This is a genomic window from Nitrospina gracilis Nb-211, from assembly GCF_021845525.1.
GTDB classification, from domain to species: domain Bacteria; phylum Nitrospinota; class Nitrospinia; order Nitrospinales; family Nitrospinaceae; genus Nitrospina; species Nitrospina gracilis_A.
Genome location: NZ_JAKJKD010000001.1, coordinates 2,528,161 through 2,758,016, shown reverse-complemented (window position 1 = coordinate 2,758,016; position 229,856 = coordinate 2,528,161). Strand labels below are relative to the sequence as shown.

Here is a 229,856-nt window from a genome sequence, read left to right as displayed (position 1 = left end):
GTTTCAGATCGACCAGGAACGGCAGAAGGTGTGGCATGATCCACAATCCGCTCACCGTCATGGCGGCCAGACCGATGAGAAGCGGCTGTATGCGTTGCCCTTTCGGAAAGTGCGAGATCAGCCGGTACACCGCAAGCAGCCCGATCAGGAACAGCGCGTTGACGGCGTACACCAGGTTATCGCAGATCAGCATCACGAAAAGCGACAGGGTCAGCCAGATGAAATTCGCCATGAGACCGCGTCGTTCGTAAGACCAGATCAGGTACAGCGAGACCAGCATCATCAACCACAGGTTGACGCCGCCGACGGAGGTGAGCCCCCACATGGTGAATCCCGAAAGCAGAAATGTTACCGAGGCGAAAAACGCCCACTTGCGGTTGTGAAATTCTTCCTGGAACAGCAGGTAGGAAACCACGCCGGTCAGGTAGAACGCGAAGAACTGGTAAAGGGTGAATGCGAAAAACAGGTGGGACTCAGGCACCAGAAACAGCGGCCAGCGCAAGGGGTTGAGTTCCGGGAACAGGGCGTAGAGCGTGGTGCTCATGCCACCGGAGAGGTATGGGTTCCACAGGTCCAGCGTGCCGTCGAGCAGGTTGCGTTTTGCCTGGATCATCATCGGCAGGTTGAGATGGATGCCGTCGAACCCGCCGGCAAAGATATGCCCGAACAGGAAAAACGGGGAAAAGCAGAACGCCGCGATGATCAGGTGCAGAAAGAAATAAAAATCGTTGCCGCGGCGATCCAGCTCGGCCGTCCAGCGGGACAGGAAGGGAATGGATGCGTTGTCTTTGGGATCCAACGGGTCTCCATCAGAAACGTGAATGCGTGAACATCCTTTCTACTGTAATGGATTGCCGGCGGGGTTTCAGCTTAAAACTGGAACGCCCCATGCAGTCTGCCGGAAGTGGACGGCGTCTTCACAAACGTGGTAAACAGGTGTCACGTACACCTTCCGCCCGGGATCGCAGTGTCCGGGCGGTGCGCATTTCCTTTGTTACGAAAGCGGAAGCCTTATGTCGGATTGGTATGTATACCTGGTGCGGGTGCGGAACGGGAGCCTTTACACGGGCGTGACCCGGGATGTGGAACGCCGCCTGTCTGAGCACGAGGCCGGGGGGCCGCGCGGCGCCAAGTTCTTTCGCGGCAAGGGTCCGCTGGAACTGGTGTTTCAGGAGAGCGTGGGAGAGCGCTCACAGGCGCTCCGTGCCGAGGCGGCCATCAAAAAACTGCGCAAGGCGGAAAAGGAAAAGCTGGTTCGGGGCGAGGTAGCGTTGCACGCCCTGCTGGCGTCGCCCGACCCGCGGATCGAGAACAAATGATCCATATAGAACCCGCCGCATAGGAGTCACTCGCGTTCCTCGTGAGCGGACTTCTGATGATGTTGTGTTTCGGCGCCTGCTGAGCGGGCCTCGCAACGCGTTATTTTTTGTTCCAGCGACAACAACGGGATTTGAAGAGATCCCGGCCCGAGTGCGGCTCAGGGGCCGGTGCGCCGTTTGTAAATGGAGATGCCGAACCCTTCCTGCGTGAACGGCGGCGGCCCGATCTGTTGCACCCGTTCAAACTCGGTTTGCACCCACTGGTTCAGCGCCGTGCCGTAATTTTTCCCGAAGAAGGGGAAACCGAAATGCGAATGGTCCGCATGCACCAGCGCGACGTAGTCCGGTAGCGATTGTTTCAACCGCGCCAGCATGGCCAGCTCTCTATCAAGCAGAATGGCCAACGGGTTGAAGGCGGTGTCGCGTGTCGGGAAGCGGCGTTTCAACTGGTAGTTGAGCATCATGGCATCCGGCAGGGTCAACAGTGTGTCGGTGGGTTTCATGCGGGCATCAAGCCACTCCATCGCATATTGCAAAACCAGGCCGCGGGTGATGAAGTGGCCGGTGTGGTCCTTCCCCCGCGGGGTGTAATCGTAAATCATGTCCGGTCCCCGGCCTACAGGAAATGTTTTGTGGGCGTAGTGGCTGGACGAAAGATGCACGAACACACCGATGGTGAACAGAAATGCGGCGTAGATCACCGGTTGCAGTAAGGAGCGGGCAGGCGGAGCCGGGTCCACGCGCGGCAACCAGCACCCGAATACGAGGACGATCATGGCCAGCGTGGCGGGCAGGGCCAATGCGAAACCGATGTGGTGCATCTTCAAATTCAAAATCACCTTGAGCGTCATCGCCAGCGCAAACCCCATCAGCACCCAGAACGGCAGGTGGGTCAAAACAAAATGCCTGCGGTTCTCACTCTTAAAAAACCGGGCGGCACCCAGAGCGAAAATGACGATAAGGGCAAGCGGAAAGGATCGGGTGATCTCCAGCCAGGGGATGAGAGGATAGAGGGCCCACAGGCCGGCCAGAGTGGTGACGACGGCGGCGATCTGGAATGTCCGAATCCGGTTTTCCGGCAATGTGAAGGCCCGGTTGATTCTGTGCAGGGTGTACCCCACAATCAAAAAAGCGGACAGATGCACTCCCATGGCGGCAAGCGATTCGCCTAAAGAAGAGGTGCCCAGGATGGAGGAATAAAAGGCGATTTTTTTCACTCCGGGATGAAACACGCGGGCGTAGGGAGAAAGCAGAGATTGCACCGCGTCGCCCAACGGCATCTGCACAGCGAAATACAAAAGAAAACATGCGAAAGGGATGACCCAACCCACTGCGATAAGCATTCCGTTTCGCAGACAACGCCCGCATTCGATGGACTTCGCGTAATGCCATGCCACCAGTCCGAACATGAGGGACGCCGACAACGCAACGAACACCTCCACTTTGGTGAGGAACGCGAGTCCCCACACCAACCCGATGGCCAACCAGGTTTGCGGACGCAATCGGTCCATGTCCCACACAAACAGGTACAGCGCCGCGAAACTCAGCATAACCCCATAGGTGAGGTCGTACACGTAAGGCGTGACGAAGTTCAGCCCCGCCCAGCCCCGGTGGCAGGCGAAGGCGAACGCCCCGACAAACGTGATCTGACCCAGCCGCGCGGCGGGCGCCGGGGCGAGGTGTTTCAGAAATGCGTTCAGCAGGATGGCGGTCAGGACGATCAGAATGAGGTTGAACACCGCGAGGTACACGATGCCGGGGCCGAACAGATAAAAGAGGAGCGCATGCACGTAGGCGGCAAGCGGGCCGTGGAAGTCATCGACGTCCCGGTACAACACCGCACCTTCCGACAGCACCCAGGGCAGGTATGCCTGTTGACCGAAGTCGATGATCGGGTCGGCCCACCTCTGCCAGCTCACCACCGTCAAATAAATAAAAACGAGGAGGGTCAGGCCGGGGCCCGGAAAAAACCATAACAAGATTTTGCGGATACGTGGGGTCATTCCAGCCTGAAGGTTGTGGCCTAAGGATCGAAGCAGGAACGGTGCGGGGGTGGCCGCCTCTTTTGATGATAACGGCTATTCCGGGAATTGTCTTTTAATTATTGGAGCGCCGGGGAGCCGCTCCGCAGAGATGGGCCAGCCGTATCAGGGGAATGACATCATCCCGGAAGGTAAGGGAGGAACTTAGAAATTGGTTTTCTGGTGCATCTTGTAATAAAACTTCTCGAGGTCTTTCACCGACAGCATGCCGACGACCTTGCCGTTGTCGGTGACGGCGAGGTGACGGATGACCTTTTCTTCCATCAGCATAGTGGCGCGCCCGACCGTCTCCTTGCGGTCGATGGTGATAATGGGCGAGCTCATCAGGTCGCCGACTTTCACTTTGTGCGGGTCGGCCTGGCCTCCCATGGTCAGGTGCATCCAGTCGGTTTTGGTGAAGATGCCCTTGAATTCCCCGTCGATCTGAATGAGCAGGGCGCTCACCTTGTTCTGATACATCTTGTCCACCGCATCGAAGGCGGTGGTCTCCGGCCCCGTGAAGAACAGGGTCTTGCTCATCTGGTCGCCTACGGTGTTTCCGGTGGTCATGCCGACTCCTTTTGAAAGACGATGGTTGGTGTTTGAGCCACAGGTGCTGGGAGTTGTTCCCCCATGAAGTGGCGCGCCTGGGGCGATTCGAACGCCCGACCTACGGATTAGAAGTCCGTTGCTCTATCCAGCTGAGCTACAGGCGCTTGCGGGGTATCCGTCGGGCTGTATTGTAGCACAAAATCCCGAAAGGTCCGTCCGGTGCGGCCGGCCCGCTTTCCTCAGGGTTGCGGGTCCACGCCGGCGCGTTGATGGAGGTGATCCATTCAAATATGGCGGACCAACGTCCCGGTTCCAATCGGTGGCCCGCAATGGACGGCTCCTCTCAAAAAAAATCCCCCGCCGGGTTTCGGCAGGGGATTGGGTGGGGGCTGATTTGTAATGCGGGATCAATGTCCATGCTCGTTGCCGGTATGGGCGTGACCGTGATCCAGCTCTTCCTTCGTAGCCTCGCGCACTTCCAGAATCTCGATGGAGAAATGCAGGGTCTCGCCGGCGAGCGGATGGTTGGCGTCGATCTTCACCTGCTCGTCGCCTACGGAGAGGACGGTGAAGATCTGCTGTTTTTCACCCATGTCGGCGGTGAACTGCATGCCGGGCTGGATGTCCACGTCCGGGGGGAAATGCTTGCGCTCGATCTCCATCACCAGGCTGGGGTTGACGCTTCCGTAGGCATCCTCCGGTTGCACGGTGATGTCTTTCTTATCGCCGGAGTTCAAGCCTTCGAGGCCGGTTTCCAGCCCGGGGATGATCTGCCCTTTGCCGTGCAGGTACACCAGAGGCTGGTCCGCCCCGGCTTGATCCAGTTCGGCGCCTTCCTTGTTTTTCAAAGAGTAGCTGAGTGTGACGACAGAATCCTTCTTAATCATAATTTACCTCTGGGATTTGTTATGAACCCGGTCCGCAAAGATTTGGTTTTGGACAGATACGCAAAACGCCCCGGCACGGCGATTCCTTTTGGGATCATGCACGGGAACTGGAAAAAGGAGTGCGGGGAATGAAAAGCGACCTGACGGTAAACTCTGCCTTTATATGCGGAGTCTCCTACGGTTCGTAGTTGAAATTAAATGGGCTCCTGCTAAGTGATTTGGCAATGACGGTCATGCGGGAGACTTCCATTTTATAGGTTGCGGCCGAATCGACCTGTCTCTTACCACCATACCGGAAATTTCTCAGATTTCAAGGTCGGTGCCGGGAGCGCCGGGCAAGGCGTGCGTTTTCAAAACGCTGGGAAAAAAGAATTGCCGCGCCCCCGGGTGGGGTTCGGCTACAACCGGCGGTGGAAAGGGGAGGTCCGTCCTGCGCAGATAAAAAAAGCCGGGACGCCAAAGCGCCCCGGCTCTGTTCAGCAACGGCAGGAAAACGATTACTCGTGTTTTTCCTTGTCGTCCTCGTCGTCTTCATCGTCGTCGTCGTCTTTCTGGACGTCATCAGACAGAACCAGAACGCTGCCCTGGTCGAGAGCTTTGGATGCGAAGGCGAATGCGGTGGAAGACAGAGACAACAGCATGGAAATGAGGGTGATCAAAAACAGCAAAGCGATTTTTTTCATTTCAAAAGAATCCTTAATGTTTAAAAGGGTTGATACCATTGGTTGATTCATTCCTGGAAGGTGTGTTTATCCTAGGCGACCGTGTGGATAAACCTCCATGCTCTCCTCAAAAGTTGATATTCAGGACAGACCAACTTGGCGCCGGAAGCATCGGTTACTCCCCACGGCCCATACGCCCGGGTCTATAGGCGAGCGCGGCGGGAATGCACTTCCGGCGTAAACCCAGCAATCCGACTTCAGCACGCTCAACGGCGGCCGGGGTCGGATTGAAAACCTGTGTTGCTTAAAGGAAACCTGTAGCGAAAAGTGACTGTTCCAGCTTGTCGGTGACGGCAAAGTCGGTCATGTCTTCCCGGGGTAGGAAGCACGCAGGGTGAGGAGACCCGTCGTAAAGCAAAAAAGAATGAAGAACGCAGTGCGCGAACATCTTGTGTAAGGAACAGTTTCCAAGGAGTCAATTTGACTCTATTAGACGGTATTCCCAATCAAAATCAAACAAAAAAATGCGCGTTTTTTAAAAAAAACGGCTGAGCCAGCTAAAATCAAAGGCATTGAAATTAAAGGCGTTATTTTTCTATGGCGACCGCGGGGGTGCGGGTAGGCCGGGCGGATTTTTTGGAGAGCGGTTTTAGAACGGCAGTTTGAAGTCTTTCAGCAGATCGCCCGCCGGACCCGGCAGTTTGGGAAGCAGGGCTTTCTGCGTGACTTCACCCAGCAAGTTCTGCAAGGACGATTCGCGGGAATCGAGAAGCTGGCGCAGGTCCACGAGATTGGCCAACGCGCCGGAGGAATCTTTCAACGGGCCCTGGGTTTTTTCCAGAATGGCGGCGTTCAGTTTGCCTTCGAATTCTTTGACCTTGTCATCGAACACGCCCCGGATGGCCCGGTTCAGCGTGCGGTCGAGATCGGATTCGACTTTCACCGCGTAATCATTCACCGTTCCGGATACGAGGAAGTTGAGATAAAACTTGCTGACCGAGTTGAGGGTCTTCTGCATGATATCCGCCAACTCGCCGCTCTCGGACTGCGTCCATTTCATGTTCATGTCACGCGTCTGCACGTGAATGTTTCCGGTCAGCGCATCCTCGCTCACAATGTTGAACGTGCTTTCGATGTCGGCGCCGCCTTGTTCCACCTTCACCGCTTTGCCGGTTTCAAATCCGGTCAGCTTCAATCCCCCGATGCGCGTCTTCAATGTGTCGCGACCGGTGGAGCCGGTGCGGTCCACCGTGAGGTCGAGATTGAGGCGGTCGAACTTTGCGTTGTTGCCGGCATCGAATTTCACGACCATCGGTTTTCCATGGATCTTCTGATTGTCGGAGAGGTCTTTCAGGTCGCCTGAAACCTGCTGACCGAAAAGCGTGATGGACAGTCTGCCGTGGCGCACCAGGAAGTCCGGCGTGGGTTTCGGTTTCAGAAACTCGATGGTCAGCCCCTTGCCGCGTTCCGGTGTTTCCGGTTCCGGCGTCACGGGTTCTTTTTTCTTCTTAAGGTAGGGTTTGGCTTTTTCGTAATAGCGGCGTGCCGTGTTGAGGTGGTCTTTCAACGGACCCGCCACCAGCGCCCCCACCATGCCGGTGCCGCCCTTGAGATCCAGCGAATACTTGCTCTTCAACCGTGCGAGATCTTTTTGCGGCAGGTCCTTGAGGTCCCGCACCATCGCCTTGGCTTTTTCCGTCTCCGCCTTCAGTTCCGATTTCAGATTTTTGATTTCATCGACGCGGCCCTCGATGTCACCCCGCAGGTTTTGGATGTCCGCGGTGATGGCTTGGATGTCTGCTGGACCGGAAATCTTTTTGGCGCGTTGCTTGATACCGTCGATCTTCTGTTTGATCTCCTCGATGGCGTCTTTGCCGTATCGGGTTTGAATGCGGTCTTCCCATTTGGTCTTGGTCGCATCGACGTCGCTTTTCACCTGCTGAATGCGTTCCAATGTTTCCAGCTTTTCGTTTTGCAGGATTTCCTTCGGCGATTTGAACTGCATGCCTTTCAGGACGTCGAGGCCGCCAAATCCCAGCGAGGAACCGCTGTCACCTTCTTCTTTCGGTTCTTCCTTTTTCTTCGCCGGTTTCTTGACCGGGAGCGCCGGGGTTTTGCGTTTGGTGTTGAAGGCGATGCCGTCCGCCGTCAGTTCGTCGATGATCAGTTTTTTGGAGAAGGCCTGGTTGAGGTCGAAGTTGAAGACGAAGTTGCCGACTTCGACGATGTTTTCATCGAGCTTCTCCGCGTTGGCGATTTCGATGCCGCGGATTTCGATGGAATGATCCAGCAGGGACGTTTTCACCGACCCCACATCCACCTGCGCGCCCAGCGCCTGCGAGCCCTGCTTTTCGATAGTGCTTTCGATCAGGCTGTCGAGAAACAACAGGAGGAACCCCGCGATCAGCCCCACCACGACCACGAATGGGATCAGTCCCCACCAGCGGATCAGGCCCGCCTTGCCGTTCATAGGGCCATCTCCACGGCGTCGGGAATTTTAAGGAACTTGAGGAACGGGATGCGGTCGATCAGTGCGTTGAACGCCAGCCGGTATTTGACGATGAGTTTGTTGAGCACAAAGATCAGGGGCAGGCCCAGACCGAGAGAAACCACCAGGCTTCCCATGACGATGGTGTTGTTGAGGTTGCCAAGCAGGAAGATGGGGCAACTGAAAAACTGCGTCCAGAATCCGTGCAGGCCTTCCGCGGTCAACAGGGCATAACCGATTTGGTGAAACAGGGGGTCGAGGAGAAACGCAAACAGCGTGCACCCGGCGAGGCTCAACAGAAACATGCCGAAATTGACGTTGAGAAAAAAAGCAAGAAGCAGGACGACCAGGTTGTGCAGGCTGAGAAGCGGGGTGAGGCCCGCCACCGCGCCCAGCACCAGCGCCACGCTGATCTGCCAGGGGCGTTGGTTGGAGTTGAGCGCTTTCAGGATTTTAATAATCCGGCTGAACACGTGCCCCCTCCCTCGTTGATGAAACCGGACGGTTCATTTTGAAAAATCTGAACACGGAATCAGTGTAACACAACCGCATGGGGTTCAAAGTTCCATTTTTGTCAGCAATTGACTTTCTTCCCGCCATTCTTTAAATGCGCGGGTTCCGGCTTCGCAAAAGCAATCACCGTGTCTCCCGGTGCCGGTTCTGCGGCAAAGTTTTCGGATCCGAACGCCAGTTTCCCTTTCCCCGTAAGCAGGATCAGGTAATACGGCGATTGCAGTTTGGCGACGAACGCATCAAAAGTATGTTCCTCGGTCAACTTCGATTTTTGAAAGGTCCAGCCCTGGTAATAGCAGCTCATCAACACTTCGAAGCGGGCCTCGTCGTCAAACGCGATGCGGCCCAGGTGGGCGCTGTGCACACCTTTATCTTCGTCTACTTTTTTTGCATGGAAAGGCAATTGGTACACCCGGTCGCGGCCGAAATGATGGATGAACGCGTTGCAGACGAGCGCGTTGTAGGCGTCGTTTTCGGATGCGGCCAGCAGGTAGCCCATCTCCGCCAGGTCCATATTCTGCTCGCTGGTTTCGGAGAGGATTTCGCCGTAGTGGACCGGCAGGCCGCGCAGGCGCGCGTCTTTCAGGCGGTGCCAAGCGCCGTCCACCAGAACGACCGGCAAATCCAGTTCGCGCAACACCGACGCCAGCTCCGTGGTCCACGGATTGGCGCCGACGATCACCACGCCCTCCTGTTTGTCGGAAGACAATTCGAGCCTGCGTGCCAGCCATTCCAGCGACAGCCCGTGCAGGACGACGGTGAACACGATGACGCCGAACACCAGCGGCAGAAGGGACACCGCATCGTCGTAACCCCGTTCGATGAGGCGCGGCGCAAACAACCCGGCGACGGACGCGGCGACGATGCCGCGCGGCGCGATCCATCCCAGCAATAAGGTCTCATTCCATTTCAACCCCGCGCCCAGCGTGCCCAGCCCCACCGCCAGCGGCCGCACTAGAAACAGGATGGAGAGAATGAATCCCAACGCCCGCCAGTCCAGGTTGGCAAAATGTTTTGCTTCCAATTCCGCCGTGAGCAGGATGAACACCGTCGCCACCAGGAGCGTGGTGATGTTTTCCTTGAACCTGCGCAGTTCATAGAAGATGAGCATGCGGATGTTGCCCATGGTGATGCCGAGCACCGTCACCGCCAGCAGGCCCATTTCCTCCGCCAGCAGGTTGGCGATGCCGAACAGCGAGATCACCATGCACAGCACCATGGGGATTTTCAGAAACTCCGGTACGTGGCCTTTCTCGAAGGCGAACTTGAGGAACAGCCCCCCCGCGATGCCCAGGGCGATCGACCCGGCAATGGCCAGCCCGAAATGCGCAAGGATGGACTGCGTGGTCTGCGCGGCGTCGTGGGTGAGGATCTCCGCTACCAGCACGGCGAGCAGGACGCCGATGGGATCGTTGATGATGCCTTCCCATTTGAGCACCGATGCGGTGCGCGGCGACAGCTTGGCGTGGCGCACCAGGGGCAGGATGACCGTCGGGCCCGTCACCACCAGGATCGCCGACAGCAGAACCGACACCGGCACCGACAACCCCGCCACCCAGTGACAGGCGGCGAAGCCGAATCCCCACGACAAGGGCAGGCCGAGCAGGATGATTTGTTTCACCGCGCGGCCGGATTGGCGCAGTTCGTGGAAGCGCAGGTTCAGTCCGCCTTCGAACAGGATGATGGCGATGGCGAGCTTGATGAGTGCCTGCAGAAGCGGGCCGAAGTCTTCCGACGGGTCCACCCATCCCCACGCCGGACCGATCAGCACCCCCGCCGCGAAAAACAGCACGATGGACGGGATACGGATGCGCCATGCCAGCCAGTGCAGGCTGATGCCCAGGATGATGACGCCGACCAGTTTTTGCAGGGTGAAATCCAACTGTGGAGTCCTGTGTGCAGGGGATTCTAGGGGCCTTTATGAACTCATTATTGTAAAGCAATCCCTGTAGAAAGAAACACGATCCTTTGGAGCGCAGTTAGGTAAAGGAAAAATAAGAGAGGGCGGAAACAGTGGGTGGCTGAAAACCGGTCAGGGCCCGCGTAAGGGGACCTCAGCGCGGGCCCTTGCCTATGTGTGGCCACGGGGAACGGACGGTCCGTGGTCAACGCTTATGTGTGACCGCTGTGACCACGGTGCAGCGGGCAGGTGTTGAGATTGAAAATGGCATACAGCGGGCACCATCCGAAAGCTCCGGTCAGGATGGGAACGAATGCGATCACACCCAGCGTGATGCCCCAAGGCCCTCCCGTCACCCAGCCTGCGGCGAGCAGGGCGATGCCAACCGCCACACGTACCCAGCGATCCTTACGACCTACGTTTGCCGTCATCATGACAACCTCCTTTCAGTCCGGTCTTGCTTCCTGCGGAGGCATTCCTGCCTCCATTATTAAGATGATGCCGGGACCCGCCGGGGGCCACTTTTTTAGCGGGGTGAGGGCGGGATTCGAGGCGGCGGGGGAGGTTGCGAGCGGCTATCGGGAAGCACCGCTCCCGCGCCTCAAAAAGTAAAATCGGGGGTGCGAATCTGGTCATTGGCCGGACGGGGGATGGTGTACAATGGCCCGGAATTAAAAGCGACCAACCAGGGATGGTTCATTGGCCACACGCGTTCCTAAAATCGATTCGTTCGACCTGAAGCCCCAACGCAAACTGGCGGGAAAATACGAGGTGCTTTCCAAACTGGGGGCCGGTTGGGAAGGCGAGGTGTACAAGGTGAACGAGATCAGCACCGGCATTGAACGGGCGGCGAAGCTGTTTTTTCCGCAGCGCAACGTGCGCAACAAGGCGGCGCGGGTGTATGCGCGCAAACTGCACAAACTGCGCCGGTGTTCCATCCTCATCCAGTATCACACCAAGGAAATCATCACCTACCGGCGCACTGCGATCACCGCGCTGATCTCGGATTACGTCGAGGGCATCCTGCTCTCGGAGTTCTTGAAGAAGATGCCCGGAAAGCGCCTGCCGCCGTACCAGGCCACGCACCTGCTCTACGCGCTGGCCAAGGGCATCGAGGAAATCCACCTGCTCAACGAGTACCACGGCGATCTGCACAGCGACAATATCATCGTCAACAAATTCGGCCTGAGCTTCGAGATCAAACTGCTCGACCTGTACAATTCCACCGACGCCAAGCTGGCCAACATGCGCGATGATATTTGCAGTCTGGTGCAGATCTATCACGAGTGCATGGGTGGGCGGAAGCATTACCGCAAACTGCCGCAGACGGTGAAGGACATCTGTTGCGGGCTCAAGCGGTCGTTGATCCTGAAAAAATTTCGCACCGTCTCCCAACTGCGGGAACACCTGGAACTTTTGGAATGGGAGTACGATTGGTGAGGTGGAGCGGTTGGATGTGGCTGGGCGCGTGGTTGGTGTTGAACCTGTGGGCGGAACCGGCTCACGCTCAGCGTCAGGAATTCGATCCGGAAAAAGCTCGGCAGGAATGCGCCAGCGGCGTCACCATCTACTGCCTCGCTCTCGGCATGGAAGCGGAGCGGGCGGGTGACCGCGAACTGGCTCTCGATTATTACCGCATCGCGTGCACCAGCCATCCGACACCCGGCCACCTGCGCGCCTGCACGCCCCTGCTTTATCTTTCCCGACAGATGGACCAGCTGGAAGAAGAGGCGCGGCCACTGCAAAAACGCTGTCAGGATGGGGACAAACAAACCTGCTTTTACCTCGGCAAGGAGTACCTCAAGATCGGCGAACTGAATCGGGGAAGCGACCTGCTTCTGCCGCTTTGCCGCGAGGAGTACCTGCCCTCCGATCCCAATGATTACGGCGCGTGTTACCACATGGCGCGCGGTTACGAACGGGCCCAGCATTACGGACGGGCACAGGAGTTGTTCGACCTGGACTGCAAACGCAACCCCGCCAAGGCGAGGGGCAGTTGCGAAGCGCTGTTGCGCATGGCGTACGTCCGTCAGGAAAGCGAAAAGGTTGCATGGAGCCAGGTGCAGGAATTTCAGTGGCTGGAAATCGCGCTCGGCGTGCTGGCGGTGATGCCGATAGTGGGAACGTGGTTGTGGTACCGCAATAAACCATGGGCGTGGCGGTGCCTGCGGGCGGGACCCGTCATCGCCGGAATCTGCCTGGTGCTGTGGGAGCTCGCACCGAAGGAAAGCGACCTGCCGCCCGCGGACCGCATCGTGAGCGTGCTTTCGTTTCTCGCGGTGGTGGGCCTCGCCGCGATGGCGCACCAGAAATTGCAGGACGCGCAGGAGACTTCGCCCCCGCTCCCGCCCCCGCCAGGCACGTCATCCCCCGGTCCGCAGGGTTGATACGTTACGTTCCTTCAAGAACCTTGGACAAAAAAAAGCCCGGCCTTCAACAGGCCGGGCTCGTTGTCCGGTAATGCGTAAAAAGCGGATTACTGGATGCTGACCAGCTTGATGTCGAAGATCAGAGTTTTGCCTGCCAGCATGTGGTTGGCGTCCAGCGTGGCCATGTCGCCCTGAATGTCCTTTACGGTGACAATGTTGCCCTGACCGTCCATCAATTGTGCGCCGGACGTCACCTGCGGCGGCAGTTTGCTTGTTTCGATCTGGAAAACCAGCTTGTCGTCGTACGGGCCATAGGCTTCGTCCGGCGACATGGTGACGGTCTTGGATTCGCCCACCTTCATGCCCATCACGGCCTTGTTCATGCCGGAAATGATCTGTTGGGTGCCGACGGTGAACTTCAGCGGTTCGCGGCCTTCCGATTTGTCAAACACCGTATCGTCCTGCAGTTTTCCGGTGTAATGGATCTCGATCACATCGCCTTCCTTCACCGTGCGGTCGCCCGCCCATACCGGGGACGTCACGAGCAACAGGGCCGCGAGCCCGAGAAACCATACAGACCGAAACATACTTGCCTTTTTCATAAGTCACCTGATTTAAAGAGTGAGGGTTGACAGTTCGGGGTGCCACCATCCGAATCTGCGCCTTGAAAGCGAAGACCACGCGGAGCCATGCTTTCCAGTAATAGAAATGATCAACCAACAAAAAAATAACGGGGAAACAAGGAAGTGAAGGAGAGAGCCTGTCTCCAAGACCGCCTGCGCGGTTTCCCAGAATGAAGTCGTCTATGCGGTATAGGTAGGGGCGTGGCCATGCTGGATGGTTTCGGGTGCGTTTGCGAGGTGCCCTACCGGATGTAGCAATGAATCCAATCTATTAAGATTACTTTGACAGCAATGGTACTCGATTTCAAGCGAATTTCCGGCGGCAGGACAGCGCTTTTTATTCAGGCAAATCGGTAAGCCGCCGGTATTGCCAACATTTAAGCCGCTGTTGTGATATCAGGTTTGCGGCGGATCTTCCATGTGTTTTTCCAGTTCCGGCTGGTGCGGGAAATCTGCCAGCGGACCCAGAAGGTCGCGGTCGCGGGTGAACGTTGGCGGGCTCTGGATGTACAGCGACAACAGGTCGGCCAGCGACATCAGGGACTGGATGTGCGTGCGTTCGTACCCGTGCGAGGCATCGAGGCCGAAACAGAGGAGGGCGGTGCGGATGTCGTTGCCCGCTTCCATTGCCGCCGCCGCATCGCTCCGGTAATGGTTGAACACGTCGCGTGCGTGCTCGATTTTGTGAGTGCGGCAGAGGTCGATGAGTTTTGAGGTCAGGTGGCGGTCGAAGGGGCCGCTGGAGTCCTGCATGGAGATGGTGACGCCGAACTCGCTGGTGTTTTGCCCCGGCGCGAGGGTGCCGTTGTCCACGGAGACCAGCTCCGCTACATCGCCGTGAAGCACGTGCGAGGCGCCGACGCCGACTTCCTCCGAGATGGTGAACAGCAGGTGGCAGTCGAGTTCCAGGGGCACCTTGGCTTCGACGATGGCCTTCGCCGCGGTGAGGATGGCGGCGACGCCCGCCTTGTCGTCCAGGTGGCGGGAGACGATGTAACCGTTGTCGGTGAACTCGGGGTCGGGGTCGATGGCGATGAAGTCGCCGACATTGAACCCGGCTTCCTCCAGGTCCTGGCGTGAATTGCTCTCCATGTCCACGCGTACTTCCAGGTTGGACCAGGCCGTCGGCTGGGTGTCGATCTCTTCGTTGTAAGTGTGGCCGGACGCCTTGAGCGGCAGAATCGTGCCGCGGTACGAGCGGTCGTCTTCCATATATACCGTCACCCGCGCGCCCTCGGCGAAGCGTGGCGACCAGGTGCCGACGGGCACGACTTCAATCCGTCCGTTGGCGCGCAGGTTTTTCACCATGGCGCCCAGCGTGTCCAAGTGGGCGACGATGGCGCGGTCGGGACTCTGCACTTTGCCAGGCATGTTGGCGCGGATGGCGCCGCGGCGCGTCAGCTCAAAGGGAATGCCGAGTTTCTTCAGTTCGTGGCACATGACGTGCACGATGGTGTCGGTCAGTCCCGTGGGGCTGGGGATTTCCAGCAGGCGGAACAGCGTGCGCATGAGGTAACTTTGGTCCAGGTTGAGACGCTTCATATATTCAATTTCTTTCGGTCAGGAAAAGGTTGTGGGATGGGCCGGCCCCTCGTGCGTGTCGATGCGGGTTTGTGGAAACAGCAGGTCGATGAATCGTTCTGCCGTGGGCTGGGGTTCGTGGTTGGCCAATCCCGGTCGTTCGTTGGCTTCAATGATTTTGAACTGCTCGCCGTTCACCGTGGGCACCATGAAATCGAAACCGACCACGGGGATGTGGATCGCTTTGGCCGCGGCCACAGCGGCTTCGGCCAGTTTCGGGTTCAGGTCGGCGGTGACGTCGAAAATGGTGCCGCCGGTGTGCAGGTTCGCCGTCTTGCGCACGGGAATCACGGTGCCGGATTCAGGAACGGAGTCGAAGGCGTACCCCGCATCGCGGATGCATTGCTCCGTCTCCGCGTCCAGCGGAATCTTCGCCTCCCCTCCGGTGGCGGCGGCGCGCCTTCGGCTCTGCTTCATGGTGAGCTGTTTGACGGTGGAACGCCCGTCACCGATGACCTGCGCGGGATGGCGCACGGCGGCGGCCACGACTTCGAAGTTGATGACGATGATGCGCAGGTCGATGCCTTCTACGAATTCCTCCAGCAGAACGTGGTCGGAGACCCGTTGGGCTTTGTCGATGGCGGCTTTGAGTTCCGCTTCGTCGGCGGGCTTGATGGTGATGCCCGCACCCTGCTCGCCGTCGGCGGGTTTCACCACAATGTCGCCGTGCCGGTTTAAAAACTCGCGGTTCTTCTTTGCGCTCCCAGCAGGGATCTGGTCCGGCGTGGGCAGGCCCTGGCGGTTCAGGAACCGGCGTGTCACCGCCTTGTCCGCACACAGGCTCATGGCGATGGAGCTGGTCAGCTCGCTCAGCGACTCGCGGCAGATGAGGGTGCGCCCGCCGAAGGTGAGCGAAAAGTACCCCGCTTTTTCGTCGAGGACATGGACGCCGATGCCCCGCCGCCTGGCTTCGTTGATGATGATGCGCGCGTACGGGTTGAGGTTGCTCTCCGGCAACGAACCGATGAACAGTTTTTCGTTGATCGGGTTTTTCTTTTTGATGAAGAACAGGCGCGCGACTTCGAACCCCAGTTTTTCATACAGGGCCATGGCCTGCTCGTTGTCGTGGATCACCGACAGGTCCATGAAGCTCCGCCCGCATTGCCGAAAGTATTCGGCCACGTTGCGCACCAGCGCTTCGCCGATGCCGGGATGCTCGGCGTGCGGGTCCACGGCCAGCGACCACAGGCTGGAGCCGTTGTTGGGATCGCCGAACGCTTCCGTGTGGTCCACGCCCTGCACCATCGCCAATATTTTCCCGGAGCGGTTGTCCTCCACCACGCGGAAGACCAGGTGCGGCGAGTCTTTGTGCTTCATGGCGAAACTCACCGGAATCTGCACCATGTTGTGCGCTTTGTAAATGCGGTTGGCTTCCTGGATGTCGCGCCGCGTTTGAATGGGCCGGACGGTGAAGCCGCGGGGTGGAAGACCGGCTTCTTCGTAATTGCTGAGCCAGAGGCGCAGGGTGTGCGACGGGTCGAGAAACAGCTCCTGCGGGGCCAGCGACAATGCCACCTGCGGGTCGTGGATGTAGAGGGCGATGTCGCGTTTGCCCTTCCTCTCCTGGCAGATGCTGTGGACCAGTTCGTGGCTGTCGGTGAAGGTGTTGGCGAAAACCAGACGCCCCCACCCGCAATCGAACGCAACATTGCGCGGGGCTTCTGCTTCCGAAACCTTCTTGTGGACGTCCCGAAACTCGCTGATGGGAATGAAACGCCGCGGAGTTTTTTCCGAGGTTTTCATCATAGATGAGGAAAACGTTCCTTTATGTATTATAACGCACCTGCCTTACTCATTTCTGGTGAATCTGCAACCACATCTCCAACAGGGCCATCTGCCACAGTTTTGATCCCTGGAGCGGGGTGATGTGCGCCTCAGGGTTTTCAAACAGCCTGTCGAGATACGGTTTCTTGAACAGGGCGCGTTGCTGTGCCGCGGGTTGGGCAAACACGTCGCGCACGAAGTCGAGGTACTCGCCCTGAATGTACTTGAGTGCGGGCACGGGAAAATAGCCCTTCGGCCGGTCGATGACTTTGTGCGGCAAAACATCGCGCCCCACGTCTTTCAGGATGCCTTTGCCTTCGTCTTTGATTTTCAGCGCCGGAGGAATGCGGGCCGCCAACTCCACCAGTTCATGATCGAGAAACGGCACGCGGGCTTCCAGCCCCCACGCCATGGTCATGTTGTCCACGCGCTTGACGGGGTCGTCCACCAGCATCACCGTGGTGTCCAGCCACAGCGCCTTGTCGGTGCCGCAGGCGGCGTCGGTGGCGCCGAAGCGTTTTTGCAGAAAGGCCGTGCTGTGGTCCTCCGTCACGTACTTGTGGTGAACGGCGGTGCCGTACTCCTCGTGCGAGCGGTCGAAAAACAGTTTCGAGTAATCGGCGGCCGGGTCCTTGCTTTCCAACAGCGGTGGATACCAGAAATAACCGCCGAACACTTCATCCGCGCCCTGGCCGCTCTGCACGACCTTCAGGCTTTTGGCCACCTCGCGCGACAACAGGAAGAAGCCGATGTTGTCGTGGCTGACCATCGGCTCCGACATCGCTTCCACGCAGTGCAGAAGGTTCGGTAACACTTCATCCGTTTGAACGAAAATCTTGTGATGGTCGGTGGCAAAGGTGTCGGCAATGAGGTCCGAGTATTCGAACTCGTCGCCCAGCTCACCCCCTGCGGCTTCAAACCCAACGGAGAACGTATTGAGTCCGCTTTGCCCCAGCTCGCTGAGCAGGGCAACGATGAGGCTCGAGTCGAGCCCGCCGGACAGCAACACCCCCACAGGCACATCCGCCACCAGGCGGCGGCGCACGGCCGTTGTGAGCGCCTGCATCACGCGTTCCTTCCATTCGACCTCGTCGCAGGCTTCATCTTCCCTGGTGCGTGCGTAGGAAAGCGACCAGTAGGGTTCGATCTTCTGTGCACCGCCGGGAGTGATTTCCATCAAGTGCCCCGGCGGCAGTTTGCGCACGCCTTGAAAAATGGTGTGGGGCGGCGGCACCACGGCATGAAAGGTCATGTAGTGGTGAAGCGCGATGGGATCGATGGAGGTGTCCACCTGGCCGCCCGCCACCAGTGCGGGAAGACTGGAGGCAAACCGGAAGCGTCCGCCCGAACTTGTGAAGTAAAGCGGCTTGATGCCGAGCCGGTCGCGGCCGAGAAGCATTCGGCCGCTGTCGCGTTCCCAAAGGGCGAACGCGAACATGCCGTGAAACCGCTTGACGCAGTCCTTGCCCCATGCGTGATACGCCTTCAACAACACCTCGGTGTCGCCGTGGGAGAAAAAGGAATACCCCTTATCCTGAAGCTCTTTTCGAAGTTCCTTGTAGTTGTACAGAATGCCGTTGTACACGACGACGAGGCCGAGCGCGGAATCGATCATCGGCTGGTGCGACGCTTCCGACAGGTCGATGATTTTCAGGCGTCGATGCGCGAACGCCACATTGCGCTGTGAAAAGTTTCCACTGCCATCCGGACCCCGCGGCGCCAGGGCGTCTGCCATCGCCGCCACCGCACGGGTGTCGGGAAGCGCCCCGTCGGTCCGGTACTCACCACAAATGCCGCACATGCACAACTCCCGTTTTGACAAGAAATGAAATGGAACCTCCGACGGCTGTAATGAAATGAAACTCCCTGGAGGAGCCGCCCAAACATGCGGATGCGACCGATGGGTTCGGCCCGATCCACGGCGATTTCATGGGTAAAACAGCCGGTTCCATTGAGAAATAAGTCCAATGAACCGATGACTCGTTAATTTTGGCTTTCTATTATGCCTCACCCTATGGATAATAAAAACTGAATAAACTTGAAGGTATGTATCATGAAATTTGAATGTATTGAAAATGACTTTAAAATAAAGGGTTTCGAGCATGCGCGAACTGCCCAACTTCCGGCACCTTTACCATTTCTGGACGATTGCGCAGGAGGGATCGATCAAGAAAGCCAGCGAAAAACTGAATGTCAGCCCTTCCGGCATGAGCACGCAGCTGAAGGAGGTTGAATCGTTTTTCGGCAAAAAACTGTTCGAACGCCGGGTGCGCCGGCTGGAATTGAACGAGGCGGGGAAAATGGTGGCCGATTACTGCACGACCATCTTCCGCCAGTGCGATGAAATGATCGAGTCCGTTCGCCAGGCCCGGCCGCGCAAGCGCCAGCACATCCGGGTCGGCGCGCTGCCTTCGCTGTCGTCCATCAACGTGCACGAATTTTCTCTTCCACTCTGGAAAGAACGGGACATTTCGTTGAGTGTGATCGAAGGATCGCTGGATGAATTGATGTACCAGCTGAACAACGGCGGATTGGAGATTGTGCTTAGCGACCGCAACGTCGAACCGCGGGAGAAAAACGTGGTGAGTTACCGTTTGAAGCCGCAGAAGATCATTGCCGTGGGTGCAGAGAAATTCGCCTGGGCTAGAAAGCGGTTTCCGCGCTCACTGGGCGCTGTGCCCCTCATGCATCTCACGGGCAAGAGCCAGTTGCGGGTGGAGGTGGACCGGTACCTCGCGCGGCACGAAATCCGCCCGCAAAGCGTGGGCGAGGCGGACGACATTGCCTTCTTGCGTCTTGGCGCGGAGCGCGGCCTGTGCGTGGCGATCCTGCCGCAGAACAGCGTGCAGGATTCCATTCAGAAAAAGCGTCTGGTCAAGCTGGGCGAACTGAAAAACGTCACCTCTGAAATGTGGGCGCTGGTGCGGCGCGACACCAGTCGCCTTCCCATCATCAAAAACACCCTCTATCGGTTCCAGAACCGGGGATGACCGCATGGTTTCGGAACACGCTCCTGCGGCGGAGGCGGGAAGCGTGACTCTTGCTGTGAAAATGCACCTTCACCCCCGCAAAACGGACCCGCTCGATCCCCGGCCAGGCTTCACGATTTCGTTGCGGTCCGGCGATGGGATGCCCATATTGATTGCATAGGAGTGGGGACACGGTTTTCGCACACCACCTGCTGGCGCTCTCCCTCGCTGATTGCTGTTTTGGTCCGTCTCGTCCTGATTGCGCAAACGCCTTCCCCCTTTCTTCCCAATCACACGCTCAGGGAGGTCATCCCATGAGATCGAGATTACTGACAGGCATCTTTGTATTGGCGGGTTGCCTTGGGTTATGGCTGGAAACCGGACCGGCGGCGGAACCGGAGATGGCACAAACCAATAAAGGTGTCCGCGCTCACATTGCGGTGGATTATATTTATTCGGTCATTGAGGCGGGACGGACAGCGTATTCCAGATTCATTGTGGATCGGTTCAGCCAGGACGGCACGTTGAAAGTGACGGAAAACTGGAAAGAAGAAAAAGGACTGTTGCTACCCGCGCAGTTTTTAAAGCTTTCATCCAATGAGACCAACGCGAAGGGCATTGGAATGCGGTACCGGTTGAGCAGTGTGTGGCCGTTGAATCCTGAAAACATGCCCAAATCGGAAACCGAAAAGTCCGGCTTGCTGGAGGTCATCCGCAATCCCGGCAAACCCTTTACCTGGATCGTGCAGAAAAACGGATTGTGGTATTACCAGGCCATTTATCCGGACAAGGCGGTTTCTCAAACCTGTGTGGAATGCCACAACCAGCACCCGGCCAGTCCGAAGCGCGATTTCAAAATAGGGGATGTGATGGGTGGCATTGTGATCGACCTGCCGCTGGGAAGCCGGTTTCAGAAGAAACCGGATGAAAGCATTGCCATCCCACCCGAAGTGGTGGCGGACTACGTGCATGCGGTTTTGGAATCGGACAGAACGGTTTATGCTAACCACGTCGTCCAGCATTTGGAAGACGGCAACATCTTGCAAGCCAGTGCGGCCGTTCAATCGGAACATAAATTGATGTTGCCCGCCCAGTTCCTCAAAAAGGTTTCAGAAATTGCGGCGCGAAGAAACACAGGCGTGGAAATGAATCTCCTCAGTCTGTGGCCGATCAATCCACAAAATGGCCCGAGCAATGAATTCGAGCGCGACGCCCTGGAATGGGTGACCATTCACCCCATACGGCCTTTTATCCGCTGGACCCGGGCGGGGAATGTGAGTTACTTCAGCGCGGTGTATCCGGATCACGCGATCTCCGCGGCATGCGTCGAATGTCACAATCAGCATCCCAACAGTCCCCGTCATGATTTCAAACTGAACGATGTGATGGGCGGATTGCGAGTGAGCTTTCCAATAGAATGAAATGAGGTCCGAAAATAAAAAACCCACCGGGAATACCCGGTGGGTTTTTTTGCAGAAACCGATCGGCACACCTGTTACTGCGGTGTGCTCAGATGGGTCTGCAACACGGGGGAGTTGAGGATCAACTGGTTGCCCCGCGCAAGTTCCTTCGCCTGTTCAAACCTCAATGTCGCCTCGCGATGCCGATCCAGCTTATCCAGCGTGATGGCTTCGTTGTAAAGCAGAATGCCATTGCCTGGGGCCAGCTGGGTCGCCATCTCAAAATGGTCCAAGGCGTCCCGAAAGCTCCGGCTCAAAAAGGCGTCGATTCCCTTTTCGTTGTGCAAGCGAATGTCTTCGGGGACTTCGCCGAACTTATTGGAAGGAAGCGGCAACGGCCCTTCCCCCGGCTTGAACCAGTATGGGGAGTTCTCCGTGTTGATCTGATGCGGATCCTCTCCCGCAGTGACCATCATGGGAACTCCCAGTAACAGCATGGCTATTAAAGAAAATCCGAGGATTTTGGAAAACAGTCTCATTAAAACCTCCTTTTCTTGTGAGCGCCCCGGATTTCAAGAACCGGAGCGCTCAACAGTTTGGAAGCACATCACTGGCATTCATGTGCTTCCAAAGATGCCTGCAAGTTTTGGCCTCTTTCTACTGGAGATGCAGAAGGCGGCGGCGAAGATTTAAAAAACGATTTGCAAATTAAGTCACAATTGCCGAAATGTGCTTAAAAAATAATAAGTCTGAATGGGCATGTGTATAAGTGGACTGATAGTGTGAGTTAAGGGGTGGCGAAATACTGCCGGGAAGGCAAGAGGCAGTGAACAAAAAAAGTAGATGGGACGGTGGTTGCGGGGTGATTCAATAATCAATTTCAATTAGCGACCATCATCATTACAGCGTTGATTTCATCAGGGCGCTTTTCCGGTGGGGTTGCGGGAGGCGTGCGTGCGTTCCCGAATTCTGGAAGCCTCCTTCACCAAAGCCGAAAACAGCTTTTGCTGGCGATGCAGTTGAGGCAGGTATTCCGGGTGCCATTGCACACCGATGCAAAACGGCTGGTCCTCAACCTCGATGGCCTGCACGATGCCGTTGTGGCTCTCCCTCGCAACGATCCTGATTCCCCGGCCAAGCCGGTCGATCGCCTGGTGGTGCAGGGAATTCACTTTTGCCGTGGTCGTTTGCAGTACAGCGGCAAGGTGGCTGTCTTCGACGATGTCGATTTCTTTTTTCGGAAGCAGGGTCCACACATGGGGTTTGTCCACATAAAAATTGCGGATGTCGCTGTGCAGAGTTCCTCCCAGTGTCGTGTTCAGGATTTGAGTGCCGCGGCAAATGCCGAGAAGCGGCAGGTCGCGGTCCAGTGCGGCGTGGATGAGGTCCTTCTCCATCCGGTCGCGGTCGGGATCGGGGCTGGCGACGGCGGCGGCGGTGAACCAGCGGAACAGAAAAATGAGCGGCGCGAGAATGAAGTCGCGCCAGCGCAGACCGCGTTCCTTTTTCAACTCGCCCGGTTGCGGCATGTCTTCGATGGGAAGGGGATCGGTTTTGTCCGGCGCCACATCCGCGCCGCCGCCGATGATCAGTCCGTCCAGCCGGTCGGTGGTGACGGGTTTCTGCGTGTGGATGCGCTGAGCTTTGGCGCCGGCACGCCATAAAGCCAGTTTCGTGAACACCCAGGCCGCCGTGCCGCCCTGCGTCGGTCCTGTCACTCCAATCACGGGTTTGCGTTGCATGGGATCCACCTCCTGAGGAAATGGTTCTTTAAAGACAACGTTCCAATGCCGCGACATGCTGGTAGATTCCCATTTTATGGCAGAACAGTGGAGGGTGGCAACCGGTCGCGTTGAAAGAAATCGCTTCCTCATAATATGGGGGAAGTTGGGGAAGGAGGGCGGTCGGGACGAAAAACCGAGCGAATGTGGAAACGAAAGGGGATTATGCGGTTTTGTCCGCCCAGTTTTGGATCAGTCGATGAATCTGCGCCACGCCGTCCGTCAGCGCCGCCGGACCGGGTTGCAGAATGTTGGCGGATTTGATTTCGTAAACGTGTTCCCTCTGCACCGCGGGGATGGCATCCCATCCCGGCCGTTCCTTCAATTTCTCCGGACGGAACCGTTTGCCGCACCAGGAGCCGATGATGATATCCGGCGCGCGGCGAATGACTTCTTCGGGATCGTGGATGGTGCGTTGGGAAGCGAAGGAACAGGCGGCAAGTTCCGGGAAACAGTCTTCACCCCCGGCGATGGAAATCAGTTCCGACACCCAGCCGATGCCGGAAATCAACGGATCGTTCCATTCTTCGAAATACACGCGCGGGCGGCGGGGAAGTTGGGCGGCGGATTGTTCGATCGCGTCCAGCCCGTTTTTCAGTTCGACCATCAACGTTTCGGCTTTAGCGGCCTCGCCGATCATCGCCCCCAGCATGCGAACCATGTCGAAAATACCGGCGACGGTGCGCTGATTGAACACGTGCACCGGAATCCCCGCACGCACCAGTTGGGTGACGATGTCCGCCTGCAGATTGGAAAAACCCAGCACCAGGTCCGGCTTCAGGTCGAGGATTTTGTCGATTCTGGCGTTGAGGAAAGCCGACACCTTCGGTTTTTCTTTGCGCGCCTGCGATGGGCGCACGGTGTAACCGGAGATGCCGACGATGCGGTCCTGCTCCCCGATGCAGTACAGGGTTTCGGTGGTCTCTTCGGTCAGGCAAATGATGCGCCGAGGCGTTCTGTGCAAATCAACGTTCATGATTCGGTCTCATGTGTTTTAAAGGTTTTGTTTTTCTTTTGAGGACACTCCGGCCTGCTCGAATGTGGCCATCTCGTTATACACCTTCACCGCCGCTTCGATGGCGTTCATCGCCAGCACCGCCCCCGTGCCTTCCCCCAGGCGCATTCTGAAGTCGAGCAGGGGTTCCAGTCCCAGCAACTCGAATCCCGCGCGGCACCCCGGTTCCGTGGAGCTGTGGGACGCGAACAGGTAATCGCCAACGGCGGGGTTGAGCCGATGCGCGATGACCGCACCGGCAATGGAAATCACCCCATCCAGAATCACAGGAAGGTGGTTTGCGGCGGCGCCGATGCAGAACCCGGCAATGCCCGCGATCTCGAATCCGCCCACCCCGGCCAGCACGTCCACCGCATCGGCGGGATCGGGCCGGTTACTGCGAAGCGCGTCTTCGATGACCGTGATTTTATGCTTTAGTGCATTGTCGTCGATGCCGGTGCCATGGCCGGTGGTTGCGGCGGGGGGCCGCCCGCTCAGTGCCGAAAGGATCGCCGCGCTGGGGGTGGTGTTGCCGATGCCCATGTCGCCGGTGCCGAGGAGATCGAACCCATCCCGCTTTGCCTGCACCGCCAACTCGACGCCGACCATCAAAGCGCGCTCGGCCTGGCCGCGTGTCATGGCCGGGCCGCGGCGAATGTTGCCGGTGCCCTTTCCGATCTTTCTGGAAACCAGATGGAGGCCGGGCGCAAAGTCGTGGTTCACGCCCATGTCGATCACCGTCACCTCCGCGCCGCCGTGCCGCGCCAGTACATTGATGGCCGCGCCGCCGTTCAGAAAGTTGTGGACCATCTGTGCAGTCACTTCCTGCGGGTATGCGCTGACGCCTTCCGCCACCACGCCGTGGTCGGCGGCAAACAGAAACACACCGCGTTTTTGAATGCGGGGTTGATTCTCTGGATGCATCGCCGCCAGGCGGGCGGCAATTTCTTCCAGCTTCCCCAGGCTGCCCTGCGGTTTGGTCAACGAGTCCAGATGCGTCTGCGCCTTTTGAATGCATTCGTGCGATACCGGCGTGACGGCGTTCAGTGTTTCGGTCAGAATATTTACGGGTTGTGTCGTCAAAACTCGATGCCTTTCTGCGCCGGAATCCTTTGCTCCTTGAAAGGATGCTTGACGCACTTCATTTCCGTTACCAGGTCTGCCAACTCGATCAGCGCCTGCGGGGCGTTGCGTCCCGTGCAGATAACGTGCACCGACTCCGGCTTGTTGCGAAGGGTGTCCAGCACCAGGTCTTCATCCAGAAACCGGTAGCTCAGCACGTAATTGATCTCGTCGAGGATGACAACGGAGTAATCGCCGCTCAGGATTTTGGGTTTGACGGTCTCCCACGCGTTGCGCGCGGTTTGCCGGTCCTGCTCGGGATTGTTCGTATCCCAGGTGAAGCCGTCGCCCATCGCCGTGTATTCGATCAGGGGTTCCAATTGGCTGAACATCTTCCGTTCGCCCGCCTTCCATTGCCCCTTCATGAACTGGAGGATGAACACGTTCATTTTGTTTCCGGCGGCGCGCAGGGCCAATCCGAAGGCCGCCGTGGATTTGCCTTTGCCCTCCCCGGTGTGGACGATGATCAATCCCTTGCGTTTTCGAGGGTCGGAGGCGGCGCGTTTTTTCATGGGATGGTTCTCCTCTTGTTTTTGAAAGGAAGGATGCAATGGTTTAAAAAATACTCCCACCAGCCCGGGGACCCAGCCCAGTGAATATGAGAATACAAAGCAAACGCATTTTTGTTCCGGTAACCGTCGTGGACCCGTTGCCCGGTGTCGGCGTTGTGATGGACCATCAACGGCGATTCGTTGTTTTCCTCAAACGAAGAAAAATGAAACTCATGACCCCTGAGAATCAAGGTCGCGTCCGGCGGCGCCCCGGTTTTAAATTCCAGGGCGCGGTAGCCGAGGGTCAGTTTCCTGACGTTGAACGTGGTGGAAAAATCGAACACCCCGGACATGGGATGCGGGGTGCCCTCGCCGTCGATGAGCGTTTTGCCCAACAACATCAACCCGCCGCACTCTCCCGCGACGGGACCTCCGGCGGCGGCAAACTTGTTGAGGGATTGCAACAGTCCGGTGTTTTGGCTCAACCGCTCCGCATGCAGTTCGGGATAGCCTCCCGGCAGGTAAACCCAATCCACACCGTCAGGAAGCGTGGGGCATTCCAACGGTGAAAAGTATTGGACGATCCCGCCGGAGTTTTCAATCAGGTCAAGCGTGTCCTGGTAGATAAAATGAAAAGCCGCATCCTTGGCGACGGCTACGGAGTAGGGTTCGGCCGCATCCGGGTTCAGTTTACTATGAGAGATTGCGGCGGGCCTCGGCTTGCAAGGCCGCTCCGGAAGCGCGTCCAGCAACGCGGCAATATCCAGATGCTCTTCCAGATAAGCCGCCCATTGTTCGTAAATATCCTCCTTCTGTTCACCGGCCAGGTGCAGGCCCAGGTGGCGGCTCGGCATCTTCAAGGTTTCCTTTACGGGAAGGTGACCGATGAACCGCGCCGGGGTGGCGTGTTCGATGGCGTCTTTTAAAATCTTTGCGTGGCCGGGAGAGTTCACCCGGTTGGCGATCACGCCAAACACGTTCACCCGCTCGTCGAACTCCATGTACCCCTTCACCAGCGCGGCGGCGGAGCGCGCCAGCATGGAGCCGTCGATGACCAGCAGTGCGGGCACATCCAGCAAATGCGCGACTTCCGCTGTCGATCCAGCCGCCTTCGTGGCGTGCGCGCCGTCATGCAACCCCATCACTCCCTCGATCACAAAGCGGTCGCCGGGTTCCACGATCCGGTCAAACAGGTTGCGGACGTATTCGGCCCCGCCCATCCAGGAGTCGAGATTGTAACTGGGGTTTCCCGATGCACGGGTGTGGTGACCCGGATCGATGTAATCCGGCCCCACCTTGAAGGGCTTCACGTTGCATCCGCGGTTGCGGAAACAACGCATGAGCCCCATGGAGATGGACGACTTGCCCACCGAGGTGTGCGTGCCCGCGATGAGGACGCCACGGGCGTTCTGGTCTGAGTTTGGCATGTTGTCCTTTTCCATGGGTTCGTGCTTTTTCGGATAAGGTGACAATAAAGGAAACGAATTAAAAGTTGTACACGAATCCCGCGTAGCCGGAAATACCTGCCGTCCCGAATCCGGGGATCTCCTCGTAATTTTCGTCAAACAGGTTTTCTCCGCGCACCGTCAGTTTCCAGCGTTCGTTAACGGTATAGTCCATCGCCGCGCGCACGACGATGTAGGGATCGGTCCCCGTTGCGCCGTCCAGGGTTTTGCTTTTGTGCGTGACGCCGATGAGCGAGTGCAGGCGGTTGCGCCACCAGTGGTGGATGTTGACGTGGAACTTGTGTTCGGCACGGCGGCGCAGTTGCGTGCGCGTGGCGGTATCGAACGCCTGGTTCCAGGTGTAATTGGCAGACACCTCAAAGTCCCAGGGCAGGCGGACGGTCAGGGTGTTTTCCAATCCGCGCGATGTGGCTCTGGCCACGTTCTCCGGCCGAAAGGTGGCGAGGCTGAACTGGATCAGGTTTTCAAACCGCGCGTCGAAGAAAACGGAACTGAACGTGATATTGCCATCAAGAAACGTCTGGTCGATTCCGACCTCCCAACTGGTATTTTCTTCCGGCTGCAGATTGGGGTTGGAAAATCCGGGAAAGAACAGGTCGTTGATCGTCGGCGCGCGAAACCCGGTGCCGTAAGCGCCGCGAATACGGGTGCCGGTCTGTTTGAAGCGGTACGCGGCTTCAAATTTGTACGTGGTGACATCGTCGAAGGAATCGTTGACATCGTGACGAAAGCCGGCGGTGATGACGACGGTGTCCTCGTAATCGAAGATGCCCTGCATGTAGGCGCTTTTGTTGTCCAGCTTGCGGTCCATGCCGTTGGCAATGTTCTCCCCCGCGCGCACCTGGTACTCGCCGCCGACCAGAACGTTGTAATAATCGCCCAGGGTGAAGTTGTTTTGCAGATCCAGCGTGCTCGTGCGGCTGATGATGGTGGAATCGCCCGAAGGCTGGTTGCGGGACTTCACCTGATCGTATGCAAAATTGGGATTGAGGCGGATTTGCCAGAAAGGCAGGACCTTGTAGGACACGGGAGCGGCAAGGTAGTATGAATCCTGGGACGTGTATGGCGGACCATCCACCTGGCCGACGCCAAACACGAAGCTGTCGAAATCGATGCGCGCGTCGATGTACTGCCCGATAAAATCGGCGCGGCCGCGTTTTTCGGCGAAGTCGAGCCCCGTCCTGAGGGAAAACGAATTGTTGTTGTAACCGTCCTTCTCCGTGTTGCCGTTTCGCTCGTTGGCGGAGGAAAATCCTTCGGCGTCGGTGCGGGAGGCGGTGAAGGCGTAATCGAATTCATCGAATGCGCCCTGAGTGCTGAATGTTTCTTTGAACGTGGCGTAGCTCCCGCCTTCAAACGAGAACCGGTGGGAGGGAGCGCCGGTTCCTTTGCGGGTGACAATGTTGATGACGCCGCCCACCGCATCGCCGCCCCACAGGGTGCTTTGCGGACCGCGCAGGATCTCGATGCGCTCCACGTTGTCGGACTGAATGTGTGCGAAGTTATAACTGCCCAGCGTGTTGGAGTTCACCTGAACGCCGTCGATCAAAACGAGGGTGGAAGACGAACCTCCACCGCGCATGAAGATGGTGGTGCTGGAGCCCAGCGTGCCGTTCTGCAGAACATCCAGTCCCAGTTCTTCTCTCAGCATGTCCTCGACGTTGATGTATTTTTTTTCTTCAATGTCCTGGCGGGTGATCACCGTGGCGGAGGTCGGCCGTTTCTTCAGTTCCAGAACATCGCGTGCCGCATTGACGGTGATGGGTTCCATGACTTCCGCCTTTTCGGTTTCGGCGTACAAAGCGGGGCCGTTGAGTGAAATTAAAAACAGATTGCAAACCACGAACATAAGTAAACGGATAGACATCTTCTTACCTTTCTCTCGAAGGACGAAGGCATTTCTCGGCCAGATATCCTGACTCAGGGTGTAAAACCGCCGCGCCTTCCCATCCCGATGGACAGTGGCATTTTGCGGCGTCTTCTCCCATTACAGTTGCGGGACAGTGCCGGATTCACACCGGGCTTCCCTGGCAAAGAAATTGGTTGAAGGGGATATGAAATTTAATTACGAAACCAAGAGTTTGTTATTGATACGTCTCCTTATGGAATTGAAAACATGACATCCCAGATGATGCGGACGGAAACAAACGCAACGAGGGCGAACCCCGATGCGGCGAACAGCAGACGATGTGTGCGGACGATGTCTTCCGGCTCCAGTTCCCTGTTTGCCCGGCCCAGCGCGGGTTTTTCGATCCACACTCCCTGGTAAAACTGCCCTCCGCCCAACCGCACGCCCAGCGCCCCGGCGGAGGCGGCTTCCGGGATGCCTGCATTCGGACTCAAATGGTTTTGTCCGTCTTGCCGCATTGTGATCCAGGCGCCGCCTGCGCTTTGGCCCGTCACCCATGCCGCCAGCACCAGCAACAGGCCCCCGATGCGGGCGGGAATCCAATTCGCCGCATCGTCCAGCCTTGCCGAAGCCCAGCCGAACTGCCGGTACTTTTCGTTGCGGTAACCGAACATCGAGTCCAGCGTGTTGATGCACTTGTAGGCCAGGGCCAGCGGCGCCCCGCCGATGCAGGCATAGAACAAGGGAGCGACCACACCATCCACCGTGTTCTCGGCGACGGTTTCCACGGTGGCCCGGATGATTTCCTTTTCATCCAGGCGGGTGGCGTCGCGACCGACAATACAACTCAGGCTTTCCCGCGCGGCGCGCAGGTTGTTATCTTTCAAATGAACCAGCACCGGCCGACTTTCGTCATAAAGACCGCGTATGGACAACGTGGTGTAAATCAAAACCGTCTCCAGGCACCAGTGCAAAGCAGGATGAAAACCTTCAGCGATGTCCAGCGCCAGCCAAACCAATCCAAACGTGCCCGCGACCAGAACGATGACGGTGGCCACCCCCGCCCGTTCCGGAGTGGCGAATGTGCGCCGGGTGGCGGTTTCCAAAGCCGTTGCGGCTGTTCCCATCCAGCGCACCGGGTGCGGCCATGATTTGGGATCGCCCAGCAACAGGTCGAGCACAAACGCCGCAAACAGCATCGACGAAAACCCCCACATCAAGGCTCACTTTCCCGCAGCTCCTCCAGACACTCGTTGAGCCTGGCCACAAGCATTCGGTTTTCCTGCGGCAGGCGCACGGAGGCACGGAAGTAACTGGCATCGAGTCCTTCAAAGTTGGCGCAGTTTCTAATCAGAATGCCTTTTTCCAGCAGGCGGTAGTACAGCTTGAGCGCCAGGGGTTCTGTCGCGTGAACCAGCCGGAATAAAATGAAATTCGCATGCGAAGGGAAAGCCTCCACCCCGGGCAGGGCGGAGAGCGCTTCAAATAAGTCCCGTGTTTGCTCGCGAATGAACTTGCGCGCCTTTTCGGCGAAAGCCCGGTCCCCCACCGCGGCCACTCCCGCCGCCTGCGCCAGACCGTTCACCGACCAGGGCGGCTGAAATTCGGACAAGCGGCGCGCCTGATTCGGAGGCATGACCGCAAAGCCCAACCGCAATCCGGGCAGTCCGTAGAACTTTGTCATGGAACGAATGCAGATCAAATGCGGATGGCGGACGTATTCCGGCAAAATCGATACTTCCGGTTCGCAGAAATCGATGAACGACTCATCCACGATTAACAGAATACGTTTTTCCTCGCAGACACGGGCAAGGCGGACGAAAGCATCGCGGGGACACAATTGCCCCGCCGGCGAGTTGGGATGGCCCAGCACCACCGCGCCGATGGAAGGGTTTGTGTCGATGCAGGTCAGCAGGTCTTCCGCCGACGGGGTGAAGTGCGTTTCCCCTTTACACACCAGTGTGTGTACGGGAATCCCGTGCACGCGGAACGCTTTTTTGAATTCGGAAAAAAAGGGCTCGACGATCAGCACGTCCCGCCCATGCGGTATCAGGTGCGGAAGCAGGTGGATCAATTCCGTTGCGCCGTTTCCCACCATCAATTGTGATTCGGAAACGCTCAGCGTTTCACCCAGCGCCCGCTTGAAATCCGCGGCCGAGACATCCGGGTAACGATGCACTTGTGCCAAGGCCCCTCCAATCGCTTCGCACACCCGCTCGGAAGGGCCCCAGGGATGGATGCTGGTGCTGAAATCGAGCCAAGGGCCGTCGTGACGATGATTTTTCCAGAATGGGGGCAGGGCACCTCCGTGTTCGGGGAGGAAGTAGGTCACTGGATTGGACCGCGCACAGGTGCCTGCGTCCGCCGGTTCCTTCCTGCGGGAAAAACCGGAATGGCTGAAGTGATGGTTCATGGCCGCTTCTCCACCGTTCGCCCCCAGTGGTTGAAAAAAACCACTTCCTCCAGAGGAATGCGTTTCGCCCATCCCTCTTCTTCCAGCATGGGCTTCGCATAGTCGGCGGCAGGATACCCCAGGCACAGGTAAGCCACGGGCTCGACCGATGCCGGCAATGCGAAGTCCGCTTTCAATTGATCCATGGACAGAATGCTCACCCAGCCGACGCCCACCCCTTCCGCGCGGGCGGCGAGCCACAGGTTCTGCACCGCACAGCAGGTACTGAACAGATCCGTTTCGAGCACTGTGTTGCGTCCAAGGACATGGGGTCCGCCCCGTTTGCGGTCGCAGGTGACAAGCACATTGACCGGCGCTTCACGAATGCCTTCCAGTTTGAGTGAGGAATACAATTCCCGCTTTGCACCGGAATAATTGTCTGCCGCCTCGCCGTTGGCATGGGTGAAATTCTGAAACACCTTCTCCCTGATCGCCGGATCGTCGATAACAAGAAAATTCCACGGCTGGCTGAATCCCACGGAACCCGCATGATGCGCGGCGCGCAAAATGCGTTTCAATGTGTGTGCGGGAACCGGGTCGGTTCGAAAATGCCGCACGTCGCGCCGTTCGAAGATGGCCTTGTACAACCCCGCCTTGTCCTCGGCCGAAAAAGGATTCTTGAATCCCATTCCGTTCCCGGACGGGGAGCTTTCTTTGCGGTTGGATTTCAGGATCGTGGGGATGCCGGACACGGTGTGTCTGACTTCATCGAAGCGGGCGGCGATACGCTGGTTGGCCTCCCCCGCAAGGTCGCGGAACTCGCGTCCCAAAGCGGTGTCCGGCACGATGCCCGCACCGACTTCATTGGTGATGACGAGGACGGTGCCATCGAATCGTTGACAAGCGTCCAGCAATTCATCGACGCGCCTGAGGATGTCCTCGCGCGGGCGGGATTCCAGGATCAGGTTGCTCAGCCACAAGGTGATGCAGTCCAGCACCACCAGCGAACCGGGAGCGCAGGCGCCGCTCTTTAAAATCGACCCAGGGTTCAACGGCTCTTCATGCGTGGTCCAGCCGGGACCGCGTTCCTGTTTGTGCCGGGCGATGCGTTCCTCCATCTCTTCGTCCAGAGCCTGCGCGGTGGCGAGAAACACTTTGGGGCCGGTGTGCCGTGCGGCGAGTTCCAGCGCATGTCGGCTTTTGCCGCTTCGGCAGCCGCCGGTGATAAGGATGGTTTGGTTCATGGGGATATGGCCTTTCCTAAGATGAATCCTCCAGAGGAGACGGAAACGTGGTGGAACGCCGCTCCGGCAACCAGGATGGCGGTTTCCACCAGTTCCGAAAGCGCGCCGAAGGTGTCGCCGGTCATGCCGCCGATACGGCGATAAAAATAAATCAATACCAGTGTGGTGACGACAGCGAAAACCAAAACCGAAGCCACACCGATGCGAACATCGAACACAAACGGCAAGCCGAGAAAGAGCGCGCATCCCATAAACGCTGGTGTTTTGGAGGATGCGTAAAGCGGCGCGCCCATGCCCGCACCGCCGCGTGCGTCCGGCATCGTGGTCAGCGCAATCACCTGCGCCGAGCGGGCGAGAGTGGGAGCGGTCACCAGCCACAACCACGTCATCGGACCGGACAAGCCGTGCAGTGCGCCGATCTTGAGTGCGAGACACAGCACCAGCGTCACCGCACCCATCACCCCGATGCGCGGATCTTTCATGATGGCCAGTGCTTCCTTGCGCGGCCGGTGCGAGAACAGGCCGTCGGCGCTGTCGGCCAAACCGTCCAGGTGCAATGCGCCTGTGATCCCCGCCAGGAAAGCGACGTCCACGACCGCGCGCAGAAATGGGGGGAACAGCCAGGAAGCAATCACGTCCACGGCAACGAGCATTCCGCCCAACAGCAGTCCGACCACCGGGAAATAGAGCACCATGCGTGCGTCGAAAGCGCGGCGCATCGGACCGGGCAGGATGGACAGAAACGACAGGGCGGAGAAAAAGGCGTTCATCGCGAACGTTCCTCCGTTGTGCGCCAAAAATTTATTTTGAAAAATGAAAACGCGGGGTGACGCAATCTGATGCGCGCCGGACGCGCGGGGGGAGGGCCTCCCCAAGCGGGGCGGATGGAATACAAATGGGATGCAATGCAACAAGCTTCCACCGGAAATCCTTGCTTCCAGTGAGAAGTCGGGCAAAAAAAAATCCCAGCCTAAAAAGGATGGGATAGTCGATCTACCCTCAACCTCTCAGTCCACGAAGAGTTTGAAAACCGTTCGTTCAACAAGGTCTTCTGGCTTCCGGATCGATCTACTTGCCTCCCCCTTCCCATTCTCAGGAACAGTGGTGTGGGAGGGTTTCGTCCCCGGTTACAGCGGCGGGCCCGCGACGGATTCGCACCGTCTTCCCTTTTTTGAACAAATCATTGATTCGAATGTGGACTCATAAATATCAGATCACCGTTTTTTGTCAAACAAAATCACTGGGGCCTCGCAGGTGGTGGATTGAAACGCCGCGATTCAGTGGGGAAAGTTGTCTCCCCGAATGAAATGCACGAAAGCGAACCGGCGTCCATGAGGAACCAAGGTCATTCAAAAGAAGGAGGCTGGATGGAGGTGGGAAAAACAATTCTATTCCGATAAAAAATTTGTATAAGTTCGGGATTGTTTAATAAATTTTATGTTTATTCAAAAAAAATAATTGCGGATCTTACGTATGCAATGACATTAGATTCAATGAATTTGAGTTATAAGGCCCGTTTTTTTGCTTTTTATGCAGATTTCAGGATGTTGACGCGGGCTGGTGTATGGAGTATCTTTAGCTTGCCTCAAATCGAAAAGCCGAACCAAGCCTCACTACCTCTTTCAGCAGATCTGGCGAACCTTGATCCGGTCGTGAACTGGTTCCCTGCAATGAACATATTGGAGGACAGGCTATGATCCCAGCGACGGGTAAAAATAGCACGGCCCCTTCGCGCCCTCCCGCCCCCCCTTCGATGACTTACGATCCGTTGGATGAAATCGGTCTCATCGGGCAATCCCGCGAGTTCCAGCATGTCCGCGACCTGATTCAGAAACTGTCGCAGTTCGACGCGCCGCTTCTTGTTCTCGGAGAGACCGGAACCGGCAAGGAAAAAGCCGCGCGTGCCATTCATTACCTCGGCGCGCGGCAGAATTATCCCTTCATCCCCGTCAACTGCGGTGCGCTTCCCGACACGCTGGTGGAGAACGAGTTGTTCGGCCACGCTTCGGGTGCGTTCACCGACGCCAAAGGCGAACAGCCGGGGCTCATCGCGCAGGCCGAGGGCGGCACGTTGTTTCTGGATGAAGTGGACACGTTGTCGCCGCGCGCGCAGGTGACCTTGCTGAGGTTTCTGCAGGATCAACATTACCGTCCTCTAGGCGGCAAGGAATTTCTCCGCGCCGACGTGCGGGTGATGGCGGCGAGCAACCGTGACCTGCATGCGCTGGTGGAACAGGGCGTGTTCCGGCAGGACCTGTTGTTCCGGCTCGACATCCTCGATCTGGTCCTCCCCCCCTTGCGCCAGCGCGAACACGACATCGAAACGCTGAGCCGTCATTTTCTCGAATGCTACCGCACCCGTTACAACCTGCCGTTGCGCAGTCTGCATCCCGAGACGCTGGAATGGATGCGGACCTACCCCTGGCCGGGCAACATCCGCGAGTTGGAAAACTTTCTGCATCGCGCCTTCCTGCTTGCGGACGGCGACCAGATTCGCGTTTCGCCATTCTCGCGGGGTGCGAAGGGCAGCCAGCCCGATGCTCAGGCCCAGCCACCGCGCCCCATTACCGAGGTGCCGTTTTCGCAGGCGAAGGCGCAGGCGATCGAGGAATTCGAAGTGCGGTATCTGAGCGAACTGATCTATGAAACCGGCGGCAACATCACCGAAGCCGCCCGCCGTTCCGGAAAGGAACGCCGCTCGCTCGCCCGCCTGCTCAAAAAACACAGTATCGACCGCACCCGGTTCTGATTCATTCCGCTACCTTGAACTCCGTTAAAAAACGTCTCCTTATATGAGGAGGCCGTTTCATCATTTCCTGTTCTTCTTAAATCGCGCATGGGGGGTGGGTTGTTTACGCCCCACCCGGCGCCATGTGCCGAATCGCTGACAACCATTTGCAAACCCGCCGGTTATCTGGATTTTGCGCCTTTTGAGGTGGGGCAAAAACAGCCCATCGGAATCATTCCGAATGCGCGCAAACTCCATTGAAATCAACCTCTCACCTCGGTTGCGATCTGTGGCACAGGCTTTGCTGTCTGACTTCCGTTGTCAACTTTGGAAGCCTGGTGTGGATCCATACTCTGCAAACGAACTTTCGAGGATCATCCTGGATATTCAGGGTTATTTGGAGAAACATCCGCGCGCCTCGGACACGCCGGAGGGCGTGATGCACTGGCTGGCGCGGCAACGGTACGAAAACATGCTGGAGCTGGTCGGGCAGGCCCTCGATCGGTTGGTCCAGGAAGGTGTGATGGAAAAAAGAAAAATGCCGGACGGCAGGTGGGTTTACAGCCTGGGGCACGAGGGCCCGAGACCGGCGAAGTGAAGAACCGGTGCGGGCCGGCTTTCCGTGTCCGCAGCATTTCGTTTTCAGCGCAAGGAGCGGTTTATTATGCCTACATATCTGCACCCCGGTGTTTATGTTGAGGAAATTCCCAGCGGGTCCCGTCCTATAGAAGGCGTGTCCACGTCCAACGCGGCGTTCGTCGGTGCCGCCTATCGCGGCCCGGTGGGCAAGGCGGAGCTGGTTCACAGCTTCGACGAGTTCAAGGAAATCTACGGCGGTATCGAGAAAAAAGCCGTAGGCGATGCGCTGGGCGAGCAGGAAAACGCCATGGTGCTCGCGGTGCGTTCCTTTTATATGAACGGCGGCAAGAACGCCTACATCTGCCGCCTTGCGAAAAGCGGCACATCGGTGGCCGCGTTCAAGGATGTGGCGGGCGAACACAGCGGCGGCAACGTGTTGAAGATCAAAGCCAGCTCCGTCGGCGCCTGGGGCAACAACCTGTATATACGCATCCTCAAGCCGGACGTCGATCAGGCCGGAGTTGATATTGAAGTGGGGCATCACGATGCCGACGGCAAGTTCGTGACGGACGAGGAGTTCACCAATGTCACGCTGAACTCGCAGGACGACGATTACGTCCTCACCCGCATCAACGATGTGTCCGGACTGATCAACGTGAGCCTGCTCACCGCCGCCGACCCGGAACACGTCAGCAACCAGTACGAGAAAGCCACGTTGACTGGCGGGCAAATGGATACGGGCGCGAACTTCTTCAACACCAGCGTCGCCGATACCATGTCGATGCGCATCGACATCGACCGCCGTGGCCCGAAGCTGATCACCATTAAGAAAGCGGACCTGGAAGCGGAAGGCGACTGGAACAGCAACAACGAAAAAGAAGGCAAGGTGGTCGCCGCGCATGTGCAGAAGGCGGTGCGCGATCTCGGCGGTTACACGGGCTACCTCGACTTCACCTGCGAGTACAAGGATGTTGGCGGTCTATCCAAGTTCGTGCTCACTTCCGGCATGGACGCGGATTTCTCTTCCGTTCAGGTGTTGGACGGCGACGAGTCGGCGAACGACCTGGCCCGATTCCTGCGGCTGGACTCGGCGCAGAAAGCCACCCACACCGGCGGTGCGGTGGCGGCGGGAACGAACGTCCGCACCCAGTTTCAAACCGAGATGGTGCTGACCATGAACCTGGACGGCAAGGGCGAGACACAGATCACCATCAAGAAAGAAGACATCGCCTTCACCGACAACGACGTTTCCAACCGGGTGAAGATCGCCGCGGCCATTCAGACCGCCGTGCAACAGCACCAGCCGAAGATCCCTTCTTTCGCCGAATTCACCTGCGAATACGACGATACCGCTCGCAAGTTCACTTTTACCTCGGGAAGCAGTGCGTCGCGGACGTCGTCGATCGTCATCAACGGGGCGAACCCCGCGGGCAATACCAACTTCGCCTCGCTCCTCAAACTCACGACCAGCCCGGTCACGTTTTCCGGCCGGATCATGCAGGATGGAACGTGGAAGGTGATTCCGAAGGCCGCGTCCGGCGTCGGCAACAACGGCGAGCAGTTGACGAGCGGCAGTGCCGAAGCGCCGGAAGCGCCGGACTACGGATCGTTCTTCACCAGCGTCCTGCGCAAGGTGCGCGATGTCAGTATCCTCCTGCTTCCCGGCATGCACTGGAACAGGGAACTGGGCAACATGAAGATCAGTCACGCGCTCGCGCATTGTGAAAACACGAAGAGCCGCGTGCTCATCATCGATCCGCCAAAGGATGTGGAGTTGGAACAGGGCGCTCAGGTGCAGGCGCTGGGCCTGCCCACGTCCACCTATTCGGTTCTCTATTACCCGTGGGTGGAGGTGCCCAACCCGCTTTACAACGCCGACACCGCGCCCAACGAACCGAAGACGCTGAAGACCGGCCCGGGTGGGTTCGCCGCCGGCATGTGGTCGAAGATCGACGGCACGCGCGGGGTGTGGAAAGCGCCCGCCGGCACCGAGGCCCAGCTCATCGGCCTGGCCGGGTTGCAGTACCAGGTGGAAGATGGAGAGCAGGATCAGTTGAATCCGCTCGGCGTCAACTGTTTCCGCAGACAGCCGGGTTACGGCAACGTCATCTGGGGAAGCCGCACCCTGTCCACCAAGGCGAATCCCGAATGGCGTTACGTTCCGGTGCGCCGCACGGCCATTTATATCGAGCAGAGCATTTACAACGGCATCCAGTGGGCGGTGTTTGAACCGAACGACGAACCGCTGTGGTCGTCGCTTCGCGGCAACATCGGCGATTTCATGAACGGCATGTTCCGCAGTGGTGCGTTTCAGGGAACGAAGGCCTCGGACGCGTATTTTGTCCGTTGCGGAAAGGGCGACACCATGACGCAGGGCGACATCGACCGCGGTCAGGTGATCGTGCTTGTCGGGTTTGCGCCGCTGAAGCCGGCGGAATTCGTCATCGTTCGCATTCAGCAGAAAGTTCAACAATAACCCCGTAAGAGGAGGCGCTGACTATGGCAGCACCGATGTTCCCCGTCAACGCGCACCGGCACGACCCGTACCGCACGTTCAAGTTCCGCGTCATCATCGACGGCAAGCCCGTTGCGGGCATGCGCAAAATGACGGCTTTGAAAAAGAAAACCGAACCCGTGAAATGGCGCACGGCAGGCGACCCGTCGCACGAGCGCATCATGCCCGGCGGCACGAGTTACGAGCCGATCACGCTGGAGCAGGGCCTGACGCACGACCCGGTGTTCGAGGAGTGGGCGAACCTCGTCAACAACATCGAAGGCGACTCCGCCATGTCGCTCAAGAACTTCCGCAAGGAAGTCATCATCAGTCTGCTCAACCTGCAAGGCCAGGTTGCCATCAATTATGTTCTGCATCGTGCGTGGGTGTCGGATTACCAGGCCATGCCGGACCTCGACGCGGGAAGCATGAATGCCGTCGGCATTCAAAGCATCACGCTTCAGCACGAGGGCTGGGAGCGGGATACTGCTGTGAACGAGCCGGCGGAGTCGTGAGGAGGGCGGTATGGCTTTGCCCGGCGGCGTGTGGAACGGAAAAACTCTGGATCGCGGCTTCCGATTCCGCGACGTGACGGGTGCATTGGAGCTGGAGCTCGAGGAAGCGGTCCGGCAGGAACGGTCCGCTCCTGACCGGGTCACGCATGTCCTTGCGCTGGCGTTGCAATCGGTGGGAGGGCGCAAAGTGGACACTCAGTCGGTGCGGAATTTGAGCGTGGCGGACCGTCAGTTTCTCATGCGCCGTCTCGCGTGTCATCTGAATGCGGAGCGGGAGTGGCACTCGGCGCTCTGTCCTTCCTGCAAGGCGGTGTTCGATGTACGCCTGCGTCCTTCGGAATTGCCGATCAAACCCGCCGGAGACAGTTTTCCATTCGTCACCGTGCCCACGCGGTACGGTCGCCTCCGCTTTCGCGTTCCCAATGGCGCCGACCAGGAGTGCATCGCCGCCCTCGATGACGAAACGCGGGCCGTGCCCGTTCTCCTGCAACGCTTGCTGGTGGAAGACGAAAGCAATGCGGCGGCATTGGAATTTTCGGAAGATGACGCGGCCGCGATTGAGTTGGCCATCGAGTCGGTCGCGCCGGAACTGGTGGTGTGGGTGCCGACCGAATGCCCGGAATGCAAAACCGAAACGCGCGTGGAGATCAATCCCTACGCCCACCTGCAAAGCGGCCGCAACAGCTTGTTGCGTGAGGTGCACCGGCTGGCCAGCGCGTACCACTGGAGCGAGCGGGATATTCTGCAGATGCCGCGCGACCGCCGCCATCGTTACCTGACGCTGGTGGAGGAAGCCCGCGGCATGATGCATTGAGAAGTGGGTTGAGGAACAAACTCGGGGATCAGTTCGGATACGACGATGGGTTACTTTTCTGAAATCATACGCGACAGCCGCCCGGCCCATAAGCCGATCGGCGTGCGTCCGCAAACCATGCCGATGGCGGAAGCTCCGCCACCGTTGGCGGCAGGGGAAGGTCAGGACGCTTCCGTCCGTCCGCCTGCCTCGAACGCGGTTGATGGGACCCATGCGCTGGATGCACGGGAGATTGCGGTTGCCCCCGAATCTTCCGGCGATGAGTCCATCGGCTCACCTGCGGCGGAACCGGAAGTCAGCGAAACCATTCGCGATGTGAGCGCGGGCGATGTCGAGTTCACTGTGGAACCGGACACCCTGCAGAATCCCGCCGCACCGGTGCGGCACAGCCCCGGATACCCTCATGAGCAGGGACCTGCGCCCGTTTTCGATCCTCCTTTTCGATCCCAGGAAGAAGCGCAGTCTTCATCGGCGCCTGTTTTTCCCGGCGCAATCGATGAGAAACCTTTGCAAGCCGATGCTTCCTCCGTTCCCACAGTGCCGAACGAAGAGTCTTCATTCGCAAGGCAGGGCCGGCCGGAATCCATCGGGGAACCCGCCGTTCCTTACCGGGGTGAAGACGGCCGGAACGATAACGACGCATCCTTTCCTGTATCCACGCCGGGTTCCAAGGCCGTTTCCGAGGTGAGTGAGATCGTCGAAGGAGATAAGGACCCCGCTCCGCCGTATCCATACAAGGAAGCCCCCACCGGGGAGGTGGAAGCGGAGGGAGACCATGAACCGGTTCCGCAACAGTCCAAAGTGAAGGCAACCCGGAGCGTAGAAGAGAAGCCGGTACGCGAACAAAAACCGCATGTGCCGGAAGCGCCTGCTTACAATTATGAGCAACCGATGCACCCTGCGGAATCGTTGACGTCTCCACCCGCCCGCACGGAACCGGTGCGCGTGCCCGAAACCAACATCCATATCGGTCAGATCGATATCGTCGTGCAGGCCCCGCAAAAACCGGCAAAGCCGCAACCCCCTGCTTCCTCCAACAACTGGACGAGCCGTCTGTACTTGAGGAGGGTGTGATTCATGGAAGTACCGTCTTCATTGTCCGTTCTGTGCAAGTCGGTTCTGGATTTCGTGAGCGCCGGGTTGAAGGACCTCGACGACAACGTCGAGGTGGTGATGGGCGCGCCGGCGGAAGCGATGAAGGGAGATAAAAACCGCGTGAATCTGTTCTTTCATCGGTTCGAGCCTTCCGGTTTCCAAAGCGATCTGCAACCGGACGAGCCGTGGTGGATTCGTCTGCACTGCCTGGTCACCGCGTTCGGCGTCACGGAATCGAACGTGAACGGCGATGGCGTCTCCGCCGGAGAATTCGAACTGCGCCTCATCGGTCACGTCATGCGCCTGTTTCACGAAACGCCGGTGTTGGAGACGGTCAATGTGAACGGCGAGTCGGTGCGCCTGCAAACCATTTATCATCCCTTGACCAACGAAGACCTCAACCACGTGTGGGCGACGCAGAGCGAAGTCAGCCTGCGCCCGACCATCGGCTACGAAATGGCGCTCGGTCCCATCGTGCCTTCCAAGCGAAGCCCGGGAAAACAGATGACCGGCGACTTCCGAACCGTGGTCACACCGGGTCTCGGCGGCGCGGGCGGGGTGGCGTCCGCGCCCGGTTCCATCTCGTGGGGTGCGCGTGGTGGAGAAGTGGACACGGCGCGCCTCGACTGGGCGCCGCGCTTGTGTTTTGTGCTTGGCGAGGAAACGCAACCGCGTTGCGTCGAGAGTCTCGGTTTCGAAGCCGACAGCGATGCACTCAAAAACTTCACGCCCAGCATCTGGGTGGCGGGCGATATCGCGGAAACGGTTTCGTTGCGGTGGGAGGTGTGGGACCCCGCTTCCGGCTGGCGGTCCAAAGGCGCTTCAAAAGATGTGCAACCGGTAACGACGGGGATCGACCCCGACAACCCGCCGGATGTGGGCGACCTCGCCGCGTTCGCCCTGCCGTTCGATCCGGAGGGCGGGCCGGTCGATGATCCGCCTGAGTTTTCACCGAAGGTGCGCGGGCAGGCGGCGGTGTATGCGGAGCGGCAGTACACGCGTCCGTCCGACGGTGCCGTGCTCACGGTGCGCAGTCAGCCGCTTCTTATCAGCATTCATGAAGCCGCGAGTTGATGTGATGGAAACGCAAACGGATTACATGGAAAACGCAATCGACGTCGCGACCCTCGCCGACGAATGGGAACGCATCGAGCTTTTGGTGCAGGGATTGAAATCATCCAGGCAGGGGCAGGATTTCAGCGGCGCGTTGCTCGACCGTTTGACCGCACTCAGTGCGCGCGTGCACGCGGGCCGCGCGGCGAATCCCTACTGGAAGCGGCTGGGCGCATTGGCATTGACCGAACTCGATCACGATGTGCTCGCCTGCGTGGTTGCGGCGGAGATGCATCCGCGCCTCGGTTGGCAGTACCTGGAACTGCAACCGGGGGTGTCGCAACCGTATCCCACGCCCGCCTTGCTTCACGAACTGCTGGTTCTCGATCACGATGAAATCCCGATGTTTCACATGGCGTTGAGCGTGGATGGAGTCCTGCGGCGGGAAGGTTTGATCCGCATCGAGGGCGACGATCCGTATTCGCCGATCAAGCCTGCGCCGGGCCTCACCTCGAAACTTCTCGGTTTGCAACTGCCGCCGCCTCCGCCGCCGGGTGCGATTGCCGTGCGTCAGCAGGCGACGTGGACCGATCTGGTTCTGCCCGCCAACCAGGTCACACACCTGCGCGAGTTCCTGTTGTGGTTGCGCCACCGCGAAACGGTGGAGGGGCAATGGGGCGGGCGCATGGGCGGCGGTCCGGTGGCCTTGTTCTCCGGTCCGTCGGGCACGGGCAAAACGCTGGCGGCCTCGGTCATCGCGCACGAACTCGGTTGGCCCTTGTACCGCATCGATCTCGGCAAACTGGTGAGCAAGTACATTGGCGAGACGGAAAAGAACCTGAATCAGTTGTTCGATGCGGCGCACGGCCGCCCCATGGTGTTGCAGTTCGATGAGGCGGACAGCCTGTTCGGCAAACGTGGCGAGGTGAAAGACGCACGCGATCGTTACGCCAACATGGAGGTGAGCCATCTCCTGGCGCGCATCGAGGAACATCGCGGACCGTGCATCCTGACCACCAATCTCCACGAGCATCTGGACACCGCGTTCGTGCGGCGTTTTCACGTAGTCATCGGTTTCCCGCGCCCGGACAAGGAGGCGCGCGTGCAGTTGTGGAAACGATTGCTGCCACCGCGCGCGCCGAGGCATGACGACGTCGATCCGCAATTCCTCGGCCAGGCGGTGAACCTGACCGGGGGCGGCATTAGAAACGCCGCATTGTATGCCGCGTGCCTGGCGGCGGAAGAGGGAGGAGCGATCGAACTCCGTCACGTTGCGTTGGGTGTGTGGCGAGAGATGGCGAAAGATGCCTCACCGCGGTCGCGCGCCGACCTCGGTGCCCTCGCACACCATTTGCCGGAGGCGGGTTCGGTGTTGACGGCTTCGTTGAAAGGCAACGGCAATGGCAACGGCCATGGAGGCGGTGCATGAAGACACCGGTGAAACACAACATCGTCATCGGGCAGATGCGGCTTTCGCTTCCACCCGGATACGAAAACCGCGCACAGGGCTTGGCGCGACGCGTGGTGGATCGGTTGTCCACGTATGTGTGGGAACGGCCGATCCATGTGGAGCGGGTGGCGGTGCCGCCGCTACAAACCGTTCCGGGAGAAAGTGAAGCGGCGCTTGCAGTGCGCATCGCCGATGCGGTGTACCGCCAACTGCGGTGAATTTTGAATTGAGTGCGTTCATTTAAGGAGTCGTCATGTACAACGTCACACGGGGCATCCTGGTGGAATACGCGCTGAGCGTTCCGCCTTTGACGCTGGTGTTCGATTTCAACCCGGAATCGTTGTCGCGCACGCGCGCGGTCACGTTGAAGGAACAGACTGCCCCGGGCACCGCGGGTGGATACGATTTCGCCACGCCCATGGAAACGCCGCGGGTGTCGCAGGGCGTGGAGGTGAAGGCGGAGGAGTTTTCCATCGACATTCTGCTCGACGCCACCGATCGCATGAACGACGACGAACCGATTGCAAAGGCGTACGGCATCGCACCGGAACTCGACACCCTGCGCACCATGGTGGAACCGAAAGCACAGGGGCCCGGCGGCCTGCAGGTGCTGGCCAGCCTGGGGCACGGTGGCGGGCGCGCGTTTCAACGCAACACCAGCGCGTCGGTCCTGCTGTTCATCTGGGGCACACATGTCCTGCCTGTGTTTCTGACCAGCGTCAAGGTCGATGAAAAAGCGCACCTGCCGAACCTCGTTCCGTATCGCGCGCAGGCAACGTTGAGTTTTCAGGTCATCGAGGGCAACAACCCGTTTTACGAAGCGGAGAAGGTGCGGCAGGTGATCGGGGCGGGACTCAACACCGCGCGCACCGTGTCGTCCGCCATTGGAGGATTGTTCTGATGTTCCTCAAGAACTCACGCTACCTGAAGTCGAAGCCGTTTGTTGCCGATGAAACCGGCCAGCCGGTATTTAAGGGATACCGTCCCCGCGCCATCGGTTCCGTTCCCGGTGTCATCGAACACGTGATTCAGGAGGGCGATCGGCTGGATTTGCTGGCGCGGCATTATTACAACGACGACCGTCTCTGGCACCGCATCGTCGATGCCAATCCGGAAGTGCTGTTTCCGCAGGACCTCTCCGGCGACATCGGTAAGGGACGCGTCATCCTCATTCCCCGTGCGAGGGAGTGACGCATGTTGCTCGACTGGTTGCAACAGGATTTTCGAAGTCCGGCGGAATGCATAGTCAAGGTGGGCGAGGGCCGAACGCCCATTGAAGACCTGTATCCGTTTCTGAAAGAAGTGGTGGTGGAGACGAGCCGCGACAAACCTTTCGTCGCCACGCTCACTTTCGACACGCGCCGCGATGAATTCGGCAAATGGGTGGTGCAGGACTCGCCCGAAATCTTTCCCTGGCAACGCATCTGGATCGAGGTGGCTTTCGGCGAGCATGAGGAGGAAGTCATGCGCGGTTACATTCGCGAGGTCAAGGCCGATTATCCGGAAGACGCGGCGACGACCACCGTCAAGCTGGAATGCCAGGACGATTCCATCTTCCTCGACCGCACGCAGGTGCGCAAGGAATGGGGTGCGGAACAACCCACGGCGGATGGATTGATCCTGGGGGAAATCGTACGCGGTTATCCGGGCCTCGCCATGCACATGGAAAGCGCGATGGGGCTCGACGGCCTGGTGGTATTGCAGAACAAGACGGATGCGGGATTCCTGCGTGACCGCGCGGAGGCCAACGGCTATGAGTTGATCTTCGAGAAGGGCGAGGTGTACTTCGGTCCCATGCGGCTGGAGGCCGACCCGCAAAAAACGGTGATGGTGTATGCGGGCGCCGACACACACTGTTACCGGTTCTCCATTCAGGACGATGGGCACAAGCCGGACATGGTGGCGTTCGACAAGGCGGCGGAAAACAGCGACCAGACCGAACGCGAGGTGGTGGAACCGGATCTGTCTCTGCTGGGCCTGGAACCGGCGCGCAGTGTCGGGCAGGGGCCGGACTTCGTCTGGGTGATGGAAGGGCAGGGCGGCAAAACGCCTGAGGAAATGCGCACCCTGGCCCAGCGCAAGACCAACGAGCGTTCGATGAAGGTTTCCGCCGAAGGCGAACTTGACGGCAGTCTGTATGGACGCGTCCTGCGCGTCGGCCACCCGGTGGGCATCGACGGCGTCGGCGAAAAGTACAATGGCACCTATTACGTGGACACGGTGCGGCACGTGTTCAATCGTGAAGGCTATCGGCAGGCATTCACGCTGATGCGCAATGCCTACGGCGACAACCTGGAATCCAGCGTGGACACCCTGCTGGGCGTGCTGTGATCTGAAGAGGAAACCGGAACATGGAACAAACCCTGGTCGATCTCACCAAGCAGATCCAGAACAAGTACTACGGCAAGTACCGCGGGTTTGTGAACGACAACAATGATCCGGACAAGCGCGGCCGCCTGCGTCTCACCGTGCCTTCAGCCCTGGGCGAAGCGGTCACCGGCTGGGCGTTGCCGTGTCTGCCGTTCGGCGGATTGCAGAACCAGGGTTGGTTCGCGGTGCCGGAGGTGGGTGCGCAGGTGTGGGTGGAGTTTGAGGAAGGCGAACTGTCGAATCCCATCTGGACGGGAACCTTCTGGCAACAGCCGGAGCACATTCCGGAAGAAGCGGCGGAACCGTCGGAGCCGACCACGCGCGTGTTCAAAACGCCGTCGGGTCACGTCCTGCAATTCGATGATGAGGAAGGGGAAGAACGCTTCCGCCTGTTTCATCCCAGCGAAGCGGAATGGATCATCGATCCGCAGGGATCGATCACGTTCACCGATGCGGCACAGAACGTCATCACTCTTGATGCGGAAAACAACAGTATGAAACTGGAGGATGCGAACGGCAACACACTCACCATGGACAGCAGTGGCACCGTGGTGGAGGACGCCAACGGCAACAAGATCGAGATGGCCGCATCCGGCATCACCGTCGAAGGCCAGCAGGTGGTGGTGAAGGGCACGCAGGTGATGCTGGGCGGGCAGGGCGGCGAGCCGTTGATCAAGGGGCAGACATTTCTTTCGCTGTTTGCGACGCACATTCATCCCACCGGAGTGGGGCCTTCGGGGCCGCCCATTCCGCAGGGAGAGATGAGTTCATTGACCACCACCAGCACCACGACGTGAGGCGAGCATGGGATTTCTGGGCGACACACCTTATATGAAGTTTCCTTTCCGCGTCGGCGAATCCGGCGTGGCAGTCAGTGATCGCATCCGCCACGTGCGCGAACAGGTGGAGCAGGTGTTGTACACCGACCCCGGCGAACGCGTGTTCCGGCCGGAGTTCGGTGCGGGACTGCGCGCGCTTGTCTTTGAGCCGAACAATTCCGCCTTGCGCGAGCTCAGTCGCAAGCGGCTCACGCATTCGTTGACGGAAGCATTGCGCGGCGAGGTCGATCCGCGCAGTCTCAATATCGAAGTGCAACCGCGTAACGGCGTGGACAGCGAACTGGTCATCGTCATCAGCTACACGCTGACGGCGGTGCGGCATGAAGAACAACAGGAATTCGAAGTCAGCTTTTAGGACCGGACATGGCAGACACCCCTCAATCGGAACTGAAATTTGAAAAAGGATGCCCGGACTGCGCCCGGCGCGAGGCGGACCTCCCGGACCCGTTGCCGCCGCTGGGCGACGACTTCGACTGGGCGGTGCGCGATTACGACGGTTTCCGCATGTTCATGATGGAGGAGCTGGCGGCGCGGTTTCCGGATCGCTCGCGCTGGACTCCCGCGGACATGGAGGTGGTGATCGTCGAAGTGCTCGCGGCCATGCTCGATCAGTTGTCCGACAGCCTCGACCGCATCACGCTCGAAGGTTATCTTGAGACGGCGCGCAGGCCGGAGTCGGTGCGCCGCCTGCTGAAACTCATCGGTTACGACGCGGTGGCATTGGCTTGGGACAAACTCGACCCGCAGGACACCACCGGCATGACGCCGGAGGAAATCGAACTCGCCAAGACGCGAAGTCTGGAGAGAAGCTGGCGCGAACGGCCGCAGTTGATGGAATGGGCCCGGCAGGTGGGCCCACCTTCCCTCCACACCCAGCACCGCATGGTCACGCTGGAGGACTACGCGGTGCGGCTGGAAGCGCATCCGCTGGTTCTCCGCGCACACGCGTGGGCTCAGTGGGGCGGTTCGTGGAACGTGGTGTACGTCGCCGTCATCGGCTGGGACAACCGGCAACTCGACGATTCCATCAGCGATCTGTTATATGGTCCGCCGGGAGAAGAGCTGTTCACCGACCTCGGCCGTGAGGTGCAGCGCTTCCACACTCAACGCACGCGCGACGGCCTGCCGGAGGAAGCAGCGGTGGACATCACCCTGCGCACCTTGTTGCACCGTTTTATCGATGCCTACCGCATGGCCGGGCAGGAAGTGATTTTGCAGGACATCCAGCCCATTGGCATCAGCATGGCGCTATCCATCACCGTGCGCCCGGAATTTTTTCAGTCGGAGGTGCGCCGCGCCGTTTTGCAGGCGTTGGGCCGTGGACCGCAGGGATTTTTCCGTCCTGGCCGGTTGAGCTTCGGGGAAGACCTGCATGCAAGCGACATCGTGCAGGCGGTGATGCAGGTGGAGGGCGTGGAGAACGTTTGTCTCAATCGGTTCAAGCGCGTGGGCGGGGGCTTTCCGGATCAATCCACTTCCGGTCACATCATCCTGTCCGGATTGCAGATCGCCGTGTGCGACAACGATCCCGCGCATCCCGAACGCGGGTATCACACGCTCAAGCTGTATGGAGGGCGTAAAGGATGAGTGCACGTTACGATCTCACACGCTGGAACCGCGCGGGTCTCAGTCGTTTCCGATACGTGGATGGCAACGCCATCACGTTTCTCGAAACCCTGCGCGAGCAGTTGTGGCAATGCTTTCGCGATCCTGCGGGGGAAAAGGACCGGTGGCCGGACCTCAACCGGCAAACCATTCCGCAGGAAGGGCAGGAGGACGAGTACCGCTGGGACCTCTTGCCGCGCCGCCAACCCATCGCCGGCAATGAAAACTCCGTAGATCGGCAGGCGCGTATCATTCGCCAGTATCGCGAACAGCGCCCGGATTACGGATGGGAAATCACGCGCGCGCTGGCCAGGTCGATTCACGTGTTGACGGAGCATGTCGACGCCTACGCCAACGAAGGGTATTTGCAAACGGCAACACAGTGGGAGAACGTGCGGCGGCTGGTCAATCTCTTGGACTACCATCCCGCACCGCCCGCCTCCGCGCAGACGATGCTGATCCTGCTGGCAAAAGAAGGCAAAGGCGGTGTCGTGCCCGCCGGGTTTCAAGTCAAGAATCAGCCAACGGAAACCAATCCGATGGTGATCTTCGAAAACGCGGAAGAGCTGGAGATCGATTCCGCTCTGAATGCGATGAAGTTGAAGAACTGGGACGTTTCCATCGACACCTTTCGCGATCTCGGCACCACCGGCGTGGCGCGCCTCTCCGACCGGCGTGCGGATGTGGTGCAGGGCATGGGACCAACGTATTACAACGAACTCAAAGCGCGTGCGTACCCACCTGCTGAATTCCCCGATCCCGATCTCAACAACGAACAGTATCCCCTGACGCTGGAGAGACTGGCGCAAATGGAAGTGGACAACGATGAAATCCGTTTCCGCGAATTCATCACCAAGGCGCGCATGCTGACTCAGTTTGAACTGGATGCGGAAATGTGGTCGGCTTTGCTGAACCGGACTCTGCTCGATCTGGTCAGTGCAAAAGAATCGGATCTGACCGAGCAGTCGGATCAATCGAAGTATGCGGTGGCGGCATTGCGAGAGTCCCTGCGGCGTGTGCAGATTGCGCTCGATGAGCCGGTGTTCGCAACGCTCACCTTATCGGAACTGGGCGGCGCGGGGCTGGCCGCCGCCGAACCGGTGGCGGTGTGGGTTGCGGACAAAACGCAGAACGTGGAGGCGGGCCAGTGGGCGTTGATGGTGTCCACCTCCCAGCCGTTTTACGCCGCAGTGGTGCGCATCGATTCTGTCGATGAGGCCACGCGCACGGTCGAACTGCAACCGGTGGCGGACCAGAAGGACTGGCGCGACTGGGTGATCGCGGAGACGGTACTTCACATCCGGCCAAAGTTCCGCCGTGTTGCGTGGTTGAACGGACCCGGTGTCCTGCGTCTCGGTTCGGGGCACGGTCTTGCCATGGACAATGTGGTGGCGTGGGAAGCGGGAGATGAGTGGTGGTTTGCCAAGGTGCTGGAGGCCGATGCGCAGTCGGTGCGCCTGTCGGGAGATATCTTTCCAGTTGAGGGGACCGAGGTGTATCACGCCGTGTCGATCCAGCGCGACGGCGAGCTTCTTTTTCCGGTGAATCACCGTATTGTGCTTTACATCGATGCCAATGGAAAATATCGTCCGCTCCAATACGCACTCGATCTCTTGAATAAAAACTGGTCCGATATGCTGGTGGAATCCGAAGAGGGGGAACAGTATTACGAGTTGCCGTTTTCCTGGATGAACGAACTGTTCGTGGTGATGGATTCCGCCTCTCCCGCGGGTACGGTCGAAGCCGTGCCTGCGGGAGAGTTTGCGTTCAATGGCGCGGGCGACGATTTTGAAATCGGCGACTGGCTGATTGGCGAGTACGCCGGGACCGGCAGTGGTCCGCGCTTTTATCCGATGCAGGTATTGCAGAAAGAGGATGCGGTCGGCCACTTCACCTTGCGTCTCGCGCCGGCGCATCATTCCGGCCTCACGTTCCCGGCGCAGGCTCCGTTGCGCGCGGTGCGGGGACCGTTCCGCGACGTCATTCTTCCGACCGGCTACGGCCCCAATCCCAACCCCGTCTCCGGAGCCACCCTGCGTCTCGATGCGCGTACCACGAACGCGTTTCCCGAACTGCTGGTCAAGGGACGGCGGGTGATGCTGAAGATGGACCAGGGTGAAAACAAAGATCCCGTACTGCATGCGGCCACGGTGTTGAAGACGGATCCCGTTCTCTACGAACTCACTCTCGATCCGCCCGTTGATGCCGCGTCGGGATTCACCGTCGGGCACACCGAAGTGCACGGCAACGTCGGTGTGTGGTCGCACGGCGAGACCAAACCAGAACGCGTTCTGGGAAGCGGCAACGCGACGGTCACGCATCAGCAGTTTGAGTTGAAAGTGACCGACGTCACCTTTGTGCCGGATGCAACACATCCCTTCGGCGTACGCGCCGACGTGGAAGTCAAGGTGGGCAACCAGGTCTGGCTACAGCAGGCAACGCTCACGGCCTCTCGTCCCGAAGACCCGCATTACAGCGTGCGCGCCACCGAGGATGGCCATTTGCTGATTGTGTTCGGAGACGGCATCAAGGGACGCCGCCTGCCCACGGGCACCAACAACGTGCGCATCCGGTTTCGTCAGGGCACGGGATTGGGCGGCAACCAGGCGGCGGGATCGGTGGTGAAACCGGTCAAACCGCACCCGGCGTTGAAACAGGTTCAGCAACCGCTCCCGGCGAGTGGCGGTAACGAGCGCGAGAGCATCGAGTCGCTCCGCACCAACGCGCCGTCGAGCGTGTTGACATTGGAGCGTGCGGTGTCGGAAACCGATTTCTCGCATCTCGCCATGCGTCACAGCAGTGTGTGGCAGGCGCGCGCGTGGTTCCGCACCACGGGCTACCGCAGGCAGGAAAACGTGGAAGTCGTGGTGGTGCCCGCCAACGGAATCCGCTCGCCACAGGTGGAACGGGATATTGCGGAGTTCATCAAGTCGCACACTCTGCCTGGCGTGCGCATCGCGTTGCGTCACTTTGAGCCGGTATTGTTTCCGCTGACGGTCACCCTGCGCGTCAAGACCGAGCAGTTTGATAAGGATCAGGTCATGAAGTCGGTGCGAAGTGCACTGGAACAGGCGCTGACTCTGAAACGCCGGCGTCTCGGCGAACCTCTCTACCGGAGCGCGGTGTTCCAGGTCGTGGAAGCAGTGGAAGGGGTGGAGAACTCGACGGTTGAACTGGGTGATCCGGTTTATGCCGAGAATGCGACGAATGCGGTACGGCAGGTGGCGCGCGCGGTCGATGGATCGATCCGCGTCATCCGTCCCGCCTTCAACCAGGTCCTGCATATGGAAGAGGCGAGCACCCTGTTGACCCTGCGTGTGGAGGAATATCTGGTATGACCACGACGACCCGAAAAGAAAATGGAAAGCGGCTGTTCGATCTGCTGCCTGCGGTGTACCGCACCAACGACAACAGCGACCACAACCTGAATCAGGGCCGACGCGACCGGTACAACGGCGACCTTGGATTGTATCTCGACGCCTGCGGTGAACTGCTGGACCAGGTGCAACACACGCTGGAGCAACGGTTGGCGGATCTGTTTCCCGACAACCCGCTGGAAGCCGATCGGTTGGCATGCCAGGAATGGTTGCTTCCTTACTTTGCGAAACTGCTCGACGTGCGCCTGGTGTCGCCGCACGCGCGCGGCCAGCGCGAGGAAGTGGCGAATGCCGTGAGCTGGCGTCAACGCAAAGGCACCTTGCGGGTGGCCGAATTGTTGGCGGAAGCGGTCGGGCAGATGGAAGTCGAACTGCAGGAAGGCTGGAAACGCGTCGCCACCACGCCGCGCGTCGACAAACCGTGCCTGCGGGCCGCGGCTCTTGGTTACAGTAGCGCTTTGGACGAGACGCGTTACCAGAAGTTTCCGCAGGTCGCCAGTCGTCATCCCGCATTGCCCGCGGTGACGGTGGACTTCCGCCATCCGTCCGGCGCCAGGCAGACCGAAGCGCACAACCCCGCCGCACGGGTGAGCCGGTTCGGCGGTCAGTCGGTGCCGTGGCGTGCGGTCAGCCTGCACGGCGCGCCGTGTCGTGCCGACTCTTATGAGGACGTGTCGCGGCGCACGGTGGACATGCGGTCGCCCGACTGGAAACGCGGCCATTACCACCCCAAGCGCATGCTGTTTTACTATCCGCCTCCCGCGGGGTTTTTCGATGCGCCGGTGCATGCCTTCAAATGGGCGGACCACGCAGACTTTCTGGAGGTCATCGAATTTTATGAAGGCGGCAACAAGGTCATCGAGTTCACACGGAAAGAGGTGGAGGGCGTCGATGCGGATGTGTGGCAGGTGGAGGATGCGGTGACGTTGACCGAGCCTGCGGTGTACCGCTTTGCTGATCTCCAGTTTCTCGATGCCCTCACCATCGAAAACGGATTTCTCGAAATGGAGCGCTGTACGGTGAAGTCCCTGACGGGAAAACGGGAAGACCTGGAAAACCCCGTCCTCACCATGCGCGACAGCTTGTTGGAAAATGTCACCGCGAACAAGGGGCTGGTGCGGTTGGAATACACCACGGTGTTGAAGACGGCGACGGTTGGAAAACTTCAGGCCAGCGACTGCATTTTTATGGGACCCGTACAGTTTGCGTTGCCCGTGGCCTCCATCCCCGGCAAGCACTGCATCCGGTTCAGCCGGTTGCAACCGGGACAGGCGGTGAACGGTGTGACCGAATTCAAAAACACGCGCGACAGGGTGCACCTGTTTTCCAGCGTTTATGGCGAACGTGGTTGCGGCGTGTTGCATCCCGCCACGTCCGACGCGGTCACCGCAGGCGCCGAAGAAGGCGGCGAGATGGGCGCGTATCATCATCAATTTCTGGTCCGGCAGAGGCAGGCCATGCTGGATAAATTACAGGATTACATTCCGGTCGGCATGCAGGCGGCGTTGATCCCCGATCCGCGCCTGCTTGTGGTGCCCCCCGGCGACACCAACGGAGACGAGATCGAATCATGAAGACCCAGATTTCCAGAAACTCACGCGTGCCTTCGAACCGGTATTCCGGGGTGTATCAACAGCAGGGCCGCATGCTCACCGATGCCGACTGGAACGAGTTGAGCGATCTGGTGAAAGAGCGCCTGCACCAGGCGTTGACCGACGTGCTGGGCAGTGGCGTGCCGAAAGACCGCGGCATGATCGCACTCAAAAACCAGGACCGGGAGGTGGATGTCCTGCGCTGGGGGCAGGTGTATGTGGACGGCATCCCCGCCGAGGTGCGCCCGCGCGTGGAGGAAGATGAGGCCCCGCCGCAGTCGTTCGAGTTCGACAAGCAGGCTGACCTGCCGCCTGGAAACAACGACGCATTGATCGCTCCGCCCGCCATTGGCGAGCACTGGTTGTATGTGGACGTGTGGGACCGGACGGTCACGTCGCTGGAAGACGACCAACTGCGCGATCCCGCACTGCAGGGTGCGGATACCTGCACGCGCACGCAGACCATGGCGCAGGTCAAGTGGGCGGACAGCGCCGAGGATATCGACGCTCTTCCGGAAAAAGGCAACGCACCGTTGTCTCTCACCCTGCGGCAGGGCCGGACGGAGCCCGATCCGTGCGATCCCTGCGCGGAGGAAGTCAACCTCGATATGGAAATCGGCAACTACCTGTTCCGGGTCGAAGTGCACGATGCGGAATACAACAATGCCGGACGGTTGTTGAAGTTGACGCTCAAGTGGTCCAGTGAAAACGGGGCGGAGCAGTACGAAGTGCAGGAAACCGATACCGATTATCCCCCCGGGTTTCTTGATTACGGGAAATGGACGTACGAATTTTTCAGCGGCGCCGATGCGCTGTTCGCGAGCGAAAAACACCTCGGCGTGTTTCTGCAACGCAACGCTGATTATCCGTTGCGCGGACCGCTGGTGCACGGCAACGCCCCCGAAGGTGAGGAAGACCCGTTTTCGCTGATCCGCCGCTGGGACGGTTACTGCACGTTGAGCCGCGCCAACCCGGCACAGAACTGGACGGTGGAAGGCGCCGACCGCATTTCCCCGCTGTCTACCGCAAGCGGAGCGGATGCGCCCGGCCACGTCGATGTGGACGACATATTGCTGATCGTACTCAGCGCGCTCGACCTGGAGGTGGCTCTGCGCGTGAAGGACGAAGGCGGCATCGAGCGCGATGCCGTGTTCGTGCCCGGCGATTACTGGTATGCGCCGGTGCGGGAGCGGGTGCACACCGCGGGGGATGTCATCCTTCCGGAGCGGGAGCCGGAGGGCATCCGGCATCATTATCTGAAGCTGGCGAAAATCGTTGATGGCGATGTGGTGACCGATGATACGGTGTGGAACGGGCCCGGTCCGGATGGAGAGCATCCGCGCAAGTTTCCATTCCCGCGCCTGTCCGAACTCGATGCGCAGGACGTCGGTTACACGCCCGCGTGCGACCACACGGAGGGCACGCCGGATCTGAAATCGTTCCTGCAAGGCAAGTTGGGTGCGGACTGGCCGGGATTGAACGGCCGCGAAGCCTCGGTGCGCGATGTGCTCGATGCGTTGCTGTGCGAAATGAACGCGGCGCATCTGCCACTCGATGTGGACGATACCGAAAATTGCCTGCTCACGCGTGATGAAAGCCTGGAGACGGTGCAACAGGCTCTCAATCGTCTGTGTGAGCGCATTCGTGATCTCACAGCGGAGGACATCGCTTTCACCCTGCCGGAATGCACCGAACCCAGCCTCAAGACCTGCCTGGAAGACTTGATCGAACCCAAGTGGAAGCCGGAGAATCCGGGCGAGCCCACGGATGTGGCGAAAGTGCTGGAGACGTTGCTTTGCCAGCTCAATGCGCGGCACCTGCCGATGGACCCCACCGATGATCAGTTGTGTCATGAGTTGAAGGAAGACAAAACGGTGCAGGATGCGTTGAACACCCTCTGCCTCATGCGGCGTCAGGGATGCGTCACCCTGTCGCTCGATCCCGCCGATGGCGACATTGCGCAGTTGATCGAAACGCAGATTCAAAACGACACCGCCATCACCGACGTGCATTTGTGCCTGCGCACCGGGGAGTTCCGCATTACCAGACCGATTCTGTTCAAGAACAAGGGACACGTCAAGATCAGTGGCGCAGGCAAGGGAACGCGCCTCACCCTCGGCCAGGGAGAAAAGGTGTTTGAGTTTGAAGGATGCAAGAGTGTGGTCGTTGAGGACGTGAATCTGGAAAGCGAAAAGCTGTCCACGGGATTCCACGGCCGCAACGGCTTGTTGCACGCGTTGAACTGCGGTCCGGTGCAGGCGGAACGCGTTTCCTTCAGAACCGCCGCCGGTGTGCGTACCAAGGCGACCTGCGTCACCGTACGTATGAATGATTCCGCAACCGCAACGCAAATGAAAAATGCCCGCGCGCGCATTCGTGAATGCGAGCTCAATGTGGGGCACCTGCAACAGGGCATTCTGCTGGTAAATATGAAGCGGGCCACGGTCGAGGACAATGTCCTGCGCGTAACACCGAAACCGGCAAACCTCACTTTCGATATTCTCGTGAACAACAAGGCCCGGCGGAACAAGCTGGTGAATCGCCTGATCTCGAATTTCCAGATCGACAAGACCGGCGTGACCGGAACCACAAAAGGCGACGAAAAAACATTTCATATTACAAAAGGCGACACGACTTATAAGGTCACCATGAAGTCTCCGGTTCCAGAGAGACAGTGGACCGCCTACTTTAAGGACAACCCGCCTGCGGATGCGGATATGAAGGATGAGTCTGCATTCATGGCGTACATGGAAAAACAGGTCAATGATGTGGTGGACAACCCGCAGAAACTGCCCGCTTACGAATCGCAATCTAGCCGGATGAAGTCAATATTCAACGCGCGGGGCACGCTGGATTTGTATAACAGCGATGCGATGAAAGCCGCGCGGCGCAGCATGCTGGCCGGCGATACCAAGGTGGAGGTGGTTGAGTCCAAGGAAACCACCTCCCACCAGGTGACGCTGAAAGTGGGAAACCTGCAGGTGCGTTTTGAATCCGAATTACCGGCGGACGTCTGGAAGCGGATGGTGCAGGACATTCCAACCGCACAGAAAACAGAATCGAAACTGGAAGGGGCGTTGCGCGCACAGGCGGAGAAACTGATCGTCGATGCCGTTTATCGGGACAAATTCGCGGAGGTGAAGGCATGGTGGGACCGATTGCGCACGGAGAAAAATCCCTCCGTTGCAATGCAGGGCATCGTCTGCGCCGGTCATCAGGCAGAGGAAGTGCGCATTCACAACAATTCGCTGGAAGGGGTCAACGAAGGCATCCACGTCGGCACCAGCGCCAACCAGAAGAACCCGAACCGGGTTTATCACAGCGGCACCGTTTTCATTTCCGGAAACGTCATGAGCCTGCGCCGTCCGGTGGAGCAGGCCGTGGGCATTTCCGGTATTTTCGTCGGCAACTGCCGTCACCTGACGGTCGAGAACAACCGCATCAAGATCTCCACGTTCAAGAAAACGAAATCGCAACCCTTCCACCACAATTGGGGCATTCTGATCCACGGCTACCTGGGGCGCATGGTGATGGTACGCCAGAACCGCACTCAGCATTGCCGAACGGGTGTTGGCGTGTTCGCCCTGCCGCAATCCGAGTCGGGCAACATGTGGGTGGCCGAGTACAACCTGGCCGAAGGCGCGAGCAGCGTGGTCAGCGCACCGGACTTTATCAGGTCGAACAATATTTCTTGAATGACGGACATGGTTTGCTATAATTTGTTTTGCCACATTGATATCTCGGTGGGTCATCCGGAATTAATGATAAGAGAACCGGCGATCCGGGGTTCGAGTCCCCAGTGGCGAATTAGGACAATATTGGAAGCGGGGCTATGGAAGGCCCGCTTCTTTTTTTTGTCCTGCGTTCGGTCCGTCTCCGGACCTCCTTCCTACCTGCTCAGGCATTCCCTCGTTCGTTGTTGTTATCACGCGTTTTTTGCAGCCCTTCCGTCTTCTTTTGAAGGAGGCGCGTGATGGAAACGGCGAAGGCTCCGGTCCGCAAAAAAACGGCCACTTCTTCCTCGAAAAAAAACGCTTCCATTGAGTACCATCCCGCGGCGGCGGTGCAGAAAAAAAGCCTGCGCCGCGCCATGAAAGGCGAGGCCGGGGGCAACGCCGTTCCCGTCGGCCCCACATCGGATAAGTATGAACGGGAAGCCGACCGGGTGGCCGATTCCGTTATGCGCATGCCCGACCCGGCGGTGCGTTCCATGAACGCAACCGTGGAATCCCCTTCCCAGATACAACGCAATGAAGCCGCTCCCGCGTCCAGTGAAGAAAAGAAGGAAGAACCGCAACCGGAAGAGGAAAAGAAAAACCCCGAAGTTTTAAAGAAGAGCCTTCTCCAGCGTGCCGTGACGGAAGACACTTCCAACCCTGAAGAAAAACCGGAAGAGAAGGAGACGGAAGAAACCGAAGCCCGGATTCAAAGGCAGGAAGCGGAAGGAGCGGGGGCGCAGGAGGAAGGCCCGGCGGAAGGTGCAGGCACTGAAGGCGAGATCGATCAACAGGAAACGGAAGCCAAAGGCGAAGGTGAAGAACCGGTCAGCGAGGAAGAACCGGAAGCCTGGCCGGAGCCGGAACCGGGCGAAATCGAGTCGGTCGAAAAAGTTCAGCGCAAGAGTAGCGGTGGCGGAGTGACGCACGTGGCCGATCCGGGCGTCAACGCCCGCATTCAATCGCCGAACGGCGGACGGCCTTTGTCTTCCGGGTTGCGATCATTTGTCGAGCCGCGCCTCAATCAGGATTTTTCCAACGTCCGTGTGCACGATTCACAACAGGACCGGGAAGACTCCACATCCCTGCAGGCGCGCGCATTCACCTACGGCAACCACATCTGGGTGGGCAAAAACGAAAGCGCCGACGACCGCCGATTGATGACGCACGAACTGGTGCATGTGGTGCAACAGGGGGGTGGCGTGAAACGCAAACCGGCACCCGAAATTTCCAAAGCGCCGAAGCGCGTGCAGGGGGGCTGGTGGGACGATCTCAAATCCGCCGGCAGGGCGATTGTCGAAGCGGTGGCGGACCCCGCCGAAGCTCTGCGCAAGGCCAAGGACGCATTGCTCAGCAAGGCGTCGGAGTTCGTGCAGAAGGTGCCGGGATTCAAACTGCTCACCGTCATCCTCGGCAAAAACCCCATCACCGACAAAACGGTGGAGCGCAACGCCAACAACCTGATCGAAGGATTTCTGGAATTCGTGCCCGGCGGCACGAAGATGTTCCAGAACCTGAAGGAATCCGGCGCCCTGCAAAAATCTTATGACTGGTTGAAGGCGCAGTTGGCAAAACTCAACCTCGGCTGGTCCGTCATCAAGGGACTGTTCCGCGAGGCATGGGACGCCGTCAGCCTGTCCGACATCGCCAATCCTTTCGGAATATTCGATAAATTAAAACGAATCTTCATGCCGCCTTTGATCCGCATCAAAAATTTTGCGGTGGCGGTCGGCGAGAAGATCATCGAATTCGTTTTTGAAGGAGCCATGAAGCTGGCCGGGCCGCTGGCGCAGAAGGTCATCGGTGTCTTCAAACAGGGCAAGGACGTTTTCTCCACCATCATCAACGATCCCGTGCAGTTCCTCAAGAACCTGCTTTCGTCGGTGAAAGGTGGTTTCGGCCAGTTCAAAGACAATATTGTCGAGCATCTCAAGAAGGGATTGTTCGGCTGGCTGTTCGGTGCGTTGGAAGGCGCGGGCCTGACCCTGCCCAAGAAGTTCGATCTCAAGGGCATCCTGTCCATCACTCTGCAGGTGCTGGGACTGACGTACGCGCGCGTCCGCACCAAGCTGGTGAAGGTGATCGGCGAGAAGCGGGTGGCCTTCATCGAAAAAGCGGTCGAGGTGGTGAAGATTCTCGTCACCGAAGGCCTCGCGGGTGTATGGAAAAGACTGCTGGGCTGGATCGGATCGTTGAAGGAAATGGTCATCGCCCAGATCCGCAACTGGGTCATCACGCAGATAGTGAAGGCCGCGGTGAAAAAGCTGGTCACTCTGTTCAATCCCGTCGGTGCCATCATCCAGGCCATCCTCACCACTTATGATGTGATCGTGTTTTTCATTGAGCGCATCAAGCAGATCATCGCCGTAGTGGAATCGATCTTCCAGTCTATCGGCAAAATAGCCCGCGGCCAGTTGAGCGAGGCGAAAAACTTTGTCGAGCAGACGTTGAGCCGCACCGTGCCGGTGGTGATCAGTTTCCTCGCCAGCTTTGCCGGGCTGGGCGGCATCTCGAAAAAAATCAAAGCCATCATCAAGTCCATCCAGAAGAAAGTGGACAAGGCCATCGACAAGCTCATCAACTTCATCGTGGGCAAAGCCAAGGCTCTGTTCGGCAAGGCCAAGGCTGTGGCGGGAAAAGTCAAACAGTGGTGGAGCGAGCGCAAAACCTTCACCGTCGGCAAGAAACAGCACTCCCTGTTTTTCGAAGGTGCCGACATCATGGTGAAGAGCGAAAAGAAGTCTCTGGGCAAGTTTCTCAAGGACGCGAAAACCCGGTTGGGACAGTTGCAGGCCGGGCAGAAGGGGGCGGACAAGGACGACCTCGGCCGTCTGTCGACAATCTATGGCAAGGCCGACCTGTTGTATGCGCAGTTGAAAAGCGCACGCGACAAAACAATGAGCGATGCGCGCAAAGGCAAGGGAGACGCCCCCACCAAGGATGAGGAAAAGAAATATGGGGAATTGCGGGACGCTGTGGCCGCGCTCATGGCGACTTTGAGCAGTGAAGGGGGCTCCACTGCCGAAGCGACGAAGGTGACGTACGGCGGACTGGAACACGGTCAACTGGGAATAAGCGCCACCGCCAATCCGCTCAGCATCAAAGGGGAAGCGGGAAGCGAACCCACTTCGGCGGTCAACACGGACATCTGGAACGCGGTCAGCCAGCGCAAGGAAAGCGGCCGCAGTTTTTACATCCGCGGACACCTGTTGAACGCACGCCTGCACGGACCGGGCGACAATAAAAAGAACATCACTCCGATTACGGAGACCGCCAACAAACAGCACTCCAGCCAGGCCGAGGAAAAAGTGAAGGACGTGGTGTGGAACCGCAAAGGCAGCAAGGGCAAGGATGAGAATCCCGGCGGTGTGGCGGTGTATTATAAAGTGGCGGCGGTGTACGACGGCGGCAACAAATCCACCGCTGACAAATTGATCAAGCAGGTGGACACGACCGACAAATACGACTCGCAGGCCGGGCGTGATACGGCCAAACACATTCTGGAAAACGAGAAGAAATTGCCCACCGCCCTCAAGGTGGAGGCTCACCGCCTGGACGATAAGAAAACTCCGATCCCGGTCATCCCCAGCATATCTACCAAAATGCCCGACGCCCTGCCAGGTGTGGAGGGTGCGCGTCCTACGCCGGTGAACCTGAGCACCGACGATGCCGCAACCATCCATGCCAACACGGGCATCGGCATGGCCAAAGCCACACTGATTGCGGAATCGCGCGCCGCCGACGGGTATCTGTGGTGGGAATCCAAATCCGCCGCCGAGGGAGGCGCAACGGATGGAAAGCACACCGCCATCGAATCGGTTCCCGGTATCGGTTCCAAGACCATCGAAAAACTCAAAGGCATGCCGTGGGTCAAACTGCGAAAATAAAATATTCATCGGCGGCATAAGGATTCGGGACGTCTCCGCGCTGGAGACAGCCTGAAGATTGTGCCATCCGTCCTCATTGACCCAAGTTCCTTCCCGGCAGATTCCCTGAAAAAGCGCGATTTACGAAATGAAGTTTGACGTGCGGAGCCATCACGCAGGGCCTATATTGAAAAGTGCAGGCTGGAGGCTTTGCGTATGGACCGGTATGAAGAGCAAATCACCCGGTACGTCACCGGGCTGAGTTATGAGCGCCTGTCGGACCACGCCATCTCCTGTGCCAAGGAGCGCTGGCTGGACAGCCTGGCCACCGCGTGGGCGGCGTATGATGCGCCCCCTGCCATCGGCATGCGCCGGTTCGCCACCTCGGCCACCGCCGCCCCCGGCGCGACGGTGATGGGCACGGCGCATAAAGCACCGATGGATTACGCCGCGTTGTATCTGGCGACGCTCATCCGCGCGCTTGATTGGAACGACACCTACCTCAACCGCGAACCCGCCCATCCCAGTGACAACCTGGGGGCTGTTCTTGCGGTAGCCGAAGCGGAAGGCCGCACCGGGCGCGACCTCCTTCTCGCCACCATCCTTGCTTACGAACTGCATTGCCGTTTGTGCGATGCGGCGGCACTCCGCAAAAAGGGATGGGACCATGTCACTTACGGGTCGATCTCCTCCACCGCCGCGGCGGCGAAACTGTTGGGCCTGTCCGCCGAGCAGACGCGCGACGCCCTCGCCATCGCCATCACCACCGGCAATTACCTCCGGCAGACGCGCATTGGCACCATCTCGCAATGGAAAGCCGCGGCGTTTGCGCAGGCGTCGCAGAACGGCGTGCGCGCCGCGTTGTATGTGAAGCACGGACTCACCGGACCCAGCGATATTTTTACGGGCAAGCACGGCTTCATCAACCAGATCACGCAGGGTGAGTTTGACCTGGCTTTGAAATTTGGCGGCGAGGATCGGGAAGAGTTCAAGATCGTGGACACATACATCAAGTATTTCCCGGCGGAGTACCATTCGCAAAGCGCCATCTGGGCGGCGCTCGAGTTGCGCGAGGACATCGGCGCGGAGCGGATTGCCGGCATCGAACGCATTCATGTCGAGACCAGCTTTCATTCGTACGAGATCATTGGCAAGGAACCGGAGAAGTGGACGCCGAAAACCAAGGAGACCGCCGACCACAGTCTGCCGTACATCGTGGCGGTGGCGCTGATGGATGGCGACATCACGCTCGAGCAATTCGATCCCACGCATCTGGGTGACGCGGCGCTTCAATCCCTGGTGCAGAAGGTGACGGTTGCGGAGAACAAGCATTACACGGAGATGTATGGCAAGTCGTTTCCGAACAAAGTCACGGTCACCATGCAGGATGGCACGGTGTTCGAACAGGAAGTGCTCGATCCGAAAGGCCACCCGAACAACCCGCTCAAGCCGAAGGAACTGGAGAAAAAATTCCGCGCCGCGGCGGGACCGTGGCTGAGTGTCGACCAGCAGGACCGGGTGGTAGAGATGGTGTGGCGGATGGACGAGTTGGAAAGTCCGGCACCGTTGATGCAAGCCATGGTGTTGCCATGAAACCCCGTGCCTCGTTTCGCGATCTTCTCGCCGGTTCCCAAAAGCCGGTGGTCCTGCCCGGCGTCTACAACGCCTTCACGGCGAAACAGGCGGCGGCAATGAACTTTTCCGGACTCTACCTTTCCGGAGCGGCGCTTTCCAACAGCCTGGGGGTGCCGGACAACGGCACGCTCGGACTCGACGAATTTGCCTGGCTCGGGCGGTGGATTGTGCAGGCCGTCGACCTGCCCGTGTTGTGCGACGCGGATACGGGGTTTGAGGATATCGAGGTGACGATCCGGCGCTACATCGAAACCGGGTTTGCGGGCATTCAGATCGAGGACCAGGTCTTTCCCAAACGGTGCGGTCACCTCCAGGGAAAGGAAGTGGTTCCCGCTGAAGAAATGGTGTCCAGGTTGAAGCAGGCTGTGGCGGTGCGCAACGCGATGGCTCCCGACTTCCTGATCGTGGCGCGCACGGATGCCCGTGGCGCGGACAATGTGGATGTTGGCGGTCAACTTGACGAATGCATCGACCGGGGCAACCGTTACCGGGAAGCGGGAGCCGATGTGATCTTTCCCGAGGCGTTGAAGGATGAAAATGAATTTGCCCGCGTCCGAAAGGAAGTGGCGGGACCGCTTCTCGCCAACATGACGGAGTTCGGTCAGACGCCGCTGATGGGAGCGCGTGAGTTCTCCCGGCTGGGCTACGACTTTGTCATTTTTCCGGTGTCGCTGTTCCGTTTTCATGCCGGATGCACCAAGAGATTTTTCTCGACCTTATCCAAAGAGGGCAGTCAGGAAAGCCGGCTGTCTGAAATGATGAACCGGAAGGAAATAAATGGAATCTTGAACTATGAGCCCTAATACCGAAGTGCTGAATACCGTGGACAACGGATTGGACGGGGTTCCGGTCTGTACCTCCGACATTTCCCTCACCACGGTCGATAAGGACGGCAACCCCATCCTCCTTTACCGGGGGTACAGCATTTACGATCTCATCCAGGGGCCGTTCGAGGAGACCGTGCACCTGATCCTTCATGGAACCCTGCCGAATGGCAAGGAGTTGAATGCGTTCAAGGAGGAATTGAGCCGCCATGCGAAATTGGATGAGCCTATCCTGAGTCATCTCCGGTCTTATCCGGAAAACGTGCACATGATGGACCTGCTGATGACGTCGCTTTCTTTCGCGCGCATGTGGGATGCCGATTACACCAATTCGTTGTGGCAGACGCCGAAGATGGACGAGGAACTCGCCCGCCTGCTTTTGAACGCAGGTGTGCGTCTCGGCGCAAAGATCCCTGCGCTCATGACCGCGGGCTGGCGCATCCGCAAAGGCATGAAACCCATCGAGCCGGACCCACGGTTGCCGTTTGCCGGCAACATCCTGCATATGCTGGACATCCAACCGGAGCCGGAACTGGTGGACGCGCTCAACACCATTTTGATTTTGTACCTCGACCACACCATCAACTGCTCGACGTTCGCGGCGCTGGTGGTGGAGTCGTCGATGACCGATCCGTACACGCCGCTCATCGCCGCGGGCGCGCCGCTCAAGGGAGTACGCCACGGCGGGGCCAACGAACTGGCGGCGATGATGTTCGAGGAGATCGGCACGCCCGACCGCGCACAATCCTACATCATGAATAAATTGAACAACGGCGAGTTGGTGTTCGGTTTTGGCCACCGCCTGCCGCATTACAAGCACAAAAAGGAATCGCGGGTCACCATTGCGGAACGCATCGGCCGCCCCCTGGCACAAAAAAAGGGAATGGGTCATTTGTTTGAGATCTACGACATCATCGGCCGTGTCATGCTGAAGGAAAAAGATCGCGCTCCCAATGCGGATCTGCCCATCTGCATTCTGCTCAAACTCCTGGGCATTCCCCGGGAACTGAACACACCGATTTTCCAGGCCAGCCGCCATTTCGGATGGCTGGCCAACATTCTCCGGCAACGCAGGGCGAAGGGGCCGCTGTTTCGCCCTACGCAGGAATACACGGGACCCGACATCGACGCGATGCGGACGTATGTGCCGCTGGAAAAGCGGTGACGCCTTTGTTTTGCTATCAACAGGACCGGTGCTATGCCACTGCCACGTCATAAGATCCGCGGATTCCTCGGCGTCAAAAGCAACGACGGACACGACGCGCCGCTGTTGATCGTCGCCGATGCTCTGAAAAAAGCGGGAATCGAAGTCATCCTTGGCGGTTACGACCTCACGGTGGACAAGTTTGTCCACGCGATCGTGCAGGAAGGCGTGCAGTTTGCGGGAATCAGTTCTTACAACGGAGGACACATTCCCTTTTTCCGCGCTGTACGTGATCGTTTGCAGGCAATGGGGCACCCGCACATCCATCTCATTGGAGGCGGCGGCGCGACGTTCCTCGATCGCGACATCCGCCTGCTGGAAAAAGAAAAAGGCATCGATAAAATTTTTGGAACGGGGGAAGGCACAAAAAGCGTCGCGTACGTCCAGGCGAATTACGGATTTTCCACCGTTCCCGAGCGACTGGACGATCTGCCAAAACGCGCCCAAGGGGGAGAAATTCCCGCCATCGCCCAGCTTTTGAATGTGGCGGAAGAAAAAGCGTGGCTGGAGACACTGGTCGAAACGGCATCGCGGTCCGGAAACGGAGAAGACGCGATTGTGGAGACGGAGGTTGCCGACTGGCAGGAACGCATCCGTTATTTCGGCGATTGTTTGGAGTCATTGAACGGCTCCGAAGCCGGAAGACTCGTGGTCGGTATTGCCGGCCGGGGCGGTTCTGGAAAAAGCACGTTGCTCGACGAATTGCTCCTGCGTTGGTTTCAGGACAAGCGCCATGACGAACGCAAGGCGGCGGTGATCGCCATCGATCCCTCTTCCAAAAGTTCGGGTGGCGCGCTGTTGGCCGACCGCATTGCGTACATGTACGCCACCGACAAGAACTGGGTGGATACCGGCCGCGTCTTCATTCGCAGTGTGGCGTCGCGGGGATACGGCGAGGGGCTGGCGCGGGCGTTGCCGGACATGATCCGCGTTTTCCGGGCCGGCGGCTACGATGTGTTTGTCGAGACCTACGGCATCGGTCAACCGGATGCGGGCATCGCGGACCTGGTGGACAAGGCGGTGCTGGTGACCACGCCGGACCTGGGCGGTCCGTACCAGTTGATGAAGGAAGAGATGCTCAACCGGCCGGATGTGCTGGTCGTGCTGAACAAAAGCGAATTGCCCGGCGCCCGGCGTGCGCACAGCCTGCTCCGTTCGCGTGTTCCGGAACGCAACCTGTTTCTGACCACCGCCACCGAGCACCGCAATCCGGGCGTTGATGAACTGTACCGGGCACTGATGGAATCTCATGAACGATAGCCTTCTCTCCAGGATCGTCTCGGCCAACGAGGCATACCAGCAACGCGTTGAGGATTCCGTGCGCCGCGCGAAGTCGGATCCGGAATACCAGCAGGAGTTGCTGAAACTTTGGAACGACAAAGCCGAACGCATTCAAAAACGCGCCCTGCCCACGGGCGCCGCCATTCCCCTCGTCGCGCTTCCGCAGATCGATCATCCGGCGCAGATCGCGCGTTACCAGGGCGAGTGGGGGTTCCCCGGTGAGTTCCCATTTGGCCTGTCGATCTACCCGCAGGCGTTTTTGATTGTGGAGGGAAAGCGCGGCCACGAGGAGCCGACCCGCCTGTTCGCCGGGCTGGGATCGCCGGAGATGACCAACGAACGCTTTCATTATATTGTCAGCGGCCAGCAGTCGAAACGCCTGAGCACCGCCTTCGATACCAACACCCTGCTGGGGCGAAGCGCCGACGATCCGGATTATTTTTACGACATTGGCGAGGGTGGGGTGTCGGTTTCCACCTACGAAGATGTGAAAATGCTGTATCAGGGATTTTTCAAGGACGAGGTCAGCATTTCCATGACCATCAACGGCCCTTCGTTGTGGATGACGGCGGCGCGGTTGAAAGCGGCGCAGGAAGCAGGGCAGGATTTGAAACAGGTGCGCGGCACGTCGCAGACCGATCCCTGTAAGGAGGATGACGCGCAGAACGAGTTGTTGTTCCCCTTGGACAAGTCCATCCGCCTCGCGATGGATATGTTCGAATGGTGTTTGGAGAACGCTCCGTCCTATTACCCGATCAATGTCAGTGGGTATCACATCGAGCAGAAAGGAGCGACGCCGATCCAGCAGGCGGCCTTCACGCTGGCGAATGGTTTCGTGTATGTGGAGGAGGCGTTGAGGCGGGGCCTCGACATCAACCGGGTTGCGCGGCGCCTGCCCTTCTTCTTTACCTCCGGTCCCGACTTCGAATACATTGCGTTGCTCAGTGCGGCGCGGCGGTGCTGGGCCGTGGCCATGCGGGATGTGTATGGGGCAAGCGACCCCGCCGCGCAGAAGCTCAAAGCCCACATTCAAACTTCCGGACGCAGTCTCCACGAACGGGAATACCTGAACAACATCACCCGCACCGCGTTGGAATTGTTTTACGCGTTGTTGAATTATCCGCAGGCCCTGCACAGCAACTCCTATGACGAGCCGTTCACCATCCCCACGGAGCAAAGCGTGCGCATCGCCTCCGACGCGCAGGCGATCCTTTTGGAAGAGATGGGTGGGTTCAAGGACATGATGGCGTTTTTGAGCGACAGTTCCGGCCGCTTTCAGGCGTACCACACGGTGCTGGACGGCGTCCTTGAATATTTCCGCCGCATCGCTGATCTGGGCGGCATTTTAGAGGCAAAGGCAGAGGGCTTCTTTCGCGATGAAATCGCACAGTCATCCGCGCGTTATGAGGAGCAGGTGGAAACCGGCCGGCGGCGGGTGGTTGCGGTCAACTGTTACCCGCGGCGGGAGACGGAGAGACCGAGCGTGGCGCGCACGGAAATCTCAGACGCCTTGAAGCGGGAACGCGCGCAGGATGTGAAACGGTTCAAGCAGAACCGCAATGCCCTGCGTGTGCGGGACAGCCTGCGCCGCCTGAAAGAAACCGCGGATAAGCGAGGAAACGTGTTCGCCGTCACCTTGGACATCGTGAAAGAAATCACGCTGGATGAGTGGACCCGTGCTTTGCAGGAAGTGTACGGGCTGTACCGCCGCAAACTTTGAGAACAGATCAAATCACTCGTTCGATGCCGAGCGCCACCGCTTCGCCGCCGCCCAGGCAGATGGCGGCCACACCTTTTTTCAAGTTGCGGGCCTGAAGCGCATACAGCAGAGTCACCAGCAGGCGGGCACCGGAGGCGCCGATGGGATGTCCCAGCGCCACCGCCCCACCGTTCACGTTCAACTTTTCCCGGTCCAGGTGCAGGGCTTCGCAGACTGCCAGCATGGCGACGGAAAACGCTTCGTTGATCTCGAAAAGATCGATGTCTTCGATGCGGGCGGGCCACTCCTTCAACAGCCGGGCGATGGCCTCGACGGGCGCGACGGGGAAATGATGCGGGTCTGTGGAGAATGTCGATTGACCCATGATGCGCGCCAGGGGTTTCAACGTGTCGTCCTCGCGCCCGATGACGAGCGCCGCCGCGCCATCGTTGATCTTCGATGCGTTGCCGGCGGTGATGCACCCCGCATCCTTGACAAACGCGGGCGGCAGATTGGGCAGGCGTTCCAGATCGTTGGCGAAGGGCTGTTCGTCCTTATCGATGATCACGGTTTCATTTTTGCGCTCAATGGGGATGCCGACGATTTCGTGGGAAAACCGGCAGTTTTCCTGAGCTTCCCGTGCGCGGCGGTAACTTTCCAAAGCATAATCGTCCTGCGCCTTGCGGCTGTATCGCTGCGAAAGCGCTTCCGCGATCTCGCCCATGTGGCATTGGCCGAAGCTGTCCCAAAGACCGTCCAGAATGAGGCTGTCTAAAATCTGCATGTGTCCCAGTCGGTAGCCCTGCCGGGAATTGGGAAGCAGATGCGGGGCCAGGCTCATGTTCTCCATACCACCCGCGACGATGAAGTCGGCGCGTCCCAGGCGGATGGCATCGTCAGCCAGCATGACCGCTTTCAACCCCGAACCGCACACCTTGTTCACAGTGAGCGCAGCCACTCGTGGAGGCAGGCCGCCACGGATTGCCGCCTGCCGTGCCGGGGCCTGGCCGAGCCCGGCCGAAACCACGTTGCCCATAATGACCTCACCGATTTTGTCCGGCGACACGCCACTGCGGGCCACGGCTTCCCGGATCGCCGCCGCGCCCAGTTGGGGTGCGGGGATGCGGCTCAAAGCGCCGCCGATTTTCCCGATCGGCGTTCGCGCCGCGCCATAAATGCAGGTAGTGATCGGTTTCATGATTCCTCACTTTCCGTTCGCATGGAAAGCGGGCCCGTCGGGATGTCATCCCGAAGTGTCAAAGGCTGCCGCCGCCCGTTTTTCCGTCCACGCCTCGGTGCTTTTCAGCGGCGCGGCGGAGAAGGTTTGAAGCATTCGCTGGTATTTATCCCGCCACCATTCCTCAGCCTGCTCGGTATGAATTTCCTTCACCAGTTCATAGCCGCTGGCCTTGTACGGGTAGGCCGCCGCCTCGCAGGCAGTCTCATAATTTTTTTCGTTCAGCAACGGGATGAGTGACAGCATGCGCCGCCGGTACACGCCAATGGCTTTTTGCTCGTGTTTCCTCATGTCGCTGAACATGTAGAACGGGTCCAGCTTCGTTCCACGCAAAAACTTGAAGTACCGAAGCAGTTTCAACGCCCAGGGGGGGAACTCCCACTTGCCATCCTGCTCGAAACGCTCGCGGATGTAGTTCCAGTCGCGGAGAAGAGGAATCTGCTCGAGGATGGGCGGCCTCAGCAGAAAGCGGATTTTTTCGATCTCCCCTGCGGCGTACATGCGGGTGATGCGGTCCATCTCTTCCGGGCGGGTCAACAAGTCCGCCACCCGGTACTCGTCCTTGTACGCCATCATTTGATAGAGGTGGTCCGCGACGGCCTGGGTGAAGCGCAGTTTCCGGTCGGGGAAGCATGCCGCATCGAAGCGGTAAATCTCTTCGACAAAGTCCACGAACTGTTGTGCATAATTTCCGTTTTGGAACCGGAACAGTTCGTACACCTCGCGTGCGAATTTGGGACGATGGATCGCTTCAAACGGAAACTTCCGCGCGAGAGCCTCAAAACGGGCCCGGTCCCAGAAGGGAAGGTTTTGCTTGAACCCGCGGATCCGTTCTTCGAAAGTCTGCGGTTTGGGAAATGCCAGCGACCGTACCTTTTCCGGATTGAGGGCGTACAAGCGGCCGAAACGGAATGCCAGTACATTGATTTCCACTTCCACGTTGTTTTTACGGATGCCTTCCTCGATGCTTTCGGGATCGTCCACCGGAAAGTCTTCAATGCTTTGAAAGGCCACTCCCAGCAGAAACAGGTTGGTGGGTTTGTGGTCCATGAACAGGGATTCCACGATGTCCGTTGCATTCACGTAGATATTCCGCTCCGCATCGGTGAACGAATCAATGATACCGCGGAGGGATTCCAGCGAAGGGAATTCCGCCTTGCCGACAATCATCGGCATGGTCGGCACCTTGGCGGTATTGATGATGGCGCGGGTTTTGTCCGGTGATGCCGCTCTCAGGTTTTCCGGATTGACCGCACCGATCAGGTCCGAGCAGATATACAGGTCCGCGCCGCCCGCCTCGATTTTGAAGCCTTCGCGCAAGTCGTACCCTGCAGATGCGATCTTCAGGTTATTGCGTACCTCCCCGCCCTTCTGCGACAGTCCCGTATCGTCTTCCTTGACGATGTTCTTGCCTTCTGTGGTGGCGGCGCGGGCGAGGATCTCGTAGGCGGTCATGAGTCCCCAGCCGCCGATGCCGACCGAGAACACTTCGTACACCTTGCTGGAAGCGGGCCGGCGCAACGGTTTTGGCAAATCACGAACATGCGCCTGCAGGCTTTCCAGGTCCGGCGTCTTGAAGGGCGTGCCGGTACGCGTGTACACCTTGACGTATGACGGACAATCCCCTTTGGTGCAGGCCATGTCCTGGATACAGGAGAACTGGTGGATCTTGATCTTGGGGCCGAATTCCGTTTTGGTTTTCCACACGGAACTGCATTTCGCTTCGACGCCACAATCGCCACAGTCCTCGCACACCTCCGGATTGACGTGGACCCGGTAACGCGGCGCCAGTTCTTCATTTCTGCGCCGCTCGCGGATTTTCTCGATACCGCATTTCTGCACGTACCAGATCACGCTCAGCCCCGGCTTTTTCGAAAACTCCTCTTTGACGCGCAGGGTCTCCGATTTCGGGTACACCTCGATGCCGTAGCGTTTTTTGAAATGCCGGAACTCTCCCGGGTCTTCCGCTACCACGGCGATGTGCTCGATGCCTTCGCGCTGGATGTTGACGATGGCGGTTTCCGGATCGTCCTGGCCGACAGGCCTTTGGCCGCCGGTCATGGCGACAACACTGTTGTCAACGTAAAGCAGAGTCTGGTTGGTGTCGTCGATGCCGTAATGCTCTTTCAGATGCTGGATGGCGTCGCGGATGAAATTGATGTTGAGCCGTGACGAATGGAAATAAGTTCCGTCGCCGCATCCCTGGTCGGCATGCATGCGGTAACTGAACGCCGACGCGCCCATCCACAGCAATCCCTCGCTTTCCATCGGGCCCACCACCACTGAGCGGTTGCTGGCCAACGAGTCGATGATCGACATGGTCGAGCAACCAATGCCGATGCCCATCAGGTGCTTGGGTGTGATTTCAATGGTGACGGGGTTGCCGTCGAGATCATGCGAGTGCACCGTGGTCGCGTCCACCGTGCCTTCCCGCAGGTGGTGCCCGGCGATTTCCAGCGCCGTGCGGTGCTGGCATCCGGAGCAGTAAGCGGGAGGACGCTTGATCTGGATCGGCAGGCTGAGTTCCGCATAACGCCGGCGCTCGTTCAAAATCACTTCCAGGTTGCGGTCGCGGAACGCGGGTTTCCGTGCCAGGCGCGGCCCCAGGATCTGCGCGATCCGGTCGGAATCCAGGTTGCCGTTCGCCGGGAACAGCGTCACCCCGTTTTCGTCCTGCTTGCCGACGATGACGGGACGCGTTGAGTCGTTGAACAGCGCGTTCTTGATGTGCGATTCGTAAAATGGACGCTTTTCTTCGATGATGATCAGTTCTTTCTTACCGCGGGCGAACTCGCGGAGCGAGGCCATGTCCGCGGGCCAGGTGATGAGCGGCTTGAAGATTTCGACTTCCTTGTCGTAGATGTTCAGTTCCTTGAGCGCGCCGAGCAGGTCGTAATAGCTTTTGCCCGTGGCGACGATGCCGAAGTCCGATTTCAATTCGCGGTTGTGCCATTGGTCGAGGCCGAAGATGCGTGAGATCTCCGCGACCATGGGCAGTTTGGAATACAGCAGTTCGGATTCGTTGACCAATACGCTGGGGGGCAATAATACGGGGCTGAAATGCCGCGCGTAGTCTTTATTCTTCTCCAGAAAATCGAGAAACTTTTCGGCCAGCTCAAGATCCTCATTCGGGTTCAGCAGAAACTCCTGCGATCCGTCGCAGACGTAGGTTTCCAGCTTCAGGTTGATGGCCAAGCCCGACAGCATCGACACCAGCATGATGCGCTTGCCGGTTTCCAGAATTTCACGCACGTTGCCGGGATAGGCGGTGGGGATGTGGTTGGCGTAATGAATGAAATCGGTCTGGTGCGGCGTGGTGCTGCTTTTGCTCGTGTGGTCGTCGCCGCTGATGAAGTATGCGGCGCAGAATTTGTCGATGCCCGCCATCTGCATGTGATCCTGCACGTCGGCGATGCGGCGCACACCGGGTCCCTTGCCGTACCAGGCGCCGATGACGCCATCGACCTTGGACGGGCCGAACAGGCGATGAATCTGACTGCCCCACATCATGTTGGCGCCGGCTTCCTCGTTGCCACCGGGAACATGCAGGATGTGCCACTGCTTGAGCAGGGAATAGACCTTGCGCAGGTTGATGTCGAGCCCGCCCAATGGACTGCCTTCGTAACCGGAGATGAAATAAGCGAACCGTTTCTCCGGATAGATGGTCTGGACCAGGCGCAGGTTGTCGAAGTTCAGCCGCACCAAAGCCTGGATGCCGGTCAGGTGAAGCGGACCCTCCGTGGTCAGGTAGCGTTCTTCTTCCAGCGAAAGCTGTTTGCGTGGCGTTCGACGGATGCGGGCCGCTTCGCGCACGGGTTCAAAAGATTTGCCCTTGTTTCCAGACTTGGAACGAATCCTCATAATCATCTCCCTTGAGGTCCTGAAGCAGGACTCCCGGTTGGTCCCCACCGACGAGGCGTCTCACCTGCAACTGCCAGGAGGCCAATCCCAACGCGGTGGTTTCCCGGTGGATTTCCCATTCCCCTCAAAGAACATTGAAATGCAAAACGCATTCACCATTAAAGTTAGGCCGTGGCAAAGCGATTCGCCAACCTTTTTACCGTCCCGCAAGGCTTGTAATAGCGGTGTTTAAGCAAATATTGGTAAAGAGAAATTTCAACCTGAATGAGAACCGGTTCCCGTTCATCCCGGGGAAATGCTGTTTCACGTTTGTCCGGGATGCTTCCAAAAACCCTGAGGGTTCCGTTCGGTAAGCGGTTCCGGGTTTGGGCGATGCGAAGGTTGTGGTGCCGCCCGCCTGAAAGGGAATTATGGGCGTGCAGTTTCGTTGAAAACTTTCAGGACCGGCACCATATTACTTAAAGAATGTATGGAGGTACGACCATGGCCGGATCATTACAACGCAACGTGGTGCTTGTCTCCGGCGGCAAGGTGGATCACTTCGCCAAAGCCAACCCGGATTTGATGTTTTATGAAATGACCATGCAGGCGGTGCGGGAGGCCGTGACCGACCTCGGCCTCAAGCCGAAAGAGTTCCGCTCCCTGCTCAAGGAGCGCGGCGGGGTGATCATCAGCCATTTTGCCGATCACTTTGCCGGCCAGTTGCTGGGTGAGGCGTTGACGCGCGACTACCTTGGCCTCAACCCGGTGGAGGCGTACCGCGTGGTGGGCGGCGGCGCCACCGGGGGACTGGGTGTGCAGGCGGCAATTGAAAAGGTGGCTTCCGGCCGGGCCGACATCGTGCTCGCCGTCGGCTACGAAAAAATGTCGGAAGTGGATACGTTTCAGGGAAACGAGTTCATCGCGCTGGCGTCGGACACGGTGACGGATTTCCCCAACGGCGGATTTTACCCCCTTTACTACGCGGCGATGGCGCAGGCCTACCTCGATACCTTCGTCGGCAAAACCGTCTCGGCGAAAGACCTGCGCGCGGCGTTTTCCAAAATCGCGGTGATGATGCGCAACAACGCGCAGTACAATCGCCGGGCCCAGACATCGCACGAAAATCCATACGCCACCGCCTCGACCAGAGGCTTCATCACCATTGACCAGGTAGAGCAGTCGGGCATCGTTGCCACCCCCTCCTATCGGTTGGATTGCTGTTTGATGACGGACGGCGCATCGGCCGTCATCGTGGCGACGGAGGAGCTGGCGAAAGAGTTCACCGACAAACCGGTTCGGGTGACGGGGCTGGGAAACGGCACCGACTGCATGCGCACCGGGGAGCGGCCGCGCCTGAAGGGTGGATTGATAAAGGAAAACCTGCTTCTCCCGCACGAAGAAAACGATCCGGAACGCGTCGCTTATTACGAGTCACTGGTGTACCCGGGACTGCATTCGTTCCGCGCCGGGCGCTGGGCGGCGAAGAAGGCGTACGAGATGGCGGGTATCCGCACCGATCCGTTGGAATACTTCGACTTGATCGAAATCCACGATGCCTTCGTCATCTCCGTCGTGCAGACGATGGAAGACCTGGGCATGGTGCCGTATGGCCATGCCTGCCACTTGTTCAACGAACTGCCGCTCACCGATGGCAGGGTCCCGATCAACCCGAAGATCGGCGGTGAACGCGGGCTTTATGTGAACCCGTCGGGCGGGTTGATCGGGCAGATGCACGGCGTCGGTGCCACCGGCAACGTGCAGGCGGTGGATGTGCTCTGGCAGATGCAGGGAAAAATAAAAGAAAAATACGGACACGCGGAGGCACAGGTGCCGGACGTGAAGCGCGCGTTGTTTCACAGTCACGCGGGAACGGGAAGCGATATCACGGTGACGACCGTGGAGAAAGGGTGGTGAGCGATGCCGGTCAACGATTCGTATCTGGATCCCAAAGACCGGGCATACAACCCGGCGAAGACCGAAGTGGTGATGGTGCGGCGGCAGGTGTTCATCGATTACAAAAAAACCTACGGCGGCATTTCGCCGTACATCAACGGCATCATGGGCGGGACGCGGGCGCGCCTCTTGTTCACCTTCTGTGAAAACGCGGAGGGCCACGATTTCGGCAAGGTACTGCGTTTCCAGGTGCCGCGCGTCGATTGCCCGGAATGTTACGGACGCACGGAATGGGCGGCGCTTCCCGGCGAGACGCGGTTTTTTATCGATACGCTGTCCACGGCAGTGGAACTGGCAGGCATCTCGTTCAAGGACCGCCTGCCGGTGACGGTGGCGTGGGTGCGCGCCCACCTGCCGGATCAAGAGTTCACCGAGCTCGACACACTGGTGGCGGGCATGGTGGAGAGCGAGGATTACAAAAAGCTGAAACGCGACGACGAACTGCGTCCGGTGTTCCGCGACGATCCCATCGCCAATTTCAGCGACGTCATGTGGGTGCGCGCGGGCACGCCCCGGAAAGCGTTCCCGGAAGGTTACGTCGCCAGCAAGCACTATCCGGTTTGAAGATGAAGGGGCAAAACGATGATTCCAAAAATCGTGGGCGTTGTGGGAGCGGGGCAGATGGGAAGCGGCATCGCTCAGGTGCTGGCGGAGGCCGGCCTGGGCGTTCTCCTTTACGATGCCGCGCCCAGGCAAATTCAGAAAGGAATCGAAACCATCCGCCGCAGGCTGGAAAAGGCGGTGGCTTCGAATGAAATCCCGAAGGGACAGATGCAGAGCACGGTGGACCGGGTGATTGGGGTCAAGGGGCTCAAGGAGTTCTGCGACGCGGAGTTCATCATCGAGGCGGTGGTGGAAGACGAGGGCGAAAAGAAAATCCTGTTCGAGGGACTGGGAGACATCGCCTCGCCCTCCACCATTCTGGCGTCGAACACGTCGTCCATTCCCATCACCGAGTTGGCGGCGGTGGCGCGCCATCCGGAAAAGGTAATCGGGTTTCATTTCATGAACCCGCCGTTTCTCATGCCCGGGTTGGAGATCGTGCGCGGCCTGTTGACTTCCGATGCCACGTTCGTCGCGGCTCATGAACTGGCCAGGCACTTGGGCAGGCAGGTGGTGGTGTCGAAAGACCGCGCGGGGTTTGTGGTCAACCGCATGCTGATGCCGATGATCAACGAAGCCGTGATGCTCGTGGGCGAGGGCACGGCGTCGATCGAAGATATAGACCGCGGAGGGGTGGCCTGTCTCAACCATCCGATGGGGCCTTTGGCCCTGTCGGATACCATCGGCAACGACACGACGCATCACATTCTATCGGTGATGCAGAAGGAGCACGGCGAGCGGTTTCGTCCGGCGCCGTTGCTCACGAGGTTGGTGGAGGCAGGGATGTTCGGCAGAAAATCGTCTGCCGGATTTTATGAATGGCAGGGCAACCTGATCCAGCGCGTCAACCCGAGAGTGCTGGAATTCAAAAACGCGGGGTGAACCATGAGCTACGCCGTCAGCGCGCAGAAAGACCTCTTGACCATGATGTATGGGGACGAGACGCATATTGAGATGCTCGACGCCTTCGCCAAGCTGGTGGAGGAACGCGTGCTTCCGGCGGAGATGGCGACGGAAGTGGCGCGCGCCGCCAATCCATTGCACGAGTTTCGTTCGCAACTGCTGGCCGAGGACACGCTCGATAAAAACGCGGTGGAGGCGGTGTACGAAAAAGCCCGATCGAAACGCAAGGTGCCGGACAACGTGTTCCAGCAGATCGTGGAATCCGGCCTCACCGCCATGCCATTTGCCGAGGAGCTCGGCGGACTCGGCCTGCCGTTTCCCTTGTTCATCGCATTCCTGGAAACGCTCGGCAAGGCGTCGCCCAGCATCGGCGTGCGCTATGCCATCTCCAACACGGTAGCGGAGGGTTTGAAGTTCAACTACCACGCGGGACGCTTGTCCGATTACGGCCGGAGCATCCTGGAAGCGCTGGTCTCCGGCGAGCATCTGGCGGCGTTCTGCCTGACCGAGGCGTCGGCGTCGGGCTCCAACATCATGCAGGAGATGGCGACGCGCGCGGTGCTGAACGGCGGCGGCAGTGAATACACGCTGACCGGCAACAAGTTCTGGATCACCAACGCCGAGTCGGCGACGGTGTTCGGCGTGTTCGCACGCACGTCGAAGGACCCGCGCCACGGCGTAAGCCTGTTTATGGTCGAGCGTGCGCAGGAAGGGTGCCGCACGGGACAGGTGTTCGAGAAGTATGTGGTGGAAAATTCCTCGTTCGGCGAGATCGTTTTCAATGAAGTGAAACTGCCGCCGGACCACATGGTCGGGCAGGAAGGCTTCGGCATGGACTACGCCATGCGCATGCTCAACTCCGGCCGCATCACCATCGCCGCCCTGGCGACGGGCCTGGCGCAACGCGTGTTCGAGGAATACCTGGAGGTGGCGATCGAAGGCAAGAAGACTGCCGGGCGGCACTTGATCGAGTACGACCGCACCAAGGCGAAAGTGGCCGAGCTTTCGACGGAAATCAACGCGGCGCGCGACATGACCTACCGCGCGGCGTGGATGAAGGATCAGTACGACAAGAATTCCAACGATGGCGACTTGCTTGCACGTTACGTCATCGCCGCCAACAGCGCCAAGCTGAAAGCGGCGGCGGTGGCGCAGAAGGCGTGCACTTACCTCATCCAGATCTGGGGGGCGAGTTCGGTGGTCAAGGAAAACCGGGCGATGAAGCATTACCTCGACTCGTGGTTGTATTACTTCGGCGAGGCGGTGCCGGAAGTTTTGGAAAACACGCTGTCGCGCATGGAAGTGAAACGCTATAAAGTAAAAAAAGGATTACAGGATTGATATGAGCGCACATGTGGAATCGATGACAATGAAAACCAAACCGCTGGAGATACAACTGCGCACGTTCGGCATGGCGGCGGAAGACAGGCAGTTGGCGGAGATCGCACGGCAGGTGGAGTCGGTGAGTGCGGGCGACATCGTTCTGTTTCCCGAGTACGCCGCGTACACGGCGGAAGGATCGGACATCGCCTACGACGCGTTTTGCCGTTGGGCGCGGGAGAAACAGGCCACCCTCATCACCACGCTCAACCGCGCGGCGGACGACTTGCCTTATAGTGAGGCGGGCGAGCGCGCGAACACGCTGTTTGTGTTTTCCGCCAATGGCAAGGTGAGCGCACCGCAGGCGAAGGTGACGACTCAGTCGTTCGAGATGCGGTGGATGGATGAGAAATCGCCGATCATCAACGTCAAACCGTACACGCACCTCAACCGCGTGGTATTGCGTCACGAAGGGCAGGCGTATTCGGCGCTGTTTCTCATCTGCTCCGATTTGTACCTGCTGAAACTGTTCCCGCCGGAGGAATTGCGGGCGGACCTGCTGTTCTGTCCGGCGAACTTCGGCAACGGTGCGGAGGGCGTCGCGGGGCGGCTCATCGAAACCTGTGTTGAGCGCGGCGTGTTCGGTCAGGCGTTTTATACCAACTGTTACCAGAAGCCGAAGAGCCGGCACGTTCCGCTGACCGTGGCGGTGATGCAAAACTACCGGCAGGCGGATGGCGCTGTGGCGAGGATGGCGACCGCCGACCTGGTGCGGCAGGTCGATGCGTCGTGTCATTTGTACCATGACGACAGCCATCCCAATTTCCTGAGCATGCTGGAGCTGACCCGCCAGGGTGGTTTCGCCGTGCCGCATTCGCGCAGTGTGGAGTCCGGCCTCACCGTGTACTCCGGCATCTACGACCGCGTCATCGAGGTTTAAGTGCGCATCAAAATAAAAAGGGATCGCGGCGTGTTGCCGTGATCCCTTTTCGTTTCTGGTCGGGGCGAGAGGATTTGAACCTCCGACCCTCTGCTCCCAAAGCAGATGCGCTGCCAGGCTGCGCTACGCCCCGTTAAATGTCATGTAACGGTTTCGCATCCGATGATTCAACCGGTGGCGTGGTCATGCCGCCGCGCGGTCTTCCGGACTCAGCCGCCGTGGTGCAGGCCGCCGATCTTCTTGCGCTGGTCGTCGGTCAATACCTGAAGCAGAGCGATCTTGGCGTCGATCATCAACTGGATCGAGGCCGCCTTCACCGTCTTCATGCGCTCGCCGACGTTGCGGATGGCGCTTTCGTCGAACTCACCGCTGTGCACCAGTTTCTCCAGTTCCATGTGCGCGATGCGGTGCTCGGCATGCAGTTGCACACTTTTCTTCTGGTACTCAAACTGCTTGTCGCTGATGGTTTTCAACTGATCCTCAGTGAGTCCCAGCGGTTTGGCGAATTTCAGGAGATGCGAGAACGGATCGCGGTCGCCGTGGTGTCCGCCGCCATGACCGTAACTGCCATGACCTTTTTTATAACCGTGGCCATACCCTTTCGATCCGTGGCTGTAGCCCTCGCCGTGTTCGTAGCCCTTGCCACTGCCCTCTTCCTTGCCATGGTGGCCGGAGTAACCCGATCCATGCGGAGAGGTGCCATGCGGCGAGCCGTGGGTGTAGCCGTGCGGCGATTTCATTTGACCTTCGGTATTACTGCCTTCTTCCGGGCTGGCCGCGGCCAGGGTGACCGTCCCGGTCAGCAACAGGGGCAAGGCGAATCCGTAAACGAGAACGCGGGGAATGGATGAAACGAAATGGCGCATGGGGTACTCCTTTCTCACTCACTTATGAGGCAGTCTGGACTGGGTCCGGAAAGATGGAACCAAATTGGCACGCCCGGCAGGATTCGAACCTGCGACCTACGGATTCGAAGTTAATAACTTATTTTCTAAATAGGAGTTTTTAAACTTATTACAAACCTCAATTTTTACTGTGTTTCAAACTGTGTTATAAAACGGTTACTTTTTCACAACCCGTTCCTTTCTTATGAAACCAAAAATTCCTGTAATTAACAATGGAACGAATCCGTTTTAGAGACGGCAATGTATATCTCTATAAACGGGAGAATAGTCGAAGATGGCAGGCACGAATTAAGCTTAAAAATGGTAAATGGAAAAGAATCTCGACCAAACAAGCCAACCTAAAAGACGCCTCCGAAATAGCATGTAATTTACACGATGAATATCGTGTGCTTCAAAAGCATAATGTTGTTCTAGAATCCCGCCGATTTGTAGATGCTGCCAGAATCTCCATCAAGGAGATGGAGCAAGAATTACAAGCTGGCTATGGAAAGAAAAGTTACTTGGATTATATTCAAGCAATAAATCGCTATTTCATCCCCTATTTCGGAAATACCCTGATCGCAAATATAGATTTTACTGCCATAAAGAAATTTGATTTGTGGCGAAATGAACAAGTCAAGCGCCGGCTTAAGCATTCAACGCTCAACAACCATAATTCGGCATTAAAGAGAGTATTCAATGTAGCCGTCGATAGAGGTTGGATCAACGCTTATCAGGTCCCTGAATTGAGGAACAAAGGCGAGCGTAGTCAAAGGCGACCAAATTTTAGTTGGGATGAAATTAAGAAACTTTGTCGGTTTATGAGGGAATGGGCAAAAGAGGGCCGAACTGAAAAATCTAACATGATGCGGGAATTATTGCAGGATTATGTATTGATCTTGATTCAGACTGGAATGAGGCATGGTACAGAGACCGCTAGTCTGAAATGGAAGCATATAGAGGAGTTCAGTCATAATGGGACGGCCTTTTTGAGATTCTGGGTGAATGGGAAGACGGGAAAACGTGAGCTGATAGCCAAACACAACGTTAGGAGATATTTAAAGCGGATAAAAAAGAGATTTGGCAAGGTTTCAGGTGAAGAAAATGTCTTTCGACTTAGCAATGGAGAAAGTACCAAATGCCTTGACGGAACTTTTAATATTTTAATGAAAGAATCTGGGTTGATGTTTGATAGGCATGGCAACAGAAGAACTTTGTATAGTCTCAGACATACCTATGCAACTTTTCAGATTTTAAAGGGTATCGATTTGCACAGGTTGGCGAGAAATATGGGAACCAGTATTGGAATGTTAGAGGCCCATTATAGTCATTTAACCCCTACAATGGCGGCAAAGGATTTGGCGGGTAGGTGAGTGGCACATGTGCAGGAGGGCGCATCATAGTTTGAAAACCTACCCTGTGAACCCCATGCGATCTTTCCATCGGTTCCAATTTATTGTTTGGTCATCAAAGTTAATTAGTTTAAGAATGGCATCGCATAACAGGGTTTCGCATTTAATATCATAATCGGTTAATTTGTATAATTCAGCAGGCTCCGTTTTTGTTGCCCTTTTTGCCCATTCGTACTTCCCGTTATGAAAGAGTGCATTTCTTAACCCCGTAAAAATTTCCATTTCTCTTAAGGTGGTCAAAAATCCAAAATTCTTTAAAAAACGATTTATAACCTGAGCGGTTGGTCGGCTGTAGTCATTTTCGTTCTTCCTGGCAACAAGCTCGAGCCCAGAAAAAGACAAATAATATGTTATGTCTATAATTGGTTTAGGCAGTTTGTAAATTGTAACGTTTCTATATAAGGCCTCTCGAAAACCAGTATTTTGGCAAAAAGATTCATCTGTCAATTTCAAAAACAAGGTATGTAATAATTTTCTTGTAGAATCCGGATTGAAAGTATCGTTTAAAATTAAAGAGTTCCCGTGGTTTCGTTTATGAAATATGGGTATTGAATTTGGGTAGTCCTTTTTGGTTTGGTTTCTCAAATCAAGGATAATTAACTGTTGTTGTATGAATGTCAAGGAGCCTTCCAAGTGGAAAAAATGATCTGGAGTCGCTGGCACATTGGCTTTTCCAATGCCAGTTAAATGGAGGTTGTTTGTGTCAATTGCAAGTTTATCAATCTCCAATTTGTTTTTATAGATAGGGCTTAATGAAAACCAACGAGTTTCTATGGGTTTGGTAAAGTTGAACCCATAAATTCCAAAAAATTTTGCCATAGTAAGTTCTTTATATAATCCTAATTAGAAATTTAGGGCTTCAATTTACTCCGAACCAGGGCAACCTAATACTTTTTGCGACTGCCATCTCATATTGGCCTTGAAGTGTATAAATCTCGGCAGTTGGATCATTTGGATCAAATGGTTTAAACCTTGCATCACCCTGACATAAAAAGGAAGACAGGGCAAATCTATAGATTAGAGGGGCAACGATAGTAAATGCTTTATGCTGTATATTATTAAAAGGATATATTTGTTCCCAATCAAATGGATTTCCGTGTAAAAAATTACTTCTAGCCTTGTGTAACTCAAAATAAAGGAATTGTATGGCGGTTAAATCAACTTGCCCACTTGAGTATTTACGTTCATTAAGTTCTGGTTTTAAATAATTCAAGTTGCCTATTAACCTAATAACCTTCCATTTATCCACGTCTTCATCTCCGCCTGGATGAACCAGTGTTTCAAAAGCACTTCCCCATAAAGCTATCTGTGTCGCCAAATCAAAAAGAGAGACTCCATTGCGTACTGGCATTGAGCAGGCTTGAAAGGCGATTTGCAAAGAACGAAATAAAGCATGATAATTCCAATTATTGAAGTTTCCGGTAAAAAAAATTTCCTCCCATAACGTTAATAGACCACTTAGTAGATAATCGTCTAATCTATCTAGAAAAAACTCTGGAAGTCCTGGGGATATATGGCCATTAAAATCATCTAAGTCCTCAATGCATTGTAGAGCTGGCGTGGAAGTAACCAGATTTCCACCTTTATCTAAAATGGAAGGGTGGATAATGAAGTTGTCGCTATAAAAAATACCTAGATGGTGAGGAAGTCTTATTCTTGTCTGAATATGAAACAGGATAGAGCTGATCGCGATTATGTTTCTAAAAGTTATAATTGCTTCCCATTCATTATCAATCCTTGTGGTATCCAAGTTTTTTAAAATAACCGATACATCTCTTTTTCTTTTAAAGTCGTCATGAAAATTGAGAATGAAATTTCCCCAAATTGGAAATTGCTCAACAATACCCTTTACTCGCTGATCTGAAGTTGGAGCTAACGAAAAATACTGTGTATCAAATGAACGGGTAAGCTTTAAGTTGTGCAGGACAGCAACAATTTCCCAATTAGTAGCCATCGGATCTTCCAAGAAAAATGGGTTTTATTTGCAGGAAATGCAAGAAAGTGGGTCTAATTTTCGGAATAAAAAAAATGCAAGCCATGAAAATGATATTGGGGAAAAAATCAGAAGTGATGATTTTATCTAAAGGAAGGCTAAACGGGAAGAAAAGTCTACAGATGGGATAAAAATAACTTAAATTGGGAACAAGCAGGAAAAGAAATGCTGGAATGAAAACATATCAAATTGTTTTATTAAAAACCCTCGTTAAACCTTTTATGGTAGGACCTCGTCTTTAGCCGAAAACCTAAAATAAATTCTTTGGTTAATTTCCGCAATAAACCAGAACGAGTTAATTCCTGATTTTGAGATATTTGATCTAGTTGTTCTATTAAATGTACCGGTAATCGAAATGCGACTAACCTTTTATTAGTTACCATTTAAATCCTTTAGTTGATACGTTTCGAGAATTAGAAGATAAAAAATCTTACAATACTAGTGGCCTTCGGCCACATCCTTCGGATGTCCCAGGATATTAATTATTGGTTAGAAGGTAATAGACAAACAATCTTTAATGGAAGAACTTAAGAACAAATAGAAAGAATGTATTGTTTTTGTTCGGTTATAGAATTACCTAAATTAAACACAGTTATTCTAATGCCGTCCCAAAGTACGGCTTTTAAAGCGATATAATCTCAGCAAAAATATCAGTCATAATATAATTGGCTGCGTTGCAACCACCAAAACTACCGTCTCTTGCTGAACTCTGTCGAAATCACGAAATTCTCAAGATTTTCTTCATTCCAAATGTCCTTCACCGAGTAGGACGCGGCTTTTTGCTTATCCTTTACTTCCTTCAATAACTGAAGGTTTAAATCCCCACTAGGTATCAGTCTTTCCCAATACATTGGTGCAAAAAGCTTAAAATCCTCCCAGCGGTCTTCGGGTAACTTTACCAAAGCATGATAATGAAACTGCCCGGTTTTGCCGCCGATTTCCTGAAACGCGATGAAAAATGTTCTGTTTTCGCGTTTGTGTTTATAGAAATATCTGCCAAATAATTTCCGATCTAGTTTTTTGTGCCAACGGTCTAATTGCCGTCGTCCAGCACCTGCACCAGTCTCTCGGTTGAAGTTAAAGGTCAGGAAATAATCAAATTTAAGGCCCTCCAACATGGCCACTAAATCCGGCTTCAGCTGTCCGTAACTGATGTGGTTCATCCCATCCTCGTTTCTACCCGTCCTGTAAAACAGGTTTATACGTATTTATATTTATAAAATGGGTCCATTCAAGGCTGGGGTGAAACCACACAGTTAACGGAAATTGGCGTAAATGCCAATTACACATGGAGTTATCAACAATGGAGGTTATATTATACGTTCATTTAAATCAGAAATCAAGGGAAAAATGACAATAACTCCTTTAAAATTAATATGTTAAGAAATTATTAAAAAATGTCAAAAACATGTTAAAATTAATAAAAAAACATATTTTTATTTAAATCAGGAAAGTTACAAGTTGATTGAAGCGGTTTGGGTTTTTAAGTCTGTAGATTTCATGATTTCCATGGAAATTAACAGGTTTATTGGAGGTTGATTAATGGCGAAACAAGGACGAGCGAGAGTACTCAGTGAGCATGAATTTCGACGTGTGGTCAGAAACCAAAAAGGCGAAAAACATGGTTTCCGCAATATTGCCCTGCTTCATTTTTCGTTCTACCTAGGGTTAAGAGCTAAAGAGATGGCGAGTTTAAAAATCGTGGATGTGATGGACGACGAGGGCAGGTTGAAAGAGGAGATTGTGTTGCGTAAACACATGACCAAAGGGGAAAAGGTGCGTACGGTTTATCTAACCAATACCAAGGTTAAGAAAGCTTTAAAGGTCTACTTGGATCACCGGCGGAAGGTGGAAAAGACATTATTCCCGAACAGTCATCTATTTCGAAGTCAGATTTCGGGAAAATTTTCACCGAATACCATGCAAATGCTATTTTCAAATATGTATGAGAGTGTCGGGATTTATGGTGCATCCAGTCATAGCGGCCGGAGGAGCTTTGCGACACGGTTGTTGGAACAAGGTGTTGGTATTAAGTCAGTACAAACGCTTTTAGGTCATTCCAGTATCACCACTACTTCCATCTATGCTGAGGACAATCCGCGTCTGCTGGCGAATATTTCGAAGAATTTGAAGATATAAGGGCAAAAAAAATGGCACATGACCGAAGCCATGTGCCGAATTTCAGTTTTAGCTTTACGAATTTAATTTTTCAAAAAGCTCCTCTGGTGAATACCTTTGGAGAAGCTCTTGATTTTGCTTTTTTAGTTCCTTTTCTTTTTGCTCCTTTAGCTTTCGCTCCAAAGAGGTCGGCTCAAGTCGTGTTCCATTCATACCCTTAAGAGATTTTTCGATCTTAGATTGAATCTCTGAAAGATCGGCTCGATCCGGGTCGACAAAAATGATTAGAAACTTTTCATTTTCAGGAAGGTTCTTGCTTTTTCCTTTAATAACCCCTTGCTCAGCGTCCCGAAAATCTAATATCTCTTTGCGCTGAACAGTTGGTTTTAAAAGACCTTGAGTTTTTGCCTTGTCAAACTCCTCATTCGATAAGGTACTGATCGCATGAAGAGTCGCATATGAACCTGGTAAAATCTCAATGTGGTCCGGATTTAAAATTCGATTATCTTTACCCACTTTTAAAAGCTTGTAAGCAATGGTGCGGGAAAATGGTAAACGATTACTTATTAAATCCTTCCACTGATCTTTGGTTAAAGCGTTTTCTGCTTCAGACAACAACCTGGCAACTTTTAAAATACCTCCAACAGATTTACGCCAATTTTCAGTGATCTGTCCGATGAAGTCTTGAGGTGTTTGAGTTGAAGTGTTTTTCTGACCTTCCTGCTTAATTGTTGATTGCATTTTAATACCCTACATTAAAGTTTAAAGTTTTCGGCTTTTGCCTTTAATGCAGATGCCCGTTCTATAGCCATTTTTACGTCATTTCTGGCCAAGATTTTAGGCTCACGTGCAACCATTTATTTCATAATATATAGTCTGCAACTGCCCGCTTGGACAGCATGCTTATTATATCAAATTTGCGCAAAATAGTGAGGACTTTTTGATTAAAAAATTGTCCTAAAGCCTTGTATTATAAATGTTAATGAAATGTGAATGGCGAATAGAAAAACAGTATGGGCACTACATAAGGGACAGGATAAAGCCTGCCATTTTGGGCTGGTTAAATGAGAAAACGATGGGTGATTTTGTAATTGAGGCCGACGAATTGGACCCGGAAACCATGATGAGGACGATAACCGTGGTCTTTACGAATCAGGTGGATGCAGAGCGGTTCCGAAAGCTTCAAATCCCTGTGGATTTGTATAGGGAAAAATTCAAAAATTCAGGGGCGAGAATGGGGATAAGGCGGGATGATTGGAAATGATTTGGATTCCTTGGATGAAGAGTGGCACATATGCAGGATTTGGTGGGGAAAAAAGTGAATGATGGAGAATCTAAATTGGTGGATGCGTGAAAAACTTAAAAATACGAACATATATTAATTAAATAATTGACTTTATTTAATTTTCTAAAAATTTCTTGTTTCCAAGAAAGGTATGATATATGGTTGCCATGTAATATTACTTATGTAACGTAGCTTAGGTGTTATATGGCAATTGGTGAATCTGGACGTATTGTTATCGAAATTAGCCCGGACCTCAAAAAAAGACTTTATGCCACTCTGGCATTGGAGCAAAAAACCCTAAAGGAATGGTTTATCTTAAAAGCAGAGCAATACATAAAAGATCAAATACAACCTAGTTTATTCCAAGACGAAAAAGAATTGTAATAACATTGCTCAAAGACAATTATGAATTTTATTGAAAATGAAAGTGCTCAAAAGCTTCGCGGCGGGTACTTTACCCCGTTAGATATAGCTATTTTTGTATCAGAATGGGTTAAGGAAATAAGCCCTAAAAACATTTTAGAGCCTAGTTGCGGTGACGGTGTTTTCTTTGAAGCGTTTTCAAAAGTAATGCCTCTAGATAAATTAAATATTACAGGTTTCGAGCTTTATAAAGAGGATGCTTTTAAAGCGAGGCGGCGATTAAAAGGACCTTCAAAATTTAATATAAAAGTGCATGCCGAGGATTATTTAGGATGGGCAATAAAGCAAATTTTAAGCCCTCGTTTATCTTTTGATGCGGTTGTGGGCAACCCACCTTTTATTCGGTACCAATATTTACCCGAGGAATTTCAAGATAAAGCCGAGAAAATTTTCAAAATATTAAAGTTACCTTTCACAAAGCACACAAATGCTTGGGTCCCTTTTGTTTTATCGTCCGTGGAATTATTACGGCCAGGGGGACGCTTAGCAATGGTTTTGCCCGCTGAGATAATTCATATAATGCATGCGCAGTCGTTAAGAAGCTATTTAGGTTCTACTTGTAGTCGTTTGTTATTAATTGATCCAGAAGAGATTTGGTTTGAAAATACATTGCAGGGGGCAGTTATTCTTTTGGCTGAAAAAAAAGTAAAGTCAACTGATTATGGTTATGGTTTAGGAATTTCAAAAGTTAGTGGGAAAGGATTTCTAAAAACCGATCCTTGTAATTTATTTAATAAGGCACCCAGAATAAATGGCAGGACTATTTTAGAAAAATGGACGGGTGCATTGCTTACAAATTCGGAAAGGCACCTTTTTCAGCAAATTATTGAATTGCCTGAGATATATAAGTTTAAAGATCTCGCAGATGTTGATGTTGGGATTGTTACAGGCGCAAACAAGTTTTTTTTGGTAAATGATGAAACTGTAAGGAAATATAATCTTTTAAACTGGGCCTATCCAATGTTTGGAAGGAGTGACCATTGTGACGGGGTTATATATGATAAAAAGCAACACGAACACAATTCTCGCCTAAACATTCCAAATAATTTCATTTGGTTAAGAGAGGAGAAGAGCAAATTCGATAAGAATGTTAATTCATACATAGAGCTTGGAGAGAAAGAAAACCTGCCAAGTCGATACAAATGCCGTATAAGAAATCCGTGGTATACAGTTCCGTCGGTATATTCAACTAAAGTTGCTATGCTTAAGCGCGCGCACGATTACCATCGTTTAATATTAAATAAATTAGAAGCTTTTACAACCGATACAGCTTATAGAATAAAAACAAAATCCTGTGAGCCAACTAAAATTGTATATTGTTATGTTAATTGTTTGACAGCATTGAGTGCTGAGTTGGAAGGAAGACATTATGGTGGTGGGGTTTTGGAACTTGTGCCGTCAGAAATTGAAAAGCTAATAATACCTTACCCAAAAAAAATTAGGCCCAAGGTTCGAGAGCTTGATGGTTTAGTTAGAAACCTTAATTCTGTTGAGCTTTTAGAAAAGCAAAGCAATGTGGTTTTATCTTCTTTGGGATTAACAAGAAATGATCAACATCAGCTCCTAACGGCTTGGTTACGCTTAAAGAATAGAAGGCAACGTGCAAAAGGTTAATCAATTTCAATTAAAAAATGTTCGGGGTCGCTTTGGCTTGCATAAAGAAAGAGATACCGCCCCAACAAATCGTGTTTTGCCACGTACTTCAAAATAGGTCCCCAATTAATGTGGGTCATGAAGTTTTTCTGTTTATAGGTTGCAGAACTTTTATCTGTGTTATGGGAAAGCATAAGATTAAAAATTCCGTAATTGACATTTTTAATAATTAATTCAAAATTTGCCCTAGCCCTTTCCCATTTCGATCCTTCTTTCTCTATGCGCCAATTCAAATTTGCAAAAACTTCTTCCCTGAAATAATGCCGATGATCTACGCCTTCCAATTTTCCTTTTTTTAAACCCATAGAACCCGTTGAATGAGTCTTTGTGCTTTTAGGGATATTAATATCTCTCCTGGTTAATTCTCCACTTTCCCAAACAAGATTATATTCAGAATTCAGTGTGTCGGTTTTTTGGGGGGATGCTGGTTTCTTTTTTTTGCTTGTTTGTGAAGTTGGCCTAATTTTGGGGCGTGGTTTTGAATGGAGCTTCATTGGAGAAAGTTGATCTCGTTCTCCCTTTCCGCCCGAATTGGTTTTTCGAGGAATAATTTTAGTTTTTTCATCTACTAATCTTCCTTGATTAAGTAATTCTTTAGTTTGTTTTCTGTTTTTAATTTCAAAAATATGATTGGGGAATTTTTTATTTAAATTTGAGAATATATCTGTTGCTTCATGAAGAAATTTTTTATCGGAAGATTGATTTAAGTTCAAGTCAATTAATGTGCTGACCTCGATATTATTATATATTCCTCCAAAAGTTAAATTTGCGCTTCCAATTATTATTTTGGCATTCAAATCGGAGTAGGCTAAGTAAACTTTCGGATGAAATATTTGAGTCCTAGATGCTGTATCAACAGCGAATAATTGTACGCCAATATCCAAAAGTCTATTGATAGCTTGAACGGAAGTTATTTCATTTCTAATTCCAAAGTAAATTTTAGTTATTTTTGAGAGAGGTTTGATATTTTTTTCTAATTCCATCAAACCTTCTTCACGAACGAATGCAACACTAAAAATAATTTCCTTTGGCTTGTTTAAACTTAAAATTTGTTTAACAGCCTCAGCATGGTTTGAGGGAGTTAAAGCTTGAAATAGAAAATTTAGGTTTGCCATATCGTTTTTGTTTTTTTCGGCCTTACTTTTGGAATTAGGGTGCTAAGAACAATTTAGGTAAAGATGAACTTTGTCCCATATGAGCTTAACTTGTCAATTAAGCTCCCTTACTTCGCGGGTTCTTGAAGAAAGAATAATATGCCACCCATTGGCACATGTGCAGGAATTATAGCCAAAATTTGCTAAGCACTTCAATCAAATGAAGAACCCAGAATGTGTTATGGGTGTGTTATGGAACGGGAGAAGTAAAAAAGGGATCACGGTTATTGCCGTGATCCCTTTTCGTTTCTGGTCGGGGCGAGAGGATTTGAACCTCCGACCCTCTGCTCCCAAAGCAGATGCGCTGCCAGGCTGCGCTACGCCCCGTTGAATGTTCTGAAACGGTGTTGCGTCCAATCGATGCAACCGGCCGCGCGGTTAAATTGGTACGCGGCCTTGTGCGTCAACCGCCGTGGTGCAGGCCGCCGATCTTCTTGCGCTGGTCGTCGGTCAATACCTGAAGCAGAGCGATCTTGGCGTCGATCATCAACTGGATCGAGGCCGCCTTCACCGTCTTCATGCGCTCGCCGACGTTGCGGATGGCGCTTTCGTCGAACTCACCGCTGTGCACCAGTTTCTCCAGTTCCATGTGCGCGATGCGGTGCTCGGCATGCAGTTGCACACTTTTCTTCTGGTACTCAAACTGCTTGTCGCTGATGGTTTTCAACTGATCCTCAGTGAGTCCCAGCGGTTTGGCGAATTTCAGGAGATGCGAGAACGGATCGCGGTCGCCGTGGTGTCCGCCGCCATGACCGTAACTGCCATGACCTTTTTTATAACCGTGGCCATACCCTTTCGATCCGTGGCTGTAGCCCTCGCCGTGTTCGTAGCCCTTGCCACTGCCCTCTTCCTTGCCATGGTGGCCGGAGTAACCCGATCCATGCGGAGAGGTGCCATGCGGCGAGCCGTGGGTGTAGCCGTGCGGCGATTTCATTTGACCTTCAGTATTACTGCCTTCTTCCGGGCTGGCCGCGGCCAGGGTGACCGTCCCGGTCAGCAACAGGGGCAAGGCGAATCCGTAAACGAGAACGCGGGGAATGGATGAAACGAAATGGCGCATGGGGTACTCCTTTCTCACTCACTTATGAGGCAGTCTGGACTGGGTCCGGAAAGATGGAACCAAATTGGCACGCCCGGCAGGATTCGAACCTGCGACCTACGGATTCGAAGTCCGGTACTCTATCCAGCTGAGCTACGGGCGCAGAAAAAAATGGGGTGAGCGACGGGATTTGAACCCGCGACCACTGGAGCCACAATCCAGTGCTCTACCAGCTGAGCTACGCCCACCATGATGTCTATTGTAGGGTATTATATAAAAATAAGGAGTGCAGTTTAAACCATTCATTCCGCCGGTACAAGCAAATATTCCCGGCCAACTGCTTGAAAACGGGGGCCTACAGTCGGTCGGGCGGCATCCCACACCGGTGCGGGGGCGTTCTCACTTGATGACGCGCAAATGCGAGCGGTCGCGCTTCGGCTTGGGATCCGTTTCCTTGTCCTTTTCGGCGGATTTCGCGGCGGCGCGGGTTTGCGGCTGAATGGTGGTTTTCCGCGTGGGGTCCGGCTTTTTCGCCTTGGTCATCTCCTCCATCAGGTCGATATCCTGCGGAATGCTTTCCTCCCACACCTGGCCTTCGTTGGTTTGCGGATCGTACATGGCCCAAACCGCGGTGAAGGGGATGATGCATTTGTACGGGCGGCCGCCGAACGACAGGGTGGCGTAAATGCCGTTTTCATCGGCTTCGATGGGACGGCGGAACCCCAGGTTGAGCACCAGGTTCAGCATGGGGTTGTGCTTGTGCTGTTTGGGCACGTCCACATCCGGCTGGCGCGCGTCCAGGCACACCATGGCGTCGCCCTGGCTGAGCAGGTGGTTCAGCATGTCCTGTTTGGTCTGGGCAGGGGTCTCCATGGCCCCAAAGTTACCACAATTTTTTTTCGGCGAAAAGCGGATCATGATACCATTTGCGTTCACACCGAAAGTTCAATCAGATATAAAAGAAGGGCAATCATGAACGCAAGCAAGGTATGGAAACGAGCGGGTTGGGTCTTGGCAATCTGGCTGGCGTGGGCCGGCGTGGCGGTGGCGGAGGAGGCGCGGACCTTCGAGATCCTGCCGCACATCTGGACGGTGCACTCCGAGGGCGGACCGGATGCGAATGCGACCTTCATCATCACCGATCAGGGTGTGATCGTGATCGACACGCGAATGACCGCGCAAGGCGGCCAACACCTGCATGATGAAATCCGCAAGAAGACGGACAAGCCCGTCACGCACGTGGTCAACACGCACCATCACAAGGACAGCGTGCTCGGCAACTCGGCGTTCAAGGAGTGCCCCTCCATCATCGCGCACCTGAAAGCGCAGAAAAACATGGAAACCATGGCCAAACTGGAGGGGTTGAAAGGCCTGACCTACCCGAACCTCGCGTTTGATAAGAAGGTGGAGTTGACTCTGGGCGGGTACCTCCTGGAATTGCGCCACCCGGGTCCGGGGCATACCGACGGCGATCTCTACGTGTACCTTCCCACCTGGCGTACGATCATCGCGGGCGGGCTGGTGTTCAATCGCGTCATTCCGGACATGAATGACAGTTACATCGATCCGTGGATCGATGCCCTGCAAGAGATGGAAGACATTGACGCGGAGCTGATCGTGCCCGGTCACGGCCGTCCCGGTGGCAAGCAGATCATCATCCAGGCGAAGCACTATTTGATCCTGCTCCGGCAGTACGTCAACCGCGAGCTCGATAAAGGATACGATCTCAACAAAACGATCGAAAACGTGACCGCGCGATTGAAGGAAAAGTACAGCGACTGGACGCATGCCGAACGGATGGAGGAGAACATCCGCCGTGCGTTCATCGAGTACACCGCGAAGCGGGAAACCTGATACGAACAAAATAATCTGAAAATAAAAAACCCCTTTCCCGAACCGGGAAAGGGGTTTTTCTTTATCTTTGATGATGCGGCTTACACGTCGATGCCTTTTTTGCGCCAGTACTCGCGCAGGTTGGTGTCCGTGTCGAGAATGGTGTCGAGGTACGTGTGTCCGCCGGGGATCATTGGAATGACGTGGCCGTGGCTCTTGTCGTTGTAAGGATACTTGACGTCGAGCACGTAGGGCCCTTTGTGCTTCATCATACGTTTCAACGCCGGCTCCACTTCCTCCGGTTTGCGGATGGACTCGCCCTTGATGCCGAAGGCATCGGCGATCTCCGCGAAATCCGCATCGCCGATGTAGGTGTGCCCGCGCAGGGACTTGTAGAAGCGGTCCTCCCACTGGGCCACCATGCCGAGGTGTGCGTTATTGAGGACGACGCTTTTCACCGGAATGTTTTCGATCTTGCAGGTCTGCAGTTCCTGAATGTTCATGAGGAACGAGCCGTCGCCGTCGATGTTGACGACGGGAAGGTCCGGCCGCGCCACCGCCGCGCCCATTGCGGCAGGCAGGCCGAAGCCCATTGCGCCCAACCCGGAAGAGCACAGCCAGCGCCGCGGTTGCTTGAACCGCCAGAACTGTGCCGTCCACATCTGGTGCTGGCCGACGCCGACGGAAACGATGGCTTCGTCCCCGGCGATGCGTTGCAGTTCGGTGATCACGTGTTGCGGCACGATGTCCTTGTCGCTCATCTTGTACGTCAGCGGAAACTCCTGTTTCCACTCCTGGACCTGTGTCAGCCAGGGACCCATGTCCTTTTTCTTTTCCGCCATCTCGTTCATCATCTTGAGCGCCTGTTTGACATCGCCCTGGATCGGCACATCGACGGTGATGTTCTTGTTGATCTCCGACGGATCGATATCCACATGGATGAACTTCGCGTTCGGGCAGAACTCGGAAAGCTTGCCGGTGACGCGGTCGTCGAAGCGTACGCCGAGTGCGATGACGAGATCGGCGTGGTTGATGGCGATGTTCGCGTACACCGCGCCGTGCATGCCGAGCATATGGAGTGAAAGCGGATCGTCCATCGGGAAACTGCCGAGGCCCATGACCGTGTTGGTGATGGGAATGCCCGTCTTCTTGACAAACTTACGCAACTCGTCGGAAGCTTCCGCGGAGACGATGCCGCCGCCCGCATAAATGATGGGCCGCCGCGCTTCCTTGATCAGGTGCATGGCTTTTTTCACCTGTTGCGGCGCAGGCTTCAGGTTCGGGCGGTAACCCGGAATATCGAGCCCGACTTTGAAGTCCGGGATCGTTTCCTGCTGTTGGATGTTCTTGGGAATGTCAACGAGCACCGGCCCCGGCCGCCCCGTGGAAGCGATGTGAAACGCCTCGTGAATGATCTGCGGAATATCGTTGATGTCCTGCACCAGGTAGCTGTGTTTGACCAATGGAAACGAAGCGCCGACGATGTCCGTTTCCTGGAACGCGTCACTGCCGATCACCGGCGTCGGTACCTGGCCCGTGATGGCGACAAGCGGAATGGAGTCCATCTTCGCGTCCATGATGCCGGTCAACAGGTTGGTTGCGCCCGGACCGGAGGTGGCGATGCATACGCCCGGCCGGCCCGTCACCCGCGCGTAGCCGCCCGCGGCAAACGAACCACCCTGTTCGTGGCGCGGCAGGACGTGGCGGATTTTCTTGGTGAGCGTCAACGCCTGGTGGATTTCCATCGACGCACCGCCGGGATAGCCAAACACCGTGTCCACGCCTTCGTTTTCCAGAGCTTTCACGAGGATGTCCCGTCCCTTCATGGGCGGGTTGGCGAGATCTTTTTTCCGGTCGATGTTGACGACTTTTTTTGCTGTGGACGGACGCGTGCGGGACATGGCTTATAACTTGTTATAAATTAATAAGATAAATTGAAACCTTAGCCTATAGGCTGGGGCTTGTCAAACCCAAACTCCGAGCGCAAACCGGGCACGGCGGGTGGCCTGCTGTGCTGTGGGTGGTGATGACGGGATTCGGCTCCGGATACTCTGTTATAACGTGTTCAACCGGACCCTATCAATTTTTTTTTCCCCCAGGATATGGGGAGGGTGCCGGCCAAAATTGGACGGTCGATCCAGGGCGCTTCAGCTTGCCCCCGCCCGGCCGCCGAAGGCATCGATCAGCACTCCCTCCCGCAGGCTGTATTCGCTGACCGTCAGGGTTTCGCAGGCGAACGTGTGCATGGTTTCCAGAAGGATGGCTGTGCCGGCGATGATGAGGTCCTCGCGTCCCGTCTCCAGTGTGCGGATGTTCCGGCGTTCTTCGATGGATTTCGCCTTCAGCTCGTCGTTCAGGCGTTCGACGTCGGCCAGCGGCAGGTGCATGCCGTGAATGCGCTCCGGGTCGTAGGGAAAGATGTCGTCGCGCATGGCGGCGAGCGTGGTCACCGTGCCGGCCGTGCCTACCAGCACTTCGGGTTTCGGCGAACCCAGTTTGCGCGACACGTCGGCCAACTCCTCCGCCAGGAAGGCGCGCAGGGGCCGGTATTCGTTTTCCACCACCGGGTGTTGCGTGAGAAACCGTTCGGTGAGCCGCACCACGCCGAGCGACGTGCCCGCCACCGCCTCCACCTTGCGCCCGCGTGAGAAAATGAACTCGGTGCTGCCGCCGCCGATGTCGAAGGTCACCATCGGCCGGTCGTCCTCCGGCAGTTTCCAGAACACCCCGGCCAGCGTCAGCCGCGCCTCTTCCTCCCACGGAATGACGTCGATGGTGAGGCCGAGCTCGTCTTTCGCACGGTTGACAAATTCATCCTTGTTGGCCGCTTCACGCACGGCGCTGGTGGCGACCAGCTTCATCGGCACCTCGCCGTATTGGCGGCACCGCTCCTGAAATCCGCGCAGGGTGTTCAAAGCGAGGTCGATGCGGTGCGGCAGGAGTTTTTTTTCGGTGTGGATGCCTTCGCCCAGCCGGGTGATGGCGCGTTCCGAGGCCACTTCGCGGAACTCACCCTGTCCATTGGCCTGCATGATGAGCAGGCGGATGGTGTTGGAACCGATGTCAACCGAGGCGAAGTGATTCATGGAATGGTCTCTTTATATGGGAAGCACTTTTTCGCTGTCCAGCGTCAGCAGAAGATACAGGCCCAGGGTGATGAACAGCAGGCACGGACCCCACGCCGCCAGCACGGGCCCGAAGGTGCCTTTTTGTCCGAGTGAAATGGAGGTGGCGTAGAAAAAGAAAAACAGAAACCCGATGGCGAGACTGATGCCGATACAGAATAACAATCCACCCCGCCTGCTGGAACGGATGGAGAGCGGGATTCCCACCAGCGCCAGCACCACGCTGATGAACGGATACGACAGTTTGTGATGCAGATCGACGAGGCTTCTCGCCGTGTCGAATCCCTCGGATTCCTTGATCAGGACGTTCTGGTACATTTCCCGCGCGCTCATCTCTTCCGGTCGTTTCTGCACCTTGTTGAAATCCTCCGGTTTTTCCAGCACGGGGAACACCTGCGTCTCGAAAAACTGGGTTTTATCGAGACCGCCCGGGGAGAAAAACCGCATGGCGCCCTTTTCAAACACCCACTGGTCGCCGTTCCACGACACTTTTTCCGCGTCGATGCGCTGGCGCATGACAGGATGCTCGCGGTCGTAATAAAACAGGCTGACATCATACATCACGTTATTGACCGCATCGAAGGTCTCCATGTTCCAGATAGAGCCATTGGGCGATCTCAGCCACAGGTTCTGGTTGTTGGTCTGGTGCATGTTTTGGTGGCCGCGCACTTTCACGTAAAAAATGTAATTCATGTTCTCGCTGGTTTTGGGCGTCACGAACTCATTGAGCAGAACCAGGCCCAGCGCGATGATGAGCGAGGTGCTCAGGATGGGTTGGGTGATGCCCGTCAGGCTGATGCCGCAGGCGCGCATGGCGATCAGTTCGTTGTTGCGGGCCAGGCCCACCAGCGTCACTACCGTCGCCAGCAGCACCGCCTGCGGGGCCATGTAGGACAGGATGAACGGGGTCTTATAAAGGAAGTAGAGAACAAAATCCCAGAATGTGCCGTGCTTGGTGACGAACTCGTCGAGCCGCTCGAAAGCGTCGATGACCAGAAACACGCCGACCATGGCGACGACCATCAACAGGTAGGTTTTCAGAAACTGGGCTAAAATGTAACGTTTCAGGATTTTCATATCGGCGTGGCAGGATTCAGGCGGCGAGCTCCGGGATGGCCGACTCCAATGCGTGGCGCAGGCCTTTCCAATCGTCGTGGAGTTTCAGGGTGGTGCGGATGTAATTCAACGTCGGCGCGATGCAGGGTTCATAGCGGCCGTTGCCCACGGTGTGTTTCTGGTAAGCGAAGGTGCCGATGGCTTTCAGGTTGCGCTGAATCGACATCAGGTCAAACACGCGGCGGTATTCGTCCGCATCCACGTCCCTTTTTTCTTTTTGCTTCTTGAGGCTGATGAAGCGGTCCACCATATCGCTCACGAATTCCTCTGGGAGAACGTGATACGAGTCGCGGAGCAGTGAGGCGAGGTCGTACTGGCTGGGACCCATCCGTGCATCCTGGAAATCGAGGATCACCAGCCCCTCATCGTGCACCATCAGGTTGCGGCTGTGGAAATCGCGGTGCGTGAAGTGGAGTGGTTGCCGGTCGAGTTCGGAACACAGGCGTTGCAGATGGTGACGCAATGCATTCCACACGGTATCGCTCAGTTTTAGGTCCAGCAGGCCTTCGATGTAGTGTTCGATCATGAAGTCCATTTCCCACATCAGCTTGGCCGTATCGAAGCGCAGGTGGTACGCCGGGCAGTCCGGACGGATGCGCTGAGTCGCGCGGAACTGCATGTCGGCCAGCATGTCCACCGCCTGCCGGTACCAGGAACGGAGCTCGGCCTCGTCGCAGTTTTGAAGCTGCTGCTCCAGCGTGATGTCCCCGCAGTCCTGCAGGAAAACGAATCCCTTCGCCGCGTCATAATGGTAAAGATGCGGCACCGGCACGTTCAGCCCTTCCAGGAATTTTTGAATGCGGACGAAATCGTACTTCTCGCCGGGAAACGGTTCCGGCAACTGCATCAGCATCAGCGAGTCCGGCCCGCGTCCGCGCGACCGGTAATGCGGGTGCAGGCGGAAATAGCGGCGCGTGGAAGCGTCGCCTTCCAGCGGGGTGGCTTCCACCCCGGCCACCGATTGCCCGAACAGGCCACCCAGTGTATTTGCCAGATAGGGAAGATTGAAACGCGGCTGGGCGGACGGGCTGGTTGCGGTTTTGGAATTCATGAGATCGGGTCGGTGATGTCCTGTGGGATGTTGGTTCGGTTTGGAACTGCTTTCAATTATAGTATACTACCAGCCCGTTTGGCCGGAGACAACGCGGCCATGTACGCGGGGAACCGCCGGAAGACCGGTTCCCCCACGGCATTTTGGAAGATTCCTTTAACATTTTCAAAATGAAGTGAATCCAGTCGCATCTTAAATGGGACCTGTGGGTCCTTTGAATCACCTATGGAGGAGAACAATGCCGAAACCTGCATATCACATCCTGGTCTGTACGAACCAGCGCCCCCCCGGGCATCCCCGCGGTTCCTGTGGCGAAAATGGAGCCATGGAAGTTTTTGAAAAAATCGGAATGGGCATCGAGCAGAAAAATCTGTTTGGCAAAGCCATGTTGACCACCACGGGATGCATGGGTCCCTGTTCCATGGGGCCGGTGGTGGTCGTGTACCCGGACGGAGTCTGGTACCGGGGCGTCAAGCCGGACGATGTGGACGAGATTCTCGAGTCTCACATCATCAACGGAAAGAAAATCGAGCGCTTGGAGATCCCCGACGAAATGTGGGGCTGATCTCCGGTTGTCGGCATGAGCATTTAAAAACAAACGAGAGGAAGCTCAATCCACATTGGATTCGGCTTCCTCTTTTTTTTGCCGGCTCGAGAAATAGTTCCACAGTTCCTTGCGTCCGTGGTTGTTCTTGCTGGAATACATGAGCACCGTGCGCGCCCCGTCGCCGCCGAACTCCTTCTTGATTTTGTTCATCTGAAGTTTCCGTTCCGTCTGCGACAGCTTGTCCGATTTGGTGGCCACCACCACGTAATCCAGCTCCACGTCCTCCAGCCAGTCCCGCATGACCAGGTCCAGCTCCGTCGGTTTCCGGCGGATATCCACGATCAGCACCACGCTTTCCAGCCGTTCGCGCTCCCGCAGGTAGTCTTCAATCAGCGTCTGCCATTTCTTTTGAACCTGCGGCGGCACTTTGGCGAAGCCGTAACCCGGCAGGTCCGCCAGCATCCACGCGTCGTTGATGTTGAAGAAATTGATCATCTGCGTTTTGCCGGGCGTGGCGCTGGTCTTCACCAGCTTCTTGCGGTTGACCAGCGAATTGATGAGCGACGACTTGCCCACGTTCGACCGGCCGATGAAGGCGATTTCAGGGAGCGGTTGGCTGGGGAACTGTTTGGGCGACACCGCACCGGTGACGAATTCAGCTTTGATGATTTTCATGACTTGAATCGGTTGATCACCAGCCCGGAGAGCAGTTTGGGATAGAAGTAGGTGGCTTTCTGCGGCAGGCGCACGCCCTGTTCGGCGAGGTTCCGCACCTGCTCGATACGCGTCGCGTTCATGAAGAACACGAGGTCGAACTCGCCCTTGTCCACGTTCTGCATCGATTCCTCCACGCGCACATTGTAGGTGATGTACTGTTGGTGTTCGGGGCGCTTGGTGTCGATGCCCATCAGGTGTTTCAGCACCAGCGTGTGCAGTTGAAACACGTCGAGCACTTTCAGCGCCTCGGCGTCTTCCGGACTCATGTGCGGCACCACGGCATCGACGTCCTTGAGCTTCAACAGCACCGCATCGCCGCCGCCCAGGTAGGCGCAGAAGGCGACGCCTTGATTCCCGACTTCTTCCAGTGTCGGGATCATCACACTGGCGGAAGTGTTTTTAGGAAAGGCCTGGATATGGAAATAAGGTTCGAGTTTTTTGAGGAACGCATCGCGGTTGAACGGTTCCGGTGATTTGACCTGCCGGTGGATGGGGTAAATAGCGAGCGCGTCATTATCCATATTGGTGAGGAACATCAGCACGTGCGCCGAGTCGCTTCCGGGTCCGCCGTTTTCCAGATGGTAGGCGAGCGCCGTTTCGTAACGGTGATGTCCGTCGGCAATGTACACCTTTTTGTTTTCGAACTGTTCCGCGATCTTCGCCAGAGTTGTCGGGTCGGTGAGCCTCCAGAACCGGTGGGTCACACCGTCTTCCTCGATTTCCGCCAGCGGGTTTGACTGCATGGTTTCCTCCAGCGCGCGGTCCACGCTGTGGCCGGGATCGGAGAACAAACCGAACACGGCGCTGAAGTTGGCGCGGCAGGCGCGGATCAGTTTCGCGCGGTCTTCTTTCGCTTTGGCCAGCGTGAACTCGTGCGGACAGATGTTGCCCTTGCTGAACTCCTCCAGCCGCACGCGCGCGAAAAATCCATAGCGGTTGTAAGCGCGCCCGTTGTAAGTGTACTCCTGCGCGTAAACGTAAAACCCGGGCCGGTCGTCTTCTTTCAGAACGCCTTTTGCCTGCCAGTCAGCGAAGTCTTTCGCCGAGCGAGAGTAGCGGTTGTCGGTTTCGGTATCGTGACTGCACTGTTTGCCGAGGATCAGGCGCACCACGTTGTACGGACTCCTGCGGTAGAGGTCGTCCTGCTGGTCGGGGCGAATGACATCGTACGGGGGGGCCACGAGATCCGCCAGCGGTCCGGCTTCCTGTTCGTTGTAAAGCAATCCGGTGAAGGGTGCGATGGCCACCATATTGCGATCCTGAAAATCGGGTTGGAGAGGGGAAGCAGATCGCTCGCCCGGGCAAATGCCATGCACGGCGTTGCGGACGCCCTGATCGGAAATCATTCTACGCCCTTTGCCGGGATTAGACAAATGCTACCTGGTGCACGGGGAGAGGGTGCCGTTGATTCAGAACAGGCCTTCGCACTCGCACAGCTCGCGAATGTAGCTGACAAGGGAGTGGATCATGGCGTCGTCGAAGGTGTTGCCCCAGGCGGGCATGCACGGGGCGCGGCCGGTGGAGAGGCCGCCGTGTTTGATGGCATGAAACAACTGTTCGTCGGAGCGGCTTTCCAGGTACTCCGCTTTTGTGTGGTCGCGTGGCGGCACCACCACGTGGCGGGCGTTGATGCCGTTGCCCTTGCCCTTCAATCCGTGGCACTGCGTGCAGTAATACTGATAGGTGGCGCGGGTCTCGTCGGTGACGGGATACGCGCGCTGGGCTTTCGCCGGTTCCGGTTGAGGCGGGGGCGGTGGAGTCTGCGCCACCGGCGGTTTGGGTTGAGCCGATTCGGGTTTCGGTGCGTCGTCGCCGCACGCGGCCAGCATTACCGTGAACGCCAACGCGCACGCAAATGAAAGGCGGAACCGCGAACGCATGAAATCGGAGAGCCGGGCGCGCATCATTTTTCATCCTTCTTGTGCGACATGACGTAGCGCGTCATCAGCTTCAATTCGGCCTCGTCGAAATCGTACACCGGCATGCGGCTTTTCCCGGTGAACTGTTTGGGATCTTTCAGCCAGCGGTACACCCACTCGGTTTGCAGACGGTTGCCCGCGTTGGTGAGCGACGGACCCGACACCCCGCCGCGCGGCTGACGCGCCAGGTTGTAGCTTTCGTGACAGGCGATGCAACTGTGGTCGCGTTCGAACAGCATCTTGGCGCGCACCCGCTCCCCGCGCGCCAGCGGCTTGAGGTCGAGTGACAGCGGCTCCAGCCCTTCCAGCTTCTGCGTCATGAGGAACGAAGCGAGCGATTCCGCCTCCTGTGTGCTCACCGACACGTGCGGGCCTTTGAATTCCGGCTCGCCTTTCAGAAAACCCGGATCGCGCGGATGCCCCATCTTACGGATGGTCTCCGGGTTTTGCAGGTATTCCACCAGCCACGCTTTTTGATATTTGTCGCCCGCGTAAAACAGGTCCGGTGCGGCGTGTGTTTCCGCAGGTTCTTCTGCCGACAGTCGATGACACGCACCGCACTGTTTCTGCTCGAACAAGGAGGCATCGGCGAATGCAGGCGTGGCGGTGGCGAACAGGAAAAGGATCGCTCCCATCCAATGCCATGCGCTCGTCTGCCAGGTAGGGTGTTTCATGATCGTCATCATTCGATGGGCGGCGGAATGACCCTCAGCGGGTTTGGTTCCGGTTCCGGCGCGAGCTCCGGTGTCGGCTCCGAGCCGAACGGGAAGATGGGGTGCGATTCCGCGGGCGGTGTCACATCTTCCACCGCTTCCGGACCGGGCCCCGGCGGCGGGGTCTGCAAGTCTTCCGGCGGTTGCATGCGTTCCTCAGATTTGACGCGGTTCTCGTTCAGGTCGTAATACAGGACGAGGTCTTCGTCGCCCGCGGGCTGGCCGAACTTTTTCTCGTTCAGTTCATGGCGGCTGTCGAACGGAAACACCTCGCGCACCAGCAGGCGGCCCAACCCGCGCGATTTGAGATCGGTGTAATACCAGCCCCGGTAGCGGTCGGTCATGCGGTTGAGCGAGTCGATGAGCTTTTTGCCGAGAAAGTTCGCATCGGGCACCACGGTTTGCAGGGGACGACCGTTCGGCGTGACAGTCTGTTTGATCTGAAACTCCGGCAGGACACGATTGTTGCTTTTGAGTTCCTGCATGAACCGGTCCGCGTCTTCCACCTTGTGCAGTTCCGGCTCGCCCAAACCAGTGGCGGCGGAGTTCTGGTGGCACGACTCGCATTGGCGTGCGGTGGAGCGGATGGTGTGCGGCGTGTGCGGCGTCCACACGAGGCCCGGTTTGCCGTCGGTGGTGATGGGCACCTCGGCCTGGTTGCGCTGGCCGCCTTTCTGCATGAGGTCGGTGATGAAATACTGGTAGCGCGGTTGCACGACGACCACCCGGCCACGCTGGTTGGTGCCGAGCATGGGTTCGCCCCAGCCGGATTCGGTGATGAGGTTCACCCACACCCCTTGCTTCCACGGACCTTCAATGCCTTTCGGTGTTTGTCTGGCCTGCGTCCAGTCAAGCATGCCGGGATCGGTGGTGTTTTTCTTCGGCTCTTCGTTTTTTCCGGTTTTGAAATCCGGCGTGGTGAAGCGTTGTTGCAGAACGGGGTCGGCGAAATTCCATTCGTTCCACTTGCCCGCCTCCAGTTGCGGTTCGCGGATGGCGTGCAGGCCCCATTCGTTTGCCGACCAGCGCGCGTGGCAGGCGGCGCACTCGACCTGGGTCAGATGATCGGTGATGCGGTGCGCGAGTGGGATGGATTTCAGGTTATCCAGAATCGGAATGACGTGTTTCTTGCCGGTGACCTTGGAGAACAGCACCCACTTGCCGTCCTCCTGTTTGATGTGCGGCAGGGGATTGCCCTGGCCGTCGAGCATCACCACATCGCCCATCTCGATTTTGGTCATGAGATTGGGATTGAGCTGGTTCGACTTCAACAGCTTCTGTGCTTTTTCATCCGCTTCCACCAGCTTGTAGCCTTCCGGCGGTTTGTGGTGCACGCCGTGGCAGGTCTGGCAACGGATGGTGACGGCGCTGTGCATGGTCGGGTTTGTCATCGCGTCAGCCTTGAGGTCGTCCGCGCCGTGACAGTCGATGCAGTGCATGCCTTTTTCGCGGTGGATGTCGGGAATCAGGAACTCGTGCTGGCGTCCGTGCAGGACGGGCTGGTCGGCCAGCACGTCGGCATGCGAGGTTTTCGGCCGCGCGGGTTTGCCGAACAGGCCCTCGAATTCGTTGCCGACGCCGTTGTTGTTGTGGCAGTGCTCACACTGGACACTGGGTACGGCAACGGTGAACTTGTGCACCAGCGGATAGCCGCGCTGGTTTTCGAGCGGGGTCGATCCGTACCGGTACGCGAAGCGCGATCCTTTTTTGCGGATGTCTTCCTTCTGCACCTTCTGGATGGCGCGGTCGCGGCTCAGGGTCAGGCCGTCGTTGGTGTAGATCATGTGACACGCGGCGCATCCCGTGGCGCGGTAATCCCCGGCGCGGTGCGGCGCGGGCGACTGCACGTGACAGCGCATGCACTTTTTCTTGAGGAAATCATCGGCACGGTGGCCCGTGTCTTCAAACGTCCACGGCTTCGGCTCCTTGCCGCCGCCTTTGGAATCGTTGAACGGCGAATGGCCCCAGGCATAGCGCGTGGTTTCCACCAGGCCGCGTGGGTTTGCCATGATGGATTTGGTCACCTGCTCGACCTGTTCCGCGTGGCATTTGCCGCAGGCGTTGGGGGCGTGCTCGAGCGATGAGGGGTTTGGGATCATGCCCGTGTGCGCCTGTTCCGGGGTCTGGCCGCGTTCGTTGCCCTTGTGGCAGGTGGTGCAGTCGAAGCGGTGGTTCTCGCTGATCTCTTCAATGCCGCGGTGGCAGTTGAGACACCCGCCCTCAATGTTGACGAGGTCGATCCGGCCAAACACGTCGCGCAGGCGGAAGTTGGAATCGCGGTAAAAGTTTTCGATGAAGCCGTTGTTCTCGGCGTAGGAGTTGAAGCGGATGCCGTCCAGCGTGGTGCCGGGCTTCAGCACTTCCTGCGACGATTCGCGTTTGTTGCGGATCAGGAAAAACGGGTCGCGGAAATCATCGGCGGACAATGGGATGTCCGAGGCGATGGGCGGAATGAGCACCATCTTCTTTTCAAATGTGACTGTGGGTTCCGGTTCCGTGCTGTGCGTTTCCGGTTCGGCGGTTTCGATTTCAGGCTGGCCGAAAAACGGTTGTGGTTCGGGTTGTGGTTCGGGTTGCGGTTCCGGCTGAGGTTGCGGTTGCGTCGCAAACGGGTCCCACGGCGTCGTCACTTCCGGTGAGAACGGTTCGCTGGACGCAGGAGGCAACGGGGTTGGGATCGGCTCCTGTGTCGGCGTTTCTCCTTCCGGCGGGAGGATTTCTTCGTCCGGGCCGAACAGGTGGCCGCCCGGCACGGCCGGGGAAAAGCCGAGATCGGGTTCCTTTTTCTTTTCTTCGGACGGTTGCGTGCCAAAAGGCGAAGCCATCTGCGCCTGCAGGTTCGGGATCAACCCGAAGGCGAGCAGGGCCAGAAAGGCCGCGATCCAGACTGTTCGTTTGAGAAGGTTCATATCCGTTTCAACGTTTGTTCAGAATCCGGTCGCGCAGTCGGCGGTGCTGGATCTTTTTTTCAAATTCATAACTTTTTTCCAGATTCCGATAGACCGGATCATCATACGCATCGTGGCAGGGAATGCAATTGCCCACGCGCAGGGTGCGCAAAATCTCCGCCTGGTTGAGCGGACGCGCATTCGGTTGACCCGTCCCCGCCACCGGCTGGCCGCGGAGGGTCACGGCGGCAGAGGGGCTCAATTGATTCTTGAGCGTCTTGATGTCCGTCAGTACGAGGAAATTGTATTCGTCGTCCTCGCCGGACGAGTCGCCCTTGATTTTCAGTTCGCCTTCGCCCAGGCCGAGGGTTTCCGGTGACAGGTGGCAGCCGGCGCAGGAGCGCACGGACTTTTTCACCGAATGCGGCTGGGCGGCGTACATCAGGTTGGACCCAGAGTATCCCAGCGGATTCGTGAATTGCCACTCATTATATGTACCTTCCATATCTCCTTCCTCGTTGATGACGGGAAGGGGGTGCCCCTGCCCGTCGAGCACGGTGAGGGAGCGGATTGGTTGATCGAGCACCGGTGCGATTTTGCCGCGCGGGCCTTTCATGAGCCGCGGCTGAGTCCACTGGGTGCTGTGGCGCGGACCCGATCCCCAGGGATCTTTTCCCTGGGTGTGGGCCGCCTGATCGTAAGTGATGTGGCATCCCTGGCATTGCGGCACCCACGACGCGTGGCAGGTGGTGCATTCGAGTTTGCCTGCGTGACCTGGGAGCGTGTGCGCGCTCCGTTTCCACGCCGCCTGCGGAATGGGAATCTGTTTGCCGGTGCGCTTACTGAAAAAGACGAAACGCTTGCCGATCTTTTTCACGTTCGGCATCTTGTTGCCGTTGGCGGTGAGCGCCATCTCGTCTCCGATCTGGTTCTGCCATCCCTTGTAGTGACGGCTCAGCCGCACGGCGGGATCGTTTTCCGTCTCGATCTTCGCCGTTTCCGGGTACGCCGATTCCGTCCCGTGGCAGGTGGTGCAACGCACCTCCACCGCCTGGTGCTGGCGCGAATAGATGTTGCCGTCGCCCATCACGTCAAACGCCGTGTGGCAATCGATGCATTCCATGCCGGCCTTGCGATGCACGTCGATTACCGGCTGTCCGGTTCCGGCGAAACGGAAGTGCTGACGTTCGCCGTCGAACCCGGTTTGCGACGCCAAAGGCGCATCCGTTTCAAACTGGCGGTGGCACTGCGTGCACACCTGTTGCGACGGCAATACCGTCATGGTGTGCGAGGCTGGGTGACCGGGTTGGTCTTTCGGGATGGTGGGGTCGTTGCCCGCATACAACCCGTTTTCGTTGTAACGCGAATGGCAGGCGGCGCATCCCTGCGAGCGGAACATTCCTTCCGGCGCGGGCGCATCCAGATGACACGAAAAACACCGGTCGCGCAGAAGCAGGTCGCCGAAGTGATTGGACAACAACACCGCGTCGCCGGTGGCGGCTGTCGGCGGATTGCGCCGCACGGTTTTTTTGGCGAAGTAGGGCAGGCGCGAGAGCTTTTCCACCGCGCCTCGTTCGAGGGGCGTGTCGCCGTCTTCGTCTTCCACCGCGTAAATGCCGAACTTCGCCGACTTGCCCGTTTGTCCCGACCACTGAAAGCGCAAGCCCGCGATCATCCCGGCCAGCGTGCCCATCGGTGATTTTCTAACATGATCCGCCCAGTTGCGGCTGTCGTCGGCGAACCCGGAGTGGCACTGTGCCTGGCCGCAACTGAGGTGTACGACTTTGAGCGACGACGGGTTGCGCTTGCCCGTGCCCGCGTCCGGATCGTGAATGAGTGTGGCGTGCGCCTTCTCTTTTATCAGGGCCGTGGCGTCGCCGCCGTGGCAGGCGGTGCACCCGAGCTTGAGTGGGTGCGACGCGCTTGCGGGAGCGATGCCGTTATGGCATTGCAGGCAGGATTCCTGATCCGGCTTGATGGACTGCATGGGGTTCCATGCCGCCGGTTGCGTGAACGGGGTGGTGGAGGCCGAACCGCCGAGCGAGGGAACAGCCGCCATCACGCAAGCAACAGCCGCAAGGAAAATCCAGTTGCGAAGAGAGATCACTGGCATCCCCGCAACGAAAGGCCACGCCGGGTGTCCGGGTGGATAATGAGATGTCGGGCCTGCCGACGGAAGGAGACCGGCTTCATATGTATTCGATCTCCACGTTGTCGAGGTAGCGGGCCATGCGTTCGAGGGTGGACTTCATTTTTTCCCGCTCACTGCTGGCGACGGCTTCCAGAACCCCGCCCAGAAAACTCAACTCCTCGAAACCGTAGCTGGCTCCCGATCCCTTGATCATGTGTGCCAGGTTTTTCAGGGCGGTGATGTCGTCATTGGCCAAAAAACCGCGCATGCGTTCCACATCCTGCCGCCGGTCGGCGAGATAGCCGGGGATGAGGGATTTCAATTCTTTGGGAATGAGGACCGGGATTTTATCTGGAGACGGGCTGGGCTGGTTCATGGATCCACTTCAAAAACATTGAAACACTTATCCTAATGAATTTGACGCGGGGTTTTCAACCGGTTCCGGGGGAAAACCTCTCATTTCCAGATAAACACCGCCAGGGTGTGTGCGTGGAGCGGGTACGGCGCGTCTTCGGGATGGATAGTTTGTGTCCGGTTTTCAACGGTTTCAGTGTCGGGCACCGCTTCGGTGTCCAGCACTGTCTGCCAGCCGCCGGAGGGGGCGAGCCGGGGCAGGGTCCAGTCCCGTTTCTTCCGTTCCGGATTCATGAGTAGAAGCAGGGAGTCGGAAGCCTGGAGCGAACCGTTCCCGGCGGGGCAAGCGAGAAGACAGCCGAGAGCGTGCGTTCCCGGGGCGTGCCAGTCCGCTTCTTCCATCTCCGTGCCGTCCGGTTTCAGCCAGGCGGCGTCTTTCAATCCCGACTCCGCGTCGATTTCCCCGGTCAAAAACGTTTCCCGTCGGAATATGGGGGAAGCCTTGCGAAGCGCAATGAGTTTGCGTGTGAACTCGAGGAACTCCCGTTTGCTGTCGTCCAGATGCCAGTCGTGCCAACTGAGGCTGTTGTCCTGGCAATACGCGTTGTTGTTGCCGCGCTGGGTGCGGCGCAGTTCATCGCCGCCGGAGATCATGGGCGTACCGAGCGAGAGCAGGAGCGTCGCCATCAGGTTTTTCATGTGCTGTGTGCGTTTGCGCAGGATTTCGGGTTTGCGTGTGGCTCCCTCAAGGCCGTGGTTGTAGCTGGCGTTGTCGTTGTTGCCGTCCCGGTTGTGTTCGCCGTTGGCCTCGTTGTGTTTGCGATGGTAACTGACCAGGTCCTGAAGCGTGAAGCCGTCGTGGCAGGTGATGTAGTTGACGGTGGAGCGGGGAGGGCGGTCCTGCGGATGGTAGAAGTCGCCGCTTCCGGCAAGCCGACGCGCCATGAGCCCCGTCTGTTCCGGCGCGCCCAGCCAGAAGCGGCGCGCGGTCTGGCGGTACTGGTCGTTCCATTCCGACCAGCCGTTGGGGAAGCCCGCCACCTGGTAACCATCGTGCCCCAGGTCCCACGGCTCGGCAATGAGCTTGACCCTGGAGAGCACCGGGTCCGCGTGCACGGCTTTGAAGAAAGGCGTATCGCGGTGGAAGCCGGTTGTGTCCCGGCCCAGCACCACGCCGAGGTCGAAGCGAAAACCGTCCACATGCATGTCGGTTACCCAGTAGCGCAGGCTGTCGAGGGCGAGCCGCCGCACCTGCGGGTGGGTAAAGTTGAGCGTGTTGCCGCAACCGGTGATGTTTTCGTACCGCGCCGGGTTTTCGGTTTCCAGCCGGTAATAGGTGCGGTTGTCGATGCCCCGGAAACAAAGCGTGGGTCCGCGCGAGTCGCCTTCCACCGTGTGGTTGTACACCACGTCGAGGATCACCTCCAGCCCGGCCCGGTGCAGGGCGCGCACCATTTCCTTGAACTCGCGGATGGGATCGGCGGTGGCGGCAAGGCGCAACTCCGGCGCGAAAAAAAGAAGCGAGTTGTAGTTCCAGTAATTGGTGAGATGGCTTTGCACCAGCCGGTGCTCCTCCGCCCCCTGGTGAACCGGCAACAATTCGACGGCGGTGACGCCGAGGGACTTCAGGTGTGCGAGGGCGGGCTCGCTGGCCAGCCCGGCGTAGGTGCCGCGCAGGGCGGGCGGGATATCCGGATGCTGGCGGGTGAAGCCTTTGACATGGGTTTCGTAGATGAGGGTCTCCGTCCAGGAGGTGTTGGGCGGTTGGTCGCCCTGCCAGTCAAAGGCCGGGTCCACCACCCGGCACAGCGGGGCGCAGAAGGCATTGTCGGCGCCGTCGGGCCGTGTTCTGGATTCGGATTCTTCTTTCAGGTCGGGGGGCAGGCTATGCCAACGCCGGTTCCATTTGGGAGTGCGTCCCAGTAGACGGCCGTAGGGATCGGCCAGCACCTTCGAGGGATTGAAACGGTGGCCTTTTCCCGGCGCGTAGGGGCCGAACACACGAAAGCCGTACAGACAGCCCGGTTTCAAATCCGCAACCCAATGGGTCCAGAGGTGACCCGGTCCGCGGTCCATGGGCAGGCGGCGGGTTTCGGCGGAGGTTTTGTTCGATTCAAACAGGCACAACTCCACCTGAGTGGCGTGTTCCGAGTACAGAGCGAAGTGGACCCCTTCCGCGGAGGACACGGCCCCCTGCGGGGACAGGGTGTGGGGTGAACCGGTCATGACGTGCTCCCGCCGGAGATTCCGTACGGGCGCCCCGTAAATTTCCGCCGGGCCGCCCGTACGGAACCTCCGTCAGTACACCGGGTTGTGAAAATAATACAACGCGTCGTCGCCGGGAACAATGGTGTAGTCCGGCAGGCTGGAGCAGTGTTCGTGGGTGATCTTCCACTGCCCGCTGTTTTTACTGAACACGTAGGTGCAAACGCTGTGCTGGCGTTCGTCCGTGCTGAGCCGGGACGTGACGCTGATCAACTCGTCCACCAGCAGGAATCCGACTTTGTCGCCGACGTTGCCCGCCAGCACGGTGCGGTTCTGTTCGCATTTCAGCCCCTGGAGTTCCGAGATCATGACCTCGTAATCCTTGATACGGTTTTCAGGCAGGATGCGTTTGTCGTCGTTGATGATGACCATATCCGGCGAATAGAAGTCGAAGATCTGCCGGGGCTTGCTGCAGACCATCTGGTCCATCTTTTTGAGCACGTTGACCAGAGCGTCGGTATCCGCCGCGAACGCCTGTCCGGCGGCCACGATCCAGAAAATCCCTGCAACCAGAAAGGGCAGAAGGCGATTGTATCGTTTCATGAGAAATGTCTCCCAAGTAGTCTTTTTTCAGGTTTCGTGAATGATTGGATTCGTTCACCCGCATCCCGTCACCGGGGTGCGGTGGGCGTCACGGAAAATTCTGGAAATAGATGTTCACCTCTTCCCCTTCATATCCCCAGCCGTAACTGCCGCGTCCCGCAAGGGTGGTGATGATGCCATTGGTATCCACCTTGCGGATGCGGTTGTTGCCCATGTCGGTGATGTACAGGTTGCCCTTGGAATCGAAGTCGATGCATGCCGGTTGCTTGAGCATGGCCTCCTTGGCCGGGCCGCCGTCGCCGAACAATCCCGCCACACCCGGACGTCCGGCAACGTGTTCGACGATGCCATCGCGGGTGATCTTGCGGACCGTGTTGTTGTTGGTTTCGACGATATAGAGTTCGCCGGAGGGGCTGAACTTGATGTCGCCGATCATCTTGAACCCGGCTTTCAGGGCAGGACCACCGTTGCCGCTGTACTCGTGGCTGCCGTTGCCGGCGAAGGTGGTGACGATGCCGTTCTTGTCGATCTTGCGGACCACATTGTTGGCGGTGTCGCCGATATAAAGGTTGCCTTCTTTATCCATGGTCAGAGACTGCGGATCGCGGAAGGACGCGTCCTTGGCAGGGCCGCCATCGCCGGTGTAATCGGAACTGCCATTGCCGGCGATGGTGACGATTTTGCCATCGGGCGTCACCTTGCGGATCTGGTGGTTGATACGGTCGGAAACAAACAAATTGCCCTTCTTGTCAAACGCAAGGCCGGAGAACTGGGTGATGATGGTGATCTCCGAATGCGACGACCGACCCGTGTATCCAGCCTGCATGATCGCTTCCTGGTAATCCTGGTCGCCGGTGGAAATATACAGGCTGATGATTCCGTTGTTGTCGACTTTGCGGATGAGGCTGACAAATCCGCTGGGGCTCTGGAAAAAGATTTCATCCTTGTGGTTCAGCTCAAGGATGGTGGGGAAGACCGAAGCTTCGAGCGCCGGGCCGTTGTCCCCGATGTTACCGCGGATGCCGTTACCCACGATGGTGGTGATGATGCCATCCTGGTCGATCTTGCGGATACGGTAATGCCCCTTGTCCGCGAAGATCACATTGTCCTGCTTGTCCACCACGATGCCGTGAGGGAATTCCAGGTTGGCTCCGGTGGCGGGACCGTTGTCGCCTGCGAAGTTCTTCACACCGTTGCCGGCGACGGTCTCCACGCGGCTTCCCTTCTGATACATCTTGCGGATGCGGTAGTGCGAGCGGTCGATCACCAGCAGGTCGCCGTTGTTATCGATCTCCACGCCGAAGGGCAGGTGCAGGTTGGTTTCACGCGCCACTTCCGCGTCGCCATTGTAATCCTGCTGGCCCGTGCCCATGACAGTGCGGATCATGCCCAGCGCATTGACCTTGCGGATGCGGTTGTTGTTGCGGTCGGCGATGTACACGTTCCCTTCATCGTCAACGGCCACGTCCGTCGGACCTGCGATGCTCGCCCGATAGGCGGGGCCGTTGTCCCCGATGAAGAAAAATCCGCCATCACCCGCGATGGTGGTCATCAGTCCCGATTCCGCGTCCACCTTGCGGACGCGGTTGTTGCCGCGGTCGGCGATGTACAGGTTGCCCTGTTTGTCCACCGCCAGCCCGAACGGTTTGTCCAGGTTGGTGCGCAGGGCGGGCATGTTGTCGCCGTTGTAACCCTCATTGCCCGTTCCGGCGTAGGTGGTGATGGTGCCGTTGCGATCCACTTTGCGGATCACGTTGTTGGAGCGGTCGGAGATGAACAGGTTGCCCTGACCGTCCACCGCCATGTCCGAAGGCAGATTCAGTTTGGCCTGGGTGGCGGGACCGTTGTCGCCGCTGTACCCCGCTTCCCCGGTGCCCGCGTAGGTGGTGATAGTGCCGCTGGTGTCCACCTTGCGCACGACGTGGTTTTCGCGGTCGGCAATGTACAGGTTGCCTTCCTTGTCGAAGGTGAGACCGGCCGGAACTTTCAGCGTCGCTTGGGAGGCCGGGCCGTTGTCGCCGCTGTAACCGGAGACGCCGGTGCCGACGACGTTGGTGAGCATGCCGTTTTTGTCGATCTTACTGACGATGTTGTGTGAGCGGCGGGAAATATAAACGTCCCCGTTGGGCGCCACGGCGATTCCATCAACCAGCGATATGGAGACGGTGGTCGCCTTTTGGGGCTTGCCGAGTTTTGCCTCTCCCGCGGAAGGCATCAGAAAAACGGCCGCCAGTATCCAGAGGCTGGCATAAAAGGCGGTTCGGAGTGTTGGTGTCATGCAAAACCTCATTTTGAAATTACGGGCCCGAAGGGCCCTCCTTTTTGAGTAATGACCCAGAGTATCACTTTCCAGGCGCCGGTGGGCACCCCCGAAATTCCAGCTTTGCTGACCGGTGACAGTTGGACCGGACAAGAGGTTCTCAAGATTAAAATGCCCGTCTGTTGTCCGGGGGAGCGGCCCCCATCCAACCCGGGCACAAATCCTGTAACTCTCTTGAATATTGGAATTTTAAGGGATTATACGGAGCCACCCCCTGATGTCAACGGATTTTGTGGCGCGTGCGGAGGGTGGGTCGGGAGAATCCTCATGTCGTATCAAAAATAATGGAAGGCATGGGATCGTAGGGGGAAAAATGATATGATGAAATTCACGCAAGGCAGACCACTCTGTGATTATGATCTCAGATCGGACGGGAGCTTAACGTATTATGAAGGTACTTCTTATATTTCCTCCGGACTGGCTTCCCTCGGAGCCCTACCTGAGCCTGCCTGCCCTGACCTCCGTCCTGCGACCGGCCGGGCACGAGGTCATCCAGCGCGACATCAATGTCGATATGTACGACCTGATGTTCAGCGAGCGGTTCCTGCGCCACGTTAAGAACCGCATCGATTTCGAGCTCCGCCACTTGCAGGTGGTGGCGGATCAGCGCGCCCTGGACGAAGAAGAAAGCGCACTCCGTGAGCAGTTGAGGGCATGGGACGAGCCCAGCTTGCAGGCCCTCATCCGCGACGCCACCGAAGCCAAGCGTATCCTGCGTTGTGACGATTTCTACGAAATCGGCAACCTGGAATGGGCCAGTCATATCCTGCATGCGACGATGGCTTATATCAGTCTCGGTTATTATCCGGCGCAAATCTGTTTTCCGCCCATCGAGACGGAACTGGTTTACAAGCCGTTCATGTCGTCGGAAATCCTGGAAGCGCTGGACGACACTCAAATTAATGTATATCGCGATGTGTACCGGTTCCTACTTGCGGATGTCATAGAGCAGGAAAAACCGGACGTGGTGGGCATCTCCATTGTCCAGCAGAAGCAGCTCATCTCCACGTTCACCTTTGCCAAGATGATCAAGGAGCAGGCGCCGGACACGCACATCACCATCGGCGGCAATATCGTCACCCGCCTGCGCGACGCGCTCATGGAGAAAGGCGGCCTGTTTCAGTACGTGGACACGGCGGTGCTGTACGAAGGCGAAAGCGCGTTCCTGAAACTGGTCAACGCGCTGGAAGCGGGCGAGACGGACCTCACCCACCTGCCGAATCTCATCTGCAGAACCGAACACGGCCTGCAGAAGAATCAGGACGTGTTCGCGGAGAACATGGACAAACTGCCGCCGCCGGATTTCGACGGCCTGCCGCTGGAGAAATACTTTGTACCGCGCCTCATCCTGCCGTACCTGGCGACGCGCGGCTGTTACTGGGGACGGTGCACCTTCTGCGATCACTTTCAGGGATACGTCGAGGGCTACCGGACCAAGCAGATCGCGCAGATCACCGAGGAAATTCAATTTCTCCAGAACAAATACGGCAACCGGCATTTTCACTTCACCGACGAGTCGTATCCCCCCGCGCTGTTCCGCAAACTGTCCAAATCGCTCATCGACAACAAGATCGACATCGCGTGGACGACGCACATGCGTTTTGAGGAAAGCCTGCTGGATGAAGAGGTGTGGGACGACGCGGCGAAGTCCGGGTGCCGTTACCTGCATTTCGGTTACGAATCCGGCAACAAGCGCGTGCTTGACCTCATGGACAAGGCGACGAACCTGGATGCCATCCGCACCAACCTGCGCATGTCATCGAAGTTCGGCATCTGGAACCACATCATGGGGTTCTTCGGCTTTCCCGGAGAGACCGCGGGCGAGGCGGAAGACAGCAAGCGCTTCTGCCACGAAAACCGCGATCACATCCATTCGCTCGGGTTCATGACCTTCGTTCTCGGCCGCTTCAGCCCGGTGGCCATGGAGCCGGGAAAATACGGCGTGACCGCGTACAAGAATCCGGAGTGGGACCTTGCCCTCGACTATTACTTCACCGTCGATGACGGGTTGAGCATCCAGGAAGCGCTTGAGGTGTTCGACGAGTTCGAGCGCGACCACGACCCCAAGTGGGACCTGCGTACGGCGGTGCGGGAGTACATCTTTTTGTATGTGGACCACTTCGGCACCAACGAGCTGACGCAGCTACACGTCCGTCCGGACCAGCGCCCCGCCGTTTACAACAACCCCGTCGGCATGGTATAGAACAAAACCTTACCGGGATCACCAACAACGTTCTCTTTGGTTAAAGGAAAGCGAGGGCACATGAGACACTGGATATGCGCGGTTTTGTTTCTGGGAATGGTGGGTTGCGCCACGACGCCGGTCAATCCGGAAGACGTGGACAACGCGATGGGCGAAGCGCGGAAGATCAACAACAAGTACGGCACCGGGTGCCTGTCTCTCGGCTGGCCGGAAGGATCGATTTCCTACATCAACTGCGTGCTCAATTTTTACCAGCAGGAGAACACGGACGTGGAAGACCGGAGGCCCGTGCTGGTGGAAGCGCTGAAGCGCGCCACTCAGAAAAAATAACGAAACGTTGTTTAGAGATTGAATCAGGAACCCGGCTTCCCAGGCCGGGTTCCATGCGGGTTTCCCGGCCCTGCGCGGGCATCCGTTTCGCGCGACTCCGGCTTTTCGGCCGTTTGATTCCCTACCTGCCGTGTGCTAAACTCGCCATGCTCCCACCGGATTGAATCCTTCGTGGCAGTGCCTGCATCCTAAATGAAACAACCCTTTTGCAAGGTTTCCGGATGAACATTCCCTTCACCAAAATGAGTGGAAGCGGCAACGACTTCGTCATTATCGACAACCGCGAAGGCGTGGTGGCGGATACCATCAAGCGCGATTTCGTGAAGAAAGTCTGCCGCGTGAAAGATTCCGTCGGCGCCGACGGGGTGATCTTCATCGAAAACACGGACCGCGCCGACTACAGGTGGGATTTTTACAACAGCGACGGCTCTTCCGCGGAAATGTGCGGCAATGGCGGCCGCTGTGTGGCGCGCTACGCGTTCGAGAAAGGCATCGCTCCCCAGGCGCACACCTTCGAGACGGTGGCGGGCATCATCAGCGCCGAGGTCAACGGGCCTTTGGTGAAGGTGAAACTGACGCCGCCGGAGCATTTGCAGGAAGGGCTGGACATCGAATTCGAAGGCGTTCACTACAAGGTGGACAGCGTCAATACCGGCGTGCCGCACGCCATCGTGTTCTCCGAGGACGTGGAGAAGGAAGACGTGACGACCGTCGGCCGGGACATCCGGTACCACACCGTGTTTGCCCCGGCGGGTACCAACGTCGACCTGGTGCAGAGGCAGAAGGGCGGGTTGAAGGTCCGCACTTACGAACGCGGCGTCGAGGGCGAAACGCTCGCCTGCGGCACCGGCGTGGTGGCCTCCGCGCTCATCGCCTCGAAGCGGTTTGAGATCCCGTCCCCCGTGCAGGTGGAGACCCGCGGCGGGGAAGTGTTGAAAGTGCATATCGAGCCCAATGACAACGGCCTGCCCACGGTGTACCTGGAAGGTCTGACCAAGCTCACGTTCGAAGGGCACATCGTCGAACTCTGATCCACCCCCAATTCACGGAATCCATCATCATGTTTGAAGGCTCCCTCGTCGCCATCGCCACGCCGTTCAAAAACGGCAAGGTCGATGAGCAGGCTTTTGAGAAACTGCTCCGGTTCCATATCGACCACGGCACGCAGGGCGTGGTGCCCTGTGGCACCACCGGCGAGTCCGCCACCCTGACCCATGAGGAGCACCACCAGGTGATCCGGCAGGCGGTCGAGGTGTGCAAAGGCAAAATCCCGGTACTCGCGGGAACCGGCTCCAACTCCACCGCTGAGGCGATCGAGCTCACCCGGCACGCGGAGGAGATCGGCGCCGACGGATCGCTTCTCATCACGCCGTACTACAACAAGCCCTCGCAGGAAGGGCTGTACCAGCATTTCACCGCCGTGGCGAAGGAAACGAGCCTGCCGATCATTCTCTACAATGTGCCGGGTCGCACCTCGGTCAATATGCTTCCCCACACGGTGGAGCGGCTGGCGAAGGAGAACAAAAACATCATCGGCATCAAGGAAGCCTCCGGCAACCTGATGCAGATCAGCGAAATCATCGAGCGTTGCGGCGATGACTTCGTCGTGCTCTCCGGCGACGACGGCCTGTTGTGGCCGATTCTCGCCGTCGGCGGCAAGGGCGTCATCTCCGTCACCGCCAACGTGGTGCCGGAAAAGATGGCGGCGCTCTGTAAAAGCTCCGCCGACGCCGATATGGACACCGCGCGTAAATTGCACTACGAACTGATGGCGCTCAACGACGCCTTGTTCATGGACACCAACCCGGTGCCGGTGAAGGCGGCGTTGTGGCTGATGGGCATGATTTCCGACGAGTTGCGCCTCCCGCTCGCGAAGCTGTCCAACGAACACATGGACCGGCTGAAAGCCACCCTGAAGCAGTACTCCCTCCTTTAACGGCGCAGGCCCGCACCTCCCGGATTGCGCTTGCAAAGCCGTGGGAGGATATTGTCCAATAGACTTGAGAACCCGAACAGGAGACGAACCTTGATCAAAGTGGGTGTGGTCGGCGCCGCCGGCCGGATGGGACGCAACATCATCGCCAGCATCGACGACACCGAAGGCGTGGAACTCGGCGGCGGTACGGAATCGGCAGGTCATCCGGACCTGGGCCGGGACCTGGGTGAACTGGCCGGCCTGGCAAAGAAAAACGTGGCGCTCACCGACGATGTGAATGCGCTTGTCGATGCGTGCGATGTGATCATCGACTTCACCCTGCCGGAAGTCAGCATGGCCACGTTGAAAGCGGTGGCGGCGAAGAACAAGGCGGTGGTGTTCGGCACCACGGGATTTTCCGCCGGGCAGAAACGCGAGATCGAACAGGCCGCCAAAAGCATCCGTTGCGTGCTCGCGCCGAACATGAGCATCGGCGTCAACGTGCTGTTCAAGATCGCGGGTGAGGTGGCGCGGGTTCTGGGCGATGCGTACGACGTGGAAATCGTCGAGGCGCACCACAAGTTCAAAAAGGATGCGCCCAGCGGCACCGCCGTGCGCATCTCTGAGATCGTCGCCGACGCATTGGAGCGCAACCTCGATGAGGTCGGCGTGTACGGGCGCAAGGGATTCAGTGACGGCCGCGGCGAAAAGGAGATCGGCGTGCACACCCTGAGAGCGGGCGACATCATCGGTGAGCACCGGGTGATGTTCGGCGGCATGGGTGAGACGCTGGAACTGTCCCACCGGGCGCAGAGCCGCCAGACGTTCGCCCGCGGTTCGGTGCGCGCGGCGCAGTGGGTGGTCAGCCAGCCGCCGGGTCTGTACGACATGCAGGACGTTCTGGGTTTGCGCGATTGATTTAAAGGAAACACATCATGCCGGGCATGAATTTCAAACTGGACCGACGCGTGTTCCTGAAAGCGTTTTCGCTTTCGGCGCTGGCGGCCCTGTGGCCCGGACGGTCGGAAGGCACGGTGCAGTTCCAGAACGACGAACGGTTTCCCTCCCATTACATCCAGAACCGCGACGTGCCGGGATTTTTCATCCGCTCTGCCAACCCGTTTCCCGGCGTCAACATGAACGAATGGGTGCTTTCGGTCAAGGGACTGGTGGAGAATCCCACCGTGTTCCAGTACGAGGACCTGTTCGGGCTCAAGATGATCAAGCAGACGTCACGCCTCAAGTGCGTGGAATGCTGGTCGGCCAAGGCGGAGTGGGAAGGCTTCCACATCAGCGAGCTGATCGAGAAGGTGAAGCCGAAGCCGGAAGCGAAGTACGTGGCGTTTTCCTCGGCGGATTCGTATTACGAAAGCTACACCATAGACGAGTTGCTCCGTGACCGCGTGCTGCTGGTCCTGCGCATGAACGGCTCAGCGCTCTCTCCCAACCACGGGTTCCCTCTGCGGCTCATCGCGCCGTTCAAGTACGGTTACAAGAACATCAAGTACATCACCGGCATCGAGTTTACGGACGACCGCAAGCGCAACTACTGGGCCGATTTCGGTCCGTATTCGGTGGACGGCACCATCCAGCCGGGCATCGACCATCCCCTCGACTTCAATAAAAAGCCCCTGCCCATCAACGGCGGCGAGGTGTTTCACTTCTTCGACAAGCGGCCCGATATCCAACGGAAAGGCTGATGATCCGGATACGCGGCCTGCTGATGGGTTTGGTGTGGTGCATGGCGGCTGCCTGCTCCGACAGTTCCGTGGAGCAGATCGAGGTCACCGTGCCGCCGGGCGTCACCGTTCCGGAAAACATGGTTTACATTCCCGAAGGTGAGTTCTTCTTCGGCGATCCCTCCGACCCCAAGACCGCGCTCGGCAAGCGTGTGAACCTCCCCGCTTACCTCATCGACCGGTTTGAAGCGACCCGCGGCGAATACAGTAAATTCGATTCCACCTACAAAGTGGATTCCAGCCTCGTCAAGTTTCCCAAGGTGCTGGTGGATTACGAACAGGCCCGCGCGTTTTGCGAGTGGAAGGGCAAACGTCTGCCGACCGAACAGGAATGGGAAAAGGCGGCGCGCGGCACCGATCGCAGAAAATGGGCGTGGCTGAATTTTGAACCGCACCCGAATAACGGCTTCTCCGGGTTTTTACCGGAGCCGGTAGACAAACGGACCGAATGGATCAGCCCCTACGGCGTGTATGGCATGGGGCACAACGTGTGGGAATGGACGTCCACCGACTACGACTACAACGGCATGCCGGGATCGGAGCAGGGGCGCTTCAAGGTGATCCGCGGCGGCCTTCTGCAGAGCCACCTCAAGATCGACTTCACCCCCACCTGGCACCGCAATTACATGGACCCCGGTGCGCGTTACAATTTTCTAGGGTTTCGTTGCGCGAAAGACGTTTGAAAAACGGGAAGGGCGGGCTCAGACTTTGAACACCAGCCGGCGCAGGTTGTGATGCATGCGCTTGAGCGACTCGTCGGTTTTGTCGCCAACGACGTGGAGCAGGCCGGGCCGATCCAGTCCTTGAAGATCCAGCATCCGTTGCAGGGACCCGTCTTGCGCGGGAAGCAGGGTGAACTCCAGGCCCCGCAATACCCGGTCCACCGCGGGGTGCGGCGTGGCGGCGATGACCGAGTGCAGGGAACTTCCCAGTGTTTCCAGCAGGGAGCTTATGCCCAGGAGCATCAGCGAGCGGCCGATGCCCATGCCGCGAAAGCCGTTGGCGACGATCACCAGGTCCAGCCGCGCATTGTAAACCACTCGTTGTTGCGCGTCGTGGCGGGGAAAATGAATGAGAGAGATACAGCCCAACGGATCGTTTTTGTAAACGAGGACCAGTACCTTATGGTTGTTTTCCAATGCGGTCGTACTGGAGTCCAAAAGGCTCACCAGTCCCGGCTCCAGAAAGCGGAAGCGCTTGAAGGTGACCATGTCGCCCTCCAGCACCTGCATGTGGGGGTAGGGAGCAATGCGGCTTCCCACCGGTTGGCCAGTTCCTGGACTTGTGATTCCGTCTCGCACGGTTCACCGTTTCTCAAGTTATGGGCTTGTTTCCAGTATAAAGGCTGGATGTGGTTTGCCAACCAGGGTAATCCGATATCCGCGCAGATTGGATTTAAGAGTGCAAATAATAATCAGTTTTCAACCTGCACCTGGTCGAGAATTTTGAGAATGCCTTCCATATCGTAGGTTTGGACGTACGATTTCAGGTGGATGGCCAGCTCGCGGCTGTCGCCTTCCAGGTCTTCGAGGTATTTTTTGAGCTGGGTGATGTTGTAGAACTCTGCCGCGTCCCGCAGGCCTTTGAGCAGTTCCTGTGGCACCACGAAGTGGGAGTAGTCGTCCGGAGTTTCGGGAGGGGGTGCGGGCTTTTCCACCTGCCGGTATTCGAATTTCACCTCCAGGAGCTTTTGCAGGGAATTGAATACCTCCTGCGTGCGGAACGGTTTCAGGATGATGTCGTGGCAACCCAGTTGCAGGAACCGCTCGATTTCGTGTTCCAGGGCGGAGGCGGTGATGACCACGATCTTAAAGCGGTCGTTGCCGAATTCGCGGATGATTTCCTGAATGGCGCGGGTGCCGTCCATTTTGGGCATGCGAATGTCCATGAATATGATGTCGGGCAGGTGCTCGCGCGTCCTTTCCACTGCTTCCAACCCGTCTTCCGCCTCGATGGTCTGGATGCCGATGCTTTTCAGAAACCGGCACAGCACCTCGCGGTTTTCCTCGACGTCGTCGGCGACCAGAGCGGTGATGTGCTGGCCTTCTTCCAACCGCGACACGAACTGAAACGCATCGTCCGCCGGCTCCACTTCTTTCAACGGCGGCGGCAGTTTGATGGTGAATTGGAAGCGGGTCCCCCGCCCGATTTCCGATTCCACCTTCAAATCAGACCCCAGCAGGATCACCTGCTTGCGCGCGATGGCCAGCCCCAGGCCGGTCCCGCCCGACTTGATGCCCTGGGCTCCCTGCCGGAACGGGTCGAAGATGGAATGCAAATCTTCCGGGCGGATGCCCTGGCCGGTGTCGGTGACTTCAAAGCGATAGTGGTGGTTGCTTTCGGGAGTGACGGAAATGATGATCTTGCCCTGGTCGGTGAATTTGACCGCATTGCTGATGAGGTTGATGAGCACCTGCTTCAACTTGGCTTCATCCCCATACACCACGGCCTTTCCCTCCGGAAGCGGGGTGACTTCCAGTTCCAGCCCCTTCTGTTCGCTTCGCAGTTTGAACATGGCGAGGAGATGGTCGAGAAGCATGTCCAGGCTGAAGGGAGCCGGTTGCAGTTCCATGCGGCCTGCTTCGATTTTTGAGATATCGAGAATATCGCTGATGAGAGCCAGCAGGTTGTTGCCGCTCGAGATGATGGTCTCCACAGCCTTGCGTTGTTCCGGGTCGAGGCGCTGGTCGCGTTGAAGGATCTGTGAATAACCCAGGATGGCGTTGAGCGGCGTGCGGATTTCATGGCTCATGTTGGCGATGAAGGTGCTCTTCGCCATGTTGGCCGCTTCCGCCGCCACTTTGGCCTGTTGCAACTGTCCCTCAAACTGTTTGCGTTCGGTGATGTTGGTGCACAGACCACACAGGCCGTAGATTTCGCCGTTCGAATCATGAAGAGGAAACTTGACCGAAAGATACGTGTCGGTGGAGCTGTTCTGGGCCACCAGTTCCTCGGTCTCCACGGACTGGCCGATGCGCAGGACGTCTTCTTCCTTCAGGAAAAATTGATCCAGCACGTTCTGGGGAAAAATTTCCTCGGAGGTTTTGCCGCGCACCTGATCGTTGGTCAACCCGAACAGGTTCACGAACTGGTGGTTGACCAGCAGGAAGCGGCGCTTCAGGTCCTTCATGTACACCACCGGCGTGGCGTAATCGAGCACGTTCTGCAGGCGCTGTTCGCTTTCGCGCAGTGCGTTCTCCGACTTTTCCCGCACCTCGATTTCATGTTGCAGATCGCAGGTACGCTCCTCGACTTTTGCCTCCAGCTCCTCATGCGCCAGGAGAAGGGCCTGGTCGCGTTCCTGAATCTGTTCCAACAGGACATTGAACTGGTTGACGAGGACCCCCAGTTCGTCTTCGCGGTCTTTTTGCGCGCGGATGGAAAAATTCTGTTCCTTGGAAACGCGGTTGATGGTTTCCGCGAGATCGAGAATGGGAGAGGAGACAGTGTGTTGCAGGCGGGATGAAATCAGAAACGATACCAGGAGAGACAGGAAAAACACGATACCCGACACGATGCCGTAATACCGAAGCCGCTCGTCGAGCAGATGGGTGCCCGACTGAAGGTACAGGGTGCCGATGCGGTCCCCGTTTGCGGTGATGGGGTGAAACAGGTTTATATGATCTGCCTCGTGGAGCTCCGCCGGGCTTCCGGGAACCGGTTTGGGAAAGGTTTCCGGCCCCTTTCCCTGCCTGTGGTAATAGGCAAACAAATTGCCCTGTCTGTCGTACAACGCCGCGGCGACAATGCGCGAGTCCGTTTTGAGCGCTTGCAGGAGTTCGTTTCCGGTCTGGGAGTCCTGAAATCGGAGGGATGCGGTGCTGTGCGCGCCTATGATCTGTGCCAGCCCGGTCAACTCACGGGTCTGTGTGTTGCGGAATGTGAGAATATCGTGGATGCTCAGCCCGGTGACCGCCAACAGCAGAGCCACCGTACTGGTCAGCATGATGATGCCGATCAGTTTTTGCCGGAGGGATATCTTTTTCCAGAATTTCATAACCGCCCGTGCCGTTTTCCTTCATGGTGTTCGTCTTCCTTACCATTGTAAAGATAAAATCCGAAAAGCGAAGTTTTTATCGGTCGCGGGCAAAAAGAAAGCCCCACCGGGCAGGTGGGGCTTTCAGTCCTGTTGGAGAGTCTCCAGAAGAAACGACCGGTTGGGTCATTTCAAACCGGAGGCTCCCATTGTACAGTGACTAGACAATGGATCACCTCCTTTCATCCAGGGGGTGGATCATCGCACTCAGGGCTCCCTGGCTCCCATTTGCGCAACCCTTCCCAATCTCGATTGAATCATAAAATTGCAATCAAGAAAATAGAATTTGGCAAGGGTTTGGCGCGGGTGCTTCAGTACCCGCGCAGATGCTGGCGGATCTGCCTCGCCGCCATTTTATACAATTGATGTTCCGAGCCGCCCAGCAAGCCGCCGCTCACCCGCGTGTGCACCTCCCACGCGCCCAGCATGCCCTGCTTTCCCATCAACGCGATTTTAACCACCAGGTGCGCTTCCGCCGAATCGCTCAGCCCGAAGCTGAAAAACCGTCCCAGACGGCTTCCTTCCGCGTAACGGTCGATTTTGAACTTCAACTCCCACCGCGCGTCTGCGGGTTCGATGGCGACGATGTACAGGGAATTGCGGAATTCCTCCTCCAGAGCCAGCTTCAGTTTGAGGCCGGGCCCGGCAAGGGCGTCGTGGCTCTCAGTCAGGTGGTTCAGGAAGACGGTGTTGCGGTGCTCGGTCCAGCGCTTGTGTGTGGTGGACTCGACATGCGTGCACGCCGTCAGCAACAGGATCATCGTCAGTGCAAGCAGAAAAAAACGTTGGGTCATCGGGATAGGCGCTCCAGAATGCGATCGGGAATTGGTGTTAACGGTTTGAACGGGCATTGAGTTTGAGATGAACGTCCGGCGTCAGGTCACGACAGCCATTCCACCACCTTTTCTTCGAAGCCGCTGAACCAGATCTGCAGTTCGATCGGGATCATGCTGTTGAAGTAGGTCAGGTAGCCCGCGGCCAACGCGTAGCCGAGGCCGATCAACAACAGGCCGCTGAACAAATTGGTCGAGTGCAAAAGGAGTGTGCGATTGCCCAACTGCACGTTCCAGCCCTTGCCGCGCAACATGCGCCAGAACCAGCTGTCCTTGCTGAGATGACTGCAAAACGCGGACAGGATGACCAGCGGCATGCCCAGCCCCACCGCGAAAAAGAACAACAGCGTCATGCCCTGCAGGATGGTTTTTTCCGATGCGGCAAGAATCAGGATGCCGGAGAGGATGGGTCCCACGCAAGGCGTCCAACCCATGGCGAACGTCGCGCCGAACAGAAAATAGCCGATGAAGGTGGAGGCCGGTGCGTTTTGAAACGTGGCGCCGGAAAACCCTTTGCCGAAGAGCGTCATCACGCCGAAAATCAAAACCAAAACGCCGCCCCAGGTGGTCAGCGAAAACAGGTAGTCGCGAAGCAGGCTTCCCAGAAAACTCGCCGACGCGCCCATCAGGATGAACAGCGATGCCAGCCCGCAGAAAAACGCGAACGAGTTGAGCGTCATGCGCGTCCGCGTGGTCTGCGCGGTGACGGCGAAGTACGCAGGCAAAATCGGCAGGGTGCATGGAGACAGAAAACTGAACAGCCCGGCCAGCAAGGACAGGATGCTCAACAGAAGAATGTTGGCCTTCGGCAGGGTGGATTCGGGTTGAAAGGGATTGGACGCGCTGGCGGAAAACAGACTGCCGCTGTCGGACGACGTTTCGCCGTTTGTGCCGGACGAGGCGTCGCTACTGTTGCCGAAAGGATTCGAGCCGGACGCGTTGTTGCTCGATGGCGTGTTGGAAAATGCGGCCTGCGTGGTCTCCTTGTAGTGCTTGGGCGCGTGACTACTGGCACAGCGGAATCCCACGTCCGGTCCCATCGAGTCCGGCGGCGTGTACTGCCGGTAACCCGCACGGGCGAACTCTTTTAATACGATGTCATAAAAGCCGCCGGGGAAATGTCCGGTATTGGCCGCCGAATGGCCGCGCAGAACTTTTTGTCCCTGCCCGAATCCGGTCAGTTGTTTGTCGTTGCCTTTGTATCCATTGTAATCGTCCGCCACCCATTCCCACACGTTGCCGACCAGGTCGTGCACACCTTCAGGCGTGGCGCCTTCCGGATGCGAGCCGACCTTGTGCAGTTTCAACCGGGTGCGCGAGTTTTTGGGCAGGTGGGCTTTTTGGGCGTCGAACTCATTTCCCCACGGGTATTCGCGTCCTTCCGTTCCGCGCGCGGCGCGTTCCCATTCCTTCTCCGTGGGCAGACGCTTGCCCGCCCAGCCGCAGAAGTTGGCCGCGTCGTACCAGGAAACCCAGACCACCGGCAGGTCGTCCTCCCCCGCGGGGTAGGTGCCGTTTTCCCAGTATTCCGGCGGCACCGCGCCAAGTGCGTCCACATACTGCTTGTAGCGGCGGTTCGTCACTTCGTAGCGGTCGATGTAATACCCTTTGAGAAAGGGTTTCTGCTGGGGTTGTTCGTCTTTGTACAGGGGCTTGGGCACGCCGACCGCCAGCAGGTCTCCGGTTTTGTCCACCTTGTCGGTGCCGAAGATGAACTGTCCGGCGGGAATGTGCGCCATGTCGCCTTCCAGCGGACGGTCCGGCCGGTCGCCGTCGTGGGCGAAGGCGGGCCAGGCACTGAGGCACAGGATGCAGATCAGATGTGTGATGAATGCACGCACGGTCACGTCCGGTGGTAAGGGAACGGCATCAGGGTACGGAAGCGGAGCTTTTCCGCGGCGTGCCCCTCTGTACGTTCAGCAGGTCCATGAAGTAGGCGATGGTCTCCGGCTTGGACCAGTCTTCCGCTCCGGCCAGCACGCCCAGAATCCTGCCTTCGGGATCGATCAGAAAGGTGGTCGGCAGACTGTGCACGCCATACCGTTTGCTGATTTCCTGGTTGGGGTCGAGCAGGACGGGAAACGTCAGGTCATAGGCCTTCATGAACGGTTCGACCACCCGTTCGCCGAAGGGATCGTTGGAGACGCCGAGCACGGTCAGGTTGGCCGCTTCAAACCGGCGGTGCAGGGCTTCCAGCGAAGGCATTTCTATTTTGCACGGACCGCACCAGGTGGCCCAGAAGTTGAGGAGCAGGTAGCGTCCGCGGTAATCCTGGAGCGAACGCTTGCCGCCGTCCAGGGATTTTAGAGTGAATGGAGGTGCGGGGGTGGTTTCGGTATCCGCCACCGCCGTCGCCGCGAACAGCAATCCCGCCGCCAGCAGAATCGCCAGCCCGAAAAAGAAGTGCCTGAAATGAAAACGACCCGGCTGGCACGGCGGCCGGGTCGAAATTACCTGACGCATACGCAACGAAACGGAATGACCGGGGCAGGGCCCGGTACGTATCTGATTACTCAACCGCCTCTATACAGCGTACCATGGGAATGGCTTTTTTCAAGGCGCGTTCGATGCCCATTTTCAGGGTCATCGTGGAACTGGAACAGGAACTGCATGAACCCACCAGCCGCAGTTTCACGATTCCATCTTCGATGTCCACCAGCTCCACGTTGCCGCCGTCCTGCATGAGTTGTGGCCGCAAGGTGTCGAGAACGGACTCCACTTCATCTTTCATTTCATCAGCCAAGGTTCCGGTTCCTTGTCGTTACAGTTGGGGTCGCGGGGACCCGAAAATCAGTCTTCGTCGCCGACGAGGGCTTTCTTCTTCTCGAGAAGCTCCTCTTCGGTTTCCACGTGTTCCGGATCCTTCGGAATGCAGTCCACCGGGCACACTTCCACGCACTGGGGCTCTTCGTACCAGCCCACGCACTCGGTGCACCGCTCCCAGTCGATGATATAGATTTCGTCGCCTTCGGCTATGGCTTCATTCGGGCATTCGGGTTCACAGACTCCACAGTTGACACAATCCTCGGTGATCATCAAAGCCATGGTGTTACTCCTCCGCCAATGTCAGACAGGCTATTTGTGAATCGGGGGGTCAACCCCGTTTTTCAAACGATTGGGAATCGGAGTTCCATTCGAAGAACGCCTGATCCCGTATTTCCCTATTATACACAGAAATCACCAGGTACCGGGCCTCGGGATAGGTCGGCTGACCGTCGAACAAGGCCATTGCCTTATCTTCCTCGGAGAAGTACGCGTCGTGCTCCGGATGGGAATGATAAAACAACTTGATCGCCAGCTTTTTCTGTTCCGCCTCGCGCAAAATCGCCATCAACTCCTTGGGGTCGATGTAAAAGGCGGTGCGTGCGTCTCGCACAAACGTTTGAGGGTCCTTTTGGTGCAACTGGTTCTGAATGTTGGTGCACCGGAAAAGGATGTCCTCTTTATCCGTATCGGGCTTGCCGATGATGATTCCACAGCACTCGTATGGGTATTCATCGAGCGCATGTTGGCGCGCATCTTCCAGCTTGTCGGCGGCCAGTGAGATCATGATTTACCCCCTATTTTGGTTCCCGAAATCGGGGTTTGTCAATGAATTTCTGGGACGTTGCCGGGGCCCGTCGATAGCCCTCCCGGTTGCTCTAAACCGTGCAGACTCAACCGTTTTCAAACGTGCGAGCGGACCACCAGGTTGTCTTCCACCTTGATCTGGCAGGCCAGCCGCAGGTTGGGATTTATGGTGAGTGATTTTTTGAGGTTGTTCTCTTCCACTTCGTTTCGGGGCGCGACGTTTCCCGACGCGATTTCCACCCGGCAGGACGAACACAGGCCGCGTCCCCGGCAGTTGAGAATCTTGAATATATGCTGGTAGATGCCGATTTTGTTGGCGATCGCGGCTTCCCGCAGATTGGTGCCGGGCTCTACCTGGATGGTGCGGTTCTGTTTTTCAAAATGAACGGTCAGCATGCTTCCACCTGTACGAAATCTCCCAGTTGTCCTTTACCCAAGTACCCGTGAAAGGCACTGCCCACCGTCGTGCAGGCGACGGTCATGTGCACGTACTGGCGTTCGCCGTTGTCGGCTTTCAGCACCCCGACCTGGGTGTACGGGGGGATTTTGCCGCCGCAATTGGCGCATTCCACGGAGTAGGCCTCGCAGATCGAAAGCAGACAGGTCCGGCACACCACGGGGTTGAACACATGCACGTCCTGACCTTCGTATTCGATGGTCGTCGGCAGGCTGTCTACATTCGTGCCGCACTGGAAGCAGGAATGGGTGTCCGAGGAATCCGGGGTCTGGTCAGTCATCAACGATCTCGCTGTTTTTCAGCAGTTTCGAGGCCATTGTATACCAAACGGGGTTCAATTGATGCAAACTTTTCTCAGCTCGCGGAACTGGTCGATGACCTTTCCCGCGCCCTTCACGATGCTGAGCAGAGGGTCCTCCGGCTGGTTGACTTTGAGGCTGGTGGTTTCTTCGAGCAGTTTGTTGAGGCCGCGGATCAAGGCGCCGCCGCCGGTCAGGTACAGGCCGTTGGTGTAGATGTCGCCGGAGAGTTCCGGCGGGGTTTTCTCCAGCGCCCTCAGCACCGCGCCGGTGATGGCCCCCAGCGGTTCCTTCAACGCTTCGCGGATTTCCTCATCATTGACCAGGATGGAGGTCGGCACGCCGGTCTTCACGTTCAGGCCGCGCATCTGCGTGGTCAGCGGTTTCGGTTGGGGGTATGCACTGCCGACGGCGATCTTCACGCGCTCGGCTTCGAAGATACCGACGTTGAGATGATGCTGGATGCGCATGTAGCGTTGGATGGCTTCGTCCATCTCGTCGCCGCCCAGCCGGATGGACTCGCCATACGCGATGGAGGACAGGCAGGTGACGGCAACGTCCGAGGTGCCGCCGCCGATGTCGATCACCATGTTGCCTTCCGGCAGATGCACGGGGATGCCGACGCCGATGGCCGCCGCCATGGGTTCTTCCACCAGGTACACCTCGCGCACGCCGGACAGAAGCGCGGCGTCGATGACGGCTTTCTTTTCCACCTGCGTGATGCAGGTCGGGATGCCCACCACCATGCGCGGTTTCACCAGCCGGTAATGCGTCAGCACCTTTTTGATGAAATACGAAATCATTTTGTTGGTGATCTCGAAGTCGGCGATGACGCCGTCTTTCATCGGGCGGATGGCCTGCAGCTTGGCGTGGGTCCGGCCGTACATGCGCTTGGCTTCCAGGCCCACCGCTTCCACACGCTGAACGCCGACGCCGTTGTTGCTGACGGCGACGATCGACGGCTCGTTGAGCAGGATGCCCTGGTTGCGCACGTACATCAGCGTGTTCGCCGTGCCCAGGTCCATGGCGATGTCCGAGGTGAACAGGTTGACGAGGTGACTCCATAAACTAGGCATGCACGTTGCCTCCGGTGGGGGTGATGCGGGTGAGGGAAGACACCAGCAGTGCGGTCAGGTGATCGCCATCCTCGGGGTAGGCGGAGACGCCGAACTCCAGTTCCGGGCAGTACAGGGTGTCGCCACAGGCAAAGGCGGGGTCGCCCAGCGCCTGCTGGATTTCCGGCTCCAGCGCCAGCGCCTGCTCGCCGGTCACGTTGACCAGAAGCGCGGCCAGCGTGGTCTCCCCCGCCTTGAAAACCAGCTTCGGCTGGGGCAGGACCGCGGCCAGGCGCGTGGCGGCTTCGTTCAATATGGTCTCGCTGGCTTCAAACCCCTGCTTGCGCGCCAGCACATCGAGGTTGGTGAAGTGAACGCTCAGCATGCTGATTGTGCGGTCGGGACTGAAAATTTCGTCTTCCACGCTGACCGCCTGCACGGCGGCGAAATACGGCGTGTGCAGGGACCGCGGCGCCGCAGTGTCTTCTTTTTCCGCCGCACCCAGCGCCGGGGATTGCAGGGCGAAGGTGGTCATCCACAACAGCCGTCCCAGGTCCACCGGTTGCAGGCCACCCACCCTCTGGGTGGCGCACAGCACCACGCCGGTGGGATGGCGCTTGGGGTTCATGGGCACGGCGAGGAGCGACGCAAACGTGCCGACGTTTTCGTTTTTGGCGAACAGGACGAACGGCCGGTTCTTGGTGTCGCCGATCAATACGGGGCTGGCCGACTTTGCCGTCTGCCCGCAGATCCCCGTGCCGAGGTCCAGCGGCAGGTCCTTGAGACCCGCACCCCACCCGCGCGAGGCGGCGAGGCGCCCGTCGCCGTTTTCGTCGAACCACACCACGGCGAGGGCGTCCATCTGCATGATGTTTTTCGGGATGTGCACGAAGCGTTCACTCAACGCCCGCAGGTCCGGCGACTCCGCCAGAAAACGGCACCATTTGAGGAGCGCCGCAAAGTCCGCCGGCTCGCCGGCAAACGAAACCGGTGCGGTTTCCTGCTCCAGGTGCCACAGGACCTGGTTCATGAGCGGCGTCATCATCTTCTGCACCTTGGTGGGCACGTGGTACTGCTCTTTCGAATCGATGTACAGAATCCCTTTCAACGTGTCGTCGTCCACCAGCGGAATCACCCACAGCGATTTCAAATCTTCCTTCCTGCGGTACAGTTCCAGCTTCGGTGCGGTTTCGTGGGAGAAATCCTTCGCCAGCGGTTTCAGATCGAACGCGGAGCGGCCCAGCAGGCCCTGCCCGATCTTGAACGACGCGTCGCTTTTGATCTGCGCGCTGAGTGACTGATGTGCGCGGAGGGTCAGCGTTTCCGCATCCGGCTGAAGGACGAACAACGCTGCCGTGTAGGCATCGGCGAGGTTGCAGATGATGTCCATCAGGTTGTTCAGCGGATTGTCGGTGGCCATGACGCAGGTTTGTTCCCGGCGGCGTCGTGACGCGCCGCCACATGTGATTTGCGGTTCTCTACCCTGCCGGGTACGGGAAACCACAATTTCCAGAGCGATCCACGGGCAGAGAGAGCAGGTTCGGGGAGGTGCCTGCGGCTTCAAGCGGTCCCCGGAGATTGTAATAACCCATTTAAAATAAATATTTTAAAGCCCACCTGCGGGGGTGTCAATTGTTTTGCCAAAACGGCGGGCGCGGCCGCCCGGCGCGCTTCGCCTGCCGGCCATTCAATTACCTTGACAGAATTCGAAGGGGTGAATATACTCCTAGCCTCTTGTACGGATTTTTTGTTATGATTCCGGAACATAGCGTGGGCTGATAGCTCAGCTGGGAGAGCATCGGCCTTACAAGCCGAGGGTCACAGGTTCGAGCCCTGTTCAGCCCACCATTTTTTCTTTGCAATCCGGCATGGTGGCCGGAAAAGGGTGCCGAATTCACCTTCCGCCGCCTTTTTTTTCCGCCACCGGATTGATGTGACATGCAGTACCCGGGGACGAGGCCCGTCCCCCACGACACCAGAGCGGGGTCGTAGTTCAGTTGGTTAGAACGCCGGCCTGTCACGCCGGAGGTCGCGAGTTCGAGTCTCGTCGGCCCCGCCATTTTTCAGTAAGCCGTTGCTACGGCCGCAGGGACCGCCCGATTTTCAGTTGACGAATCGGGCGATTTTTTTTGCCCGCGTTTTGGTGACGGACAGCGGGCTTGCTCCCTTGCCCTTTTCATTCCACCGTCAACGCATTCCCTCGCCCTGCGGTGCGCCCTCACTCGGTTCGCCCAGGCTGTACTTCATCTTCAGCATCTCCAGTCTTTGCTGAATGACGCCCGACTGGGCCAGATTGCGACCCCACCGGCGTCCGGCCTCGGACGATGCCTGCATCATCGTCGGCAACCGTGTCACCCACTTGCGGTAGGCGGGCGTCTGGAACGCGGCGATGAGTTCGCGGATTTCATCGTGCGTGAAATTCTGGTCGTAAATCGGCAGGATCTCTTCCACCAGGCTGTCGAGATCGGCGTCGGTGATGATGGTGTTCAGAAACTCGTCCCAGAACTCCTGCGGGATGTTCTGGTCCTTGTATGCGGTCTTCAGGATGTTCGAGTAGCTTTGGAGCATCAGCGGGCGGAACTGTTTCAAACTCTCGATGGTGCCGGACACTTCCATCAGGGTCTGGATGTCGCGTTTCTTGGCGGGGTCCATTTCCGCCCAGGCGGGCAGGGCGAGCGCCCACCCGGCCAGCAATACCAACCCCACCGTCATCGTTCTTTTGATCGTCTGCCAGGTGTTCATGGCCGCCCCTCCTTCAAAATTGGAAAGAAAACATGAAATCCTTTCCACTATAACCCGACTTTCAAAAATAAAAAGTCAACATTGGCCGGGAAGGGGTGTTCCGGCTTTCAACCCGCCACGGAGGCCAGCGCCGGATAACTGAAAAACAGCAGATGCAGGGTGTTGAGCAGGAGATGGAACAGGATGGAAGCCTCGATGCGCCCGGTCTTGCGCAGAACCCAGCCGTAAAACAGCCCCGCCACCGTGGCCAGCGCGATGTACAGCGGCCCGCCGCCGAAGTGATCGAGCCCGAACAGGACCGACGCGGTGACCCACGCCGCGGTCTCCCCACCGCGCCGGCCGCGCCAGCGCCGGGTGAGTTCACCCTGCACGAAACCGCGAAAGAACGCTTCCTCCGCCACCACGGTGAAGAACAGCATCTTGAACGCCCAGAGTGCGAGCGCCTCCGGCAATTTGACATCGAACCGCACGTAGCCGAGGGCAAGCGAGAGCAACAGGATCACGCCGCAACCGAGCGCAAAGGCGGGAAGCGAACGCGCGAGCATGCGTTGCCAGTCCTGCCGGGTGGCGATCAGCGGCCAGCCGCAGGCGAGCAGGAACAGCCCCACCGATCCCTTATCGAAATTCAGATACAGGCTGTAGGGCAGGGCGTCGGCGGAGAAACGGTGACGGTCGAGGAGCTTTAAATTATCGAAGCCGGGGATTTGATGGTGAAACAGGAGCAATGACAGCACGGCGATGCCGACGGCGAAAAGGGCTTTCCATGCGTCGTCGCGGGCGCGCCGGTAATAGGCCCACGCCAGCCCGCCGAACGCCAGCACCGCCAACACGCCGGGCCACGCGATGCGGTTCGTCATCCATGCCGCTGTCAGCGCCACGGCAAACAACGCGGGCCACAGCTTTCGTGTTTTGCGGTGCCACAGGGACAGCATCGACAACGCGAGCAGGGCATAGGGTAGAATGAGAACGGGAACGGTCATGGACATGGCCTGTCAAGAATACCCCGTTTGGGCGCGAAGAGAATGGGATTTTACGAGGAACACATCCTGCCGCGCGGCATCGACTGGGTGCTGTCGGGCGAGCGGTTTCACGCGGCGCGGAAAAAGACGGTGGCGGGCGCGCAGGGCGTGGTGCTGGAGGTGGGGTTCGGCTCCGGACTCAACCTGCCGTTTTATCTCGATGCGGTGGAAAAATTATATGCGCTCGATCCCTCCCGCGTCGCGCGGAAGTTGGCGGCCAAACGTATCCGTCGCGCGCCGTTTCCCGTGGAGTTCGTCGCTCTAAAAGAAAACGGCGTCATCGATCTGCCCGATCAGTCGGTGGACGCCGTCGTCACCACCTTCACCCTGTGCACCATTGCGGACGCCCCCGCCGCGCTCCAGGAATTCCAGCGCGTGCTCAAGCCCGGCGGCCGGTATCATTTTCTGGAGCACGGGCGTGATCCCGATCCCAACATCGCCCGCTGGCAGGACCGGTGGAACCCCATCCAGAAATGTCTGGCCGGGGGATGCCACGTCAACCGCCCCATCGCCCGGATCATCCAAGACTCCGGGTTTGAACTCCGTGAGTGCGAAAACTTCTACCTGGATGGCCCGAAACTGTTTACCTATTGTTACCTGGGAACGGCAAAAAAGCCTTCCTTATAAAACCCTCGCACCCGCCTCTTGCAATCTCCACACATTCAAACAAAACGCTAACCGGATTCCAACACGGCGGCCGTTTAATGGTACGATATTAAACGATTTTTGGAGGGTCGCATGACCGCAGAAAAGATACTGGTGGTGGAGGACGAGGAAGACATTCAGGAACTGATCCGTTACAACCTCGCACGCGAGGCGTTTCAGGTCACCTGCGTGGACACGGGTGAGAAGGCGCTCAAGCAGGTGGAGAAAGAGGCGCCGGACCTGGTGGTGCTCGACCTCATGCTCCCCGGCATCGACGGCCTCAACGTCTGCCGTTCGATGAAAGCCGACGCCGATCTGCGCGCCATTCCCATCATCATGGTCACCGCCAAGGGCGAGGAAAGCGACGTGGTGACGGGCCTGGAGATGGGCGCGGACGACTACGTCACCAAACCGTTCAGTCCGAAAATTTTTATAAGCCGCGTGCGCGCCGTCCTGCGCCGCCGGGGGGAGACCCCAAAACCGGCCGACCCGAACGGCGTCCTCAAGGTGAAGGACCTCACCATCCACCCCGGCCGTCACGAGGCCAAGGTGAAAGGCAAAAAACTCGACCTCACGTTCACCGAGTTCCGCATCCTGGAAATCCTGGCGTCGCGTCCCGGCTGGGTGTTCACGCGCGGCCAGCTGGTCGATGCCATCCGCGGCGAGGACCACGCCGTCACCGACCGCTCGGTGGATTTCCAGATCGTCGGTCTGCGCAAGAAGCTGGGCGACTGCGCCGACTACATCGAGACGGTGCGCGGGGTGGGGTACCGTTTTCAAGACGACGCATGATCAACAAAACCCTGCATCACCAGATCTACCTTTCCTACCTCCTTCTTACGTTCATCGCACTCGGCGCCATCGGCTGGTACTCCTTAAGCTCCCTGCATGACTTTTTATACGAACGCACGTTCAAAGACCTGGAAGCGCGCGCCAACCTGGTGCGCACGCAGACGCAGGACCTGTTCCAGTCCGGCCAGCACCGGCGCCTGCGCCAACTGGCGGACGAACTTGGCCGCGCGGGCGGCATGCGGGTGACGCTCATCACGAAGAAGGGCAAAGTGATCGCCGACTCGCACCGCGACCCGTCGCTGATGGACAACCACGGCACGCGTCCGGAAGTAATTGAAGCGCTCAAGGGCGGGCACGGTTCGTCGCAGCGCTACAGCCACACGTTGAAAGAAGAACTGATGTACGTCGCCGTGCCGTACCGTCACGACGGCAAGGTGACCGGCGTGGTGCGCACGGCGCTGCCGCTCACGCTCATTCATGAAACGCTGGCGGGCATCACCTACAAGATCGCGCTGGCGGGCCTCGTCATCGCGCTCATCGCCACGCCCATCAGCCTGTTCGTGTCGCGCCGCATCAGCCGTCCTTTGCTCGCGATGAAGGAACACGCTGAGCGGTTCGCCAGCGGCGACCTGCGCTCGCGCATTCACGTGGAAGGGCCGCAGGACATCGACAACCTCGCCGACGCGCTCAACACCATGGCGGCGCAGTTGGACGACCGCATCCGCACCATCACCGCCCAGCGCAACGAGCAGGAAGCGATTCTTGCCAGCATGGTGGAGGGGGTGATCGCCGTGGACAGCGACGAGGCCATCATCAGCATCAATCAATCGGCGGCGCGGTTTCTGGAAGTGCGCGTGGAGGACGCGCAGGGGCGGAGCGTGCCGGAGGTGTTCCGCCATTCGCAGGTTCAGCAGTTCATCCGCAAAGCGCTCAAAAGCCGGGAGCCGGTGGAGAGCGACCTGGTGCTCGACCGGCCGGATGACGAACGGTATTTGCAGGCGGTGGGCACGGTGCTCAAGGATGCAGGCGACGCCACCATCGGCGCGGTCATCGTGCTCAATGACGTCACCCGCCTGCGCCGGCTGGAAAACATGCGGCGCGACTTCGTCGCCAACGTATCGCACGAGTTGCGCACGCCGATCACGTCGATCAAGGGCTTCGTCGAAACCCTGCTCAACGGTGCGCTCAACGAACCGGAAAACGCGGAACGGTTTTTACAGATCGTCGCCAAACAGGCCGACCGCCTGAATGCCATCATCGACGACCTGCTCAGCCTGTCACGCATCGAGCAGGATTCGGAAAAGGAAGGCATTGTCATTCAGGAAACGGGACTGCGCGCGCTATTGGAGACGGCGATTCAGCAGTGCAACGCGCGGGCGCTGGAAAAGAACATCGGCATCGAAATCGACTGCGACCCGGCGCTCAAGGTGGCGCTCAACCCGCCGCTCATGGAACAGGCGGTGGTCAACCTGGTGGACAACGCCATCAAGTACAGCGGCGACAACACCGTGATCCGCGTGATCGCAGCCACGGCGCGCCAGCAGGTGGTGGTGTCGGTGAAAGACCAGGGACGCGGTATTGAGCGCGAACACCTGCCGCGCCTGTTCGAGAGGTTTTACCGCGTGGACAAGGCACGGAGCCGGCAGATGGGTGGCACGGGACTGGGGCTGGCGATCGTCAAGCACATCGCTCAGGCGCACGGCGGCAAGGTAAGCGTGCAAAGTACGGTGGGGCAGGGCAGTGTGTTTCACATCCACCTGCCGATGGGCGATGCCGGCCGCGCAGTGGAGAAAACTTAGCGTGCGTTGCGTACGGCGCGCACACCGCCATGCTGGCACATGGTTAACCGGCGCACGTTGACCAGCCCGCGCGGGAAATACATGGAGCGCGCGCAACAGTCGGTCAGTTTCGTTTCTTCCTTTTCACTGGACCAGTACCAGTAAGCGGCACCCGCCGCAAATTTTTTGTCGAGGCGGAGCGGGTTCTCCGGGTCCTTGTCCCACGCCAGCACGTTTTCCTTGGTGTCGTCGTAAATAGTGGCCAACTCCCGGATAGTGGGCATGCGCCAGTCGGTGTGGCCGCCCGTTTCCAGTTTTTCCACGTAGTTGAACGCATCCTGCCAGTTGACGCAGTGGCCGAGCTCGGCGTAGCTGTCCCTCTGCGTCCACATCAACCCGTTGGCGTCGGTGAGAGTGCCGTCTTCGTTGTCGGTGAATTGGGTTTGCGGCGGCGGCGGAGGGGGAGGCACGTAGGGCGGCGCCTCAAAGGGTTTGTCCTGGATATAGTGGCTGGGATCGGCGGCATGGGCACTTTGGAAAGCCAATGCCGTCACAATCAATCCGGAGTAAAGGAGCACCGCCCACCCGGTTCGAAAAATCCTTCGAGTCCGGGATTTGAAATTTTCGGGTTGCATACAACCCCCCTCTTCAATTTGGTTTCCCCGATTGTATCATGCAGGGAGAAACCAAGCGGAAATTCTTCTCTCCAATGGAACCTTTACCGGATGGGGGTCATCATGGCCAAATATAAAGTCTGCAAAACCAGCGACCTGGTCGAGGGCCAGGGCAATCAATACGAAGTGAACGGGCAGGACATCGCCGTCTATCACGTGGATGGCAAATTCTGGGCGACGGCGGATTTTTGTCCGCACCGGGGCGGGTCCCTGGGACACGGCAAACTCGATGGCAAAACCGTCATCTGTCCCAACCACGGATGGCAGTTCGACATCACCACCGGCGAATGCCTGAACAACGTGAGCGGGGAAGTGGATACGTTTGAGGTGTCGGTGGAAGCCGATGAGGTGTTCGTGGAGTTGCCGTAGGAACCTAGCCGTCCACGCGCCGCAAGGTGTGGATGGGTTTGTTGCGCAGGACATCGACACTGCTCAGGATGCCGGTGAAGGTGGTCAGCACGAACGCCGCCAAAAACGACCAGCCCAGCGGCCCCAGCCGGAAGTGCCAGTCGGATTTGACGATGTACTCCATCACCGCCCACGACGTGCCGATGGACAAGAGGACGCCCACCGCCGCCGCGACCACGCCCAGCGTGCCGTATTCGTAACCGAGGATCGCCGCCACCATGCGCCGCCTGGCGCCCAGCGTTTTTAAAATGGCGGCTTCTTTCAGCCTGCGGAACTTGGTGGAGGCCACTGCGCCGGACAGGATGAACAGGCCGGAGGCGATGGCGAAGGCGGACATGAAATCCACCAGCGTCAGCAGTTTGTTGACCACGTTCTCGATGCTCTCCACGATGTCGCGCGTGCCGAGCGCGGTGACGTTCGGCAAAGCATCGACCACCGCCTGTTGCAGTTGCAGTTCCTGGTCACGCGGGATATACACCGTGCTGACGAAAGTCACCGGCGCGCCCTCCAGCGCCCCCGGCGAAAACACCATGTAAAAATTCGTGCGCATGTTACGCCAGTCCACGCGGCGGATGTTGTGCACCGTGGCGGTGACGTGGATGCCTTGGATGTCCATCACCAGTTCCGAGCCGATGTGCGCGTCCAGTCTGCGGGCGGCGTCCTCCTCCAGCGACACCAGCGCCTGTCCCGCTTCCTCTTTCGTCCACCACTTGCCTTTGATGACTTTATTGCCGTCTGGCGGTTCATCGGTGCGATAGGTCAGCACGAACTCGCGGTTGATGAACCATTCCTCCGCGTGGCGGTTGGTGTAATCCCACTGGTCGGCGCGGTGTCCGTCGATGCTGAACAGGCGCGAACGCACCAGCGGTGTCGTTTCCTGCTTCGCTTCCGCGCCGAAGGAGTCGATGATCCGTTTGTACTCATCCACCTGGTGTTTCTGGATGTCGATGAAAAAATAATTCGGCGGTTTGTTCTCGGTGTTCTTGTTGAGCATGGCGATCATGTCCATCTGGATGAGATGGATGGAGAGCACCAGCATGATGCCCATGCCGAGCGCGGTGATGATCGACACCGCCTGGTTGTTGGGGCGGTACAGGTTGGCCAGGCCGTAGCGCCGCGTCATGAGCGGCGACGGCGGCAGTTTGCGGATCATTTTCAGGAACAGCGTCGCCACGCCTGCCAGCAGAAGCGTCGACACCGCGAGGATGGAAAGGAACACCAGCCCGCGTTTGACAGACTCCGCCTGCCAGAACACGATCGCCACCAGCCCCAGCGAAAACAGGATGCCCATCATCCAGCGTTGCCGCCGCGAGCCGCGTGACAACTCTTCTTCTTCGGCGATGTGGCGGAACAGGCGCAGGGGGCGCGTCCGCACGGCGCGGATGAGTGGCCACACGGTGAACAAAAGCGTCGTCAGCAGACCGAGCAGGAGCGACTGCACCGCCGGCTCCCAGTAAAAGCCGGGACTCACCTCCAGGTTCAGCAGGTCCGCCATTTTTTCAGGCAGACTGTATTGCAGGGCGTAGCCGATGCCGACGCCGATCAGGCTTCCGGCCAGGCCGAGAAGCAGCGCCTGAATCAGGTACACGTAAAACACCGTGCGCGAGGTCGCGCCGAGGCAGTTGAGGATGGCGATGGTATCCATCTTCTGCGCCATGAAGGTGCGGATGATCATGGCCACGCCGATGCCGCCCATGAGAAGCGCGATGACGCCGACGGAACCGAGGTATTTGCTCATGCGGTCGATGGCGCCGGTGAGCGACGATTCCATGTCCTTATAGGTGCGGATGGACGCGGCCTTGTCCTTCAGCCCGCGTTCCAGCAGGGCGACGCCCTTTTCCAGCGGAAAGCCTTCCGGCAGATGAACGAGCGTTTTGTTTTTCACGCGGCTTCCCGGCGCGATGAGTTGTGCCTGCTCCAGCGTTTCATTCGACACCATCACGCGCGGGCCGATACTGAACGCGCGCGAGATGCGGTCCGGCTCGCCTTCGATCACCGCCGTGATGCGCACTGCCACCTCACCCAGCTGGAAGCGGTCGCCGACTTTCAAATTGGCCTTGACCAGAAAGTTCGGTTCCACCAGCGCACCGTGATCGGCCAATAACTCCGAGAGCGGCCCCGACGGGTTGGTGGCGAGCGTGCCATAGAACGGATAGAACGGCTGGGTGGCTGGAACCGATTTCAACTCGACCAGCAGGTTCGCCTGGTCGCCCGCACGCTTGGGGTCCGCAAACCGCGTCATGGCGTGCAGTTCTTTAAGGAAGATGAACTCGGTGCCGGGCGGCAGGGCTTTCTTTTGGTAAGCGCGGTCTTCGGGGCTTTGCGGCCAACTGCTTTTGATCTCGATATCGGCGGCAAGCAGGGCTTTCGATTCGCGCTGGATCGCCTGCTCGAGGATGTTGGAGAAACTCTTGATCGTCATGATGGCGCCGACGCCGATGGCGAGGCAGATGACGAAGAAGACGAAGCGCTTGCCCGCACCGCGGCTTTCCGCCAGGGCCAGCCGCAGTAACTGCGGAAACGACAACTGCGGCGACCTCATGACTGCTTCCAGTTGGAATTGAGGATGTCGTCGATGATGTTGCCATCGCCCATGGTGAGTGTGCGCTGGGTGCGCGCCGCGATGTGCGCCTCGTGCGTGACGAGGATGATGGTCGCCCGCTTCACGCGGTGGAGTTCCGTGATCAGGTCCATGATCTTGTCGCTGTTCTTGGAATCGAGGTTGCCCGTCGGTTCGTCAGCGAGCACGATGTCCGGTTCGTTGATGAACGCGCGCGCGAGCGACAGGCGTTGTTGCTCGCCGCCGGACAACTGCGATGGATAGTGATGCAGGCGTTCGCCCAGACCGACCACGCCGAGGATGTCTTCCGACTTCTTGTGCGCGCCGGAGGCGCCGTTGAGCTCGGCGGAGAGCAGGACGTTTTCCAGGGCGGTGAGCGTGGGGATGAGGTGGAAATTCTGAAAGACGAAACCGAAGCGCTCGCCGCGCAGAACGGCCAGTTCATCTTCGTTCAGTTTCGTGATATCCTTCCCGTCCACGATGATGGATCCGCTGGTCGGGCTGTCGAGCCCGGCAATGAGGCTGAGCAGGGTCGTCTTGCCGCTTCCGGAAGGCCCGGTGATGGCGACGAACTGCCCGTCCGGCACTGTCAGGTCGATGCCCTTCAGGATGTCCACCCGGTGTCCGCCGCCATAAAGGGATTTTGTGAGTTGTCGGATTTCGATCATCAGATTCCGCGGGTCTGCTTGGGATTGGCGTATGATTCATTGTTGCAAAGTCGGGCGTGCATTTACAAAAATTTTTTGCGCCATCCTCTGGTTTTTCACCCTCACAGGAGCTGGTCCCGTGTCAGATAAACACGTCATTCTTGCATTTGGCGACAGCCTCACGTTCGGTTACCAGGTGCCGCCGGAAAAGAGCTATCCATCGCGCCTGCAGAGGGTTTTGAAGGCCAAGGGCTACCCGTACACGGTGATCAACGCCGGGGTCAACGGCGACACCACGGCGGGCGGCGCGTCGCGCATCGACTGGCTCCTGCGCCACGATCCGGAGATCGTGATTGTCGAGTTGGGCGCGAACGACGGCCTGCGCGGCCTACCTGTCGAGCAGATGCGCAAAAACCTTTCCTATATTATAGAAGCGTGCCAGAAACACGGCGCGAAGGTCCTGCTTGCGGGGATGAAGATCACGCCCAACCTTGGACGTGAGTACACCGAAGCGTTCGAGCAGGTGTTTCACGATCTGGCAGAGACGTACGATGTGCCTTTAATTCCGTTTTTTCTGGAAGGCGTGGCGGGTGTGAAGGACCTCACCCAGCCCGACGGCCTGCATCCCATCGACAAAGGCTACGCCAAAGTCACCCTCACCGTGTGGAAGTATCTGGAGCCGATGCTGGATGACGGTGAAGGTGATGGTGATGACGACGGGGATGATGAAGATGATGACGATTGATGAGGAGTTATTCTGCTGTTTGATGTATTGGGGCTAGCGGAGACCTCGACCCAGCCGGATGATCCCCCCTTAACGGCAAAACCCACCCCAAAGTCACCCTCACCATGTGGAAGTATCTGGAGCCGTTGGTGAAAAAGTAACTAATCGTTGATGTTTTTAATTTTTTTGATCGTATGTTTTGCTTTTAAGGTTTTTTCTCTGGGAGTAGAGTTTTGAATTGATATATGATTTTTAGAAGCCCAATCAAAAATCCAGTTATCAACATCCTTTTTCCAAATTAATGGAAACTCTAATGCTTGAGATAAAATTTGATCCATGGTTAAGGTATTACTTATATTAATTAAATCTGCCAGCCAAGCCTTTCCCCAAGCCAATTGAACTTTTCTTTCCTCTTCCATCAAGCCGGGTTTTGTTAGAGTTTCTGAAGGGCCAAAAAGCTCACTTTGTTTTGACTCTTCGATTTGCTTAGAATGTTTTAAAGATTTTCTGACAAGATTTTGCTCTTCAAAGAGTTTTTGTTCAACTTCTCTAAATTCCAAAAGACCTTTTAAATTCTTCCCGCAATTTATTAAGTAAAAGTAAGAACGGTCCTTTTTGGGATTGAGAATCTTGGTAAAAGCTATGTACTTATAGTTTCCGGTTTCCTTTAAACGATCACTGTACAATTTTAGAATGGCATTTTCTCGGTCGCCATGATTTCTAAGCAGGTTTTCGAATCGGGCTTTCCATTTTTTGTCACCAAATAAATCTTCAAAAGACTTTTCTGACAAATCGGTGGTGCCAATAAATCTATTAATATGGTCATACATAAAGTTTATTAAAACTTCACCTCTTAACCGTAATATGGGTTGAATTTTTTCTAAACTGAAACCTGTCCACCCAGTGGGATCAATGAATACAAATGAAAAAGAGCTTCCAATATAGTTAATAATGTCAGGTATTAAGTTTTCGAACCTTCCATTTATTGCCGTTGCTTCTAAGCCATCAATGCTTTCGGTATATTCTTTTAAACTTTCAAATGCTGTGCGAGTTTTTTCAATAAAAAGGCATTTGATATTTATCTCTTTGCCATTCTTCCTTAGCCCTTCCGCTGCACTGGAAAGTTTTTGGGATGCAATAAAAAAAGAGGTGTCGTGATAATCCACATCGTCTGATTTCCAAGGTCCCGAGAATCCATCAATGTAGGTAAACGCTTTCCATTTGGACCCAATGTTGTAAATCACTCGTTCTAAGTAATGTTCTAAGAAAAAGTGTTTTAAATAGGTCTGTTCTCTGCCTTCGTATTCTTTAAATGATCTCATAGCTAAAAATTCGATATTTTGATATCTGTCAGTATGCCTCAATTTATTGATAATCTTCAATTTACAATTAGCTCTTCTCCATTTATTCTGAATACGAGATATATTATTTAACCTTTTTAGGTTTGCCCATTGAGCCAAAATTCCACAATTGAATGGACGGATGCGACGTGGAATCCCGTGACGGGGTGCACCAAGGTCAGTCCGGGTTGTACGCATTGCTATGCAGAAACCTTTGCGGAGCGTTGGCGGGGGATACCGGGTCACCCGTACGAGCAGGGGTTCGACCTGAAAATCTGGAAATCGCGGTTAGAGCAACCGCTGACCTGGAAAAAGTCGAGAACCGTCTTTGTGAACAGCATGAGCGATCTGTTTCATGAGGAAGTCCCCCTCCCGTTTATTCAGGAAGTGTTCAGGGTTATGAAACAGGCCAGTTGGCACCAGTTTCAGGTCCTCACCAAGCGGTCGAAACGGCTCATGGAAGTAGCTCCCGATTTACTCTGGCCGCAGAATGTGTGGATGGGAGTTTCCGTAGAGTCTTCTGATTACTTATATCGTTTGGACCATCTCCGCAAAACCAACGCCTGCATTCGTTTCGCCTCAATTGAACCCCTTCTTGGGCCGCTTGGGAAAATCAATTTGAAAGGTATCCATTGGGTGATTGTGGGTGGTGAAAGCGGCCCGGGAGCCCGGCCCATGGACCCCAAATGGGTGGCCGAAATCCAGGAACAGTGCGCTAAAAGAGAAGTGCCTTTCTTTTTCAAGCAATGGGGTGGGGTGCAGAAAAAGAAAAACGGCCGTACCCTGAACGGCCGAACGTGGGATGAGATGCCTCAAGCCTTGACACCTGCCTAGTCTTTGTATCTTTTCAGATAATTCATCAACGCATCCAAAACTTTTCCCGATTTTAAAATATCCATCGCCTGGTTGTACGCGTCGGCGACGTTGCGGCTGTGGCCGGAGAGGTGCGACAGGGTCGCCGCATGATGCGCGATCATCGGTGCGGCCGGACCCGTCCCGTCCTTCAACGCCTGTTCGCCGAGTTTCGCGATTTCGGTTTTGGTTGCGGGCGCCTCTTTCAATGCGGTGAACGCGTCCTGGATCGACTGCACGGTGTCCGCGTCGTAGAGCGATTCGTAATCCAGTTTCATCTCCGCCAGGTTGTCCGCGCCCATCTGCATGAACACTTTCGCCTGCTTGTGCACGCCGTACAGCGTGCTCCCTTCCATGCCGTTGCCGATGAGTACGCGGTCGAATCCGGAAATCTTCGCCACCTCGATCATCGCCGTCTCGTATCCCGGGTGAAAATAGTTGGACGCGAGGAAGGTGTGCGGTGCTTTCAAGGGCATCAGCATTTTTTCCAGCGTCGCCAGCGTGGTGCGCTTCACCACTTCTTCACGCAGTTGCCTCAGCCCTTCGAGTTTCGGGTGGCACTGTTCCGTGCCGAGGTAGCCGAAGCCGAATTCTTCGATGAGCGCCGCGCGGTCTTCCAGTGTCGTGTCCCGCCGTGCGCCATAGTGGTTGATCAGCAAATCTTCATACGTGACACCGTGTTTGGGTGCGGTGGGGAGCGACGACAGGCCGAAGGCGGGCAGGCCCATCTGCGCCAGCACGGGTGGCACGTAAAAGCCGAACTGGGGCGCGCGGACGAATCCATCGAACGCATCGGCGATCTGCAGAAGCCGGTCGAGCTTCACTTCCCGCTTGAGCGTGTCTTTGTCGAGGGCGCGGTAGAATCCGCGGGTCTCGGCCAGCGACTCGATCTTCATGCGCGAGGCGATGAGGAACACCGCGGCGCGCGCTTCCGACACCGCGTGGTCGAGTACAAGGCTCAACCCGTCTTCCGCTTCCTGCTCGCTGAGGTCCTTTGACATGCGCGGGCCGGTGGCGATTTTCTCCAGGTACGCGCGCATGCGTTCGCCTGCGTCGTCCGAGCGGGGGCTGGTGCGGCTCTGGTTCCAATCCTGATTCTGGTTCATCGGCACATTTTGCAGTATGATGAATGATTATCTATACGAGGATTATATGCCCGATACGGAAATTGCGAAACAGGCGATTGCGTCTGGCCCGGTGGTGCGCCCGGTGAGTGTTCTGCTCATTTACCCCAGCACGACGAGCGTGGCGCTGGCGAACCTGGGTTTTCAGCGCGTGCACGGTCTGCTGAACCGCCTGAACGGCGTGGTGTGCGACCGCTACAGTTTGCCCGAGGAGTGGACGCCGATGACGCAGGCGCTGAAACCGGAGGCCACGCGCTCGCACGAGGCGGGGCGCATGCCCCTGGACTTCGACCTGATCGCGTTTTCGATTTCGTTCGAGCCGGATTACCTGAACGCCGTGGCGATCCTCGATTACTTCGGCATCCCGCTCGATCGCCGTGAGCGCGGCTCGAAGTACCCTCTCATTGTCGCCGGCGGATCGGCTCTGTTCATCAACCCGGAACCGCTGGCGGATATTTTCGACGTGGGCTTCATCGGCGAGGCCGAGGGCATGATCGAGCCGTTCTTCGATCTGTACACGCAAAACGACTGGCGCGATCCGCGCGAACTTTTGGAAGAGGCCGCGCGCCTGCCGGGCATTTACGTGCCGCAGTTCTACACGCCGGAGTACGCAGGCGACGTGCAGACCGCGCTGACCCCGGAGCCGGGTGTGCCGGAGCGCATTCCGCGTCACTGGGTTGCCGAGGGCGACCCGGCGCTGTGCACGCACTCGGAACTGCACGGCGAGACCACCGCGTTCCGCGACATGGCGTTGATGGAAGTGACGCGCGGGTGTATCTGGGCGTGCCGCTTCTGCACCGCGGGGTTCATCTACCGTCCGCCGCGTGAACCGGATCTGGACCAGACCTACGAATCTCTGGAACGTGCGCTCGCGGCGCAGAACCAGTCGGCTTCCACCATCGGCCTGGTCGGACCGTCGGTGACGGATCACCCGCACCTGCTGTCTTTGGCGCGGCGAATCGTCGCCGAGGGCAAGATGCTGTCGTTTTCGTCTTTACGTATGGAGACGCTGACCGACGAGCTGGTGGATTTGATTTTGCAGAGCGGGCAGAAAACGGTGACGGTGGCGGTGGACGCGCCGTCCGAGCGCATGCGCGACGTCATCAACAAACCCGCGTCCGACGACTTCGTCATCGACAAATGCCGTTTCCTGACAAGAAAGGGCGTTCTGCACCTCAAGATCTATTCGATCATCGGCCTGCCGGCGGAAGACGACGAGGATATCGACCAGTTCATCGAACTCGTGAAAAACATACAGAAGGTGTATGTGGAAGAATGCAGTCAGCGCGGCAACATCGGCACCGTGACCATCGGCGTGAGTCCCCTGGTGCCGAAACCGGGAACGCCGTTCCAGTGGCATCCGATGGAGCCGGTCGGTGTGCTCAAGAAGAAATTTCAGAAACTGCGGAAGGTGTTGGGTCCTCTGCCAAACCTGCATCTCAGCTTCGGTTCGCCCAATGAGGCGTACCTGCAAACTTACCTGTCGCGCGGCGACCGGCGGGCGCTGAGTTTTTTCGAAGCGTTTCTGAAAAACGGCCGCGATGAAAAGCGCGCGTTGCAGAGCGCCGTGCCGCATCCCGACCAGTTCACCTACCGCCAGTACCAGCGCGATGATTTTCTGCCGTGGGACATCGTGGACCACGGGTACTTCCCAAAATTCCTGTGGCAGGACTACCAGCGTGGCCTGCGTGCCAAGCACACACCCGTGTGCGACACGGCCACCTGCAAAATCTGCGGCATCTGTTGAGGGTTCCCATGCAGGAGGCCAGCCCCGACTGGAGCAAGATGGAGAAACTGCCGCCGGGGTGTGGTTTTTTCGACATCAACGAGATCTGGTACTTCCCCAACCGCTGGGCGGTGAAAGCGCTGTATCCTCTGCCTGTCACCGCCAACCACATTACAATCCTCGCCCTTGTTTCCGGGCTGATTTCCGCCGCGTTTTATTTTTCCGAGGGTGAGCACGCGCTCATCTGGGGTGCGGTGTTTCTTTATGGCAAGCTGTTCTGCGACAACGTGGACGGCAACCTGGCGCGCCTGCGTGGGGAGGAGTCGCGCCTCGGCCGCTTTCTCGATTCGTTTTCCGATTTCGTGGTGACGGTGCTGGTGTATGCGGGCGTCATTTGGCAGGTGGCGCGTGAAGCAGACCATCCGGGGTGGATCTGGACGCTGGGTCTGCTTGCACTGGTCAGCGCGCTGTTGCATTGCAGTTACTGGGTGTACTACTACGTGAGCTACACCGACCTCGTCGGCAGTTATGAAAAGAACCGCACCGATGAAACCATCACCGAAGAAGAGCGCCGTACTTATGAAAAAGGGGATCGCGGCGTGTTGTTATACAGTCTGCAACGCTTTCACAATTTTGCATATGGATGGCAGGATGCGTTGATAGAAACCCTCGATCGAATCAGCCGCAGGTTTGCCCATGTTCCCGGCAATCAGAAAGGGTATGAACGGTGGTACGGCGACGCCTATTTCCTAATAGGAATGGGGCCTATGTGTGTATGTACAAATACCATGGCTCTTATCGGATTTTCGCTGATTGACCAACTGTCCCTATTCCTTCATCTTGTATTGTACTTGGGAAACTCATATTGGGTAGGGTTGCATGTCTGGAAAATTCTACGATTCAAATCCTCCGGAGTTGGATAACCCGCAAGGGACGGGGGGATGCGGGGTACGGCCCCATAAATGGGTTGCCCGGATTCGCAACCTGCTTCTGTTTGGACTTCTGTGTTCCACCCTGGCGTGCACGTATCGCGAACCGGAGATTTATGCAGACATTGAAAATGTTCGTGCCAAACCCGGCACCCATCTCATGGCCATTGCCGTCAAATACCTCAAGTGGCAATGGCCGAACGGGCTGATCGGCTTTCCCAATCCCGGCGTTCCCAAGGTGCTCCGCCAGGAAGCCCGGATATATCTTGTGGATGCCCACCATCCGGGCGAGCTCACTCAGATCGGCGTCTCCTTTGATCCCAGACAATACCCCAACATCGCTCCCCTGATTCTGGGTTGGGAGGGGGACATGCTGTATTTTGGAGTTTTCGATCCCACAGTGAGCGCCAACGAGTACTCACCCATCCAATACTACAAATGGAATGATAAGCGGGGCCTTCAGGAAGTGGAATCGGTGCCTTTACAACTGGCCTACCAACCCAACACCGGGCCCATACCGGACGGCGTGTTTGTGCGTTACAGCAAGGGGCACGACACGGTCGATGTGCAGACCGACCGGCATCTGGAATGGATCCGCAACGCCTTTCAGGTAGATCCGGTTACCGGCCACCTGCAATCAAGCGAAGGCTGAATCTCCTCAAAACCAAAATCCGGTGCACGCTTTGAGCATGCTTCAGGGTCCGTGTGCTGACGTGCATGGCGTGAGCGCAGATGCGCCTGCAGGGATGAACGGTGCCAGGAGGAGACGGGCTTTTCGTGTGAAAGGAGGAAGGTGCTGGGTGCGAAGCGAAGAGTGGGAGAAAAAAGGGAGGGCCCGTGGCCTCGAAGGGGGAGAGGCCACGGGCACCACAGGCCTATGGAACTTGAGAATCGGTCTTGATTCGGCCTGTGTGGAATAAGGTGACTTCCGGAGTTTCCAAATCCCAGCTCTGGTTTTTCACAGAGCCGCGATAAGCGGGATTGCTGTTGTTCCAGTTGCTGAGGCAGAAGTTTCCGCCTTTCGGACATTTCCGGTAGGAACAACCTTCATCGATTTCCCCATCTCCGTCGTTGTCAATGCGATCGCAGATTTCCCGCGCACCCGGATGCATGGTGGCGTCGTGGTCGTTGAAATCCGCAGTAACGGCATAGCCGTCGCCATCCAGGTCCGGGCAGAGTTCAACACTGCCGAGCAGGGTTTTCTGCGATGGCCGTACTTCGATCGCGTTCAGTGAACGGAGGGTGCGTCCGTTGCGCTCGAAGACGAGGTTATGAGTACCCTCAGGGACGAATAACAGCGTGAAGATGCCATCGGGGGGGAGTTTTGTAGATACCGATACACCAGGAATATGAACAATCGTCCCTTGAGGGTTGAATTTTCCTGAACAGCTAACCGCCTTGCCTTCAATCTGGCCCGAGTTGCTGTGGTTGCTCGTCGTGGTGAATTGAACAGACACCTCGGAGGCGGTTGCAGGCCCTGCCAAAAAGCCCAACAGGGCAAAAGTAAGTAAAGTGGTCGCGAATTTCCGGTTCATCTTGTTTCCCTCCTAGTTAAAGGAGAAGTGGGTCCTGCAATTGTTCGGTCGATCTTGAATTCCAAACGTGCGTCAACTGTATTGTGTCTAAGATAAAACGTTTGCCCAGACGGGGGTATCGTCGCGATATGGATTTTAGGTGTTAAGGTCTTGCGACGGGGTGTCGTAGAACTACGACGGAAAGAACAGGCGGAGAGGTGATTAACTTATTGAAAAATAAGGGTATTTTCTTAGATTAGTTTATTCTTGATGGCGTAATGGATGAGATCGGCGTTCGATTTCATCTCCATTTTTTCCAGAATGCGGTGGCGGTGGGTGCTGACGGTGGTGATGCCGACCGACAGCTCGTCCGCGATTTCTTTCAGTTTCTTGCCGGATGCGATCATGCAGAAGATTTGAAACTCGCGATCGGAGAGGCGCTGGTGGGGTTGCTCCTCCACGTGCTGTCCCATTTCCTGAATCATTTTTTCCGCCAGCTCGGGGCTCACGTATTTTTTCCCCGCATGCACTTTGCGGATGGCCTCCACCATCTGCGCCGGCGCGCTTCCCTTGTTGAGATAGCCGGACGCCCCGGCGCGGATGAAGCGCATGCCGTAGTGTTCTTCCGGAAAAATACTCAGGATGAGGATCGGCAGTTTCGGCGCCAGCGCCTTGAGTTCCACCATCACGTCCCATCCGGTTTTCTCCGGCATCTCGATGTCCATCAACACCACATCGGGCCGAAGTGTTTTGACCAGATCGATCACTTCCTGTCCGGTTGCGGCCTGACCGATGATTTTAATGTCGGCGGTTTTGGAGATAACTTTTTCGATGCCCTGCCGCACGATTTCATGGTCGTCGGCGATGAGGACGGAGATGCAGGAATTTTGCTGGCTGGTCATTTGTGATTTACCGGAAGTTTGACGGTGACGGTGGTTCCCTTACCGGGCACACCTTGAAAAGTTACCTTGCCCTGCAACACCAGTGCGCGTTCACGGATGCCCAGCAGGCCCAGCGACTGCGGCCGGTGGATTTGATGTTTGCGAATGCCGATGCCGTTGTCCTGCACTTCCATCACCACGTGGCGGTTTTCCTGCCTCAAACGAACCGCCACGCGGCTGGCCTGCGCGTGCCGCACGATATTGGTCAGCGTTTCCTGAAAAATGCGGAACAGGGCGGTGCTTCGTTCCTCATCCAGCTTGACCTGTTGGTCGATGTCTTTCAAGTCAAATTCGATGTTCGTGCGTTTCTGCACCTCCTGCGTCTGCCACTTGATGGCTTCCGGCAGGCCGAACACATCCAGAAGCCGTGGGCGCAGTTCGGTGCTGATGCGTTGCACCGCGGCGATGGTCTGGTCGATCAGCCGCGTCATAGTTTCGGAAGATTGCCTGTGCTCGGCGTTGTCCGGGTCGAGCTCGTCCTGCAGGCAGGTGATCTCCATCTTGAGCGCGGTCAGTGCCTGCCCCAGTTCGTCATGCACGGCGCGGGCGATGCGTGTCTGTTCTTCTTCACGCACCGCCTGCAGGCGGTGGGTCAACTGCCTCAGTTGTTCGCGCGAGCGGGTGATCTCCTCCACCATCGGGTTGCTGAGCCGCCAGAACAAAATGATGCTGGCGCCGATGACCCCCGCGCCCACCGTCACCGCCAACAGCCCCGTTTTGTAAAACGGCTCGCGGATTTCCGCAAGGTCGATCTTCGCCACCAACGCCAGGTGCAGGTGCTCGATCGGCTCAAACGCGGCCAGGCTGATCACATTGCGGTAATCCGGGCCCACCATGAATCCCGCCTGGCCCTTGAGCGCGCGGCGGATGGGTTCGCCGAGCGGAGAGTCGAAGGGAATCGAGTCCGGAATCATCAGGCTGGAATGACGGTGGCTGAGCAGGAATTTGATCTGGTCGCCCACCCGCTTGGCGAGGATGAATTCGCCGGTGTCGCCGAATCCCTTGAACTGCTTGTGGGCTTCGATGAACTGGCTGAGCGTCGCCGCTTCGGTGCCTTCGGGATAGTTGTGGCTGTACACGCTGTCGAACCGCGCCACCGCTTCCATCAACCGTGCCTGGCTCTGTGCGGTTTCGATGAGGCGGGCTTTCTCTTCCTCGAACGCGGTGCGGTACAGCAGGAAGATGGCGAGGAACACCACGACAAAGGCGGCGCTTGTCATGATCAGAATCAATACCAGCCGTTGTCTCTGGGTGTCACGCATTCAACCGCCCTTCCCATGCGGGGTCGCCGGAGGAAGGATTTCCACCGCATCGACCGCCGGAGAAAATTGTATCACGGTAAAGGAAATAACGGACCGGAACAAGAAAGGGAGAAAAGAGTGGGGGGAGGGGTGACTGATTATCGACTTGCGCCCCGAAACTCTCAAGGCGTAAGGAACGTATTGCCCGTTTGCCCCGGGCCACGCCCGGTCAGTTCATGCGGACGTCCCAGTTGACTTTGGAGAAACTGCGCGCGCGTTGCACGATTTCGAGTTTGAGGCTGATCTGGGCCTTGATCAGTTCCAGACGCTTCAATACGTCCGGTTCTTCGAGGAAGGTTTGTTTCTGATCGAGAGCGGAGTCGAACATGTACGCCACCCGGTCCACCGCTTCGCCCAGCGTCTTGCAGTTGGTGAGGTCGAGTTCCACCTTGTGCGCGTTTTTGCGCGGCAGGTGTTCGATGAATTTCCGGTAGAGTGCGGTGAGTTCATCCAGTTGCGGCGGCGATTCCACAAGCGGCGTGTCGTGGGTGGAGACCAGCGGTTCCACCTCCGCCTCGCGGTACAGAGCGTCCCCCACCTCGCGTACGATGCGGAACCGCGAGCGTCCGTTCAACACGATGTCGAAACGACCGTCGTCGTACTGAAACCATTTCTCCAGGTTGCCCATACACCCGACCTGCTTGATGGCCGGGCGGGCGAAGTATTCTTCTTCGTATCCCGGTTCCAGCAGAACCATGCCGATCCACTGGCCGCGGTCGATGGAGTCCTGGATCATCTTGCGGTAACGCGGCTCGAAGATGTGAAGCGGCAGGTACGTTTTCGGGTAAAACACCGACGTGGGCAGGGGGAACAGGGAAATGCGTTTGGGCGTGGTGCCGGAGTGAGAATCGGTCATAAGTCCCCTTCAGTCTTCCATCGGGTCCGCGTTGTGGGTTTCCAACGTATCGATGCGCGTGATCTGGATATTGTATTCGAGGGAAGAGGAGATGCCGGTGCCGCGGTACATGCCGCAGGTGGGAGCGGTGAGGGCGGGTTTGCAGGCGGAGGTCAGCGCCACGTGCCGGTCCGCCACCGCCAGGCCGTGCGTCGGGTCGTAGCCGCGCCAGCCGCCTCCGGGCAGGTACACCTCCGCCCATGCGTGCAGTTCGTGCTCGTCGAATCCATCGTCCTCGTTAAAAAAGTAACCGCTGGTGAACCGCGTGGCCAGCCCCAGCACGCGGCAGACGTCCATGAACAGCACCGCGAAATCGCGGCACGCGCCCTCGCGTGTCTTCAGCAGTTCCGACGGATGCAACGGCGGACCCTGTTCGCGCAGAACGCGGTGGAAGTTTTCATGAATGTATTGGTTGAGGCTGGTAAGAAACGAAATCGTGTTGGTGCCGAATTCTTTAAGCAGGGTGTCGGCGAACTCGTGCACGTCGTCGCTGGAATACTCGCGTGTGAGATAGGGGTCGAGCGCGTTGCCGTAGCCCGCGTCGTAATTGATTGGCAGGCTGAGCGCCTGGCTGTCAGTGAGAATGAAATCGAACGGATTCTCCCGCGTTGTTTCGACCTCCGACACCGCCTCGATGGACAGACGGTTCAGCAGGCCCGTGGACCAGATGGAGGCGACGGAATTGCCTTCCAGGTCCGCCGATTCCGTCAGGCCCTTGGGTGCGGGATCGATGTTCAGTGAAAACGTGTGCAATTTCTGCCAGCAGTCGGAACGCGGCCGCAGACGGAGGGTCATCGGTTCGATGTGCACGCGGTCCGAGTAAATGAAGCGGGTGGTGTGTTCGATGCGAAACAGCATAAGGGAAACCTCCGGAAGTCAGGGAGACGGAGAGGATTGGTTGAATAACGCTTCCACCCAGTCCGAAGGCAGGGCCTGAAGCGAACGCTGGATCTGGTTCTTCCACCACTGCGACACCTGGCGAAGATCCCGTTCCTTGTAACTGTACTCCAGCATGGTTCTGGTTGCCGCCTGGTACACCACCACGTCCAGCGGAAAGCCAACGTCTGTGGCGCTCTGCCGGGTGGCGTCGAACGCCAACGCGCCGATTTTGAGCGCCATCTTGAGATCGGTGTCGTAACGGAGTGCCCGGTCGCAGATGGGCTTGCCGTACGCCGAATTTCCGATGATATGATAGGGAGTCCCCTGCCCGATTTCAACCCAATTGGCCTGCGGGTAGATCATATACAGTTTGGGTTCCGCATCTTTTTCCAGTTGTCCCCCCACCAGCGCGTGCAGATTGAAGGTGAGGTTGCTCTCCTCCAGCGCCTTTTTGTCCTCATCCGATACCTTGCGCACCTGCGACGCCAGCCGGTTGACCGCCTTGTACAGCTTGTCGAAGTTTTCCTGTTCCTGCTCCAGCACTTCTTCGAAGTAGGTGAGGGCCTTGTCGCGCGCCGAGCGCAGGCCGGAGGACATGACGAACATCGGTTTGCCGCCGGGGTAGTGGATGGACAGCTTGCGTGCGCGGATCTGCTCCGTGCCGGAAGTCAGGCGCGAGTCGGCGATGCCCACCAGCCCCTCGGCCACCTTGATGCCGATACAGAAGGTCATGCCTGCCGTGCTCCTCTTTCAAAGGACGGCGGTTCCAGCGAGAAAAACGTGCGGCCGACTTCCCGCGAGATCTGGATGAGGTCCGCCTGCAAATCGTCCAGGTACTCGTGCAGGCCGTAGGAGAAGATTTCCGAGACGTTGGTGTAGTTGATGCGTGAGCGCAGGCGGCCGAGCGTCTGCTCCGCGTTATTGCGGTAGGTTCCGGGCGGCGAGCCGGTGATCTTCGACAGCGCCTCTTCAGCTTCGTTGAGGCAGAAATGGATCGACCGGGGAAACTCCCGGTTCAGAATAAGAAAGTCCACGACGTTGTCCGGTGAAATGTGTTTGTACTGCTTGCGGTACATTTCGAGGCCGCTGGTGGATTTCAGCAGGACCGCCCACTGGGTGTCGTCCACGGGCGTTCCAATATACTCCAACTTGGGAAGCAGGATGAAATATTTCACGTCGAGGATGCGCGAGGTTTTGTCCGCGCGTTCCAGCATGCCGCCCAGGTGCGCGAAGTTCCACGCCTCGCCGTGCGTCATCGTCGAATCCATGACGCCGTTGAACAGGTGGCTCGCCGTTTTCACTTCGTGAAAGAAGTCGAAGGGGTTCGACAGCGCGTTGCCGTTGGACTCCTCCATGCGTACGAGAAGGTAAAACTGGTTGATCTGCTCCCACATCTCGGATGAAATGACTTCGCGGATACTGCGCGCATTCTCGCGCGCCGCGGTGACGCAGGAAATGATCGAGTTCGGGTAGTTGCGGTCGAAGGTGTGAAACCGCATCACGTTTTCCCGGGTGGCCTCGCCGTAGGTTGCGTAAAAATACTCCTCGTCGCCGGTGATGTGGACCAGCGGTTTCCAGTGGTTGGTCTGGTCCAGCAGGAGCGGCAGGTCGAGGATCATATGCAGGTTGACGTCGATGAACCGCGCCACGTTCTCGGCGCGTTCGAGGTACGTGCTCATCCAGTACAAAGAGTCGGCGACGCGGCTCAGCATGGAACCACTCCATGGATTTGGGAAGACGGTGCGGTCATAAGAACCTCATCTGTTTTGCGAATCGTACAGCACCCACGTGTCTTTACTGCCGCCGCCCTGCGACGAGTTGACGACGAGGGAGTTTTTCTTGAGCGCCACACGGGTCAGCCCACCGGGGATGACTTCGATGTCTTCTCCATAAAGGATAAACGGGCGCAGGTCCACATGGCGGCCCTCGTAGCGGTTTTTTACCAGGATCGGCGCGCGCGACAACTGGATCACCGGCTGGCCGATGTAGTTTCGCGGGTTCGCCTTGATCTTGTCCTCGAACAGCTTGCGTTCGCGGTAGGTCGAGGCCGGGCCGATGAGCATGCCGTAGCCGCCGGAGGCATTGGTCTCCTTGACCACCATGTTCTTCAGGTTGTCGATGATGTGGCCGCGCTCTGTCGGATTTTCCGCCAGGTACGTCGGCACGTTGGGCAGAATGCAGTCCTCGTTCATGTAGTAGCGGATGATCTTCGGCACGTACCGGTACACCGCCTTGTCGTCCGCCACGCCGGTGCCCGGCGCGTTGATCAGCGCCACGCGGCCTTTCATGTAGGCTTCCATCAGGCCGGGACAGCCCAGCAGGGAATCCTTGCGGAACACCTTCGGGTCCAGAAAATCGTCGTCGATGCGGCGGTAGATGGCATCGACGCGTTGAAATCCTTTCGTGGTGCGCATGTACACGAAGCCGTCGGAGACGACGAGGTCGCTCCCCTGCACCAGTTCGATGCCCATCTGCCGCGCGAGGAACGAATGTTCGAAGTACGCCGAGTTGTGAATGCCCGGCGTCAGAATGACGCGGCAGGGGTCGCGCACCGATTCGGGCACCAGATGATCCATCACCTGCAGGAGCAGGTTGGGGTAGGCGTCCACCGGGCGCACGCGCATGGCGCCGAAGATGCCGGGAAAGGTCTGCTTGAGCACCTGCCGGTTGCCCAGCACGTACGACACGCCGGAAGGGCAACGCAGGTTGTCTTCCAGGACATAGAACTGGCCGTCGCGGTCGCGCACCAGGTCGGTGCCGGTGATGTGCGCCCAGATGCCCTTCGGCGGGCGCAGGCCGATGCACTCCTTGCGGTACGGCTCCGAGGACAGAATGAGTTCCTTCGGCACCACGCCGTCCTTCAGGATTTTTTGTTCGGAATAAATGTCCTTGATGAATTCGTTGAGGGCGAAGATGCGTTGCTTGACGCCGCGCTCGATATAATCCCAATCTTTCGCGCTGATGGTGCGGGGGATGATGTCGAACGGAAAAATCTTTTCCACGCCCTGTTCGGCGCCGTACACGTTGAAAGTGATGCCGAGGTTGAGCAGGATGGTCTCCGCGGCGCGCTGACGGCGCTGGAGGTCGCCTTTTTCGAGATTGTGGAGGAGATCGACCAGCGATTCCACGCCCGGGCGGGCGCGGCCCGAGGCTTCAAAAATCTCGTCGTAAAAATGGCCGGGGTCGTAATCTTTGAAATTCATATGAATCGTGTAATGGTAACACAGAATGTGCGACCTGAAAAAGCGGGCGACGGGCGTCAAGGTGGACCGCATCCCCAGGGCCCCGTTCTCGCAACCATTTAGAACCTTTCTGGCAAACCGGGCATCTTTATAGAATATAGCCGTAATTGGTCCACCTTTTCACCAGCTATTAATAGGAATATGATCGCCGGCCCTGAATCCATTTGCACCGATATTGAAAACGCCCTGGTGGCGTCCGGAGTGTATTCGACGAAATCGGACGCCGCCGCCAACACCTGGCGCATCTCGCCGGAACCGTTTTTCCTGCCTGCCAAGGACGTCCTGTTTTTTGAAAGCCTGGGCGGCCACCTGCTCAAGTTTTACACCGCTCTCAACCGCCTGTACCTGGACAGCGCCAAGGGCAAACTGCCGGCATGGATCGCCGAGTACCTCGATGCGGGCAAGCCGTCGGAATTGATCGACCTCGCGCGCATGAACCGCTTCAAGGGGCGGCTTCCCGGCATCATCCGTCCCGACGTCATGGTGCTCGACGACGGTTTTGCCGTCACCGAACTCGATTCCGTGCCCGGCGGTTTCGGCGTCACCGCGCAGTTGATGTCGTTGTACGGGCAGGAGGACATCGTGGGGGCGAAGGCGGGCGGCATCCCGGAGTTGTTCTACCGCATGCTGGAGTCGGCGGCCGGAGTGGAAGGATGCACTGCGGCGATCGTGGTTTCCGACGAGGCGGTGGATTACCTGAACGAGATGCAGTACCTGGGGCGCGTGCTGAGGGAAGCCGGGCGGCCGGTGCATGTCGTCCATCCGCGGGACGTGCTCTTTAAGGAAGAGGGCCTCTTTGTACGGGACGGGGATCATGAGGTCGCTCTCGATGTCATCTACCGTTTCTTCGAGCTGTTCGACCTGAAGAACATCCCAAAAGCGGAACTGGTGGCCTATGCCGTGAAAAAGGGAAGGGTGAAGGCGACCCCGCCGTACAAGCCGCACCTGGAAGAGAAACTGAGTTTCGCCCTGTTTCATCACCCGGCTCTTGCCACCTGGTGGGAAAAAGCGCTGGGAGATGAAACTTTTAAACTCCTGAACCATCTAATTCCAAGTACCTGGGTGTTGGATTCACGCCCCCTGCCGCCTCACGGAGTCATTCCCGGTCTTTCGGTGCGCGGGGATAAGGTCAATGACTGGAATGTGTTATCTGATCTCACCCAGAAGGAGCGGGAACTGGTCATCAAGCCTTCCGGGTTCAGTCCAAACGCCTGGGGGAGCCGCGGCGTGGTTGTCGGGCATGATGTCCCCGCCGAACAGTGGCAGGAGGCGTTGCGGTCTGCATTGAATGCATTTCCCGCACAGCCGCACATTCTGCAGGCCTTTCATAAGGGCAGGCGGTTTCGGCAATCCTTCTGGAACCACGCGGCGCAAGCCATCGAAACGATGGAGTGCCGGGTGCGGTTGACACCGTATTATTTCGTGACCGGAGAGACGGCGCCTTTGGGTGGTGTTCTCGCCACCCTGTGTCCGCAGGACAAAAAGAAAATTCATGGTATGGTGGATGCGGTCATGGTACCATGCGCCGCCGGAAAGTGAAGACAAGCGAAAATGATTAAATTTTATAGTGTTTACGGTTGCGGGTACTGCACCATGGTGCAATCCGCGCTCGAACAGTTGGACCTCGATTACGAAACCATCATGGTCCCCGCGCCGCACCACCAGCGGCTGGAAGTCAAGGAACTGACCGGTCAAACCTTCGTTCCCGTGCTCGTCGATGGCGACGTCATCCTGCATGACGAGTACGAAATCATCCGATACCTGAAATCCACGTATTCCAACAACTCCAATTGAAATCGGAAAAGGTAGCCATGCAATCCTGGCAAAGGCAATTGAGTGACAGCGTCGTCAAGGTGGAGGATCTGCCTTTCGTCTCCGGCGACGAACAGTACCGGGAAAAACTGAAAAAGGTAGCGGAGATTTTTCCTATCCGCATCAATTCCTATTTCCTGAAACAGGTGAAGAGCGAACACGATCCGCTGTGGAAACAGGTGGTGCCCACGGTGGAAGAGCTGGACGACCTGCTGAATGTGGAAGAGGGGTTGGACTCCGATCCCTTGAACGAGGAAAAGGACATGCCCGTGCCGGAGCTGGTGCACCGCTACCCGGACCGGGTCCTGCTGATGCTGAACAACCAGTGCCCGATCATCTGCCGTTTCTGCACGCGCAAACGCAAGATCGGCTTTCCCGGCATCGTCACCCGCGAAACGCTCCGCCAGGGCATCGAGTACATTGCCCAGCACCCGGAGATCCGCGACGTCATCATGTCCGGCGGCGATCCCCTGCTGGTTCCCGACAAGGAACTCGAACGCATCCTGAAAGCCCTGCGCGACATCCCGCATCTGGATATCATCCGCATCGGCACGCGCGTGCCGGGCACGCTGCCCGACCGCATCACGCCGGAGCTGTGCGAAATTCTGAAAAAATACCACCCCCTTTACGCCAACCTGCACTTCAATCATCCGGACGAGATCACGCCGGAAGTGGAAGTCGCCTGCAACCGCCTGGCCGATGCGGGTCTGCCGCTCGGCGCGCAGACGGTTCTGCTGAAAGGCGTCAACGACTCGGTGGAGGTGATGAAGGAACTGGTGCAGAAACTGTTGCGCGTCCGCGTCAAACCGTATTACCTCTACCAGGCCGACATGACTGTCGGCACCGACCACTTCCGCACCTCGGTTGAAAAAGGACTGGAGATCATCCGCGGCCTGCAGGGCCACACCTCCGGCATGGCGGTGCCTTACTTCGTGATCGACACGCCGGGCGGCGGCGGCAAGGTGCGTCTGCTTCCGGATTCGGTCGTCGAATTCACCGACAAGGAAGTCATAGTTCGGAATTTCGAAGGCAAGACTTTCCGCTATCCCCAGCCGGTGGAAAAACAGCCGAAGCGCAAAACACCGCAGGCGGAACAAACGGCGCCTTCCAGCAAGTTGTGCGAACTCGCCTGAAACGACTCACTTAAAAACTTCAATCTCCTTTTCATTCACGCCAATGGCCTTATACTGTTTGTAAGGCCCTTGTGACTCATCCATCGGGTTCCCGGGCTTTTTGACAACCCAAAAAGCAGGGGATCATGGCTGGGCGGCGTCACCTTCTTTCAAATACCTCTCGCAACGAATACGGCTTCACCCTGGTGGAAGCGGTCCTGGTAGTCGTCCTCGTGGGGATACTGGGGGCGTTGTTTCTGCCCCGGTTGGCGTCGGACGCCATTCCCCTGAACAGCGCCACCAGCATGGTGACGGCGGACCTCAAGTTCGCGCAGGAACTCGCCATGTCACGCAACCCGTCTGCGGGCAGCCCCATCGGCATCACGTTTTCCGGTGGCTCTTCCTCGTACACGCTGACCGACCCCGTCGGCGCGTTCACCGCCAGCCGCACGTTTCCCGGGGGCGTCACGATATCCACAGGCGGCACCATCAACTTCAACAAATACGGCGAACCCCAGACCATCAGCACCATCACGCTCACCGCGCCCGATGGCTCCAACCATTCCATCACTGTGGAAGCATTCTCCGGGAGGGTGATCGTTTCATGAGGCATCAAATATTTAAAAACCGGCCGGGGAGACTGCGTTCTCGTTCTCAGGAGGGTTTCACCCTGATGGAAATCATCATCGCCATTCTCATCGTGGCGATTGCCGTGCCTTCGGTCATGATTGCCTTTTCGGCATTGAAGGGGTCCGTGATCCCGGAATACACCATCGAAGCGGCGGAACTCGGGCAGTTGCAGATGGAAGCGATCGCGGAGAAGACGCGCACGCAGATTCCGGCGGCGGGAACCTATACCTGCGCCGCGTTCCAGGCGACGGTCACCGAGGTGCAGTGCACGGTTCCCGGATTCGGCGCCTACACGTTTGCCTGGGTGGTGGCGGATGTCGATGCCAACGATCCGGACACCTCCAACCCCGGAGCCACGTTTGCCAAAAAAGTCACGCTGACGGTGACGCGCGCCAGCATGACGCCGGTTTCCTTTTACGCCCTGTTCGCGACGGATTGACGCCATGAAGCAACCGATGAGCTCCATCCACAATGAACATGGCATGACGATGATTGAGATCATTCTCGTCATCGTGATTATGGGTGTGATGGTGTCGGTGGGGGCGCAGTTCCTGTTCCAATCGGCGGAAGTGGACCAGAGGCACGCGGAGCGCGTGGACCGGGTGACGCGGGCGTACGTTGCCATGGAAATGCTGGTGCGGGAGTTGCGCATTGCCGATCCGGCGACGGTGAACATCACGGGCAATACCATCACCTTCGACAAGCAGTTCGGCTATGCGCAGGACACAACCACGAGCGGCGTCAGTTACACGTACAGTCCCGGCGGCGACATCCTGCAACGCACGGGGAGCGCCACCACCACCATCGCGACGAACATGACGGCCTTTTCGATCACCGACAACGGCGGCTGGTACACGATTTCGCTGACCCTGACCGGTACTCTGAGCGGCGATTTCACGTTGACCTCGGCGGTGCGGCCGCGAACGTTGAGTTGATATGTGGAACCGGAAACACAAACTTAAATCGCTGGACAACGAGCGCGGCATTGCGGCGCTGGTGATGGTACTGTTGGGCGCGACTCTGGTGGCCGCGATCTCGCTGAGTTTCCTGACCCAGACGCAGACCAAGCAGTATGGGGCCTCACTCGCTTCCACCGGAGCCAACGCATTGATGACGGCGGAGTCCGGCCTGCGCTACACGGAAAAATGCCTGCTGAACAACGATCCGGCGTGTCCCGCCGTGACCGCCAACACCGACTGGACTCTTCTGACCGCGGGCTTCACCAAAACTTTCGGGTCCGGCAACGGGCAGTTCGACATCACCTTCGCTCCGATCGACTCGATGACCGTCGTCGTCACCTCCGTCGGTACCTACCGCGGGGCCCAGCGCGAAGTTTCCAAAACCATTATGCAGGTCCCCTCCTGCAAACTGGGAGTGAACGTCGTCACCTCCTGCCAGGCCCCGAATATCCACGCGCAGGCCAACGTGACCGGAACGGTGGAGACGGGGTATTGTCCCAGCCCGGCGTTGGTCGATCCGGTTGTGTTTCCCGGTACCCCCGCCGGCTGTCCCAATCTGGATTACATTGTCATGTTGAATGCCCCGGTTCTTCTTGCGCCCTACCACTATTGCAGTTACGACCACCTGGTCTCCTACAACATCACCATCAACTCCGATGTCACCATCTGGGTTGCGAATAATTACAACATGAGAAACGCCAGCAGTTTGACCATCAACGGCAATGTCACCATCAATGTTGGCGGGAATTGGAGCATGATGGATGACTCGGAAATCATCGTCAACGGCACCCTGACCATTCAAACGGCCGGGTTGTTTGAAATGAGAAATAATGCCGTGATCAACGTCAATGGGGGCGATGCCGCGGATGCGCTTCTGCTGGCGGAAGGGAACGTGACCCTGACGGATGACGCCCTTTTTGTGGGCGGCCTCATTTCCAATGGAAAGGTCATTCTGGACAAGCGGTCCATCCTCACCGGAGCCATCCTTGCCGACGACGTGGACGTAAAGAAAAACACCACGGCCACCTGGGCCGCAACGGCCGGGATGAACTCCCCCCAGTACAACCAGTGCAGTCCCTGATTTGAGGTGGGTTGCCGGGAAAGGGGCAAAAGAAACGCTTTATTTGGGTGTTTTGTAAGTCATTGAAAAAAATAGTATTAGGTGGATGGTCGGGTTTGGGTTAAAATGGAGCATCGCAGTAAGTCAGATTTAAGCCTTTGAAACGGCTTGTATTTCCCTTTTTTTGAGGCGGTGGGATGAAGCTTCCCTCTCTTCCCCAATTTACAGCGCTTCCTGCCATCCCCATAGGCAAGTCGGCGGTCGGGCTCGACATTGGTTCGCATTCGATCAAGATTGTCGAACTCCATTCCAAGGGGGGAAGGTGGTTTATCAGCAATTACGGTCACCAGGTCATCCCGAAATCCATTGCCGAGAGCTCCGGCAATGTGGAGATGATCGCGGAACTCATCCACCTGCTCTACACTCGTAACAATATCAAAAGCAAGCGCGTGTTTCTGACGATCGGCAATTACAACGTGCTGGTCCGCAAAATCCAGATTCCCAAGATGCCGAAAGACGAGGTGGTGGAGGCGATCAAATGGGACACGCGGGAAGACATGATGTTTCCCCCGGAAGAAGCGGTGGTGGATTACCACGTGTTGGGCGAGGCCACGCAGGAGGGTCTGCCTTTCGACGAGGTGCTGGCGGTCATCGCGCCGCTCGAGGAAATGGAGCGGCTGTCCTCCATAGTGCACCACGCCGGGCTCAAGGTGGAAGGCATCCTGCCGCACCCGATCGCTTTGGAGGAATACGACAGCGTCTGGGTGGAGGACACGCACAAGGAAGGGTACACCACCTGTTTTGTGGACATGGGTTCCCAGCGCACGCGCGTGTACTTCGTGACGGGAGTGGAAATCCTGTTCTCCCGCGAGATCCCCAATGGCGGCATCAATGTCACGCAGGCGCTGGTCGGCGACTACATGACGGAAAGCGGCCGCATGGTGACGGTCGATGAAAAACGCGCCGAGGAGATCAAGCTTCGCTATGGCCTGCCGGCGGAAGGCAGTTATGAAGAAACCCATGACCGCATACCCGCAAGTGAAATCCGGAACCGCATTCTGCCGGTCATCGAACGCCAGGTGGAAGAGATCGAGCGTTCGATTGATTCGTTCAGCAACTCCTACATCATGACGACGGTGGAGCGGGTGGTGTTCACCGGGGGCGCGGCGGGGCTTCATGGATTTCTCGATCACGTCCATCAACGGCTGGACCTGACAGTCACCGCCTACAATCCTCTGGCTCAACTGGAGGTTTCCAGCAGGTTGAAGCGGGAAGGGGATGCCGAAGATTTCGGTTACAGCATGGTGGGCGCCGCCGGGTGCGCCGCCGATCAGTGCAAACACATCAACCTGTATCCGGAACACCTGCGTCAAACGTTTTCCAAGCGCATTCAGGAACTGACCCGGTTCGCGCCCGTTCCCCTGCTCATTCTGTTGTTGGCCGCGTTCAGTTTGTTCCTGCGTGTCGATACCTTCGAGAAGGAGCAGGCTCTGGCGCTGGAGACACGCCACCTGAATGAGTTGCGTCAACGTTTCGTGTCGCTGGATATGCCGAAACGCAAGCTGGAAAAACTAAAAACGATCAAGGAACAGTTGCTGGCCCAGCAGGCCCAGCTTCCCAAAAAGGAAATCGCACCGATCGATCTGCCTCTGGTGCTGGATGGCATCGCGTCCCGGGTGTCTTGGAACATGGCTTTGGAACAGGTCACTTTCGGCGAGTATGAGCAAAATGGAAAAGGGCCGAAATCGGCAGAGATAGAAAACCGTGTGGCGCGGAAGGGCTGGGGATTCCTGGTGCGGGGCACCATTTTTGGAAGCAGGCAGAGAGTGCTCAAAACGCTGGAAGATTTTCTTAAAGAACTCAAAACCGAGCCCCGGTTCGCCGACGTCAAACTCCTGGAATCGCAGGTGACCGATAAGGACAAGTACACGCAGAAGGGGCTTGATTTTGCCTTGTTCCTGGTGCCGGTGGTGGCCCCGGAACCGTTTCAGGATAAAAAGACATGACCCTGAATGAACCGTCCTGGCTGGACAAACTGTCGACACGGGAATTGGTGCTTTTGATCATCACCGTCATGGTGGTCATTGGGGTGGGGTATTACCAACTCGAGTTTGCCCCCCTGATGGAGAAACGGGAGCGCATCGATGCGCGCACCCGTGAGGTCAAGACCAATATCGAAAGTTTTCAACTGGTATTGAATAGATCCTCCGCCGAAAAACTGGCCAGGGAAATTGAACGGACCAACTCCGAAATTGAAACCCTTCACAGGGAAATCTCCGAGGTCAAGGCCAGCATGACCGAAAACGTGGAGGACATCGTCCATGCCCTCCGCAGGCAGGCGAGAAGCAACCGCGCGGAAATGTTGCGGTTCAATTCGCGGGAGTCCTACATGGAGTTTGAGGAAGGACGTTATCGCGTGGTGACGATGACGCTGGCCATCAAAAGCCATTACCAGGGCGTGAAGCGGTTTGTGAAATCGCTGGAGAGCATCCCGGCAGTTTTGACCATCAAGGAACTCCGCATCCTCCGCACCCGGGAGACGCATCCGCTGGTGGAGTCGGAGTTGATCCTCCAATTGCTGGTTTCATGAGGAAGCCATGAACCGGAATCGCATTCAACTTCAAATTGCATTGGGGCTCGGAGCCGTGGCGGTCCTTTTGCTGTTGTGGCCCTCTGGCCCTGCGTATGCGGCGCGGAGCGGCGATTTGTTCCAGGGCAATCCGTTTGCTCTGCCGCCCGGGGTGCATTACCAGGCCCGCAAGGGGGAGGCGGTGGAGCCGCCGCAGGAAAAGAAGGAAACCAAGGCTCCCGAATTGCCGCCGCTCACCCTGCAGGCGGTGGTGTGGGGCGGGCCTCGTCCCGTGGCGGTGATCAATGACGAAAACTTTCTGGTGGGCGACACCCTGTTCGGCCACGAAATCATCGATATCGGCCGCGACGAAGTGGTGCTCATGGTCAACAAAAAGTCCCGGACCCTGCGGCTGGAACCCCTTCCTTTGAAAGTGGATCGCACTCTCCCCTGATCCTCCCGGCGTCCGCCGACTTTAGCAACCCATTGAAAAAATTGGAAAACCCTTGATTTTTTGCTGGTATTCCGGGTCTTTTGGGTGTAAGATTTGTAATCAAATTTAAACAAATTTTAATACTTTCTAAGTGACTTATGGCAAGGTTAAACAAACCGGTCTGTGCCTTTGCTGTCGCGTGGATTTTGTGGGGCGGGGTGTCGTGCGCGTCCAATCCGTATTACGATTTGCCGCTCTCCAAAACCAATGAGGCAGATCTCAACCAGACCTTCGACAGTCAGGAACCGGATACCTTCGGCCCGCAACCCGGTGGCCAGGTGCCTTCCTCCGAGTTGTTGATGAGCCAGCCGGAGTTCGTTCCGGAAAGCCTGGGCGAGGAAAGCATCCGCCTGGAGCAACTGAAGCGGAACGGTCCGCGTTTCACCCTGTCAGCCAAGGACGCGGACATCAAGAACATCCTGCTCGCCTTGTCCAAAGGCGTGCGTCAGAACGTCGTCATCGATCCCGGCATCCGCAAAAAAGTGACGGTGGACTTGAAGGACGTCACCATTTCGGAAGCGCTGGAAAACGTTCTCGGCCCCCTGCATCTCGATTACAAATTCGACGGCAAATTCATTCGCGTTTTCAAACAGAAAATGGAAACGCGCATGTTCCGCCTCAACTACATCGTGTCCCAGCGGGCGGGGGTCAGCAACGTGCAGTCCTTAAGCGGGCAGGGCACCTCGGGCATTCAGAACAGCGTGGTGTCCGGCTCCACCAATTCCGGGTCTGGAGGCGGGTTCGGCGGGGGCAACAATAGAGGGAACCAGCAGAACCAATTGATGAACCGCACCTTCACCCAGATGGTCACCTCGGAGCGCAACGATCTGTGGCGCGAGATTTTCTTTGGACTCAAGCGCATCGTCGAGGGCAAGATCGAAGATCCCAACCAGATGGACGAGGAAAAGATTTTTCAGGACTCGCAATCGGGTTCTCCGCAGTCGGGCTCCAATCGTCAGCAACAGAGTGGCTTGCTGGGGAATCTGTTGGGCATCACTCCGCCCACGGCCCAGACCCAGCCGGTGAGTGATGATGAAGCGGGTAGCAAACTGCCCAGCCCGACCGACGAAAATGCGGAAAAGAAGGAAAGCTATTTCACCATCAACCGGCAGGCGGGAGTGGTCATCGTGCACCACTACCCGGATGTTCTGCTGGAAGTGGCGGAGTTTCTGGAGGCGGTGGAGGGTTCGGTTCAGCGGCAGGTATTCATCCAGGCCAAGATTCTGGAAGTCAACCTGAATGAACAATACCGTCTGGGCGTGGATTGGAGCCAGGTGAGTCCGATCCGGATCATTCACGACGGCGACCCGGACATTTTTCAGGGATTGACCCCCGGCCCCGGCCAGCCGTTCAACTTTTCCAACACCGGCGGTGCAAACGGCACCCTGGGCACCCTCGCCGCCGGCGCGGGCGGGTTCTTTTACGGGCTCAGCAATACCCAGATCAGCGTACTCATCGATGCGCTCGGCCAGCAGGGCAATGTCAGCGTGCTGTCCAGCCCGAAAATCGCCACTCTCAACAATCAGCGCGCGGTGATCAAGGTGGGAACGGAGGACATTTTCTTTCTGCCCATCGTCATTCCCGCCACCACCACGCAGGCGTCGGCCACTCAGTTCGTGCCGTCGCAGATCACCATCGGCATCGTGCTCGACGTTCTGCCGCAGATCAACATGGACGGCACCGTGATCATGAGCATCAATACCAGCGTGTCGGAGCGGGCCGGGGAGCGGATTTCTCCGGATGGGCAAAACCGGGTTCCCATTCTGGACGTGCGTGAATCGAACAACGTGGTTATGGCCAGAAGCGGACAGACCATCGTCATCGGTGGACTCATGAAAAACACGCGTTCGCGTGACAACAATGAGGTGCCCTTTCTCGGCAAGATTCCCATCCTGGGAAAACTGTTTCAATACGAAGCCAATGTGGATGAAAAAACCGAGCTGGTTATCATCCTCACACCCAAGGTCATGGTGGGGCAGTCCATCGATGAACGTCTAAAACTGGAACAGGAGCGGTTCAAGCAATTCATGAATCCCACGCAGACCCAGGCGATGGTGGGAGAATAGGGGGGCGCTGTGTATACCGTTTTTTACAATTTCAAGGAAAAGCCGTTCAGTCTGACCCCGGACCCCCGGTTCATCTTTTTCAGCGAGATGCATCAGGAGGCTCTGGATCACATGATGTACGGCATCTCCCAGCGGGAAGGGTTCATGACGATCACCGGCGGCATCGGCACCGGCAAGACGACTCTGAGCCGCGTTCTTTTGGAGAACATCGACGAGAAAGACAAGGTGGCTTTGGTCCTGAACCCCATCCTTTCTTCATCCGACCTGTTGCGGGCGCTGGTGCAGGACCTCGGCGTTCGGCCGCAATACATGGAACAAAAATGGAACGAGGCGGACTCCGAGATTTCGGTGACGGAAAATGGCCAGCGTCCGGACAAGTGGACCGCGGAGCAGGCCAGGTGGCTGAGAAACGCGTCCAAGAAAGAATTGCTGGACGCCCTGAATGATTTTCTGCTGGAACAGTACTCCAAGGGCGGTTCCACCATCGTCATCATCGATGAAGCGCAAAACCTGTCTCTCGATGTGCTGGAGCAGATTCGCATGCTGTCCAATCTGGAGACGGACAAACAGAAACTTCTGCAGATCATTTTTGTCGGCCAGACGGAATTTGAGGAAAAACTGCACCTGCCACAACTCAAACAGCTCAATCAGCGCATTTCGGTGCGGTACGAATTACAGCCGCTTACCAGTGAGGAGACACGCACGTACGTGTATCACCGTCTGCGGGTGGCATCCACCACGCCGCGGGTCACCTTCAACCGGGCGGCGTTCAAGGCGATTTACTCGTACACCCAGGGATATCCGCGGCTGATCAACCTGGTCTGCGACCGCGCCCTGCTGGCAGGGTACAACGCACGCACCAAGTGCATCGACGCCAGACACGTGCGGCAGGCGATCAAAAGCCTGCTGGGCGATGACGATCAGCGTTCCAGCTTCGATTTCGTCATGAAGCTGCGGCTTGCGGTGGCGGCGTCGATCCTGTTTTTTGTCGCGGGCACGTTGTTTTTTGTTCAGGGAGATTCCGCTTTTTCGCGGACCATGAAAAACCTGAAGCACTCCATCGGCTCGGTGCTCACCATGGACACTCTGGCGGAAGCAAAAACGGCCGTGACCCCGAAGCCGAAGTCGCTTCCCGTCGCAAGCACTCCGGAAAAGAAACCCGGTGTGGTCCCGTCCAAAGAGAAACCGGTGGAAAACCCGGCCGGGATTCCTGAAAAAGCATTCAAGGGAATTTCCGAGGAAAACATCATCCGCCTGCCTCTCAATCTAACCGCATCGGCCAAGAAGGAATTGTTCCGCATCCAGATCAGCTCCTGGAGCAAGCAGTCCAAAGCCGCCCGGGTGTTGCAGAACCTGGAAAGGAAAGGCTTTCCGGGATACATCCATGAAAGAATCATTTCCGGCAAGCCCTGGTACATTGTTTATGTCGGTCCCTATGATACAATTCAACAAGCCCGTGAGCATATGCAACGTTTGGACAGGCCAGGCAGCGAACCCATTCTGCTTTCATACAGTCCCAAGGTCATAGAAGGCGGTCTCTGATGAGCCTCATCGCGGACAGTCTGAAAAAAGCGCAGAAGGAACGCGACAAGGAACAGTCCGCGCCACTCCCTTTTCGCGGTTCCGTTTTTTCCAATCTGTCCCCCCAATCGCAAAGAATCCTCTCCCTCCTGGGATGGGTGTTGATCCTGGCGGGTGGATTGATGACCATCTTCATCCCTTCCTCAAACTACAAAGCCGAGGTCAAGCCGCTCCTGCTGGTCAAGCCCCCGGATCCCGGCGGGCTTCGTAAAAATACGAATCCGGAGCCGGTGATCGAAACAGAAACGGTTTCCGCTTCCCAATTCACGCTGAATGATGTTGAGGAACCGCCGGTAAGCAAACCGGAGCCGCTCGCGGTGCTGGCGATGAACCAGAAAGCTAAGGCACCGGAACCCGGATTGAATGAGGGAGCGGGTTCAAAAAACGGCAAGGACCACAAGCTTCCGGAACCGGGCAAGGAACCGGGAAAAAACATGGCTGCAGTGACGCCGGTGCTTTCGGGTTCGAAGAATAAAAAGACCCTGAAAGAATCCTCCACGGGGAAGACCGGCAAAAACGAGTCTCGGAAAAAAACACAAACCACAACGGCTCAGGAATCGGTAAAGAAATCCAAAACCAAGCCCGTGCCGGCGGTTTCCCCCGTATCTCCTGAAAAAGAAGAAGTCATCGCGTATGAACCTTTCGTCAAGCCGGAGTCGCCATTGGAGCAGGTGGCGGCGTTGACGGAGGGACTGGGCACCGAATCCAGTGTGGAGACAAAGGCGGTCGTACAACCCGAAACGCCTGAAAAGGTCAATCCACCGCAAACCGAATCCGGCACAACTGGAATTCAGCTGGCGCAGGAGGTGCCGGTGACGAGCCTGCTGAAAGAGAATCCAACGCCGCCTGAAAGCGTTCAGCCGGTGATCACCGTTCCCGAACAGACCGGACAACAATTGGTGGGGGACGAATCCATTTCCTTTTCCTCTAACGAAACGGATCAAGCCGCCGCGGAAAAGATGAAAACGAGATTCGATCCTCGAGCGCTGGACGACAAGTCGCGTTACTTTAACATCGCCACGTTCCATCACCGCAATAAGGATTATTTCGCTGCGCTGGAATATTATGAAAAAGCGCAGAAGTTGGACCCCGGAAACGCCCGCATCCACAACAACCGGGCTCTGATTTACAAGGAAATGGGCCGCCTGCAGGATGCCATCGGCGAATTGTTGCAGGCGGTGCGCCTCGACCCCGCTTATGTGAAGGCGTACAACAACCTGGGCCTCCTGTACTATCAGTTCGGCGACGGCATGAGGGCCATCCGCAATTTCGAGAAAGCCATGGAAATCGATCCTCGAAACGTGGAAAGCATGAACAACCTGGCTATTCTGTACAAACAGCAACGCCAGTTCCGGCGCGCCGAAATGCTGTACCGCAAGATGATCAATCTGGATCCCCGCCAGCCGGAAGGCCATTACAACCTCGCCCTGCTGTATGAGCAGACGGGCCGGTTGGAGAAAGCCATCGAGCATTACAACCGGTTTGTCGACCTGGCCGGTCCCACCCGTTCCGCACTCTCCATGAAGGTGCGGGACCACATCCAGAAACTCGAAGAAAAGTCGTAAAGCCGGTCCCCGGAACTGGTAAAATGCGGAATTGAATTTCCGCCTGCACCGGGCACGCCCGCATGGGTGTGAAAGGTCCGCTGTGAAACGATTTTTCAAAAAAAACCTGATCGCGGGATTGCTGATCCTGTTCCCTGTCGGCCTCACCATCTTCGTCCTGGCCTTCGTGATCAATCTGCTGGACAGGGTCATGGCGCCGTGGATTTCGCTCGTCATCGTGCGCTGGAGCCTGCCTCTCCCCGAAGACTTTTATCTTCCCGGACTCGGATTCTTTCTGGTCTGCCTGTTCATTTTCGCCGTCGGGCTGGTGGCCACCAACTTTTTCGGCAAGAAGCTGGTGGCACTGGGCGACCGCATCCTGCACCAGACACCCATCGTCCGCAGTGTTTACACCACGATCAAGAAAGTGGTCGATTCGGTGTCCGAGGCGGACACGGGTTCGTTCGATCAGGTGGTGGTGGTGAAGTATCCGCACGAAGGCATGCGCATGTTCGGCCTGGTGGCGGGACGCACGCGCGGCGAGGTGAAGGAACATTCCGGGGAGGACCCCATCAATGTGTTCGTACCGCTGATCCCCAATGTGACCCTCGGCTTTTACCTGGTATTGCCGCGCAAGGATGTCACGCCCATGGACATCTCGGTGGAAGAGGGCATGAAGTACCTCATGTCTTTCGGCCTTGCCACCGGGGAAGGAAAAAAGAAACCGCCGCCGGAAAAGGAGTAGGGCGGTCAGGGTTTTTTGGTTTTGCCTGCGATTTTTTCGGTGAGGTTCTTCGCCACCTGCGTGTTCATTTTGCCCAGCACCGCACCCGCATCCCGGCTTTTCATCTTGGACAAAATCTGCACGGCGATGTCCTGATCCATGTTTTCCAGCAGGGTGGCGGCTTCCGTGGCTTTCATGCTGGAATACATTTTCACCAGCGACTCCACGTTTTTCTGGATGAGATCGCGCTTGATGCCGACCTGCTCTTCACTCCGCGCCAGCGCTTCCTCGATTTTCTGCAGGTCCGAGCGCACTTTTTTCTCCAGATCTTTCAGGTTTTTCTCGCGCAGTGCCAGTTCTTCCTCGCGTTTTTCCAACTCGCGGTTTTTCTTTTCGATCATCTCCAGCATGCGGAAGGTTTCCATGTTCATCTCAAGGCGGGACTTGTCCGTGCTGGGCAGATTGAGCGTGCCCTTGGTATTGCCGGAGTTGGCATTGGATTCAGGCTGGGTGGAGTCGCCCGTCTGCGCTACCGCGAGCGGTGCCCCGACGAGAAAGAGTGCGGCCACCAGGGCGGGAAACGTTCGCATCCGGGTTCGTGCGCCGTTCATGGTTCCCTCCGGTGCCATTGCGATGCGGCGACATCATCTAGAAACGCCGTTTCGCGTTTTTGCGCTTCCTTCTTTTCGCGCAGGATATGCTGTTCCTTGAGGACCTCCAGGGTGCGGCGTTTCTTCATGGTCTCGGCCAGTTCCTGCCGCTTGGTTTCCATTTTCTCGGAAACCTCGTCGATGGTTTTGCGATGAACCTGTTCGCGCAGGCGGTCGCCTTCAAAAAAATGGTCGTACAGGTTCAGCGTGGAGGCGTCCAGGTTTTCGGAGAACTTCCGGTTCAGGGCTTCCTTCTGATGACGCCGCTGCTCGTTGAGACGGTGCAGGGTTTCCCGGTGCGCCACCAGTTGCGCGTTGATCTCGGCGAACGCGCGCTGAACCATGTTCTCCCGGTTTTTGCGGACCCGCAGGAGTCCTTCCAGTCGGAAGCTCATGCGTCACCTCCCGCCGATTCTTCCTGCAAGACCTGTTGCAATTGTGCCACGCTGTCCACGAACGGGCGCGACTCATCCATGCCCTGGCGCAGATATTGATTGAACGCGTCGATTTTTTGGATGGCGCGGTCGATTTTCGGATTGCTGCCCTGTGCGTAGGCGCCGATGTTGATCAACTCCTCCGCTTCCCGGTAGGTGGCGAGGATGTCCTTGAACTGCATCGACAACTGGTAATGCTCCGCCGTCACCACCTCAATCATCATGCGGCTGATGCTTTCCAGGATGTCGATGGCTGGGTAATGGTTGTGCGACGACAGGCGCCGCGACAGCACGATGTGTCCGTCGAGGATCGCACGCACCGCATCGGAGACCGGTTCGTTCAGGTCGTCACCTTCCACCAGCACGGTATAGAGTGCGGTGATGGACCCTGCGGCGGCGGAAGTGCCGGCGCGTTCCAGAAGGCGCGGCAGAAGCGAGAACACCGACGGCGTGAATCCGCGCGTGGTTGGCGGTTCGCCGACGGACAGGCCGATTTCCCGCTGCGCCAGCGCAAAACGGGTCAATGAGTCCATCATCAACAGCACGTCCTGTCCTTCGTCGCGAAAGAATTCCGCGATGGTGGTGGCCAGGTACGCGCCGCGAATGCGTACCAGCGGCGGCTGATCGGAGGCGACGGCGACCACCACCGAGCGCTTCATGCCTTCCGGGCCGAGGTTTTCTTCGATGAATTCCTTAACCTCCCGGCCGCGCTCGCCGATGAGGCCGATGACGTTGACGTCGGCCGTGGTGTTGCGTGCGATCATGCCCAGCAGGATCGATTTGCCAACACCCGTTCCGGCCATGATGCCCACGCGCTGACCCTTGCCGATGGTGAGCAGGCCGTTGATGGCACCGATGCCGACATCCAGCGCTTCCGCAATGCGGGTGCGGTCCAGCGGGTTCACCGGGGTGCCCTGCACCGGGTATTCCTTGCCCAGCGGAATCGGTCCAAGGCCGTCGATGGGATGGCCGTTGCCGTCGATCACGCGGCCCAACAGATGTTCGGAAACATTGAACGCAGGCGATTCTTCCTTGGCGATGATGAGACTGCCGGGCTCGATGCCTGCCATGTCGCCCAGCGTCATCAGTAAAATTTTGCTGTCGCGGAATCCCACCACCTCCGCGTCCACGGATTTTTTGTTCAGACGGGAATGAATGGTGCACAAGGCGCCGAGGGACACGGCGGGTCCATTGCCTTCCACGATCAGTCCGGTGATGCGGATGACGCGGCCCTGCTTGCGGACCATCGACACGTTGTCGATGAAGCTGTCGTATTTTTTGAGGTCGATAGTGTCGGGCATGAGGCGTCAACTCCCGTCTGTGGGACCAGCCTTGTCTTCGTCTTCGGTGTTGGCATCGGAATCCGATGCGTCTTCCCGTTGCGGTCCTTCTTCTTCGCCGCCTGCAGACGGTTGCACTTGATTCGGGTCTCCGGTTTCAGGCTTGTCCTGGACCGGTTCCTCCGGTTGAATGGACGGTTCCGGATAACCCAGCAACTCTTCCGGGTTGGGGGGAGCGCGGTGCATGAGCTTGTCGATCTCCGCTTTCAGGCGGTCGATGTCCGCCTCCACACTGCCGAAATTGGACTCCACCCGGCAGCCCCCGCGCGGTACGGAGGCATGCCCCTCGATCCGCACGTTGCGGATGTCGGGAAACAGGCGGTGCAATTCCGGGCTGTAATGCTCCGCGTGTTCACGGTCGCGCGGATTGACTTTGATGACCAGCGTTTCGCGATCGAGGATGGAGCCGACGGCGAGGCGGATGATGTCGCGCACGCTGTCCTCGCGGCTGGCGAGATCGGTTTCGATGACTTTCTTGGTGAGGCCAACCACCATGTTCACCATCTCGCGTTCCAGCTTGGCGTACATGGCACTGCGGAATTTCGCCAACTCCTCCACGCCTTCGGTGAGTGTTTGCAGAAACGGGGTGAATTCCTTGCGGGCGGCTTCCTCTCCGGCCTTGTATCCTTCCTCGTACCCGGCCTTGTGGCCTTCTTCCCTTGCCTGGGCCTTGACTTCCTCCGCCTTGGTTTTGATCCGTTCGATGGCGTCGGCGAACACTTCCTGCACGCCCTGCCGGGCTTTCTCGATATTGTGTTCGTCGAAGTTGCGGGATTTTTCCAGGTCGAACTTGAACCCACGCGGCAGGTCGCGGCGTACGCCGAAGTCCTGAAACTGAAACGGAGCGCCTCCGGTGGAAACCGATGCGTCGGAATCCTTGCCGGAACCTTCGACGTCTTCCTTTGACCGGAATGGTTTGAATGAATCAGACAAGTTCTTCCGCGCCTCCACCGATGGCCAGTTTGCCGTCTTCTTCCAACCGCTTGATCACCTGCACCACTTTCTGCTGGGCGCGTTCCACTTCGCTGACCTTCGTCGGGCCCAGTGCGTCGAGGTCTTCCCTCAGCATGTTTGCGGCGCGGTCGGACATGTTGGAATAAATCTTGTCTTTGACCTCGTCGCTCGCGGTTTTGAGCGACATCAAGAGATCTTCAGACTGCACTTCCTTGAGCACCATCTGCAGACCGTTGTCGTCCAGTTTGAGAATGTCTTCGTACGTGAAGCGCAGGTTGCGGATTTCGTTCGCCAGGTCGGGATCGATTTCGTCCAGGTTTGACAGCAGGGAGGTTTCCGTCGCGCGGTCGAGTTCGCTGATCACGGTGACAGCGGTGTCGAGTCCGCCCATCTTGCTTCCGGAAATCGCACCGGAGGTGCGGAACTCCGACTGCAACGCTTCATCGAGATCGCGGATGACCTGCGGCGACACGCGTTCCAGCGTGGCCAGCCGGTAAATGATCTCGGTGCGGAACTCCTCTTTCATTTCCTTCAACGTGGCGCTGGCCAGCGGCGGGTCCATGTGCGCCATGACGATCGCCGCGGTCTGCGGATGTTCGTTGGACAAAAACTGCGCGATGACCTTCGGCTCCAGCATGCGGATGGTGTCCAGGCCGCCGCCCAGGTCTTCGCCGGGCAGGGTGACGTTGTTCAGAATTTCCGTGGCCTTGTCCGCGGGCAGGGCGCGCAACAGCGTGTTCTTCAGAAAGTCCAGGCCGGATACGCCCAAACCACCGCCGATGCCGGAGGTGATGTTGGTGAAAAACTCACGCGTGATCTGATCGACCGTGGAAGTTTCGACATCACTCACAGCGGAGATGTAGTTGCCGATGCTTTGGATTTCGCGCTCGTCCATCTGCGCGAGTATCTTGGCGGCCTGTTCTTCCCCCATCGCCATGAGAAAGATGGCGGCCTTTTCGGGACCGGTCAGTTTCTGGTTGGTTTTGGGATTCATCGTGCCCATGGGTCTCTATGCTCCAGCGCTTCGTTCTCTCATCCATTTGCGGATCACGGACGCGGCGTAACGGGGGTCACGCCCGACCAGCTCTTCCACCGATTTGCGCATTTCGATGTTTTCCTGCGCCACCTGCGCCATGCGCCGTTCCTCTTCCTGCTTCTGGATTTCTTCGGGAGTGGGGCCTTCATCGATTTCTTCCGTCACTTCCACGCTGGTGGTGATCCACCGCACCATCGGCAGCAGGACCCGCATGATAAGCAGTACCAACAGTATAGCACCGATCACGTATTCCGCGATTTTGAGAGCCAGCTCGAACTTCTGGGCCGACTGGACTTCTTCACTCTGCAGGAACCGGGTGGATTTGTCGAACTGCACGTTTTCCAACTGGATCTGGTCGCCCCGCGCTTCGTCATACCCAACCGCGGTGCGCACCAGTTGCAGTAATTTGGCCATCTCCTCCTGCGAACGGGACTGGTACGTTGGCGGGTCGCCTTCCATCTTGCCGTCCACCATCACGCTGACCGACAGCTTCTGGATTTCGCCCGTGGTCTCCTGCACGTGCTTGACCACCTTGTTGATCTCGTAATTGAGCGTCGATTTCTCGTTGTTGCGCTTCGAGCCCGTGCCCGTGGCCTGCTGGTTGCCGGTGCCCGGCGTCAAGGACTGCACACCGGCGAGACCGCCCGGCGGCGCGGCGCCGATCACCTGCTCGGTGGTGTTCTGCTCACTGCGGATCACCTGCGAATCGGGATCGAAAATCTCTTCCGTGCGCTCGACCTTGTCGAAGTTGATCTCCGCCGCGACTTTGGCGATGACCTTGCCCGGTCCCAACGCGTCTTCCAGCATGCTGACGATGCTCGACTCCAGTTCCTTCTCGACGTGCCGCTTGTGCTTGTAATTGGATGCGGTCAGCAGGGCCGCCTCGGATACTTCCTTGCCGCCGGACAGCATGTTGCCCTCCAGATCGACCACCACCACGTCGCCCACCTGCAAGCCCTCGACGCTGGCGGAGACGAGATGCACGATGCCCTGCACCTGCGTTTCAGACAGGCTCTGCCCGGATTTCAATTTCACCATCACCGACGCCTTGCCGCGCGGTTTTTCCTTGGAGAAGACATCCGCCTTCGGCAGGACCAGGTGCACGCGGGCGTGTTCCACCGCGGAGAGGGAACTGATGGTGCGCACCAGCTCGCCTTGAAGCGCGCGCTGGAAGTTGAGCTTCTGCACGAACTCCGTCATGCCGAGCGGCGTGTCTTCGAACAGTTCGAGTCCCACCTCCGCGCCCGTCGGCAGGCCCTGGCTTGCCAGGTCGAGCCGCACCTCATGCACGCGGTTGGAAGGGATGCGGATGTTGCGCCCGTTGTTCGACAACTCGTACGGGATGTTCTGCGTTTTGAGTTCCTCCACCACCGCCGCCGCGTCTTTCTCCGCCAGGTTCGCGTACAGCAGTTGGTAATCCGGCGCCTGCGCCCAGAACAGCATGGCGATCACCGCCGCGCCCATGCCGGCCAGCAGACCCAGCGCCGCGACTTTTTGCACCGGTGGCAGTTCGTTGAACCGCCGTCCGAGATTGGTTAAGAATTCGAGAAACGCTTCCATGATCTTGTCCCGTCAATGGTTGTCGTTGTGTCGGTCATAAACTGAGTTTTCAATTTTCTTTGTACTTCCCCTCCTTTCCAAGGAGGGGATCGAGGGGAGGTATTGATGCTCCTTACCTTTCAATTGCGCCCTCTAATTTTCAATGCCCCGAAAACGCATCAGCCCGTTTGCCGCGGGCCACGCCCGCCTATCGGCCGAGATCGATCGCCCTCAGCGCCATCGTCTTCGCCGAGTTCATCGCCTGGATGTTCGCCTCAAACGAGCGCGTGGCGTTGATCAGGTTCACCATCTCTTCCATCAGATTGATGTTCGGCATGGCCACGTAACCCTGCTCGTTGGCGTCCGGGTGGCTCGGCTGGAACACCATTTGCGGTTCCGACTGATCCTCGACGATCTCCGCGACGTGCGCCTCGCGGATGCTGTCGAACATTTGCTGATGCAGGGTGGCGGCGAAGTCCTCGTTCATCGGGACGGCAGACACCACCACATCCTTGCGCTTGTAGGGGCCGCCTTCCGGCGTGCGGGTGGTCTCGATGTTCGCCAGGTTGCTGGCGATGGCGTCCATGCGCTGGCGCTGGACGTTCAGCCCGGAGGCGCTGACCTGGATCGACGTCAAAAAATCCATCGTGCGAATCCTTTACAGAATAAGGGTTTCCGGCCCGCCGGCCGCCATTTTGCGGGGACGGGCAATGTTTACAGGGATTTAAAGCAAATTCGGTGCCAAACGCGCGGATTATCAACGATTTGGCTGGATTCGGCGGGCAGGGCAGAAAGGCTTTTAAAACAAAGGGGTTGAGGGCGTGGGAGAGGGGAGGGCGCCGGCGGCGCGGAGGGAAAATCAGGCCAGATTTCACCACCCGGCAATTCTTGCTGTCATCTTTTTGGCGACGGGCAAGTTTTGCGAAAGGTCCTTTAAGAGATGAGATACCATCGTCAACCACTCAAAGCGTAAAGCTGACAGAAAAAAAAGCTATGGTATATCGAAAAATTATTTATATTGAGAGAAAGAAAAAAGGATTTTGCCGGTGTGATTCACTTCCGATCATAAATATTGGGGGATAGAGAGGATGGGTGCAAAAGATCGAATTGGTGGTGGCGATGGCCTTATAAATGATATTTGGAGGTTTTTAGGGCCTTTTTTGCGCATATTCCTTGAAGGCTTTGTGGTCCTTTTTTTTATAGTTGTTTACGAAATAGTACCGATATTATTAACCTTAAAATTATCAAATAGTGAATTGGAATTATGGTTTCTTCTTTTATTTAATGTGCTTGGCCTAATTTTATTGAAATTGACTAAAGGGGCAGGAATCAACCAAATACTAAGTAAACTAAAACTAAATGCTTGGGACGACTATGAAAATCGTGCGGATTTGCAAAAGCAAAATGCAAAGCCACCATTAAAAGATCCGAACGGTCCTCCACCTTTTTTTAGTATATGGATTTTCGTTGCAATTCTTGCATGCGTAATTTCTTTAACTTGCTTTTACATTGCTTACATCGAAGATGAAACAATAAATAAAGTTCTTTATGTAATAAGAATTATGATTCATTTAGCTGCATTTGTAGTTTTTGATTTAAGGGTACAAGGTAACAAGAAAAAAATAGATAAGTTTGCCTTGTTAATGGTTTACGTTGCAGCAGCAGAAACTTTTTATAATTTATTAGAAAGGCCTTTGGGATTGTTTGTTTCAGTTTATTTGCTCGGTTAATTCTGCTCTGGATGAGAATAAGTTTATTACGATTTATTAAAATACAAGAAATGGAAGCTTAATTAGTTGGTAGAGGTATTTTCCTTATACTCGGTGAGTTTGTTGCGGAGGGTGCGGATGGAGATGCCGAGTTGTTCGGCGGCTTTGGTCTTGTTGCCTTCGGTTTCTTCCAGCGTCCTCAAAATCAATTCCCGCTCCATCTCCTGGAGCGTTCCCCGGAAATTCCCCAAAGGACTGCCTGCTCCATTCGCGCTGGCGGGCTGGGCGGCAGTCGCCGCATCGTCATCCATAAACAAATTGGAGGGCTGGATGGTGTCGGCGTTGCACAGAAGAACCGCGCGCTCCATGATGTTCTCGAACTCGCGCACGTTCCCCTGCCATTGATATTTCTGTAACAGTTTCTTCGTCTCGTCGGCCACGCCGGCAATCGCCTTGTTGTTCCTCTGCCCGTGCTTCTTCGCGAAGTGGTCGGCCAGCACGGGGATGTCTTCCTTGCGCTCGCGCAAGGGCGGCAGTTTGAGCGGGATGACGTTCAGCCGGTAATACAGATCCTCGCGGAACTTCTGCTCGGCGATCAGCGCCTTCGGGTCGCGGTTGGTCGTGGCGATGACGCGCACGTTGACCGGGATGGGTTCCCTGCCGCCGACCTTGTCCACCTCGTGCTCCTGCAAAACGCGCAGGAGTTTCGCCTGCAGGGGCAGGGACATCTCGGTGACTTCGTCCAGCAACAGCGTGCCGCCGTTGGCGAGTTCGAACTTGCCCTGCTTGGCGGTGATGGCGCCGGTGAACGATCCTTTTTCATGCCCGAACAATTCCGACTCCAGCAGTCCCTCCGGCAGGGCGGCGCAGTTGACGGCGAGAAACGGTTTGCCGGCGCGCGGACTGCACTGGTGGATGTAGCGCGCGAACAGTTCCTTGCCGGTGCCCGTCTCGCCGGAGATGAGCACCGTCGACTGGCTGTACGCCACGTTCTCGGCGAAGGTCAGCAGTTCCTTCATGGTTTTGTTCTGCGTCACGATCTGGCGCGGGTCGATGGGTTCCGCGTCGTCGTCCGTCTCCGCACCCGCATCCGGCGGCGCCGCGCTGGCGGCGGTGTCCGTTTGCAGTGCGCGGGTGACGGTGGAGACCAGCACGTCGGCGGAAAACGGTTTCAGCAGGTAATCGAACGCGCCCTGCTTCATGCTTTCGACGGCGTTGTCGATGGTGCCGTAGGCGGTCATCATGATGACGCGCGTTTCGGGTTTGAGTTCCTTGATGGCTTTCAGCAGTTCCGCGCCGGTCATCTTCGGCATCTTGACGTCGGAGATGACGAGGTCGAAGTCCTCGATCTCGACCAGGTTCAGCGCTTCTTTGCCGTTCTCGGCGGTTTTGAGATCGTGCCCCTCGCGCTTGAGCGCGGCGGTCAGCGCGGCGCGCATGTCCGGTTCGTCATCGACGATCAGGATGTGGCGTTTGGTTTTCATGACGCGGGCGTGTCCGAGCCAGGGAGGTTGATGGTGAAGGTGGTGCCGCGCCCGGGTTGGCTGTCCACGTCGATGGTGCCGTGGTGCGCCTTGATGATGTTGTGCGCGATGGCGAGGCCCAGGCCGGTGCCTTTTTCCTTCGTGCTGAAAAACGGATTGAAGATGTGCGTTTGATCCTTCTGCGCGATGCCGATGCCGGTGTCGGCGATGGTGGTGCGGATGAAGTGGCGGTGGAACGTCTCGCCCGCGGGTGCGTCGCCGCGTTCGGTTTTGATGGTCAGCGTGCCGCCGACGGGCATGGCCTGCACGGCGTTGCGCAGGAAGTTGAGGAACACCTGCTTGAGCAGGTGCTCGTCCGCGTTGGCGGTCATGGTTCCCGCGCCGAAGTCGCACACCACGTTCACGTTGTCCGGAACTTGCAATTGTGTCTGGTCGGCGAGCAGGTTTTCCAAAAGCTGATTGAGGTCACACTGACTGCGCGACGGCTCCGGCGACTTGGCGAACAGGAGCAGGCTGGAGATGGTGCGGTCCATGTTGCGCACGCCGTTGATGATGTGGTCGGCGGGCGCGCGTTTTTCCTCGTCGTCGCCCAGATCTTTTTTGAGCAGGGACGCGAACAGCTCGATGCTGGCGAGGGGATTGCGGATCTCGTGGGCGATGCCCGCGGCCATCTCGCCCATGGCGCGCAGTCGGTCGTTGCGTTCCGCTTCCTCTTCGAGGCGTTTGAGTTCGGTGATGTCCTCGACCAAGAGCATGGTGCCAATGCGTGCGCCCTGTGCGTCGAGCACGGGCGAGGCGGCGGTGCGCAGACGCAGGTCGCGTCCGTCGGTGGTCAGCACCGATTCCTGGAACACCGGCTGGTCCGGCGTATCGGCCGCGCGCTCGATCAATTGGGCAAAGGGATCGACGTCGAACACCTCGCCCAGAGTTTTGTGGCGGACCGCGTGTTCCCTGAGGCCGGTGATGCGCTCGGCGGTTTTATTGAAGGTGGTGATGCGTTGTGCGCCGTCCACCACGATGACGCCGGTGGTGAGGCTTTGCAGGATGTTGTCCAGGTAACTGCGGACCGCTTCCTTCTCCTTCAGGTTCCGTTCGAGTTCGGCGTTTTTCTTTTCGAGCTCGAGGTCAAGCGCGCGCACGTGTGCCTGCAGTTTCTCATACGACTCCTGCAGGTGGCGGGTGGTCTCGTTGAACGCCTGGAATGCGGCCTGAAGGGTTTCGAGATCCGGCACCTGCCGGTCCTGGGATTCATCCGTCATGGGCCACTCGAGAGGAAGTTTGCGTACGGCTTGCAAGGTCTTATTCATTATAGGAGATCACAGCAGGTCTTTTAAACGATTTTCCCAGTCCATGACCTTGAGGCGGATCTCCGCCGCGTCCTGCACCAGGCTTTGTCCGTTGTCCTTTGTCTTGATCATCTCCTGCAACTCCGCCTGCGCCTGTTTGGGCTGAGAGAGTTGTTCCAGGTTGTCGGCGATGAGGAAATCCGCGTAGCTACGGAGCGCATGATCGGGAAAGCGTTTGCGTCCCGACTCCAGCATGTTGAGCGATTCCGAATAACGGCCCTGCAGGTGATACACGATGCCCAGCTTGTAGTAGGTGGACTGGATGAACTCCGGCGGGTTGCGCAGGGTGCGGTCGGAGTGATCGATCACCTGGCGGTAGGCGTCGCCCGCGCGGGTGAGATCGTCCGACTCCATCCAGATTTCCGCCAGCCGGTACCAGGCCAGCGCGACCCGGCCATTGTTGCGGGCGATGATGGATTCGTACGTCTGCACCGCCTTGTCGATGCGCTTCTGCCCGCGGTAAGCCTGTGCGAGGAGCATCATCGCATCCGGCACCTCGGGGCTGTCGGGATAATTGTTGAGGAAGGTTTTGCTGACGAGTTCCGCGTCCTCAAACCGGTTTTGCGCGAGGTGAATTTCGCCGAGATTCAAAAACAGCCGGTCCGAGTACACTCCCTGTGCGTCCTTCAGCTTGACCTGCTCGAAAAACTTCAACGCCTCCGCGTGCATGCCGATAGCCTGGTAGGCTTCGCCGATCTGGAGTTGTGTTTTCAAGTCATCGATGTCGCCGATGCCGAGTGTCAGGAAATCGTTGTACGCATAAAGGATGGGCAGATGTCCGCCCTGTTTCGAATACTGGTCGATCAGGTGAGCCAAAGCGTGGTGAATGGCGTTTTTCGCGGTGCGGTAATGCCGCGACGACTTGTCGCGGTCGAGCAGGCGTTTGAATTCCTGAATGGCCTGCAGGAAGCGCTGTTCCTGAAAAAGAGCCGAGCCGCGGCTGAGCAGGACTTCCGAGCGGACGTTGCGCGCTTCGGTGCCCGCAAAGATGGCGTCGTACGTTTCATAAGGTTTGAAGTACGCCGGGTTGTCCATCACCAGGTCCGGTACGTCGAGACCGGGATAACGGATGCCGATGTCCGCCATGCGGATTTTTGCGTACAGAGCGCGCGGCCCATCCGGATCGATTTTCTGCGACCGTTCGAATACCGAGTAGGCGGCCATGCCGTTTTTTTCCAGCAGGTAGGAATCGCCGATGCGGTTCAGCGCCTCGTGTGCCTTCAAGGTATCCGGTTGCAGGTTGACCAGTTGAAAATAATACTTGCGCGCCTCGACGTACTGCTGGCGGGAGAAATACAACTCGCCGATGGTGAAATTGAGATCCGGCGTGGTGTTCAGTTCTTTTGGCCAGCGCGCGATCGCATCCTCGAATACATCGAGGGCCTTGTCGTATTGCTTGCGGTCATAATAGGCCTGCGCGATCTGGTACACGCTGGCCCGTGCCTTGGGCTCCGTGGCCTGGTCTTTCAGGATGACGCGGAACGCCCGGTACGCCTCGTCGAGGCGGCCTTCCTTGAACATCATGCGAGCGAGGCCCAGCTTGCGTGCATCGTTGTAGCGGCTTCGGGGATTGCGCTCGATGCCCTGCTCGTAATGGGTTTTCGCTTCCAGAATGAAATCGAGATCGTCGTAAATCGTCGCCAGTTTGTACAGGGCGTGATCGAAGAATTTGGAGTCCGGGTATTTGCGGATGGCGAAATGATAGGCGTCGATGACGTCCTCAAAATTCGGTTCGGGTTTCTGCACGGCAATTTTCCATTCCGCCTCCGCAGTCAGGTAAGCCGCGTTGGCGGCGTAGGGACTGCCGCCGAAGTTCCGGACATACTCGCGGAGTGCGGCGGAAGCTTCCTTGTAATTCTGTTGCTGGAACAGGGTGAGCCCGCGCGTGTAATCATCCCACCCATAGCGCAGTTTGTCTTCTCCCTCGGTGCGCACGGTTTTTTCGATCTGATCCGGAGTCATGCCTTTCACGCGGGGCGGCTTTTGGGTTTCCTGCTTGGGCTCGGGAACTAGTGTCTTTTTGGACTGCGTGATGGTGAGCGGCGATTTTTTTGCCAGGTCGAACACGATGCGGGGCGGATTGTTTTCCTTAAAGTGGATGAACTGCGTGTTGACCTGGTGGAAGTGAAGGGTGATCTTGACGATGCCTTCCAGTTCGCGGGCTTCGATCTGCGTCAGGTTGACATCCTTGTACGCCTGAGGTTTGACGCGCGGATGCAGAACCGCGCCGCGCAGAAAAATACCGATGCGCTTGTTGGCCAGATCCGGAATCACCCGGTAGTCCACGGGACGGTTGAGCAGGATGACCACCCGCGTTTTATCCGGATGCGGTCCGAGTTGGATGTCCTGAATTTTAATGGGTCCCGCCGTTTGTTGCGCCTGGGCGAAATTCGTCAAGACGAATACCAGGCACACCCCCAGCGTCAGAACGATGAATCCGACTTTGAATGGAGTCCTGCTTACCATAGAGAACACTCCGATTGGCCACGCAAGTCGTTCAGAGCAAAAATGATACCGAATACAAATTATTATATACCCATTTGGCCATAACTATTTATAATTAAAGGATCAACTTTTAGTGTGCGGTGTGGGCGGCCGGCTTCGACCTTTCTTGGAAATGAAGAGATTGCCCGCTGTGCTTTCTATATCGTCAGTATTTTGACGTCAGTTGAGTTGTTTATAGGTTTGGCTTGAATTTTCTGACAGAATCTAAGATAACTTAGAGTTTATGGACCCGATCGATCAGATCAAACTGAAAGAGACCCGGCAGGTCCTGGAACTGGTGAAGCACCAGAAAGACATGCTGGGCGAATCCCTGGTCAGTCTGGACCTGTTTTTGTACCTCCATAAAAGCATCAGCCTTCTGCACCTGGACGACATCAAGCCCGTCCTGCTGGAAAAGCTCCCGCACATCCTCGCCATCCGCTACTTTTCGCTGTTTCTGTACAACCCGTCGCAGATGGAGTTGACGCTCGCCTCCAGCAATCACCTCAACATGGAAAAACCGCTCAGTTTCAGCGTGTCTGAATCCGGGGTCATGCAGGATGCATTGAACCAGAAGCGGTATATTTTTGAGTCGGATTTCACCACCTCCAAGTATTTCAAAGGCCGAAGGAATCCTCTTTTTAGAAATAACTTTTTTCTGTGTGTACCGCTGATGATCGAAAACAAGATCATCGGCGTCATCAACGTCAACGACAGCGAAAAGGGATTCTTGTCGGTATCGGACATGGATTACATCCTGAACGTTCTGGAGTTCGTCGCCCTGTCCGTGAGCAACGCCCTGTTGCACGAAAAGACAGAAATGCTTTCCATCACCGACGGCCTGACGCAGCTGTACGATCACCGGCAGATGATGCACATTCTGGGAAAAGAGTTCGACCGGTGCAAGCGCTATCAATCCCCGCTTTCCCTGCTGATGATGGACATCGACAATTTCAAGAGCATCAACGACACCTACGGTCATCAGAAAGGGGATGAAGTGCTAGTGGCGCTGGCCACGGTGATGAACCGGCTGTGCCGGTCAAACGACACCGCGGCGCGGTATGGCGGCGAGGAGTTCGCCGTCGTCCTGCCCGAGACGGACAAGCAAGGTGCGAAGGTGATCGCCGAACGCATCCGCCAGGGCATGGCCAAGGTTTCGTTTAATTCCGGAAACTCACACGAGTTCGGGGTCACCGTCAGTGGTGGCATCGCGGAATTGAATTTGTCCACCATGTCCTCGGTTTCCGACCTGATTCAGGCCGCCGACCGCGCCCTGTACCAGGCCAAGGAAAGGGGACGGGACCGTGTGGTGCTGGGAGGATGATGTGACAGCGGCCATACTGCAATCTTTCCGCAACCTGCCGAGCCTCCCCACGCATCCGGAGCAGATTGCCAAGGTCCTCGACGTGCTCAACAAAACCTCATCGGCCGATTACAACCTGTTGCACCTGATTCAATACGACCCCATTATCTCCGCGCGCATCCTGGCGGTCGCCAATCTGCCGGTGTACGGTTACGAGCGACGCGTGGAGTCCCTGCACCAGGCGGCGGGTCTGCTTTCGCCCAGCCTGGTGACCAGCGTCATCCTCACCACGCCGGTATTCGAGATGTTCCGCGACGCCGACCACACGTATCACCAGAAATTCGATCATCTCCAATTGTGGGCGCACGGTGCGGTGACGGGAACCCTCGCCGCGTTTCTTGCGCACAAACTGGGCGCGGTGGAAGAGGACGTGTGCCTCACGCTGGGCCTTCTTCACGACCTGGGAAAGATGGCGCTGATCATCAACCATCCGAAGGAAGTATTGGAAGCGCTGGACCGCAGCCGGAAGGAAAAGCTTCCGCTGTCCAAATCGCTTCAGGACGCCGCCGGATGCACGCCGGAGCAGGTAGCGGGACAACTGGCGGATGAATGGCATTACCCGGAGACGTTGATCGGTTTCATCCAGTCCATGGGGAACGACCGGCATCCCGGCGAGTATGGCCCCGTGGCGATTGTCCGGTTGGCCAACCGGCTGGCAGAGGAGTGGGGGTACGGCGATGGACTTCACCTGCCGGAAGACGAACCACTCGATGTCTTGGCCGCCGCCCTCGGTGTGCCGCTTTCAGATCTGGATGCCTGGAAAGCGGACATGCAATCCGAAGCGGAAAGCCGCGCCCGGTCCATCCTCACTAAAACGCTTTCCTGAAAAAATCCGCAATCATGCGGAACACCGATCCGTTGAGCCCCATGCCGGAGGCATAGGGTTGTGTGTCCACCTTGTGCGTCAACGCCTGCAGGGCCTCGGAGACGGCAACGGGATATGGCTCCGCCGCGTCCAAAGACCGTAAGGATTCCGGCAGGGATTGCAGTTGGCGTGCCGCATGAGTGCGCTGGGCTTGCAGGGAAACGGGCGGGCGCAGGCGGCGTCCACCGCGCATCATCGGCGCGAGCAGGGTTTCTCCTTCGAGTTTTTCATCAGCCAGTCCCAGGTGATCGCCGGTGAACTGCCCGTGGGCATCCTGCGACCGGAACACCTGCTTGGCTCCGGGCAGGGTGGCTTTGCCCGTGGACCGTTTGCGCCGCGGCTTGCCGTCGTATTCCTGCAGCTTGTAAGCGCATTCGAGGAACGGCGCGTCGTCGGACACCACCAGCCGCGTGCCGACGCCGAACCCTTCCACCGGTATGGAGTTCGCCGCGTATTGGGCGATTTCATGTTCGTCGAGGTTGCCGCTTGCGAAAATTTTAATGTGTTGCAGCCCGGCCTCGTCCAGCCGCTTGCGCACCTCGAGTGCCTGCGCCTGCATGTCGCCGCTGTCCAGCCTCACGCCTCGAATGCGAATGCCTTCCTTTTTGAGTTTGCCGGAAAGCTTGATGACGATTTCGGTGGCGCGCATCACGTCATACGTGTCGAGCAGGAGGACGTTGTTTTGCGGCCAGGATCGGCAAAATTCACGAAATGCCTCTTCCTCGCTGTTGTGCGCCTGGACATAGGAATGAGCCATGGTCCCGTACAGCGGGATGCCGTCGGTGGCCTCCGCCAATACCGTGGCGGTGCCGTCGAATCCGGCGAGGTACGCAGACCGCGCCGCAAGCCACCCGGCCTCCGCCCCATGCGCGCGCCGCAGGCCGAAATCGACGAGGTGCGCCTTGCCACGGGCCGCCAGCACGCAACGCGCCGCCTTGCTCGCCACGAGGATGGAATAATGCAGGAGGTTGATGACGCGTGTTTCCACAAACTGTGCTTCCGGCATAGGGGCGGTGATGCGCAGGACCGGTTCGTTGGAGAAGAACACCGTGCCTTCCGGCATGGCGTCCACGTCTCCGGTAAAGCGGAACCCTTGCAGGTGGTCGAGGAACTCATCGGTAAAGCGTCCGCTCCGTTTCAACGCATCCAACTCCTGCGGGGAAAACCGCAGGGTCTCCAGGTAGCGCAGGACCGGCTCCACCCCGGCGCACATCAGGAAATTGCGGCGGGAGGGCAGATCGCGCACAAAAAACTCGAACACCGCCGGCCGGGTCATCTCCTGGTCGAGATAACTTTTATACATGGTGAGCTGGTAGAGGTCGGTGAGGAGCGCGTTGGTTTGCAGGGGATCGAGGCAGACGTCCTGCACCGTGGCCGAGCGGCACCCCAGGTTCCGCATCTCGCTCAATGCCCGGGCTTCATCCCCCGCATTCACGTTGGCGGCGCGGATGGCGTCCTCCAGCAGAATCACCTCGTACGTGTTTTTCACCGCGTCGCGCACGGTGTTGAGCACGCAGTAATCGGTGGCGAGCCCGCCGATGAACAGGCGGCGCACACCACAGGCTTTCAGTTGGCGGTCGAGGTCGGTCCCCTGGAACGCAGAATAGGCATCGGCTTCCTCCGTCTCGGCTTTGCTGATGACGGTGGCCTCGGCCAGGTTCAACTCCTGGGCGAAGTCCGCGCCCTCTGTGTTCTGGATGCAGTGCGGCGGCCAGGGGCCTCCCTGTTTTTCGAACGAACAGTGGTGCTCCGGATGCCAGTCGCGACTGGCGAAGATGGGTAGGGATTTCTGGCGGAAGGTTTCCGCATACCGGTTGAGCGGGGCGATGACCTGATCCCCGTCGGGCACGGCCAGACTGCCGCCGGGCAGAAAGTCGTTTTGCAGATCGACGATCAGCAGGGCGTCACCGGGTTGTGGCGTCAGGTCCTTCATGCAGGCACCCGAAAGGGAACGATGGTTTTATTCTAACGCACCCGCATGCAGGATCAACCTATTGCTGGCGATCCCCTGTGCGGCAGGGGAGGTTTCGAGTCAGCCGGGGCGGGAAAGGGCGCGGTCGCAATTCAGGAGAAAATGCACGATCGATCGCGCACAGCCGTTCAGATCGGCCACACTCAGGCTCTCACCGGGTTCGTGCATCCTGCATTCCTGGTCGTACGGTGCGATGACCAGCGGCGGGATGTCGTCCAGCGCCTTCATCAGCTTGGCGACGAAGGGAATCGATCCTCCACAGCCGAACAGGCAGGGTTTCACGCCGTAACCCGTTTCCAGCGACTCCAGCATGAGGGTGAAGGCCGGATGCTCGATACCCGTGCTCCACGGCGAGCCGCCTTTGTCGTCGCCGAACTCCAGACGCACCCCGGCGGGCGCGTGTGCCGCCAGGTGCGCTTTCACATCCTCCGCCGTTTCGGACTCGTTGTTGCCCGGCGCGAGGCGGATTTCCACCAGTGCTTTGGCCGATCGGTCGGCAAACCGGCGGGTGGAGCCGTCATGGTCGGCGTGCAACGATTCGGAGGCGATGCGTTCGACGGGGCCTTCAGGGACCATATACTGATGTACCGGATCGGCGAAAAGACGACCGTTTCCGTCGATCAACCCGTCGATCATGCGCGCCAGTTGAATCTCCGCCACCGGGAACGGTCCACCGGAAACGCCGGAATGCGGGTCCTTGGTCGCCGCCTGCACAATGACGTTCACCGCCAGCGTGCCAGGCTCGGGGGCCTTGGCATCTTCCACGGTGATTTTCAGGTTGAAGGGATTCTTCCCGGACAAGGCTTCGGTGATCGCGGTCTGGAAGGAAGCGGAATCGAGTTGCCCGTTCAGTTGAAACGTCAGGCGCGCCGCCGCGGTGCCCAGCACCACACCGCCCGACACGCGGTGTCCCGGGCGCACATTGGCGTACGAGGTGCGCAGTTGCGCCTGGATGACCGCCGCCTGGTCGTCTTCCACCGTCAACTTGACCTGCGGCAACAGCCCGGCCATGCGGCGTTGCGTTTCGACGGCCAGCGGCACCGCTTCATACCCCTTGCGCTCGTCGGGGGTGACGGGAATGTCGCGCCGGGCGATGGCGTTGACGGCCAGCGAATGGTCGTCGTGGACCAGCGTGGCCAGGGCCTTGTACAGCCCCGTCTGCGCGTCGAGGCCGCTTTCATTTTCAGTGCGCGCGGTGACGTGCACCTGCGATATGCCGCGCAGGGAGGTGGTCAGGCCGGGGACCCCGGTCGCCGGATTGGTGACATCGGTGATGATGACGCAGTCGGCGTCCTGAAAAAAATCGCGGTTCTGCAAAATCTGTTCGATCAACGAGTGCGAGCCGGATTCTTCCTCCGTTTCGAAGATGACCTTGAGGTTGCAGGGCAGTTTGGCGAGCGTTTCCTTCGATGGGTTGCCGGAATCGAATCCGGCCGCCTGCAGGACCGCGTCCACCGCCATGCCGATGCCGATGACGCCGCTCAAATCGTCCGCCGCGCCGCGTCCGTAAGCGCGGGTGCGGTCCTCGTTCCAGCGCAGTTCGGTGGGCGGCACGCCGTCCCATTTCAGAAAGCGCCCGTCATCCATGTACGGTTGCTTGTCCAGGTGCGCGTACATGAGCACCGTCGGTTTGCCGTCGCCGGCAGTGAGCGACGCCATGAGAATGGGCGTGGCGCGCTGGGGATCTTTCGGCGGGGTGTTGATGCACACGTAATCGAAGCCGATGCCGCGCAGGTAACGTTCCGCCACCTCCAGGATTTCCTGCATGTCGGCCGGCTCGGTGCGGTCGCCTTCAAATTCGTTGACGTTGAAACTGCGGCTGTCGATGCGCACCATCTCGCGCATGGCGTCCATGTGCCGCGTAAACAGGGCGGTGTCCGTGTCGATGAGCCGGCGGGCGTCCCGGCTCCATTCTGCAAAGTTCATGGCGAATCGGGGAAAACTGGGTTCGAGGGTTGACACAACGCGGTTTTCTTTACAAAGATCAACCCATCATATAATATAAAATCCGGTTGGCGGTAATTGGATTTGCCGTTTTTACAGGAGGCCCGTATGTCCCAGCGTGTTCTCAATTTCTTCAGATTGATCCGTATCCTGAAGGAACGTGGCAACTGGCCGCTGATCCGCCGGTCGCGCCGGCAATTGCTGAACTTCATTCTGTGCCGCAACGACATTCACCGCAAGCCGCTGTGGATGGTCCCGTTTTACTGGTTCGACCTGTTGAAGGGACTGGACATGCTGGTGTGGCGGCTGGAGACGTTCGGTTTCCTCTTCCAGAACGGCGCGACTCCCGAAGACCGGGCCCGTCTGAACCAAAGTCTGAATGCCTCACTTCCCTGATACGCATTGTCTCCTTTTTAAAAGGTGGAGACCAGGAGTTCCATGATTTCCCAGGCTCCGCCGGCCGACGTCCCGGTTTCTCGATGGTCAATGCGCGCTCATAAGGCCGGTCTCTGGATGACTGTTCTGAGCGGCGCCGTCATTCCGGTGAGCACGTCGCTTACGGAAATTTTCACCACGCTGGTACTGGTGTTGTGGTTCGCCGCGGGCCACCATAAAACGTTCTGGCAATGCATGCGGTTGCACCCCGTCGCCCGCGCCGGCATGTTGTTGTACCTGATGTTGATCGTGGGCGTGCTGTACACCTCCGGCGATCTGCGCGATGCCTTCGGCATTCTCGGCAAATACCGGGAACTGATCCTCATCGTGGCGTATCTTTCTTTTCTGGAAGACGACAGGACCCGCCGCTTGTGTCTGCAGGCGTTCGGCGCGGCCATGGTGGTCACCCTCGCGGCTTCCTGCTACCTGTACTATTTTGCTCCACCTTCGCTGGACCCCAACCTGCGTGTGGGACTTCCCTTCAAAAACAGCATCACGCACAGCCTGCTGATGGCGGTGTTCGCCTTCGGTCTGACGGTGCACATGTTTTCCCACCGGAGAAGCCGCAACGCGACCATCGGCTTGTCCGTACTTATCATCCTGGTGGTGTTCAATCTGTTTGTCCTGACGGACGGACGAACCGGATATGTTTTGTTTTACCTGCTGGGATTGCTGTTTTTATTTCAGAAATTCAAACTGCGTTATGCGGCGATCGGCGTGGTGATGCTGATCGGGTTTCATTTTCTATTGATTTCCGTTTCGACGTTGTACCAGACTCAATGGAATTTCCTGACGCGCGGCATCTCCAAGTACATGGAGCGGGGCGATGCCACCTCTTCCATCGGCATGCGCATTGAGTTCTCGAAAAACAGTTATCAAATCATGATGGAACGCCCGCTTTTCGGCCACGGCACCGGAAGTTTCCGCAAGCAGTATTCAGGCTTCGCCAAGGCCAACCAGCTGGAACGCGTCACCGACAACCCGCATAATGAGTATCTGATGCTCGGTGTGCAGATCGGGTGGATCGGCATCGGGCTGTTTCTGTATTTCATTTATACGCTGTGGCGGTATTCGTTTGCGCTCGACCCGTATCATCGCAACCTGGCGCAGGGACTCGCGGTGATGGTCACCTTCGGGTGCCTGGCCAACTCGCTCATCATGGACCACACCGAAGGCATGCTGATCGGCTGGCTGGCCGCCGTGTTGTATTCGCCGCTCAAGCAGGATTCAAAACAGGAAAATGCTTAGCGTCATCCTCATCACCAAAAACGAAGCCCCGCGCATCCGCCAGTGCCTGGAGTCGGTGAGATGGGCGGACGAGATCGTGGTGCTGGATTCGGGAAGCACCGACGGCACCCCCGACATCTGCCGCGAGTACACCGAGCAGGTATTCGATGTGGATTGGCCGGGATTCGGTCCGCAGAAAAACCGCGCGCTCGACAGGGCGACGGGCGACTGGATTCTCTCCATAGATGCGGACGAGGTGGTGACCGACGCCCTCCGCGATGAAATCGAGCGCACTTTGCGCAAACCCAAATACAACGGCTACAAAATCCCGCGCTCGTCGCATTACGTCGGGAGGCGCATCCGCCACTCCGGCTGGACCCCCGATTACGTGGTGCGGCTGATGAAGAAAGGCTCCGGCGGGTTCACCAATTCCCTGGTGCACGAAAAACTGGAGATCGCGGGCAAGGTGGGGCGGCTCAAGAATCCACTCATTCATTACAGCTTCGACACGTTTGAAGACGTTATTGATAAAATGAACCGGTATTCCACCTACAACGCGCAGATGCTGTACGAGCAGGACCGCGACTCCAGTTTGATGGAAGCCGTCGGCCGCGGACTGTGGGCGTTTGTCCGCACCTATATATTGAAGAGGGGATTCCTCGACGGCAGGCAGGGATTCCAACTGGCCGTGTCGAACGCCGAAGGCACGTATTACAAGTACGTCAAGCTGATGGAACTGCACCGGAGGAAAAGGAGCGAACTGCCGTGACCGCGCTCAGCATCATTTTAAGTACCTACAACCGGCCCGATGCGCTGGAGCGAGTGCTGGCAAGTCTCGAGGCGCAGACCGAGCGCGACTTCGAGGTGGTGGTGGCGGACGATGGATCGACGGAAGAGACGCGCGCGCTGGTGGAATCCTTCCAGCAACGCAACGCGCTCACGCTCAAACATGTGTGGCACGAGGACCGGGGTTTCCGGGCCGGAGCCATCCGCAACAAGGCGGTGGCGGCATGCGAGGGCGAGCGGCTGGTGTTTCTCGACGGCGACTGCATGGTGTTTCCGGATTTCGTCGAGCGTTATCTGCAATTGATGGAACCGGGATTTTTTGTGGCAGGCAACCGTGTTCTGCTTGATGAGTCGCTCACGCAACAAACGCTGGAGAAAAAACTCGCCCTGCACAAATGGAGTCTGTTGAAATGGATCTCCATGCGGCTTCGCGGTGGGGTGAACCGGTTGATTCCCTTTCTGCGCCTGCCGCTTGGCCTTTTCCGCAAGTTGTCGCCGCGCAAATGGCAGGGCGTCAAGACTTGCAACCTCGGCGTGTGGCGGCAGGATTTTGTCGAAGTCAACGGTTTCGACGAACGCTACCAGGGCTGGGGTTATGAGGACTCCGACCTCGTCATTCGATTGCTCAATAAAGGCATCGTGCGCAAGGAAGGGCGCTTCGCCGTGCCGGTTCTGCACCTGTGGCATCCTCTCGGCAAATCGCGCGAGACGGAGGAAAACTGGAAACGGCTGGAGGCGGTCATGCAATCGAACACCACACGCATCGACAACGGCCTGAGCAATCACCTGGCCTGAGAGGCAAGGTGCGCCGATGAAAAAAGCCGGGCAGGATGCCCGGCTTTTTTATTTTGAGGTTCTCAAAAATCAGTGACGGTATTCATATGAAAAGGCCGCTCGGATGAGCGGCCTTTTGTCTTTGGAAACGGAAAAAACAAGGTTCAGCAGTTTTTATGCGCGCCGTCGCAGATGGGCGAGGTTTTGGTGAGACCGCAATCGCAGATGGTCAACCGGCGCGGGCGTTCCAGAATCACTTCCACCGGGTTTTTCCCGGTGTTTTTCCGGTCGTGGGAGCCGTCACAGTACGGTTTATTTTCCGACTCTCCGCAAGTACAATAGTACTTGGTTCCCGGGGTCTCATTCACATAAAAAGGCTTGTTCTGGTACGCCATGCAAGTCTCCTGTTTCGGTTAAACGGTTTTCATCAGCTTCAGGTTTCGGATAGGGGATCGGCCGCTCGCCTTTCCTTTAGATGGAAACAATAGCGGAAGGGTTTGGAATTTTTTCATGAAAATTCTCGTCACCGGTGCCACTGGATTTGTCGGTCGGCAACTACTCCCCTTACTTAAAAATTCGGGTCATGAGATTTCCGTTTTGACCCGCGATCCCGAAAACGCGGTGGTGCGTCTGCCCGTGCTCTGCCGCCGCTATCAATGGGACCCCGCCTTGCTCGAACCACCGAAGGAAGCGCTGGAAGGCGTGGATGCGGTCATTCATCTCGCCGGGGAAAACATCGCCGCGCGTTGGACGGATTCGAAGAAGCAGGAGTTGCAACGTTCGCGCGTGTTGTCCACGCACCAATTGGTCAAGGCGATGGAGGAGATGGATGCGCGTCCCAAAGTATTTATCTCCTGTTCGGGCATCGGTTATTACGGCGATCGCAAAAGCCTGGAGCTCGACGAGTCGCAGACGCCCGGCCACAGCGTCCTGGCCGAGGTGTGCAAGAAATGGGAAGCCGAAGCGTTGAAGGCCGAAGCGCTGGGAGTGCGCACGGTGGTGTTGCGCATCGCCACGGTGCTGGGCACCGACGGCGGCGCTCTGCGGTTCATGCTCCCTGCCTTCCGCATGTGCCTGGGCGGCCGCGTCGGGAATGGGCGGCAGTGGATGAGCTGGATTCACGTACGTGACCTGGCGCGCCTCATGCTTCACGCGCTCGACACCGACAGCCTGCGCGGTCCGGTAAATGCGTGCAGTCCCGAGCCCGTCACCAACGCCGAATTCACCCGCACACTGGCCAAGGCAGTGGGACGACCCGCCATCATCCCCGCTCCTGCGTTCGCACTCAAACTGGTTCTGGGCGATATGTCCGAGGTCCTTCTCGCCTCGCAGAAAGCCGTGCCCAAAAAAGCGCAATCGTGCGGGTTCCGCTTCGATTACCCGGACGTGGAATCGGCCCTCGAACAACTGGCTGATGTGCGTACGCACGAGTTGCGCATGGAGCAGTGGGTGCCGCAACCGATCGACACCATTTTTGAATTTTACAGCGACGCCAAAAACCTGGAAGTGCTAACCCCGCCGTTTTTGAATTTTGCCGTTACGGGACAGTCGACCCGGGAGATGGAAGAAGGCACGCGCATCAACTACCGGTTGAAGCTGTACGGGATTTCCTTCCGCTGGCAGTCGATCATCATGGACTGGTCGCCCCAAAAACGGTTCTCGGACATTCAGGTGGTGGGACCTTACTGGTTGTGGCACCACACGCACGACTTCGTCGAGCAGGACGGCGGCACGCTGATCCGCGACCGCGCCATCTACCGTGTGCCGATGTGGACGCCGGGCGATCTGTTCATCTATCCCATCGTGCGCCGCGACCTGGAAAAAATCTTTGCCTACCGTTGGAAGAAAACCTGCGACCTGTTCGGCGAGTGACCAGGCCCAGTCAGACGGCTGTTACCCTAAGGTGGCGATGCCGTACCTGCATGACCTGTGGTACACTCCCCTCGTTTTGAACGTTAACGAATCTCTTCCCACATGCGCCAATTTTTATTTTCTATTTCCGCAACCGCGTTCCTGTTTTTATTTTTGGCGGCTTCCGTTTGCGCACAATCCGGCGCACAACAAACTATAAAGCATCCGCTCACAGGCTATGCGTTTTCATTTCCCCGCGATTTTTATGCGCACAATGCCTACGAGGTGGAGTGGTGGTATTTTACCGGCAACCTGAAGGACCGCGCGGGCAAGGAATACGGTTACCAGTGTTCGTTCTTCCGTGTGTCGCTGGCCGGGATGAAAGCTCTTCAGCAATATCAGGAAACGCCTTCCAAATGGAGCAACGACCATATTTACTTCGCGCACATGACGGTGGCCGATCTTGAAAACGAAAAGTTTTATTTTTACGAACGCATCAACCGATCCGGGCTGGGTCTCGCGGGGGCGGCGGAGGACCGGCTGGAAGTGTGGAACGAAAACTGGAAACTCGCGGGAGATGACAACGCGCGCACCCTCACCGCGCTGGAAGAGGAAAACGGATTCGACCTGAAACTGGTCCCGGAAAAAGCGCCCGTCATCCACGGCACCGGCGACGACAAGCCGAAGTGGGATATTCCGGAAAAAGCGCCGAACTATTATTCCTTAACCCGGCTGAAAACAACGGGCACGCTCACTCTCAACGGCGAGCGGGTGGAAGTCACCGGCACGAGTTGGATGGACCACGTGTTTGCCGAGCGTTTGTTGGTGCCTGAGCAGGCAGGGTGGGACTGGTTTTCGCTCAAGCTCGACAACGGAACCGAGGTCATGCTGTTGCGGATTCGCCTGCAGGACGGGAAATACGATCCGCGTTCCGGCGGCACGCTGGTAAAAGCCGATGGCACGCAGGCGCACCTGCCCGAGGAAAAATATAAGGTGGAAGTATTAAAAAAGTGGACCAGCCCGAAGTCGGGTGTCACCTATCCCGCCGCGTGGAAAATCACGCTTCCCGAACGCAACATCACATTGCACGTCGTGCCCGATATGGCGGCGCAGGAGTTGTTTCTGCTGAGGTCCATCGCCAACTCGTACTGGGAAGGCAGTGTTACGGTGGAAGGCGCGCACGATGGGAAGCCGGTGCGCGGCAAGGGGTATGTGGAACTGGTGGGTTACGGCGGCAACCTCTCCACCGCGTTCGGCCGTTGAGTGCCGTCAGCTTCGCGAAGGGATCAGCACACTCAGGCAGGTGAGGCCGCCGTCGGCTTTTTCGAATTCGCTCACCGGCATGGCGCGCACTTCCAGTCCGCGTTGTTCCACCAGCGCCCGCGTTTTCGGATAGTCTCTGGGCATGAGGACGGTGCCGTTGATGGTGAGGCAATTGGCGGCGTTGGATTCGCCGCGCGCGACCTCGATGCACGAATGATTTTTGAATGGAGCGGGATCGACGCGTTCCGGATCGATCAAAAGCAACTCCCCCGTCAAACAACCGACCGCGCTTTTCAGATGCAAGGCTCCGTTCACGGCGACCGGTACCACCGGCCGATCCGTGAACTTTGCGATGGCCTCCACGGCCAGCGGGTTGGTGCGCGTGGATTGCCCGATGAAAATGGTGGAATTCACCTGCAGGACATCGCCGCCGTCCACGAACACCGGCGGCTCCAGCATTTCGACCTGGCGGTGCCTCTCCAATGCGGCTTTGAGGTGAAGCGTTTCGCCACGGCGGCTGGGTTCGCTCATTGAGGTCAGCAGGGCCACGCTGTCGAGAACGATGACGTTGTCCTCGATGAAGGTGCTGTCGGGAAACGCATCCAGCGGTTCCAGCATCTCCACCTTCACCCCCAGGCTGATCAATGTTTCAACGTAGTACCGGTGCTGGCGCAAAGTGAGGCGGAAGTCGATGGGCGCCCGCTTCTCCTGCCGCGAAAGGGCCCGCAGGAATGTTGCGGTGGGCGGACGCACGAGGGCGGTCAGGGGTGTGTTCATGGCGTCTGCATCTTGAAACTCTGCGTGCGACGAAGGTCAATCCACCGTCGGCGTGTTCATGAGGCGCGACAGGTACAGCATGGTCAGGTTCTTTTTGCACTCGCGGAAATTTTTGAGCATCGCCTTGGAAGGCATGAGGGCGTCGTTGGTCCGGTCGCTGTGTGCGATGTACACGATCCCGTCCACCAGCGTGAAGTCGTGCTTGGTCAACCGCATTTTTTTGCGCAGGTATTCGTCCGGGTAATGGTAGATCTCGTCCAGTTTGGGCAGAAACGATTCATCCATTTCGTACATGATGCCTTCCATCATGCCCAGGTTGCTGGCGGCCGGGATGACGTTGGCCATGCCCAGTTTTTCAATGCCCTGGTTGTCCAGCGGGATTTTATTGAAAGCCAGTTTGTGCGCGGAGAGGGTGACACAGAACGACGCATTGGCCTCCAGACCGTGTTCCTTGAAGACCCGCGGGTTCATCAGTTCGTCGTAAGCAAACCAGTTGATGTAGTTTGGCATGGCAGGGTTCCGATTTCGGTTCGCGTTCAAAAAAGTGCCGGTTTGGAATCCAAACCGGCCGGATTGCATCTAAAAACTCAAAAAGCAAATGACGAAATACTCCCAATCATACGGGAAAATCGGCCTTGAAAAAAGGTGGTAAATTTATTTAAATAGAAATCCATCAGCAAGAGTCAGGGTTGACTTCCATTAACGACTTACCAGCAAATTCCCGATTCGCCGCCATGAACCGTGTTTCGGGGATTCAACCTTGGTAAAAGAAAAAGGAGCTTGTTATGGCAGGCGGAAAAGTTGTTACGGTTTCGGATGACGAATTCGACCGTTCCATCCTGCAGTCGGACAAACCGGCTGTGATCGATTTCTGGGCGGAGTGGTGTCAGCCCTGCAAGATGCTGGCGCCCACCGTGGAAGAGCTGGCTGGTGAGTATGACGGAAAAGTCGTGGTCGGCAAACTGAATGTGGACGACAACCCGCAGACGGCAACCAAGTACGGCATCCGCGGCATCCCCACCCTGCTGTTCTTCAAGGATGGTCAGGTGGTCCAGCAGTTGGTTGGAGTGAAATCCAAAGCCGAAATTCAGAAAGTGATCGACGAGACCCTGGCCTGAGGTTTTCCTGGCCGGGTGGACGTTGAAGACAGATAGAGCGGGCTCGTCCCTGGATCAGGGACGGGCCCCTTCTGTTTCCAGAACCGGTTGCAGGCCAAGCCGCTCGATCATCTCCATATCGCGTTTCGGGTCCTGCCCCTTGGTGGTCAGGTAGTCGCCGCCCAGGATGCCGTTGGCGCCGGCGGCGAACAGTTTTTCCTGATTATCGGTGAACACCTCTTCGCGTCCGCCGCAGACGAACAGGTCCATCTCCGGCATCACCAGCCTGAGGAGCGCGATGGTGCGGAGCGCGTCGTACACGTCCATCACCTCCATGCCTTCCATCGCCGTGCCTTCCAGCGGTTTCAGGAAATTGATGGGGAACGACTGCGTCTTGAGTGCCTGGATGTCGAACGCCAGCTCCACGCGCTGGGCGAAGGTCTCACCCATGCCGAAAATGCCGCCGACACACACCGGCAATCCTACTTCCTGAGCGTTGCGCACGGCGGTGACTTCATCATCATACGTGTGCGTGCTGACGACGCTTTCGAAATGACTGCGTGCCGTCTCCAGGTTGTGGTGCACGCGGTCGAGCCCCGCGTCCTTCAATTCCTGCAGGTGTTCCTTGCTCATGAGCCCCAGCGAACAGCAGGTCTCCAGCCGCGTCTCCGCCTTGATGCGGCGAAGCGCTTCCTTGAGCGTGGCCATTTCTTTCGGGTCGGTCATCGCCGTGCCGGAGACGACGATGGAAAACTCGTTGGAGCCGAACGCTTCGGCCTTTTTGGCATTGGCGACGATCTGATCGACGTCCATCAGGCCGTATTCCGGCGACTCGGTCTCGAATTTCGAAGACTGCACGCAGAAGCCGCAATCCTCCGGACAGCGGCCGGATTTGGCGTTGACGATGGAGCAGATCTTGACCGCGTTGCCTTTGAAATGGTCGCGTACGCGATTGGTGCCTTCAAACAGGTAATCCAGCTCCTCGCGGTTCAGACTTTCCAGTTCGAGCGCTTCCTTGCGGGAGATGCCCTTGCCGGACATGACGTTCTCTATCAATGTATCGATGAATGCCGTTCTCATGGAACACCAGTTATTTTGGGTGAATGAATTTGCTGGAAAAACAATCAAAAATACTAGCACAGCACCGGGCAAAGGCAAATGGAAAAGGGGGTTTGCCTCAATCGTGTACCTGGCGGTAATCGTCCACAAGGTTTTTGAGTTCCGCCACTTGCGTGACCGGGGGCAGGCAGGAGCCGTGCTGGCAGACATAGGCCGTGGTCTGGCCCTTGAGGGGTTCCTTGCCGGTCAGCAGAGGTACCCGTGTGGCGTCGGGGTCGCCTTCCAGCGCAAACGCGAACACCGCGTTGGGGGAAAACCGCCGCCGCATGAGCGGCCAGAAGGCATCCATTCCCTGGTCCGATTCCACCCCGCGCAGAGCCACCTGCTTGCAACCGCCCAGGTACAGGTGCAGGGCCTGCATCATGAATGACGAGTTGATGCCGTATTCGGTGACCTCGTCGGAGAAGGCGAGGAAGATTTTCTCGGCACGGCGTTCGTAGTCCACGTTCTGCGTGAGCGCCGCGAGTTTCAACAGCGCCATGGCGGCACTGCTGTTGCCGGACGGTTCGACGCCGTCGTAGCCCGATACCTGGCGCACGATCAACTCCTCCGCGTCGCTGGCGGTTTCGTAATACGCGCCTTCGTTGCCGAATTTCTGTTCCACCGTTTGCATCAGCGTCTCGGCCATTTCAATGTAATCCGGATTGTATGTTGCTTCATACAGGTCGCAACAGGCGAGCGCGATGGAGGTGTAGTCGCACAGGTATCCGTCGTAGCGTGCCTCGCCCTCGCGCCAGCGGCGCAGGAGTTTGCCTTTCGGCGTGCGCAGGTTGTTCCAGATAAAGTGAAGCGCCTTCTCGGCTTTGGCGATGCGGTCGGCGTCGTCCAGCACGCGCCCGACCTGCGCCATGGCGCGGATCATGAGTCCGTTCCACGACGTTAAGATCTTGTCGTCGAGGAGCGGCCGGATGCGTTGGCTTCGCACCGCCAGCAGTTTTTCCCGCGCTTCGGCGAGTTTGTTCTGCACGTGGTCCAGCGGCAGGCCGAGGTCTTTGGCGATCTGTTCCGGCGGGCGTTTGACGTGCAGGATGTTCTTGCCTTCCCAGTTGCCGTTGGGCAGGACGTTGTAATAGGGGATGGCGATGCTCGCCGTCTCGCGGCCGAGGATTTTTTCGATCTCCTCCTGCGTCCACACGTAGAATTTGCCCTCGACGCCTTCGCTGTCCGCATCTTCCGCGCTGTAAAACGCACCTTCCGGCGAGGTCATGTCGCGGTCGATGTATTGCAGAACGTCGTTGGCGTGATCGGCGAACTCCCGCTTGCCCGTCACCTGGTAGGTTTCGATGAGCGCGGTGACGAACAGCGCGTTGTCGTACAGCATCTTTTCAAAGTGCGGCACCAGCCACTGGTGGTCGGTGCTGTATCGCGCGAGGCCGCCGCCGATCTGATCGTAGATGCCGCCGTGCTTCATGGCGCGGAGCGTGTTCTCCACCATCTCCAGGCTCAGCGCGTCGCCGGTGCGGTGGTGATGCCGTAACAATAGTGACAGGCCCATCGACGGCGGAAACTTGTTCTGTTGCTGGAACAGGAATCCGTGGTGGAGCCGGTCGTAGGACTGCGTGTAGAACTCGCGGGTTTTGTTTTCGCCGTGAAAGCCCAGGTCGTCCGCCGTGGCTTCGGTGTTCTGCTCCTGTTTGGAGACGTCCTTCAGGTAATTGATGAGCGCCGTGCTTTGCTTCTCCACCTTCTCCGGTTCCTCGCGCCAGGTCTTGTCGAGAAACGTGAGCACCTCCAGGAACGACGGCAGGCCGTAGCGCCCGACGGAGGGGTAGTACGTGCCGCCGTAAAACGGAACGCCGTCCGGCGTGACGAACACGTTCAGCGGCCAGCCGCCCTGCTGTCCGAACGCCTGCACGGATTTCATGTAGATGCTGTCCACGTCCGGCCGTTCCTCGCGGTCCACCTTGATGGGAACGAAATGCGCGTTCAGGTATTCCGCGATCTCCGGGTCCTCGAACGATTCCCGCTCCATCACGTGGCACCAGTGGCAGGTGGCGTAACCGATGCTGACGAGGAGCGGCTTGTTGGCTTTCTTCGCCAGCTCGAACGCCTCCGGTCCCCAGGGACGCCAGTCCACCGGGTTGTGGGCGTGTTGCAGGAGGTACGGGCTTTTTTCGTGAATCAGTTTGTTGGTGTATTTGTGTTCAGTCATAAAAATTCTGGAAGCGTTCGAAAAAATCGGGAAACGATTTGTCCACGCATTTCGGATTCTTGATCCGGATGCCGGGGATGCCCAGCCCGGCGACGGCAAAGCTCATCGCCATCCGGTGGTCGTTGTAGGTTTCGATGGCCGCCGGCTTCAATTCTCCGGGTTCGATGGAGATGAAATCGTCGCCGGCCTCGACTTTCGCGCCGAGGCGGGTCAACTCCGTCTCCAGCGCCTGGATGCGGTCGGTTTCCTTGATGCGCAGGTTGCCGATGCCGGTGACGGTGGTTTTGCCTTCGGCGAACAACGCCACCACCGCCAGCGTCTGCACCACATCGGGCATGCTATTCATATTGATGGTGATTCCGCGAAGAGGTTTTCCCGTGACGGTGATTTTTTCGTTGCCGATCTCCACGTCACACCCCATCTGTTCCAGCACGCGCGGAAACTGGATGTCGCCCTGCACGCTGTTTGGGTTGACGTGGGTGACGGTCACCGTACCGCCCGTAACCGCCGCCGCGGCAAAGAAATACGACGCGCTGGAGGCATCGCCTTCCACCCGGTAGGTTTGCGCCCGGTAGCGTTGCCCCGCCGCGATGCGGAAGCGTTGATACGACTCATTGTCCACATTCACGCCGAAGGTCTTCATGATGTCGAGGGTGATGTCCACATACGGCTTGGAGGTCAGTTCGCCTTCGATTTCGATGATGGTGTCGTTCTGGAAATATGGAGCGCAGATGAGGATCGACGTCAGGTACTGACTGCTCTTGTCTCCGGGCAGGCAGAGGGTTCCCCCTTGAGGCGATCCGCCCTCGATGACGAGCGGCGGGCACTGGTTGTGGTGCACGGACTCGGCGCGAATTCCCATTTGCCGTAAAGCTTGCAGAAGGTCTTCGATGGGACGCTCCCGCATGCGCTCGTCCCCGGTGAGGCGGGTCTGGCCCGGTGCGAGGGTGGCGAACGTGGTCAAAAAACGCATCGTCGTCCCCGCATTTCCGACAAAAATTTCATCCTTTGGAGCGCGCAAAATACCCCCGGTGCCCTCCACGATCACCGCTTCCTTCTCCTCGCGGCAGGCGATGCCGAACTGCGCCAGAGCGGACCGCATGTAACGCGTGTCGTCGCTGAACAGGGGGCGCTCCAGGCGGACGGTCCCACCCGCCAGCGCCGCCAGCAAATAGGCCCGGTTGGTGTAGCTCTTGGACGAGGGCGCCTCCACGGTGCCGTGAGCCGCTTTGAGCGGTTTGATTTCAATCAATTATTTTTCTCCCGAGTCCGTTGCGGCAGGTTCGAAACAATGCCGCCAACTATAACACAAAGCTCATGTCCCTCCCATGTTCTGACAAGGGGAAGGCCGCCTTGTATCGAAAAAGGGGTTTTGATATGATTGCCTCTCCTGTAGGAAAAGCAGATAAAATCATTTAGGTTTTTATGTTAATTGAGGTTATGGAGTCCACCCATGCAATGGCTCAGATTCTCTTACTGGAAAGAATGGTGGTTCAAGAAGCCTGAAACCGAAAGAAAACGTCTCAAATCTTTCATTCCTCTGGTACTCTATACCTTCGGTTTCGTCTACTTTGTGATTTACTTGTCCATCCTCAATTCCGTGAACCGGTACAAGACCGGAGACACGGTCAAAAGCTGGTTCGGGGGAGACAAACCAGAGCTTGTGAAACTGAAAGAAGAGCAGGAACGGGAAATCGAAAAAAGTTACAAAGAACTGCGCAAGCAGGTTTCCGGCGGCCGGTGATTGCCACCCGCGGCCTCGTGATAGCGACCCATTTGCTTCGATGAAACGTCTCATTTATTTTTCAAACTGGCTGTATCTGTTTTCGCTTTCGCTCTGGGTGGGCGGCATGTTCCTGCTCGGCATCCTGGCCGAGATCGTGGTCCGCGTGAAGTTGAAGGAGCAACCGCAGATGGCGAGCAACGTCATGAACGGGCTCATGGATATTTTCAATGTCCATATCATATATTGGTGCATGGGCCTCATGGTGGCCGCGGTGCTGATCCGGTTTTTTGCGGACCGCCTGGGTTGGGGCGGTTACGTGGAGCCGGTGGTCACCAAAAGGCGTTACACTAAGGAAGTGTTCCTGGCGATCATGGTGGTGCTCGCGATTTACATCGGCAGTGTTCTTCGGCCGCAGATGCATGCGATGGACCAGCAGAAAAAAGCCAACCCGGAAAACATCCAACTGCAAAGGCAGTTCGACACTTACCACAGCCAGTTGACCTGGCTGTACACCGTCAACATGATTCTCGGCCTGGGGCTGTTTTGGATTCATGGCAAGGAAATGACCCGATTCCGGGAATCCCGCCAATCTACGCCCCCGGCTCCAGCGTCCTGAAACCCGGGAACGTTGCAAGAACCTGTGATTGAAAACACAATTGAAGTTGAAGTGGATGGTTGAACGGACTCAAAGATTTTTCCGTTTAGTGATCTTTGTGTCACTTTGGATGTGGATCTGGGTTCCTTTTGCGGGGGCCGCCTCGGTGGATCAAGAGGAGGAATCGGCAACGCAGGGAGCCCTCGAATTGTACTCGGACATGGTGGAGATTCCCGGCAGCACCTTCCGCATGGGCCTGGGGTTCCACAAAATCACCGACATGCTGGAATTGTGCTGGCAGGTGGATGACCGGTGCAATCGCTGGTGGTTCAAGGATGAATATCCGGACCACATGGTGTACCTGGACCCGTACTGGATCGACATCTATGAAGTCACCAACCAGAAATACCTGGAATTCGTGAAAGCCACCGGGCACCGCCCGGCTTTGGATGACACCTGCGATACCAAAGCCTGCTGGGACGGCAACCTGTGGAAGGGAGCCTCATTTCCTGAAGAGATCAAAAACCAGCCGGTCACGCAGGTGAGCTGGCACGATGCCAAGGAATATTGCGAATGGCGCGGCAAGCGCCTGCCCACCGAGGCGGAATGGGAAAAGGCGGCGCGCGGGCCCATGGGCAACCTCTATCCCTGGGGCAACGACATGCCACCCGGAAAAGCGACCTACCGCAGAAAATGGCGCGGCATCCACACCATGACCGACGTCGGGTCCTATCCCAACGGAACTTCGGTTTACGGGGTGCACGACATGGCGGGCAATGTCTGGGAATGGGTGGCGGACTGGTATGACCGCAAGTACTACCAGAAGAAAGTGCGCGACAACCCCAAGGGGCCCAAGCGAGGCGTCTTCAAAGTGATGCGCGGCGGTTCCTGGGTCAATTACGAGGATACTCTGCACAGCGCCTTCCGCCGTTGGGGCCGCCCCTATGTCCGTTTCAACGACACCGGGTTCCGCTGTGCCAAAGATCCCATCAAACTGCCGTCCCAGTCGGAACAAAACCATGAAGCCAAAACGGACTGACGACCTCACCGATACCGAACGCGAAATCCTCCGCCACTACGTTACTGATGTTGATGCCCGGGTCTTCTCGATTCGCGACCTGAATCCAGAGGTCATCGGCGCCGCTCTCGCCCGCTACAGCCGCGCCCCCACGGGATTCAAGGAAACCGTGGCGCGCGAATTCCTCAATCCCGACGGCAGTCCCAACGACGTCAAGGGAAGCGAGATGGTGGACCGCGTCGTCAACAAGTTCGGCGACGACTCGGTGGCGGAGCTGGCGGTCGCCCCCATCTGCATCGAGGAAGTCTCCAACCTGATGACCAAGATCATCGAGGACTGCCGCATCGGCGGCTCGCCCATCGAGGAGTCCACCCGCTACGTGCTGTACGATCAGCAACGCGGCGGAAGCTGGCGTTACGTGCGCCCGCGGAACGTGATGGAGTCGGGACTCGGCGAATCGTACGTCGCGGTCATGGATTTTCTGTTCACCACCTACGCCGCCATGGTCGAGCCGATGCAGGAGCTGTTCCGCAAACGTCTGCCCGCCGATCAGTTCGCCATCGAAGTTGAGCGCGGCAACGAGGTGGCGCGGGTGTACCCGAAAGACCTGAAAGACGAGAACGAGCAACGCGCCCACCGCATCGCCTACAATTTCACCATCCGCAGTGCGGCGTGCGACGTGATCCGCTGTATCCTTCCCGCGGCGACGCAGGCCAACGTCGGCATTGTCGGCAACGGCCGTTTTTTCTCCATGCTCATCTCCAAACTGCTCACCGAAGATCTGGTGGAAGCACAGGACCTGGCGGGGCAGATTCGTGATGCATTGAATCACCAGATCCCGACGTTCATCAAGCGCGCCGCGAGGCGGGAGCACCGCGCCGCCATTCATAAAAAAATGCGCGCCCGCTGTGATGAATTGTTCGCCAACGAACCCATCGAAGCCGCGCCGGAAGTGGTCCTGCTGGAAGACCGGGGCGAGGATTATTTCATCAACCTGGTGGCGTCGATGATCTTCCCCTACGTGCAGCATTCGACGGAGCAGATAAGACGCGTGGTGCGTGCGCTGTCCGAGGAAGCGCGCCTCGAAATTTTCAACCTGTATATGGGCGAGCGCCAAAGCAAGCGCGACCGGCCGGGCCGCGCCCTGGAATACGGCTATCCCATCCAGTTCGACATCGTCGCCGGGTTTGCCGAGTACCGCGACCTGCAACGCCACCGCATGCTCACCCAGCAGAGGCAGGAGATGGGTGTGCTTTTGGGTTATTCCATTCCCGACGAGATCGAAGAGATCGGCATGCTGGAGGTGGTGCAGGAATGTTTTCAGCGCGCGGAGTCCCTGCACCACGACCTCAAGCGTGCGGGCCTGCGCGAGGAGGCGCAGTACGCTTCGTTGTTCAACCACTTCATCCGCTGGAACATGGGCATGAACCTGCGCGAACTCGGCCACTTCACCGAACTGCGCACGCAGAAGGCGGGGCATCCCAAGTACCGCCGCGTATGCCAGACGATGGCGAAGCTGTACCTGAAACGTCATCCGGAAATGGAACCGGTCCTGCGTTACGTCGATTACAACGACTACGACCAGAGCATCACCCGCGCCGAGCAGGAAGCGCGCACCGCGCGCAAAAGCCTCGCCACCGGCGTGTTCGACGACATGGACGACTGACCGCCGTCACGGACCCGCGTCGAACACCTCCTTGATTCGGAACACCACCGGCCGATGCGTTTTCGGAATCGTCCACAGGTTGAGTTTTTTAGAGACGAAATCCGAGTACACCACCTTGAGGTGCGCCTCCAGCGCATCGCCTTCTTCGCTGACCACCACCCGTTCCAGCTCCACGAAGCTCGCGCCCGCACCGCGGTTGGAAAACCACAGCACCGTGTGGCGGGTGAAGTCGATGGGCGGCGGCTCGGGGATGAGCCAATTGAGCAGGCGCGGGAAATCGGACATCACGTTTTCCTGCAGTTCCCACAACTCGAGAAACGACTCGCGGGTGTACAGGACGCCCTTGTAGTGCACGTCGTCCTCCGGCAGGGGGCGCAGACCCAGCTCCGGCGGTACGTTGATGGATTGGAAGGGAAGGGATTCGGTATTGGCGGCGAAGGCGGCGGGAGCGTTGCAGAGCAGAGCCAGACCCAGCAGAACGAGAGCGAAACCTTTTAAGCGTTGTGCAAGAATGCGGAAATAAACGGCCCGGTTCGTGGCAGGAGCCCCGAGGAAAGGGATGCTATTGCGGACCCGGTTTGCGTTTCCGCGCCACCGTGCGGTTGCGTCCGGCATTTTTCGCGTCGTAGAGGCAGTCATCCGCTTCTTTGATGAAGGATTCCAGATCGCGGCTGGCATCGTCCACGCAACTGAGGCCGAAGCTCGCGGTCACGCTGACCGGCTGGCCTTTGTAGTCGAATTTGGTCGAGGCCAGTTTGGTGCGCAGTTTTTCGGCGAAGACGTAACCGTTTTCCAGATTGGTTTCCGGAAGGAGAAAGAAAAACTCCTCGCCACCCCAGCGGCAGATGTGGTCCATGCGCCGGCAACTGTTACGAAGGAGTTCGCCGACCTGCACCAGGATGTAGTCGCCGGCGTCGTGACCATACTGGTCGTTGATGCTTTTGAATTTGTCGATGTCCACGATGAGCAGGGTGAACGGGCGCTGGGTGCGTTCGAAACGCGCTTTTTCGTGAGCCAGCTTGTCGTTCAGGTCGCGGCGGTTGGGCAGGCCGGTGAGCGGATCGGTGCGCGTCGCCACCTCCAGCTTTTCCTTGAGTTGCAACAATTCGTGGATCAACTGCTTTTGCTTTTCCCGGTCGGCGACTTGCTGGTCGATGTTTTCGACGGTGGCGATGGTGATTTTGCCCGTGTCATCGAACAGGATCTGCGACCGGATCTTGACCCAGATCATGGTGCCGTTGGGACGGATCACCCGGCACTCGGTGTCGATCTCTTGCCCCTTGTCATTTCCCCGTCCCCATTTGCGGATGACATCTTCCTGGTCGCCGGGATGGATGCACTCCCACCACACCTCGCCCAGGCTTTCGGAAATGGTGCGCCCGGTGATGACTTCCCACGCCGGGTTGACGTAGGCGATGAGGTTGTCGGTGTCGGTCTGGAAAATCCCGATCGGCGAGGTCTGGCTCATTTCCCGGAACCGTTTCTCGCCCAGGCGCAGTTGGTTTTCCAGAATACTCCTTTTGGTCAGGTCCAAGGCGATGCCGATGATCTTTGCCGGCTTTCCGTTTTGCAATTGAGGAGACTCAAACATCTCCAGCCAGACGGGTTCGTGCTGTTTGTTGCTGAAGATGGTTTTGTAGTTGATGGCTTTGTGGGCGGATCCCGGTTTCAGCTGAATGCGTTGCTTGAAGGTTTCGTTGACGGGGTGGTTGGCAATGTAGTCGGGCCAGCGCTGCAGGAAGTCCTCCGGATCGTGGCCCAGCACGTCGGAAACTTTCTGGCTCACCGAAACCAAAGGGCCTTCCAGATCCCGGGTGTACAGGAAAAAAGGAAAAAGGCCATCGAACAGCTTGAAGAACAATTCAGGATGTTCCAGCAGGAACGTTTTCTCCTGAATGATCTGGTTCACCATATCCCGTTTCATTTCAACCCCCAGGTGCAAACTTCCGCCTGATCTCCCGGTTGGTGCAAAGGGAGGGGAGGCCCATTGCCTGCATGTCGGATGAGTTTAAGTAAAAATAGTGTAACATTAAATAATTCAACACTGAAAAAAAACTGCCCCAAAATTCGCTTTGCAATCCGGGCTTGGGAGAGGCAAGGGGGAGGGGGTCGAAATTTACGGTCCGGACGGGGGAGGGGCCGGGGCGGGGCTCAGGTCGCTTGGGCGCATGACCCAGATCTGGATGTTCAGGTTGTGGTGCTGGTTGGCCTTCTCCAGACGGGCCAGGTAACGAATGTCTCCGGGCTTTTTAAGAATGAGAACGACCCCCGGCCGCAAGCCGCTTTGCGCCGAATAAAACAGAGCCTGACCGATCGCTTCCGCCCACTTATGGCCGAAATCGAACTCGATGGCGTATTCGTCCGTGACGCAGTCGATGCGCGTTCGGTCGGCCTGCCGCACCTCCGACCGGCCCTGCGACGCGCCGCACCAGGCCTCGACAAAGTCCTTCTCCCGATAGGTCGAAGCCACCTGGTCTCCGGCGAATGCGGCCCACGGCCATATCAGAATTAGGATAAATCCAGATAAGTATGCGGAAATAAGTGGTCTTTTTTGGCTCATTTTAAATAAAACCCGATAAATCAAATGTCTGATATTTTTATTATAAGGCTGATTTTGCTGGCATTCGATCGAATTATGCGACTATTGAAAAATTTTTGGCATGGGCAAACTATGAGATTTTCGCGCTCTCCCTGGGACGCAGGGCGCTCGGTGGGAAGGCGGGTCGGATTCGGGGCCGATTTGAATAAAGAGAGCTTGCCCTGTATCAGAATATTTTTGCATTGCGTGGGGAGGACGGCGAATCCAAATTCTGGACTCCGCGCGTTCCTGTTCCTGCCAGTGAAAATCCCGGGAAGTAGTGAGAAAAAGGGTGAAATTGGGCGTGGTTGTGCTAGAGTTTCTCATTCTACGCCCGTATTGAAAAAATTTTGACAACAACCTTGTTTTGGTTATCATTCGTGGGCATTTCTGAGAACCAATTATAAATAAAGGAACAATTGGCGATGAAGATTGGCATTCCCAAAGAAGTTCATCCCGGCGAGAGGCGGGTGGCCACAACCCCGGAGGTGGTGGTCCAGCTGAAAAAGCTCGGGTTTGAAGTCGCGATTGAAGCCGGTGCCGGTGCCGAGGCGAAGTTTGCCGATGAAGCGTACAAGGAAGCCGGGGCCACTGTTCTGGAGGGTCCAAGGGCCGTTTGGGATCAGAGCGACATCATATTGAAAGTACGCGGGCCGGAGCACCATCCGGATTTGAAGGTGGATGAAGTGGATTTGACGCACGAGGGCCAGGTGCTCATTTCTTTCATCTGGCCGGCGCAGAACCAGGATTTGTTGAAACGGCTGGCCGCGAAAAAAGTCACGGTGATGGCGATGGACAGCGTGCCACGCATCAGCCGTGCGCAGAAGCTCGACGCTTTGAGTTCCATGGCCAACATTGCAGGGTACCGTGCGGTGGTGGAGGCGGCGCAGTTGTTTGGCCGGTTCTTCACCGGGCAGATCACCGCGGCGGGTAAGATCCCCCCGGCCAAGGTGCTGGTCATCGGCGCCGGTGTGGCGGGCCTTTCCGCCATCGGCGCGGCCAAGAGCATGGGCGCCATCGTGCGTTCGTTCGACACCCGCCCGGAAGTCAAGGAGCAGGTCGAGAGCATGGACGCGGAGTTCCTGATGCTCGACTTCGAGGAGGAAGGCTCCGGCGAAGGCGGTTACGCCAAGGTGATGAGTGAGGAGTTCATCCGGAAGGAAATGGAACTGTTCGCGGAACAGGCCAAGGAGGTGGACATCATCATCACCACCGCGCTGATTCCCGGCAAACCGGCGCCGAAGCTGATCGTCGCAGACACCGTGAAGCTGATGAAAAACGGCAGTGTCATAGTAGACCTCGCCGCCGAGCAGGGCGGCAACTGCGAGTTGACCGAGCCCGGCAAGGTGGCCAACGTCAGCGGCGTGTCCATCATCGGTTACCTGGACCTGCCGAGCCGCCTGGCGACGCAGGCCAGCCAGTTGTACGGCACCAACCTGCGTCACCTGCTCTCCGACATGTGCCCGGAGAAGGACGGCACCATCAATGTCAACATGGAGGACGAGGTCATCCGCGGCGTCACCGTGGTGAAGGAAGGCGAGATCACCTGGCCGCCGCCCGCACCGAAACTCTCCGCCGCTCCGCCCAAACCGAAAGAGGAAGCGGCCCCTCCCGTTAAGAAGGAAGCAAAAGAGCCTTCCGCCACGGGCATGATCATGACCTTTGTCATCGGCGGTTTGTTGCTGCTGGGGCTGGGCTCGGTGGCGCCGGCTTCGTTCATGGCGCATTTCACCGTGTTCGTGCTGGCGTGCTTTGTGGGCTACATGGTTATCTGGAATGTCACCGCCGCATTGCACACGCCGCTCATGAGCGTCACCAACGCCATCAGCAGTATCATCATCATCGGCGCTCTGTTGCAGATAAGTTCGGGCGAAAAACTGATCATGTGGCTCGCCACCGCGGCGGTTCTGATCACGGCTATCAATATAGCAGGCGGATTTGCCGTAACGCGCCGCATGCTGGACATGTTCCGTAAATAGGAGGCGAAAAGATGAGTCAAGGTATCGTAACTGCCTCTTATATCGGGGCGACTATTTTATTCATTCTGGCACTGGGCGGGCTGAGTCATCAGGAAACCGCGCGGCGCGGCAACATCTTCGGCATCCTCGGCATGACGATCGCGTTGATCGTGACCATCGCCGGGGTCACCGCCAACATGGCCCTGCTGGTCGGCGGCCTTCTGATCGGCGGCACCATCGGCATCATCCTCGCCAAGCGCGTGCAGATGACGGAGATGCCGGAACTGGTTGCCATCCTGCACAGTCTCGTCGGTATGGCGGCGGTGCTGGTCGGTTACGCCAACTTCATGGATCCGGCCCAGCATTTTGAAGGCGTCGAGCAGTCCATCCACGACGTCGAAACCTATCTGGGCATCCTTATCGGCGCGATCACGTTTTCCGGATCGGTCATCGCCTGGGGCAAGCTGTGCGGCAAGATCACCGGCAACCCGATGTTGATTCCCGGGCGGCATTTGTTCAACCTCGGTTTGTTGATCGCCACCATCGTGCTCGGCAAAATGTTTGTCGACCAGTCGGCGGCCGGAAACGGATTGACGCCGTTGTTGATCATGACCGGCATCGCTCTTTTGTTCGGCATCCACATGGTCATGGCCATCGGCGGCGCGGACATGCCGGTCGTCGTGTCGATGCTCAACAGTTATTCCGGCTGGGCGGCTTCCGCCACCGGCTTCATGCTGAGCAACGACCTGCTGATCGTCACCGGCGCGCTGGTGGGCAGCAGCGGCGCCATTCTGAGTTACATCATGTGCCGTGCCATGAACCGCAAGTTCCTGTCGGTCATCGCCGGCGGATTCGGCACCACCACGGGCGCGCCTTCGGCCGCCGCCGGGGAGCAGGGCGAAATCCACGCACTGGAAGCGCCGGAAGTGGCCGAACTGCTCAGGGAATCGAAAGAGGTCATGATCATTCCGGGCTACGGAATGGCGGTGGCACAGGCACAGCACATCGTGCGCGAGATCACCAAAAATCTCCGCGACAAGAAAATCAATGTGCGGTTCGGCATCCATCCCGTTGCGGGGCGCATGCCGGGCCACATGAACGTTCTGCTCGCGGAAGCGCAGGTGCCGTACGACATCGTTTACGAGATGGACGAAATCAACGACGATTTCCCGGACGTGGACGTGTCGATCATCGTCGGCGCCAACGACATCGTCAATCCCTCCGCGCAGGACGACCCGAACAGCCCCATCGCCGGCATGCCGGTCATGGAATGCTGGAAGGGCAAGTACACCATCGTGCTCAAGCGCAGTATGGCGACCGGGTACGCGGGTGTGCAGAACCCGCTGTTCTTCAAGGAAAACACGCGCATGCTGTTTGGCGACGCGAAGAGCAGTCTGGACGCGGTGTACGCCGCCCTGCAGGACGGACATTAATTGATGTGCTCACCCTGCCGCCGGACCCGTCAGCGGTCCAGCGGCAGGGTGAAGACCGCATTGCCTTTCAACGACGTCACCACCGCCCGGTTGTGGCGAAAGTCGTAAGCCACCCCCGCAGGACTCAACACGTTTTCTCTCAGCACCTCCACTTCACTGTAATCCCGAATGCGGTAAACGCGCCCCCGCTCCACTTCTGTTACAATCAGATTGTTTTCCCGATCGAACGCCACACCGTACAAGCTTACGAAGGATCTGCCCAGAAGCGGATGAATCGTGCCGTCGCCCTGCACGCTTAGAAGCCGGCCCGTGTTGCGGCTGGCGACGACGAGAGTTTTGTGACGCGGGTCGTAGGCGAGGCCGGTGGGACCGGCCAGCCCTGGGCCTTGAGCGAACAGGGATATGCTGTTGCCTGCGGTGATGTCGATGCGGTAAATCACATTGCCGGGGGTGTCCGATACGTATAGAATTCCATCCGCCCCGGTGGCGAGCCCGGTGAGCGACCGCGCGCCCAGCCCGGAGAGGTCGATGGCGGTCTTCAGCTTGCCGGTTGCCAGATCGAATCCACGCACCGTGTCGATGTCGGCGGCGTACAACACGCCGTTCACGATGGCCAGACCTTTCGGCCCGTGCAGGGTGACGGCGTCTTTGCCTGCAGTGGGGAAGCGCGGGGCGATCACGTGGCCGTCGGCGTCGAGGCGGCGGATGAAGCCGTTGTTGTCTTTCAAATCCGGAGGACCGCCCGTGTTGGCGACGAACACGTGGCCGCTTTGGGGATCGACCGCCACTCCCGCCGGACCGTTCATTCCTGTGGCGACAAATGCGACAAGGGATGCGGGCAGAGCGACCAGAATCAGAAATGGCAAAACGAGGAATCGTTGCATCGGACCTGTAAGAAAAGGGGCGGACCACCGGGTGCGCTTCCTGTATCATGATAGGCGCACATGGCGAAACGGAACAACATTTATGTCGGCGTGTTTTTGCTGGGCCTGACGGGCGTCCTCATCGGCGTGGTGGTGCACAGCCCCATGCTGGCGGTGGTGGCCGGGGTTCTGGGCTCGATCATCGGCGGCTTCATCGGCTGGCTGGGAGGACGCTTCTACCTGATCACCATCTGCGTCGGCGTGCTGATCGGTACGTTCATCGGTTACCAGACCGGCGACCGCGACATCCTCATCATGGCCGCGGGGTCCGGCGCCGCCATCTCCGGGTTCGTCGCCAATTTCATCCAACTCTTTCGGCGCAAATGAATCATGAAAACGGCATCGCGTTTTCTAATGGCAGTGAGTGTGTGGCTTTGCCTCGCGGCAACGGCGTCGGCGGAGGAATTTAGCGATCCGTCGATGGTGCTCATCCCCGAAGGCGAGTTCGTCATGGGTTCCGGCAAGGCGGAGGACGAACCGCCGCACGCCGTCCACCTCTCGGCGTTTTACATCGACCGGCATGAAGTGACACAGATGCAGTTCGAGGCGGTGATGGACGACAATCCCTCGAACTTCGAATCGCCCAACCATCCGGTGGAACAGGTCACCTGGTACGAGGCGCGCGACTACTGTTTGCAGGTAGGCAAGCGCCTGCCCACGGAAGCGGAATGGGAAAAGGCGGCACGCGCCGGAATGACGACGGTTTATTACTGGGGCGACGCCATCGACGGCGATCACGCCTGGTACTGGGACAATTCCGGCAAGACCACGCATCCGGTGGGACAGAAGAAACCGAATCCTTACGGCCTCTATGACATGGCGGGCAATGTGTGGGAATGGGTGCTCGATAATTATTCGGACACGTATTACACGGAAAGCCCGAAGCGCGATCCGCAAGGCCCGTTCGACGGCAAGTATCGTTCGATCCGCGGCGGATCGTGGCGCGATCTCGAACAGACCCTGCGCGCCACACGCCGTAACTACGAGCTGGCGGCGGGCCGCTTCGACCACATCGGGTTCCGCTGTGTGCGTGAGGTGGAGTGAGGGCTGAGGTTCAGGTGTAGAGCGACGCGACGAAATCGCCGTAGCCGTTGTACTTCTGCGTGAGGCGCACTTCCTTGGTGCCGATCATCTCTTCTTTCGTCTGCGGCCAGCGCGGGTGCGGCACATGGGGATCGACGTTGGCCTCCCACCCGTACTCGAGCGGTTGCAGGGTGTTCCAGAAAGTGGAGGGCGCATAATCGACCACTTCAATCCGCTGAATCGACTTGATGCTTTTGAAACCGTACTTCCACGGCACCACCAGGCGGATCGGTGCGCCATGCTGTTTCGGCAGAGGGTGCCCGTAGATGCCGGTGGCGAGGATGGTCAGCTCGTTCATCGCTTCTTCCAGGGTGAGCGCTTCCGCATACGGCCACGGTTGCCAGAACGCGAACTGACCCTGCGCCAGAAACGGTTTGTGGAACGATTCGAAACGCACGTATGTCGCCCCCGATTGCGGCTCCACCTCATCCAGCAGGGCTTTCAACGGGAACCCCGTCCACGGCACCGCCATCGCCCACGCCTCGACACAACGCAGTCGGTAAAAGCGTTCCTCCAGGATGAACTTCTTTAAGAAGTCGTCGAAGTCGTAGGTCTTCGGTTTGTTGACGAGACCCGTCACCTCCACCTGCCAGGGCCGCGTCTGCAAGCGTTGCGCATGGTGATCGACGTCCTCCTTCACCTCGCTGAACTCGTAAAAGTTATTGTACGATGCGGCGATGGCCTCGGACGTCAGGCGGCGGTCGAGTTTGTACTTGGTGATGCGGTTGGCCGGGTACACGGTTTTTTCGAGATCGGTGAGGTTGATCTCCGGATGCGCGTCGATCACCTCCGGCGGCGGCGAGCACGCGGGAAGCGCCCCCGCGGCGAACAGCGAGGCCACGCCCATCGCTTTCAACACCTCGCGCCGGTTCATGTACACCGACTCCGGCGTGAGTTCCGCTTCCGGCATCTCCCAACCTCTGGGAATGTGGATGTTGCTCATGATTCCATAACCTTTTTATTTTTTTGGCACCCAGTCGTCGATGCCCTGCAGGTAGGGTTTCAATCCCTGGACGATGGGCAGGGCGATGACTTCCGGCACGTCGTAGCTGTGGTTTGCACACACCCATTTTTCGAGATCGTCGAAACGGTCGCGGCGCGTCTTGATGATCATCAGCACTTCCGGATCCACGTTCATCTTTCCGTCCCAGTGGTAGTATGACTTGATGGACGGGATCACGTTCACGCAGAAGGCGAGCTTCTCCGTCACCAGGCCGTTGGCCAGTTTCTCCGCTTCCTGTTCCGATCCTGCGGTGACGTACACGACCACATGCTCGTTCATACTGTCTCCGTCATAAAACGTATTTCAACAGCACGAATCCCAGCACCAAAAGAACGAAGAACGCGATGCTGAGCAGGTTGAAATAACGCTCGATGAATTCCTTGATGGACGGGCCGAACTTGTAAAGCAGTGCCGCTATGATGAAAAAGCGCGCCGCGCGGCTGACGAACGATGCGCCCACGAACACCGGAAAGTTGATCTGAAACGCTCCGGCGGCCAGCGTGAACACCTTGTAGGGCAGGGGGGTGAACCCCGCCGCGGCCACGGCCCAAGCGTTGTATTCCTGGTACCACCCTCCTATTTTATCGAATTGCGTCTGGAAATGATAGAACTCGACAATGCGGTTGCCCACCAGGTCCATGAACTGCCAGCCCAGAAGATAACCGAACATGCCGCCCAGCACCGAGGCGATGGAACACACCAGCGCGAAGCGGAACCATTTGAGCGGCACCGCCACCACCATGGCGATCAAAAGCACGTCCGGCGGAATGGGGAAGAACGAGGATTCGGCGAACGCCAGCACCGCCAGAGCCGGCACGGCGTGTTTGGTCGAGGACCAGTGCAGAACCCAGTCATACATTTTTCGAAGCATGGTGGACCTTGAATCGGGTCAATAAGGACGTAAAGGGTATCACAGCCCCTTGAAAAACTTAAAGCATATTGACGGGATCGACGTCGAGCGTGACCTTGCACTGTGTGCCCGGCGGTTTGGCAACGCTGTCGAGTCGCTTCACTTTTTTGAGGACGGATTGCAAAACGTCCGCATCCCGCGTGCGGAAGATGAAGTGCCAGCGGAACTGGTCGTGCAGACGGTACAACGCGGCGCGGGCGGGTCCAAGCAACTCCACGCTTTCCGCCTCGCGGACCAGCGGTGCGAACTCGGCCTGCAAACGTGCGGTGTACGCCTCGCCTTCTTTTTCGCTCGGATGTTCAACGAGAAGCGACGCGAGTTGCGAAAACGGGGGATAGTGCAGGCGTTGCCTTAAAGCGAGTTCTTTTTCATAAAAGCCGTCGTAGTCGTGTGATGCGACGTAGTCGTAAACATAGTGATCCGGGTTGTGCGCCTGGATGACGACGCGTCCCGGCACGGTGCCGCGTCCGGCGCGCCCCGCCACCTGGGTCAGCAGTTGAAACGTGCGTTCGCAGGAGCGGAAGTCCGGGATGTGCAGGGACAAATCGGCGTACACCACGCCGACCAGCGTGACACCGGGGAAGTCATGCCCCTTGGTGATCATCTGCGTGCCGATGAGGATGTCGATGCGGCCTTCCCGCATGTCGCGGTACATGGCCTCAAACGCCGAGCGTGTGCGGGTGGTGTCGCGGTCGAGCCGGGCGGTGCGCGCCGCGGGAAACAGGGAACGTGTTTCTTCCTCCAGCTTTTGCGTGCCGAAGCCGCTGAAGCGGATCACCTCGCCGCCGCACTCGACGCAGTGATCCGGCATGGTGCGCGTCAGGTTGCAGTAATGGCACAGCAGGAGGTTTGTGCGCGCGTGGAACGTGAGCGACACACTGCAATGCGGGCATTCGAACACAAACCCGCATTTGCGGCAGACGACGTAGTTGGCGGTGCCGCGCCGGTTGAGAAACAGGAACACCTGCTCGCCCAGGTCCATGCGTTCGAGGATGGCTTTCTTGAGTTCCAGCGAAAAGATGGAATAATTTTTGCGCTCGTCGCGTTCCTTCCTCATGTCCACCAGGTGGACGGTGGGCATGAGCCGTGTGCCGATGCGTTTCGGCAACGTGAGGTGATGGTATTCGCCGGAGGCGGCCTTGCAGCGTGATTCCATTGAAGGCGTCGCCGACCCCAGCAGAACCACCGCACCCGCCTTTCGAGCGCGGACGATGGCGGTCTCGCGCGCGTGGTAACGCGGGGTGGAATCCTGTTTGTACGAGCCGTCGTGTTCCTCGTCGATGATGATGATGCCGAGGTCGTTTAAAGGGGCGAACACCGCCGACCGCGCGCCGATGGCGATGCCCACCTCGCCCTGCCGGATTTTTTCCCATTCGAGATATCGCTCCACCGCCGACAGGCCGCTGTGCAGAATGGCGACGTTTTCGCCGAAGCGGCGGCGGAACAGGTACACCGTCTGCGGCGTCAGCGAAATCTCCGGCACCATCATGATCGCCGTGCGCCCGGCGTCGAGCGCCTGCTGGATGCATCGGATGTAAATTTCCGTTTTGCCGCTTCCCGTGACGCCCTGCAGTAAAAACGTGTGGCAGGTTTCAGAGTCGAGGGCGTCTTTCAATGTGCCGTACACCTGTTCCTGGTCCGGTGTGAACTGCAACGGACCGTCCAGCCCCTCGGTGGACAGATCGATTTCCTCTCCGCCATAACGTGACACCTGCACGCGACGTGTTTCGACCAACCCTTTCTTGCGCAGTTCGCGGAGCGGTCCGGCATGTTTGGGAAACCGCTTGGACAATTCCGTGACGGTGAGCTCCCCGTCTTTAAGAAGAGAGTGCAGTTCTTTCTGTTTCGGACTGCGGGCGAGAAGGGTTTCCGCGTCCGCGTGTTTCGCCGCGTCGCCGGTGAGTGCGGCGATGGTTTCGGTTTTGTACGGAACGGAGCTTTTGCGCAGGCGGGTTTCGGTGAGGATGAGGCCTTCCTGCTTGAGCATGGCCAGGGTGTGCGACTTGTAATTTTTTTTGAGCGCGTGGCGGATCTGTTTGCGCGAAAGCTGTTTGCGTTTTTGAATGAGTTGCAGGACCGCCGCCCCGGCGGGCGACACCTTTTTATTCTGCAATGCGGCTTCCCCCGCGGGCGACAACGAAAACAGTTCGTGCTCCTCGTCATCCAGGCCGGCGGGCAGGGCGGCGCGGATGGCCTCGCCCCAGCCCGCATGGTATCGGTCCGCAATCCAGCGGGTGAGATCAAGCAGGTCCTGCGAGATCACCGGCAGGGAGTCGGGCGCGTCCTCGATGTCTTTCAGCCGGATCGACGCATCGCACGTGTCGGCGAGCGCCACGACGTATCCTGTGATCTTCCGTGGACCGAACGGCGCGAGCACGCGCATCCCCACCTGCACGCGGCCCTGCAAGGCGGGCGGGATGCGGTAGGTGAAGGCATCGGCAAGCGGCAGATTGAAAACCACCTGGGCGTAGGCTGGGGAGGTCATGGGCGATTCACATGGATTGATTGCGGCAAGCCTGGCGGGCGCTGCCGCCGGTTCCGCAAAGTGTACCAGAGTTGCGGACGGATCACACCGCCTTCAGGCGCCATTCATTATGGAATTGACACCTCTGGTGAATTCCACTAGTCTTTTCTTTTTCAAAAAACCCGTTTGCGTGAATCATACGCGGGGCGGCAGCGCCCGAGGAGGTTGCATGAAGGTCGGAGATAAAATCAAATTCGATTTTGCCGGGAAAAAGAAAGACGCCGTGGTGCACAGGTTGAATGAGAATACCGTGCATCTGAAAGTGGACTTCGACAAGGACCCCGGAAAGATCGTGAAACGGAAGCTCAGCCAGATCGACGGCGGCAAGGGCAAGAAAGAGAAAAAAAGCAAAAAATAACCCGTTGGAGACTTCCTCCAACGGGTCTTCCACAAATTCCTTCCTGAAGTCATTATCGGGGCCATCCGGCCCCGCAAAGTTTCAGAAATAAATTTTAACGTTGGCTTCCTGCTTCAACGATTCCAGGTAGGGGCGCGTCTGCTTTTTCAGTTCCTGCTCCAGCAGGATTTTGCGGATGGTGTCGCGGCTGTTTTCCGGCGTGGCCTGAAACCCTTTCTCAACGTCCGTCACCTTCAAAATCTGCAAGCCGTGCCCGGTTTTGAAGATGCCGCTGACCTCACCCTTGCCCAGCTTGAACGCCTGTTCGCGGAACGGCGCAAACATGTGCCCGCCCTGCGTGAACCATCCCAGATCCCCGCCGCGGCTGGCCAGCGAATCCTCAGAATAGATTTTGGCCATGGTGGCGAAATCCTTTCCGCTTTTCAACTGGCTCAGGATGTCCTCCAGTTTTTCGCGTGCCTTCAGTGCCCCCGCCGAACCGGATTGAGGATCGACTTTAATGAGAATGACACTGGCCTTGCGTTTTTCCGGTTTGCTCAGGTTGTCCTTGTTTTTCTGAAAATAATCCAGAATGGCGCTTTCCGGAATGTTGATCTTGCCGCTCAGTTCTTTTTCCAGCACCGCGTCCATCAACAGGTCGTCGCGCAGTTTGGCGCGGTACTGGTCCATGGTCAGGTTGCGGAGTTTGAGTTGTTTCTTGAACAAATCGTCGCTCTTGAAGGTGCTTTTGATGGAGTTCACCTTTTCATCGACCTGTTGGTCGGTGATGGAAACGCCGAGGACCTTCGCTTTTTCCAGGAGGAGACTGCGGTGGATTTCCTCTTCCAGCAGTTTTTTGGCGGCGACTTTCTGTTGTTGCGGCGAAAGTGCCATGCCCCGCTCTTTATAACGCTCCACGTTTTTGACCAGCATGGGCATGATGGAACTTTTGGGAATGTCCCTGCCGTCCACCTGCGCCAGCACATCGGGAAGGGTGATGCTGAGACCGCTGCCGTGATCGTGGCCGGTATGGGAATGTGCCGGCACGGCCCCTGAGGAAAACCAAACCAGGGCGGCGACGGCGGGAATGAGAAACAGAAACCGTTTTGCTGAAATCATGAAAAAACCCCGCATGCACTTGATTGAATAGGGTGCGAACCCCTTTGAGTGAATGTAAAAAACTTACTGCGCGGCGTGGTGAATTGTCAACCGAATTGTTCCCATGCGGATCCGGCGCAACCCTTACGGATTACTGGACGGGCAGGACGGTGCGGAATCCGTAGATCATGTTTTTCGTGGCGGGGAAGTTGCGTCCGCGCCGCACCAGGCGGGCGCCGTCGATGGTGTTGATCCACGATCCGCCGCGCACGACTTTCATTTTGGTCGGTTCCGGTCCTTCCGGGTTCAGCTCCGGACTTTTACGGTAGTAATCGTCCTCGTACCAGTCGAGGCACCATTCCCAGACGTTGCCTGCCATGTTGAACACACCGAAGGGGCTGATGCCCGCGGGATAATCATTTACCGGCGCGGTGTGGCGGTATTTGTCTTCCACGCCGAACACGTTGACAAAATACAGGACGAATCCTTTGGCCCACTTGTCGCCCCAGGGGTAGAGACGCGTGTCGTTGCCGCGCGCGGCCTTTTCCCATTCCGCTTCGGTCGGCAGGCGGCGTCCTTTCCAGCGGGCGTAAGCCATGGCGTCGAACCAGCTCACGCCGACCACCGGGTGGTTCGGGCGGTTGAAGCGTTCGTCTTCCCAGTAAAGCGGTTTGGAGTGTCCCGTGTCTTCGACGAATTTCATGTATTCGGCGTTGCTGACTTCATAGCGATCGATGAAGTACGCGGAGGTGTACACGTGGTGTTGCGGGCCTTCCTCGGAGGCGCTGCCGGAGTTGATGCCCATCGGGAAGTATCCTTCCGGAATGTACACCATGCCTTCCGGCGCTTCGGGCGGTGTTTCGGCACGCACGTCGCCCGCACTGGGAGCTAACAGGGTCAGAAACAGAAAAAGGGAAGTGGGGAGAAGGGCAAACCGTGTTCGGTTCATGGAGCGTCGAAGAAGCCGATGTAGGTGACCAGGTTTTTTTCCGGCTCGATCCTGAATTCCTTGTCGATATCCTCGATTTCAATCCACTTGTAATGGCCGTTCCAGCAGTTGAGCGAAAGGACTGTGTTGCCGTACCAGTCCGTGCACTGGTTCAGAAAGATCGGCGCCTTGCAACGATTGCAATGCCCGTGGATTTTCATCGAATCTTGGCTTGTGAACATGAGGATACCGATTCACCTAAGTGTCCCGTAGTTGTGGATCAGGACTAAATGATATGTCCAAAAAGTAAAACTCTGCAAGGAATTTTTGACAAAAAACATTTTTATGGAGTGACATGTTTGCGTGTTTGTCAAGCGCTTTATTTTTTGATGTCCGTTCGGGGACATGGTTGGCGGGCCGCTTTCCATGCGGAAAAGCGGGGCCTGCCTGTGTGCAGGAGGCGGCGGGTTCTTTCACGGAATTTCAATGTTTGCGGTGTCGGGGGAATGCGGATATCCGGCTTCTTTCAACAGACGGCATACCGCTTCCACCGGCAGGCCGACGATGTTGGTCCACGAGCCGGACCAGGCTTCCACCAGCTTTGCCCCTTCTCCCTGGATGGCGTACGCGCCGGCCTTGTCCATGGGTTCGCCGCCTTCGATGTAACGGCGGATCGTCTCGTTGTCCAGTTTCCTGATGCGCACGGTGGAGACCTCCGCATGCCCCGAATGCACGCCTTCGGGATCGACCAGTGCCACGCCGGTGATCACCTGGTGCGCGCGTCCACTCAGGGCGGTTAACATGGCTTCCGCTTCTTGCGCGTTTTGCGGTTTGCCGAGCAGGGTGCTGTCCAGCACCACGATGGTGTCCGCGCCCAGCACGAAATTGCCGGGATGTTTGCGCGCCACATGGGCCGCCTTCTGGTGCGCGAGAGCGAGCGCGTTTTCTTCCGGCGCCTGGGCGCCGTCAGTCACCTCGTCCACGGAAGCCGGGATGATCTCGAACTTCAGCTCCATTTTGTGGAGGAGATCGATGCGCCGGGGCGACTGCGAGGCGAGGATCAGTTTTGGAGTGGAGGTGGACATGGTTCCCCTTCTGGAAATTTCAGGTCAGATAATTTAGTATAGGTGCAATTCGACAATCAACTGGAATCCCGATGGCGGGATTCGTTATTTTATCTTTGTATCAAGTTTTTTGGGGGGTTGAGATGGTAGGGTTTTCTCACCAGATTCAGGTTCGGCACATTGTGGTGGACAAGCCCGAAGTGGCGGAGTTGTTGAAGTCCACCATCAACGAAGTCAAAACCGCCACAGGCCGTGTGAAGATGCTCATGCGCCTGGCGGAAAAATACAGCCTGTGCCCGAGCAAGGAAGACGGCGGCAACCTGGGCTGGATCGTGCTGGCCGAGGACGACCCGCGCAAAAAAGCTCCCGATCCCGTCCTCGAGAACCGGGAGCTGGAAGACCTCATTCGCGATGCGGTGAAGAAGATGCTCATCAACCGCGGCGAGCTGTACGGCCCGGTTGAGACCAAGCAGGGTCACCACCTTCTCATCATCAGCAACGAATTCGGCGCCGAGCGTTCCACGGAGTTCACCGGCTCGGCCCTCTGATCCCCCTCCGGCCCGGTCATGTGAAGTTGTAGGCGAAACAGCCGCTGGAACACCGCACCATGTAATGCGGACAGGACCGGCAGGGTTCCTTCACGCTGGTGCGTTCGAACACGTGCGCCAGGAACTTCGATCCCATGCGCGCCTCGGCGATGGGATTGACCTCTTTGAACTCATCGATGTTTCCCAGCTTCAGGTTGTGGAAGGGAAAGCAGTTGAAGCAGTCGCCCTTCGCATCGATGTCCATCGGGCTTCCATCCGCACAGCCGAAATAGAACTGATGCGTTCTCCATTCCTCGAGTTCGGGAACCTGTTTGAAGCCGTGGTAATAAAACCGTTGCACCAGGTTCTCCTCATCCCCTTGCAGGTCGTCGAGAAAGCAGGGCGGGAACGAACAGTCGAACCGGAAACACATTTGCGGGTATTTTTTGAGCAGGTCCAGCATGTGGCGGCCCACTTTGGGGTAGTCGCGGATGGGCAGATAAGTGTTGTCGATACTGCCGACGATGGGAAACGCCGGGCTGACGCGGATGCGGTACTTTTGATTGCGGGGCAGCCCCACTTCCTGATAGATGGCATCGATCTCCCGGCATTGTGTTTCCAGATCCTGTTCCTTGGAATAGAGATTGATGCTGAAGGTCACGCCGAAGCCGTTACGGCGTAGAAGACGCCGCGCCACCTCTCCACAACGCTTGTGATTGGCCTCGGAGATGTTATCCCGCGTCTGCCAGTTCAGCAGGACGAAGGTCGAGATATGTTGTTTGAGACTGCCATGCACACTGATTGCGAATTCCAGGGTCTCGAGAACTTTCTGCGGCATCAATCCGTTGGTGAACAGACCCAGATGGGTGAAGCGGGGCATCGCATCCAGAGTGTGGGAGAAAATGTCGGTGAAGCGTGGATGCAGGGTGGGTTCGCCGCCCATGAAGTTGATGATCGCGGCGTTGCGGATGCGCGGAAGCACCTCGTGAATGAAGTAATCGAAATCCATGGACTTGCCGGGCGTGCGCACGGTTTCTTCCATGTACTCGTCGGCAAAACAGTAATTGCACTTCAGGTTGCAATAACTGTTCAGGATGATGTTCATGACACGCCCTCCAGTCAGGAGGGGGGCTTGCATGCGGTCTTAAAAGGAACGGGCTCCGTGAGCGGGAAGTTCAACCGCACCGGCAAAATCCGGTACGGGCAACCACGGGGTTGGGAATTTCAACAGGTCCAGGGAAAAAGCCTCCCGGAAAATGAATCGGTTCAGGGTTCGAATTGTTTTTTTCTTCGGATCACCAGTCCCGTTCCGCTCTGCACCACCATGCGCAGTTCGAAGGGATTGGTCCGGCAAACATTGACGAATTTTTCGATGGCGTCGTTTTTGGCTTCCGCCTCGTCCGGGGCGTCCAGTTTGATTTCCCAGGCGTGGCTCAGGGTGGGGATGCGCTCGAAGCAGGCCTCTTCCAGACGAAGGAAGACTTCCTTCTCAGCTTCTTCGGCAATGCCATTGAACTCCGCTACAATAAGAACGTTAAAGGTAGCCAAAATGCCTCCTTTCTGAATCGAAAAACAACCCGATTGGATAGCGAAATCATACCACAGACAGGGTATGGAATTAAGCCCTCTGTTTTCTGGTTTGTGGTTCTTCGCCAGGTGCTTGCGGCACCAGTCGCGACAACCCGGCGGCCAGACTGCCCAGAATGCAATGAGTGAGAGCGGACAGCGCTCCCGGCACCGTGGCCAGCCCGAACGCGGCGAAGTTGCTCCGCGCCAGCTCCGTTGCCAGCCCCGAGTTCTGCATGCCGACTTCCACCGACACCGTGCGAGCATTGATCTCATCGCCGCCGATCCACCTCGCCAGCACATATCCCATCACGAAGCCCAGCGCGTGCAGGGTGACCACCGCAGAAAGCAACGTGCCGCCGCTTTCCAGCAGTTCCGTGCGCTTGGCGGCGAGGATGTAATCGACAATGAACACGATGGACAACACCGCAAGGAGTGGCGTGTACGGCGTGATGCGCTCCACCTGCCGGTGAAAAAAATGGTTGATGAGGACGCCCGCCGTCACCGGCAGGATCACCACCTGGAACGTGTCGAGCAAAAGCCCCAGCGTGTCCACCTGGATGGCCGCGCCGGTGAGGTCGCGCGCCAGCGCTTCCACCAGCCACGTGGTGAGCACGGGCGTCATGATGACAGCCAGCAGGGTGGAGCAGGTGGTGAGCGTGACCGACAGCGCCACGTTCAGTCGAGCGATGAACACGACGACGTTGGACGCCGTGCCGCCGGGTGAACACGCGACCAGAATGAGGCCGATCATGAAATCGAGCGGCAGGGCAAACGCGCGGGCGATGAAAAATCCCAAAAGCGGCATGAGGCCGAACTGCAAGCCGACACCCATCATCACCGGGCGCGGAAATTCCAGCACGCGGCGGAAGTCCTGCCAGGTCAGTGTGAGCCCCATGCTCAGCATGATGATGCCGAGAAAAAACGGAATCCAGTGCGGCTGGAACCAGGTGGCGGTTTCCGGTTTCCACAATGCCAGCGCCGCCCCCGCCACCACCCACAAGGGGAAGGCGTTGGCCAGCGCGATGAATGTTTTTGCGATTGGATTCAGGAGGGCCTCACGGGTTGGGGCATCGGAACGGGGTGGGAATAATGGACCGCCGTGCACGGCGGGAACGAGGCGGGCGCATCACTCCATCGGCTTTTGAGCGATGATGCTGGAATACGCTTCCTTGCCATCGTCATACGCCTGGTAGCGGATGATTTTGAAATCCTTGAACGCTTCCAGAAGTTCGTTGGTTTTCAGCGCCCACTGCGGGCGGAAGTCCTGATACTTCAGGTAATCGACGTTGTAGGTTTCGATCACCGCCATGCCGCCGGGCTTCAGCGCTTCCTTGATCTGCGGGAACAGGTTGCGTTGCATGTAGTACATCATCAGGATGACGTCGTATTCGTTTTTGGGAAGCTCGGCGGATTCCAGGTCCACCACTTTCGTCTGGATGGACACGTTGTGCTCTTTGGCGAGGTGATGCGCTTTTTTCAAACCGACGGGAGAGATGTCCCAGCCTTCCACATCAAACCCCTGGGTGGCGAGGAACACGCCGTTCCGGCCCTCGCCCATGGCGATGTCCAACGCCTTGCCCTTCGGCAGAAGGCCCGCGTTGTTTTTGAGAAAGGGAACCGGCTCCTTGCCGAACAGGAACACATCGACTTCGTACTTTTTGTTCCAGCGTTCCTGGTCCTGGGATTTAGCCCAAACGGGCCCGAGTGAGAATAAGGTTCCGATCAGGATGCCGAGAAGCAGGCATCGGAAAGCCGTCTTTCGGAGGGTGGACGGGGTCATGCGCGCCTCCCGTTGGGTGGTTGTTGCAGACGATTCTACTGCAAGCCCCGAAGGGGTTCAAGACGATTTCCCCGTTTACTTTGCGGTGGTGGGAATTGTACACTCTAGGCGATTTTCGAATCGGACTGAACCCACGAGACCTGCAACGCCCATCCGGAGGAACCCGATGCATGGCCGTAACTGGATATCTGTTTTCACCGTCACCCTGCTGGCGGGCCTGTTCCTGATTGGAAGCGCGACCGCCGCGGACAAACCTCAGCGCGAACCCGTCGCCAAATCCGCCGACCAGCGCTTCTGGGACATGGGCGACGGCACGGTGCTCGACACCGAAACCCGCCTCATGTGGATGAAGCGCGACTACTGGCAGACCCAGCGCGAGTGGGTGAACTGGTACACGGCCATGGAATTCGTCCAGCGCATGAACAACAAGAATTTCGCCGGGTACGACGACTGGCGCATGCCCACGCCGGAAGAAGCGAAGACCCTGTATAACCGCAGAAAGCGCAACACGGATAAAGATGGCGACAAGATTTTCATCGATCCCATTTTTCCCGACGGCGCGGGCTGGGGCACGTGGACCAGTGAAGAACGCGGCGGCAAGGCCATCGTGGTGTCCTACAAAGACCGGGGCGGTGAAGACTACCAGGACAAAATCAACGGACCCGACGCTTTCCTCCGTCCCGTGCGGGGACCCGTTCCCTGATCCCGTTTCCGGACCCCGTTGCACCCCCCCCCTGCTCCCTGCTTCCCGCGAGCTGGATTTTTTTCTCCTTCCGTATGGTTTCTCATTTAATAACGGCTTGACGCCAAAAGGCTTGCCCTTTCCTGTTTTTAGGGTGATTTCTCATCTTGTATTCCGTTTTACCGCTTCGGTACACTAGGAAGAACACTGAGTCATTTCAGGCCATTTGTCAGTCGGGGGCCCAACTTTCCCAATAGGAGGCAGTCCATGAAACCGATCAAAGTTCTGGCAATGATTTTCGTGCTCACCATCTCCACCGCCGCCTGCGCCACGGCGGGCGACAACAAACCGCCTGCAAGCCCGCTGGACGGTTACACCATCCACGTCACCGCCCCTCACGTCATGGATGGCGAAGTGATCGGCCCTTTCCACCATTACTGCAAGCCCATCAACAAAGACATCATCCAGTGCATTCTGTTTGAAAGCACCGAACCCAATGCGCGTATGACGGAAGTGGAATACATGGTTTCCAAGGAACTGGCGCGCAAGGTGATTCCGGGCTGGTCGCACCAAAAAAACTGGCATGACCACAAACAGGAAATCGAAACCGGCCGCGTGCAGGTGCATTATCCGGTGGAAGAACAGGCTGTGAAGGATCTGGTGGATTATGTTGCCGCTACGGATGGGATCATTTTTCACTTGTGGCCGCATGATGCACCCATCCCGGATGGTTCGGTCAGCATCGCCCAGTCGGTAGGCCATTGGGAAGCCATACATGGTAAAATCGGCGAATAATGCCTGAATCGGACTTCGGACTGCAGTCCCTCCTCTCCTTCTGGATGGAAGGATGAGGAGGGGATTTTTCATCAAACTATTTCCAGCGGCCTCTCAATGAAAGTTCCAACCTTCCTTTGCGCTCTGTCTTGTGTTGCCGTGATCGTCTCAGCGTTGGCCTGGAGGGAGGCTCAGGCGTTTCATCCCAGCATTTATGCGCCGCGTGTGCCGGAGGAGGAACTGGAGCGCATTCAGGAAATGGAAAGCCCGTTCCGTTCGCGGCAGGAGTATGTGGACAAGGGCGCGGAGATTTATTTCGGCAAGGGGCAGTGCGTCACTTGCCACAGCAACAATGGCAAAGGCGTCAAACTGCCGGGCCATCAACCGCGTGATTTCACAAACGCCAAATGGCAGGACCTGCGCACCGACGGCGAGTTGATGTGGGTGCTGGAAAATGGAAGCCCCGGAACCGGCATGCCGATTCGTGTGGGGACGGTGATCACCAAGGATGAAGGCTGGTGGGTGATCCAGTTCATCCGCACCTTCCGCGAGCCGGAGAAGTGAGCACGCCGGGGGTCTGGAAACTTCGATTTGTTCGGGAGGGAATCGGTCATGATCTTCAAGCAATACTACCTCGGTTGTCTGGCTCACGCCTCATACCTCATCGCGGATGAGTCCACACGCACCGCCGTGGTGGTCGATCCCCAGCGCGACGTCGAGCAGTACATCGAAGACGCGCGCCAACTGAATCTCACCCTCCGCCATGTGTACCTCACGCATTTTCACGCCGACTTCGTGGCCGGGCACTTGGAATTGCGCGACCGGTGCGGCGCTACGATCCATCTCGGGGCCAGGGGCGATGCGGAATACGAGTTCGTGCCGGAATCGGACGGCACCCGGCTGGAGCTGGGAGACGTGCGGCTGGAATCCATGGAAACGCCGGGCCACACGCCGGAAGGCATCTGCATCCTTGTCTATGATCTCAAGGAAGATAAAGACAAACCGAAGATGGTGCTGACCGGAGACACGCTGTTCATCGGCGATGTCGGCCGGCCGGACCTCATGGCCTCCATCGGCATCACCGCCGAAGAGCTGGCGTCGATGATGTACGATTCCCTGCGCGGCAAACTCATGAAACTGCCGGACGAGACGCTGGTGTATCCGGCGCACGGGGCGGGGTCGCTTTGCGGCAAGAACCTGAGCGATGAAACGGTGAGCACCATCGGCGACCAGAAACGCTTCAACTACGCTCTGCAACCCATGGATCGTCCCACCTTCATCCGCATGATGACGGAAAAACTTCCCGCCGCACCGGAATACTTTCCTTACGATGCGCAACTGAACCGCAAAGAAAGACTCACCCTGGACCGTTCCCTCGAAACCGGGATGAAGGAATTGACGCTGGATGCACTGCTGGCTCTGCAAAAAAAAGGCGCGCAGGTTCTGGACACGCGGCCGGAGACGGAATTCAACGCCGCCCATCTGAAAGGCGCCGTGCAGGTGGGCCTGGGCGGCAAGTTCGCCACCTGGGCGGGCATCGTGCTGAAGCCGGACATCCCCATCGTGCTCATCACCGAACCGGGAACCGAGTACGAATCCGAAATGCGCCTGGGACGCATCGGCTTCGACCAGGTATCGGGATTTTTAAAAGACGGCATGAAGGCTCTGGCCGATCGACCGGACCTCGTGCAAGGCACCCCCGGTTGGACCGTGGAGGATTGGGACCGTGCCAAGGCCGAAGGCCGCAAGGTGCGGGTTCTGGATGTGCGGTCGTCCACGGAATACAACGAAGGCCATATCCGGGACGCCCTGAACGTGCCGCTGAACGAATTGCAGGAACGGATGAACGAGGTGCCGCGCGATGGAGACATCCTGGTTCATTGCGCCGGGGGGTACCGGTCCACCATCGCCTGCAGTCTGTTGCAGAAGGCGGGACGGGCGGGTATCATCAATTTGCTGGGGGGCCTCAGCGCGTTTGCGCCGGATCACCCCGTGGTCCGCGACCTGGTGGCGGCCTCAGCGTAGCGTCGAAGTTCACTTAACAGGAGCTGAGATATGAAAGTCGTTCATACCGCTGTTTTGCTGGCGACGGTTCTTTTATGGGCCGCCCCGCCGCTTGCCATACATGCTGAAGAATCGTTTTATGAACCCCTGCCGAAAATGACTCACCCGAAGGACAACCCGTGGTCGAAGGACAAGGAAGACCTGGGCAGGATGCTGTATTTCGATCCGCGTCTGTCTGGCAGTAACTGGATCAGTTGCGCCACCTGCCATAATCCCGGTCTGGGCTGGAGCGACGGATTGTCGATGCCCATCGGCCACGATTTCAACCGCAAGGGGCTGCGCAACTCGCCGACGGTGATCAACAGCGGTTATTTTGAAGTGCAGTTCTGGGACGGGCGTGCGCCTTCGCTGGAAGAACAGGCCAAGGGACCCATTCAGGCGGACATTGAAATGAACCAGAACGTGGATGAGTTGATCAAAGAGCTCAAGGCGATTCCCGGTTATGTTCGACGGTTCGACAAGGTGTTCGGCAAAAACAGCATCAACCTCGACAACATCGTCAAAGCCATTGCCACGTTCGAGCGTTCGGTGGTTTCCAAAAACGCGCCGTACGACAAATATATGAAGGGCGATAAAAAAGCGATGTCCAAGTCCGCCGTCAACGGCATGAACCTGTTCTTCGGCAAGGCCAAGTGTTCCATCTGCCACAACGGACCCGCCTTCACCGACAGCAAGTTCCACAATATCGGCGTGAAGAGCAGTGATCCGGGACGGTACCAGGTCACCAAGGAAGGTTCGGACAAGGGTGCGTTCAAGACGCCGGGCCTGCGGCACATCAGCCGCTCGGCTCCGTACATGCATGACGGCAGTGAAAAAACGCTGAAGGAAGTGATCGAGTTTTACAACCGCGGCGGCGACGCGAAGGAAAACATCAGTCCCTTCATCACGCCGTTGGACTTGAGCAAGCAGGAAGTGAACGATCTTGTGGAATTCATGAAGGCGTTGGAAGGCGAACCGATCAACGTGGCGGTGCCGGAGTTGCCGCCGGATAATTAACCGTGTTTGCCCGTCTTTTAGTGCGGACGGAGGAAGGGGAACCATGCAGATACTCGACCTGATGCTCGTGGGCTTGTTGCTGGTTCCTGCCGCCCCGCCGGGTTTGATGGACGTGCCGGACCACACGGGCATTTGCCCGCAAACCCGGCAAACCCCCACGGCGCCGCAGGAATACCTGGACCTGGAAAACCCGCTGGAGCCGACGGAAGCCAACATCCTGGCGGGCAAAACGCTGTTTCATTTCGATGCCCAGCCGCATGCCTGCCGGTTATGCCACGGGCTGTCTGGGAACGGTTTGGGTATCATGTTCAAGGCTGTGCACCCAAAGCCGCGCAACTTCACCTGCTTTCAAACCATGAAGGACCTGCCGGACGGACAGCTTTTCTGGGTGATCCGCAATGGCTCGCCGGGAACGGTGATGCCGGCGTTTAGATCTCTGGATGTGGATCAGATCTGGCAGTTGATTTTATATATCAGAAACTTTTCAAAAGTGGATTCAACCAACGAACAAGGGGGACCATGAACCAAAGTAATTTCTGGGCGAGGGCTTTTACCTTGTCCCTGCTCGCTACCAGCTTCGCGGCCTGGCCGCAGTTTTCATACGCAGAGGCTCCGGATCCCGGAGTTAACGAAACATTGCAACTGGCCATGCACCAGGGCCGTCCACACGGCGGGGACCACGAGCGTCATGGTCTGCACCACGGTATGGGTCGCGGCGGCAAGGGCATCTGTCCGCAAACCCGCACCGCGCCCCAGGCGCCAAAAACGGTGTACAGCCTGAAAAACCCGCTCAAGCCGACGGAAGAAAACCTGATGAAGGGCGAGTCGTTGTATCAGTGGACGGCGGAACCCACCGCCTGCAAGGTGTGCCATGGTCCTTCGGGCAACGGCATGG

At 57.5% G+C, this 229,856-nt stretch carries 208 protein-coding genes, 7 tRNA genes and 2 riboswitches (2 of these 217 only partly in view); of the genes, 101 read left to right on the top strand and 114 right to left on the bottom strand.

From position 1 onward, the window contains the following. Positions 1-799, bottom strand: the 5' end (the start) of a protein-coding gene (locus tag J2S31_RS12970) for a YfhO family protein (RefSeq protein ID WP_237099585.1). The gene continues 2,063 nt to the left of window position 1, outside the view; 799 of the gene's 2,862 nt are visible here — the first part of the coding sequence; the start codon lies at positions 797-799; its stop codon lies beyond the left edge, outside the window. A gap of 214 nt (positions 800-1,013) precedes the next feature. Between J2S31_RS12970 and J2S31_RS12965 the strand changes: the two genes are divergently transcribed. Beyond that, complete coding sequence (locus J2S31_RS12965) at positions 1,014-1,319, top strand: GIY-YIG nuclease family protein (RefSeq protein WP_237099584.1); 306 nt, start codon at positions 1,014-1,016, stop codon at positions 1,317-1,319. 158 nt (positions 1,320-1,477) lie between these two features. Here the strand turns inward: J2S31_RS12965 and J2S31_RS12960 are convergent, their stop codons facing one another. The 9 genes from J2S31_RS12960 to J2S31_RS12920 form a co-directional block, all read right to left on the bottom strand. Next, positions 1,478-3,322, bottom strand: a complete 1,845-nt coding sequence (locus J2S31_RS12960; protein ID WP_237099583.1) for a glycosyltransferase family 39 protein — start codon at positions 3,320-3,322, stop codon at positions 1,478-1,480. A 183-nt stretch (positions 3,323-3,505) separates the two neighbouring features. Continuing rightward, positions 3,506-3,910, bottom strand: a complete 405-nt coding sequence (locus tag J2S31_RS12955) for a CBS domain-containing protein (protein WP_237099582.1) — start codon at positions 3,908-3,910, stop codon at positions 3,506-3,508. A 69-nt stretch (positions 3,911-3,979) separates the two neighbouring features. Further along, positions 3,980-4,056: transfer RNA gene (locus tag J2S31_RS12950), tRNA-Arg, on the bottom strand. A 243-nt stretch (positions 4,057-4,299) separates the two neighbouring features. Then, entirely contained in the window at positions 4,300-4,779 is a 480-nt protein-coding gene (locus tag J2S31_RS12945) for an FKBP-type peptidyl-prolyl cis-trans isomerase (RefSeq protein ID WP_237099581.1), read from the bottom strand. 497 nt (positions 4,780-5,276) lie between these two features. After that, positions 5,277-5,462 (bottom strand): hypothetical protein, encoded by a 186-nt coding sequence (locus J2S31_RS12940; RefSeq protein ID WP_237099580.1) that lies wholly within the window; start codon positions 5,460-5,462, stop codon positions 5,277-5,279. Positions 5,463-6,090: 628 nt separating this feature from the next. Next, positions 6,091-7,911 carry a TIGR03545 family protein gene (locus tag J2S31_RS12935; RefSeq protein ID WP_237099579.1) on the bottom strand — a complete coding sequence of 607 codons (1,821 nt, stop codon included), beginning with the start codon at positions 7,909-7,911 and terminating at the stop codon, positions 6,091-6,093. Beyond that, positions 7,908-8,402: a TIGR03546 family protein gene (locus J2S31_RS12930; protein ID WP_237099578.1), complete on the bottom strand. Its 495-nt coding sequence runs from the start codon at positions 8,400-8,402 to the stop codon at positions 7,908-7,910. Before J2S31_RS12930 ends, J2S31_RS12935 begins: the two co-directional genes overlap by 4 nt. Before the next feature lie 101 nt (positions 8,403-8,503). Further along, complete coding sequence (locus J2S31_RS12925) at positions 8,504-10,324, bottom strand: cation:proton antiporter (protein WP_237099577.1); 1,821 nt, start codon at positions 10,322-10,324, stop codon at positions 8,504-8,506. Between the two features lie 230 nt (positions 10,325-10,554). Continuing rightward, a complete protein-coding gene (locus J2S31_RS12920) occupies positions 10,555-10,776 on the bottom strand; it encodes a YgaP family membrane protein (RefSeq protein ID WP_237099576.1) in 222 nt (73 codons plus the stop codon). A 265-nt stretch (positions 10,777-11,041) separates the two neighbouring features. Here J2S31_RS12920 and J2S31_RS12915 point away from each other — a divergent pair, with 265 nt between their 5' ends. Both J2S31_RS12915 and J2S31_RS12910 read left to right on the top strand, forming a co-directional pair. Then, positions 11,042-11,782, top strand: a complete 741-nt coding sequence (locus J2S31_RS12915) for a protein kinase domain-containing protein (RefSeq protein ID WP_237099575.1) — start codon at positions 11,042-11,044, stop codon at positions 11,780-11,782. Next, complete coding sequence (locus tag J2S31_RS12910) at positions 11,764-12,729, top strand: tetratricopeptide repeat protein (RefSeq protein WP_237099574.1); 966 nt, start codon at positions 11,764-11,766, stop codon at positions 12,727-12,729. Before J2S31_RS12915 ends, J2S31_RS12910 begins: the two co-directional genes overlap by 19 nt. A gap of 89 nt (positions 12,730-12,818) precedes the next feature. On the opposite strand, the gene J2S31_RS12905 is transcribed toward J2S31_RS12910, so the two are convergent. The 4 genes from J2S31_RS12905 to J2S31_RS12890 form a co-directional block, all read right to left on the bottom strand. Continuing rightward, positions 12,819-13,298: an FKBP-type peptidyl-prolyl cis-trans isomerase gene (locus J2S31_RS12905; RefSeq protein WP_237099573.1), complete on the bottom strand. Its 480-nt coding sequence runs from the start codon at positions 13,296-13,298 to the stop codon at positions 12,819-12,821. Positions 13,299-13,730: 432 nt separating this feature from the next. Then, a complete protein-coding gene (locus J2S31_RS12900; protein ID WP_237099572.1) occupies positions 13,731-14,876 on the bottom strand; it encodes an osmoprotectant NAGGN system M42 family peptidase in 1,146 nt (381 codons plus the stop codon). An 18-nt stretch (positions 14,877-14,894) separates the two neighbouring features. After that, positions 14,895-16,661, bottom strand: coding sequence for an N-acetylglutaminylglutamine synthetase (ngg, locus tag J2S31_RS12895; protein WP_237099571.1), 1,767 nt, complete (start codon positions 16,659-16,661; stop codon positions 14,895-14,897). A 46-nt stretch (positions 16,662-16,707) separates the two neighbouring features. Continuing rightward, positions 16,708-18,480: an N-acetylglutaminylglutamine amidotransferase gene (locus J2S31_RS12890; protein ID WP_237099570.1), complete on the bottom strand. Its 1,773-nt coding sequence runs from the start codon at positions 18,478-18,480 to the stop codon at positions 16,708-16,710. A gap of 301 nt (positions 18,481-18,781) precedes the next feature. Here J2S31_RS12890 and J2S31_RS12885 point away from each other — a divergent pair, with 301 nt between their 5' ends. Next, on the top strand, positions 18,782-19,669 hold the full coding sequence (locus tag J2S31_RS12885) for a LysR family transcriptional regulator (protein ID WP_237099569.1): 888 nt from the start codon (positions 18,782-18,784) through the stop codon (positions 19,667-19,669). A gap of 293 nt (positions 19,670-19,962) precedes the next feature. Further along, on the top strand, positions 19,963-21,069 hold the full coding sequence (locus tag J2S31_RS12880; RefSeq protein ID WP_237099567.1) for a Tll0287-like domain-containing protein: 1,107 nt from the start codon (positions 19,963-19,965) through the stop codon (positions 21,067-21,069). Positions 21,070-21,143: 74 nt separating this feature from the next. Here J2S31_RS12880 and J2S31_RS12875 read toward each other — a convergent pair whose 3' ends face one another. The 11 genes from J2S31_RS12875 to cobS all read right to left on the bottom strand — a co-directional run bounded on the left by J2S31_RS12875 (position 21,144) and on the right by cobS (position 33,157). Further along, entirely contained in the window at positions 21,144-21,587 is a 444-nt protein-coding gene (locus J2S31_RS12875) for a hypothetical protein (RefSeq protein WP_237099565.1), read from the bottom strand. Between the two features lie 378 nt (positions 21,588-21,965). Next, positions 21,966-22,790 carry a gamma-glutamyl-gamma-aminobutyrate hydrolase family protein gene (locus tag J2S31_RS12870; protein WP_237099564.1) on the bottom strand — a complete coding sequence of 275 codons (825 nt, stop codon included), beginning with the start codon at positions 22,788-22,790 and terminating at the stop codon, positions 21,966-21,968. Between the two features lie 202 nt (positions 22,791-22,992). Continuing rightward, positions 22,993-23,805 (bottom strand): cobalamin-binding protein, encoded by an 813-nt coding sequence (locus J2S31_RS12865; RefSeq protein ID WP_237099563.1) that lies wholly within the window; start codon positions 23,803-23,805, stop codon positions 22,993-22,995. Positions 23,806-23,823: 18 nt separating this feature from the next. After that, positions 23,824-24,906 (bottom strand): nicotinate-nucleotide--dimethylbenzimidazole phosphoribosyltransferase, encoded by a 1,083-nt coding sequence (gene cobT / locus J2S31_RS12860; protein ID WP_237099562.1) that lies wholly within the window; start codon positions 24,904-24,906, stop codon positions 23,824-23,826. Next, a complete protein-coding gene (cobO, locus tag J2S31_RS12855) occupies positions 24,903-25,457 on the bottom strand; it encodes a cob(I)yrinic acid a,c-diamide adenosyltransferase (RefSeq protein WP_237099561.1) in 555 nt (184 codons plus the stop codon). Before cobO ends, cobT begins: the two co-directional genes overlap by 4 nt. After that, positions 25,454-26,863, bottom strand: coding sequence for a cobyrinate a,c-diamide synthase (locus tag J2S31_RS12850; protein ID WP_237099560.1), 1,410 nt, complete (start codon positions 26,861-26,863; stop codon positions 25,454-25,456). Before J2S31_RS12850 ends, cobO begins: the two co-directional genes overlap by 4 nt. A gap of 58 nt (positions 26,864-26,921) precedes the next feature. Beyond that, positions 26,922-28,769 carry a TonB-dependent receptor plug domain-containing protein gene (locus J2S31_RS12845; RefSeq protein WP_237099559.1) on the bottom strand — a complete coding sequence of 616 codons (1,848 nt, stop codon included), beginning with the start codon at positions 28,767-28,769 and terminating at the stop codon, positions 26,922-26,924. A 21-nt stretch (positions 28,770-28,790) separates the two neighbouring features. Further along, a riboswitch (cobalamin riboswitch) is annotated at positions 28,791-28,994 on the bottom strand. Between the two features lie 8 nt (positions 28,995-29,002). Further along, positions 29,003-29,968 (bottom strand): adenosylcobinamide-phosphate synthase CbiB, encoded by a 966-nt coding sequence (gene cbiB / locus J2S31_RS12840; protein ID WP_237099558.1) that lies wholly within the window; start codon positions 29,966-29,968, stop codon positions 29,003-29,005. Further along, positions 29,968-31,164 carry a pyridoxal phosphate-dependent aminotransferase gene (locus J2S31_RS12835; protein ID WP_237099557.1) on the bottom strand — a complete coding sequence of 399 codons (1,197 nt, stop codon included), beginning with the start codon at positions 31,162-31,164 and terminating at the stop codon, positions 29,968-29,970. Before J2S31_RS12835 ends, cbiB begins: the two co-directional genes overlap by 1 nt. Continuing rightward, positions 31,161-32,387 (bottom strand): 5,6-dimethylbenzimidazole synthase, encoded by a 1,227-nt coding sequence (bluB, locus tag J2S31_RS12830; protein ID WP_237099556.1) that lies wholly within the window; start codon positions 32,385-32,387, stop codon positions 31,161-31,163. The genes J2S31_RS12835 and bluB overlap by 4 nt, the downstream gene beginning before the upstream one ends. Next, on the bottom strand, positions 32,384-33,157 hold the full coding sequence (gene cobS, locus J2S31_RS12825) for an adenosylcobinamide-GDP ribazoletransferase (protein WP_237099551.1): 774 nt from the start codon (positions 33,155-33,157) through the stop codon (positions 32,384-32,386). Before cobS ends, bluB begins: the two co-directional genes overlap by 4 nt. A 256-nt stretch (positions 33,158-33,413) precedes the next feature. Then, positions 33,414-33,599: riboswitch (cobalamin riboswitch) on the bottom strand. 541 nt (positions 33,600-34,140) lie between these two features. Here cobS and J2S31_RS12820 point away from each other — a divergent pair. From J2S31_RS12820 to J2S31_RS12705, 24 genes are all read left to right on the top strand, one after another. Then, a complete protein-coding gene (locus tag J2S31_RS12820; RefSeq protein WP_237099550.1) occupies positions 34,141-35,136 on the top strand; it encodes a sigma-54 interaction domain-containing protein in 996 nt (331 codons plus the stop codon). 319 nt (positions 35,137-35,455) lie between these two features. Further along, complete coding sequence (locus tag J2S31_RS12815; protein ID WP_237099548.1) at positions 35,456-35,713, top strand: hypothetical protein; 258 nt, start codon at positions 35,456-35,458, stop codon at positions 35,711-35,713. A 66-nt stretch (positions 35,714-35,779) separates the two neighbouring features. After that, on the top strand, positions 35,780-38,170 hold the full coding sequence (locus J2S31_RS12810) for a phage tail sheath family protein (protein WP_237099547.1): 2,391 nt from the start codon (positions 35,780-35,782) through the stop codon (positions 38,168-38,170). Between the two features lie 23 nt (positions 38,171-38,193). After that, on the top strand, positions 38,194-38,703 hold the full coding sequence (locus tag J2S31_RS12805; RefSeq protein ID WP_237099538.1) for a phage tail protein: 510 nt from the start codon (positions 38,194-38,196) through the stop codon (positions 38,701-38,703). 10 nt (positions 38,704-38,713) lie between these two features. Continuing rightward, positions 38,714-39,517, top strand: coding sequence for a hypothetical protein (locus J2S31_RS12800; RefSeq protein WP_237099534.1), 804 nt, complete (start codon positions 38,714-38,716; stop codon positions 39,515-39,517). Positions 39,518-39,562: 45 nt separating this feature from the next. Continuing rightward, positions 39,563-40,591 (top strand): hypothetical protein, encoded by a 1,029-nt coding sequence (locus J2S31_RS12795; RefSeq protein WP_237099532.1) that lies wholly within the window; start codon positions 39,563-39,565, stop codon positions 40,589-40,591. 3 nt (positions 40,592-40,594) lie between these two features. Next, positions 40,595-41,686, top strand: a complete 1,092-nt coding sequence (locus tag J2S31_RS12790) for a DUF4255 domain-containing protein (RefSeq protein WP_237099530.1) — start codon at positions 40,595-40,597, stop codon at positions 41,684-41,686. A gap of 4 nt (positions 41,687-41,690) precedes the next feature. Then, entirely contained in the window at positions 41,691-43,094 is a 1,404-nt protein-coding gene (locus tag J2S31_RS12785; RefSeq protein ID WP_237099528.1) for an ATP-binding protein, read from the top strand. Further along, a complete protein-coding gene (locus J2S31_RS12780; RefSeq protein WP_237099526.1) occupies positions 43,091-43,333 on the top strand; it encodes a hypothetical protein in 243 nt (80 codons plus the stop codon). Before J2S31_RS12785 ends, J2S31_RS12780 begins: the two co-directional genes overlap by 4 nt. Positions 43,334-43,368: 35 nt before the next feature. Further along, the gene (locus J2S31_RS12775) at positions 43,369-44,016 is read left to right on the top strand and encodes a CIS tube protein (RefSeq protein WP_237099524.1); all 648 of its coding nucleotides are present in this window, start codon (positions 43,369-43,371) and stop codon (positions 44,014-44,016) included. Further along, positions 44,016-44,306 (top strand): hypothetical protein, encoded by a 291-nt coding sequence (locus tag J2S31_RS12770; RefSeq protein WP_237099522.1) that lies wholly within the window; start codon positions 44,016-44,018, stop codon positions 44,304-44,306. Before J2S31_RS12775 ends, J2S31_RS12770 begins: the two co-directional genes overlap by 1 nt. A gap of 3 nt (positions 44,307-44,309) precedes the next feature. Further along, positions 44,310-45,446, top strand: a complete 1,137-nt coding sequence (locus J2S31_RS12765; RefSeq protein WP_237099520.1) for a phage late control D family protein — start codon at positions 44,310-44,312, stop codon at positions 45,444-45,446. Positions 45,447-45,466: 20 nt separating this feature from the next. Beyond that, positions 45,467-46,282 carry a phage baseplate assembly protein V gene (locus tag J2S31_RS12760; protein WP_237099517.1) on the top strand — a complete coding sequence of 272 codons (816 nt, stop codon included), beginning with the start codon at positions 45,467-45,469 and terminating at the stop codon, positions 46,280-46,282. 7 nt (positions 46,283-46,289) lie between these two features. Then, on the top strand, positions 46,290-46,679 hold the full coding sequence (locus J2S31_RS12755) for a GPW/gp25 family protein (protein WP_237099515.1): 390 nt from the start codon (positions 46,290-46,292) through the stop codon (positions 46,677-46,679). Positions 46,680-46,687: 8 nt separating this feature from the next. Further along, positions 46,688-47,911, top strand: coding sequence for a hypothetical protein (locus J2S31_RS12750; protein WP_237099512.1), 1,224 nt, complete (start codon positions 46,688-46,690; stop codon positions 47,909-47,911). Then, positions 47,908-51,267 (top strand): hypothetical protein, encoded by a 3,360-nt coding sequence (locus tag J2S31_RS12745; protein ID WP_237099510.1) that lies wholly within the window; start codon positions 47,908-47,910, stop codon positions 51,265-51,267. The genes J2S31_RS12750 and J2S31_RS12745 overlap by 4 nt, the downstream gene beginning before the upstream one ends. Next, positions 51,264-52,880 (top strand): phage tail protein, encoded by a 1,617-nt coding sequence (locus tag J2S31_RS12740; protein ID WP_237099508.1) that lies wholly within the window; start codon positions 51,264-51,266, stop codon positions 52,878-52,880. The genes J2S31_RS12745 and J2S31_RS12740 overlap by 4 nt, the downstream gene beginning before the upstream one ends. Continuing rightward, positions 52,877-56,593: a DUF6519 domain-containing protein gene (locus tag J2S31_RS12735; RefSeq protein ID WP_237099506.1), complete on the top strand. Its 3,717-nt coding sequence runs from the start codon at positions 52,877-52,879 to the stop codon at positions 56,591-56,593. The genes J2S31_RS12740 and J2S31_RS12735 overlap by 4 nt, the downstream gene beginning before the upstream one ends. 278 nt (positions 56,594-56,871) lie before the next feature. Beyond that, positions 56,872-60,501, top strand: coding sequence for an eCIS core domain-containing protein (locus tag J2S31_RS12730; protein WP_237099504.1), 3,630 nt, complete (start codon positions 56,872-56,874; stop codon positions 60,499-60,501). A 195-nt stretch (positions 60,502-60,696) separates the two neighbouring features. Then, positions 60,697-62,073, top strand: coding sequence for an MmgE/PrpD family protein (locus J2S31_RS12725; protein ID WP_237099502.1), 1,377 nt, complete (start codon positions 60,697-60,699; stop codon positions 62,071-62,073). Further along, entirely contained in the window at positions 62,070-62,918 is an 849-nt protein-coding gene (locus J2S31_RS12720; protein ID WP_237099500.1) for an isocitrate lyase/PEP mutase family protein, read from the top strand. The genes J2S31_RS12725 and J2S31_RS12720 overlap by 4 nt, the downstream gene beginning before the upstream one ends. Further along, the gene (locus J2S31_RS12715; RefSeq protein ID WP_237099498.1) at positions 62,908-64,104 is read left to right on the top strand and encodes a citrate/2-methylcitrate synthase; all 1,197 of its coding nucleotides are present in this window, start codon (positions 62,908-62,910) and stop codon (positions 64,102-64,104) included. The genes J2S31_RS12720 and J2S31_RS12715 overlap by 11 nt, the downstream gene beginning before the upstream one ends. A 33-nt stretch (positions 64,105-64,137) precedes the next feature. Beyond that, entirely contained in the window at positions 64,138-65,403 is a 1,266-nt protein-coding gene (locus J2S31_RS12710) for a cobalamin-dependent protein (protein WP_237099496.1), read from the top strand. After that, positions 65,393-67,144, top strand: a complete 1,752-nt coding sequence (locus J2S31_RS12705) for a methylmalonyl-CoA mutase family protein (protein WP_237099470.1) — start codon at positions 65,393-65,395, stop codon at positions 67,142-67,144. The genes J2S31_RS12710 and J2S31_RS12705 overlap by 11 nt, the downstream gene beginning before the upstream one ends. A gap of 7 nt (positions 67,145-67,151) precedes the next feature. On the opposite strand, the gene J2S31_RS12700 is transcribed toward J2S31_RS12705, so the two are convergent. Together J2S31_RS12700 and J2S31_RS12695 are read right to left on the bottom strand one after the other, a co-directional pair. Beyond that, a complete protein-coding gene (locus J2S31_RS12700) occupies positions 67,152-68,321 on the bottom strand; it encodes a thiolase family protein (RefSeq protein ID WP_237099469.1) in 1,170 nt (389 codons plus the stop codon). Between the two features lie 45 nt (positions 68,322-68,366). After that, entirely contained in the window at positions 68,367-72,221 is a 3,855-nt protein-coding gene (locus tag J2S31_RS12695) for a DUF6537 domain-containing protein (RefSeq protein ID WP_237099467.1), read from the bottom strand. Positions 72,222-72,704: 483 nt separating this feature from the next. Here J2S31_RS12695 and J2S31_RS12690 point away from each other — a divergent pair, with 483 nt between their 5' ends. The 5 genes from J2S31_RS12690 to J2S31_RS12670 are packed head-to-tail and all read left to right on the top strand — an operon-like array spanning position 72,705 to position 77,922. After that, positions 72,705-74,117 (top strand): thiolase C-terminal domain-containing protein, encoded by a 1,413-nt coding sequence (locus J2S31_RS12690; RefSeq protein WP_237099460.1) that lies wholly within the window; start codon positions 72,705-72,707, stop codon positions 74,115-74,117. Positions 74,118-74,120: 3 nt separating this feature from the next. After that, entirely contained in the window at positions 74,121-74,720 is a 600-nt protein-coding gene (locus J2S31_RS12685; RefSeq protein WP_237099458.1) for a hypothetical protein, read from the top strand. 18 nt (positions 74,721-74,738) lie between these two features. Further along, complete coding sequence (locus tag J2S31_RS12680; RefSeq protein WP_237099457.1) at positions 74,739-75,641, top strand: 3-hydroxyacyl-CoA dehydrogenase family protein; 903 nt, start codon at positions 74,739-74,741, stop codon at positions 75,639-75,641. 3 nt (positions 75,642-75,644) lie between these two features. Beyond that, on the top strand, positions 75,645-77,003 hold the full coding sequence (locus tag J2S31_RS12675) for an acyl-CoA dehydrogenase family protein (protein ID WP_237099456.1): 1,359 nt from the start codon (positions 75,645-75,647) through the stop codon (positions 77,001-77,003). 28 nt (positions 77,004-77,031) lie between these two features. Then, positions 77,032-77,922, top strand: a complete 891-nt coding sequence (locus tag J2S31_RS12670; protein ID WP_237099455.1) for a hypothetical protein — start codon at positions 77,032-77,034, stop codon at positions 77,920-77,922. 56 nt (positions 77,923-77,978) lie between these two features. On the opposite strand, the gene J2S31_RS12665 is transcribed toward J2S31_RS12670, so the two are convergent. After that, positions 77,979-78,055, bottom strand: a tRNA-Pro gene (locus tag J2S31_RS12665). A 76-nt stretch (positions 78,056-78,131) separates the two neighbouring features. Next, positions 78,132-78,788, bottom strand: a complete 657-nt coding sequence (locus J2S31_RS12660; RefSeq protein ID WP_237099444.1) for a Spy/CpxP family protein refolding chaperone — start codon at positions 78,786-78,788, stop codon at positions 78,132-78,134. A 251-nt stretch (positions 78,789-79,039) separates the two neighbouring features. Between J2S31_RS12660 and J2S31_RS12655 the strand changes: the two genes are divergently transcribed. Beyond that, positions 79,040-80,179 carry a tyrosine-type recombinase/integrase gene (locus tag J2S31_RS12655; RefSeq protein WP_237099454.1) on the top strand — a complete coding sequence of 380 codons (1,140 nt, stop codon included), beginning with the start codon at positions 79,040-79,042 and terminating at the stop codon, positions 80,177-80,179. A gap of 39 nt (positions 80,180-80,218) precedes the next feature. Here the strand turns inward: J2S31_RS12655 and J2S31_RS12650 are convergent, their stop codons facing one another. From J2S31_RS12650 to J2S31_RS12640, 3 genes are all read right to left on the bottom strand, one after another. Next, positions 80,219-81,037: a hypothetical protein gene (locus tag J2S31_RS12650; protein ID WP_237099453.1), complete on the bottom strand. Its 819-nt coding sequence runs from the start codon at positions 81,035-81,037 to the stop codon at positions 80,219-80,221. Between the two features lie 40 nt (positions 81,038-81,077). Next, positions 81,078-82,172: a hypothetical protein gene (locus J2S31_RS12645; protein WP_237099452.1), complete on the bottom strand. Its 1,095-nt coding sequence runs from the start codon at positions 82,170-82,172 to the stop codon at positions 81,078-81,080. A gap of 728 nt (positions 82,173-82,900) precedes the next feature. Next, positions 82,901-83,374 carry a hypothetical protein gene (locus tag J2S31_RS12640; RefSeq protein ID WP_237099451.1) on the bottom strand — a complete coding sequence of 158 codons (474 nt, stop codon included), beginning with the start codon at positions 83,372-83,374 and terminating at the stop codon, positions 82,901-82,903. Positions 83,375-83,753: 379 nt separating this feature from the next. On the opposite strand from J2S31_RS12640, the gene J2S31_RS12635 reads away from it, so the two are divergent. Further along, positions 83,754-84,350 carry a tyrosine-type recombinase/integrase gene (locus tag J2S31_RS12635; protein WP_237099450.1) on the top strand — a complete coding sequence of 199 codons (597 nt, stop codon included), beginning with the start codon at positions 83,754-83,756 and terminating at the stop codon, positions 84,348-84,350. Positions 84,351-84,404: 54 nt separating this feature from the next. On the opposite strand, the gene J2S31_RS12630 is transcribed toward J2S31_RS12635, so the two are convergent. Beyond that, the gene (locus J2S31_RS12630) at positions 84,405-85,070 is read right to left on the bottom strand and encodes a hypothetical protein (RefSeq protein WP_237099449.1); all 666 of its coding nucleotides are present in this window, start codon (positions 85,068-85,070) and stop codon (positions 84,405-84,407) included. A 241-nt stretch (positions 85,071-85,311) separates the two neighbouring features. Here J2S31_RS12630 and J2S31_RS12625 point away from each other — a divergent pair, with 241 nt between their 5' ends. The 3 genes from J2S31_RS12625 to J2S31_RS12615 all read left to right on the top strand — a co-directional run bounded on the left by J2S31_RS12625 (position 85,312) and on the right by J2S31_RS12615 (position 87,651). Beyond that, entirely contained in the window at positions 85,312-85,593 is a 282-nt protein-coding gene (locus tag J2S31_RS12625; protein WP_237099448.1) for a hypothetical protein, read from the top strand. A gap of 225 nt (positions 85,594-85,818) precedes the next feature. Then, entirely contained in the window at positions 85,819-85,998 is a 180-nt protein-coding gene (locus J2S31_RS12620) for a hypothetical protein (protein ID WP_237099447.1), read from the top strand. Between the two features lie 21 nt (positions 85,999-86,019). Then, on the top strand, positions 86,020-87,651 hold the full coding sequence (locus tag J2S31_RS12615; protein WP_237099446.1) for an N-6 DNA methylase: 1,632 nt from the start codon (positions 86,020-86,022) through the stop codon (positions 87,649-87,651). Here the strand turns inward: J2S31_RS12615 and J2S31_RS12610 are convergent. The 6 genes from J2S31_RS12610 to J2S31_RS12585 form a co-directional block, all read right to left on the bottom strand. After that, positions 87,648-88,805, bottom strand: coding sequence for a phospholipase D family protein (locus J2S31_RS12610; protein ID WP_237099445.1), 1,158 nt, complete (start codon positions 88,803-88,805; stop codon positions 87,648-87,650). The genes J2S31_RS12615 and J2S31_RS12610 overlap by 4 nt on opposite strands. Before the next feature lie 289 nt (positions 88,806-89,094). Next, positions 89,095-89,171, bottom strand: a tRNA-Pro gene (locus J2S31_RS12605). Positions 89,172-89,247: 76 nt separating this feature from the next. Next, a complete protein-coding gene (locus tag J2S31_RS12600) occupies positions 89,248-89,904 on the bottom strand; it encodes a Spy/CpxP family protein refolding chaperone (protein WP_237099444.1) in 657 nt (218 codons plus the stop codon). 65 nt (positions 89,905-89,969) lie between these two features. Beyond that, positions 89,970-90,046, bottom strand: a tRNA-Arg gene (locus J2S31_RS12595). A gap of 9 nt (positions 90,047-90,055) precedes the next feature. After that, positions 90,056-90,131, bottom strand: a tRNA-His gene (locus J2S31_RS12590). Positions 90,132-90,282: 151 nt separating this feature from the next. Further along, positions 90,283-90,756 carry a ClpXP protease specificity-enhancing factor SspB gene (locus tag J2S31_RS12585; RefSeq protein WP_237099443.1) on the bottom strand — a complete coding sequence of 158 codons (474 nt, stop codon included), beginning with the start codon at positions 90,754-90,756 and terminating at the stop codon, positions 90,283-90,285. Positions 90,757-90,894: 138 nt separating this feature from the next. Between J2S31_RS12585 and J2S31_RS12580 the strand changes: the two genes are divergently transcribed. Continuing rightward, positions 90,895-91,737 (top strand): MBL fold metallo-hydrolase, encoded by an 843-nt coding sequence (locus tag J2S31_RS12580; RefSeq protein WP_237099441.1) that lies wholly within the window; start codon positions 90,895-90,897, stop codon positions 91,735-91,737. Between the two features lie 80 nt (positions 91,738-91,817). Here the strand turns inward: J2S31_RS12580 and ilvB are convergent, their stop codons facing one another. The 4 genes from ilvB to J2S31_RS12560 all read right to left on the bottom strand — a co-directional run bounded on the left by ilvB (position 91,818) and on the right by J2S31_RS12560 (position 97,008). Beyond that, positions 91,818-93,617, bottom strand: coding sequence for a biosynthetic-type acetolactate synthase large subunit (ilvB, locus tag J2S31_RS12575; RefSeq protein ID WP_237099440.1), 1,800 nt, complete (start codon positions 93,615-93,617; stop codon positions 91,818-91,820). Between the two features lie 246 nt (positions 93,618-93,863). Continuing rightward, positions 93,864-94,802 carry a Ppx/GppA phosphatase family protein gene (locus tag J2S31_RS12570; protein WP_237099439.1) on the bottom strand — a complete coding sequence of 313 codons (939 nt, stop codon included), beginning with the start codon at positions 94,800-94,802 and terminating at the stop codon, positions 93,864-93,866. A gap of 12 nt (positions 94,803-94,814) precedes the next feature. Next, positions 94,815-95,918 carry an LPS export ABC transporter permease LptG gene (lptG, locus tag J2S31_RS12565; protein ID WP_237099438.1) on the bottom strand — a complete coding sequence of 368 codons (1,104 nt, stop codon included), beginning with the start codon at positions 95,916-95,918 and terminating at the stop codon, positions 94,815-94,817. Between the two features lie 16 nt (positions 95,919-95,934). Then, positions 95,935-97,008 (bottom strand): aminoglycoside phosphotransferase family protein, encoded by a 1,074-nt coding sequence (locus J2S31_RS12560; protein ID WP_237099437.1) that lies wholly within the window; start codon positions 97,006-97,008, stop codon positions 95,935-95,937. Positions 97,009-97,204: 196 nt separating this feature from the next. Here J2S31_RS12560 and J2S31_RS12555 point away from each other — a divergent pair, with 196 nt between their 5' ends. Then, positions 97,205-97,573, top strand: a complete 369-nt coding sequence (locus J2S31_RS12555) for a (2Fe-2S) ferredoxin domain-containing protein (RefSeq protein WP_336886600.1) — start codon at positions 97,205-97,207, stop codon at positions 97,571-97,573. 45 nt (positions 97,574-97,618) lie between these two features. Here the strand turns inward: J2S31_RS12555 and yihA are convergent, their stop codons facing one another. The 10 genes from yihA to J2S31_RS12505 all read right to left on the bottom strand — a co-directional run bounded on the left by yihA (position 97,619) and on the right by J2S31_RS12505 (position 111,363). After that, positions 97,619-98,230, bottom strand: coding sequence for a ribosome biogenesis GTP-binding protein YihA/YsxC (gene yihA / locus J2S31_RS12550; RefSeq protein ID WP_237099435.1), 612 nt, complete (start codon positions 98,228-98,230; stop codon positions 97,619-97,621). Continuing rightward, on the bottom strand, positions 98,227-99,618 hold the full coding sequence (locus J2S31_RS12545; protein ID WP_237099434.1) for a DUF1015 domain-containing protein: 1,392 nt from the start codon (positions 99,616-99,618) through the stop codon (positions 98,227-98,229). Before J2S31_RS12545 ends, yihA begins: the two co-directional genes overlap by 4 nt. Before the next feature lie 63 nt (positions 99,619-99,681). Beyond that, positions 99,682-100,179: a c-type cytochrome gene (locus J2S31_RS12540; RefSeq protein ID WP_237099433.1), complete on the bottom strand. Its 498-nt coding sequence runs from the start codon at positions 100,177-100,179 to the stop codon at positions 99,682-99,684. Next, complete coding sequence (locus tag J2S31_RS12535) at positions 100,176-100,865, bottom strand: c-type cytochrome (protein ID WP_237099432.1); 690 nt, start codon at positions 100,863-100,865, stop codon at positions 100,176-100,178. Before J2S31_RS12535 ends, J2S31_RS12540 begins: the two co-directional genes overlap by 4 nt. Positions 100,866-100,873: 8 nt before the next feature. Next, the gene (locus tag J2S31_RS12530) at positions 100,874-103,813 is read right to left on the bottom strand and encodes a hypothetical protein (protein WP_237099431.1); all 2,940 of its coding nucleotides are present in this window, start codon (positions 103,811-103,813) and stop codon (positions 100,874-100,876) included. Between the two features lie 7 nt (positions 103,814-103,820). After that, positions 103,821-105,851, bottom strand: coding sequence for a hypothetical protein (locus tag J2S31_RS12525; protein WP_237099430.1), 2,031 nt, complete (start codon positions 105,849-105,851; stop codon positions 103,821-103,823). A 130-nt stretch (positions 105,852-105,981) separates the two neighbouring features. Continuing rightward, entirely contained in the window at positions 105,982-106,299 is a 318-nt protein-coding gene (locus J2S31_RS12520; protein WP_237099429.1) for an Hpt domain-containing protein, read from the bottom strand. An 80-nt stretch (positions 106,300-106,379) separates the two neighbouring features. Continuing rightward, positions 106,380-108,503 carry a glycogen debranching protein GlgX gene (gene glgX, locus J2S31_RS12515; RefSeq protein ID WP_237099428.1) on the bottom strand — a complete coding sequence of 708 codons (2,124 nt, stop codon included), beginning with the start codon at positions 108,501-108,503 and terminating at the stop codon, positions 106,380-106,382. Between the two features lie 72 nt (positions 108,504-108,575). Beyond that, positions 108,576-109,085: a nuclear transport factor 2 family protein gene (locus J2S31_RS12510; RefSeq protein ID WP_237099427.1), complete on the bottom strand. Its 510-nt coding sequence runs from the start codon at positions 109,083-109,085 to the stop codon at positions 108,576-108,578. Positions 109,086-109,173: 88 nt separating this feature from the next. After that, entirely contained in the window at positions 109,174-111,363 is a 2,190-nt protein-coding gene (locus J2S31_RS12505; protein ID WP_237099426.1) for an NHL domain-containing protein, read from the bottom strand. Positions 111,364-111,793: 430 nt separating this feature from the next. Here J2S31_RS12505 and J2S31_RS12500 point away from each other — a divergent pair, with 430 nt between their 5' ends. The 7 genes from J2S31_RS12500 to J2S31_RS12470 all read left to right on the top strand — a co-directional run bounded on the left by J2S31_RS12500 (position 111,794) and on the right by J2S31_RS12470 (position 118,275). Further along, positions 111,794-113,608 carry a B12-binding domain-containing radical SAM protein gene (locus J2S31_RS12500; RefSeq protein ID WP_237099425.1) on the top strand — a complete coding sequence of 605 codons (1,815 nt, stop codon included), beginning with the start codon at positions 111,794-111,796 and terminating at the stop codon, positions 113,606-113,608. 60 nt (positions 113,609-113,668) lie between these two features. Further along, entirely contained in the window at positions 113,669-113,938 is a 270-nt protein-coding gene (locus J2S31_RS12495) for a hypothetical protein (protein ID WP_237099424.1), read from the top strand. 221 nt (positions 113,939-114,159) lie between these two features. Beyond that, complete coding sequence (dapF, locus tag J2S31_RS12490) at positions 114,160-114,969, top strand: diaminopimelate epimerase (protein WP_237099423.1); 810 nt, start codon at positions 114,160-114,162, stop codon at positions 114,967-114,969. 26 nt (positions 114,970-114,995) lie between these two features. Then, positions 114,996-115,874 carry a 4-hydroxy-tetrahydrodipicolinate synthase gene (dapA, locus tag J2S31_RS12485; RefSeq protein ID WP_371831655.1) on the top strand — a complete coding sequence of 293 codons (879 nt, stop codon included), beginning with the start codon at positions 114,996-114,998 and terminating at the stop codon, positions 115,872-115,874. 90 nt (positions 115,875-115,964) lie between these two features. Then, a complete protein-coding gene (dapB, locus tag J2S31_RS12480; RefSeq protein ID WP_272908816.1) occupies positions 115,965-116,771 on the top strand; it encodes a 4-hydroxy-tetrahydrodipicolinate reductase in 807 nt (268 codons plus the stop codon). A gap of 17 nt (positions 116,772-116,788) precedes the next feature. Continuing rightward, entirely contained in the window at positions 116,789-117,553 is a 765-nt protein-coding gene (locus J2S31_RS12475) for a molybdopterin-dependent oxidoreductase (protein ID WP_237099421.1), read from the top strand. Next, the gene (locus J2S31_RS12470; RefSeq protein ID WP_237099420.1) at positions 117,553-118,275 is read left to right on the top strand and encodes a formylglycine-generating enzyme family protein; all 723 of its coding nucleotides are present in this window, start codon (positions 117,553-117,555) and stop codon (positions 118,273-118,275) included. The genes J2S31_RS12475 and J2S31_RS12470 overlap by 1 nt, the downstream gene beginning before the upstream one ends. Positions 118,276-118,293: 18 nt before the next feature. On the opposite strand, the gene J2S31_RS12465 is transcribed toward J2S31_RS12470, so the two are convergent. The 12 genes from J2S31_RS12465 to J2S31_RS12410 form a co-directional block, all read right to left on the bottom strand. Beyond that, entirely contained in the window at positions 118,294-118,854 is a 561-nt protein-coding gene (locus J2S31_RS12465; RefSeq protein ID WP_237099419.1) for a GNAT family N-acetyltransferase, read from the bottom strand. 152 nt (positions 118,855-119,006) lie between these two features. Continuing rightward, entirely contained in the window at positions 119,007-121,589 is a 2,583-nt protein-coding gene (locus J2S31_RS12460) for an ATP-binding protein (protein WP_237099418.1), read from the bottom strand. 350 nt (positions 121,590-121,939) lie between these two features. Further along, the gene (locus tag J2S31_RS12455) at positions 121,940-122,422 is read right to left on the bottom strand and encodes a hypothetical protein (protein WP_237099417.1); all 483 of its coding nucleotides are present in this window, start codon (positions 122,420-122,422) and stop codon (positions 121,940-121,942) included. An 86-nt stretch (positions 122,423-122,508) separates the two neighbouring features. Further along, complete coding sequence (locus tag J2S31_RS12450) at positions 122,509-124,302, bottom strand: SUMF1/EgtB/PvdO family nonheme iron enzyme (protein WP_237099416.1); 1,794 nt, start codon at positions 124,300-124,302, stop codon at positions 122,509-122,511. 28 nt (positions 124,303-124,330) lie between these two features. Next, complete coding sequence (locus J2S31_RS12445; RefSeq protein ID WP_237099415.1) at positions 124,331-124,924, bottom strand: peroxiredoxin family protein; 594 nt, start codon at positions 124,922-124,924, stop codon at positions 124,331-124,333. A gap of 46 nt (positions 124,925-124,970) precedes the next feature. Next, positions 124,971-125,192 (bottom strand): NifU family protein, encoded by a 222-nt coding sequence (locus tag J2S31_RS12440; RefSeq protein WP_005008039.1) that lies wholly within the window; start codon positions 125,190-125,192, stop codon positions 124,971-124,973. A 59-nt stretch (positions 125,193-125,251) separates the two neighbouring features. Then, positions 125,252-125,506, bottom strand: a complete 255-nt coding sequence (locus tag J2S31_RS12435) for a YfhL family 4Fe-4S dicluster ferredoxin (RefSeq protein WP_237099414.1) — start codon at positions 125,504-125,506, stop codon at positions 125,252-125,254. Positions 125,507-125,555: 49 nt separating this feature from the next. Further along, on the bottom strand, positions 125,556-126,011 hold the full coding sequence (locus J2S31_RS12430; RefSeq protein ID WP_237099413.1) for a Mov34/MPN/PAD-1 family protein: 456 nt from the start codon (positions 126,009-126,011) through the stop codon (positions 125,556-125,558). A gap of 116 nt (positions 126,012-126,127) precedes the next feature. Beyond that, complete coding sequence (locus J2S31_RS12425) at positions 126,128-126,427, bottom strand: 2Fe-2S iron-sulfur cluster-binding protein (RefSeq protein WP_237099412.1); 300 nt, start codon at positions 126,425-126,427, stop codon at positions 126,128-126,130. Further along, positions 126,421-126,768 carry a hypothetical protein gene (locus tag J2S31_RS12420; protein WP_237099411.1) on the bottom strand — a complete coding sequence of 116 codons (348 nt, stop codon included), beginning with the start codon at positions 126,766-126,768 and terminating at the stop codon, positions 126,421-126,423. Before J2S31_RS12420 ends, J2S31_RS12425 begins: the two co-directional genes overlap by 7 nt. A gap of 54 nt (positions 126,769-126,822) precedes the next feature. After that, positions 126,823-127,863 carry a rod shape-determining protein gene (locus tag J2S31_RS12415; RefSeq protein WP_237099410.1) on the bottom strand — a complete coding sequence of 347 codons (1,041 nt, stop codon included), beginning with the start codon at positions 127,861-127,863 and terminating at the stop codon, positions 126,823-126,825. Next, positions 127,856-129,262 (bottom strand): diguanylate cyclase domain-containing protein, encoded by a 1,407-nt coding sequence (locus J2S31_RS12410; protein WP_237099409.1) that lies wholly within the window; start codon positions 129,260-129,262, stop codon positions 127,856-127,858. Before J2S31_RS12410 ends, J2S31_RS12415 begins: the two co-directional genes overlap by 8 nt. 352 nt (positions 129,263-129,614) lie before the next feature. On the opposite strand from J2S31_RS12410, the gene J2S31_RS12405 reads away from it, so the two are divergent. Continuing rightward, a tRNA-Val gene (locus J2S31_RS12405) sits at positions 129,615-129,690 on the top strand. 134 nt (positions 129,691-129,824) lie between these two features. Further along, positions 129,825-129,901: transfer RNA gene (locus J2S31_RS12400), tRNA-Asp, on the top strand. A gap of 128 nt (positions 129,902-130,029) precedes the next feature. On the opposite strand, the gene J2S31_RS12395 is transcribed toward J2S31_RS12400, so the two are convergent. Together J2S31_RS12395 and J2S31_RS12390 are read right to left on the bottom strand one after the other, a co-directional pair. Continuing rightward, positions 130,030-130,584 carry a DUF2059 domain-containing protein gene (locus J2S31_RS12395; protein ID WP_237099408.1) on the bottom strand — a complete coding sequence of 185 codons (555 nt, stop codon included), beginning with the start codon at positions 130,582-130,584 and terminating at the stop codon, positions 130,030-130,032. A gap of 107 nt (positions 130,585-130,691) precedes the next feature. Next, positions 130,692-131,564 carry a CPBP family intramembrane glutamic endopeptidase gene (locus J2S31_RS12390; RefSeq protein WP_237099407.1) on the bottom strand — a complete coding sequence of 291 codons (873 nt, stop codon included), beginning with the start codon at positions 131,562-131,564 and terminating at the stop codon, positions 130,692-130,694. A gap of 27 nt (positions 131,565-131,591) precedes the next feature. Between J2S31_RS12390 and J2S31_RS12385 the strand changes: the two genes are divergently transcribed. The 3 genes from J2S31_RS12385 (at position 131,592) to pnpS (ending at position 134,839) form a co-directional block, all read left to right on the top strand. Next, positions 131,592-132,230, top strand: a complete 639-nt coding sequence (locus tag J2S31_RS12385) for a class I SAM-dependent methyltransferase (protein WP_237099406.1) — start codon at positions 131,592-131,594, stop codon at positions 132,228-132,230. Positions 132,231-132,341: 111 nt separating this feature from the next. Further along, positions 132,342-133,040, top strand: a complete 699-nt coding sequence (locus J2S31_RS12380) for a response regulator (protein WP_237099405.1) — start codon at positions 132,342-132,344, stop codon at positions 133,038-133,040. After that, the gene (pnpS, locus tag J2S31_RS12375; protein ID WP_237099404.1) at positions 133,037-134,839 is read left to right on the top strand and encodes a two-component system histidine kinase PnpS; all 1,803 of its coding nucleotides are present in this window, start codon (positions 133,037-133,039) and stop codon (positions 134,837-134,839) included. The genes J2S31_RS12380 and pnpS overlap by 4 nt, the downstream gene beginning before the upstream one ends. On the opposite strand, the gene J2S31_RS12370 is transcribed toward pnpS, so the two are convergent. Beyond that, on the bottom strand, positions 134,836-135,372 hold the full coding sequence (locus J2S31_RS12370) for an Lcl C-terminal domain-containing protein (protein ID WP_237099403.1): 537 nt from the start codon (positions 135,370-135,372) through the stop codon (positions 134,836-134,838). The two genes, pnpS and J2S31_RS12370, sit on opposite strands and share 4 nt — an antisense overlap. Before the next feature lie 183 nt (positions 135,373-135,555). Here J2S31_RS12370 and J2S31_RS12365 point away from each other — a divergent pair, with 183 nt between their 5' ends. Further along, positions 135,556-135,861 carry a Rieske (2Fe-2S) protein gene (locus J2S31_RS12365; RefSeq protein ID WP_237099402.1) on the top strand — a complete coding sequence of 102 codons (306 nt, stop codon included), beginning with the start codon at positions 135,556-135,558 and terminating at the stop codon, positions 135,859-135,861. Positions 135,862-135,865: 4 nt separating this feature from the next. On the opposite strand, the gene J2S31_RS12360 is transcribed toward J2S31_RS12365, so the two are convergent. Beyond that, positions 135,866-138,442 carry an ABC transporter permease gene (locus J2S31_RS12360; protein ID WP_237099401.1) on the bottom strand — a complete coding sequence of 859 codons (2,577 nt, stop codon included), beginning with the start codon at positions 138,440-138,442 and terminating at the stop codon, positions 135,866-135,868. After that, positions 138,439-139,128, bottom strand: coding sequence for an ABC transporter ATP-binding protein (locus J2S31_RS12355; protein ID WP_237099400.1), 690 nt, complete (start codon positions 139,126-139,128; stop codon positions 138,439-138,441). Before J2S31_RS12355 ends, J2S31_RS12360 begins: the two co-directional genes overlap by 4 nt. A 118-nt stretch (positions 139,129-139,246) precedes the next feature. Here J2S31_RS12355 and J2S31_RS12350 point away from each other — a divergent pair, with 118 nt between their 5' ends. Further along, positions 139,247-139,852: an arylesterase gene (locus J2S31_RS12350; protein WP_237099399.1), complete on the top strand. Its 606-nt coding sequence runs from the start codon at positions 139,247-139,249 to the stop codon at positions 139,850-139,852. Between the two features lie 140 nt (positions 139,853-139,992). On the opposite strand, the gene tcmP is transcribed toward J2S31_RS12350, so the two are convergent. Beyond that, positions 139,993-141,369, bottom strand: a complete 1,377-nt coding sequence (gene tcmP, locus J2S31_RS12345; protein WP_237099398.1) for a three-Cys-motif partner protein TcmP — start codon at positions 141,367-141,369, stop codon at positions 139,993-139,995. On the opposite strand from tcmP, the gene J2S31_RS12340 reads away from it, so the two are divergent. After that, a complete protein-coding gene (locus J2S31_RS12340) occupies positions 141,331-142,005 on the top strand; it encodes a DUF5131 family protein (RefSeq protein ID WP_237099397.1) in 675 nt (224 codons plus the stop codon). The two genes, tcmP and J2S31_RS12340, sit on opposite strands and share 39 nt — an antisense overlap. Here the strand turns inward: J2S31_RS12340 and J2S31_RS12335 are convergent. Then, a complete protein-coding gene (locus J2S31_RS12335) occupies positions 142,002-143,129 on the bottom strand; it encodes a hypothetical protein (protein WP_237099396.1) in 1,128 nt (375 codons plus the stop codon). The two genes, J2S31_RS12340 and J2S31_RS12335, sit on opposite strands and share 4 nt — an antisense overlap. A 46-nt stretch (positions 143,130-143,175) precedes the next feature. Here J2S31_RS12335 and J2S31_RS12330 point away from each other — a divergent pair, with 46 nt between their 5' ends. The 3 genes from J2S31_RS12330 to J2S31_RS12320 all read left to right on the top strand — a co-directional run bounded on the left by J2S31_RS12330 (position 143,176) and on the right by J2S31_RS12320 (position 146,454). Beyond that, a complete protein-coding gene (locus J2S31_RS12330) occupies positions 143,176-144,894 on the top strand; it encodes a radical SAM protein (RefSeq protein WP_237099395.1) in 1,719 nt (572 codons plus the stop codon). 8 nt (positions 144,895-144,902) lie between these two features. Further along, complete coding sequence (locus J2S31_RS12325; protein ID WP_237099394.1) at positions 144,903-145,796, top strand: CDP-alcohol phosphatidyltransferase family protein; 894 nt, start codon at positions 144,903-144,905, stop codon at positions 145,794-145,796. A gap of 166 nt (positions 145,797-145,962) precedes the next feature. After that, on the top strand, positions 145,963-146,454 hold the full coding sequence (locus tag J2S31_RS12320) for a hypothetical protein (protein ID WP_237099393.1): 492 nt from the start codon (positions 145,963-145,965) through the stop codon (positions 146,452-146,454). Positions 146,455-146,677: 223 nt separating this feature from the next. Here J2S31_RS12320 and J2S31_RS12315 read toward each other — a convergent pair whose 3' ends face one another. The 8 genes from J2S31_RS12315 to J2S31_RS12280 form a co-directional block, all read right to left on the bottom strand. Beyond that, positions 146,678-147,337 carry a putative metal-binding motif-containing protein gene (locus J2S31_RS12315; RefSeq protein WP_237099392.1) on the bottom strand — a complete coding sequence of 220 codons (660 nt, stop codon included), beginning with the start codon at positions 147,335-147,337 and terminating at the stop codon, positions 146,678-146,680. 230 nt (positions 147,338-147,567) lie between these two features. Next, positions 147,568-148,218, bottom strand: a complete 651-nt coding sequence (locus tag J2S31_RS12310) for a response regulator (RefSeq protein ID WP_237099391.1) — start codon at positions 148,216-148,218, stop codon at positions 147,568-147,570. Then, the gene (locus tag J2S31_RS12305; protein ID WP_237099390.1) at positions 148,215-149,519 is read right to left on the bottom strand and encodes a sensor histidine kinase; all 1,305 of its coding nucleotides are present in this window, start codon (positions 149,517-149,519) and stop codon (positions 148,215-148,217) included. The genes J2S31_RS12310 and J2S31_RS12305 overlap by 4 nt, the downstream gene beginning before the upstream one ends. A gap of 208 nt (positions 149,520-149,727) precedes the next feature. Then, positions 149,728-150,414, bottom strand: a complete 687-nt coding sequence (locus tag J2S31_RS12300) for an LON peptidase substrate-binding domain-containing protein (RefSeq protein WP_237099389.1) — start codon at positions 150,412-150,414, stop codon at positions 149,728-149,730. Between the two features lie 9 nt (positions 150,415-150,423). Next, positions 150,424-151,311: a transglutaminase family protein gene (locus J2S31_RS12295; RefSeq protein WP_237099388.1), complete on the bottom strand. Its 888-nt coding sequence runs from the start codon at positions 151,309-151,311 to the stop codon at positions 150,424-150,426. Positions 151,312-151,329: 18 nt separating this feature from the next. After that, entirely contained in the window at positions 151,330-152,064 is a 735-nt protein-coding gene (locus tag J2S31_RS12290; RefSeq protein WP_237099387.1) for a peptidase, read from the bottom strand. Further along, complete coding sequence (locus tag J2S31_RS12285; protein ID WP_237099386.1) at positions 152,061-153,044, bottom strand: alpha-E domain-containing protein; 984 nt, start codon at positions 153,042-153,044, stop codon at positions 152,061-152,063. Before J2S31_RS12285 ends, J2S31_RS12290 begins: the two co-directional genes overlap by 4 nt. Before the next feature lie 45 nt (positions 153,045-153,089). Further along, the gene (locus tag J2S31_RS12280) at positions 153,090-154,535 is read right to left on the bottom strand and encodes a circularly permuted type 2 ATP-grasp protein (RefSeq protein ID WP_237099385.1); all 1,446 of its coding nucleotides are present in this window, start codon (positions 154,533-154,535) and stop codon (positions 153,090-153,092) included. Positions 154,536-154,715: 180 nt separating this feature from the next. Between J2S31_RS12280 and J2S31_RS12275 the strand changes: the two genes are divergently transcribed. The 14 genes from J2S31_RS12275 (at position 154,716) to J2S31_RS12210 (ending at position 169,145) form a co-directional block, all read left to right on the top strand. Beyond that, the gene (locus J2S31_RS12275; RefSeq protein ID WP_237099384.1) at positions 154,716-156,113 is read left to right on the top strand and encodes a hypothetical protein; all 1,398 of its coding nucleotides are present in this window, start codon (positions 154,716-154,718) and stop codon (positions 156,111-156,113) included. A 12-nt stretch (positions 156,114-156,125) separates the two neighbouring features. Continuing rightward, on the top strand, positions 156,126-156,368 hold the full coding sequence (locus tag J2S31_RS12270) for a glutaredoxin family protein (RefSeq protein ID WP_237099383.1): 243 nt from the start codon (positions 156,126-156,128) through the stop codon (positions 156,366-156,368). A 17-nt stretch (positions 156,369-156,385) separates the two neighbouring features. Continuing rightward, the gene (locus J2S31_RS12265) at positions 156,386-157,519 is read left to right on the top strand and encodes a KamA family radical SAM protein (protein ID WP_237099382.1); all 1,134 of its coding nucleotides are present in this window, start codon (positions 156,386-156,388) and stop codon (positions 157,517-157,519) included. 125 nt (positions 157,520-157,644) lie between these two features. Further along, positions 157,645-158,106, top strand: a complete 462-nt coding sequence (locus J2S31_RS12260; protein WP_237099381.1) for a prepilin-type N-terminal cleavage/methylation domain-containing protein — start codon at positions 157,645-157,647, stop codon at positions 158,104-158,106. Further along, complete coding sequence (locus J2S31_RS12255) at positions 158,103-158,567, top strand: prepilin-type N-terminal cleavage/methylation domain-containing protein (protein ID WP_371831635.1); 465 nt, start codon at positions 158,103-158,105, stop codon at positions 158,565-158,567. The genes J2S31_RS12260 and J2S31_RS12255 overlap by 4 nt, the downstream gene beginning before the upstream one ends. A gap of 4 nt (positions 158,568-158,571) precedes the next feature. Next, positions 158,572-159,063 carry a type II secretion system protein gene (locus tag J2S31_RS12250; RefSeq protein WP_237099379.1) on the top strand — a complete coding sequence of 164 codons (492 nt, stop codon included), beginning with the start codon at positions 158,572-158,574 and terminating at the stop codon, positions 159,061-159,063. 1 nt (position 159,064) lies between these two features. Then, entirely contained in the window at positions 159,065-160,168 is a 1,104-nt protein-coding gene (locus J2S31_RS12245) for a hypothetical protein (RefSeq protein ID WP_237099378.1), read from the top strand. Between the two features lie 176 nt (positions 160,169-160,344). Then, the gene (gene pilM / locus J2S31_RS12240) at positions 160,345-162,153 is read left to right on the top strand and encodes a type IV pilus assembly protein PilM (RefSeq protein ID WP_237099377.1); all 1,809 of its coding nucleotides are present in this window, start codon (positions 160,345-160,347) and stop codon (positions 162,151-162,153) included. Beyond that, on the top strand, positions 162,150-162,737 hold the full coding sequence (locus J2S31_RS12235) for a hypothetical protein (protein ID WP_237099376.1): 588 nt from the start codon (positions 162,150-162,152) through the stop codon (positions 162,735-162,737). The genes pilM and J2S31_RS12235 overlap by 4 nt, the downstream gene beginning before the upstream one ends. A gap of 7 nt (positions 162,738-162,744) precedes the next feature. Then, positions 162,745-163,170, top strand: coding sequence for a hypothetical protein (locus J2S31_RS12230; protein WP_237099375.1), 426 nt, complete (start codon positions 162,745-162,747; stop codon positions 163,168-163,170). Positions 163,171-163,307: 137 nt separating this feature from the next. After that, positions 163,308-165,275, top strand: coding sequence for a secretin N-terminal domain-containing protein (locus J2S31_RS12225; protein WP_237099374.1), 1,968 nt, complete (start codon positions 163,308-163,310; stop codon positions 165,273-165,275). 9 nt (positions 165,276-165,284) lie between these two features. After that, the gene (locus tag J2S31_RS12220) at positions 165,285-166,817 is read left to right on the top strand and encodes an AAA family ATPase (RefSeq protein ID WP_237099373.1); all 1,533 of its coding nucleotides are present in this window, start codon (positions 165,285-165,287) and stop codon (positions 166,815-166,817) included. Continuing rightward, the gene (locus J2S31_RS12215; protein ID WP_237099372.1) at positions 166,817-168,421 is read left to right on the top strand and encodes a tetratricopeptide repeat protein; all 1,605 of its coding nucleotides are present in this window, start codon (positions 166,817-166,819) and stop codon (positions 168,419-168,421) included. The genes J2S31_RS12220 and J2S31_RS12215 overlap by 1 nt, the downstream gene beginning before the upstream one ends. A gap of 82 nt (positions 168,422-168,503) precedes the next feature. Beyond that, complete coding sequence (locus J2S31_RS12210; RefSeq protein ID WP_237099371.1) at positions 168,504-169,145, top strand: DUF502 domain-containing protein; 642 nt, start codon at positions 168,504-168,506, stop codon at positions 169,143-169,145. Positions 169,146-169,150: 5 nt separating this feature from the next. Here the strand turns inward: J2S31_RS12210 and J2S31_RS12205 are convergent, their stop codons facing one another. From J2S31_RS12205 to flgC, 7 genes are all read right to left on the bottom strand, one after another. Then, positions 169,151-169,735, bottom strand: coding sequence for a MotE family protein (locus tag J2S31_RS12205; protein ID WP_237099370.1), 585 nt, complete (start codon positions 169,733-169,735; stop codon positions 169,151-169,153). Beyond that, entirely contained in the window at positions 169,732-170,169 is a 438-nt protein-coding gene (gene fliJ / locus J2S31_RS12200) for a flagellar export protein FliJ (RefSeq protein WP_237099369.1), read from the bottom strand. The genes J2S31_RS12205 and fliJ overlap by 4 nt, the downstream gene beginning before the upstream one ends. Then, on the bottom strand, positions 170,166-171,509 hold the full coding sequence (locus J2S31_RS12195; RefSeq protein ID WP_237099368.1) for a FliI/YscN family ATPase: 1,344 nt from the start codon (positions 171,507-171,509) through the stop codon (positions 170,166-170,168). The genes fliJ and J2S31_RS12195 overlap by 4 nt, the downstream gene beginning before the upstream one ends. A 6-nt stretch (positions 171,510-171,515) precedes the next feature. Next, positions 171,516-172,481 carry a FliH/SctL family protein gene (locus tag J2S31_RS12190; protein WP_237099367.1) on the bottom strand — a complete coding sequence of 322 codons (966 nt, stop codon included), beginning with the start codon at positions 172,479-172,481 and terminating at the stop codon, positions 171,516-171,518. Further along, positions 172,474-173,505: a flagellar motor switch protein FliG gene (gene fliG / locus J2S31_RS12185; RefSeq protein ID WP_237099366.1), complete on the bottom strand. Its 1,032-nt coding sequence runs from the start codon at positions 173,503-173,505 to the stop codon at positions 172,474-172,476. Before fliG ends, J2S31_RS12190 begins: the two co-directional genes overlap by 8 nt. A gap of 6 nt (positions 173,506-173,511) precedes the next feature. Beyond that, the gene (gene fliF / locus J2S31_RS12180; RefSeq protein ID WP_237099365.1) at positions 173,512-175,098 is read right to left on the bottom strand and encodes a flagellar basal-body MS-ring/collar protein FliF; all 1,587 of its coding nucleotides are present in this window, start codon (positions 175,096-175,098) and stop codon (positions 173,512-173,514) included. Between the two features lie 187 nt (positions 175,099-175,285). Next, positions 175,286-175,723 (bottom strand): flagellar basal body rod protein FlgC, encoded by a 438-nt coding sequence (gene flgC / locus J2S31_RS12175; protein WP_237099364.1) that lies wholly within the window; start codon positions 175,721-175,723, stop codon positions 175,286-175,288. Positions 175,724-176,165: 442 nt separating this feature from the next. Between flgC and J2S31_RS12170 the strand changes: the two genes are divergently transcribed. Beyond that, positions 176,166-176,807, top strand: coding sequence for a hypothetical protein (locus J2S31_RS12170; protein ID WP_237099363.1), 642 nt, complete (start codon positions 176,166-176,168; stop codon positions 176,805-176,807). Positions 176,808-176,869: 62 nt separating this feature from the next. On the opposite strand, the gene J2S31_RS12165 is transcribed toward J2S31_RS12170, so the two are convergent. Genes J2S31_RS12165 through J2S31_RS12155 form a run of 3 tightly spaced genes read right to left on the bottom strand, consistent with a single transcriptional unit; the run spans position 176,870 to position 182,082 of the window. Further along, positions 176,870-178,270 carry a sigma-54-dependent transcriptional regulator gene (locus J2S31_RS12165; RefSeq protein ID WP_237099362.1) on the bottom strand — a complete coding sequence of 467 codons (1,401 nt, stop codon included), beginning with the start codon at positions 178,268-178,270 and terminating at the stop codon, positions 176,870-176,872. Then, entirely contained in the window at positions 178,267-179,529 is a 1,263-nt protein-coding gene (locus tag J2S31_RS12160) for an ATP-binding protein (protein WP_237099361.1), read from the bottom strand. The genes J2S31_RS12165 and J2S31_RS12160 overlap by 4 nt, the downstream gene beginning before the upstream one ends. Before the next feature lie 57 nt (positions 179,530-179,586). Continuing rightward, positions 179,587-182,082 (bottom strand): tetratricopeptide repeat protein, encoded by a 2,496-nt coding sequence (locus J2S31_RS12155; RefSeq protein ID WP_237099360.1) that lies wholly within the window; start codon positions 182,080-182,082, stop codon positions 179,587-179,589. Between the two features lie 262 nt (positions 182,083-182,344). Between J2S31_RS12155 and J2S31_RS12150 the strand changes: the two genes are divergently transcribed. Then, positions 182,345-183,424, top strand: coding sequence for a sensor domain-containing diguanylate cyclase (locus J2S31_RS12150; RefSeq protein ID WP_237099359.1), 1,080 nt, complete (start codon positions 182,345-182,347; stop codon positions 183,422-183,424). 1 nt (position 183,425) lies between these two features. Continuing rightward, the gene (locus tag J2S31_RS12145; protein ID WP_237099358.1) at positions 183,426-184,289 is read left to right on the top strand and encodes an HDOD domain-containing protein; all 864 of its coding nucleotides are present in this window, start codon (positions 183,426-183,428) and stop codon (positions 184,287-184,289) included. Here the strand turns inward: J2S31_RS12145 and J2S31_RS12140 are convergent. Both J2S31_RS12140 and J2S31_RS12135 read right to left on the bottom strand, forming a co-directional pair. Next, entirely contained in the window at positions 184,273-186,261 is a 1,989-nt protein-coding gene (locus tag J2S31_RS12140; RefSeq protein ID WP_237099357.1) for a nicotinate phosphoribosyltransferase, read from the bottom strand. The genes J2S31_RS12145 and J2S31_RS12140 overlap by 17 nt on opposite strands. A gap of 99 nt (positions 186,262-186,360) precedes the next feature. Beyond that, complete coding sequence (locus J2S31_RS12135) at positions 186,361-188,226, bottom strand: M20/M25/M40 family metallo-hydrolase (protein ID WP_237099356.1); 1,866 nt, start codon at positions 188,224-188,226, stop codon at positions 186,361-186,363. 126 nt (positions 188,227-188,352) lie between these two features. Here J2S31_RS12135 and J2S31_RS12130 point away from each other — a divergent pair, with 126 nt between their 5' ends. From J2S31_RS12130 to J2S31_RS14700, 4 genes are all read left to right on the top strand, one after another. Next, positions 188,353-188,640, top strand: a complete 288-nt coding sequence (locus J2S31_RS12130) for a hypothetical protein (protein ID WP_237099355.1) — start codon at positions 188,353-188,355, stop codon at positions 188,638-188,640. Between the two features lie 117 nt (positions 188,641-188,757). After that, positions 188,758-189,927, top strand: a complete 1,170-nt coding sequence (locus J2S31_RS12125; protein WP_237099354.1) for an O-antigen ligase family protein — start codon at positions 188,758-188,760, stop codon at positions 189,925-189,927. After that, positions 189,920-190,675, top strand: coding sequence for a glycosyltransferase family 2 protein (locus tag J2S31_RS12120; protein ID WP_237099353.1), 756 nt, complete (start codon positions 189,920-189,922; stop codon positions 190,673-190,675). The genes J2S31_RS12125 and J2S31_RS12120 overlap by 8 nt, the downstream gene beginning before the upstream one ends. Then, entirely contained in the window at positions 190,672-191,487 is an 816-nt protein-coding gene (locus tag J2S31_RS14700; RefSeq protein WP_237099352.1) for a glycosyltransferase family 2 protein, read from the top strand. The genes J2S31_RS12120 and J2S31_RS14700 overlap by 4 nt, the downstream gene beginning before the upstream one ends. A 143-nt stretch (positions 191,488-191,630) precedes the next feature. On the opposite strand, the gene J2S31_RS12110 is transcribed toward J2S31_RS14700, so the two are convergent. Continuing rightward, a complete protein-coding gene (locus J2S31_RS12110) occupies positions 191,631-191,861 on the bottom strand; it encodes a CDGSH iron-sulfur domain-containing protein (protein WP_237099351.1) in 231 nt (76 codons plus the stop codon). Between the two features lie 115 nt (positions 191,862-191,976). On the opposite strand from J2S31_RS12110, the gene J2S31_RS12105 reads away from it, so the two are divergent. Together J2S31_RS12105 and J2S31_RS12100 are read left to right on the top strand one after the other, a co-directional pair. Then, complete coding sequence (locus tag J2S31_RS12105; RefSeq protein WP_237099350.1) at positions 191,977-193,338, top strand: TIGR01777 family oxidoreductase; 1,362 nt, start codon at positions 191,977-191,979, stop codon at positions 193,336-193,338. Between the two features lie 102 nt (positions 193,339-193,440). Next, positions 193,441-194,580: a lipocalin-like domain-containing protein gene (locus tag J2S31_RS12100; protein ID WP_237099349.1), complete on the top strand. Its 1,140-nt coding sequence runs from the start codon at positions 193,441-193,443 to the stop codon at positions 194,578-194,580. 6 nt (positions 194,581-194,586) lie between these two features. On the opposite strand, the gene J2S31_RS12095 is transcribed toward J2S31_RS12100, so the two are convergent. Both J2S31_RS12095 and J2S31_RS12090 read right to left on the bottom strand, forming a co-directional pair. Beyond that, positions 194,587-195,357 carry a dimethylarginine dimethylaminohydrolase family protein gene (locus tag J2S31_RS12095; protein ID WP_237099348.1) on the bottom strand — a complete coding sequence of 257 codons (771 nt, stop codon included), beginning with the start codon at positions 195,355-195,357 and terminating at the stop codon, positions 194,587-194,589. A gap of 36 nt (positions 195,358-195,393) precedes the next feature. Continuing rightward, complete coding sequence (locus tag J2S31_RS12090; RefSeq protein WP_237099347.1) at positions 195,394-195,867, bottom strand: gamma-glutamylcyclotransferase family protein; 474 nt, start codon at positions 195,865-195,867, stop codon at positions 195,394-195,396. A 275-nt stretch (positions 195,868-196,142) separates the two neighbouring features. On the opposite strand from J2S31_RS12090, the gene trxA reads away from it, so the two are divergent. Further along, a complete protein-coding gene (trxA, locus tag J2S31_RS12085; RefSeq protein WP_005008235.1) occupies positions 196,143-196,475 on the top strand; it encodes a thioredoxin in 333 nt (110 codons plus the stop codon). Positions 196,476-196,529: 54 nt separating this feature from the next. Here the strand turns inward: trxA and bioB are convergent, their stop codons facing one another. The 3 genes from bioB to aroA all read right to left on the bottom strand — a co-directional run bounded on the left by bioB (position 196,530) and on the right by aroA (position 200,977). Further along, the gene (gene bioB / locus J2S31_RS12080; RefSeq protein ID WP_237099346.1) at positions 196,530-197,534 is read right to left on the bottom strand and encodes a biotin synthase BioB; all 1,005 of its coding nucleotides are present in this window, start codon (positions 197,532-197,534) and stop codon (positions 196,530-196,532) included. A 97-nt stretch (positions 197,535-197,631) separates the two neighbouring features. Beyond that, a complete protein-coding gene (locus J2S31_RS12075) occupies positions 197,632-199,725 on the bottom strand; it encodes a thioredoxin domain-containing protein (RefSeq protein ID WP_237099345.1) in 2,094 nt (697 codons plus the stop codon). After that, the gene (aroA, locus tag J2S31_RS12070; protein ID WP_237099344.1) at positions 199,718-200,977 is read right to left on the bottom strand and encodes a 3-phosphoshikimate 1-carboxyvinyltransferase; all 1,260 of its coding nucleotides are present in this window, start codon (positions 200,975-200,977) and stop codon (positions 199,718-199,720) included. The genes J2S31_RS12075 and aroA overlap by 8 nt, the downstream gene beginning before the upstream one ends. A gap of 201 nt (positions 200,978-201,178) precedes the next feature. Here aroA and J2S31_RS12065 point away from each other — a divergent pair, with 201 nt between their 5' ends. The 4 genes from J2S31_RS12065 (at position 201,179) to J2S31_RS12050 (ending at position 204,730) form a co-directional block, all read left to right on the top strand. Further along, positions 201,179-201,469: a hypothetical protein gene (locus tag J2S31_RS12065; RefSeq protein WP_237099343.1), complete on the top strand. Its 291-nt coding sequence runs from the start codon at positions 201,179-201,181 to the stop codon at positions 201,467-201,469. A 40-nt stretch (positions 201,470-201,509) separates the two neighbouring features. Beyond that, positions 201,510-202,067, top strand: coding sequence for a DUF4149 domain-containing protein (locus J2S31_RS12060; protein ID WP_237099342.1), 558 nt, complete (start codon positions 201,510-201,512; stop codon positions 202,065-202,067). Positions 202,068-202,212: 145 nt separating this feature from the next. After that, entirely contained in the window at positions 202,213-203,085 is an 873-nt protein-coding gene (locus J2S31_RS12055; protein ID WP_237099341.1) for a formylglycine-generating enzyme family protein, read from the top strand. After that, positions 203,066-204,730, top strand: coding sequence for an FAD-dependent thymidylate synthase (locus J2S31_RS12050; protein ID WP_237099340.1), 1,665 nt, complete (start codon positions 203,066-203,068; stop codon positions 204,728-204,730). The genes J2S31_RS12055 and J2S31_RS12050 overlap by 20 nt, the downstream gene beginning before the upstream one ends. Positions 204,731-204,736: 6 nt before the next feature. Here J2S31_RS12050 and J2S31_RS12045 read toward each other — a convergent pair whose 3' ends face one another. The 3 genes from J2S31_RS12045 to J2S31_RS12035 all read right to left on the bottom strand — a co-directional run bounded on the left by J2S31_RS12045 (position 204,737) and on the right by J2S31_RS12035 (position 207,200). Then, complete coding sequence (locus tag J2S31_RS12045) at positions 204,737-205,345, bottom strand: hypothetical protein (protein ID WP_237099339.1); 609 nt, start codon at positions 205,343-205,345, stop codon at positions 204,737-204,739. After that, positions 205,293-206,654 (bottom strand): sensor domain-containing diguanylate cyclase, encoded by a 1,362-nt coding sequence (locus tag J2S31_RS12040; RefSeq protein WP_237099338.1) that lies wholly within the window; start codon positions 206,652-206,654, stop codon positions 205,293-205,295. Before J2S31_RS12040 ends, J2S31_RS12045 begins: the two co-directional genes overlap by 53 nt. A gap of 192 nt (positions 206,655-206,846) precedes the next feature. Further along, on the bottom strand, positions 206,847-207,200 hold the full coding sequence (locus J2S31_RS12035; RefSeq protein ID WP_237099337.1) for a hypothetical protein: 354 nt from the start codon (positions 207,198-207,200) through the stop codon (positions 206,847-206,849). 533 nt (positions 207,201-207,733) lie between these two features. On the opposite strand from J2S31_RS12035, the gene J2S31_RS12030 reads away from it, so the two are divergent. Both J2S31_RS12030 and pntB read left to right on the top strand, forming a co-directional pair. Beyond that, on the top strand, positions 207,734-209,287 hold the full coding sequence (locus tag J2S31_RS12030) for a Re/Si-specific NAD(P)(+) transhydrogenase subunit alpha (protein ID WP_237099336.1): 1,554 nt from the start codon (positions 207,734-207,736) through the stop codon (positions 209,285-209,287). An 11-nt stretch (positions 209,288-209,298) separates the two neighbouring features. Further along, entirely contained in the window at positions 209,299-210,699 is a 1,401-nt protein-coding gene (gene pntB / locus J2S31_RS12025; RefSeq protein ID WP_237099335.1) for a Re/Si-specific NAD(P)(+) transhydrogenase subunit beta, read from the top strand. 29 nt (positions 210,700-210,728) lie between these two features. Here pntB and J2S31_RS12020 read toward each other — a convergent pair whose 3' ends face one another. Further along, positions 210,729-211,379 carry a hypothetical protein gene (locus tag J2S31_RS12020; RefSeq protein ID WP_371831634.1) on the bottom strand — a complete coding sequence of 217 codons (651 nt, stop codon included), beginning with the start codon at positions 211,377-211,379 and terminating at the stop codon, positions 210,729-210,731. Between J2S31_RS12020 and J2S31_RS14755 the strand changes: the two genes are divergently transcribed. The 3 genes from J2S31_RS14755 to J2S31_RS12010 are packed head-to-tail and all read left to right on the top strand — an operon-like array spanning position 211,329 to position 212,666. Then, positions 211,329-211,634: a hypothetical protein gene (locus J2S31_RS14755; protein WP_371831633.1), complete on the top strand. Its 306-nt coding sequence runs from the start codon at positions 211,329-211,331 to the stop codon at positions 211,632-211,634. The genes J2S31_RS12020 and J2S31_RS14755 overlap by 51 nt on opposite strands. A gap of 9 nt (positions 211,635-211,643) precedes the next feature. Next, positions 211,644-211,949, top strand: a complete 306-nt coding sequence (locus J2S31_RS12015) for a hypothetical protein (RefSeq protein ID WP_237099333.1) — start codon at positions 211,644-211,646, stop codon at positions 211,947-211,949. 3 nt (positions 211,950-211,952) lie between these two features. Further along, on the top strand, positions 211,953-212,666 hold the full coding sequence (locus J2S31_RS12010; RefSeq protein ID WP_237099332.1) for a formylglycine-generating enzyme family protein: 714 nt from the start codon (positions 211,953-211,955) through the stop codon (positions 212,664-212,666). A 10-nt stretch (positions 212,667-212,676) separates the two neighbouring features. Here J2S31_RS12010 and msrP read toward each other — a convergent pair whose 3' ends face one another. From msrP to priA, 4 genes are read right to left on the bottom strand one after another with little or no spacing between them, the layout of a single operon-like run. After that, positions 212,677-213,648 carry a protein-methionine-sulfoxide reductase catalytic subunit MsrP gene (msrP, locus tag J2S31_RS12005; protein ID WP_237099331.1) on the bottom strand — a complete coding sequence of 324 codons (972 nt, stop codon included), beginning with the start codon at positions 213,646-213,648 and terminating at the stop codon, positions 212,677-212,679. A gap of 15 nt (positions 213,649-213,663) precedes the next feature. After that, positions 213,664-213,987, bottom strand: a complete 324-nt coding sequence (cutA, locus tag J2S31_RS12000) for a divalent-cation tolerance protein CutA (RefSeq protein WP_237099330.1) — start codon at positions 213,985-213,987, stop codon at positions 213,664-213,666. A 10-nt stretch (positions 213,988-213,997) separates the two neighbouring features. Beyond that, complete coding sequence (locus J2S31_RS11995; RefSeq protein ID WP_237099329.1) at positions 213,998-214,579, bottom strand: YqaA family protein; 582 nt, start codon at positions 214,577-214,579, stop codon at positions 213,998-214,000. A gap of 58 nt (positions 214,580-214,637) precedes the next feature. After that, positions 214,638-217,103 carry a primosomal protein N' gene (gene priA / locus J2S31_RS11990; RefSeq protein ID WP_237099328.1) on the bottom strand — a complete coding sequence of 822 codons (2,466 nt, stop codon included), beginning with the start codon at positions 217,101-217,103 and terminating at the stop codon, positions 214,638-214,640. A 208-nt stretch (positions 217,104-217,311) separates the two neighbouring features. Between priA and J2S31_RS11985 the strand changes: the two genes are divergently transcribed. After that, on the top strand, positions 217,312-217,500 hold the full coding sequence (locus J2S31_RS11985; RefSeq protein WP_237099327.1) for a hypothetical protein: 189 nt from the start codon (positions 217,312-217,314) through the stop codon (positions 217,498-217,500). Between the two features lie 81 nt (positions 217,501-217,581). Here J2S31_RS11985 and J2S31_RS11980 read toward each other — a convergent pair whose 3' ends face one another. From J2S31_RS11980 to J2S31_RS11965, 4 genes are all read right to left on the bottom strand, one after another. After that, positions 217,582-218,598 carry a peptidylprolyl isomerase gene (locus tag J2S31_RS11980; protein WP_237099326.1) on the bottom strand — a complete coding sequence of 339 codons (1,017 nt, stop codon included), beginning with the start codon at positions 218,596-218,598 and terminating at the stop codon, positions 217,582-217,584. A gap of 130 nt (positions 218,599-218,728) precedes the next feature. Next, complete coding sequence (locus tag J2S31_RS11975; RefSeq protein WP_237099325.1) at positions 218,729-219,526, bottom strand: formylglycine-generating enzyme family protein; 798 nt, start codon at positions 219,524-219,526, stop codon at positions 218,729-218,731. Then, positions 219,523-219,747, bottom strand: a complete 225-nt coding sequence (locus J2S31_RS11970) for a hypothetical protein (RefSeq protein ID WP_237099324.1) — start codon at positions 219,745-219,747, stop codon at positions 219,523-219,525. Before J2S31_RS11970 ends, J2S31_RS11975 begins: the two co-directional genes overlap by 4 nt. Positions 219,748-219,978: 231 nt before the next feature. Continuing rightward, positions 219,979-220,590 carry a Maf family protein gene (locus J2S31_RS11965; RefSeq protein ID WP_237099323.1) on the bottom strand — a complete coding sequence of 204 codons (612 nt, stop codon included), beginning with the start codon at positions 220,588-220,590 and terminating at the stop codon, positions 219,979-219,981. A gap of 122 nt (positions 220,591-220,712) precedes the next feature. Here J2S31_RS11965 and J2S31_RS11960 point away from each other — a divergent pair, with 122 nt between their 5' ends. Continuing rightward, positions 220,713-221,117, top strand: coding sequence for a peptidylprolyl isomerase (locus tag J2S31_RS11960; protein ID WP_237099322.1), 405 nt, complete (start codon positions 220,713-220,715; stop codon positions 221,115-221,117). Positions 221,118-221,133: 16 nt separating this feature from the next. Here the strand turns inward: J2S31_RS11960 and J2S31_RS11955 are convergent, their stop codons facing one another. The 4 genes from J2S31_RS11955 to J2S31_RS11940 form a co-directional block, all read right to left on the bottom strand. Beyond that, positions 221,134-222,201 carry a radical SAM protein gene (locus tag J2S31_RS11955; RefSeq protein WP_237099321.1) on the bottom strand — a complete coding sequence of 356 codons (1,068 nt, stop codon included), beginning with the start codon at positions 222,199-222,201 and terminating at the stop codon, positions 221,134-221,136. Between the two features lie 161 nt (positions 222,202-222,362). Continuing rightward, complete coding sequence (locus J2S31_RS11950) at positions 222,363-222,644, bottom strand: hypothetical protein (RefSeq protein ID WP_237099320.1); 282 nt, start codon at positions 222,642-222,644, stop codon at positions 222,363-222,365. Positions 222,645-222,714: 70 nt separating this feature from the next. Continuing rightward, positions 222,715-223,665, bottom strand: a complete 951-nt coding sequence (locus J2S31_RS11945) for a bile acid:sodium symporter family protein (protein ID WP_272908806.1) — start codon at positions 223,663-223,665, stop codon at positions 222,715-222,717. 126 nt (positions 223,666-223,791) lie between these two features. Beyond that, on the bottom strand, positions 223,792-224,445 hold the full coding sequence (locus J2S31_RS11940) for a class I SAM-dependent methyltransferase (protein WP_237099319.1): 654 nt from the start codon (positions 224,443-224,445) through the stop codon (positions 223,792-223,794). A 166-nt stretch (positions 224,446-224,611) separates the two neighbouring features. Between J2S31_RS11940 and J2S31_RS11935 the strand changes: the two genes are divergently transcribed. From J2S31_RS11935 to J2S31_RS11905, 7 genes are all read left to right on the top strand, one after another. Then, positions 224,612-225,148 (top strand): Lcl C-terminal domain-containing protein, encoded by a 537-nt coding sequence (locus J2S31_RS11935; RefSeq protein WP_237099318.1) that lies wholly within the window; start codon positions 224,612-224,614, stop codon positions 225,146-225,148. A 246-nt stretch (positions 225,149-225,394) separates the two neighbouring features. Next, positions 225,395-225,922, top strand: coding sequence for a DUF1264 domain-containing protein (locus J2S31_RS11930; RefSeq protein ID WP_237099317.1), 528 nt, complete (start codon positions 225,395-225,397; stop codon positions 225,920-225,922). Positions 225,923-226,018: 96 nt separating this feature from the next. Next, positions 226,019-226,465 carry a c-type cytochrome gene (locus tag J2S31_RS11925; RefSeq protein ID WP_237099316.1) on the top strand — a complete coding sequence of 149 codons (447 nt, stop codon included), beginning with the start codon at positions 226,019-226,021 and terminating at the stop codon, positions 226,463-226,465. A 48-nt stretch (positions 226,466-226,513) separates the two neighbouring features. Next, positions 226,514-227,926, top strand: coding sequence for an MBL fold metallo-hydrolase (locus J2S31_RS11920; RefSeq protein ID WP_237099315.1), 1,413 nt, complete (start codon positions 226,514-226,516; stop codon positions 227,924-227,926). Between the two features lie 30 nt (positions 227,927-227,956). After that, positions 227,957-228,961, top strand: coding sequence for a cytochrome-c peroxidase (locus tag J2S31_RS11915; protein WP_237099314.1), 1,005 nt, complete (start codon positions 227,957-227,959; stop codon positions 228,959-228,961). 43 nt (positions 228,962-229,004) lie between these two features. Then, the gene (locus J2S31_RS11910) at positions 229,005-229,484 is read left to right on the top strand and encodes a c-type cytochrome (protein WP_237099313.1); all 480 of its coding nucleotides are present in this window, start codon (positions 229,005-229,007) and stop codon (positions 229,482-229,484) included. Further along, positions 229,481-229,856, top strand: the 5' portion of a protein-coding gene (locus tag J2S31_RS11905) for a c-type cytochrome (protein ID WP_237099312.1). Its footprint extends 191 nt past the window's final position; the window shows 376 of its 567 coding nt (coding positions 1-376); it begins with the start codon at positions 229,481-229,483; the stop codon falls past the right edge of the window. Before J2S31_RS11910 ends, J2S31_RS11905 begins: the two co-directional genes overlap by 4 nt.

Coding starts and splice junctions, on each gene's coding strand:
- J2S31_RS12460 (WP_237099418.1), bottom strand. CDS start 121,589: ATGAAATTCTGGAAAAAGATATCCCTCCGGCAAAAACTGATCGGCATC.
- J2S31_RS12265 (WP_237099382.1), top strand. CDS start 156,386: ATGCAATCCTGGCAAAGGCAATTGAGTGACAGCGTCGTCAAGGTGGAG.
- J2S31_RS12160 (WP_237099361.1), bottom strand. CDS start 179,529: ATGACGGATGAATCCCAGGACCGGCAGGTGCCGGATCTCGAAACCCTT.
- J2S31_RS12500 (WP_237099425.1), top strand. CDS start 111,794: ATGAAGGTACTTCTTATATTTCCTCCGGACTGGCTTCCCTCGGAGCCC.
- J2S31_RS12440 (WP_005008039.1), bottom strand. CDS start 125,192: ATGAAAGATGAAGTGGAGTCCGTTCTCGACACCTTGCGGCCACAACTC.
- J2S31_RS12770 (WP_237099522.1), top strand. CDS start 44,016: ATGTTCCTCAAGAACTCACGCTACCTGAAGTCGAAGCCGTTTGTTGCC.
- J2S31_RS12310 (WP_237099391.1), bottom strand. CDS start 148,218: ATGACCAGCCAGCAAAATTCCTGCATCTCCGTCCTCATCGCCGACGAC.
- J2S31_RS12720 (WP_237099500.1), top strand. CDS start 62,070: ATGAAACCCCGTGCCTCGTTTCGCGATCTTCTCGCCGGTTCCCAAAAG.
- J2S31_RS12390 (WP_237099407.1), bottom strand. CDS start 131,564: ATGACCGTTCCCGTTCTCATTCTACCCTATGCCCTGCTCGCGTTGTCG.
- J2S31_RS12510 (WP_237099427.1), bottom strand. CDS start 109,085: ATGAAACGATACAATCGCCTTCTGCCCTTTCTGGTTGCAGGGATTTTC.
- J2S31_RS12065 (WP_237099343.1), top strand. CDS start 201,179: ATGCAATGGCTCAGATTCTCTTACTGGAAAGAATGGTGGTTCAAGAAG.
- J2S31_RS12320 (WP_237099393.1), top strand. CDS start 145,963: ATGGCCATTGCCGTCAAATACCTCAAGTGGCAATGGCCGAACGGGCTG.
- J2S31_RS12330 (WP_237099395.1), top strand. CDS start 143,176: ATGCCCGATACGGAAATTGCGAAACAGGCGATTGCGTCTGGCCCGGTG.
- J2S31_RS11910 (WP_237099313.1), top strand. CDS start 229,005: ATGCAGATACTCGACCTGATGCTCGTGGGCTTGTTGCTGGTTCCTGCC.
- J2S31_RS12890 (WP_237099570.1), bottom strand. CDS start 18,480: ATGTGCGGCATTTGTGGTGAGTACCGGACCGACGGGGCGCTTCCCGAC.
- yihA (WP_237099435.1), bottom strand. CDS start 98,230: ATGAAAATCATCAAAGCTGAATTCGTCACCGGTGCGGTGTCGCCCAAA.
- J2S31_RS12745 (WP_237099510.1), top strand. CDS start 47,908: ATGAGTGCACGTTACGATCTCACACGCTGGAACCGCGCGGGTCTCAGT.
- msrP (WP_237099331.1), bottom strand. CDS start 213,648: ATGAGCAACATCCACATTCCCAGAGGTTGGGAGATGCCGGAAGCGGAA.
- J2S31_RS12505 (WP_237099426.1), bottom strand. CDS start 111,363: ATGACACCAACACTCCGAACCGCCTTTTATGCCAGCCTCTGGATACTG.
- J2S31_RS12540 (WP_237099433.1), bottom strand. CDS start 100,179: ATGATGCGCGCCCGGCTCTCCGATTTCATGCGTTCGCGGTTCCGCCTT.
- lptG (WP_237099438.1), bottom strand. CDS start 95,918: ATGAAAATCCTGAAACGTTACATTTTAGCCCAGTTTCTGAAAACCTAC.
- J2S31_RS12835 (WP_237099557.1), bottom strand. CDS start 31,164: ATGAACCATCACTTCAGCCATTCCGGTTTTTCCCGCAGGAAGGAACCG.
- J2S31_RS12360 (WP_237099401.1), bottom strand. CDS start 138,442: ATGAGGTCGCCGCAGTTGTCGTTTCCGCAGTTACTGCGGCTGGCCCTG.
- J2S31_RS12470 (WP_237099420.1), top strand. CDS start 117,553: ATGATCCGGATACGCGGCCTGCTGATGGGTTTGGTGTGGTGCATGGCG.
- J2S31_RS12640 (WP_237099451.1), bottom strand. CDS start 83,374: ATGAACCACATCAGTTACGGACAGCTGAAGCCGGATTTAGTGGCCATG.
- J2S31_RS11920 (WP_237099315.1), top strand. CDS start 226,514: ATGATCTTCAAGCAATACTACCTCGGTTGTCTGGCTCACGCCTCATAC.
- J2S31_RS12870 (WP_237099564.1), bottom strand. CDS start 22,790: ATGCAACGCAAACCCGTGATTGGAGTGACAGGACCGACGCAGGGCGGC.
- J2S31_RS12045 (WP_237099339.1), bottom strand. CDS start 205,345: ATGCCGGACGCAACCGCACGGTGGCGCGGAAACGCAAACCGGGTCCGC.
- J2S31_RS12735 (WP_237099506.1), top strand. CDS start 52,877: ATGAAGACCCAGATTTCCAGAAACTCACGCGTGCCTTCGAACCGGTAT.
- J2S31_RS12690 (WP_237099460.1), top strand. CDS start 72,705: ATGGCCGGATCATTACAACGCAACGTGGTGCTTGTCTCCGGCGGCAAG.
- J2S31_RS12300 (WP_237099389.1), bottom strand. CDS start 150,414: ATGACCGATTCTCACTCCGGCACCACGCCCAAACGCATTTCCCTGTTC.
- cobO (WP_237099561.1), bottom strand. CDS start 25,457: ATGAAAAAACGCGCCGCCTCCGACCCTCGAAAACGCAAGGGATTGATC.
- J2S31_RS12495 (WP_237099424.1), top strand. CDS start 113,669: ATGAGACACTGGATATGCGCGGTTTTGTTTCTGGGAATGGTGGGTTGC.
- J2S31_RS11940 (WP_237099319.1), bottom strand. CDS start 224,445: ATGACCCCGTCCACCCTCCGAAAGACGGCTTTCCGATGCCTGCTTCTC.
- J2S31_RS12170 (WP_237099363.1), top strand. CDS start 176,166: ATGGGTGCAAAAGATCGAATTGGTGGTGGCGATGGCCTTATAAATGAT.
- J2S31_RS12810 (WP_237099547.1), top strand. CDS start 35,780: ATGCCTACATATCTGCACCCCGGTGTTTATGTTGAGGAAATTCCCAGC.
- flgC (WP_237099364.1), bottom strand. CDS start 175,723: ATGGATTTTTTGACGTCGATCCAGGTCAGCGCCTCCGGGCTGAACGTC.
- J2S31_RS12250 (WP_237099379.1), top strand. CDS start 158,572: ATGAAGCAACCGATGAGCTCCATCCACAATGAACATGGCATGACGATG.
- J2S31_RS12940 (WP_237099580.1), bottom strand. CDS start 5,462: ATGAAAAAAATCGCTTTGCTGTTTTTGATCACCCTCATTTCCATGCTG.
- J2S31_RS12710 (WP_237099496.1), top strand. CDS start 64,138: ATGCCACTGCCACGTCATAAGATCCGCGGATTCCTCGGCGTCAAAAGC.
- J2S31_RS12245 (WP_237099378.1), top strand. CDS start 159,065: ATGTGGAACCGGAAACACAAACTTAAATCGCTGGACAACGAGCGCGGC.
- J2S31_RS12680 (WP_237099457.1), top strand. CDS start 74,739: ATGATTCCAAAAATCGTGGGCGTTGTGGGAGCGGGGCAGATGGGAAGC.
- J2S31_RS12945 (WP_237099581.1), bottom strand. CDS start 4,779: ATGATTAAGAAGGATTCTGTCGTCACACTCAGCTACTCTTTGAAAAAC.
- J2S31_RS12410 (WP_237099409.1), bottom strand. CDS start 129,262: ATGGCCACCGACAATCCGCTGAACAACCTGATGGACATCATCTGCAAC.
- J2S31_RS12935 (WP_237099579.1), bottom strand. CDS start 7,911: ATGAACGGCAAGGCGGGCCTGATCCGCTGGTGGGGACTGATCCCATTC.
- pnpS (WP_237099404.1), top strand. CDS start 133,037: ATGATCAACAAAACCCTGCATCACCAGATCTACCTTTCCTACCTCCTT.
- J2S31_RS12620 (WP_237099447.1), top strand. CDS start 85,819: ATGGCAATTGGTGAATCTGGACGTATTGTTATCGAAATTAGCCCGGAC.
- J2S31_RS12335 (WP_237099396.1), bottom strand. CDS start 143,129: ATGAACCAGAATCAGGATTGGAACCAGAGCCGCACCAGCCCCCGCTCG.
- J2S31_RS12900 (WP_237099572.1), bottom strand. CDS start 14,876: ATGAAGCGTCTCAACCTGGACCAAAGTTACCTCATGCGCACGCTGTTC.
- J2S31_RS12615 (WP_237099446.1), top strand. CDS start 86,020: ATGAATTTTATTGAAAATGAAAGTGCTCAAAAGCTTCGCGGCGGGTAC.
- J2S31_RS12525 (WP_237099430.1), bottom strand. CDS start 105,851: ATGGCGGCTGTTCCCTCGCTCGGCGGTTCGGCCTCCACCACCCCGTTC.
- J2S31_RS12090 (WP_237099347.1), bottom strand. CDS start 195,867: ATGCCAAACTACATCAACTGGTTTGCTTACGACGAACTGATGAACCCG.
- J2S31_RS12715 (WP_237099498.1), top strand. CDS start 62,908: ATGAGCCCTAATACCGAAGTGCTGAATACCGTGGACAACGGATTGGAC.
- pilM (WP_237099377.1), top strand. CDS start 160,345: ATGAAGCTTCCCTCTCTTCCCCAATTTACAGCGCTTCCTGCCATCCCC.
- J2S31_RS12760 (WP_237099517.1), top strand. CDS start 45,467: ATGGAACAAACCCTGGTCGATCTCACCAAGCAGATCCAGAACAAGTAC.
- J2S31_RS12920 (WP_237099576.1), bottom strand. CDS start 10,776: ATGATGACGGCAAACGTAGGTCGTAAGGATCGCTGGGTACGTGTGGCG.
- J2S31_RS12960 (WP_237099583.1), bottom strand. CDS start 3,322: ATGACCCCACGTATCCGCAAAATCTTGTTATGGTTTTTTCCGGGCCCC.
- priA (WP_237099328.1), bottom strand. CDS start 217,103: ATGACCTCCCCAGCCTACGCCCAGGTGGTTTTCAATCTGCCGCTTGCC.
- J2S31_RS12290 (WP_237099387.1), bottom strand. CDS start 152,064: ATGACCTTCTGTATCGGCATCAAGGTGGCCGAGGGGCTGGTGGGCATC.
- J2S31_RS12225 (WP_237099374.1), top strand. CDS start 163,308: ATGGCAAGGTTAAACAAACCGGTCTGTGCCTTTGCTGTCGCGTGGATT.
- bioB (WP_237099346.1), bottom strand. CDS start 197,534: ATGAGAACGGCATTCATCGATACATTGATAGAGAACGTCATGTCCGGC.
- J2S31_RS12845 (WP_237099559.1), bottom strand. CDS start 28,769: ATGTCTATCCGTTTACTTATGTTCGTGGTTTGCAATCTGTTTTTAATT.
- J2S31_RS12675 (WP_237099456.1), top strand. CDS start 75,645: ATGAGCTACGCCGTCAGCGCGCAGAAAGACCTCTTGACCATGATGTAT.
- dapF (WP_237099423.1), top strand. CDS start 114,160: ATGAACATTCCCTTCACCAAAATGAGTGGAAGCGGCAACGACTTCGTC.
- cobS (WP_237099551.1), bottom strand. CDS start 33,157: ATGAACGCCTTTTTCTCCGCCCTGTCGTTTCTGTCCATCCTGCCCGGT.
- J2S31_RS12475 (WP_237099421.1), top strand. CDS start 116,789: ATGCCGGGCATGAATTTCAAACTGGACCGACGCGTGTTCCTGAAAGCG.
- J2S31_RS12445 (WP_237099415.1), bottom strand. CDS start 124,924: ATGCGTCAGGTAATTTCGACCCGGCCGCCGTGCCAGCCGGGTCGTTTT.
- J2S31_RS12235 (WP_237099376.1), top strand. CDS start 162,150: ATGACCCTGAATGAACCGTCCTGGCTGGACAAACTGTCGACACGGGAA.
- ilvB (WP_237099440.1), bottom strand. CDS start 93,617: ATGTCCCGCACGCGTCCGTCCACAGCAAAAAAAGTCGTCAACATCGAC.
- J2S31_RS12545 (WP_237099434.1), bottom strand. CDS start 99,618: ATGATTTCCGATCAGGGCGTCCGCAACGCCGTGCATGGCATTTGCCCG.
- J2S31_RS12015 (WP_237099333.1), top strand. CDS start 211,644: ATGGCGAAACGGAACAACATTTATGTCGGCGTGTTTTTGCTGGGCCTG.
- J2S31_RS12195 (WP_237099368.1), bottom strand. CDS start 171,509: ATGCCCGACACTATCGACCTCAAAAAATACGACAGCTTCATCGACAAC.
- J2S31_RS12110 (WP_237099351.1), bottom strand. CDS start 191,861: ATGGCGTACCAGAACAAGCCTTTTTATGTGAATGAGACCCCGGGAACC.
- J2S31_RS12725 (WP_237099502.1), top strand. CDS start 60,697: ATGGACCGGTATGAAGAGCAAATCACCCGGTACGTCACCGGGCTGAGT.
- J2S31_RS12800 (WP_237099534.1), top strand. CDS start 38,714: ATGGCTTTGCCCGGCGGCGTGTGGAACGGAAAAACTCTGGATCGCGGC.
- J2S31_RS12635 (WP_237099450.1), top strand. CDS start 83,754: ATGGCGAAACAAGGACGAGCGAGAGTACTCAGTGAGCATGAATTTCGA.
- J2S31_RS12555 (WP_336886600.1), top strand. CDS start 97,205: ATGGGACCTGTGGGTCCTTTGAATCACCTATGGAGGAGAACAATGCCG.
- J2S31_RS12435 (WP_237099414.1), bottom strand. CDS start 125,506: ATGGCTTTGATGATCACCGAGGATTGTGTCAACTGTGGAGTCTGTGAA.
- J2S31_RS12965 (WP_237099584.1), top strand. CDS start 1,014: ATGTCGGATTGGTATGTATACCTGGTGCGGGTGCGGAACGGGAGCCTT.
- J2S31_RS12695 (WP_237099467.1), bottom strand. CDS start 72,221: ATGAGGATTCGTTCCAAGTCTGGAAACAAGGGCAAATCTTTTGAACCC.
- J2S31_RS12755 (WP_237099515.1), top strand. CDS start 46,290: ATGGGATTTCTGGGCGACACACCTTATATGAAGTTTCCTTTCCGCGTC.
- J2S31_RS12365 (WP_237099402.1), top strand. CDS start 135,556: ATGGCCAAATATAAAGTCTGCAAAACCAGCGACCTGGTCGAGGGCCAG.
- J2S31_RS12325 (WP_237099394.1), top strand. CDS start 144,903: ATGCAGGAGGCCAGCCCCGACTGGAGCAAGATGGAGAAACTGCCGCCG.
- J2S31_RS12670 (WP_237099455.1), top strand. CDS start 77,032: ATGAAAACCAAACCGCTGGAGATACAACTGCGCACGTTCGGCATGGCG.
- J2S31_RS12455 (WP_237099417.1), bottom strand. CDS start 122,422: ATGACCCAACGTTTTTTTCTGCTTGCACTGACGATGATCCTGTTGCTG.
- J2S31_RS12050 (WP_237099340.1), top strand. CDS start 203,066: ATGAAGCCAAAACGGACTGACGACCTCACCGATACCGAACGCGAAATC.
- J2S31_RS12205 (WP_237099370.1), bottom strand. CDS start 169,735: ATGAACGGCGCACGAACCCGGATGCGAACGTTTCCCGCCCTGGTGGCC.
- J2S31_RS12765 (WP_237099520.1), top strand. CDS start 44,310: ATGTTGCTCGACTGGTTGCAACAGGATTTTCGAAGTCCGGCGGAATGC.
- J2S31_RS12610 (WP_237099445.1), bottom strand. CDS start 88,805: ATGGCAAACCTAAATTTTCTATTTCAAGCTTTAACTCCCTCAAACCAT.
- J2S31_RS12215 (WP_237099372.1), top strand. CDS start 166,817: ATGAGCCTCATCGCGGACAGTCTGAAAAAAGCGCAGAAGGAACGCGAC.
- J2S31_RS12600 (WP_237099444.1), bottom strand. CDS start 89,904: ATGCGCCATTTCGTTTCATCCATTCCCCGCGTTCTCGTTTACGGATTC.
- ngg (WP_237099571.1), bottom strand. CDS start 16,661: ATGATGAAAACCTCGGAAAAAACTCCGCGGCGTTTCATTCCCATCAGC.
- J2S31_RS12685 (WP_237099458.1), top strand. CDS start 74,121: ATGCCGGTCAACGATTCGTATCTGGATCCCAAAGACCGGGCATACAAC.
- J2S31_RS11965 (WP_237099323.1), bottom strand. CDS start 220,590: ATGTCCACCTCCACTCCAAAACTGATCCTCGCCTCGCAGTCGCCCCGG.
- J2S31_RS12660 (WP_237099444.1), bottom strand. CDS start 78,788: ATGCGCCATTTCGTTTCATCCATTCCCCGCGTTCTCGTTTACGGATTC.
- J2S31_RS12315 (WP_237099392.1), bottom strand. CDS start 147,337: ATGAACCGGAAATTCGCGACCACTTTACTTACTTTTGCCCTGTTGGGC.
- J2S31_RS12030 (WP_237099336.1), top strand. CDS start 207,734: ATGAAGATTGGCATTCCCAAAGAAGTTCATCCCGGCGAGAGGCGGGTG.
- J2S31_RS12625 (WP_237099448.1), top strand. CDS start 85,312: ATGAAATGTGAATGGCGAATAGAAAAACAGTATGGGCACTACATAAGG.
- J2S31_RS12740 (WP_237099508.1), top strand. CDS start 51,264: ATGACCACGACGACCCGAAAAGAAAATGGAAAGCGGCTGTTCGATCTG.
- J2S31_RS12805 (WP_237099538.1), top strand. CDS start 38,194: ATGGCAGCACCGATGTTCCCCGTCAACGCGCACCGGCACGACCCGTAC.
- J2S31_RS12535 (WP_237099432.1), bottom strand. CDS start 100,865: ATGAAACACCCTACCTGGCAGACGAGCGCATGGCATTGGATGGGAGCG.
- J2S31_RS12790 (WP_237099530.1), top strand. CDS start 40,595: ATGGAAGTACCGTCTTCATTGTCCGTTCTGTGCAAGTCGGTTCTGGAT.
- J2S31_RS12105 (WP_237099350.1), top strand. CDS start 191,977: ATGAAAATTCTCGTCACCGGTGCCACTGGATTTGTCGGTCGGCAACTA.
- J2S31_RS12775 (WP_237099524.1), top strand. CDS start 43,369: ATGTACAACGTCACACGGGGCATCCTGGTGGAATACGCGCTGAGCGTT.
- J2S31_RS12780 (WP_237099526.1), top strand. CDS start 43,091: ATGAAGACACCGGTGAAACACAACATCGTCATCGGGCAGATGCGGCTT.
- J2S31_RS12395 (WP_237099408.1), bottom strand. CDS start 130,584: ATGAACACCTGGCAGACGATCAAAAGAACGATGACGGTGGGGTTGGTA.
- J2S31_RS11935 (WP_237099318.1), top strand. CDS start 224,612: ATGCATGGCCGTAACTGGATATCTGTTTTCACCGTCACCCTGCTGGCG.
- J2S31_RS11995 (WP_237099329.1), bottom strand. CDS start 214,579: ATGCTTCGAAAAATGTATGACTGGGTTCTGCACTGGTCCTCGACCAAA.
- J2S31_RS12130 (WP_237099355.1), top strand. CDS start 188,353: ATGTCCCAGCGTGTTCTCAATTTCTTCAGATTGATCCGTATCCTGAAG.
- J2S31_RS12910 (WP_237099574.1), top strand. CDS start 11,764: ATGGGAGTACGATTGGTGAGGTGGAGCGGTTGGATGTGGCTGGGCGCG.
- J2S31_RS12730 (WP_237099504.1), top strand. CDS start 56,872: ATGGAAACGGCGAAGGCTCCGGTCCGCAAAAAAACGGCCACTTCTTCC.
- J2S31_RS12040 (WP_237099338.1), bottom strand. CDS start 206,654: ATGAAACGGGATATGGTGAACCAGATCATTCAGGAGAAAACGTTCCTG.
- fliJ (WP_237099369.1), bottom strand. CDS start 170,169: ATGAGCTTCCGACTGGAAGGACTCCTGCGGGTCCGCAAAAACCGGGAG.
- J2S31_RS12560 (WP_237099437.1), bottom strand. CDS start 97,008: ATGAATTCCAAAACCGCAACCAGCCCGTCCGCCCAGCCGCGTTTCAAT.
- J2S31_RS12120 (WP_237099353.1), top strand. CDS start 189,920: ATGCTTAGCGTCATCCTCATCACCAAAAACGAAGCCCCGCGCATCCGC.
- J2S31_RS12420 (WP_237099411.1), bottom strand. CDS start 126,768: ATGACTGACCAGACCCCGGATTCCTCGGACACCCATTCCTGCTTCCAG.
- J2S31_RS12280 (WP_237099385.1), bottom strand. CDS start 154,535: ATGAATTTCAAAGATTACGACCCCGGCCATTTTTACGACGAGATTTTT.
- J2S31_RS12140 (WP_237099357.1), bottom strand. CDS start 186,261: ATGAAGGACCTGACGCCACAACCCGGTGACGCCCTGCTGATCGTCGAT.
- J2S31_RS12150 (WP_237099359.1), top strand. CDS start 182,345: ATGGACCCGATCGATCAGATCAAACTGAAAGAGACCCGGCAGGTCCTG.
- J2S31_RS11970 (WP_237099324.1), bottom strand. CDS start 219,747: ATGTTCACAAGCCAAGATTCGATGAAAATCCACGGGCATTGCAATCGT.
- J2S31_RS12705 (WP_237099470.1), top strand. CDS start 65,393: ATGAACGATAGCCTTCTCTCCAGGATCGTCTCGGCCAACGAGGCATAC.
- fliF (WP_237099365.1), bottom strand. CDS start 175,098: ATGGAAGCGTTTCTCGAATTCTTAACCAATCTCGGACGGCGGTTCAAC.
- J2S31_RS12655 (WP_237099454.1), top strand. CDS start 79,040: ATGGAACGAATCCGTTTTAGAGACGGCAATGTATATCTCTATAAACGG.
- J2S31_RS12275 (WP_237099384.1), top strand. CDS start 154,716: ATGATCGCCGGCCCTGAATCCATTTGCACCGATATTGAAAACGCCCTG.
- J2S31_RS12750 (WP_237099512.1), top strand. CDS start 46,688: ATGGCAGACACCCCTCAATCGGAACTGAAATTTGAAAAAGGATGCCCG.
- J2S31_RS11930 (WP_237099317.1), top strand. CDS start 225,395: ATGAAACCGATCAAAGTTCTGGCAATGATTTTCGTGCTCACCATCTCC.
- J2S31_RS12125 (WP_237099354.1), top strand. CDS start 188,758: ATGACTGTTCTGAGCGGCGCCGTCATTCCGGTGAGCACGTCGCTTACG.
- J2S31_RS12270 (WP_237099383.1), top strand. CDS start 156,126: ATGATTAAATTTTATAGTGTTTACGGTTGCGGGTACTGCACCATGGTG.
- J2S31_RS12075 (WP_237099345.1), bottom strand. CDS start 199,725: ATGACTGAACACAAATACACCAACAAACTGATTCACGAAAAAAGCCCG.
- J2S31_RS12010 (WP_237099332.1), top strand. CDS start 211,953: ATGAAAACGGCATCGCGTTTTCTAATGGCAGTGAGTGTGTGGCTTTGC.
- J2S31_RS12060 (WP_237099342.1), top strand. CDS start 201,510: ATGAAACGTCTCATTTATTTTTCAAACTGGCTGTATCTGTTTTCGCTT.
- J2S31_RS12530 (WP_237099431.1), bottom strand. CDS start 103,813: ATGAACCTTCTCAAACGAACAGTCTGGATCGCGGCCTTTCTGGCCCTG.
- J2S31_RS12880 (WP_237099567.1), top strand. CDS start 19,963: ATGAGATCGAGATTACTGACAGGCATCTTTGTATTGGCGGGTTGCCTT.
- J2S31_RS12380 (WP_237099405.1), top strand. CDS start 132,342: ATGACCGCAGAAAAGATACTGGTGGTGGAGGACGAGGAAGACATTCAG.
- J2S31_RS12820 (WP_237099550.1), top strand. CDS start 34,141: ATGACTTACGATCCGTTGGATGAAATCGGTCTCATCGGGCAATCCCGC.
- J2S31_RS12875 (WP_237099565.1), bottom strand. CDS start 21,587: ATGAGACTGTTTTCCAAAATCCTCGGATTTTCTTTAATAGCCATGCTG.
- tcmP (WP_237099398.1), bottom strand. CDS start 141,369: ATGCGTACAACCCGGACTGACCTTGGTGCACCCCGTCACGGGATTCCA.
- J2S31_RS12430 (WP_237099413.1), bottom strand. CDS start 126,011: ATGATCTCACTGGCCGCCGACAAGCTGGAAGATGCGCGCCAACATGCG.
- J2S31_RS12355 (WP_237099400.1), bottom strand. CDS start 139,128: ATGATCGAAATCCGACAACTCACAAAATCCCTTTATGGCGGCGGACAC.
- cutA (WP_237099330.1), bottom strand. CDS start 213,987: ATGAACGAGCATGTGGTCGTGTACGTCACCGCAGGATCGGAACAGGAA.
- fliG (WP_237099366.1), bottom strand. CDS start 173,505: ATGGGCACGATGAATCCCAAAACCAACCAGAAACTGACCGGTCCCGAA.
- J2S31_RS12415 (WP_237099410.1), bottom strand. CDS start 127,863: ATGCCTAGTTTATGGAGTCACCTCGTCAACCTGTTCACCTCGGACATC.
- cbiB (WP_237099558.1), bottom strand. CDS start 29,968: ATGTGGGGGTTTTCGTCGATGCTGTTTGCGGCGTTTGTGCTCGACCTG.
- pntB (WP_237099335.1), top strand. CDS start 209,299: ATGAGTCAAGGTATCGTAACTGCCTCTTATATCGGGGCGACTATTTTA.
- J2S31_RS12700 (WP_237099469.1), bottom strand. CDS start 68,321: ATGAAACCGATCACTACCTGCATTTATGGCGCGGCGCGAACGCCGATC.
- bluB (WP_237099556.1), bottom strand. CDS start 32,387: ATGAACCAAACCATCCTTATCACCGGCGGCTGCCGAAGCGGCAAAAGC.
- J2S31_RS12230 (WP_237099375.1), top strand. CDS start 162,745: ATGAACCGGAATCGCATTCAACTTCAAATTGCATTGGGGCTCGGAGCC.
- J2S31_RS11960 (WP_237099322.1), top strand. CDS start 220,713: ATGGTAGGGTTTTCTCACCAGATTCAGGTTCGGCACATTGTGGTGGAC.
- J2S31_RS12645 (WP_237099452.1), bottom strand. CDS start 82,172: ATGGCTACTAATTGGGAAATTGTTGCTGTCCTGCACAACTTAAAGCTT.
- J2S31_RS12520 (WP_237099429.1), bottom strand. CDS start 106,299: ATGAACCAGCCCAGCCCGTCTCCAGATAAAATCCCGGTCCTCATTCCC.
- J2S31_RS12795 (WP_237099532.1), top strand. CDS start 39,563: ATGGGTTACTTTTCTGAAATCATACGCGACAGCCGCCCGGCCCATAAG.
- J2S31_RS12165 (WP_237099362.1), bottom strand. CDS start 178,270: ATGAAAACCAAACGCCACATCCTGATCGTCGATGACGAACCGGACATG.
- J2S31_RS12850 (WP_237099560.1), bottom strand. CDS start 26,863: ATGCCAAACTCAGACCAGAACGCCCGTGGCGTCCTCATCGCGGGCACG.
- J2S31_RS12425 (WP_237099412.1), bottom strand. CDS start 126,427: ATGCTGACCGTTCATTTTGAAAAACAGAACCGCACCATCCAGGTAGAG.
- J2S31_RS12095 (WP_237099348.1), bottom strand. CDS start 195,357: ATGAACACACCCCTGACCGCCCTCGTGCGTCCGCCCACCGCAACATTC.
- trxA (WP_005008235.1), top strand. CDS start 196,143: ATGGCAGGCGGAAAAGTTGTTACGGTTTCGGATGACGAATTCGACCGT.
- J2S31_RS12295 (WP_237099388.1), bottom strand. CDS start 151,311: ATGCTGTTTCGCATCGAACACACCACCCGCTTCATTTACTCGGACCGC.
- J2S31_RS12785 (WP_237099528.1), top strand. CDS start 41,691: ATGGAAACGCAAACGGATTACATGGAAAACGCAATCGACGTCGCGACC.
- J2S31_RS12630 (WP_237099449.1), bottom strand. CDS start 85,070: ATGCAATCAACAATTAAGCAGGAAGGTCAGAAAAACACTTCAACTCAA.
- J2S31_RS11975 (WP_237099325.1), bottom strand. CDS start 219,526: ATGAACCGAACACGGTTTGCCCTTCTCCCCACTTCCCTTTTTCTGTTT.
- J2S31_RS11955 (WP_237099321.1), bottom strand. CDS start 222,201: ATGAACATCATCCTGAACAGTTATTGCAACCTGAAGTGCAATTACTGT.
- J2S31_RS12905 (WP_237099573.1), bottom strand. CDS start 13,298: ATGTTTCGGTCTGTATGGTTTCTCGGGCTCGCGGCCCTGTTGCTCGTG.
- J2S31_RS12285 (WP_237099386.1), bottom strand. CDS start 153,044: ATGCTGAGCCGCGTCGCCGACTCTTTGTACTGGATGAGCACGTACCTC.
- J2S31_RS12885 (WP_237099569.1), top strand. CDS start 18,782: ATGCGCGAACTGCCCAACTTCCGGCACCTTTACCATTTCTGGACGATT.
- J2S31_RS12255 (WP_371831635.1), top strand. CDS start 158,103: ATGAGGCATCAAATATTTAAAAACCGGCCGGGGAGACTGCGTTCTCGT.
- J2S31_RS12650 (WP_237099453.1), bottom strand. CDS start 81,037: ATGGCAAAATTTTTTGGAATTTATGGGTTCAACTTTACCAAACCCATA.
- J2S31_RS11980 (WP_237099326.1), bottom strand. CDS start 218,598: ATGATTTCAGCAAAACGGTTTCTGTTTCTCATTCCCGCCGTCGCCGCC.
- J2S31_RS11985 (WP_237099327.1), top strand. CDS start 217,312: ATGAAGGTCGGAGATAAAATCAAATTCGATTTTGCCGGGAAAAAGAAA.
- glgX (WP_237099428.1), bottom strand. CDS start 108,503: ATGACCGGTTCACCCCACACCCTGTCCCCGCAGGGGGCCGTGTCCTCC.
- J2S31_RS12585 (WP_237099443.1), bottom strand. CDS start 90,756: ATGGAGACCCCTGCCCAGACCAAACAGGACATGCTGAACCACCTGCTC.
- J2S31_RS12155 (WP_237099360.1), bottom strand. CDS start 182,082: ATGGTAAGCAGGACTCCATTCAAAGTCGGATTCATCGTTCTGACGCTG.
- J2S31_RS11925 (WP_237099316.1), top strand. CDS start 226,019: ATGAAAGTTCCAACCTTCCTTTGCGCTCTGTCTTGTGTTGCCGTGATC.
- J2S31_RS12305 (WP_237099390.1), bottom strand. CDS start 149,519: ATGCGTGACACCCAGAGACAACGGCTGGTATTGATTCTGATCATGACA.
- J2S31_RS12100 (WP_237099349.1), top strand. CDS start 193,441: ATGCGCCAATTTTTATTTTCTATTTCCGCAACCGCGTTCCTGTTTTTA.
- J2S31_RS11915 (WP_237099314.1), top strand. CDS start 227,957: ATGAAAGTCGTTCATACCGCTGTTTTGCTGGCGACGGTTCTTTTATGG.
- J2S31_RS12570 (WP_237099439.1), bottom strand. CDS start 94,802: ATGAATCACTTCGCCTCGGTTGACATCGGTTCCAACACCATCCGCCTG.
- J2S31_RS12865 (WP_237099563.1), bottom strand. CDS start 23,805: ATGAACGTTGATTTGCACAGAACGCCTCGGCGCATCATTTGCCTGACC.
- J2S31_RS12260 (WP_237099381.1), top strand. CDS start 157,645: ATGGCTGGGCGGCGTCACCTTCTTTCAAATACCTCTCGCAACGAATAC.
- J2S31_RS12955 (WP_237099582.1), bottom strand. CDS start 3,910: ATGACCACCGGAAACACCGTAGGCGACCAGATGAGCAAGACCCTGTTC.
- J2S31_RS12135 (WP_237099356.1), bottom strand. CDS start 188,226: ATGAACTTTGCAGAATGGAGCCGGGACGCCCGCCGGCTCATCGACACG.